Genomic DNA, 230,686 nt, shown 5'->3' with positions numbered 1-230,686 from the left:
CGCACCGAGAATTACCCCGGGAATACTGCCCGCCCCTCCGAGAATAACCATGGTGAGCACGCCTATTGACTGCATAAAGGAAAACGATTCCGGGCTGATAAAGGTTCTGCTCGCGGCCAGCAATACGCCCATGACACCGGCGAAAGAGGCACCAACGGCAAAGGCGGCAAGCTTCATCTTCACCAGAGGAATACCCTGGGCAATGGCCGCGGTCTCATCTTCGCGCACGGCGGTCCAGGCACGGCCTATTTTTGAGTCGTCCAGACGCCGGGTAACAAAGATGATGACAATGATCACGGCCAGGGCGAACATATAGAACATCAGGTTGTACATGACCGCCGCACTGACATTATGACCGACCACTCCACCGAAAACAGAATTAAACCAGTCAACCGCAAAGTCCGGCATAGTCGGCCGCTGAATCGGGGTAATCCCCTGCGGACCGTTGGTGAAATTGAGTGGTTTATCGAGGTTATTGGCCAAAACCCTGATCACCTCGCCAAAGCCGAGGGTGACAATCGCCAGATAATCACCACGCAGGCGCAGCACCGGCAAACCGAGCAGGATGCCGGTCAAACCGGCGATGATGACCCCGACGACAAGAAACATATAAAAGGCATCCCCGGGCAGAAAAAAGGGAAGGGCAGCCGGTGCCGTACCCGGTGCGTAGTGCAGCATATAAAACTGCTGCGATCCGAAAAAAGCCCAGAGATAGGCGCCAACCGCATAAAACGCCACATAGCCCAGATCGAGCAGCCCGGCAAAACCGACAACAATATTCAATCCGAGGGCAAGGGCGGCAAAAACACTGATCTGAAAGATAACCTCCAGATAGAAAATATTCCTGGCCCCGACAATAGGGATGATTACCAGGGCCAGAATAACTGCGGCAATCAGCTTGAAACGCAGGCTGGTTGTGAAAAAATAAAGCGACATAAACGAGGTCATGAGGACCAGAAAAGCGAGATTGGATCGCGGCTGGGTATAAACCAGAAAACTACCGGCAACGATATGGCCAATAACGATCAGGTACGACCAATACCCTCGGTTGACCCGATTGAACAATTCCTTAAAGAACGACGAAATCATGAGACTCTCCTATGCTTTCTGCATGACATGTTTGCCCATCAGACCCTGAGGCCGGAAAATGAGGACAAGAATCAAAATACTGAAGGCGAAGATATCCTTGTATTCCGAACCCGCCGCTCCCATAGTGAACACGCCCATATACGATCCGGCAAAGGTTTCCAGCATGCCGAGAACTATCCCGCCAAGCAGGGCTCCGGTCATGTTGCCGATGCCACCGAGCACTGCAGCGGTAAAGGCTTTCAATCCAGGGAAGAAACCAACAAAAGGATCGATCCGGGTAAATTTCAGGGCATAGAGCACCCCGGCCGCACCACCCAGCAGGCCACCAACCAGAAAAGTCAGGGAAATTATCCGGTTAACATTGATCCCCATAAGACTTGCGGTGGGACGATCCTGGGCCACTGCCCGTATGGCTTTTCCGACCCTGGTGGCATTGACCAGATAATTCAGTCCTACCAGCATCAGCACCGCAGAGCCGATGACAATGATCGACTTGACGGAAATACCCAGGGTGAGCTTTGAGGTTCCCATGGCGATTTTTCCAAAAACAATGCGGCTGTCAAAATTGCCGAAGGTCGGCATAATGCGGTTGAACTGCCCACTGGTCAGGCTTTCAACCAGCCGGATGACATCCTGGAGCAGAAAAGAGACCCCGATCGCCGAGATAAGCGGCACTAATCGCGATGCGCCGCGCAGGGGCCGGTAGGCAACGCGTTCGACAGCCACTGCCAGACCGCCGGCGGCCATCATGCCGAGAATGATTGCCAGGATAAGATAGGCATACGCCATTCCAAGCGACGCTCCCGCAAGAATTCCCATTCCATCCAGGGCAATAAGCAACTCCACACCGACAAAAGCACCAACCGCAAAGATCTCACTGTGGGCGAAGTTAATGAATTCAAGAACCCCGTATACCATGGTGTAGCCGAGGGCGATGGCCGCGTAGACAAAACCAATGGTCAGGCCGTCGATAATGACCTGGGGCAGATTGAGCATAGTATAGGTATACAGGCTGACATTGTACTTGTCCATGAGACTCGCACCGACAGCAGTACCATCCAGAGCCAGGGCGAGCGAAATTGCAATCGCCGACATGAAAGCAGCGCTGCCCAGGGAAAAAAGGACCATCTGCCCCACAGGCCGTACCAGTTCATACACATTTATGCGTTTCAGGAATCGTATCATGATCACTCACTGACGTTAAAAATCAACCGGCCCTTTGGGAATCAAAGGGCCGGTCCAAGAACTTTGGAAATCCTGTTACTGTGGGGGGGCAATTTCTAGAGTCTTAACAATCTTGTTTTCACTCCATTTGGAAGGATCAGCCGATTCTACCTGGATTACAAAGTAAAGGGCCTTTTCCGGATCACCGATCTTATTGAAGGTAAAGGTACCGGTAATTCCTTTGAAATCCTTCAGAGCGCGAACAGCCTCGGCAACAGCTTTACGGGTGGGAACTTTATTGCCATGGGCTTTTGCGGCATTTTCAATGGCTTTCAGGCTGATTGCCATACAGTCATAGGCCTGAGCGGCAAACGGCTGCGGGGTGGCGTTGTATTTTGCCTGGAAATCTTTAAGAAACTTGGCGGTTCCTGGATACACCGAGGCAGGACCGGAAACCGTCGAATAGTAGGTGCCGCCGCCAGCAATCAAAGTGCCGCCGCCGATCTTAGCTGCATCGGAGCTGTCAAAACCGTCATCGCTGAGGAACATGCCTTCATACCCTCTCTCGCGGGCCTGCTTGAAAAGCACTGCAGCCTGGAACGCCATACCACCGAAGTAGACCAGATCCGGATTACCTGCAACAACCGGGGACAGCAACGCGTCAAAATTGGCTTTTTCCTCGGTTCCTTCAAAGCCAAGAACCTTCATCCCGTTCTCTGCCGCTTTTTTCTTGAAGAATTCGGCAATACCCTGGCCATAGGCGGTTTTATCGTGAACAACAAAGACAGTTTTAACCCCTTTACTTTTGGCAAAATCAGCACCTACAACACCCTGAACATCATCGCGACCAACGATGCGGTTGACTTCCAGATAGCCACGGGTAGTGACCTTAGGATTGGTATTGGCCGGGGAAATATTGACAAGTCCGGAGCTGTGATACACTTCTGATGAAGGGATCTGAACGCCCGAGTTATAATGTCCGACGATCGCAAGAATAGCTGGATCGGAGACAATTCGCTTGGCATTGGCGACACCGGTATCAGGATTAGCCTGGTCGTCAAATGGGGCAAGTTCAGCTTTAATACCCAGCGCTTCCAATGGACCGCTGAGTTGTTCGAGGGCTAATTCAGCACCACGCTTAATGTCAACACCAATTACGGACTGATCACCAGACAACGGTGACTGGGTAGCAATTTTAATCGATTTTCCAGCGGCTCCCGCGGATCCGCAAAGCGCAAGCGTCATACTTGCTGCAACCATCAGTGAAAAAACAGAAAACTTTCGCGTCGACATCCTTTTCTCCTCCCTTGTAAAACTGCTTTATTGTTTAGTATCTTACAGATTATCTCCTTGTTTTTTTTTACAAGGAGATAATCTGTCTCAAGATACTTATCCCGGCTTTCTTCCCGTGTACCGGGGTTAGTATCTTACAGATTATCTCCTTGTTTTTTTTTACAAGGAGATAATCTGTCTCAAGATACTTATCCCGGCTTTCTTCCCGTGTACCGGGGTTAGTATCTTACAGATTATCTCCTTGTTTTTTTTTACAAGGAGATAATCTGTCTCAAGATACTTATCCCGGCTTTCTTCCCGTGTACCGGGGTTAGTATCTTACAGATTATCTCCTTGTTTTTTTTTCAAGGAGATAATCTGTCTCAAGATACTTATCCCGACCTTTTTCAATCTTACCCGTGTCAGGCAGTCATGCCGTTGATCTTGGACAAAAAAACCTGACATTCTCATTAAGAATCATGACATCATCATTGAGCGATTCACGATCCTGCAAAAGGGAAAGGCACGGCCTCTTTACGTTGCAGGCCTCTTTATGCTTAGCCCTTTAGGGACACCCTGTGACGGCAATATGCTAGCTGATTACCTTCGCCCACGCAACAAAATTTGCGCTTTTTATGTAACGAATATCGGTTTTTTACCATATCCCACAAAAGAGTAGTCCGCTTGCAAAAAAATACCAATTATGTAAAGTTGAAGAAAAAAAATCGCCAGGGGAAGAAATACAAGGGGAAAAGATCAGGGCGGGAGCTGCACTCGGAGGAAAACAGGGCCAGGCAGGGGTCAGAGAAGCAACCAGCGGAACCTGGTTGCGGGAAAATCACACGGGAGCAAAAACAACTTGATACTGGATCCCCTCATCACTGATGATCGGCAGAAACCAGTTTTCTCCTGAAACGAAATATTGCATGCGCTCAATGACAATCGACCGTGCGCCATTCGGCAGGGTGGAAACGACAGTTCCGACGGGAAGCGTTTCCAGCTCCGTTGAGACCTCCTCCCAGACACGGTCATCGGCGCTCGAATAATAATACCAGGCAAAACCGGGCGTTGAACAGATAACAGTTAATATACTGGCCACTGCAATTGCCGTTACACGGCGCACTCTTATTGTCATTAGCATCCCCCGCTCTTATCCTGTCGCTGATTTTCCCCGGTGACCGGGAAAAATTCTCTGCTTAATATTGATAACGATTATTGCAGACGACGTGCCAGAACGAATCAAACAGTTAACTATTTGATTTTCAATAGATAGAGTGGGTTTTATAAATCAGCGACCTGCATTTCACCCAGAAAATGCGCAAAGAGTGCACTTTGCCATGACAATTTTTACCCATTCAATTCCGCAAGGTAGCCTTCAACCTGTCCGGCTTCAGCAACAAGGCGAAGGCAGCAACAATATCGGTACACATAAGGTCTGCATGGAGGATCGCCGCCATACCGGCGCCTTCTCTCTGGACCAGGACAATTCCCAATGCTGCAGTCTGCAGCATGAGACCATCGTTTCTGCCGTTGCCGATGGCCGCCACCTTTTCCGCACCCAGCGACTGGACATAGGCCTGCTTTTGCCTGTCTTGAGTGTCTGGCCCGATGATATGCAAGGTACATGGCAGCCCCTTCAGTTTCTCAGCAACCGTGCCATGGGTATCGGCGGTAATAACATGCAGCTGTAAATGAATCGCCAGTTCGCGGATTTTTTCTGCCACCCCGGCGATCAAATCACCGTCCAGGGCCAGGGTACCGTTATAATCCAGGACAAGATGCGACAGCTGCAGGTTTTCACCACCGGGAATTTGCACTGTAATCATGACTCAATCCTTTTCTTTACGCCTGAGATAACCGAAGAGTCGTTTGGCAGAGCCAATACATGATGGGCAATATCAACAACTCCGGCTCTCTCCAGCATGGTAATAATTTCGCTGCAGGAATACGCCCGTCCATGATCCGTTCCAACCAGCATATTGAGAGCAAAGAGCGCTGGAAACTCTGGCCCGTCTTTGGTGTCATTGAGGATAAAATCATGGATCAGGAGTAAACCGCCCGGCTCCATTGCCGCCACGGTTTTAGTCAGACACTCCTGACATTCTTCCAGGGAGTTGCTATGAAGAATATGGGAGAGCCAGGCAACATCATAAGGCCCGCCAGCAATCGGATCGGTATTGAAATCGCCGCCAATAAAATCGATTCGTTCAGCCAGCTGAAACTTTGCTGCGGTCTGCCTGGCAAAAGGTTCTGTGGTTGGGCGATCGAGGATGACTGCCGTTAACTCAGGATTCGCAAGGCAGAAATGAATACTGTAGGTACCGGGCCCACCGCCCAGATCAAGCAGCCGCTTGCGACCGACGAGCTGAAATTTTTCGGCCATCTGTGGGGCAATCATCATCGCCAGATTGAACATCCCCATCAAGAAACTTTCCCTTTCGACTTCCGCACCATAGGAGCGACGGTTCACACGCCGCCCCGACTTCACGGCCTCATCGAGCTGCGCCCAGCCATCGAGAATATGATGGTGATGCAGGATAATATGCCCCTGATACTCGGGGCGGCCGGCGACCAGGTATTTTCTGGAGAAATCGGTGTTGGCATACCCTGAATCGGTTTTACGCAATAATCCCATCGCCGAGAGGGCATCAAGCAACAGGCCGGTTGCCCGAAGCTCCGCACCGATACTGCCTGCCACCTGAACCACATCGCCGCCGGCATCGCCCAGCACTGTAAATAGCTGCAGCCGCACCCCTGCCTGGAGGGCACATCCCCGCCAGTATCCACTAGATACCCCGAGTAACACAGGCACATTCCATTCTTTTATCATAATTGCCCCCTGCTTGCCGTTATGCTGTTTCTTGCCCATATCGTCAAAGAATATCTGATTGCCCCATGCTCAGCACAGAAAGTCCGGAGGGATATGGGCTGAGGTTGGGTGGTTATTACAAAACAGAATATTTCCCTTGCCTTTCCGCGTAAAAAAAAGCAAGCTACGGGAAATTATCTATCGTATTTTAGGGATTTTTCACATATAAATCATTTTTTCACCCCCAACATGAGCCAGCCGCCTAACGAAGTCAGCGACCAGGAATTAAAACGGGTCATTGCCGACTTTCTCGACCAGGGTCACGTGGAAAATATTGTGGCAATGTTCCGCCGTGAACCGGAATATTACGCCTGGACCGGAGAAATCTTAAGCGACGAACGGTTCGCTGTACGCCTTGGGGTGTCGGTTCTTTTTGAAGAGCTGCAGATATTGCAGCCCAACCGACTGCCACTGGCTATTCCATCGCTTGTCAAGCTGCTTGATTCAGAACAGCCGCTGCTCAGGGGAGAAGCAATATCCCTGCTGGGAATAATCGGCACAGACCAGGCCATGGCAGAGATTCGCCGTCTAGCAAGCGATCCGAATCCGCAGGTTCGGGAGATGGTTCAGCTTGTACTGGCAGGCACAGCATGAAAGTGAACAACACCATGGACCCGGCATCTCCCCGAACCCCGCATGGTATACCCTGGTGGGTATATGTCATGCTGGCAATAGGCAGCTACTGCCTGTTGAGATATGTAGTTCCGGACCTTCACCTGAGCAACCCTGCCCTCCAGAAATTAACCAAGGCAGCACCGACCTTTGCCCCGCCGGCAAGCATTCTTTTTTTACTGCTTGCTGCCAAGAGGCTCTATGATACCGATCGTGGGGAGGAAGAATCCGGGCAGGAGAAGGACAAGGATGCGAATACTCCAGAGGAAAAATAGTCTGTTCATCTCATATATGCTTTAGGCATCTTCCATGAAAACAATGCACAACAGTATGCAGCAGCTTTGGTCAAGACTCTGGATTCCTTATGTGATGCCTTTTGCTCTCTTTATGCTCCTGACAGAGCCCGCCCGTTTTTTTCCTGAACTCACTCCTTATCTCTATATAACCAAGACCATCCTGGTCGGAACCCTGCTCTGGTTCTGGCGGGAAAAGTATGCTGTGGACTTTTCTTCCAACCTCTCCTCCAGTAATATAGTGACGGCGGTTTGCTGTGGACTTCTGGTGCTCGTTATCTGGATTGCTCCGGAGAAATACCAGTTTCAGCTCGGCCAGAGTTCAGGGTTCGACCCCCATGCTCTCGGCGGTTCACAGCTGGGTGCGACAGGACTTATTGCCGTACGGCTGCTTGGCTCGACACTGGTTGTGCCGGTTATGGAAGAATTGTTCTGGCGTTCTTTTTTAATGCGTTATCTGGTTGATCCGGCATTTCGTTCCGTGCCGATGGGGGCTTTTACCTGGTTATCATTTGTCGGCGTGGCAGTTTTATTCGGCCTCGAACACCACCGGGTGGGCGTGGGAATTATTGCCGGACTGCTCTATGGGCTTTTGCTGGTTTACCAGAAAAACCTGAAAAGTGTTATTATTGCCCATGCCACCACCAATTTTGGGCTTGGAGTCTATATCTTGATAACAAACAACTGGATGCTCTGGTAAAGGATCATTCTCCGACCAGATCTTTCCTTTCTCCACCTGCACAAATCCACCGTGCAACGGCAAAAGCAAACGGATTTTTCTCAATGTCCCTGAAGAACATTCGCCACAGCCAGCTGAATATAATTAAGCTTGTTCTTTTATTTTCGAAGAAAATTCGCTATATTCTGTTTTTTCGGAGTAATAGTCTTTTCTTAACCGGTAACCAATTGACATATGCTTGATTCAACAGATAAAAAAATCCTGAACATCCTGCAGAATAACGGCCGTATCACCAATGCCAGGCTGGCCCAGGAGGTTGGCTTATCCCCGCCCGCCGTGCTGGAACGGGTCCGACGGCTGGAATCGACTGGGATCATCGAAAAATATGTGGCTATCCTTGACCGGAAACAGGCCGGATTTGGTATCCAGACCATCGTTATGGTCTGCCTGAGCCATCACCAGATCTCCTCTCTGCAGAAGGTCAAGGAAAGGCTGACCCGGATGGATGAGGTACTTGAGTGCCATCAACTGACCGGGGAAGTCGACTTTCTGCTGAAAGTAGCGGTCAAAGACATGAACAGCTATACCGATTTCGTCAACAACAAGCTTTCCGGGATTCCCGGCATCCAAAACGTAAAGACCTCCTTTATCCTGGAAACCTTGAAAAACTGTACCGCCCTGAAGCTTGCCGCTGATTGACCGCGAGCCTTATCTCGTATTTTATGTGATAAAATTTACATAACAGGGTATATGGGGGAAACTAAAAAACTGGTAAACGCTTATACGCCTGAGGTTATGCAGGCACTTTTGCGTACCCGGTGCACAGTTACAAAAAATCGATCCCCGCTAATTTGACCAGAGACCAGAAAAGATGAAAAACCAAGACGAGCTTATTGCCCAGGCCAATGCAATACTAACCATGGGAGAAAAGGTCCTCGCCACGGAAACCAGTGACACCCAGTCAAAATCCCTTGTCAACGAAGAAAAATTCCACGATTTCAGGATCTCCGCGCTCTCGTTTCTCGGTCGAGTTTTCGGCGAGGGAAGCATCTATTATGAAAGCTTTCGAACCGAGGTCATCCACCACACGGCGAGCCGCACCAGACGAGGCATCGGCATGCTTGCTGCAGCCATAAGGGAGTTACAGGGCGAATGGCTCGCGACCACCGGCGGCGCTATTTCCCGGGATATCTTACTGGAGATGCTCCGCCTCGCCCGCATGCACTATGAACAGGACAACCCCTGGGCAGCCGCAGTCATCGCCGGCGCCATCCTCGAAACGGAACTCCGCAGTCTCTGCCTCGCCAGAGGCATACCGCTGAACAATGAGATCCAGGGCAAAGCCGTGCCCAAAAAAGGGCTGCAACTGACGGGAGAGGCTTACAAGAAGAAGCTCTACGACAGGCAGGACAACAAAGCGGTCATCGCCTGGCTCGAGCTCTACGATGCTGCAGTCAAAGGAGCAGGCGACTCAATTGCCGGAGATCAGGTTAAGAGCATGCTCAATCAAATGCAGGCCTTCCTGACAAAGATAAAATATTGATGGTGTCCTAGAAAAATATTATGCATCCCGTACCCCTCCTTCGGCCGGACACCTTGCTGTTTATCTATTATATCGAAGGCATCGTCCCTGCGCTGCATACAATCAGTGCGGCAAACTTTATCGGCAACTGGGTTGAAGATGATTTCAGCTTCCTGTTTTTTACCCAACCGGCAAAAGACCAGGTCGTCGAAATATTAACCGAATTCAAGGGGCTCAAGCTGCTTGACGAATATAAAATGACCTACGCCGAATGGCAGGGCGGCAGTATTGAGCCTGTACGAATCGGTCGTTTTCTTTTGAATCCCACCTGGATCAAAGCATCTCCCGGTGCAGATGACATCGCGATAACCCTTGATTCCGGCGTAGTATTCGGCAACGGCACGCATCCAACCACCCAGGCCTGCCTTGAAGCCATCGACATAGCCTGTTCCGGTAAAAAGGCCAAAACCATGCTCGATCTTGGATCAGGCACCGGCATTCTGGCCCTTGCCGCGGCAAAACTGGGCTGCGAGAAAATTATCGCCGTTGACTATAATTTCCTGGCCACGCAGACCGCCTGCATGAACGTGCGGCTGAATCATCTGGAAGACCAGATCCTGGTAGTCAATGGTCGGGCGGAAGAACATACCAGCGTCGCCACCGACCTGCTGGTCGCCAATATCCACTACGATGTGATGAAGGACCTGGTACGAACGGAAGGGTTTCTCAGACAAAAATGGTTTGTCCTGTCTGGCCTTCTGCGTGGCGAGGTGGACAAAATTACCGAATTCCTGCATACCCAGCCGGTGCTTATCTTAAAACGCTGGAACCAGGACGATATCTGGCACACCCTGCTTGGCATAACCAACATGCCGGAAACAAAGTAATCCCGCCAGATATCAAAACAGACAGCTGAAATCAGGTTTTCAGCTGTCTGTGCTATTGCATCACAGCTTCTGGAGTGCGGCAATCCGATCCTCAATGGGAGGGTGGCTTCTGAACAACGCTGCCATGCCGCCGACCTTGGGCCGGATACCAAAGGCTGCCACCTGATCAGGCAGGTGCGATGGTTCCTGGCTTGCCTGTAGTCGCTGAAGGGCGCTGATCATCTTTGCCTTATTGGTCAGATAGGCAGAACCTTTGTCGGCGGTAAACTCTCTTTTTCGCGAAAACCACATGACTATCATCGAGGCAAAAAGCCCGAGAACCAGCTCGAGAACGATGGTCACCGCCATATAGCCCATAAAACCAAGCCCCCCGCCTTCTTCATCGCTTCTCAGGAAGTTATCGATAATATTGGCGGCGATGCGGGAGAAAAAGATGACGAAGGTATTCAACACCCCCTGGATCAGGGAAAGCGTCACCATATCGCCACAGGCCACATGGGTAATCTCATGGGCAAGCACCGCCTCAACCTCATCTTTGGCCATATTCTGCAAGAGCCCGGTGGAAACAGCGACCAGGGCTGAATTTTTATTCATCCCTGTAGCAAAAGCATTCATGTCCGGAGAATTGTAAACCGCCACCTCAGGCATGCCGATTTCCGCCTTTTCTGCCATGCGCCGAACCGTATCAACGAGCCACTGCTCTGTCTGGTTGCGCGGATTTTCAATAACGTTTGCCCCGGTTGATTTCTTAGCGATCCATTTGGACATAGCCAGGGAGATCATCGAACCACCCATGCCGAACATTGCCGCCATGACCAGCAGTCCGGAGGTAGATCTGGAATCGATGCCTAGAAGACTCATGACAATGCCCAGCAAAAGCAGTATCGCCATATTGGTTGCTAAAAAAAGAACTATTCGTAACACGTTATTCCTCCACTGTTTGGATCTTTTTCCTGCAGGCAGCAGCATCCGCCAAGCAAACGGAACCTGCGGTTTTTATCAGATGATAAAGATAAACATCGGTTTGCCTCTGACAAGATGCCAGACTCTTTTGGTGGAAAAGCCGGCTCAGGCAAACTGCTGCAATACTTTTTTCACCGTATTGCCGTCAGCCGCGCTGCCAAAATGCTGCATGATCGGCTTCATTGCCTGCATCTTGTTGCCAAAGGCCGAGAAATCGATATTTTCCTTCACCCAGGCGTAAATCTCCTCTTCGCTGACCTGTTTGGGTAAATAGCCTTCCATGATAGCCAGGAAAGGAGAATCTTCCTGCTTCTGAGCCGCCAGAAGTTCTCTCTCTGATTTTATCAGTTTTTTAATAATGGCGATCACCTGCTCATCGGTCAATATCTTGCCCGGCTGCCGGGCAAATTCGCCGATCAGAATACGGATGGCTCCGATCCGGTCGGTATCTCTTGCCTTCATCGCGGCCCGCAACTCCACACTGAGGGATTCCTGCATGCTCATCTTTTTCTCCTCTATAGAAAAGCTTTTGTGTTATATAATTAAAGACTTGATCATATCAAGCAGCGAGCAGGTACGATACCATCTTCATCCACGAAAAAAAATAGGATTCTCTCAACATATGCTATTGGTCACCGCCGCCATCATTGAAACAAACGGTCTGATCCTGGCCGCCCGAAGAAAACCCGGCTGCCAACTGGCCGGATATTGGGAATTTCCAGGGGGAAAAGTTGAGGCTGATGAAACAAATGAAGGTTGTCTTGCAAGAGAACTCAGCGAGGAGTTCGGGGTTCAATGTAAAATCGGTGACTTTTTTGGCGACTCGATTTACGATTACGGGACAAAAAGAGTCAGACTCCTGGCGTATCGGGTACAGCACCTGAGCGGAACCTTTCAGTGCCGTGACCATGATCGACTCTGTTGGCTGCCGGCGCATGAACTTCTTTCGCTGCAATGGGCACCAGCCGATATGCCCTTCGTGGTGAAATTGCAGGAAGAACATCAGGTGACCGCAACCCTTGCATATTATCAAGACAACGCCCGGGAATATATTCAGGAAACCATCGATCTCGAATTTACCGGGCAGATACGCCAACGCTTCCTCGCGCTGCTCGCCCCGGACAGCCTGGTCCTTGATCTCGGCTGCGGCTCCGGACGCGACAGCCGCTTTTTTCTTGAAGCGGGGCACCGAATAGTAGCCGTTGACCCGGTAGATGCGATTGCTGAGAGCGCCACTGAATATCTGGGCCAGCCGGTTCGGGTCCAGAAAGCCGAAGAGCTGGAAGAAACAAACACCTACGATGGCATCTGGGCCTGTGCCAGTCTGCTGCATATCCCCAGGTCCCGGATTGAAGCGACCTTTACTGTCATCTGCAAGGCACTGAAACCGGGGGGCATCTGGTATATGTCGTTTAAACGGGGCGAGACAGAATACCAGGACTACAAACAGCGTTTTTTCAATAATTACACCATCCCGCTTATGGAGCAGGTGCTCAGACAGTATCCCCAGCTGAGCATCATTGATATATACGAATCGCCCTCACTTCTGCGGGGTAAGGTACAACCCTGGCTGAACATCCTGCTCAAGAAAAGTACACAGGCACCTCAGATAACCGGATGATTGCCCGTGCAGCCCCCCTCTGGTATGATTATCATACTTTTTTATAAAATCATCGCGATGGCACCCCTGCCCACTATACATAAAGGAATCAACAATGTCCCTCCTGCCGGCTATTGAACTGGAAACAACCCCCGCCCCTGACAGTACAGTGATCTGGCTGCACGGACTCGGTGCGGACGGCAACGATTTTGCCCCCATCGTCCCGGAGCTGAACCTGCCGGCTGACCTGACGGTTCGGTTTATATTCCCCCATGCCCCAACCATGCCGGTGACCGTCAACGGCGGCTTTGTCATGCCTGCCTGGTACGATATCATGGCGATGGAGATTGACAGAGAAATTGATATTGCCGGTCTGATGCAGTCCGCCCAGGCAATCAACGCCTTTATCGGTCGCGAAATTGAACGGGGTATCGACAGCAGAAAGATAGTTATCGCCGGCTTTTCCCAGGGAGGTGCGGTGGCCTACCAGGTGGCGCTCAGCTACGAAAAACAGCTTGGTGGGCTCCTCGCCATGTCGACCTATCTGGCCACCGCCGATGCCATTGCCTACAGTGAGATAAATAAAACAATCCCCATCAAAATCCAGCACGGGGTGCATGACCCGGTGGTGCCGGAACAGCTCGGCCGCAAATCGACCAGCGAGCTCACCAGACAGGGCTACAAGGTCAGCTATCAGAGTTATCCGATGGAACATGCCGTCTGCCCGGAACAGATTCGTGATATTTCCGCATGGCTGCAAAGCATTCTGCGTGCAAAATTCTAGATAACGGAGGTTTTATGGATTCGCTGGCATTCATCGCCGAACAGAGAATTGCCGAGGCCATGCGGGAAAAGGACCTGAATTCGCCCAAGTGGAAAAACAAACCCCTGCCGCTGGAAGATGATCGGTTTGTACCGGAAGACCTGAAAATGGCCTATAAAATTCTCAAAAACAGCGGCTATCTTCCGCCGGAAATTGAGGAACGCAAGCAAATAAAAAAACTGGAGGACCTGATCGCCTGCACGGAAGATGAACACGAACGGCTGAAACAGATGAAAAAGCTCAACGTCCTGCTTATGAAAGTTGACGCCAAGCGGCCCAACGCCTCGAGCATATCCAGCCAGCATGAATATTACCGCCAGGTTGTGGAGAGGATAACGGTACGTTCCAAAACCGTGAAAAAATAGGCCACCGCCACCAAAGAGAAGAATATGAAAACCATCATTTTCGACAAAAGCCTTGAGTATCTCGCCGAAGCGGTTGACAAGTTCAAAACGGCATCCTGTCCGGTAGCCCTTACCGGAGCGGGCATCTCGGTCAATAGCGGGATTGCCGATTTTCGCAGCCCCGGCGGAGTATGGACCATCTTTTCGCCGGACGAATATGCAACCCTCAATGTCTTTCTCAAAAATCCGCAGAAGGCCTGGAAACTCTACCGGGAGATGGGCAAAGGACTGCTCGGGAAAAAACCGAATCAGGCGCATAAGGTGCTGGCCGACTTTGAACACAACGGACTTCTGCGAGGGCTTGTCACCCAGAACGTCGACAACCTGCACCAGGCGGCGGGCAGCTTAAATGTACTGGAGATCCATGGCGACCATCAACACCTGCAATGCCTGTGGTGCGAGACAGTCGTCCCGGTCACCGGGGAGCATTATGCCATGTCGGGTGTTCCTGCCTGCACCCGCTGCAACTCGCCCCTTAAACCCAATGTTGTGCTGTTTGGCGAGGCTGTCAGGAGCCTGGATGCGATTGAGGAGCTCATCTTCGAATGCGATCTCCTGCTGGTTATCGGCACCTCGGCCCAGGTTTATCCAGCGGCGGGTCTGCCGGTATCGGTCAAGGAACGAGGCGGACTGATTTACGAATTCAACCAGGAACCGGCACTTTCAGCCCACGGATACGCAGAAACGACATCTTTTCCCGACTATTTCTTTGCCGGCGACCTGGCTGCTACTCTGCCGTTATTCGGCCGGCGTGTGTTCGGAACATAGACACGGGCATGCAGTCAGCTCTCCTTTGTATCAAGGGTTGTCTTCAGTAAAAAGATGGCGACCGGAATTGAGGATGCAAGCGCCAGAGCAGCAATATTGGAAAAACTGATCTCGGTTTCCGGTGAATAGATCAGCAGATAGGCAACCAGAATCGGCATCTTGTCGAATTGAAAAAAGGTAAAAAAGCCCAGGACAAATCGTCGCATGAGATCAGGGTGGCGTTCGGACGTCCCCCTCGACGCCCGGTAAAAAAGATAGCAGGAGACAGACACCCCCACCAGAAACAGGCATGTGCCGATGAGTACGTCTCTTGTCAAGGACGTCGGATCGGCCGACAATCGCCGGGCATCGGAAGGAAACCAGAAGACGGAGGAGAGAAAAAGACTGGCCAGATAGCCGCCGGTGCCGCCAAGCAGGTATTTGAAATGAACAGCGGCGACCTGTTCTTCCTGTACCGGCTTGGTTTTGACCAGAAAGAGAGCCATGGTCATGGCGACGAGAATTACTCCTATCAGAAAATACGGCCACGCCGGCACCTTAATGTATACCGGGAAAAAAGCTCGATCGGCATCTATCGGTAAGACAAACAGAACGCCAAAAAAAAACGAACAGAATGCGCTGAAGCCAAGCAACAGTCCGGTCATCATCTTCGCCAGGCCGGTTAGGTAGCTGAATCCAGCGACAAAAGATGCAAAACCTGCAATAAGAATCCTTACCACCATCTCCCGGTTACTCCCCTGTCAAATTGATGTCATCTGCCAACTTCAACTAGGGTATAGATAACTCCTGTCCCCATATCTGGCAACGTATTCCACGAAAAAGAACGGCTCTTGCCGTCACATTGTGGCATGCTTAGTGTTTGTCGGCAAGAGTAATTCAACTGACAGGTGGACCTCCTTATGAACATGCCGCTTCGCGACCAGACCCTCGAATCTCTCGTTTTCGATAACAGTTTTGTCCGACAACTCCCCGCAGACCCGCAACCGGATAATTATCGCCGCCAGGTGAGCAACGCCTGCTATTCACGGGTCAAGCCGACAATAGTTGCCCGGCCGAAAGTGGTAGCCTGCAGCCGTGAAGTAACCGAGTTACTCAACCTGCAGGAAGAGGTGTGTTCGTCCAAGCTATTTGCGGAAATATTTGTCGGCAACAAACTCCTGCCGGGCATGGACCCTTTTGCCATGTGTTATGGCGGGCATCAATTCGGCAGCTGGGCCGGACAGTTGGGTGATGGCCGGGCAATCAATCTTGCCGAGGTCATCAACAACCAGAAAGAGCGGTGGGTGCTCCAGCTGAAAGGGGCAGGACCGACCCCCTATTCACGTCGCGCCGATGGCCTGGCCGTCCTGCGTTCGTCGGTCCGGGAGTTTCTGTGCAGTGAGGCTATGCACCACCTCGGCATACCGACTACCCGGGCTCTCAGCGTCATTACCACCGGTGAGCTGGTGACGCGGGATATGTTTTACGACGGCCACCCGAAAGACGAGCCCGGGGCGGTGGTCTGCCGGGTCGCCCCGTCATTTCTCAGGTTCGGCAATTTTGAAATCCTGACAGCCAGAGGCGAAACGGCTCTGCTGCAAAAACTGGTCGACTATACCATTCGAACCGACTTCCCGCATCTCGGCGAACCTTCTGTTGCGAGTTATATCGAATGGTTCAAAGAAATCTGCCGCACCACCGCAGCGATGATCATCCACTGGATGCGGGTAGGCTTCGTTCACGGGGTAATGAACACCGACAATATGTCCATTCTCGGATTGACGATCGACTACGGCCCATACGGCTGGCTGGAAGGATACGATGCACGATGGACGCCCAACACTACCGACGCCCATGGCCGGCGCTACTGTTTCAGCAATCAGCCGCATATCGGCCAATGGAACCTGCTCCAGCTGGCTAATGCCATCTACCCTCTGGTACAGTCGGCCGAACCTCTCCAGGAAGCACTCAATACGTACAACACCCTGTTTCTGACCGGGTGGAACGACATGATGGCCGGCAAACTCGGCCTGATGCAATTTTCACCCGAGACGGACGATGCGCTGATCGGCGAACTTGTCGAAATCCTGCAGCTCGTTGAAACGGATATGACAATCTTTTTCAGAAATCTGGCCTGCCTCTCAACCGATTCAACACCACATGACGGGGACGGTTTGCCGGCGGCTCTTGTCGAAGCATTCTACAAGGAAGAAGAAATAACCATCGACTACAGAGAACGGCTGAACAGCTGGCTGAACGGATATAGGCAGCGACTCCAGCAGGACAACCTGCCCGATGCGCTGCGCCGGCAAAAAATGAACAACATTAACCCCAGGTACGTTCTGCGCAATTATCTAGCGCAACAGGCCATCGACAAGGCCGAGGCAGGCGATTTTTCCATGGTCGGTGAACTGCTCGAGCTGGTGCGCGCCCCTTACAACGAGCAACCGGACAAGGCGCATTTCGCGGTAAAACGTCCCGAGTGGGCCCGCAACCGTGCGGGATGTTCGATGCTCTCGTGCAGCTCCTAGTTTCTCCCAACCGCTATTAACATTGGATCTCGTCGGTATTTTTACAACTTCATTTGTTTTTACCGGTACATTTGTAGTATAAGAAAGCTTGCATTTCTTTCTTTGTAACAACTCAAAGGCCATTCCAGGTCAACCGTGATTACCTGTCACAAAAGTTGCTTCAGCCTCAATCAAACCGGATATCAGCTCGAAATCCGGTTAATTTTTATATTTTAGCCGAATTTTCATGATCAACCGACGCCCGACACCTTTCATTACTTCCCGAGAAATTCTCCAGATCATCGCGGATGCACACCGAAATTACAATGCCGAATCGTCGGCTGAAGACTTCACCGATTTTCTCCGGGTTCATATTTTTGCAAGGCTTGGTGATGTCTTTGTGGAGATGTATTTCTATAATGAAAGGCAAAAGAGTTTTACCCCCCACGCTTCCCAGCTATCGGCACCAGAGTCCACCCGGTGTGTACCTCCTTTACTGCCAGCTCAGGCGCCGGCTGTGGCCGGCATATTCGCCCGTCCTGAAGTTCTGGTCGTCCGTAATGATCAGGACACACCACCGTTTCTGCTCGCCACCGGCAATCAGTCCCATGCCCTTTTTCCACTGTCTGAAAATCCGAAGGGGTCGGCGCTTCTTTATATCGGCTGTCGGGAAAATCTTCCCTTCCCCGAAGAATATCTGCAGGGCATTCAGACGGTAACATTGCTGATTGATTCGTGGCTGAAAAGCAAAGATTTGGTTTGCCACCTCAAAAGTTCGATGGCATCGCTTGAATATTCGGAACAGCTGCGGAAAGCACTTTACGAAATCAGCGAACAGGCGCACCTCTTTACCAGAGAGGAGGATCTTTTTTCCTCGCTACATAAAATTGTCGGCCGGTTTATTAATGCCCGCAATTTTTTCATTGCCCTGCGAAATGAACAGGATGGCGAACAAATTATCAGTTTCACTTACTATTTCGATGAACTCGACGCCCATTTCCAGGGAATGAAAATAAAAGTCGATCCGCAACAGAAACCCAGTATGACCAGTTTTCTGATGCAGAGCGGCGAACCTATTCTATTGGGCCCCGACAATTTTGACCAATTCTGCGAGGAAAACGGCATCAAATATCTAGGATCCAAGGCCCACTCGCTCATTGGCGTACCATTTTATCTTGATAATCTCGCCGGCGTGGTCCTGGTGCAGAGCTATCGCGACATCGTCTACACCGAAAAAGACAAGGACCTGCTCGTTTACGTCGCCCGACATATAGGCGATGCGCTGGAGAAAAAGAAAACGATTGATGCCATGCGCAACGTAAACGAAATTTTTGCGCTGTTCATGCACTATTCTCCTGGCTATATCATCATCAAGGAGGTGACCGAATCGCACAACCGAGTTCTGCAGACCAGTGAGAATTATCAACAGATTACCGGCATACCAAGCGCCAAAATGATCGGTATGAGTATGACCGATTTATTTTCGGCAGACTTTGCCGCCAGGGTTATGGCCGATGACTGGAAAGTTGTCTCCGAAGGCATCCCGCTGCAGCTTGAGCAACAGTGGAACGGCCGCACCTATACGACGGTAAAATTCCTGATATCCCAAGAAGATAAAACCCTGCTGGCCGCCTTTTCCATCGATATTACCGAGCGTAAAAAAATGGAAGAAGCCTTGCGGGAGAGCGAACGCAGGTATCGGATTATCTTTGAAAAATCGCCGTTGGGAATAGTCTGCCTCAACGCTGAGGGAACAGTATGGGATTGCAATGACAAATTTACCGAGATTATGGGATCAACCCGGGATAAGATTCTGGGATTCAATGCGAGGCACCAGAGCTCACCGATCGTGCGGGAGACCCTCGGCAAAGCCATGCTTGGCCAGATTGTCTCCTGCGAAGAGATTTACACCTCGGTAACCGGCCGTAAGAAAAGACATCTACGGGGAATATTCAGCCCGGTTGTTCCCGGCCACCCCCGCAGTGGTGTTATTGCCACGATCGAAGATATTACCGAGCAGAAAAAACATGAAAAAGAACAACAGAAAATTGAGAAACTGGAATCCCTCGGAGTTCTTGCCGGCGGCATAGCCCATGATTTCAACAATATTCTGACCGGCATCATGGCCAACATATCTTTTGCGAAAGTACTCCTTGAACCCGAACACAAAATTTCCACCCATCTTGCCGAAGCAGAAAAAGCATCCAGACGTGCCGGCGAACTGGCACGGCAGCTGTTAACTTTTGCCAGAGGAGGTGAGCCGCAAAAGAAAATAATCTCAGCCCATGATATTATCCCGGAGGCGGTATCACTGATGCTTCGCGGATCAAACGTCAGGGCATTTGTTGATATAGCAGACAACATTGACGCCGTGAAAGCAGATGAAGGCCAGATAAGTCAGGTACTGAACAATATCATAATCAACAGTAGCCAGGCAATGCCGGGCGGTGGGGCACTCAATATCATTGCCAAAAACAAATTTATTGATGATTCTAACAGTTACAATCTCACCCCGGGGACGTATATCAAAATAACCATCAGAGATGAAGGCTGTGGCATTTCGCAGGAAAACAGGGGGAAAATATTTGATCCTTACTTTACAACCAAGCCGAAAGGCACAGGGCTTGGCCTTGCTTCTGCATATTCAATCATTGCCAGACATAATGGACATATCGCAGTCGATTCAGTTCTCGATAAGGGAACGTCTTTTACGATATATCTTCCATCGGTCGGCAAGACCTATTCGGAGCACCAGGTACCCACTGAGCAAAACATGAGTCGCCATCAAGGTGGTACAATACTGGTGATGGATGATGAACAAATGATACGGGAAGTTGCCTGGTCAATGCTCACCCATCTGGGCTACACGGTTACCACCTGTTCGACAGGAGAAGAAGCTATCGAACTGTACAAAGAATCCATGAACACACAAAGACCTTTTTCAGCGGTAATTATGGATCTGACAATTCCCGGTGGAATTGGCGGAATCGAGGCAGCCAAACACATCCTTGCCGAGGCACCCTCTGCCAACCTCATTGTTTCAAGTGGCTACTCAAACGACCCGGTCATGGCCAATCACCAGGATTACGGTTTCATCGCGGCAATCGCCAAGCCCTATAGCCTCCATCAGTTTGAACAGGTTTTGAATATACTCCCAGTTCAACAATAAAGACCGCGCCCAGCCCCATCAGGATGCATAAGACAAAAAAAGGGCTTTTTCCCAGGCAATAATTCCTGGAAAAAAGCCCGTTACTTACACTGATTGCATCAGTTCCAGATGACCTGATTTTCTAAATACTCCTGCCTTTCTTTTCGGTTAAGTCGACCTAAATCCTCTTTGTCTCCTTTTTGGCGGTTCAGAGCACAGACATACTTCTTTCCATCTTTTACTTTCACCAGTATATACGCTTCGTATGTTCCTCTCATAGATATACTCCTCTTGGTTATCATTGGAGTAACGCTCCTATCCCGTCCTCTTACCTGTCTCAGGTTGCTTACGCTCCACACTGCAGCATATCTACAACCCGTCAGGTACAGTCTATCTAATTATATGTCAGCAATCGTCCCATAACCAGTATAAAGTCAATTAAATGAACAATTTTTTCCTCAAAGCAACTAACCATATAGAATAAATAATCAATATACAGGAACAGCTGGTGGCAATTGGCGTACGTCAGAGCAACAGAACAAAAGAAAGAGAGAAGAAGGAAAGAAGGGTAGAAAGAACAATGGCAGCAGAAGCAAGTTCGGTATCGCTGTTCATTTGAGACGAGAGCACATAGATGGCGGTCGATGCCGGCAAGGTTAAAAAAATCATCCCAACCTTGAAGGGAACACCGGTAACAGCAAAAAGGGAAAAGAACAGCCAGCCTATGCCGGGCAACACGATAAGTTTTAAAATCGACGCAAGAAAAGAGAGTGGCAAATTGCCCTTAACCCCTGCAAAGCTCAGGCTGCCGCCAATGGAAATGAGGGCAAGCGGCAGAGAGACCATTGAAATCAGGCTCAGAGAGTTGTTGATAAAGACAGGGAAACCGCCGATCAGCCTGGAATAAGCGATCCCGGCCAGACAACCAAGAATCAGCGGGTTGGAGACGAGCGCCCTGCCGGTAATGGAGATGCGTCTGCGTATACCAATTTCCCGGCCTGAGAACCAGATAAGCAGGGAAACGGCAAAGACATTGATGAGAGGAATTGCAAAACCAATGATTATGCCGAAATATTTCATCCCTTCCGTGCCAAGACTGTTGAGTATGACCGCCACCCCAATATAGGTATTAAAACGGTAACAACTCTGGGAAAAGGAACCTGCCTGGAATGAAGAAACATGAAACAATCGTATCACCAGGGTGCTGATCCCGAACATGGTCAACAGAGCCAGCAGTGATGCAACGCAGAAATCCCAGTCAATGCCCTGTTCAAAAGAGGCACTGCCAATTTTCCAGAATAACATGACTGGGAAAAAGAAATAATAGATGAGCCGATCGCTGGTCCTGAGAAAAAGACTGTCAGTCAACCCCCATTTGTGCAGAACCCGCCCCAATAAAAGAAGAATAAAGATGGGAAACAGCGAGTTGAGTATGATCACGATAATCTCCACATGAAAGGAATTCAGTCATAGACACCCCATTACACTTTTTGATAACAATGTACAATGGCTTCTTCGCAGCAAAGATGCTCACACGAAACACAAAAAATCTTGCGTTTTTTACCGACCACTTTACTATGGCTTGCTATGAAAGACAAAGACCAATCAGACAAAATGGCGATGGGTACTGCTCTCAATGACCGGCTCCAGATCCTCGAAGAAAAGTTTCTCTATCAGGAGCTGACCATTGATGCCTTGAACGATGTCATCATTGAACAGCAGGCCCAGCTCAACTCGCTTGAGGACCAGATCCTCCGCCTTCAGGCGCTGCTCAGTGCTGTCGAAGATAATACTTACGATGGTGGTGAAGATCCCCCCCCACCGCATTATTAGTGACTTAGAAAAACTTCTCTTATGCTTTTTCAAGAGAAGTTTTTCGTGAAGGAACTTACACCCGTCAAGCGAGTACTAAACAGAGTCCCGCAAATCTTTTAGGCGGGATTAGTGGCCCGATAAGAAAAATCTTGTGCTTTTTACAAGAGAGTTTTTTCGTGAAGGAACTTATACCCGTCAAGCGAGTATTAAAAAAAATCCCGCAAAGCTGTTGGGCGGGATTAGTGGCTTATCAGGAAACATCTCGTTCTCGCTACAAAAAACCTTTTGGTTAATGAACGTCCCCCGCAAGGGCGTACTAAAAACCCCCACCCTTTTAAGCAGACAAACAACAGGAGAATACAGTTGGCACAAAAGACCATAATACACAAAGGCTACCATGGTTCTATCAAGGTAGACACGAGCGACTATTCGCTCTTTGGCAAAATTCTGTTCATCGATGAAGAAATTCCCTACAGCGGACAAACTTTTACCGAGCTTGAAGAAAATTTCCGCCACGCGGTCGAAAAACATATTCAGGACTGCCGGGAAAAGGGTATTGACCCACCTTTTTAGTACCTTACAGATTTTTTCTTGTTTGCAAGAAAACAATTTGTCTCAAGGCACTTACCCCCCCTCAAGGGGGTACTAAAAAGAGTCCCGGCTTCTTCGCTGTTCGTATACCGGGGTGAGGCAGAATAGAGTCATTATCAGGGAGCTGGAATGGATATATACTATGTGCATGGCGAATTTGTAGCGGAAGATCAGGCCCATATATCGGTAAACGACCTGTCGGTCATACGGGGCTTTGGCGTCTTTGATTTTTTGCGGACCTACAACGGGGTCCCCTTCCACCTCGATGACCACCTCAAGCGACTTGAACGTTCTGCCCGCCTGATCGGCCTTAAACTGCCGCATTCCAGAGCAGAAATCAAGGGGATCGTCGAGGCAACTCTGGCTCGCAATGACCATCAAGAAAGCAACATCCGCATCGTAGTCACCGGTGGTTTAAGCAGCGATGGGATCACCCCGGGCGACTCACCCAGGCTTTTGGTCATGGTCACCGAAGTCAAAAAGATGCCTGCACAATGGTACACGAGTGGAGCAAAAGTGATCACCAGCCATGTGGATCGCTTTATGCCCGGGGCAAAAAGCATCAACTATATTCCGGCAATCCTCTGCCAGAATGAGGCGCGAAACCAGCAGGCCATTGAAGCGATATATGTCGACAGAAACGGCTTTTTGCTGGAGGGAACGACGTCGAATTTTTTCGCCTTCATCGGAGACGCCCTGATAACCCCGCCTTGCGACCGGGTCCTCCCCGGCATTACCCGCCAGGTGGTGCTTACCCTGGCGGAGAAAGAATTTCCGATTGTCGAACGACAGCTGCATAAGGACGAAATCCGCTTATTGGATGAAGTCTTTCTCGCCTCCTCGGTGCGGGAGGTCGTACCCATCGTGCATGTCGACTCTATTCAGGTGGGCGACGGCAGGCCCGGCAGCCGGACCCAAAGAATAATGCAGCTGTTCAGGGACAATACCGTTTCTTTTCAAGGCTGATTTCCCCCCTGTTGAAGTGCTATGACAAAGGCCTCAGCTTGGCATAGCCGGCCAGGAGGACAGTCTCGCCATGATCGTCGAAAGAGACGGTGAGCCGCCCCTGCTTTCTGTCTTTAATCGCAAGTACGGTGCCGGCACCAAAAACATGGTGCCATACCCGCAAGCCTTCACCAAGCTCATGGATTTCGAGAATTTCAGGGGACGGGGATTCCACCGTTTTTTCTTGTTTTTTGTCCTCGGTAAGTTGCACCCTTGCCCCAACCGATGCAATATATTGCCTGGCTATGGTGGTATCGTCAGCACTGATCGTTCGATCACCATCTTGTTCTGCCAGTATTTCGCCAAGTCCCACCGACAGACCCGGATTGGCCTCATACAGAAAACGGCTGGCCCGCACCATTGGACCGGGAATTTTGCCACAGCACTTTGCTATGCAGCGCTTGAAGTCAGCGTCTATCGGATGAATGCACACCACCTGTTCGATGGCTCTCGTCAGCGCCACGTAAAAAAGCCGGCGTTCATCCTCCAGATCATCCACTCCGCTCTCGCGTTCGCGATAAAAAGGAAAGGCACCTTCCTCAAGACCCGGTAAAATGACCAGCGGCCATTCCAAGCCTTTGGAGCGGTGGACCGAGGTAATCAGCAGACTTTCTTCAGCAGGGTCAGCTCCGCCATGCTGGAACTCGGCGACCTTAGCGAGCAGCTGCAGAACGGATACATTCTGGGTAGCCGCAAAATCTATAAAGGCCTGGCAGGTCTTCACCCGGTTCTCGGCTGTTACCGATCGTGCCGAAAAGTTATGATAGAATTCAAAGAGATTGAGCTTCTGCACAATCTTTTTCAAGAAGACATCGGCACGGCCGGAAGGTGAACTGCCGGCCAACCATTGCCAGTTGCCCGCCGTTTCCTCGAATCGTTTGCGGATAAACGGCGGCAGATCAGAGGTGCTCCGGTTGCGCAGCAAGGCCACAGCGTCATGGGGATTTTCCGCGATATTTTGCACCAGCACCTCCATGTCTTCTCGCTTTATACCCAGATGCGGCTGGGAGAGCATGGCGGTAAGCATCTTTTCCCTGGCTGGCTGCTCGGCGTCGGCCAGATTGCCAAGAGCAAGTTGTAAATAGCCGGTCAATGCCAGTACCTCGGCGCAGTCAAATACCTGGGCGTTTCCTTCCAATCGATAGGGAATCCCCGCCTCGAGCAAGGCCAGTTCCACCGGCACACTCTGGGCAAAGAGCCTGACCAGCACCACGGCATCGCGAAGGGAGCGCCCCCCTTTTCGCCATTCGGAGAGCACGCCGATGACCGGTTGTTTTCTTTGTTCCTCCAGGCAGGTTATGACGGTATTGGTATTCGTTTCATGGGAAATGCACAGCTTCCGGTCCCGCTTTCTATTGGCGGCAATAAGATGGTTGGCGGCAAGGGACAGCTGATGACCATAGCGGAAAGTGTAGGAGAGCTGATAGTTTTCCGGCTTTGGGAAATCGAGCTGAAACCGGCTGGTTATATATTCCGGCCGTGCTCCCCGCCATTCATAGATACATTGATCGACATCGCCGACCACCATTACCCTGGCCCGTTTTCCGGCGAGGATTTTCAACAGCTGCTGCTGCGCCTCATTTATATCCTGGTACTCGTCAACGATGACATGCTCCACCCGGTCCGCCACCCATGCGGCAAGCTCATCGTCTGCCAGCATTGCCAGGAGCGGTTCATGAATGAGATCGGCATAAAACCGGATTTTGCGCTCCTTTCTTACCTTCTCAAAGAGTTCGTAGGCCCTGATAAAATAAGAATAGCGTGCGGCAAGGTCGAGTTTATTAAAAACGGCGGCCGCCTCGCTGACCGTCGATTTTACCCGGTCGATAAAGGCCAGAAATTCCTCCACCTCTTCACCTGCCAGCCAGCCTTGGTTTTCCCGCTCCTCCCGGTACATTTCACTCGCGACCTGGCGGGCGAGTTTCTCCTGGACATACTCTTCGGTGACCAGCCGGTAGTGAGGCAGTGCACCTCGCCTGGTAAAACTGTTGACCAGGCGCAGGCCGAGAGAGTGGAAAGTACGTACTTCAGGCAGCAGGCGAGATACAGACGACAACTGCTGGTGCATTTTTTCGGCGAAGGAATCCCGGGCCGATTTGTTGAACATCAGGACCATCATCCTGTCTGCCTGCACTCCCTGCTGCAACAACCAGCCAATCCTGGCCACCATGGTGGTGGTCTTACCGGACCCGGCAACGGCGCTGACCCGTGCGTGTCCGCCTGAATGAGTAATAATACGCAGCTGTTCGTCAGTCAGATTCATGATTAAAAAGATAAAGATGCAAAAAGGCCGCCAAATGCAGGCGGCCCGTTCATAAATGTAGTTGCCACTCGACCTCAGCTAAAGGGAATATGAGGTGGCCTCATACCCCTCTGGACCTTGCAGGCTGAACTTTAGTGCTAATTAAATGCATAAAACCAGAAAACGCGGAATAATTATTTCTTTTTCGGCGGCAGAACATCGGTGATCGAACCATCGACAATTTCTGCGGCAAAAGCAAAGGTTTCTGCCAGGGTGGGATGGGCATGGACCGTCAGTCCGATGTCCTCGGCATTGGCACCCATCTCCAGCGCCAGAACCGCTTCATGGATCAGTTCCCCGGCATTCTGGCCGCAGATGCCCGCGCCAATAATCCGCCCGGTCTTTTTATCAAAAAGTGCTTTGGTCACTCCGGAAGAGGCCCCGGCGCTGAGCGCCCGGCCACTGGCGCCCCAGGGGAATTTTCCTTTGTCAAAATCGATATTTTGATTTTTAGCCTCTTTTTCCGTAAGCCCCATCCAGGCAACTTCCGGGTTGGTATAGGCAACCGACGGGATAGTCATCGGCGTAAAGGCCGATTTATGCCCGGCGATGACCTCGGCAGCAACTTTAGCCTCATGGGTGGCTTTATGGGCGAGCATCGGTTCGCCCACCACATCCCCTACGCCGTAAAAATTGGCGACATTGGTTTGCTGCCGCTCGTTCACCAGCAGAAAGCCCCGCTCATCCATGGCAAGGCCGATGGTCTCAAAGCCTATATCAGCCGTGTTCGGCTTTCTGCCGACTGCCACCAGGACCGCATCAAACTCAGCATTTTCCGGGACATCTTTTCCCGCAAGACTCACCTTGATACCGCCTTTGGCAGGAGTCACTGCCGTCACTTTTGTCTTGGTCAGAATGGTATATTTCTTTTTCAGCTTCAAAAATAACGGCTGCACCAGGTCCTTGTCGGCGGGTGGAATAATCTGGTCAAGCATTTCGACGATAGTTATCTCCGAGCCGAAGGCACTGTAGATCTGGGCCATCTCCAGGCCGATAATACCGCCGCCGATGATAAGAAAACGCTTCGGCACAAGTTGCAGGTCAAGTGCGGCGGTAGAATCCCAGATACGGGGATCGTCCGGAATATTCGGCAGCTTGAAGGGATGGGAACCGGTGGCGATGATCGCATTGGTAAACTTCACCTGCTGCTCTCCGTCCGCCCCGGTAACCAGCAGAGTGGTTGTATCCTTAAAAACGCCGATCCCCGACAATCTGGTTATTTTTCTTGCCTTGCAAAGACCGTCCAGGCCCGAGGTGAGCTGTTCGATCACCGCGTTTTTTTTGGCCAGGACCCTGGTAATATCAACTTTCGGCGGCGCAAAATCGACGCCGAACTCGGCGATCTCCGCAGCCTCCTCAATGACCGTCGCCGCATGCAGCAAGGTCTTTGACGGGATGCAGCCCACATTGAGGCAGACGCCGCCCAGTCGCGGCTGTTTTTCGACCAGGCAGACGGAAAGCCCGAGATCCGCCGCGCGAAAGGCCGCGGTATAACCGCCCGGCCCGCCACCGAGAACCACTACATCGTATGTCTTTGACTCGCTCATACACTACTCCTTAGTACCTTGGAAATCCCCTTCCTGCCTGCTCAGCAAAGCAGAAATAATTTCATAAAGACAGTTAGCCCGACTTCTCTTTCATGTTCCGGGGTTATAATAAGGCTCGTTTGAGGTCTTCAATCTTCATTCGCAACGCCTTGCAAAACCTGGCTGCTTCCGCCCCGTCGATGATTCTGTGGTCGTAGGAAACGGAAAACGGCAGGGTGAGACGCGGCACAAACTGCTCGCCGTCCCAGACCGGCTTCATGTAACTTCGTGACAGGCCGAGGATAGCCACCTGCGGACTGTTGATAATAGGGGTGAAACCGGTTCCGCCGATACCGCCGAGACTCGAGATGGTGAACGTAGCTCCTTGAATATCCGGGATAGCCAGCTTGCCCGCCCTGGCGCTGGTGCTGAGGCGCTTTAATTCGGCGGCAATTTCTCTTACTCCACGCCGGTCGGCATTTTTCACCACCGGAACCACCAGCCCTTTCGGCGTATCAACGGCGATGGCAAGATGGTAGTATTTTTTCAAAATCACTTTCTCGCCCCCCGGCACCAGGGAACTGTTAAAGAGCGGGAATTCCCTCAGCGTTGCGGCAACCACCTTGGTAACGAATACCAGGGGGCTATACGCGGGCTCGTCTTCCCGCAGACTCTCATTCAGCTCTTTTCTGAACCGTTCCAGTTCGGTAATATCAGCCTCATCGAAATGGGTGACATGGGGGATGGTAATCCAGCTCCGGTGCAGCTGTGGCCCCGAAATCTTCTGGATGCGCCCAAGCGCCACCTCTTCAATCTCGCCGTATTTGGTGAAATCTTCCAGGGGCGGTTCCTGGGGTGAAAGAGCTGTTTTCGTCTGCCGCTCTGCTGCCAGGATATCTTCTCTTAAGATACGCTCATTCGGTCCCGAACCAATTAGTTTGGCCAGATCGATCTGCTTTTCTCTGGCCAGGGCCCGTACCGAGGGCGTCGCATGAAACACCTGCTCTTTCGGCCGCTCTTTTTCCGGCAGAGCTGGCTGTTGCTTTTTGTCGGTTTCGCCGGCCGCCTTTTCAGCGGTCGCAGCAGCTTGTTGTTCAGATACCCGTTTAGCTGCCAGAGGCTCCTCTTCCTTTTCTGCAGTGCTTTGCACCGCCTGTTCGCGCTGTTTTTCCCCATCGTCATCCGATGTCGCAGTCGCCGCCGCTGCACCTGTGTCAATGAGAGCGATGACATCGCCACTGCCGACCACGTCCTCTTCTTTGACCAGAACTTCAGTAATAACCCCGGCAAAAGGCGATGGAATATCCATTACCGCCTTCTCGCTTTCCAAAGCAATAAGAGAGGCCTCCTCTTCTACCGAATCGCCCGCGGAAATGAACACCTCGACCACGGTAATTTTCTGTACCTCACCAAAATCGGGAATAGTAATTTTCTCGATGGTCATTTAGATCTCTCCTCTATCTGTTAAGTGCGTGCGGCTCTTCCGGATTTATGTCGTATTTTTTCAAGGCGTCGCTGACCGTAGTGTAAGGGATTTTACCGTCATCTGCCAGGCTGCTGAGAGCGGCGACGGCAACATGGTATCTGTCCACCTTGAAAAAGCGGCGCAGCACCTCGCGGGAATCGCTTCTGCCATAGCCGTCCGTACCAAGAACGGTAAGCGGCCGGTGAATAAAGCGACGCAATTGCTCCGCATAAGCCTGCACGTAGTCGGTGCTGATGACGACCGGCCCTTCGTGCCCTTCCAGCTGCGCCTCGACGTAGCTTCTCTTTTTCGGCTGCTCCGGATGAGTGCGGTTCCAGTCCTCGATGACTGTGCCTTCCCGGTGCAGCTGATTGACGCCGAGAATTGACCAGACATCTGCTGCTACTGCAAAATCTTCCTGCAGCAGGTCGGCGGCGGCAATCACTTCGCGCAGGATGGAACCGGAGCCCATCAGCTGCACTCGCATTCCCTGCCCTTCGCCTTTTTGCAGAAGGTACATCCCCTGATGGATGCCTTCTTCCACGCCTTCGGGCATCTCCGGATGCGAGTAATTCTCGTTTAACAGCGAAATATAATAAAAGACATCCTCCCCGTCTTGAAACATCCGCTCAATTCCTTTCCGGATGAGTACGGCGACCTCATAACTGAAGGTGGGGTCATAGGCTATACAGGACGGAAAGGCCGAGGCGAAAAGCAAACCCTGACCATCCTGATGCTGCAAACCTTCCCCGTTCAAGGTGGTACGTCCGGCGGTGGCCCCCAGGAGAAAACCTTTCGCCCGGCTGTCCCCTGCCGCCCAGAGCTGATCACCGATCCGCTGAAAGCCGAACATCGAATAAAAGATATAAAAGGGGATCATCGGTATCCCGTAATTAACATGGGCGGTCGCCGCAGCCAGCCATGACGAGATCGCCCCGGCCTCGGTAATTCCCTCTTCCAGAATCTGCCCCTGCGGGTCCTCTTTATACCAGGAAAATGTCTCGGCATCCTGCGGCTCATAGAGCTGCCCGGTAGGCGCATAGATGCCCAGCTGGCGAAACAGTCCCTCCATGCCGAAGGTCCGGGCTTCATCGGGAATAATCGGGACGATATGCTTGCCGACGTCTTTATCCTTTACCAATGCCCCAAGCAACCGGACGAAAGCCATGGTCGTCGACAGCTCCCGCTCTTTTGACGACTTGAGCAGGGCGCTGTACATGTCCGGTTGCGGCATAGCCAGGGAATGGAAGACGATGTCCCGATGCGGAACCGGCCCTCCCAGTGCCTGTCGATGTTCCTTGAGAAACACATCCTCCGGGCTGCCCGCCGGCGGCCGGATGAACGGAAGGTCGGCCAGCTGATTGTCTTCCAGCGGGACATGAAATTTGTCCCGGAATGTTTTCAAAGAATCGAGGTCCATCTTCTTGACATTATGGGCGACCATAACCGACTCCCCTGCCTGGCCCATGCCGAAGCCTTTAATCGTCTTGGCCAGGATAACAGTGGGTTTGCCCTTAACCTGCATGGCTGCCGAATAGGCGGCATACACCTTGCGGGGATCATGACCGCCCCGGGTCACCTGCCAGAGTTCGCTGTCGCTGAAATCTTCAACCAGGGCCATCAGCCGGGGATCGTCGCCGAACACCTTTTCCCGCAGATATTCAGGACCACGCGCCCGAATGGTCTGAAAGTCGCCATCGACCATGGCGCCAAACTTTTTCAGGAGCAGACCTTCCGTATCACGCTGTAAAATAACATCCCACTCGCTGCCCCAGATCAGCTTGATAACATGCCAGCCGGCTCCCCGGAAGCGGCCTTCCAGCTCCTGAATGATCTTGCCGTTGCCCCGCACCGGCCCGTCAAGGCGCTGCAGATTGCAGTTGACCACAAAGATGAGATTGTCCAGATTTTCCCGGGCAGCCAGGGAAATTGCCCCCAGCGACTCCGGCTCGTCGGATTCGCCGTCCCCCATAAAAACCCATACCTTTCTATCGCCGGCTTTTTTCAGACCACGACTGTCCATATATCTCATGAACCGGGCCTGATAGATGGCGGCCATCGGACCAAGACCCATCGAGACGGTAGGGAACTGCCAGAAGTCCGGCATCAACCAGGGATGCGGATAGGACGAGAGACCGTGGCCGCCCACCTCCTGGCGAAAATTTTTCAGGTTTTCTTCATCCAGTCGGCCCTCGACAAAGGCACGAGCATAGACGCCGGGTGAACTGTGCCCCTGGAAATAAATCATATCAGCGCCATGGGCAGCATCCGGACCGCGGAAAAACCAGTTAAAGCCAACTTCGTACATGATGGCGACCGAGGCATAGGTTGAAATATGACCACCCAAGCCCTTGCCGTCCTTGTTGGCTTTTGCCACCATGGCCATGGCGTTCCAGCGCACATAGGCAGCGACATTTCTGGCGATTAAGGAGTCGTCCGGCATGTGATCTTCGTGTTCCGGGAGGATGGTATTGCAGTAAGGCGTCAGCAGCCCGGGCGAGGTCGACACGCCAAGGGTTCTGGCAATGTCAGTCAGACGGCAGAGGAGATAGTCCGCCTTTTCGCCGCCTTCCTGTTGTATTACACCTTTGATGGAGTCGATCCAATCCTGGGTCTCTTCAGGATCCTGGTCCTTAAAATACGAACTCATTGCCTACCTCTCGATATTTCTTCAAACATTCTATTGTTATCGCTCTGGCCAACACTTTGCTGCTTATTGTTTTTGACCATATTTTTCATAACTTACTTTGTCATAGAGCAGCGACGATTCAGCATGGCCGGGCTTGTCTTCTTTGGGGTAGCCAATGGCAAGAACCGCCTCAACCATTATGTTTTCAGCAAGACCGAGAAGTTTTTTGACATATTGATCCGAGGTCGTCTGGTCGTCATGATCGCGCTTTCGAAGCTGCACCCAGCAGCTCCCCAGACCAAGATCCGCTGCGGTCAGATGGCCGATAAGGGCGGCAATCGAACAGTCCTCAACCCAGACATCGCTTTTATCGGCATCGCCGCACACCACTATTGCCAGTGGTGCATTTTTTATAAACGAGGCACCATGGGGTTTGGCCTGGGCAAGATCACTCAGGGTTCCGGGGTCGCGAATCACCACAAATTCCCATGGATTCAAACTTCTCGACGATGGTGCACGAAGCATTGCCTCGATAAGCAGATCGATCTTGTCTTTTTCAACCGGTTTGCTATCAAACTGCCTGACACTTCTTCTTGAACGTAAAAGATCGAGAAACATAGCTGCTCCTTTGCTGAAGGTTAATATTCTGTCGACAATTAATAACAGAACAGTATAGCCATCACCTGGCAGTATGTCCGCTGCTGCTCTTAAAAAATGATTGCTTCTTATAAAATATCCATACGAATACAACAAAAAACTGTATATTACCGAGATGAAATACGCGGCAGAAGAACAATCGGAGCAATCATGGATGCACAAACATTTATTACCTGTCTCATCGCTGTGACCCTCTTGACCCTGACTCCGGGAGTGGACACCATGCTGATCATCAGAAACAGTGCCCGCGGCGGCTGGCTTGATGGGGCGGTGAGTTCGCTTGGCATCTGCAGCGGCTTATTCGTGCACGCAACCGTTTCAGCGCTCGGTATATCGATCATCCTGCTGCATACGGCGTGGGCTTTTTCTGCCCTTAAATTTGCCGGGGCGGCCTATTTAATATGGTTGGGAGTTTGCAGCTGGAAAAGAGCGGTCGGCGGGCGGCAAAATATATTTGATGGCAAGGTTGCCGCCAGACAGGACAGCTTTCGCTTGGCCCGGTCGCTCCGGGAAGGCTTTCTATCCAATGTCCTCAATCCCAAAACAGTGATTTTCTACATGGCGTTCCTGCCCCAGTTTATCAATCCGGCCGAACCACCATTATTTCAGTCTCTGCTGGTGGCCGGTATCCATTTTACCATCGCCATGCTGTATCAATGCATTCTCGCCGCCATGGTAAACAAAGCCAGAAAGTGGCTGCAGCGCCCCGGGGTAAATCGGGTCTTCGACAGCTGTACCGGCTCGGTTCTGTTGTTTATCGGTTTTAAAATAGCCACTGAAAAATAATTTTCGGAAATTGTAGACAGAGGAGACTCTTGAAAAAAAAGCACGTACCGGCAGACAACAGAGAAGGGGTCATCGTGGCTCATTACGGCGTGGCGGTCGATGTCCTGTTTGCCGAGGATAATACCCGCAGTATGATCCGGGTGAAACGAAACTCAGGTCACGTGGTCGGCGACAAGGTGGTTATAAAAGAGGAAGTGCTGACCCGGCTCGAACGTTCTTCCGAGCTGTCCCGCATGGATGCCCGGGGGGGACGACACATTGTCGGTGCCAACCTTGATGTGCTGTGTATTGTCGTTTCCTGTGAACCTTTGCCGCCTCCCGGATTTATTGATCGGGCTATCGTGTCCGCCCGGGCCGCTCATCTTCGCCCCGTGTTGATCGTCAATAAATCGGATCTCCCCTGCTCTGCTGATTATCTGGCGGCGATCGAATCGGTTTATAAGAAATCACTGAAGATATTTACCATGAGTGCCGAACACGGTACGGGCCTTGAACCTCTCGTCACTTTCTTCAGCGAGGGGCACAGAGGGGTCTTCGTTGGCCCGACAGGGGTTGGCAAAAGTTCGATTCTCAATGCTCTCCTGCCGAAAATCAACCTGACCACCGGGGAGATAAGCGAAACAAAAAAACGAGGGAGAAACACCACTACCGTCTCCACCCTCCATCTTCTCAGCGATGGCGGAGAGTTAATCGATTCCCCGGGATTCAATGACTTTGGCCTGGTGGACATCTCCGCCGAACAGCTCTCGACCTATTTCCCCGGATTTGAAGAAGCGGGCAGGCAGGCATGCAGATTTAGAGACTGCAAGCACCGTGAAGAGCCGGAATGCAGGGTTATCGAGCTTGTTGACCAAGGCGGGATCGACACCGCACGCTACACCATTTACCTGCAGATGCTGACCGAGGTCGAAGCCTTACAGATCGAACCGGATTATCGGGAACGCCGACACCGCCGAAAAAAAACGTAGCATCTCCACCAATGACCTCGCGCCGGGGTTTATCCGGCCGATGTTCAGACATTGATTTCCTGACCATCATTACATATTCTTCTATGCTACATGCAGCGGGCACCTGCAGATCTGTCCTTATGCCCGTTATTCCGCGAAATTTCTCAATGAGAGAAGCAGTAAGAGGAGATGTATCATGCGTATATTATTCTCATTGTTATTTGTGACCTTCTTGAGCACAAGCAGCCTGGCCGGGGAAAATATCACCTATTCGGTAGATGGTCAGCCATACCAAGGATATCTCGTCAAGACCAAACCCGATGCACCGATGATCCTTCTTGTCCACGACTGGGACGGCCTCACCGATTACGAGGTTAAACGGGCGCAGATGCTTGCCGATCTTGGCTACAGCGTCTTTGCCGCCGACCTGTTCGGCGCTGGAGTACGGCCGACCAAGCTCGAAGATAAAAAACAACATACCGGCGAGCTCTACAAAGACCGGCAAAAGCTGCGCAAGCTGCTCTATGGTGCCCTGGATGCGGCAAAAGCCCAGGGACTTAACACCGGCAATGCAATAGCGGCCGGCTACTGTTTTGGCGGGGCGGCGGTGCTGGAAATGGCCCGGTCAGGCGCTGATCTTAAAGGTTTTGTCGCCTTTCACGGTGGCCTTGTCACCCCGGAGGGACAGAATTATTCCACCGCCAAGGGCAAGTTCCTCATCCTGCATGGCAGCGCCGATACTGCCGTTACTCTGGACCAGTTTGCCGCCCTTGCCAAAGAACTTGAAGAAAATCATGTCGAGCACGAAATGATCACCTATAGCGGTGCCCCCCATGCGTTTACCGTTTTCGGTGCACCATCCTACCGTGAAGATGCCGACAAGAAATCCTGGAAACGATTCACCGAATATCTCAGCGAGACTCTATAAAACAAGCAGGCCATGAAATATCTAAAAAAAATCTTTCATGGCCTGCAGCTGGACTATGGACCGATTTTGCCCGCTGCTCTTATTTACGCAGGCGCAGCGATTCCTTGTACTGTTCCCGCATTGTACGTTTCAGCATCTTGCCGGCGACGTTGGTTGGGAAAGCTTCCATGATAACGACGTCACGAATGCGCTGAAATTTGGCATCCACCTTGGAGTTGGTCCACTCGATCAATTGTGCCGGAGTCACCTTCGCCTCGGGTACCAGCACCACGGCCGCAATGGGAACCTCACCCCATTTTTCATCCGGCACGCCGATTACCGCCACATCGCGGACGTCCGGGTGCTGCACCACAACTTCTTCGATGTCCTTGGGATAAACGTTCACTCCTCCTGAAATAATCAGATCTTTAATGCGATCGATCAGAAACAGGAAACCATCCTCATCGACATAGCCGACATCCCCGGTGTGCAGCCAGCCATCAATAATGGTTTTTTTGGTTAACTCCGGCTGCTTGTAGTAACCGGGCATCATCACCGGGCTTGTGCCGCAGATTTCGCCGATTTCTCCGGGGGCGCACTCCTTCCCATCGACATCCAGGATACGCAGTTCCATAAACGGCGCCGGCACACCTACAGAGCCGACTTTTCGTATGGCATCATGCTTATCCAGCACAGTCATGAACCCTTCGGTAAGCCCGTACAACTCGTAGAAACGACCAGGCAGCGATTGATTGAGGCGGTGTTTATATTCAAGCAGCAAAGGGGCACCGACGTTGTGAATCATTTCAAGAGAGGCAAGTTTTTCCGGATGAAAAGCAGGACTGTTCAGGATGGCGATGATTTGGGCGGGGACCATGACAACATGGGTGACCTTCTCTTTTTCAATGTCGGCTATCACCGCTTCGGCATTAAAGCTTTTATGCAGAATGTACTTTGCCCCGAGAAACATCCAGGGCATCAGGTCCAGCATGGCACCGTTAAAGACAATGGCCCCGGCATGCAGAGCAACGCTTTCCGGGGTCATTCGCCAGGAGGAGGCAAAAATAGTGCAGTACATAGCCCGCACATAATGGGTATGTACTATCCCTTTTGGGGCCCCTGTCGTCCCGCTGGAATACATGATATTGTACATATCATGATCGTCGATGTGCACCTCCGGCGGGTTCTCTTCGCTTGCCGTGTCGACAAAATCACGGTAACTGCGAAAGCCCGGCATCTGGCCTTCAAGCCCCACCAGTATATAACGATCATCGGCAATTGCCGGCAAATCCTGCCGGATAGTCTGCAGGACTCCGGCAAAAGACGCGTCGGCCAGCACCAGAGCGGTATCGGAATTTTTCAACAAGGTGAAAAGTCCGCTTTCATTCAGCATGGTACTGCTCGGGACAATGACCAGGCCTGTCTTAGCTGCCGCCCAGTAGGCAGCCATAAGCTGGGTGCAGTTGGGCAATACCGTCGCAAATTTATCGCCCTTAACCAGGCCGCTGGCCAACAGTGCATTAGCCAGTTTATTTACATAACCATTAAACATCTTATAGGTGAAACGTTCCTCACCACAGACGAAGGCCGGATGGTCAGGACGATAACGGGCGTGGTGCGGCAAGAGTCCACCGATGTTCATTGTTGTCTCCTTTTATTGATGGCTTTTTACTTAGCCATCTCTGATGGTATTCGGTATTTTTTTACAAGCTCATCATTATTGCTAATGGCACTCTCTTACATTCCAAAATAAATCATTCTCTCCCACGCTCCAACAGCAAGGCACCGGAAGTCTTTTTCAGCAACCAGCCAAGACAAACAATGCCGACCAGAAGCGTGACAAAGAAAAAAATCATTGGCGAGTATTGCGGTACCACGCGCAACGCATCGAGGGAGAAGAAATCTTTGAGATAACCACTCCTGACCCAGCTCCGCATAAAGCTCATCACCACGACAAGACCGACGGCGTGGTAAAAGGTCAGCCAGAATCTTTTCTTCCAGGCACCAAAAAGTGTACCTGCCGCCAGAAGCAGCGCGACGCAGAAAGCCGAAGTGGCACCAAAATGATGCCCCATAAAGAGCAATCGCACCTCTCCCGGCAGGGAAAAAAAGTACCAGGTGCCGAGAAGAATATTCCCCACCGTAAGAACCAGGAAAACCTGCAAACCGACGTGTTCGGCATGGTGGGCCAAATCCGGATTGGCAGCGCTTCTAAACCGTCCAAGCAGAGCGACAAACAGGCCCCCGACAGCCAGGGCGCCGCAAAGCATATGCAGGAACCGCGGCCAGAATTCGGGCTGGCCGAAAGACAACAGAGTGCCGCTTTTATGCGAAAAATATGCCCCGAACTGTTCCGGGCTGGCCATCAGCAGCATATTATTCGCAAAGAAAAAACCGATGCCGACCAGCAGGGTAAAGGCGAGTATCGCCACCCATGGCCCAGCCGAGCCGAGTTGGGTAAAGCGGAAATCATAGAGATAGGCGCTGTAATAGGCGATTATCAGGATCGGTACAATAAGGATCCAGAAAACACCCATCAGAATTGAGCTGCTGTACAGGAACTGACCGTACAGAACCTGGACAAAAAGCAGGGGAGCAACGCCCAAATTGACCACAAAGGCGATAACCAGCGGCAGGGCGATGGCAATGCGGTGGGCGAGCTGTCGTTGTAACTCTCCCCCCTTAACGTGCTGCACAATACCTATTGCCAGGCCACCCAGCATGGCATTCATGGCCAGCAGGTGCAGAGGAAAGGTTAACAGCAGCAGAAACTGGAACCAGCCCCAGCTGACAGGGATGGTGTCCGGCTGCGGAATAAAAAGCGGATCCATCACTTTCCTCCCTGTTTCGTATTTTTAAGAAAGTCGGCCAAAACTTCATGCTCTTCTTCTGTGCCGCTGAAAGGTTCCATTGCATCGGATATTTCATTGAGGGTTTTCAGCATTCCGATGACTGCTGTTTTATCCTCCCCGGTAAGAGCTGCGGTCAAATCCTCCACCGCATGGCAGGAGGCACAATTCTCGTCAAACAGGGTTGCCCCATTTTTCGGGCCTGCCAGGCTACTCCCCTGCGGCGGCTCCTGTATTTCTTTACCATGCAGGCCGCCGGCAATATAAGCGGCCAGCGCCCTGCCCTCCATCTCCGTGCCGGCAAAGGGCGGCATGAAATAACGCACCTCATGGATCTTTTTGATATAGCTCACCAGCGCCCCATAGCTCATGCTGCTGGTAGCCTTGACAATATCATTGTTCCTGCCGTTGACGGTATGACAGGCATAGCACTGGTGCAGGAAGAGTTCTTCTCCGGCCGCCACAAGATTGTCCTCGGACACCTGTTTGTTCTGCACCCAGAGGGCCTTATGGAGATAGCCCTTGGCGTTCAGATCAGCCATATCTTTTTTCAGGATACTGTTGGAATACATCACCTCATTGATGACATAGGGACGACGGGCGGCTTCCCTGGTCCACTCAAAGCCGCCCATGATCAGCAGGGCGCTGACCATCGCCAGCAGGGCGACCGGCTTGTGGTTAAGGCTCGGGCGTATAATCCCGGCACCGAGCATCACCAGCAGAAAGAAGAGCAAACCACCTCCGCCCCAGGGCAAGAGAGCGACGATGGTAGGAGACTTCCCCATCACCAGGCCATGCGATTGATCGGAGAGCACCGACAGATACCAGAATCCGGAAATAACCGAGAGGCCCAGGGAAACCAGAGCCCATTTGGCCGAGAATCTGGTCATGGTTACCCGGGTCTTGCTGTCGGTTGTAAACGAGGCGGACAGATACCCGTAGCAGGCGGCAATCATCACCGCAATAAAGGTCCGAAAAACCAACGAAGGGAAGAAACCCGGATTGAAAAATCCGGCCCAGAAATCCATATTTTCGGCCCAGCTTCCCGGGGTGAGCATGACACCGATTATGCCGTTAATCAATGCCAGCGACATCCAGGCAGCAAAGAAATAGAGCCACCCAACCTGCAGGTGCGTTTTCGAATCCATCCGGCCGAACATATAATAGTAGACAAAGGCTGCGGCAATCTCAACGGAAAAAAACACCCATTCAGCAGCCCAGCCAAAGACAAAATTATGGATAAGCAGTGAGGTGGCCGCGGGATTGACCAGGGCGATAATAAACCAGATCCCTACTCCGGATATCGACCCGAACACCATGGTAATAAGCAGAAAAAACCGGGCATGTCTTTTGGTGAAATCGAGAATCGGCTGGCTCTTTTCCCTCAGCCCTTTTTTCTCGGCATAGATCAGGTATAATCCGCCGCCAACCGCAAAATGGGAAACAAATACATGAAGGATCGAGATCAGCGCAATAAGGAAACCGCCACCTGTCTCCGGCAGAAACCAAACCGGGTAATTCATACTTCCTCCTTTTGTTACAACATCCCGTCAGGGAGAGGTGTAAGTGCCTGGTTAAAAAAAGGCAGAATACCTTACCGGAGAATGATTTTCAATTACGACTTTGTGCTACTGGGAACGCACTTTTGCAGCCGTTCAAGATAATTTTCGACACTGCGCTGCAGGGTAATTTCCGCCAGCTGGGCACAATGCAGATGGGTTTCCGGGAGTTGGCCCACCTCATCCATGATGGTCACCATATTTATTTTTCTGAGCTCGGCTATGGTTTTCGACCGCGCAAGGTCTGCCGCCGTCTCAACACAATGCTTACTGAACGAACAACCGTTGGTCCAGTAATGGGTGGCCTCAACCCTGCCATCTCTGATCTGCAGGCCAATTTCCATGGTATCCCCGCAGTTTCCTACCACCCTGGCGATACCGTCAGGATTTTCAAGAACAGGATTGGCAAAATAATAGACGAAGAACCAGGTAAGCCCGACGGCGAGTAAAACCAGAAATGCCATAAAAATGGTAAAAATAGACATACAACCTTCTCTTTATTATAAGTTACATCTTCTCATCTGACTGTCCCCTTGCATGACAGACAGATACTTTACCAGAATTTCCAGTCGCTGTTAAAATCCAACGAAGTAATAAACTGAGAATTCTGATAACTCTCTCCGGTCACTCCCTCATTGAAAAAGAAATATTTATGCCTGAAGGAAAGACTCATATAACTGTTCAAACGGGCTGAGATGCCATTGTTGATTTCACTTCTCGTCTGCCACGGACCACCGTCCTCGTCAAGGATTCCGGTAAAGGTGTCAAGATCGAAAAAATACGTGAAATGAGAGAGAAAAGGAATGCGGGCCCCGACGATAAACTCAACACCGTACATCGCCGCCTCGGAAGGATCCTGGACCTGCTGTTCAAACCCGAGGCCAAGCTTGCCATGCACATGTTTATAGATCGCGGAAATCCCCATGGTTTCCCGGAGAAAACTGGGATGCAGTCCATCCACTTCTTCAACAACTGTATCATAACGAAGCTTATTGTAAGGTCTGAAGGTCTCGGAGAGACTGTAATCATACAGAAAAGTACCCCGCAAAATGTTATTCAGATAATTATCGTCCTGACGGGAATAGAACATATACGGGGTGAGAACAAAGCGGTGATATTTATTGTAGATGGTCAGATCAATGGTGTTTTCGAGCCCCCACTTGTTATAGCTTCCGGAAGGCTGACCGGATGGAGTATCGATGGTATCCCCTTTTTTGACACTGCTGGCGTCGATAAAATTGGATAAATAGGCGTCGACAGTGGTACGGAAACGACGATCCAGATAATCGTAATCGGAGCGTAAAATAACCTTTCGGGTTTTCATATCGTCGACAAGCAGATCGGTAACCGTCATCCAGGTGTTGCTGTAATCGATCTCCCTGCCAAGAAGCCGCTGGATTTTCTGCATTGCCAGCTGTGAAGCAGCCACATGATAGCGCCGGTTCTCCACCACGGCGGAGCCTTGAATTTCTATATCCTTGCGGGTCTCAATCCCTGCAATAACCAGCCCTTCCGATCGAGTATACACTTTTCTTATCTCATCACCTGTCAAAGAGATAAGAAAAATATTGTAGTCCCGATTGACCATGCTCAAAAAATCCGCACGCCGGATAGCTTCCTTGACCGACACCTGATTGATGGTATTTTGTTCGACGATACCGAGCTCACAATTAAAACGATCACGTAAAAGCTGGCCAAAACTGAGGTCATTCACACCGTATTCCATGTCACTCAGTTTTGCGACAAGACCCCCCTCCTCTTCACTAAATTTCTCCTTCCAGAGGGTCAGTCGATTTTTAAATTCTTGATAGTCATGGTTTATTGTGGCTATCGGCTGGGCCTGTCTGGGCTCGAAGGCATTCACTTTCAAGACGTCATCAAGGGTGAGTTCCAGGCGATAGTAATCGACATTGTCAGCGGCCATCACGATGGATCTACCGTCGCCAAGATCGACCCGCGATGCCTTGCCGCCTAAAAATTGATCAGTATAATCGCCGCCGCACAGCGCCACCCTGATCTCGGGATAGCTTTCGAGCAACTGAGCTGTATCCTGCAGCGTCTGTCCGGAAAGAAGAACAATATGCCTGATCCCGGCGGCTCGGATTTCTGTCAGCTGAGGCACCAAGGCTTCTTTTGCATCAAGCAGATTATAGTTATACAGATCCTTTTCAGCCACGTCGAACCGCACCTTCGGCGAAGACACACCGACAAAGGCGATCCGGGTCCCTGCCACGTCGGCTGCGAACCAGGATGTAAAGAGGGGTTTGCCGTCCTGGATGATATTGGTCGACAGGAAATGCACCTTTTTGTTTTTCTCCATAAACAGAAGATTTTGGGTGCCGACCTGGAGGTCTTTAGATGATACGAGGATCGCCGCGCATGAAAAATAATCCAGAAAATCGACCATGATCGAACCGGAACTATACTTCGACAGAACTCCGGGGTACAGGGCGTTGCCAAGATCGAGGTACATATCGATATCGTTATTGCTGCGCTCATAAACAATATTCTGCCCCAAGACCAGCAGTGGATCGGCATTATCCTGGTTGTCGATATCGAGGGAAAACTTTCCCTGCAGGTTTGACGTGACGAGTATCGATAATTGCGTTTGGGCCAAAACAGCAGTCGAATGCAGCAAATACGCGAGCAGGCAGACAACGCCCCCTATTTTGCCGGTTTTACGGCAAATCAGCAAGAGCATGATGGTCAATATATTGAAAGTACGCAAGATCACCATTTCACGGCTGCGTTACCGGGACTGGTTCTGGCTGCTTTTGGCGGGATCTGTCGCTGGAGAGCTCGGCGATCTGCTTATTCAGGTCGGCATTAGCGGCCCGTAGCGATTCAAGTTGAACCTGATATTCATTTTTGGCTTTTATACCGGCAGCTTTTATTGATTCAAGCTCAGCCATGGCTGCAGTTCTCGCTTTTGCTGACTCGGTGGAGAGGGTATTGGCCTTAACCAGTTTAGCAGAGACTTCGCCGATGGACGTCTGAAGCGACGATATTTCCTTTTTTTTCATAGCTAATTCTGTATCGGCAGCTTCGAGCTTATTGGTTAACTCCAATTGCTTTTGGGCATTTTCCTGTACAAGCTTCTCCCGGTCCATATTATACGCCGCTTTCTGCATGACAATCTGATCCTTCAGGGCACGAAGGTCCCGGGTCATTTGTTCATTCAGGGCTTTGTTGACGGCAGTGAGCCGGTCAATATTTGCCCTGCTCTCCTGTGCATTTTTCTGATTCTCTTCCTCAAGCGAGCTTATCTGTTGATTTCCGGCAGCAATATCAATCTCGTACTGATCACGCAGTGCAGCAAGGTCCGCGCTCAGCTGCTTATTCTGCATGTCCAGATCCTGAATCTTTATCCTATACTGCTGGTTCTCTTTTTTCAGCACATCGCTCTCTCTTTCTATCAGCGGCAGACGTTTTTTCATCATACTGTTTTCCGCCTGAAGCTGACTGGTCCCTGACTGTTGATTATTCTGATGTGCCGCGGTGCAGGACAGAAAAAACAGCAAAACAAAGGGCAGCGTGCATGTTGTCAAGGCCCGAACACGACCATTATTCTGGCAAAGCATCGTCAATAGCATTATGTGGACTCCGGAAACCGACATGAGGATTGATTTTGTGTTATGATCGGGGGAGGTACAGATGACAATCGGGGGCTTGAACAATAAGCAACTCTTTGGTTCTTCATACTCTACCTGCGAATAAGCTTAAAGAAAAATGTATCACCGCCACAAAACACAGCTCTGCGCAACGTAACGAAGTCTTATCCATCGACATGGTTCTCAAGAGCATTGCTGTATTTGCGCAATTTGCCTCTAAACTGATGGTAGGTGAGCCCTAGATGTGCAGCAGCTTTTTTCTGGTTATGCCGGCAGATACTCAATGCCTGCTGCAGCATTTCTTTTTCAAGTTCTGCGACGGCCTCTTTCAGGGTCAAGCCTGCTGTATTGCTGATTGGAGAATACGTGTTACTGATACCTTTTTTGTTATTTTCCTCATCTGCGGCTGGCACGATCACATAGGGGGAGATAAAGGGATCGAAGACGATTTTATCGATAACCCCGCCTTCCGAGCGGTGTACCGCCCGTTCCACAACATTTTTCAACTCCCGAATATTGCCTTTCCAGACGTTATTCTCCAACGCGCGCACTGCCGTCTCCGTAAAAGTTGGCATCTCCTGCCTGCCGAGCTCAAAGGACATCCGCGTGGCAAAATGACTGGCCAGAAGCATGATATCTTCTTCCCTGTAACGCAGGGGGGGGAGGAACAGGACCTCAAAAGAAAGCCGGTCCAAGAGATCGCGTTTAAAATCTTTTCTTTCAGCCATAGCGGCGAGATCCACATTGGTTGCCCCGACAATTCGCACATCGACCTCAACAGGCCGAGAACTCCCCACCCGCTCAAAAGAACCGTACTCCACAACACGTAGAATTTTCTCCTGTGCTTCCAGCGGGATAGAACCAATTTCATCCAGGAAAAGCGTCCCCCCGTCCGCCGCCTCAAAGCGCCCGGTCCTGCGGCTTTCGGCACCGGTAAAGGCCCCTTTTTCATAGCCAAAAAGCTCAGATTCGATCAATGACGGAGAGAGTGTCGCACAATTGAGGGTAATAAAAGGCCCCTGCCATCTCTTTGACAGAAAATGCAAACGGCTTGCGGCCAGTTCTTTGCCTGTTCCCCGCTCCCCTATCAACAGAACCGGCCGGTCAACCGGAGCGACGCGGGAGAGCACTTCCTGAAAGTTCAGAAATGTCTCTGACTGCCCAAGGGCTTCCCCCCGGGAGGATGGAAACACTGATTCCTTGCTCATCAACATGTCAAATTTACCATTTATTGGTTTTAAAAACTAACTACAGGCAATTTTATATTAAATCGAAAAATTATTCAAGTCGCCAACACCTTAATTTTTCGAACTTTTTAATTTTTTCAACAACCGGCACGCATCCTGCTTTAACCAAGCCAGAACACCACAACTCACTTACAACTCAGGAGGAAGGACATGGGAATATTCACCCGTTTCAGTGACATAATCAGTGCAAACATCAACTCCATGCTCGACAAAGCGGAAGATCCCGAGAAAATGATTAAGTTGATGATCCATGAAATGGAAGATACGCTTATCGAGCTGAAGTCATCATGCGCCGGCGTCATTGCCGGCCGGAAAAAAGTCGAGAGAAAACTCGATGAAATGCAGGGTAAAATGGACCTTTGGGCGAATCGGGCCAACCTGGCCGTGGCTAAAGGTCGGGACAACCTCGCCCGGGAGGCACTGATTGAAAAAAGGCGCTTTGCCACCGTAACGGCAGCCCTCGAAAGCGAACTGGCCGAATACAGCGGACTCATTGCCCAATACCAGGATGACATCTGCGAGCTGGAGAGTAAACTCAATAACGCCAAGGAAAAAAAACGAGTCCTCGTACAGCGTCACAAGCGCGCAACCGGAAAAAAACGAGCCCAGGAGGAGATAAGGCGCAGCAGCAACAGCGACACCATGGCCCGATTCGACAAACTGGAAAGTAGAATCGAACAGATGGAGGCAGAGGCGGAAATGGTGAATATGCCGAACAGACCGACAGTCGAAGAAGAATTTGACAATCTCGCTTCAGATGACGAGATTGAGAATGAACTCGCCAGGATCAAAGCTGCCCAGGACAGCCCACAGAGAGAAAATATTTAAGCTCTTTGTGTCCTTTCCGGCAAACAGTGCCGGATGTCTTCAAGAGGAACCCTGCATACCCCAGACCGCTGGATCGGAGTTACCACAACATGCTCAATATCATTATCGTTACCATAGTTTTTGGCTCTCTTGTCGCTTTAGCGACGCTTATCTGCGGGACGATATTAATAATTTTCAAAACTCGCAGCAACCGGCGTTCCAGTGGAGCCATTGACAGCGAAGAAGCAAAGATCATCCAGGAGCTCTATCAAGGACTGGAAAAACTGGAAGCCAGAATCGAGTCCCTGGAGACAATTTTAACAGAAGACCAGGAAAAGGACAGGTATAAAAAATGACAAGATATTACGAAAAACAAGGCGGCATCTACCGCTCGCGAGATGGTGTTTTCCTGGGCGTATGCAGGGGAATCGCCGAATATTTCGACCTTTCTGTTTTTTGGGTGAGAATAGCGCTGGTTGTGGTTTTTATTTTCAGTGGCTTCTGGCCGGTCATAGGCGTCTACCTGGTGGCAGCCTTTTTCATGAAACCTAAACCGGTTAAACCTATTGAAAGCGAAGGAGAGCGAGAGTTTTACGACAGCTACGTGCACTCGCCCAAAACAGCCGCGCAGCGTCTCAGAAAAAAATTTGACGATCTGGAACGAAGAATCCGCGGCATGGAAGACAAGGTTACCGGCCGTGAATACGAATGGGAACGGCGGTTTCGCTCGTAAAAAAGCGATACGGAGCAGACTCAAAAGCACGTTTTAGAGCTATATACCATCGTAAAAACCCAGGCTTGCAATGGTTTTTTTCCATTTCGGCATTATCAGTTTCAGCTGAAGGACAAGCTTGTTGCTTGTGAGAACGACAGAAGTCATACTTCAGTTATCTCATGCCCCATGGAGGACGCCATGTCACAAATCATGCATTGTCTTATGCTGCTCTTCATTGTTTTTGTGATTGCCGAAATAAGAAACGTGCTTTTCTACACCGATACACAGCATCCGGCCCCGCTTACCATTTGGGAGGAAACACAATCCTCCCCCGCTGACTATGGACACAACAGCCACTACCGATTTTAGCTGCAGGGGTAAATGCATATCGGCACGTTTAAAAATTACTGGCCTTACATCAAATAAATAGCACCGGTGCAATCACCTTGCGCACAGGTGTTTGCACCGTTTTTCCGCCCGTGCCGGAAAGCGTGGCCACCGAATTATTTCAAACCGGTGATGTCCAAAACGCCCTGCACCGGCACAGATTTCCCCATAGATAAATGCTCTGACGATCCATCTGAAAGCCACATAAAAAAATCGGCAAAAACGGCAACAGCGCAATTCCTGTTGTTATTCTGTCTTAGTCGATATATTTTACACAAATCCTGGGAATATCGCCCTGGCAGCCACATATCGGTGGCAACCGCGCCTTTTATTCATATTATGAAGGTTGGGCAACCACAACAACTGCATCTTTGATGCGCTTCGCTTCAATGAGGAATAGCTTATTATGTCGAATCAATACAAAACAATCCTGTTTACATCAAATCTATCCCTGGCCAGCCGCGCGGCTTTCAAACAAGCCGCCATGCTGGCGGTTCAGTTTGATGCAAAACTTATTTTACTTCATGTCATGGAGGGACCTTCCAACAGCTATGAAGGATATGTGTCGAGCCTCTTTGGGCAAGAAAACTGGCAGCAAATATTAAAAAACAACAAGGAAGAAGCCAAGCACGCTCTTGTCGGCAAAGTAACACCAAAGCAGATGGTGCGGACTGTGCTCAGTGAATTCTGCAAGGAAAACAAAAAAGAGGACGAAAACTACGTAATCCCCAATTATGAAATTGTAGTCAAAGAAGGAGATACTGTCGGAGTCATCCTCAAGCAGGCGACAGAGTTCCAATGCGACCTGATTGTCATGGGTGCCAGCGAAGGATTGTTGTCCGGAATCTCAGTCGGCAAAAATATTAAATCAGTTCTTAAAAAGTCGAAAGTCCCAGTCCTGGTTGTACCTGCGAGCCTTTCTTGAATAAAATCGGCAAAAAATCAAACCTCACCACACGGAATTCTTTTTTCATCCGAGGGATGTTAAAGCCGACCGTTGAACCATCAGAAAGCAGAACACGACCAGAAACAAACAAGCGGTTACACCCTTAAAAAGGAAGAACCGCTTGTTTGTTTCCCGGCAAGGGGTCAAGGAACACACAACAAAGAAAAATATTGTGTGGCCCGGAGAAAAGACCCTTTGTCTTTCCAGAACCAGTAGCATCGAGCTCGGGAAGCACAATCATGTCTCTTCCTGATGGACTCTTCTTACCCTGTTTACAGAATGACTTGATTTTATAAGTTACCAGCAGGCAAACAAGATGCTTCTGCTTGAAAAACGATACGCCTCTCCCTGTGAGCTTACCCCGCATCTTGCGCCAAACTACAGATAAAGCCACGGCAGCAAAAATGAAAACATGGCCCACATTATAAAAACGAGAGGAATTCCAACCTTGAGAAATTCAGCAAACGTATATTCCCCGGCGCTCATAACCAAAAGATTGGTCTTGTAGGCCATGGGGGTGGCATAGCTCATATTTGCCCCAAACAGCACTGCCAGCACGAAGGGTTCAGGTGGTTGTCCCATCTGACTTGCAATGGAAATAGCTACGGGGGTGCCGATAACAGCTGTCGCGTTATTGGATATAATATTAGTCAATACCGCCATCATCAGCATCAGTCCGCTGATGACAAGAGCAGGTGAAGCGTTTCCAGCAAGAGCGACAAAGATCGAGCCAAGATATTCCGCCCCTCCCGTTTCGAGCATTGCCATCCCCAGCGCCAGACTGGCAACCACTATCAGGACAACCTGAGCACTCAAAGCCCTGGTGGCATCACGCCAGCTCAAACAGCCGGTAATAATCATCAGCAATGCCCCCAGAGTGGCACTAATGGCAATGGGAAGCAAGCCGAACGCGGCTGTGAGTATGATACCCTTCATTATAAACATGGCGAGCGGTGCTTTTTTAGAAAAGGGCAAGTCCACCGTGGCGTCAAGAACAAGCACCTCTGAACGCTTCTTGAGTTCCGAGATCTGCTCACGGGGCCCCTGCACCAGGAGAATATCCCCAACCATCAGTCGAATATCGCTAATTTCTTCCTGAAGTTGCTGAAGTTGCCTGCCTGTACGATGGAGAGCCAGCGTGATCAGACCGTACCGCTCGGCAAATCGGTGGTTGCTGAGAGTACTGCCGTTGAGTTGCGAGCCCTCTATGATGACAACTTCGGCAAGCTGTTGATCTCTCGCCTCCAGTGGGTGATCTTCATCAATTGGGACATCTTCGGCATCCGCCGGATAAAGAGTACCCTTGAGAATTTTTTCATACTCTTTGAGGTGAACAGGGGTGTCCAGCAATACCAGGTGATCCCCGGCATGCAAAACAAGCCCCGGCTGGGTAAACAGTTTCTCTTCTCCCCGCTCTACGGCTGCAACCTTCATTTTTCCATCAGTCAGCGCCACGGCTTTTGACAGAGGCACGCCAACAATCGGGCTATCCTTTAACACCGCTAAATGCGCCGCAAAAATCCTTGGCGAACTATCTGTAATAGCAAGGTCGCGTTTGGCGATCAAGCGAGGCGCAACAAGCCAAAGATACATAATCCCCACGCTTCCGGCGATGACGGCAGGCACCAGGAAATCGAACATTCCAAACTTTTCAAGCCCCATCTCCGCGGCAACCGAAACGACAAGCAGGTTCGTTGACGTGCCAATACTTGTGCAGGTACCACCCACCAGGGTGGAAAATCCCATAGGCATCAAGACAGCTGAAGCTGGAGACTGAGTCTTCAAGGAAACACTTATGAGAACAGGCAACAGCAGCACCACGACAGGCACGTTGTTGATAAAGGCACTGATAAACGCACCGAGCAATAATGTCAGCAGCAAGGACAGGCTGGGATTGATTTTCCAGAGCTTGGCCAGAATGCGACCCACAGGCTCCAGCCCCCCAGTACGCAAAATCCCCTGCCCTGCAATCATGAGAGCACAGACGGCAACAAGAGCCTCATTGCCGAAACCGGAAAAAAAATCTATCGCATGCAGGACTGTCTTATCATCTGCGTGGTATGGAAAAACTTCGAACCCCACACTGAGGGCAACCAGAATAAAAAGACTCGACGATTCGAGAGGTATTTTCTCACGACTAAATAGAAAAAGCGCAAACAACGTCAACAGTAAGACAAAAACAGTATGCGGGTTTGGCGGCAAGGGAAGGCTCATATTTCACCTGAATTCTCTTAGAGCAGAGGCTTTATCTGCGTGCTTCATCTTTCCATGGTAAGAGGCATTGCATGCTAAATGCCTCTTCGATGCTAAACTGCTACATCTAAGCACTATGAACAATCAATGCGAAGATTCCTTCTTCGCTGTATCTCCTTTCTTGACCTTTTGTGCTGTGAAGATAATGCACGAAAGCGGATGCAAAAGCTCAGGCCTGTTCGGTGCCAGTGTTCGTACAAGGTCGACGGAAGCTGGGTTCAAACAATAATTGAAACACCTGTACCTGTACCAAGACAATACTTCCCAACAAAAAATTATTCCTCGACTTTTACAAAGTAAATTGAATAAGAAAATCTGCTTTTTAACTGCATTGCCGACGAGCGCCGGCATGTCGAATATTTCGACCCCACAAGGTAATCCGACCAAGGATGCTCGCGCATGCTCCTCGCTGCCAACCTGCATAAAGTTCTACAACAAAACATTTAAAACGAAAAAAAGCGTCTAAGGCATGCATGCCTTAAACGCTGAATCGTTTTTTCATTTTTTCTCATTGCCCACAACTTCGCTTCATAGTGCCCATGAGCTAATAAATATGCTTTTACAAATCACAACATGAAGTATAATGATCTATAAAAGGAGGTTTTATAGATCATGACACGAAGAAAATGGAACTGGCAAAAAGATGATTGGGGGAATTTCACCTATGATAACAGTGAAATCGAGAAATTAGAACGAGAATATTCAAGGCAATCCGGTTTTTCGCTTGGCATAGCCAGGCATCTTTCACGTGAAGACCAAAACGACTTAATCGTTGAACTTGTATGTAATGAAGCCATCAAAACCTCTGAAATTGAGGGAGAATTTTTAGACCGGGAAAGCCTGCAGTCCTCTATCAGGAGAGAATTCGGTTTGGGAATAGCCGATCATCACAGGGTAAAACCGGCGGAAGCCGGGATCGCTGAAATGATGAAAGATATATTCACCAATTATGATTCACCATTGACAGGAAAGACTCTCTGCAATTGGCATGAAATGTTGATGTCCGGCCGAAGAAACATAGAGATAGGAAAATATCGAACCCACAAGGAAGCAATGCAGGTTGTGTCCGGGCGATACGATAAACCAACAGTCCATTTTGAAGCTCCCCCGTCTGCCGCTGTTCCAAAGGAAATGGAGAAATTCATAGCTTGGTTCAACAAATCAGCCCCTGGCGGGAAAGAACCTTTGCCCCCATTGGTTCGGGCAGGGATTTCTCATATCTACTTTGTTTCAATCCATCCTTTCGAGGACGGAAACGGACGGATCGGGCGGGGCATAGTTGAAAAATCATTATCACAAAATATGGGCCAGCCGACACTCATTGCACTTTCTTCAACCATTGACGATAGGAAAAGAGAATATTACGAAGAGCTGGCAGCCCAGAGTACAGGAAATGACGTGACAAACTGGCTTATTTATTTTGGGAAAACCATTATCAACGCCCAAAAACAAACCATAAAGCAAGTTGATTTCATCATAACCAAAGCAAAATTTTTCGATACTCACAAAGAGAATCTCAACCCTCGCCAATTAAAAGTGATCAACCGGATACTACTGGAGGGACCGAAAGGCTTTCAAGGTGGATTCAGTGCCAAAAATTACCGAGCAATAACAAAATCACCCTCAGCAACAGCGACAAGAGACTTACAAGACCTGACGAGCAAAGGGATCTTTACAAAAACCGGTCAGCTCAAAAGCACCCGCTATACTCTGGATCTTTCCCCCTTCCAGGGCAAGCAAGATAAAGAAAGCATGGACTTGAATACACCCAGGGTTTAGCGAATGAATACCGCAACTCAATCACAGGATGTGTAGAAATCCTCACTCAATCCGACACATTTCGTTTTCAACTTTCAACTTAATCGGACAATCGCTTGTTTGAGATTTTCATGGACTAAGCTCTAATCTCAAATTGCTTTTTTGTTGTTAGGTTTTTGAGGCACCTTCTTGTGTATCTCCACAGTAGATCTATTAGGTTTGAGTTATATTGCCATCTTGGATGGTTTGACCTGACAATCTCAACCAGTGACCCAGGAAGAGATGAAAGTAGTATTAACGCCGAAGATGGTCAGAAATGGAGCAATTAAAATTATTGATGGTCTGAACAATCTGGGATTCAAATTTTTTTTTGTTCTCAGGGCAATCTTGGTTTTCAAATGGCAAACAGGGCTTTTTGTGTTGCTAGGGTTTTAGGATGAACATCTCTTAAGGATGAAGAACAAAGGGTATCCTGTGTCTGAAACGAGGTCTTCAAACTATTAACAGTCTTAAAAAGTTGAATAATTTCTGTAGTTATGTCGAGAGGATATTTGTTATTCACAGGAATTACAACATCGTATAGTGAATGGTCGTATGCTTCTTTAGAAAATAGAAACCTAGTCCAGTTGGAAACCATTTTATCATGTCTCTGAATATGTTTTCTGGCTACTTTTTCCGAAATGCCTTCCTGTTGCATGGCTCTTTTCACCCGGTGTTCTTCGTCATCGAATATAAGAACCTTGATAACCCGGTCCTTTGTGTAATCGAGAAGAGAAGTATGCAGACCGTAGTACAATCGCCGGTTGGTCGTATATCTCCTTTGAGCATCCAGAGAACACTGGAGAAGGTTGACATATCTTCTCCTCTTCAGCAGGTACCGACGTAATGTTGAAATTGGCCCACATATAAATTCTTTTAATTCTTCTGCTGAGATCCCGAACTGCCCCGACACATCTGAAAAGAGCATGTCGTCGGTATACATCTTCAGATGCAAATGCGCTGATAACTCACCGAGAATTGATGCTCCATAGGTGTAGCGACAGGGGAAAATTGCAATTGACCGCATCTCGAATATCCTTTTTTGTGAACTTTCCAACCACCATGTTTCGAAAACATTGCAGCAAATAACATGCCATCCTAAATGAGCACTTAGGCGCTTCTGTGTCAAGAATGGTGGATGAACGTAGTATTGCAACAAAACAAAGTGGTTGCATAGTTCGAAATGCAAGATGAGGGGCTTGTGCCTCCCGCTTGTTGGCTATAACAAGCGTATTGATAGCTGGAAGACCGGAGTCAGTCTTCTTTGCACCTTGTAAACTCATTGGAACAGCGTTATTCCAATGGTTGCTCAAACATCTTCCTACATCCCCGAAGAGCTGTGTCATAGTCAAGATCGTTTGGAAGCCATAACCGGCAATCTTCAGCGAGTCCGTGTTGACCTGTTTGATGCCAGGCGGGGATATTCAGAACTCAGGAACCAATCTCCATGAGTCAATAATTCTGTTTCTGGAAAATTGTTTTACACTTTGTAAATTATCCTGACACGTTTGCTGCGCGCTGTTCACCCTCTAAGGTTAGTGCAGATGTAAAAAACTGTTTATATTTCTGAAACTGGATACGTATAAGCAAATCACTTGGGGAAAATGGTTTGAGTAAATAATCATCGGCGCCGTGATGCAAAGCCTCAATCTCATCTGACGAGTCACAACTTCCCGTAATCATAATAACTGTCGTAGCAGGATTGACATCTTTTGTTTTCCGAATCACGTCAAGTCCGCTTGTTGAGCCCATTTGAAGATCGGTAATGACCAAATCAAAATCTTCAGCATTCAATACTTTGATAGCCTTATCTCCGTCAGTGGCTCTGGTGATGTTATAACCGTCTGACTTTAGGATATATTCCAATATATCAAGTATCATTTCATCGTCATCTACCACCAGTGCCTTAAGTACCATTTCTTCGTCCCTCCTTTAAGGATTGGCCCCTGAATATTGTTTGCCATTTGATCTGTCGCTGTCAAAGGACTAGCATAAAGTGTTCCAACAGTATGAGAGCATTGGGCGTGGGTGAATAATACAGCAAACCTGTTTTCCTGATTGTCTTGGACGGCACCTGAACTTTCTAGGGGTAAGAGATCTCCACTGGCAGGGCTGAGTTGAGGATGAATTTCAGAAATCTAACTTATTCCGGAAAGTTTGCTTGTGATCGTGCCCCACAAAAATCACAGTAAATGGAGCATTTTGGACACGTCTGAAAAGCAGAGGTCGTCTTTAGAGAAACAGCTGCAAATGGAGCATCTTAAATTCTTGAGTCGAGTAGCCCAAAGGGATCACACCTTCAGGCTCTCACAGATCCGGACATGAGTCTCTCGACTCATCCGGCTCCTATTGTCCAGCCGCAGGAAGCATCTTCAATATCTGCCAATGAGCAAATAAATGAGGTTTTCGTTCAGCAACTCTACCTAACCAGTGTGTTGCCTTCCGTTGCTGTCCTTTGATCTTCTTCAACTTCCGCATGGCCCATTTTGTTATCATACGATTCAAGACTTGTGAAATCCTAAACATGCCTGATTTGAAAAACTTCGCATAATAATTGACCCAACCACGGATTTTAGGATTGATCACTCTTGAAAGATCTTCCAGCGATTTATCACTGCGTCTGTGAATCCGCCATTTGCGCATCTCATCTTTGATTGACTTGGCTGCTTTATTACTGATAGCTGGGAGAAAACCGACAAAGAACTTGCCATACTTATTCTTTGCCAACCGGGGTCTGAAAGTGAACCCCAAAAAGTCAAAAGAATAAACAGGATAGTGACCTTGCCTGCTCTGCTCTTTACAAAAGACGATTTTTGTCTTTTCAGGATGTAGTTCTAACTGACACTCACCCAGCCGACTTTCAATCGCAACTCGAAGCCTTTTGGCTTCTGACTCACTGACACAATGACAAACAACATCATCTGCATATCGCTCGAACTGAACTTCTGGGAAGTTCTTCCTCATCCATACATCAAAGGCATAGTGCAAGAACAGATTTGCCAGCAACGGGCTTATCACACCACCCTGAGGTGTACCCAGGTTGGATGCCTTGATAGTTCCATCTGGATATTGTACCGGGCATTTCAGCCACCGCTCAACATACAAAAGAATCCATCTGCAATCTGTATGGTGTTGCACTGCTTTTAACATTAACTTATGGTCAATGTTATCAAAGAATCCCTTGATATCGAGATCCAATACCCATGCTCGTTTCCAGCATCGTTGGCGAGCTACTCCAACCGCATCCAGTGCTGACTTGCCTGGCCGATAGCCATATGAGTCATGATGAAAATGCGGTTCTAAAAGAGGTTCAAGGGTATGTTTGACCACCATCTGAGCAATACGATCTGCTACTGTTGGGATTCCCAACGGGCGCACTCTACCATCACTCTTTGGTATCTCGACCCGACGTACGGGAGAGGGAAAATAACTCCCCGAAGACAAACGATTCCATAGCTTGTAAAGGTTACGCTTCAAGTCCTCTTCAAACTCGGCGAGTGACTGCCCATCAACTCCAGCAGCCCCTCGGTTTGCCTTTACTTTCTTGAATGCTTCCCAAACCTGTAATTTGGAAATTTGAAATGGCTTTGCTTCTTGCATAAAGATCCTCCCAGCCTTCTGGTTGTCTAAATGATAAAAGCTGAACAATGTAGCTCCTTCACTCCACCTCCATTACAGAGGCTTCAACGCTACTACAAGCTACTCCGCCCCTGTGTTCCGCATCGGTACTTGCACCCTCATGGGTCCTCCACTTGGATTCTTCCCTTAACATCGGAACGACAGGTTCCCACGTTCCACACGAAAGCCAAGATCACATTCACGCCACCTTTATGCCGGCCGCCGTTCAGGCAGTAAACAGGTTTCCCCTGAACTTATCCTGGGATGGAAACAGTTCCCAGTTTTGACGACATCAGAATATCTTTCGACACCTCATCAGTGGTTCGTTTACACTCGTCTCTATGATCCATACCTGACCCGATCCTAAGCCGGGCCTTTTCCTTAACGCTCACCACCATGGCTCTTTACCACAGCAGCTTAAGGTGGTTTGGTGCCTGCTCCTGCAAGCCGACTCCGAGGGACCTACCCTCATCTTTCGTGTAGTTACGAGCAAAGGTACTTGCTCTCGTGGCACACTGTTTCCAGATTATTTTTGCTGATCACTTCAGATCGAGTATCAGGCAGCGTGCATGATAGTAACTGACGACCAATCTGCCTCAACCTCCAAAAAGCCCGGTATGACACCCACTGTCATACCGGGCTTTTTGTTTTGTATCCCCCCTCACCCCGGAGCTGTTAGTTTTAACCCCTAAAAAACCTATCAAAGCCAAAGACTTCAGCTCTTACCTTATCTAAATTACCTTTAGACCAACTAATAGCCAAAAGCAGGCCTCGCCCCGTTCTTTTTACTGGATAAAGGAGATAAATAAATGATTACGACAATAACCGTGGATAATGGAGTTAAGGCGTACATGAGCTACCACAAGGCGCACTCCAGGCCAAATACTATAAGGGCTTTTTCCTACACTCTTAGTAGGTTTCTTGATCTGTTTTCCGGAATAGATGTAACAGCGGTACCCGAAGCTGATGTCGCCATATTCTTGGAAGTGATAAGCGGTTAGGTAGGGATGTAGGTGTTAAACTTCGACCACACGATCTTAGGCGACACGCAGCAACTCAAGCATCGAGGTCTGGTGTCCCACTTGAAATGGTTAGTAAAGTTATTCTGCGCCATGCTGATATCGCCACTACTCAAAGGTATCTTGGGAAGATCAGCGTGGCCGAGGCTAGTCGGATGATTGAGTCGTGGCTTGGTTAAATGGGTAGAAAGTAGTTTCGGGCGTCGACTTCGGCGAAAATGGAGCATTCAATTTTATCGATTTTCTTTGGTAAGCTACAATAGGCGGCTGCTTCATTTTTGAACAACACCAATGAACCAGGCGGTTCCGTCCTCTGAGGTAACATCTTTAATATGCAATTCTGGCGATAGAGAAATATTGCCAATTGAGATCCTAAGCAGCAGTCATCCTGTCCATCAATAAGACCCTTTTGAGGGGTGATCGGCGAAGAATTGAAGCATGATATGCTGTCGATTCGTAAAGAAAAATCTAAACCTCGAATGTTCTGATATTGACGGATCCAGTAAGGGTTCGGTGCACCGGGCAATGCCTTGCTATTTCGAGGAGCCTGTCGTGCTGGGCTTCATCAAAGTCTCCAGTCAAATGAATCTTGCAGCCGATCTCATCGAGCATACCAGTTTGCCTCTCACATTCCTGACAATCCGCACAATTCTCTCCAGTAATACGTTGGTGACTGAGCTCGACTTGAATACTTTCCAGCGCAATGTTTTTTCTTTCCGCATACATGCGGAGAGTGATGGATATTCAGGAGCCTAGAGCTGCAAGCAAGTATCCATAGGGGCCGGGGCCCTTATCCGCGCCGCCAAATGATTCCAGCTTATCTGAAAATAGCCTGTGTCTGCCAGACGTTATTTCCTGGGTGAAGTGTTCCCCGTTAATAGAACGTACAACTACGTAAGGATCCATTTTTTTCCTCCATGAAACGAATTGCAGGTGATGTCTTCCACTGATGAATTGACCATGCCTCAATAGTCTTGGCTTTTTCAGTCAGCTGACCGGGCAGTTCAATGCATTTGCCAGCGTCAACCATGCTTAAGAAAGCCTGCTTCAAGTAAAACTTTCCAGGTGAATGTCTTTCTCCTCGACGCCACGTTCCGTTAACAGGGAAACAGTATCGGCGAGAAAGCTTTTCGGCCCGCATAAATAAAATTCGGCATCGGCCACGGGCACAAAACTTTCCACCGCTCTGGCATCAATGTGGCCCCGCAGGTGGTAGTCTATGCCTTCAACATCTTCAGAATGTGGGTGACTGTATAGAACAAAGAGATGTACATTATCACTGGCCCGGGCAAGGGCAGTCACTTCGTTTTGCAGCGGGTTGTGCCTCCCGTCGCGCGCCCCGTGCAGGAAATATATCTGCCGAGTCTGCTTTACCAGGACATGCAGCATGCTGACCATAGGCGTAATACCGATTCCGGCACTTATGAGCACGACAGGTCGATCGTTATCCGGCGAGAGCACAAACTCACCTTCGGGTTCTCTTGCCAGGATGACATCCCCTGGGAACAGGTTATCGTGCAGCAGGCGGGACGCGAGACCCAGCGGCTCTCTTTTCACGCTGATGCGGTATTTTTCTTCTCCCGGCTGGTTTGACAGCGAATAGGTCCGCTCCGCCGGGTCAGCGCCATCGAATTGCAGCTCAATTGGCAGGTATTGACCTGCTTGAAACAGCGGCAGCCGACCCTTGTCCCGGGGAACGAACTCAAAAGAGGTGACATCTTCGCTTTCAATGATTTTGTCGAGTAAAAGTAGCTCACGGACAGCACCTTCGGAAGCACTCCAGCGTAATGGCAATACTTGATCCAATTGCACGATACGCTTAATGGCAATATTGATGAGTCGTCTCGCGCCCTGATGTTTAGCGATTTCACTTGAACCCCAATCAATTTCAGCGTCACCGTTGATTTGCAACATTGAGCCACGCGCGAAATCTACAAAAAGCAGCCCCACTCTGTGATCCAGCACTAGGTTACCAACCGTGTTGAACAGGTTGTTACCTGCATAATCAGGCAGAACAAGACCCGTGTCGCTGCTGATTTTGACAAAACCTTTAGGACCACCCCGGTGCGATACGTCCATTCCGTCGCCCGTTATTTCCTGATCTGCTCTATGGTAACCACTGGCGATGAACATGGTATCCGCTTTAGCTATCCAGGATTTCATATGCTCATCGAGGCGTGTGTGGTGTGAAATATGTCTTTTATTCAGCTTGATGTCAGCCTCATGCCAGATACGTTTTGATATATACTGGGGACAATTGCCAAAGGACTGATCAACGGCAACGGTGAAGCCTCGTGCATCAGCATGCGACAGCTTGCCATTGACCCGGTTGCGTCGGCGTGTTTCAAGTTCAATCCCCAAAAGGCCGATCTCGGCACCTGCGATAAAAGACGATTCCAGCGCATCCCCCGGCAGGGGCATTGCCCGGACTCTCAGGTGGTGAGGGTCCGGGGAGTGGACAAAGCCGGGAGTGCCGACCAGCAAGGTCGCCCAGGGCGCTCCTGTCGCATCACGTGCGGCTGCAGCCATAAAAGGCAGCTGACGGAAAAAAAGCCGATGCTGTTCCGGCATATATGGACGAATCGCCATGGGCGCCCATCGACTCACTTCTTCACGGACGCCGACGCGCTTCTGCACTTCAATCTCACCATCATGCAGCGGTGACCATAGGGTTTTACTGTCCATGAGAGTTACCCCGCTATCAGTTCAAGGCGGATGTTTCCAGGAATGGCGCACATCATGTGTCGATATGTGCTTCCTGTAAGTGGCTCCGGCTTGAATTCGATTGCCACATCATCCCGGGAAGCCAGCTCAGTAGAGAGCTTTTCAAGATCGTCGGATGATACGACGTGCAGTGCCAGGTGATGCAAGCCTATATTGATATGGCGGTCGAAAGGCTTTGCTCTTTCAAGATCTGCAACACGCCATAGGGTAATCAATATTGTCCCGTCGCTGACAAAGGCGGCCGGGTAATCAGGCTTTTCACCAACTAGGTCAAAACCCAAAGCTTCGACGAAGAAATTGGCTGCGGCTTTGACATCTGGTACAGAGAGACCGATATGATGGGCTCCTTGCGTTTTTGCTTTCATGATTTTCCTCCATTTCGTTTTGGCTTCGGACTTGCCACTTTCGGGCAACTCAAGAGGTGAGCGAGTCAAGCCCCGGATGATCTTCCGGCCGAGGTCCCAGTTCCCAAAAGAACTTTCGCTCGGACAAACGGATCGGCATCTCATTGATGCTCGCTTCACGTCGATGCATCAGGCCGTTTTCAGTAAATTCCCAGTTCTCATTACCGTATGCACGGTACCAATTGTTGGAATCGTCGTGGTATTCATATTGAAAACAGACGGCAATACGATTTTCCCGGTAGGCCCAAAGGCCCTTGATAAGACGGTATTCCAGCTCGTGGGCCCACTTTCTGGCCAGAAATGCCTGAATCGCCGCACGGCCCTGGAGAAATTCCGCCCTGTTGCGCCAGCGGGAGTCTTCGGTATAGGCTATCGAGACGGCGATAGGATCCCGGCTGTTCCAGCTGTTTTCCGCCATACGCACTTTCTGTTCGGCCGTTTCCCTGGTAAACGGTGGCAAAGGTTTCCTGCGTTCCATGTTTTCCTCTCCTTATCTGTAATGATTTGGTTTTTGCGAATACTCATGGCAAGTCATGGGCTGGTTCGGTAAGTGGCCAGCCCATGAACAGGCCGATCATTTCACCCGGACAGGGTATGGGGGCGTGGGAATAATGGGACAGAAATATGTGTAATTGCCCTTGGGCAAGGTGAGGGTGAAGTCGCCCTGTTCGCCGTTTTTCAGCAGGATGACTTTCATGCTCGTTTTATCTGTAGTGATATTATTTGGTCCCTTGTTGAAAACAAAACCGGCGTCTTTTCCTGATTTGTTGATCACGACGAATTTGTATTTGCCAGCAGAGATATCGAAAACATCTCCCTGGGTTTCGAAATAGCCAGGTCTTTCGATTATCGTGACGGTTTTATACCCGTCCGCAGCGACTGCCGTGGAAATAATGCTGCAAATTGCCAAAGTGGTTATCAGCGCTATTGATTTTTTCATGACACCCTCCAGAGGTATATAGCTTGATGGATTTTTGTTACGTTAGGTCTGCTGTTTACCGCGCGAGCCCGCCAATTCTCTCTACTGTTTCACTCGTCGACCAGACGGCATTGGCGATCATGCGGAAATTGATAAGTGCTGCCAGATAACCGTCTCCTTCCGGGATGATAGCCCCTGCTGTCGCATCCTTCACCACAGCCACTTCAAAGCCTGCCTCCAGTAATGCACGCATATGGCTTTCCACGCACAGATTGGCAGACATGCCGGCCAGGATAACCTGATCTCTTCGTTGTTTGCGTAACTGCAAAACCAGATCATTTTGTTCCGGGCCATACACCTTGTGCGGCGATGTAATCACTGTTTTCCCATCGTTTAAATAAGGCTTGTACCGTTCGACAAAGTCCGCACCCGACCCCTGAAGATTACTTGTATCCAGTGGTCCAGGGCGGTCGAACATGGCAATGGAGTGCATCACCTTTTCCAGGCTGCCTTCAAATTTCCAGGTGTGATCATGCGGGTAATAATAGTGGGGCGAAATAAAGACCGGGATGTCAGTTTGCTTAGCCGCCCGGAAAAGTTCTTCAAGGTGCTGCACGACACTGTGTTCGGTAACTGATTCGCCTACGACGCCCCAGGCGACCCCTTTCTCATGCAAAAAGTCATTTTGCGGGTCAACTACGACCAGGGCCACCCGTTGCAGATCAAGCTTCATGTCGCTCGCCGGCAAGGTAGCTTTCTCGGGCTCGGCATACATTTGGTTTTGCATGGTCCGTTTCATATTGTCCTCCTTGTTTATGGATAAGCTATCGTGGTGAACGCGTCATATTGTTCTTGTCGCGTTTGTACTACATCATTACAAGGAGTATGCCATTTTCCATGCATGGTATAATATACTGTTATTGTTTGGTTTTTGTAATCTGTGATGCGGGCAGGGAATAACGAGATCTCGTCTTAAAACGAGATCTCGTTGGCAATCGACGAAACTTCGTTTGGTCGACGGGTAAGATCTATGCTCCCTCACCAGGTAGAATTGGCATCGCTTTGAGGACCCTTGTTTACCAAGGATAAAAGATGCTGCTTTGAGTGTGAATATAAGTTAGGCTAGTCTTGCCAAGAGAACAATAAGACCTCAAAGTTGCTGTCTCAGCTCCTCTTTGTAGAAAGCTTTTGCACATAGGCATGTAATTGATAGTGTTAACCTGCTGCCATTTATTGTAAAATCCGTGGGATTCTGATCACGTCCATGATAACCACTGCAATAAACTGCTATGAACACTGAATTTCTGCAAAAAATTGCGCTCTCTGTTGCAAATGAACAATCAATTGGAACGCTCTTGCAGCGCATTGCCACCGGTCTTGCCGATTCTTCCAATACGGTTCTCGCCAGAGTCTGGTTGAAAAGGCCTGGAGATATCTGCGATGACTGCTATTTAAGAGCCGAATGTCCGGATCATCGGCAATGCCTGCATCTTGTGGCCTCAGACGGGACTCCAATTAATTCTGCAACACCAAGACCGATGAGGCTTGATGGTAAGTACCGGAGGTTTCCCATTGGTGTCAGAAAAGTCGGAAAAATTGGCGCATCGGGCGAAGGAGTGTTGCTGACAGACGTAGATCAGTCACCGTCTTGGCTCAAGGATCCGGACTGGGCCCGACTGGAGGCAGTGAAGAGTTTTGCTGGTCAACCCTTGCTCTTTCGCGGTGAACTGTTTGGCGTTCTGGCCATTTTCAGCAGGAAATATCTTCAGCAGGCGGATTTTGACATATTGCATGCTTTTGCCGACAACGCTGCAGCCGCATACGCCAATGCACGTACGTTCGAAGAAAACAGACGACTTCGTAACAAGCTGGAGTTAGAAAATGAATACCTGCGCCGTGAGGTCAGCATCACCCATGGCTCCAACGAAATAATCGGTGAAAGTCCATTGATTGAGAAAATGTTGGAACAGATAGATCTCGTTGCCCAATCCGATACGACGGTGCTGATTCTCGGTGAATCAGGCACCGGGAAGGAGCTTGTTGCCCGAGAAATTCACAGTAGGTCGGCAAGGAAAGAAATGCCAATGGTACGAGTAAACTGTGCGGCAATCCCTAAAGAACTTTTCGAAAGTGAGTTTTTCGGTCATCTAAGAGGTGCGTTTACTGGGGCGGTGAAAGATCGACTCGGCAGATTTCAACTTGCCGATAAAGGGACGCTTTTTCTTGATGAAATAGGTGAAGTTCCCCTGGAACTCCAGGTAAAGCTCTTAAGAGTTTTACAGGAGGGCGAGTTCGAACCGATTGGGGACGATAAAAGCTATACAACTGATGTGCGGATCATTGCGGCAACGAACAGAAACCTGGAAAAGGCTATTCAGGAAGGGACGTTTCGCGAGGATCTTTTTTATCGGCTGTCAGTCTTTCCAATCAATGTTCCACCTCTTAGAGAACGTGGAGAAGATATCGTCCTGCTTGCCTCACATTTTCTTAAACTGCTGACAGCAAAGCTGGGGATTCCTGTGCCAATGTTAAAAGAAAAACATGTAAGGAGTCTCAAGTCATACAACTGGCCGGGCAATGTGCGGGAACTGGAAAACACTGTAGAGCGCGCGCTTATCCTTTCCCGCCACAGTTCTTTGTCGTTTGCTAACCTTTTTTCAGCCGAGGATCAGCATCAGCAGGCAAGCCCGGAAACAACTTCACCTCAAAATGTTTTTACATTTGCCGAAATGAAAGAAAGAGAACGCGAGAATATACTTGCTGCTCTAAAACTCTGTAGCTGGAAAATAAGAGGAACGGATGGTGCAGCTTCGCTCTTAGGAGTAAAACCGACGACTTTGTCTTCGCGTATAAAAGCACTGAAAATAATCAGAGCGGAGAATGATCACTAGATAAGGCCCCGATTGGCGAACCAATCGCCATATTCCTCAGGGTTATCTTTAACACTAACGTACCTGTTGATGGGAAGAGACAGAACTTTCTTCGAAAGGTTGCAGACTCCAGTTAGCTAAAATACCACCTCGAATCTAAAGCTCATTTAATTCATAGAGGGCATTCTCCTGTTTCTGTTGTTCCAGATTGATGATGGAAGAACTGGTCGACCCCTGATTTCTTGTGATAAACGCTGGTAGTTAGAAAATATCTACATCGGCCAATTTCCATAACATTTTGACTTTAATGCACAAAATTGCTAATTGGGTTTGACGTTACTGCTGTGCTGACTTGCTGATTTCCTAACGTTCTTCTGGAATTTAAACAAATATTGTCTTTGGATATCTCCGTTTTGTGGTTGCTCTATTTCTGAACAATTCCATGGAAGCAAGCGTGTCCACCCTCTCAGGAATAGTCTCTATTCGACCGTCATTAAATTCAAATAGGGTTGCTTGGGGCAAGGTAAACAAGATAGATCCATAAACTGTTCCCAGGACTTTCCAGGGCTGGCATTCCAATCTGTATTGGACGCCAGAGCAATCATCTGACCTTCTCGGCAAACAGGTCGGTTGATTTGAGGCCATCTCCCCCCCTGAACCTCCCTATCTGAATATAATGTTCTGAACCGAACAGGTGTTTATGACGGAAGATCGTAATGAATCGTATATTGCCGGATAAAAAGATTTGTTATGGAAGATTGTTCAGTTCTGCTTCGAGGTAGGTGACAAAGATGTCCCTGGCCGGGTAGGTCTTTTTCTCATCGGTGTAGATCACGATAGAATACATCGGCAGCTCTGGTAAATTGAGATGGGCAGGCGCCTTTCTGATCCCTTCCTTGAGTGCCCCCTTGGGAAGCACTCCTAGTCCTATTCCGGCCTGGACGGCGGCCTGGATGTTAGCGATCGAAGTGCCGGTAAAGAGGATTTCCCATCTTCGTTTTACCTTGTCCAACTGCTCCGTCGCAATTTTTCTAAAGCTACATTGCAAAGGCAAGACGGCAAGCGGGATCACCTCATCCTGAAAAAAATCGGCGTCGCTACCAACCACCCAGACCAACGGTTCCTGGACTAGAACACGACCTTCGCCGCTGTAAGAATCCCCGCCAGCCACCACCAGGTCAAGCTCACCTCGTTCATAGCGCGGTATCAAGTGGATACCCATCTCTGTGCGTACCTCAAGATGGATATTGGGGTACTGTTTCTTGAACTTGCCCAGCAGCCCTGGGAGAAGGTCCGGCAGAAAATAGTCGATCAATCCCACACGAAGGCTGCCTGTGGCCCTGGGCTGGGTGAAACGGCTGACAGTCTCGTCATGCACGGCCAGGATGCGCCTGGCATACTCCAATAGCATGTCCCCTTCATAGGTGAGGGAGGGACTCTTGCTTGTGCGGTTAAAGACGGAAGTGGAAAGGCGCTCTTCAAGCCGGCGAATCTTTACGCTCACCCCGGACTGGGTAAGGCCTATGTTCACTCCTGCCTGGGTGAAGCTTCCCGTTTCGGCAACTTCCACAAAACAGTGCAACATGTCTATGTCGAGATCTATTGGCATCATATTCAGGTAATGATAAAACGTCATAATCTGCATGACAACTATCAATTTACCTCATGATCTTTTTCCTTTTATAGTGACTATAAAGCCACCCGATATACTGGTCACAGTATTTTGCGCTATTTCCTCGGACATGGAAAAACATATTTGAGAAGATGGTCACGACCTCGCCCATGTCGATCTGGGGGCTGAGCAGTTCGATCACAGGTTCACTCCTATAGCTTAGAGCAACAAAAATAGAGGATATGATATCATGAAAACAATACTCGCAAGAAAGGGAAGTCAGGCCAAAGACAGTGATGCCTTTTACTTTCAGGAGCAACCGATACCGGAACCGGGGCCAAAGGATCTCCTGGTCCGGCTTGCGGCCATCGGCATGAACCCGGTCGATACCAAGGTTCGCGTACGCACTCAGGAAGACCGGGTGCTTGGTTGGGATGGCTGTGGCATTGTCGAGAAGATCGGCACCGGGGTGACCGATTTCAAGAAAGGGGACAAAGTTTACTACGCCGGTGAGTTGAACCGTCCCGGTACCAACAGCGAATATCACCTGGTGGATTATCGTATTACTGCACATGCACCTAAAGCCCTCTCCCCCGAAGACGCAGCAGCCATGCCTCTGACTTCCATCACCGCCTGGGAGGGACTGTTCGATCGGCTTGGTTTTACGGCTGAAAAGGACGCGAATAGGGGGAAAAATATCCTGATCATCGGTGGTGCCGGCGGCGTAGGTTCGGTCGCCATCCAACTTGCCCGCTGGGCCGGCCTCACGGTATATGCCACGGCCTCACGTCCTGACACCGTTGACTGGTGCAAGAATCTTGGGGCAGACACTGTCCTGAACCACAGGAACAACCTGGCAGAAGAACTCAAGGCCGCCGGTGCAGACAAAGTCGATGCCATCTACTGTGCGACCCAGATGGAGCAGCACTGGAAGGCGATGGCTGAATGCATTCGCCCGCAGGGCCGCATCGTTTTGATCGACGATCCGGCAGGTCCTGTCGATATCACCGTTTTCAAGTTAAAGAGCATCGCCATTTTCTGGGAATTCATGTACACAAGGTCGATGTTTGCGACAGAGGACATAGGTGAACAAGGCAAGCTGCTGGCAACCGAGGCCTCCCTGCTTGATAACTCGACCCTGGTTACCACCCGTCAGAAGACCCTCCATGGTCTCACTCCGGAAAATATCCAAGCGATGCATATCCATCAGGAGAGCGGAACGATGATGGGTAAGCAGGTTCTTGTAATATAGCGGAACAAACCATCAACATAGCGTGCGGCTTGATAAAGCTTCTTGTTCAAGGCGACTTTTGGGCCGCACCACCACTCCCCTTGCCTGAAGTTTCTACTCGGTCGAAAAATGACTCAGGCAGGCCGCCCAAGCCTGCTATTTCACTCGAATCCTGCCATGCGGTCGATGTCCTCCGGGAAGCGTTTGCCCGCTATGGTACCCCAGAGATCATCAATACCGACCAGAGCAGTCAGTTTACTGCCGATGAATTCGTTCAGCTGGTCATAAACCAAGGCTGTCGATTCAGCATGGATGTCCAGGGAGCCTGGCGAGATAATATTTTTGTCGAACGGTTATGGAAAACGGTGAAGTATGAGGAAGTCTATCTATATGCGTCCGACTCGGTAAATGAGGCCCGCAGATCGATCATACGTTATCCGGGATGGTACAACCACTCCCGGCCCCACTCCAGCATAAACCAAAAAACACCCAGTGAGGCAGATGAAGCACTGCTGCCATCAATGAGATTGGCGGCATAGACATGAGCGGAGATTCCACTTACAAATCAAAAAATCTTGTCTAAACAGATTGAGCCACCTCTGTTAAATGTGGCACTTTGGCCCTGGCATCTTCAACTGTGGTAACAGGTGGATGCTCGTGCGAGATGTAAGGCAGTTCGCCATCTTTCAGCAAACGTTGAATATGATTAAAGATCATCATTTTTGCGTTCCTGTCACTCTAGTTTGTCTCTATGTAAGCACGCGCTTGATACTGCTGCATCAGTTTCAAGCAAAACTAAATTGAAGATTTGTTCAGCCCCAGAAACCTGTTAAAGATTTGTCAGGTCGAGCATATTCCTGAAGAGGACACATTTGATCATGACCACAACCTTGCCCTAATGGAGCCTTTAATAATCAGACGCGTTGTTAGCTAGAACCAGCCTGGAAGATAACCTTTCGAAACTCTGGGCAAAGAGTAAAGAACATTACTTCTATTATTTAGATTTTTCTCATCGAATCAATTAAACAGCCACCGGTGCACTAGCTTGGTGTAGCGAGGCATTATCATATACACCATGAGAATAACGACTGTTCCGCTAATAAATAATGTATCGAGATAGCGATCTTGCGAAAGGCCCAAAAACCGAAGAAGCGGTACGACAAGTAACGGCACCACAAGCACCAGCGGATAAATTGCCGACCAGGTTACAATGGCCTGTTTCCAACGAACAGGCACTTTCGCCCTGGCCCCATCCGGCGTGAACCAAAAGTCGAGACCACTTTTTATGAAAAAATCGTCATCTTTGGCAAGGATAGGCTTGACCTTTTCTATCAAACGCTTTCGGTGATCGGAGTCCATCCAATCCTGCAGGTGATTACGTGTATCAAAGCGGATAATAACGGTATATGTCGCAGTGAGACCAAGGATGGGACGAATAATATGCCAATCAAGGTGACCTGCTGAGCTTCTGCACAGAGGGCCGATTTCGTTCAGCCAATCCTCGTATTGCGATTCCCTGCCTGCGCGGATTCGATGGGTAATTACAGCGGTGGCGCCATTATTTACCTGATCCAGTTTTTCAATATTCTTGCTCAAAGTGTGACCACCATTGCACAGACACGATATCATGCTGCTTCTCATACCCGAAGTGTGCCAAGCCGGCCTTGATGCTGAGAATACGTCGAACCCGTCCATTATACCAGACGCCGCAAGACGTGGCACCGGTGAACTCTCATGGTATTCCTTTTGAGGGCTTTGTGGAAAATGAAATTATTGTGGTTATCATGACACAAGATTCAATTGAATTTGAATAGCAATTTTTAAAGATCAGAAAATATTCAAGTGTTTCTACAATTGAATGCACTTATTGTGATATGAAAGTCGAGATTTGGAATGATGAAAGCGTGCAAATTGTCAAAATGGTGGCAATGTTAAAAAAATAAGACACACAGGCACGAAAATTTGGTGAGTAGAGATCGTAAATAATAAGTAGCGCCGGACCACCGATTGAGGAACTTTTGCTACGCTGCCACTCCACAAAAGCCTCTCAAGCGGGCCGTTGTACGAACCAAACGGACCATGGCACGAGGATTCTCAGCAATACCTTAGTGCGCTGCCAACCATCGTAGGTTCGTCAGGAAACGCGCTCTGGAGGCCACAAATATGAAGACCAGTTTCAGAACAAAGAGGACGACAGTCCTCCTAGCCACCTTTCTCTTGGCGGCGTCACTGGTTATGGCGCAGGACAAACATAACGGAGACGCTATCGAGTCACGCTTTGCAGATGTCGACGGTTTGAGGCTGCACTATCTTACTGCCGGTAAAGGCCCCGCGGTGATTCTTTTGCATGGCTACACACAAACGAGTCGAATGTGGCGCCCCCTCTTTCCAAGGCTCACCGACAAGTTCACCGCTATCGCGCCGGATCTGCCCGGCATTGGAGAATCCGACATTCCCAAGGACGGCTTCGATATGAAGACAGCAGCCATTCGCGTCCATGCCCTTGTGAAGTCGCTCGGCGTCACCAAAGCCCGAATCGTCGGGCACGACATCGGCCTGATGGTCGCGTACGCATATGCTGCGCAGTTCCCAGCCGAAGTCGAGAAGCTCGTGGTGATGGATGCTTTCCTACCAGGGGTACCGGGCTGGGAGCTCGCGTACAACAACCCGAACATGTGGCACTTCCGCTTCAATGGTCCGACGCCGGAGGCTCTGGTACAGGGTCGGGAGCCTATCTACTTCGACTACTTCTGGAACGACCTGGCGGCTGACAAGACACACTCACTTCCCGTGATCGACCGCGACGCCTATGTCGCCGCCTATTCCCGTCCGGGCCGCATGCACGCAGGGTGGGCCTATTTCGCCGCATGGCCGGATACGGCACTGCGCTTTGCCGAGATGGCTCAGGCCCAATTGACCATGCCCGTCCTGTCGATCGCCGGCGAAAAGGCGAGCGCGGCCATCCTCGGCCCGCAGATGAAGCGGGTGGCGACCGACGTGACGGTTGTCGAGCTGCAGGGCACCGGACATTGGCTTATGGAAGAGCGTCCCCAAGAGACCATGGATGCCCTGTGCAACTTCCTCTGAAGCGGTCGTTTTCGCTGAGGGCTCTGAAGGAGATTGCCTAGTGCCAGCATAAGACTCCAGTAATGTCCCCGCCCAACGATAACATGCAGCTGACGGCGCTTCGCGCCGCAGCTGATGTGGGTCGTGCGTCGATGATTCTTGACAGGTCCATTTCCTATCAAATCCTGAACAACAACTGGCCATAGATATTTAGAGAAAGTGTTCGATGGTCACTTCGAAAGATGGGATAGGCAACGTGGTTGATAGTAACTGACGATCAGTCTGTATCAGGCTTAAACCGTATAGCTCAACCCGGGCGGTTGTATTTCATGCGCACGGAATCCATCTCTATAAAAACAAACAGGGAGTTTTACCTCGCAGATCGCCCAGGAGGGTTGAATCAAAACAACGGCAAGTGGGTGTAGATCACACCGGCACTGACCAAGGTCTTTCTTTTTGATACCATGCAGAATAAAAATATCTAATCCGAAAGTGCTGCAGGACAGTTTTTTGATACTTTGAATGTTTAAGGTTCTAAAACCTGTTATCTTTAATCATAAAAATAATTATCTATACTCATGTTGCGTACCGAGGTACGCAGTGTTATAATGTAAGGAGAGATAAAAGTGGCAAGATTGGCAAAACCACCGCGTGTTATTGTCTTTGCCGATAAAGATGGCAAGGAACCTTTCACAGAGTGGCTTTATGGATTGAAAGACGTTATGGGGCGCAAGCGCATCCTTGTTCGTATTACACGCCTAGAGCAGGGAAACTTTGGCGACTGTGAACCGGTTGGTGAGGGTGTTAGCGAATTACGAATGTTCTTTGGGGCTGGCTATCGGGTTTATTTCGGGGAAGATGCAGAAAACATTGTTGTCCTGCTCTGTGGCGGCGACAAAGGGAGCCAGGCACAAGACATCAAAAAAGCAAAAGCCTATTGGCGGGAGTATTTAAATAATGAAAAATTATAGAACCTTCAATGCTGTTGAAGAATCGTATTTTCGAGACCATCCGGAAGAGATCGACGACTATATCAAACTCATTTTCGAAGCCTATGCCGAGGACAGTAACACAGGGGCGCTGCTCTCTTCACTGCGCGTCTTAAGCCGTGTAAAAGGCGTGACCAAAATAGCTGAAGAATCAGGATTAAGCCGAAAAGGTGTACAAAAAGCTCTTTCCGAAAACGGCAACCCTGCGCTTTCCAGTATCAACGCCATTATGCACGCCATGGGCTATCGGTTGTCACCGCAAAAATTGAATGCCTAGAACACAACGCTTAAGCCCACCAATTCCGACAAGATCCTCCTTATACTTGCGGGCGAAATCGCTGAAACCGAATAGCCCAGAGTGATTCATTGTCGGAAATGACACGGAAATCTATTAGTTGCAGCGGCGAGAGGTGAGCTACATTCTCTTTTTAAGTCGGATTTTTATGTCAGGCAGCATGCAAGATACTAACTGAAACATGAAATGATCTGTCAAGTCGCTGTCTTCCCACACTGTTAAGAAAGTACTATCTTGCATCCGGTTTGATTGAAATGGAGTAACTTCTTCCTCGATGATCGCGGAAAAACTCCTGTCTGTAACGGATTCATTCGGTTATGATCGAGTGAAAACCAATAAACTCCAGCAAAATATATCCTGAGGAAAAAAAATGTCGCAGGTAAAACTTAGAGGTAGCTGTTTATGCGGTGTTGTAAAATACGAAGTGGCCGGAGATCTTCAGCGTTTTTATCACTGCCACTGTTCACGATGCAGGAAGTCTTCAGGAACAGGACATGCTTCCAATCTGATAATGACAAACGCAACGCTCGTGTTTACTCATGGAGAATCGCTACTCAAACGATTTAAAGTGCCTGATGCTTTACGGTTTTCCCGACAATTCTGTACTGAATGTGGTAGTCCGGTTGCACGATTTGTTCCTGAATTGAACGCAGTGGTGATCCCTGCAGGCTCATCGGATGACACTATCCCTATCAAACCTCAAGCACGCATATACTGGGACTCGCGCACGGAATGGACGTGTGACGGAGATACGTTACCGAGATTCCCTGAAGGTCCTCCGCCCTCCTGAACTGCTTCCAACGTGGTGTACCAAAGGATAGAGGGAAATAGATAAAACGGTAACATATTAAAAAGAGAACGGATTTAATATAAATAGCAAAATAATGCACTGGATAAACTGCTGATTTTTACGTTATGTGGCCTTGCTGCTCGGCCTGGGTGCATGAACGATGACCGACACGATATTTTGGCGCAGGTTAGACCTTCCGGGCCATGAGACCGGAAAACTAAGTCCGCGGGATGGAGGCTGGGAACTGTCCGGGACAGCGCAATTCACATACGAGCGGCATCCTTGCAAGCTCGACTACCTTGTGATCGCTGATTCTGGCTGGCGGACGACCTCAGCTCAGGTGGCGGGAGCGGTCGGGGACCGAGAGATCGATCTTGGTGTATCCGTCGATTCGGAACGGAGATGGTTCCTGAACGGAGTGGAGTGCGCTGTCGTCGCAGGCTGCATAGACATTGATCTAGGATTCAGCCCGTCTACGAACCTCCTCCCAATCCGGCGACTTTCGTTGGCAGTTGGAGAGCGTGCGGAGGTGAGAGCAGCGTGGCTTCCTTTCCCCTCATTCACGTTCGAGCTTCTTCAGCAAGTGTACCGGCGCGTGGGAAAGAGCACGTATCGGTATGAGTCGGGCGACGGTACCTTCGTGCGAATGATCGAGGTGAACGTGGTGGGATTTGTGACAAGCTACCCGGATCTGTGGAAGACAGAGGGATAAAAATAGGAGCCACGTCTTGAAATGACACATTTATCTATATTTTCAAAGTCAAGATAGCTCCTGATCTATAAATCTTATCCAAATTCCAATAAGAAATTCTACCGGGCATTTTTGCTGGTCACGTCGGGGGAAGTGTCAGGCAGCGTGAAAGATACTAACTGATGATCGGTTGTGAGGCAACACACCCGATCCAACAACAGTATCGAGTAATCTCCGACCGAAGATTTGCACTGCCAACCATAGGGGTCTTGTGTAGATGGTCTGGTTAAGGTTCTTCCTGATGCCCATTCACCGCAAATGATCACCAATTGCATTTTTATGGTATCACTACCTGTGGGCCATTGCCGCTTTTTCTCAAATATACAGGAGGTGCACCATGAGTATAAAATATACCTCATCCAAGGTTTCTTGAATCTAGTAGCCAAACTCCAGCTGGACTATTCAATGTTTAATCGTAATCTTGCCAAAATGCTGACCACTAGAAAGGTGTTCTAGCGCATGGTGAATCTCATCAAACGCAAAAGTTCGATCAATTGCGGGGTGAAGCCTGTGATGGGCAATTGCCTTGGCCATATTGGAGAAATCATCGCGGTTTCCGACGGTGATTCCTTGCAATCGAACATGGCGAGTCACAATAGGTCCGAGTGGTATGTCCATCTTTCCCCCAGCAAGCACACCGATCAAACTTATCGTTCCCCCAGTTCGGATAGCGCGAAGGGATTGAGGCAAAGTACCCTGTCCACCGACCTCGACAATATGGTCAACGCCATCTCCTCCCGCAATTTCGCGAACTCGTTTGCCCCACTCCGGGATGCTCCGATAGTTAAGGGTTTCATCGACGCCCATTACACGTACTTTCGACAATTTATCGTCACTGGATGAAATTAGAATCACAGAAGCTCCAAGTATTTTTGCAAACTGCAAGGCAAAGAGCGAAACACCACCCGTACCCTGGACTAATACTTTATCACCGGGCTTGACACCACCTTCCGTCACCAACGCTCGCCATGCGGTCACTGCTGCAGTGGGAAGAGAAGAAGCTTCCAGGTCATCCAAGTGGGCTGGAGCAAGCGCTACACCTCCTTCGGGGAGCACCATAAACTCAGCCATCGTTCCATCCATTTCACATCCCAAGCTGAGCAAAAGTTTCTTCTTATTAGGCTCTCCTCCACCTATCCAACTTTGGAAGAAAAGCGGGCAAACACGGTCTCCAACCCTTAGATGCTTGACCCCCTCGCCCAGGGATTCGACAATACCAACACCATCGCTCAGCATGATCAACGGCAGGGTTTTCATCCTTGATCCATAACCACGCTCAGGAACAATTAGGTCTCGGTAATTCAGGGCTGATGCTTTCATTTTTATACGTATTTCTCCTGGACCAGGTAGGGGATCCGGCCGCGAGCCTATACGCGCATTTTCCATAGACCAGTTATCTTCGACCTGAAACACTCTCATCTTATCCTCCTGTTTTAGCTGATGTCTTAGACATATAAAGTGGTCCTGGAAAATTGTACAAGTCTTTAAGTGAAAAATCCGTTCCCGAATAACTTTAAAGATGGGCCGACAAGAGGGACAAACAATGATTCCAAAATGATTTCAACCCTGCAAGATTTCCATTGGCAAGTCTTGGTGAGAGCCCCCCCCTGCATAGATCGAGCTTCTTCCTGAGCTTCTAACAAGGAGCACCTTTCAACTTTTTTGAAAAGAAAGAGTTCTGATCACACGGCCATGCTTGAATTTATCTGTACGGAGGTCATTATTTTCCTTCAAAAAAACCTTAAACAATACCCCATCCACAATCGACTGTCCTTTTTGGCAAGGTAATTTGTAGCCAAGACTGTTTTGTGCAACCCAGCGTGCTGCTGTCAAATGAGAATCACTACGTCAAGTTTGTAACAGAATTTGTTGACGGACTTGTCCGACAAGGTTTATTACAACAGATAAAGTCAGATCTACCATCAGTGAAGATTTGATACGAATAATCCTTGTGAAGAAGGAGAGATAGCAAAAATGCATTGGCTAGATAAGATACCTTTTTCCTTACTTGTAATTCTGTCGTTAACTTTAGGGTTTGCTCCATTTACACCTGTACCGCATCTCATCGAAAAAATAGTGATGCTCGTCAGTGGCAACCTGAATAAGCCTATCGATATATTTGATTTAATTATGCACGCAAGCCCAATAGCACTTCTTGTTATGAAAATGGGACGCAGTATCTTTCGCTAGTACTCATCCAATCAATACTACTGCTGTTTTCCGGAGGTGATGATCTTTTCTTTTCGCCGTCTCTTCGAGGAATTTTGTAGGCGCAATCTGCGAGTAGACAGAATTGAGGCCAAAGCTATCGAACCGACCCTATACCAGCAAATTTTGAGCAGAAGTATTCCTTGAAGGTCTTAAAATTTGCTACATAAGAAACTGGATTCTCATAACTGCTGAGCACAGTCGCAGAATACTGTTTTAAATTAAACAAGATCGTTGAACAACCATTGGACCTTACAATTGGCAAGTTAAAAGAAGTGTCTGTCAGGGCGATTTGATGTTTTTCCTGACAAGCTAGATCTTCCCGTTTCAATGGAATTGCCCAGAAATGGAGTAACCGCAAACGAGAGCTTACCAAAGATAATGTAAAATCGAATTGTCAGATGAGATTAAAACTTGATACTGGAATCTTTCAGATTAAGTTCAGGTTTCTACACCTGATGAGCCTCATTCTTTCTTATTGTCCGCACTTCGGTCAACCTCTTGGGCTTGAAACTCAAGCCCTTTCTTTTGTCAATGTATGGTGTAAATGGATATAATTTCTTACTTTTGCTTCTTTTAGCACAATCTAAAAGCAATTGTGCCTCTTCCTTGGAAAGAAAACGAGTACGATTATTTCTTATTCGGGGTTTGCTTACCTCCAGAACCGGATTTTCCAAAGGCAATCCCCATTCACGGCGAGCGATATTAAATAAATGCGAAAGTAAAGCAAATTCCTTTTGAATCGTAGCGGGAGCAACTACTCTCAACCGCGCATCTCTATTGATAGCCAGACAATATCGGCCCATTCGCATCTCTTTTTCGATATCGGCCGCCCAGTTCTTCGCTTCACCCTTTGTATCAAAGGTTCTTGCTATTGGATCAAAACCTTGTACCCGTACCGTTGCCGTATAGGTTGTCCTCTTTTTCCCTTTACGGGCCTGAATGCGCGCCATGACAGCCACCTCCAGCATCTTATTTGAGATATTTTTGTTCCATTTTTGTTCCACTTTAATGTCAATTAATCCAAAGAGAAAGCAGGAAACAGCAGTGAGAAATGGAACAGGCCCAAATAAAAAAGGGCTTAATCAGTTAATAATACTGATTAAGCCCTTGAATTTACTGGTGCCGGGACCAGGAATCGAACCAGGGACACACGGATTTTCAGTCCGTTGCTCTACCGACTGAGCTATCCCGGCACCTCATATGGAGAGGGTTATTTACCCGACTTCGATATCAGTGTCAACCAATTTTCTAGTCTTTTTTCTTAATGTCGTTCTATTAAACATCTTTATGAATCGACAGGCCACCAAGATCAAGATCAAAATCCAGATCCAGGTCCAGATCCAGGTCTTCTTTTTTTTCTCCAGTATCCAGGTCGCTTTCTGCCAGCGTATTGGCAAAATCAAGTTCATCAAGGGATAATACATTTTTTTCCGCTACAGCCGGGGTCTTTTTCTCAGTATCATCAAGACCATCCAGACCCAGATCAAAACTCAGATCATCCAGATCCAGGTCTGAGAAATCAGGATCAGCCGGCGCTCCGGAAAACTCCGCATCTTTCTCGATGCTTTTTGCAGGAGGTGCAAGATCGGACATATCGGACAATGCCGGCGGGATGTCAATTTTCAGAGAATCTCGCTTTGCCTGCTCCTGTTCACTTTCATCTTCCCCGAAGATATCCGCCTGCTCGTCGGTATCTTCAAACTGACTGAAATCAATTTCAATCTCGCCATCATCCTGTTCTTTTACGTCCGAAAATGCCACGCCAGCCGGCTTATCTCCTGTGAAATTAATTTCACCCTCTTCTTCAGCGTCACCTTCTTCGACCAGAATCGCCAGCTCATCGTCGACATACTCATCGTCGGCAATGAAAGGTCTCTCATCGGAAAGTCCCATCTCTGCCGATGGATCCTCTCTCTGTTCGCGATTAAACTTGAGAAAGGTCGGTGCCTCAATATTATAGGTGGAACCAAACAGCCCAGCAGATATCGTTTCGATATTTTTATTACAATTACGACATTTGTCCAGATGATCAAAGGAGATGTATCCACATTTCGGGCAACGCATGCTCTAGTACCTCTTTGTATAACTTGCCGGCAAGTAACTAAGAAAATCCATTCTTTGGCTCCGGCTTATTTCCCTATTATGGGGGGTTAAATTGTTTCAATTTCCAAACAGGCTATAACAGTATCATTCGAGTATCGCATATTTCCACTACAATAATCAAGAAATTATCCGCAGGAAAACTGCATGCCATCGGCTGGCTGTTTGCGGGATGTTCCAACGACAAAGCAGAGAAAATCCAACTCTTTTCAGAACGACCAATCCATACCGATATCGCAGGCGGGGGCAGAATGAGTCAAGGCACCAATGGAGATAATATCGACACCGGTCCCCGCAATCGATTCAACCGTCTCAAGATTGACGTTCCCGGACGCCTCCACCAGAGCACGCCCATTGATCATCTTCACTGCCCTGGTCATCATGTCCGGACTCATATTGTCAAGCATGATGATATCCACGCCACATGTCAGACACTCTTCCACCTGGTCAAGGCTGTCCGTTTCCACTTCCACCCGAATGGTATGCGGAATCTTCCCCCGCACCCTGTCAACCGCCTCCCGGATACTGCCGCAGGCCGCGATATGGTTATCTTTTATCAGAACCCCATCGGCGAGGTTGAATCGATGATTGGCACCCCCCCCAGCCCGCACAGCGTATTTTTCAAGAACCCGCAGGCCCGGCGTGGTTTTTCGCGTATCGGTGATACGCACCGAAGTCCCCTTGACCTTATCGACAAAACGGGCGGTGAGTGTCGCAATCCCTGACAACCGCTGCAGCAGATTGAGCGCCACCCGCTCGGCTTTCAACAGGTCGATGACCGGACCGCTGACGGTGAGCAGCTCCATCATCGGTCTGGACCTGGTACCATCGGCTACCGCGTCAATGGCAAGAATCGACGGGTTCTGGACCTTGAATACCTCGGCGGCAACAGTCGTTGCCCCGGCAACAATGAAAGAATCGCGCGCGACGAGCCGGGCGCTGCCGTGGTCAAACTCAGAAAATATTGACTCACTGGTGAGATCGCCCCTGCCCACATCCTCACGAAGGAACTCTCTGATCATGCCATGAAGAAGATTTTTATCCATTCCCTATTCCATTCTTGTTTTATAATCCCGCCGAAAAGTGCGGCCCCCTCCCATCGGCGGGGGCATATGCTCCTACGCGCGATAATCTTCTTGCGAAACGCACAGGATACTTTAAGAAAAAACCACTAATCCCGCCCAACTGCTTTGCGGGATTTTTTTTAATACTCGCTTGACGGGTACTCCTTTCAGTCCCCGTGCTGTGCGGGGATAAGCTCCTTCACGAAATACTTCTCTTGTAAAGAGCACAAGAGAAGTATTTCTAAGTCGCTAAATTTTTCAGACGCTCTTCAGCTTCCACTATCTTCGCCATTTTGGCATCGAGTTCCGCCTTCTTCTCCTGTTCTTTGGCGACAACTTCATCCGGGGCATTGGCGAGAAACTTCTTGTTCGACAGCTTGCCGTTGACCTGGTCGAGCTTGGCCTCGACTTTTTTCCGCTCCCGCATCAGCTTGGCGAGTTCACTTTCGACATCAACCAGCCCCTTGAGCGGTACGAAAATTTCTATATCGTTATAAATATAGGTCGCGGCATCGGCCGGCTTCTCCGCCTGCTGCCGGATGGTCAGGCTCTGCAGTCTCGTCATATCGGTAATAGCCGCGGTAAATCGAGTGATACAGTCAGCCTTTTGCGGGTCGGCACAAATCACGAGGGCGTCAATTTTCATTGAAGGATGCACATCAGCCTCGGCGCGGATATTTCTTATGCCGGTGATAATCCCCATCAGCATTTCCATCTGAACAACCGCTTCAGGGTTGAGCCAGCTCTCTTCTTTTTCCGGAAAGGCGCTGGTGGCAAGCAGCTGTCTTTTGCCGGGCAATACCGACCATATTTCTTCAGAGACAAAGGGGGTAACCGGATGGATAAGTTTCACAATCGTCTCCAGAACGACCAGCAAAGTACCCTGGGCCTGACGCTTGGCCACCGGATCATTACTGAACAGATCGGCTTTAATCCACTCAAGGTACCAGTCACAAAACTCATGCCAGATAAACTGATAGTTGACCGAGGCAACGTCGTTAAACCGATACTCTTCAAGAGCCAGCCGCACCTCGGCGATAGCCGTCGCAGTCCGACTGAGAATCCACTGGTGCACCAAGGGCAGTTTTTCCGGATGATGCACCACATCTTTTATCGACTCGTCGCAGTCACTGACATGCATCAAGGCAAAACGGGCGGCATTCCAGATTTTATTGATAAAGTGGCGATAGCCCTCAATCCGCTCTTCGTCAAGTTTGATTTCTCTACCCTGGGCGGCAAATGCAGTCAGGGTGAAACGCATGGCATCCGTGCCGTATTCCCGCATCACAACCAGCGGATCGATAACGTTGCCGGTCGACTTGGACATCTTTTTGCCGAACTTATCCCGTACCAGGGCGTGCAGATAGACATCCTTAAAGGGCACTTCGTCCATAAAATGCAGCCCCATCATCATCATCCTGGCTACCCAGAAAAAGAGGATGTCAAAACTGGTGATGAGTACCGAGGTCGGGTAAAAGATCGCCAATTCCTTGGTGTTCTCAGGCCAGCCCATGGTGGAAAATGGCCAGAGCGCCGAAGAAAACCAGGTATCGAGCACATCCGTCTCTCTGGTAAGCTTCGTCGATGCACATTTCGGGCAGACCGTCGGATCTTCGGACTCAACTATCAACTCCCCACAGGCATCACAGGTCCAGGCGGGAATACGATGGCCCCACCAGATCTGCCGGGAAATACACCAGTCACGAATATTATCCATCCAGCTGTAAAAGGTGTTGTACCAGGTTTTGGGATAGATGTTTATCCGTCCGTCTTTAACCGCCGCCACCGCCTTTTCGGCAAGAGGCTTGACCGACACGAACCACTGTACCGAGGTGGTCGGCTCGCTGACCGTTTTACAGCGATAGCAGTGGCCGACTGCGTGGTCGTAGTCTTCTATTTTTTCAAGAAAGCCGAGACGGTCCAGATCTTCGACTACTTTTTTACGGCAGGCAAAACGATCCAGCCCGCAGTACTCCCCGGCAGCCGCATTCATCACCCCGCTGTCGTCCATGACCTTCAAGCGGGCCAGTGAATGGCGCAGACCGATTTCATAATCATCCCGGTCGTGAGAGGGAGTCACTTTCAGCGCGCCCGTACCGAATTCCCGGTCAACATGCTCATCAAAAACCACCGGAATGGTTCTGTTGGTCAACGGCAGCTTAATCCCTATTTTACCCAGATGCCGATATCGTTCATCATCCGGATGCACCGCCACCCCGGTATCGCCCAGCATCGTTTCCGGTCTGGTGGTCGCAACGACGACGGAACCGGAGCCGTCGGCATAGGGATAGCGAATATGATACAGCTTGCCTTTGGCATCCTCGTGCTCCACCTCGTCATCAGACAGCGCCGTACGGCAACGCGGGCACCAGTTGACAATATAATCACCCTTGTAGATAAGCCCTTCCTTAAAGAGCCGGACAAAGACTTCCCGAACCGCCAGGGAAAGCCCTTCGTCCATGGTAAATCGCTCCCGCTCCCAGTCACAGGAGGCGCCAAGCTTCTGCAATTGATTGATGATCGTGCCGCCCTTTTCTGTGCGCCACTCCCAGACTTTGTCGATAAAGGCATCCCGGCCGAGATCGTCCCTGGTTTTGCCCTCGCCGGCAAGCTGACGTTCAACAACATTCTGGGTGGCAATACCGGCATGATCGGTTCCCGGCACCCACAGGGTGTTGTCACCGCACATGCGATGATAACGGGTCAGGATATCCTGCAAGGTATTGTTTAAGGCATGGCCGACATGCAGCACGCCGGTAACGTTTGGCGGGGGAATAACTATTGAAAAGGCCGGTTTGCCTGGTTCCATTTTGGCGGCAAAACTTGCCGATTCCTGCCACTTGCTCAGCCACTTTTCTTCTATTTCGGCAAATTCATAGCCTTTACTCAACAGTTCTTCGTTCTTAGTCATATTGCACAATCGGTTATTATTGATTTATTTATTGTATACTGCGCCACAATGGCGCACCATTTCTGAGATTAACTACGAAGGCGTCAGAATTCAACAGTTTTTCCAGACGAGGCGAAAGAGGTTACTTCGCGCTCCAGGGTTCAGGGAGAAAAATATACTTATAGATGGACAGGGCATAGCGATCGGTCATCCCGGCCACATAATCGCAAACCGCACGATGGACCTTTTTCTCATCCGACCAGGTCTCTTCGTCGATGGTCGTCTCCCACTTGTTGTTTCTGAGCCGTACTATGCCGTTTTCCATGAAATAGTTGTAAAGATGGGAGATGATGCGCTGTGCTTTGATGAACTCATTATGGACTTTATAATAGGTATAGACATTGTCGTAGAGAAATGTACGCAGATCGTTAATGGCTTCAAGCACCCCGTCACTGATATGCAGATCACCGTCGTCAGCCGCCAGAGTTTCAACGATCAGGTCACGGACCATCGAGCCGATACGTTTTGAATGCCGTTCGCCAACAGCTTCTTTGATTCTGGCGGGGAGGTCGCCTTCGATCAAGATTCCCGCTCTTAAGGCATCGTCCAGATCATGATTGACGTAGGCAATTATATCAGCCAATCGGACCACCTGGCCTTCAAGAGTCACCGCGCATTCGGATTTGTCCTTTGGCAGGATATCGGCACGCCCCTTGGAGTGGCGGACAATGCCATTACGCACCTCAAAGGTGAGATTCAGGCCTTTGCCGTTATTTTCCAGAAAATCAACGACCCGCAGACTATGCACATAATGCCGAAAACCACTGGGATGCAGTTCATTGAGGGTCACTTCCCCGGCGTGGCCAAAAGGAGTATGCCCGAGATCGTGGCCGAGAGCGATAGCTTCCGTCAACGGTTCGTTCAGGCAAAGGGCTGAGGCAATGGTCCTGGCGATCTGGGAAACCTCGAGTACGTGCGTCAATCTCGTGCGATAGTGATCCCCGGTTGGGGCGAGAAACACCTGCGTCTTATGCTTGAGACGGCGAAAGGTCTTGGAATGGGTTATTCGGTCCCGGTCACGCTGAAAGGGCAGACGTATGTCGGACATCACCTCTTCTTCTTCAAGATGTCGACCGGAGGAATTTTTGTTGAGTGCGGCAAACGGCGAGAGGATTTTTTCTTCCCGATCCTCCAGCTGCTTTTTTATCGATTTCCCAATGACCGGTACGAAAGACATAAGCTCACTCTGGTGACCGTGTTAATCCACCATGGGTAAAACTTTGTGCTGCCTCACCCACGACTTACCTAAAACATCTCATCGATGTTAAACCATGACCGGCCCGTGATTTCAATGCTTTTCAAACAATATCATGCTGTTCAAATTTAAACCGGCAACAAGTGTCCTCCTTCCAGGGGTAAAATAACAGCTGTCAGTTTCCAGACGGTTATTTTCCACCAGAACGGTTGACAAGCCGGTAAAAAGTAAGAACTTCTATTGCGTAGAAATTGCTGTGCAATATGTTTTTTGATTACCACGCTCGTGCAGCACAGAAGGTCCGGAGGGATATGAGCTTTAGTGGTAATCATTATCTGTTTTGACGAGTTTATTGTTCCCCATGCTGTTAAATTATTTCTCAAGGAGACCCAAATGGCCAAGATCACTCTCAAAGGCAATGCAATTGAAACAGTCGGATCGCTCCCTGCCATCGGCTCGGCAGCGCCGGATTTCACCCTGGTTAAAACCGATCTCTCGGAAACAAGCCTGAAGGATTATCGAGGGAAAAACGTCGTCCTCAACATCTTCCCGTCTATCGATACCGGTGTCTGCGCAGCCTCCGCCCGCAAATTCAACAGTGAAGCGAGCAGCCATGCCAATTCGGTTGTACTTTGCATTTCAGCCGATCTCCCCTTTGCCTTTAAAAGATTCTGCGAGGCGGAAGGACTGGACAAGGTTATCCCTTTGTCGGTTTTCCGGGCTGCAGACTTCGGCAAAAACTATGGCCAGACCATTACCACCGGCCCGCTTGCCGGAATTCTTGCCAGGGCGGTAGTGGTTATCGATCCGCAAGGAAAGGTGAAATATACCGAACAGGTTCCGGAAATAGGTCAGGAGCCTGATTACCAGGCGGCACTGCAATCTCTTGCCGCATAACCTGAAAAAAACAATGACCCCGAGAAGCAAATGGGATGAACGGTACAGTGAAGCCGGTTATGCCTACGGCACCGAGCCAAACGATTTTCTGGCGGCATCCCTGAAGCAACTGCCACCGGCCGGAAAAGTCTTATGCCTTGGCGACGGAGAAGGCAGAAACAGTGTCTTCCTCGCCCGGCAGGGCTATACGGTTACGGCGGTGGACTACTCGACCCTCGGTCTGCAGAAGGCCCAAAGGCTTGCTGCAGACCGAGGGGTGACAATCACCACCCATGTCGCCGACCTGGCCGAATACCAACTCCTGCCCGACACCTACAATGCAGTCATTTCCATTTTCTGTCATCTTCCGCCCCCTGTCCGCCGGCAGGTGCATGGCCAGATACCGTCAAGCCTGAAAAAAAACGGCGTCTTCCTTCTCGAAGGATATACCCCCCGCCAGCTCAATCATGGGACGGGGGGGCCTCCCGTAAAAGAGCTATTACTGGAAATAATCGATCTGAAAAAAGAGCTGGCGCAGCTGCAGATCACCCATCTGCTCGAAGTAGAACGGGAGATACACGAAGGACGGTTGCACACCGGCCTCGGTGCAGTTGCCCAGCTCATTGCCGTAAAAATGTAGTGCTGACAAAGGAGAAAACCTTGAAACAATATTGCTATTATGAGAGTTCCATAGGTAAACTGCTGCTTGCCGGTGCTGATGGCGTGCTGGAAGAACTGCACTTCCCCAATACAGTGGAACAATTACAGATCCCTGAAGACTGGCAATACGATGAGGAATGTTTCCAACAGGCTCTCCAGCAGCTCGCCGAATATTTTAGTGGCAGCCGTCAGCAGTTTGATTTAAAAATTGCCCCAGAAGGGACAGTGTTTCAGAAAAGCGTGTGGCAGGAACTGTGCAGAATTCCCTTTGGCCAGACCGCGAGCTATGGCGAGATTGCCAAACGGATCGGGAATCCCAAGGCATGTCGGGCGGTCGGCCTGGCCAACGCCAAAAATCCCCTGCCGATAATAGTTCCCTGTCACCGGGTCATCGGTAAAGATGGATCTCTTACCGGTTTTGGTGGTGGTCTGAAGATAAAAAAACAGCTCCTTGACCTTGAGGCCTGACCCTCTGCACGCGCAATCCTATACGCCGTGAAAAGATTCTGGAATATTCAGCATGCATATATTAACCACCCTTGGAATTGCCGTGGCGCTGGCAATGGATGCCTTTGCCGTGGCCATAGCCACCGGAGTCAACTTAAAACAGGTCAGCGTGCGCCAGACTTTCCGGTTATCCTGGCATTTCGGTCTTTTCCAGGCCCTGATGCCGGTTATCGGCTGGGGCCTCGGCGCCTCAATTGAAACCTATGTGGCCGCCTATGCCCACTGGGTGGCCTTCATCATGCTTGCCCTGGTCGGCTCCAATATGCTCAAAGAGGCGATCCTGGCTGATGAGGAGGAGGATCAGACCAAACCTGTCAAGGATGCAACGAAGGGTATGACCATGGTGATGCTCTCCGTTGCCACCAGCATTGACGCCCTGGCGGTCGGCCTGTCCATGTCGATGCTGCGGGTGTCTATCGCCTATCCGGCCATGATCATCGGCATGGTTGCCGGACTTTTTACCATTGTCGGACTGCACTTAGGCAAGCGGGTCGCCCGCCTGACCTGGCTCTCCACCTGGGCCGAGATAACAGGCGGTCTGGTTCTCTGGGCTATCGGGTTGAATATTCTTCGAGAAAACGATGTCTTTGCCATTCTTTTTTGATGGCGTCGCGAAATAACCGCCTGCAGCAATATATGGTGCACTTTTGCGTGGCAGCACCCAACATCCATTTGACCTCTTCCTTTCTATGTTTATTATGTCAGCTGATTGAATTATCCTTTTTTGTTCTGCCACGCCGAGCGTGGCAGAACAGCGCATCCGATCATCAATTCCAAACAGGGGAAATATCCATGAAAGATACAATCACTGCGGTACGGGGAATGGAGATACTCGATTCCCGGGGCAACCCGACTGTACGGGTATTTGTAGAACTGAGTGATGGCACCCAGGCCGCTGCGTCTGTCCCTTCAGGAGCCAGTACCGGCGAAAACGAAGCCATTGAATTGCGCGATGGCGATCAGACCAGATATCTCGGCAAAGGAGTGCTAAAAGCGGTAAAAAATGTCAATACCGTGATCAGCCCGGCGCTGATTGGTATGTCGGCGACCGAGCAGCTGGCGGTGGATCACAAAATGATCGACCTTGATGGAACTGACAATAAATCAAAACTGGGGGCCAACGCAATTCTTGGCGTATCCATGGCGGTTGCCCGCGCTGCCTCGCAATCAATCGGAATACCGCTCTATCGATACCTTGGAGGAACAGGGGCGAGAAGAATTCCGGTGCCGGCGATGAATATTATCAACGGCGGCGCCCATGCCGACAACAGCGTTGACATCCAGGAGTTTATGGCTGTTCCGGTCGGTGCGCCATCTTTTGGCGAAGGCCTCAGATATATCGCAGAGACTTTTCATGTCCTGAAAAAAATATTAAAAAGTCGTGGCCTGGCAACCAGTGTCGGTGACGAGGGCGGTTTTGCGCCAAATCTTGAGAGTAATGACGCGGTCATGGATATTATCATGGAGGCTATCGAAAAAGCTGGCTACACTCCGGGAAAGGATATCTCCATTGCCCTCGACAGTGCCGCAAGTTCTTTTTCCACCGACCTCACCAGCGCCTACGACCTCACCAAATCGGGGGCTGGCAAAATGACCTCGGCAGACCTGATTGCCATGGGCGTTAAATGGGTAGACAAATACCCGATCGTCTCCTGGGAAGACCCTCTGGCGGAAAACGATTGGCAGGGCTTTAAACAGTTCACCGAGCAGGTCGGCCACAAGATCGATATCGTCGGGGACGATATCTTCGTCACCAACACCAAATACATTGCCAGGGGCATCAAAGAAAAAACCGCCAACTCGGTGCTGATCAAACTCAACCAGATCGGCACAGTTTCCGAGAGTATCGATGCCGTGCGGATGTGCCGTGACGCCGGATGGCACTATTTTATTTCCCATCGTTCGGGCGAAACCGAAGACACCTTCCTCGCCGACTTCGCCGTGGCCATGGACGGTGGCCAGTTAAAAACCGGCTCGGCCTCCCGGAGCGAGCGTATCGCCAAATACAACCGACTGCTGGAAATCGAACATGATCTTGGCGGCTCCGCCCTGTATTACTGGTAATACTACCCTGACCACAGAGGAGAACATGCCGGGACCGGAGAGAAAGACTCCCGCCCCGGTCATACTTATGCAACCAATTGGAATCATTCACACTCCGTTTAACACGCTAGAAGATATGCCGATTCAGCCGAAAGGGGCTGAGGGGATAACAGGCACCGTCGAACTGGAAGAACAGTACCTTGCAGGCCTGGCAGACCTGGACGGATTCAGCCATATCTACCTGCTCTATACGTTTCATATGGCGAAACGAACAGCCCTGACGGTGACTCCTTTCATGGACACCAGTCCGAGGGGGGTTTTTGCGACCAGATCCCCTCTACGACCCAACCATATCGGCATATCCATTGTCAAACTTGTTGGTGTTGAAAAAAACATTATCACTGTTCAGGGGATTGATGTTCTCAATGGATCGCCCCTGCTCGACATCAAACCGTATATCGCTGCTTTTGATGCGGTACAGAACAGTCGTTCCGGCTGGATGCAAGGTTCGGCCGAGGACGTGAGCCGCAAACGTTCCGACGCACGTTTTGTTGGATGACAGAGAAGCGGGAAAACATATTTATAAAAAAATATCCTGGTGAACATTGACAGGAGTTTTAATCACATACAGAGTATGCTACTCTGGTACTGTTTTTTACCCGGCTTTCGTCCCATTTTCCGGGCTTATCTGAAATGGGAAAAAACTACCAAGGAGTCAGCACATGACCGATGCACCAAAGGAAAAACCCGATCCACAACGCGTGGCGATTTTACGATCCCTCCCTCTTGAGGTAAAACAACAGATAAGCGGCGAGGAGGCAGAGGCGTTTATGTATAATCGTGAACTTCCCGAATCACTTCTGGAAAAACTCAAGGATTACCTTGTCGAGGAATAGCTTCATTATTTTTACGTGCAGTTCAAATCAAGAATCATGCAAAAGGAGAAATACATGACTGAAGAAAAACATCCACCATGTCCGACATGTCAAGGAAAAAAAGTTATAGAGGGTGTCTGTGAGTCAGCCTCGGAATGGAGTGGCACCCAGGACGAGGATGGTATGCAATGCACTCCCGATCAAGTGTGTCCAACCTGCAAAGGTAAAGGATATGAAGAATAAGTTCGCGTAAAAAAAAGACCCGATTAGCTATTACCGGCAATCGGCAATACTAATCGGGTCAGCAGGTGTATCGCTTCTTGAAGAAGTCCTCGTTTAATTCCTGGTGGATGGCAAACAAAGCATCCATTTCATGAAGTCCCGGGTATTCAGTAAGTATGTTACCGCATCCCCTGTAGAGCCAATCGTTTCGACCCCGCTTCCCGCCAAAATCAGCAGCTCGTCATGCACCATTACAGCTCGCTGCATAAAAAGAATAATGACCCTCTTCTTCCACATTAAAAAAAATGGTACCACCTCAACTCAACGAAACAACGCAGAAAAGCCTGACATAAACTGACATTTACACAAAAGCGGATTGACTACGAGAGGAGCAGTAAATATTTTTTTATTCAGAGGCAGAGAAAAGAGAACCAGATTGATGACCTGCTCAATATAGATCCACTTGCCAGTGCCGGTTACTCTATGGTACTTTTCGAGGGCTTCAAACAAATTACCATCGAGCAGCAGTAAAAAATTGGTCGCCAAGAGAGTCGAAACGATTGTCACCGCCAAGCAGCACAATCACCAGCCACAGGAGAACTACATGCGCGCCCACATCCTGCAACATGTTCCCTTTGAAGAGCCGGGCAGTATTGCACCCTGGCTCAAATCAGCACATTACCAGATAACCGCGACAAGGTTTTATCGGTCGGCATCGTTGCCGAATCCGAGGGATATTGACCTGCTTATAGCCCTGGGCGGCCCCATGAGTGTCAATGACGAAGAACGATTCCCCTGGCTGCGCATCGAAAAGGAACTCATCAGACAGACCATCAAGGCCGGCAAGCCGGTACTTGGCATCTGCCTTGGCGCCCAACTCATTGCCAGTGCACTTGGCGAATCGGTCTACCCTAATCGGCGCAAGGAGATCGGCTGGTTTCCGGTGCAGGGTCTTGCGCACGAAGATGCGTCAATCTTTAGCTTCCCACCTTCGGTGGACGTATTCCACTGGCATGGCGAGACTTTCGATCTGCCTGATGAAGCCGTACTTCTGGCAAGAAGCGAGGCCTGCGAAAACCAGGCATTTCAAGTGGGGCGCAGAGTTATCGGCCTGCAATTTCACCTGGAAACAACCCCGGAAACGGCCCAGGCAATAGTGACCCACTGCCGGCAGGAAATTCTGCCGTCAAAATTCGTCCAGCCCGAGGCGCTGATACTCGACCAGCCCCCGGAGAAGTATCAGACAATCAACAGGTTGATGACCGACATACTCAATTTCTTGACCAAGAAATAAAACCATCACCCATCCCGGTCCAGTTGCGCTGGAAAGCGACGTCAACGGTCAGTCGGCACCTGTTGATCTTCTCCCAAGAGACATTATAGTTGGACTGCGGAACTGCCGTTCCGACATATTCTCTCGGTAATAAAAAGGATACAATGACCATGGAACTGGAAATCTTTTCTGACTATATCTGACCCTACTGCTATTTCATTACCGGGCGTATTGAAAGGCTGCAAAAAGAACACGGTGTAACGGTCCGCTGGCGTACATTCCCCCTCCACCCGGAGACTCCCGAAGAGGGGCAGCTCTTGCACGACATGTTCCGGACAAGTCCGGAAAAAATAGCTGGCATGATGGCGCAGCTCCAGGCCACGGCCAGGGAACTCGGCCTGCCCTTTGGGCCAAGAGACACCACCTACAACAGCAGACTCGCACAGGAGCTGGGCCTCTGGGCCCAAGACCAGGGAAAGGGGGAGCCGTTTCATATGGCGGCCTTTCATGCCTACTTTGCCGATGGATTAAATATAGCCAGAATTCCCGTTTTGCTCGAGCTGGCCAGACAGGTCGGCCTGCCTGAACAAGAAGCGGAAGAGGTCCTCACCAAACGCAGCTATAGACAACAGGTTGACAGGGACTGGGCCGATTCAAGTTTTAAATCGATTAACGCGGTACCGACCTTTGTCATGGGCCACCATAAACTGGTTGGTGCACAGAGCTATGCAGCGCTGGTCGACCTGGTGACCCATTACCGTCAGTGATTTATCTCCCTTAACTACCCCGCAACAGGCTTGCTCGCCTCATCCACCAGATAGAGAATAGACCGGTAGGGAATGCCGCCATGCAGCGACAAACCGATCTCGCAGGTCTTACTGGTCGAATAGCCCGCCTCACAGGTACAGACATGATCACGCAGATCTTTTAAGGCCGCTGCATTGAGTTCCGGAAAATTAAAGCCACGATCCCCGGCGAATCCGCAGCAGTAGACATCTGCAGGCATCACCACCTCTTTGGCACAGGCCCTGGCCAGCTGCTCGAGCTTGTTCTCCAGCCCCAGTTTTCTCGTAGAACAGGTCGGGTGAACCGCAACCTTCACATCCATCTGGGTAAAACTGAGCCGATCCATCAGGTACGTCAGGACGAATTCGATCGGTTCAAACAGCTGCAGGCGCTTATCCAGCGTCGTCTGCATCCGGTAAAAACAGGGGCTGGTGTCGCACAGTATCGGAATTTCCCCGTTCTTGCTCGCCGCTAACAGGACATCGGACAGCTCTTTTGACTTTCGGTCGGCCTGCGCCATAAAACCCTTGCTCTCAAACGCCTGCCCGCAGCAAAGACCAGCCAGCTTTTCCGGATAGATGACCTCATACCCGGCCTTTTTGAGCAGCGACTGCGTCTTCTGCGGCAACGGATCCCGTTCGGCGTCTTCCCGCGCCGGCCCGCTCATCGCCCGACTGGCACAGCTGGGAAAATAGACGACCTTCAAGGGGTTGTCCTCTCTTACCCGCTCAGCTTTGATCTGCGGCACCCCGGACGGCATTTCCCGATTCCACAGTGGCAGCTGGTCCAGGGTCGCTTTTCTGGCAAGGGAAGACGCCTTCTCCATAAAGGGTGTTCCGGTCATCTTATGCACGGAATCAACCACATTAAGCGTTGTGCTGATGGTTTTGGCCACTCCGCCGAAATTGCCGGCCACCCAGTCAGCAACTGTGTTGCCGATTTTACCGTTGGCTTCCTGCCGTAAGACCTTCACCATCTTGCCGGTATCGATGCCGACGGGGCAACGGGTGGAACAGAGACTGTCCGCCGCGCAGGTATCCTTGCCCGGATACCGATAGGCCTTGATCAGTTCTTTTACCTTTTTCGAATCCCCGGCCGCGGCCATCTGCCTGCTGATCTCGCGCCGGCCGACGATGCGCTGCCTCGGCGTAAAGGTCACATCTTTTGACGGGCATACCGGTTCGCAGAAACCGCACTCGATACACTTGTCGACAATTTCATGGGTGGCGGGCAGAGGTTTCAGATCCTTGACATGCGCCTCAGCATCGTCATTCAAGATGACCCCGGGGTTCAGCAGATTATGCGGATCAAAGATACTTTTAATCTCGCGCATCAAATTAAAAGCCGCTTCCCCCCATTCTTTTTGGACAAAGGGCGCCATATTGCGCCCGGTGCCGTGCTCCGCTTTTAAGGAACCGTCATATTTCTCCACCACCAGCTTGACCACCTCGGCCATGAAATCCCGGTACCGCACAACCTCCGCGACAATGGAGAAATCCTGGGTAAAGACAAAATGCAGGTTGCCTTCGAGGGCATGACCAAAGATAATCGCCTCATTATAATGGTATTTCTTAAACAGTTCCTGCAGATCAAGCGCGGCATCGGCCAGATGTTCTCCAGGAAATGCCACATCCTCAATGATGACCGTGGTACCGGTCTTACGAACCGCACCTACGGCCGGAAACAACCCTTTTCTGATTTTCCACAGGGCGTTGAATTCAGCAGGAACATCGGTAAAGGTGATTGGCCGCACCGTCGGAAGCTCCTGCAGGGCTGCCTCAATCTGACCAATCTGGGCTTGCAGCTCCTGCGCGGACTCGGCCCTGGTCTCAACAAGCAGGGCGGTTGTCGTTGCCGCCAGATCTTTCAGGTAATTCGGCATCCCCTCCTTATTTTCCACGGAGCGGAGTCCGGCACGATCAATCAGTTCGGCCGCGGCCACCGGTTGTCTGCGCAGCAGTGGGATAGCCTGACAGGCAGTCTTGACATCCGGATAAAAAATAAGGGCGCTTGCCTTATGGCGATGCTCTACGACGGTTCGATAAACGACATCGGAAATAAACCCCAGCGTCCCCTCACTGCCGATCATCAAGTGAATCATGATATCGTAGGGATCTTCGAAATCGACGAGGGCATTCAGGCTGTAGCCGGTGGTGTTTTTTATCTTGAATTTATAGCGGATTCGCTCCGTGAGCTCTTCATCGGCCAGTACCCGGGCTCTCAGCTGTTTCAGCGCTGCCAGAAGGGGCGCATGACTGCGCTCAAACTCGGCCCTGCTCTTATCCTCGGCGGTATCAACCGCGGTACCGTCAGCCAGAACCAGCCGCATGCTGTCCAGGGTCTGATAGCTGTTCTGGGCGACTCCGCAGCACATACCGCTCGCGTTATTGGCGAGGATGCCGCCGATCTTCGCACTGTCTATCGAGGCGGGGTCCGGTCCTATCTTTTTGTCGAACTCGGCCAGAATAGCGTTGGCGTGGCTGCCGATAATGCCCGGCTCCAGCTGTATCTTTTCGGCATTGTCAAACACCCGGTATTTCCGCCACCCCTGCCCCAGCCGCACCAGGATGGAATCGCTGATAGCCTGCCCGGACAAACTGGTTCCAGCGGCGCGGAAAGTTACCGGGAGCTGTAATTTGCTTGCCTCTCGCAGGATCAGCTGCACCTCTTTTTCGTTTTGTACATTAATGACTATTTTAGGAATCAGGCGATAGAAACTGGCATCAGTCCCAAAGGTTATGGTTCTGAGTGGATCGATGATGATATTGTTTTTGGCAATGGTTCGCCCGATCTTGAGATAAAATTTCCGATATTTTTCTGGCAGCATAAGTGTCCTCTAGTAGAGAATAATTGTCAGATGATAACTCTATCCATTATCATTATTATTTCCACCTTAATATCACGGGTCATTTGTAAAATTAGCCTAAAGAAGCTACAATCAGCCCAAATTAATGTATTTTGACATTGCTCAATGAAAAAGAGCAAGAGAACTTGTTAGCAGGGAGGGAGGAACCTATGGTCACATCTATCATCCTGATGAATATCGAACGTTCAAAAATCAACAAGGTCGCAGAACAACTGGAAGGCACCCCGGGGATATCCGAGGTGTATTCGGTGAGTGGAAACTATGACTTGATCGCCATCGTCCGTGTGGCAACCAACGAAGAGCTGGCAAACCTGGTTACCAACAAGATGCATGCGATCAAAGAAATCCTGAAAACCGAGACGATGCTCGCCTTTAAAGCCTATTCCAGGCACGATCTGGAAGCTATGTTTTCAGTGGGAATGTAAAGCGTAAGACCGAAGCACGAGTTGCCGCTTTCGCCGCTACTGCCGGGAAATCAGTCGTGCTTACTTTCCGGCACACCGGGGGCAGGTAGTTATAGCAAATTGCGGATCATCGCCGCTTTGCAGCATTTCATCGAAACTCTGCCACCTGCCATCATACTTGTTATATATATTCTGGCAGGTCCGGCAGACGGTCACGGGGCTCTCCAGCATTTCCAACTGATTGAGAGCCTCACGCAGCTCAGTCACCGACTCGGAAAGTGACGCCTGCGTGCGAACCAGCCTCTCAGCCACCCTGGTCCGTGCCCGAAGCTCGTTGTTATTAAAGGGCTTGGTCATATAATCATCGGCGCCGGCATCAAAGCCGCGAATGATATCTATTTTGCTGTCCCGACTGGTCAGCAGGATAACATACGGAGGATTTTCAACATCCAGCTCTTTTGCCCGCCGGCAGACCTCAAGACCGTCAAGAACTGGCATTTCCCAATCGAGAATCGCGATCTGGGGGGCATCGGCCCTTTGCAGCCTGGCCCAGGCCTCTTCCCCGTTAACCGCACTCTCCACACGATATCCCCAGTTCTCCAGGCTCACCTGAACCATCATCCGGGTGGTAAATTCATCTTCAGCTATCAGTATTTTCACGATTTCCCCTCTACGCACGTACGTCTGAAAGTCTGTCAAAAAACGAGCAAACGGAGTATATTTTTCAACAGGAACACCTTGAAGATCCCACCAAGGCACTTCCCCCTCAGAAGGGGCATACAATGATTCCCGGTGTATTTCCCGTCGGTTCAGGCCGACCTGTCTTTTTTCTCACATCTTGACTTTTTACCATCAGGATGTCAATACATCAGCAGGCATAACTGTTTTACTCCCGTCCTGGCGATAATCCACTGTAAGCCTGCCTGTATCTGTATTATACTTATCATATCGTCTAATATTTTGCAGTGTCATGTCAAGTAATATCCGCAAGTTGTTACGTGACGAGACTCTATTGCCTTTTCATAAGCGCATGAATAAGCACTATAATTTCTCTTTGAAAGCTCGATTTACTCCCGTTTTCCGAGCCGATGAAGCAGCATCTGCCTCTTCGTACTGGTTTATTTTCCAGGGCGAAAAGCTGTTGACAACCGTCACGGAAAACACTTCGAACAGTATCTGCACCTGCTCTCCAGAACAGTTGGGACTGCAACCGATCTTCAGCCAGTTTCTGGGCCGATACGGCAGCACCAATTGCTTTGTGGCCGAAGTCGGCGACAACGTCACCCCTGCGCCCTCACTGCGGTTCAAAGGGCTCAGAAGCCTTTTTGGAACCGTGGAGGAAGACATCTTCAGCCTCGCAGGGCGGGCGATACAGATCCTGCACTGGAACAGGGAGCATCAGTTCTGTGGAAAATGTGGCACCGCCATGAAAATCCGTACATCCGAACTGGCCAAGATCTGCCCGGCCTGTGGTTTCGTCAGCTTCCCCCGACTGTCGCCGGCGGTAATCATGTCTATCATCAGAAAAGACCATATCCTCCTGGCCCGGGCGCCGCGTTTTCCACCCGGCATGTACAGCACCCTGGCCGGCTTTGTCGAGCCGGGGGAAACCCTCGAGGAAGCGGTGAAACGCGAAGTGCGGGAAGAGGTGAATGTGCGTATTGGTAACATTACTTATGTCGCCAGCCAGCCCTGGCCGTTCCCACATTCGATTATGATCGGTTTTTCCGCTGATTATGTCGATGGAGAAATTGAAATTGATGATGACGAGATAGAAGATGCCCAGTGGTTTTCGTTGCGAAATCTGCCGGTTTTACCTTCGAAGATTACTATCGCCAGGTTGCTTATTGATAATTTTGTATTGGGCAGTGCTTGATAATCACCTGCTAGAATCCATCCACCATACGAATCAATTTGAAATTATTTAAAAAAGCAGTTTGCAGTGCTGCCACATGATTATATTTGGCCCGGGACAGGTTGGTAATTGCTGCGAGCAGATCCGACTCCCGCTCCAGCCCTTCATTGTACTTAAGCTGCGTTATCCGTAAATTCTCCTCGGCCTGTTCAATCGAACGCCTGGCCACCCCGACATTTTCGAGACTTACTTCAAAATCGATATACAGATTATTTAACTCCGTGACCAGGCCATTCTTTAATTCGTCCAGCTCATATTGGGCAGACCGGGTCGCAAGTTTTGCCCGGGCGACCGAAGCCTCGGTGGTGAATCCCTGAAAAAGATTCATCGACAACACCAGCTGTGCCCGATACTCTTCGTCTTTTGACGAGCCGCTGCTGTTGATATAGTTGTCGCTGTAGTTACTGTAGCTGCCCACGACATCAAGTTTGGGATAGTAGCCACTTTTCGCCGCCGTCGATCTGGCCCTGTTCGCATCGATCACCGACTCAAGTGCCTTGATTTCACTTCTGGCAACAAGCATTTTATGAAGGTATTCGTCTTTATTCACCGAGGAAGGAAGGTTCTTGAAATCGGCAAAATCAAGGTCTGCTAATTTAATCTCGCTCCCCACCTGCCGGGCAAGGCCGTTGACACTTTTTTTCAACCCGGCATCGGCAGCCTTAAGGGTGATATCGGCGTTGTCGTAATCAACGCGGAATTTCAACAGATCGTTTCTCCCGATCAGCCCCACCTGAAACCGGCTCTCCCCGTCTCGATACACTTTCTCCAGGGTCTGAAATGCAGTTTCAGCCACTTGACGGTTGGCCCATCGTTCAGAAACCGTCAAATAGGCAAGGGCGACATTCAGCTGGACATCCTGCCTGATGCCCTCCAACTGATACTCGGCGACCTGTCGCTGTTTTTCTGCCGACTGCACATTGTACTTGTCGCGAAATCCGGAAAAAATATTCCAGCTGATACTGCCTGCCACCACCGAGTTTTCCCTGGCCTCTCCAAGAGGGGTGGCCTCATTGAGGGAATTGGCAGTATACCCTATATTAACAGAAGGATAATACCCGCCCTGGGCAAGCGTAATGTCTTTCTCACTTTGTTGAAGGCTGGTCATATACTGGCTGATCACCTGCCTGTTATTGAGCGCCAGCTTCTGCATTCCGGCAAGATCTATGGCCCAGCCAGATGAGGCGCAACACAGAAACACTACAAACAAAAACAGAACTCTCTCCAGCCTAAGCGACATCTTCATCAGACCGACTCCTTTCTAACCATATGACAAAAACCCGTAATGAGCGGATACCCGGAAGGACTTCACACCTGTCATTTTTTCCATTGCCCTGTATTCAAGGGTGACCGGACAATACAGGTCGATTTGGCCAGAAAATCACCCTCACCTTTCAGACATTTTTTCTATATTGTTTCGTATTGCCTTGAGCACTTCAGCGGCAGCCTGCTGTTTGTCATCGTCAATTCCTTGAACCAGCTCGACGCGCAGGTTGTCAAAGAGGTTTATCACTTCGTCTTTCAGAGCTTTCCCTTCTTTGGTCAGAAAAACCAGGATCGACCTTCGGTCCTCCGGATTAAGCTTTCGAATAATCCTGTTTTTTTTCTCCAGCCGATCGAGAATTCTGGTCATATTGGCTGGGCTTTTGCCGGTCAGTGCGCTCAGTTCACGCTGCGGAAGTCCATCACAAAGGTCGGCTTGTTTCATCACCTGCAACTGTTCCACCGTGAGATCATAGCTCTTTAACCGCTGATCGGCATAACTTCGCATCGCCCGCGCGGTAACACCGATCAACCGCCAGAAAGATGCTTCCCCCGCTGTCTCCATCTGCCTTCTCCATGATAGTTAACGAGGCAATAATTTACGCGTAATCGCAACCACTGTCAAGAGATGATAAAAGCTGATCATAAGGAACGTAATATGGACAGAGGCGTGGAGAAGTACTACTGTTATGCGTGAGGATGAAACGTAAATGCGGCAATGTACCTTTGACCCCTTATTTCAGGAGGAACCATGGGAAGATTTTCTCGATTGACCATACTGTTGTGTACCTTTTTGCTGCTTGGCGGATGCGGCTACAACTCGTTGCAAGTCCAGGAAGAAGCGGTTTTCAAGGCCTGGGCCGATGTCGAATCGACTATCCAGCGGCGGGGGGATCTGATCCCGAACCTGGTCGAGACGGTGAAAGGCTATGCCAAACATGAGGCAGACACCCTGGAGGCAGTCATCAACGCCAGATCAAAGGCAACATCGGTACAGCTTTCGCCCGATGACTTGAGCAACCCGGCGGCCATGGCCAAGTTCCAGGAGGCACAGGGTGGCCTTACCTCAGCCCTCAGCAGGATGATGCTGGTAGTCGAACGATATCCCGACCTGAAAGCCAATCAAAATTTTCTTGATTTGCAATCCCAGCTCGAAGGAACAGAAAACCGTATTAATGTTGCCAGACAGCGCTACAACCAGGCAGTTGAAGGGTTTAACAGTTCCATACGCAAATTCCCGGCAAGTTTGACCAACAGCCTCCTGCTGCACCTGGAAAGAAAGGAATATTTTAAAGCAGATGAAGCGGCAAAAGCTGTCCCAAAAGTGAAATTTTAACACAGGATGTTGCATGATATCGGGTAAAAGGGTCCGCTCGCGTATATTTTCATTCTTATTGGCAGCACTGAGCCTGGGCATGCTTTTCCAGGCCCAGCAGGGTATGGCGCTGGCTATACCGGCTCTAACGGCCAGGGTCAATGACTACGCCGAGATGCTTTCACCCGCCACCAGACAGCAGCTTGAAAGTGTTTTGGCCGCTTTGGAAAAGAGTGATTCCACCCAGCTCGCGGTGCTGACAATTCCTTCGCTTGAGGGCGAAAATCTTGAGGAATTTTCATTAAAAGTTGTCGAAAAATGGAAACTGGGCCAGAAGAATCTCGACAATGGAGTTCTGCTGCTGATTGCCAAAAACGACCGTAAACTGCGCATTGAGGTCGGCTACGGCCTTGAAGGCGTGCTGACCGACCTGACGAGTGGACGTATAATCCGGGATATTATCACTCCGCAATTCCGAAATGGCAATTTCGACCAGGGCGTGATCAATGGCGTTTCAGCAATTATTGCGGTAATACGCGGGGAATTCAAGACCCAGGAGCTGGCATCATCCTCCATCCAAAAGCCAGATGGCAATATCGAAGGCATGGTTATTTTTCTGCTATTTATCCTGTTTAATATCAGTAAGATATTTGGCCGCAAGAAAATCGTGGCGGCAACAATCAGTGGGGCTGCGGTTCCGGTTTTAAGCAGTTTATTTCTGGGTTTTCAATGGTTGATCTTTCTGGCACTCATTCCGGCCGGATTTTTCGCCGGTTATCTGGCCAGTACGTTTTTTGCTCATTTCAGCGGGTCATCCGGCAGACGGCCTGGCGGTTTTGGGGGATACTCTTCCGGAGGCTTCGGCGGGGGAATCAGCAGCGGCGGAGGTTTTGGTGGCGGAGGTGGTGGTTTTGGCGGTGGTGGTTCATCGGGGAGTTGGTAAGATGCAGAAGTCAAACACACTGGCTGAGAAGTTTCTCACTGCAGCCGAGCAGCAGCAAGTGACGGACACTGTGCAGGAAATGGAGCGAATTACGTCAGGCGAAATTGTGCCGATGATTGTCTCGCGCAGTCATGAGTATCCAATGGCTGCCGTAACCTGCTGTGTCTCCATGATTTTGCCATTGGCGCTGCTGCTCACCCATCTGATTGGCGAACGAATCTGGATCGGATCACAGAATATGTGGCTCTTTCTCGGTCTCTTTACCTGTCTCTACGCCCTGCTCTATCCCGTGGTAATCCGGTCCGATCGCTTAAAACATTATTTCCTGAGCCGCAGACAGGTAACAGATGAGGTAGAAAAAGGGGCTTTGTCGTCTTTTTACTCCGAGCAGTTGCACAAGACAAGGGACGCTAATGGCATTTTAATCTATATCTCCGTTATGGAACGTAAGGTATGGATACTCGCTGATGCGCATATCAACGCGAAAATAGACCAGAGCGAATGGGACGCCATAGTAGCTGATCTCACCACCGGGATCAGAACCGGGAGGCCTTCCGAGGCCATCTGTGAAGCAGTACGTCGGACAGGCCACATACTGCACACCCATTTTCCTTACCAGAGAGACGATAAGGATGAACTGCACAACCTTATTATCCGGTAGCAGCCAAGAGGAATATTCGCCTTGCTTGATTTTGACAAATAGCAGGCTAGCCCACTGCCCGCCACCTTGTCATTCCGATAATCCCCACGCAAATTCCGAAATTCCGGAAATACTGATTGTTATAACTGTATGCTCCCGCAGTACCACACCCCGGCAGTCAACCTCTATGCAAGCAACAATTTTGATTGCTACAAACATGTAACATATTTGAATTATATGTTTTTCATCGATCGTCTGCGCATTTTTCAATGTTCCGGCAGAGATGCCGATCGGGACCATTCCACCTAACAGTAATTGTCACTCAAAAAGTCCGATGTGTGTGAAAACCACTGAATATCAATGCTCACATAGACCGGCAGCTTTTGCTCGACCACACAACCTTTACGATCAACTTTCACCACACCTTACTGGCACGAATAATGCATACACATTCATATACAATAGCAATCAGCCAAGAGATATTCCAAGTCTGTATTTAGACATAGATGATAAAGCAATAAAAGAAAGGTGGATAAAATGAGAAAAGGACTGGTGCAAATTCTAGCAGCGACCATTCTTGGATCAGTTTTAATAACGGGAAGTGCTTTTGCCGGATCCATGGGTCACTCCGGGGATCAAGTCAAGAAAATGTTCCTCAATGCCTTCATGTATAAATTCAACAATATTGGTCATATTTTCGTTAAAGACGCCGACAGGATTCCTGTGCCTGTCAATCAGGTCAGCATTGCACTCGGCAATGATATCACCACCCCAATCGACTGCCTGGATTGCGGCATACCCACCACAGAATTCAGTCAGGAATTTAATTCTCCCGGGAATGCACCCGTACCTGAGCCCGCCACCATGGTACTCCTTGGTACCGGTTTGATTGGCCTGGTTGCTCTTGCCCGAAAAAAAACAAGCCTGAAGTGACCTGCCATATATCCGCAGAGATCAAATTTTACAACAAAATAGTATCGCTGTTAAGAAGGGCCCGCATTGTCTCTCCAATGCGGGCCCTTCTTGTGGTATACCTTTGCGCTGCCTGTATCTGCTCCGCTTTGGTTCTACTTTTTTTCAAACAATTACACAACGCACAGGCCTTGCCTGAAATATTTCCGGATTCAACCAAAAGACTTTAAAATAAAAAGTTCCTGCTGCAACCATAATCGATCAATTCTCCCGTTAATACTGCCTGCTTTTCAACCTCTATTATTCCCCGCCTTCGCCCTCCAGGATGTCCCGGCACCAGGAGATAGCAGCCATAGCCTGAGGAAAGCCGACAGTCGAGATAAGAAGCAGCAAGGTGTGGTAAATCTCCTCCCGGGTCGCGCCCGCCTTTATCGCCCGGCGGGTGTGGGAATGGACGGACCCCTCTGATTTTGATGCAGCGGCGGCGGCGAGTTGCACGAGATGACTGGTTTTTTCGTCAAGAGGTCCAAGGTCTCTGACGGTCGTACCCAGATTTTCCAAGGCTGCGATAACCTGTGGGTAACGTTTTGAAATATCATGGTAGGTTTTGCTGGGGCTGTGATCTTTTTTCATGACATATCCTATCGGTTCAATTGGCATTTTCCGGAATCCTTTTTTATCAGGAAGTACCGGCCTTATAGCTGCACTGTACTACAGTATATTGTGCAGGAAAAGAAAACTCCTTAGCGAAGAAAGATAATTGCGCCACAAGGGCAAAGCACTGATGACCAATCAGTGAAGCACCCGATTAAACCTGGCTCCACTCAGACTTCGCGACTATTCACGTGCACAGCATGTTATTTTTACGACGCATTCAAGCAACCATTTCCCACAAAAGCACAACCCGCACATCAAATACATCAGAACGACGCGGTTTAATGGCAAAAGTTTCAATTTGACAGGTATCGATACGAAAGGAGTCAGCCAGCGCAGTCACCTGCTGCTCAACTTCAACCGCAAGCTGTTCAAGGGAGTTCTGGAGATCAACAACATCCTGCTCGACGCGCCGCACATCACTTTTTTCCTTGGCAACCCGGCCTATGCTGCGCACTCCCGTCGCCGCCTTACCGATGTTGGCGGCGGAAAATGCCTTTCGGCCCAAAAAGGCGCCAACGACAGCAACACCAAAGGAAATGAGAGAATCCGTTGTTTTAGCCTGTACGTCCACTTTTTCCTTGGCCAGTTTATCGAGGGCATTTTTCAGTTTCTGTTCCAACCGGTCCTGCTGGACCTGATATTTCCTTCTCAGTTTGTCTATCGCTTCATCTTTCTGCTGACGCAAAAAATCGCCGAGACGGACCTTGAAATCGCGCAGATCTTCCTTCGGATCGGACTCAAAATCAACACCGGCGCCTTTAACCCGAAAGAGCTCCAGCTGTTTGTTTTGATAGAGATACTCGCTCAACCCTCTTTCGAGTTCCCGAAAATCCTTCATTTGGCTGATAGCCGGCGGCAGCGGATAATAGAGACTGCCGGCCGGAGAATTCGGCTTACAATCGGCAAATGTATACGGTCCGACGTCAGCCAGGTCCCAGTCAGGCCGGGTAAACGAATCATCCAGATACCGCCGCAGGTTGATTTTTTCGACCACATCAATATTGCGTCTGGCGTTAAAGAACCTGACCGATGCTTCAGCACTGAGCCATGGTTCAAAGCGAACCTCCTCGCTGACAACATTGAGCAGATAATAGAGTTGCTCGATACCCTGCGGCACAAGAGGGGCATGCCCTGCCCCATTCCTGACAGCAGAGGGCTTGGCTAAAGAGAGTGCCTGCGCTTCAGACAACGGCCTGGCGACTTCCTTCTTCACTCCCATCAATTTTTTAATATCGTTATTTGACATCGGCCCTTTGAGATACGACATGACCCAGCGGGTCTCAAAAAGAACCGGCTCGTCCAGATGCACTGAATTGAGGAGAAAATGGCGTCCCTTCATGTTGGCAAGCAGTTGTTTCACCCGGCCCACATCAAGTTTTCCATCACTTGCCCCGACAATACCCTCCACCACTCGATCCTGGTCTTGCCTGGTTTGCAGTCGTCCGACAAACCAGCTGCCGATGTTGGACAAACCCTTATAATCCAGATCAACCGGATTCTGGGTAGCCAGCACTACGCCGATGCCATAAGCGCGGGCCTGCTTGAGCAAAAGCATCATTGGCTTTTTCGATGGCGGATTGGCTATTGGCGGGAAATATCCATATATTTCATCCATATAAAGAAGCGCTTTCAAGGAAGACGCCCCCTGTTGTCGCCGCATCCAACCGATATACTGGTTGAGCAGCATGGTGACAAAAAACATCCGCTCGGTTTCACTGAGGTGGGCAATGGAGAAAATGGCAGTCCGCGGCTGCCCTTCCTCGCTATAGAGGATTCTTTGTATATCAAGGGGCTGCCCCGTAGTCCAGGCACTGAAGGTCGGGCTGGCCAGAATATTATTCAGGCTCATTGCCAGTGCCATCCGCTGCGACTGGGGATAGAAAATGTCCAGCGAAAAAACACCAACCTTGTCAAAGGGCGGATTAACAATATTGCCGATCAGCGTTTCCATGGTCAGATCCTGCCCGGCACGCCAGGAGTGCAGCAGCAGCGAGCTCAGCAGAATATGCTCCCGGCTCTGCAGCGGATCGCCTTCTATATCGACCAGAGCCAGCAGACTGGTTGTGGTCGAATTGACGAGGCTGTTTAACGTATCCGTATCATTGACAACCTCTTCTGAAGGGGCGGTAAAGCTGCTGAGCACCGAAACCGGCACACCGGCACTGCTCCCCGGGGTATAGATGGTCATTTCCGTTTTGGATCGCAACGCAGCGATGCGATCCAGTCCCTGCCCCCAGGATTGCAGGCCGTTCTTCCAGGTTTCGGCGGTCTTGGCTGCATACTGTTCAACCGTCATCTCCTTTTTCGCTGCCTCGGCGGGATCAATCCAGGGCACAAAATCTTCCGGTGCACAATGGGGAAAAGTGAGCAGCAGATTGCCCATATCCCCTTTCGGATCGATTATGATCGAAGGAAGATTATCCATAATCGCTTCCTCGATAAGCGCGATCCCCAAGCCGGTTTTACCGCTGCCGGTCATGCCGATAATGACGCCATGGGTCGTCATATCCTTATTTTTATACAACAGTGGCTGCTGTGCCGGGGTATCGCTGCCCATATCCAGCTCCCGGCCCAGATAGAGCATACCCAATTTTTCATACGGATAGGTGTTTTCCATATCTGTTGTTCTCCAGTAAGACTGCCAAATTGGTCTATCAATGGTCCTTATCTTACTGATAACAAGAAAAATCGATATTTCAATCGTTTGTTAGTTTTTGTCTGGAACGCCCCATCTTCGGCCTCCCTTAAGGAGAGCTATTGAGGGTTTACATTTACTCGAAAAAATGTTTCTGTTAATATTGATTATCAACCTGTTATTAATGACACTTTCACCAGTCGGAATCTTTGCAGAGGATTATGGGATGCAGACAGAAGATACGGTATCGAGCAGATGCAATCGACGTTTTTTTTTACAGATTGTGGCTGTAGCGGGTACAGCAGCCGCCTGCTGGCAGCTCGGTCTTTTCGGCTCAACAAAATCGATTCAGATGGCCCGAAGAAGTCAGCCGATCATGGGCACTCTGCTCAATCTCACTGTTTACGGACCCGACCGGGACAACTGCGAAGAGGCTTTACAGCGTACCATCGCCACCATGAAGACCCTGGAGGGCAAGCTCAGCAGACATATGCCGGACAGCGAACTTTCCCGGCTGAACCGGACCTCTGTTCTGCTCGAACCGGATAAGGATCTCCTTAACGTTCTTGCCATGGCACAGGATCTCAGCAGGAAGAGCTCCGGCGCCTTCGATGTGACAATACTGCCGCTTCTTCATCTGCATGAAAAGATCCGGGGGACAAACGATCATCCCGATCCGCAGCTGCTGGCATCGGCGCGCAGGCTCGTCGGCCATGAAAAAATCGTCACCGACAACAAGGGCATACGGCTTAAAGAAGTCGGAATGGGTATCTCGCTTGACGGGATCGGCAAGGGATATATTGTCGATCAGGGTGTGGCGGCTCTCAGAGACCTTGGTTTTAACAATGTCTATGTTGAAGCCGGCGGCGATCTGATGGTCTCCGGCCTGAAAGAAGACACAGTTCCCTGGCGCATCGGCATCAGAAACCCCCGGCCGCAGCAGCATCAAAAACTGGTTACCGTTGCGGTAAGCAACAAAGCTGTGGCAACCTCCGGAGACTATCTGCAGGCCTTTACCCCAGACTTGAAACACCACCATATCATCGATCCTCGAAGTGGTTTTTCACCTCCAGAGCTGGCCAGCTGCACCGTTACCGCCCCAAACGTTGCTCTCGCCGACGGCCTGGCAACAACATTGATGGTGCTCGGCAAAAAAGACGCCCTGGATCTCATGGAGCCCCTCAACGGATGTGAGGCCTATATGGTGGACAAGAACCTCAACCACTTCCATACTTCAGGTTTTTTCAGCTGATATGAAGACATTTTCTTTAAACAAGGGACTCGACATTCCCATTTCCGGCAGTCCCGACCAAGCAATTCGACCGGGCAACCCCATCCGTCAGGTCGCGCTGCTCGGTGATGATTATATCGGCATGAAGCCAACCATGCTGGTTAACCCCGGCGACAGGGTGGCACTCGGCCAACAGCTGTTTACCGACAAAAAAAACCCGGGAGTGGTTTTCACCTCGCCTGGATGCGGGACAGTTGTCTCGATCAACAGAGGCGAGAGACGAAAGTTTGAGTCCATTGTCATTGCCCTCGACGGCGAAGAGGCCATCACCTTCTGCGATCCCTCAAAAAAGCCGGAACAGCAGGAGCCGCAGGCCATCCGCGACCTTCTGGTTCATGCGGGGCTGTGGACCGCCTTTCGCACCCGGCCATATGGCAAGACCCCGGCCATTGGGGCAGAGCCCGTTTCTGTATTTATTACCGTAACAGACACCTCGCCACTGGCAGCTGATCCACAGATCATCATCAACGACTATCGGGACCAATATCAACTTGGCCTGAAAGTTCTCAGACAGATGTTCACCGTTCCCATCCATTACTGCACCGGCACCACTACGCTCCAGCCGTTTGAAGAGGTCGACGGCCTTGAATACTGGTCGTTTCAGGGACCGCACCCTGCAGGACTGCCCTCGACCCACATTCATTTCATCGACCCGGTCCATGAAAACAAAACCGTCTGGCAAATAGGCTATCAGGACGTGATCGGCATCGGCCACCTGTTTCTGACCGGACAGCTGCCGACTGAACGGGTCGTCTCCCTTGCCGGAGCCGGAGTCATACAACCGTCGCTGATAAAAACCAGAATTGGCGCCTCACTCGTTGAACTCTGCCTGCGGGAACTGTCCCTTGATGAATTGCGGGTTATCTCCGGCTCGGTGCTCTGTGGCCGGCAATCGACAGGAAATTTCAGCTATCTCGGTCGATATCACAACCAGGTCTCGGCAATCGAAGAATCCAGCGGCAGATCCCTTCTCAACTGGTTGCTGCCGGGAAAGGGCCGGTATTCAGTCAAACCGATTTTTATTTCCGCGTATCTGAAAAAAATGAAATTCCCAATGAATACTGCCCTGTGGGGCGGGCAAAGGGCCATCTATCCCCTTGGCACCTACGATGAGGTCATGCCTCTCGATATCATTGCCACCTCGCTGTTAAAATCGATCTCCGTCGGTGACACTGAAAAATCAAAAGCACTCGGCGCGTTGGAACTCATCGAGGATGACCTGGGCCTCTGCGGCTTTGTCTGTCCTGGCAAAAATGAGTTCGGTCCGGTTCTGCGCAAGGTTTTGACCGCTATCGAACTCGGCGGATGAGAAATGCAACGAAGTTGATGAAGAATTTTTACGCCGCCGTAAAGCAAACACGACAAACACTTTTTATTAAGGTGACAGCTTACCGATGAAACTATTCAGTAAAATCATGGAAGATGCCGGACGTCATTTCCAGAAAGGCGGCCGCTTTGCACGCTGGTACCCGCTTTACGAGGCGGTTGACACCATCCTGTTCGGCTCGAACCAGACCACCAAGATTGCCCCCCATGTCCGGGACTCGATGGACCTGAAGCGGATCATGACCACAGTGCTCATCGCCCTCGTACCCTGCACCCTTATGGCCATGTGGAATACCGGCTACCAGGCTAATTTGATCATCGAGGCGATGGGGCTTGCCGGACCTGCTGGCTGGCGTGGCGCCCTCATGGCACCGGTCGGCTGCGACCCGAACAGCCTGGTCTCGAATTTCCTGCACGGTTCCCTCTATTTTCTGCCTGTATATATGGTGACTATGGTCGTCGGAGCGTTTTGGGAGGGGTTGTTCAATATAATTCGCGGCCATGAGTTTTCCGAGGCCTTTACGGTAACCGGTCTGCTTTTCACCCTGACCTTGCCCGCGACTATCCCCCTCTGGCAGGTGGCGGTGGGCATCAGTTTCGGACTGATTTTTGTGAAAGAGGCTTTTGGCGGAGTGGGCCGCAACTTCATGAACCCGGCCCTGGCCTCACGGGCCTTTATTTATTTTGCCTATCCGGCGCAGATGACCGGCGACATGGTATGGACCGCAGTCGACGGCGTCTCCGGGGCAACCGCGCTGGCTCAGGTTGCCGCAGCGCAGCCCGGCCAGGCCGTTCAAGTGCTCAATTCGGTCCATATGACCTGGGCCCAGTCCTTTCTCGGCACCATCCCCGGTTCCATGGGCGAAACATCGACGCTTGCCTGCCTGATCGGTGCCTTTATTCTGCTGATCACCCGGATTGCCCCCTGGCGGGTTATGGCTTCGACTCTTATCGGCGCATTGCTGTGCAGCTCGTATTTTTATTTTATCGGCAGTGATGTGAACCCTCTGTGGTCAATCCCACCGCACTGGCATCTCGTTCTGGGCGGATTGGCCTTTGGCCTGGTTTTTATGGCCACCGACCCGGTCTCCGCGGCCCATACCCGTACGGGTCAGTGGCTCTACGGCCTGCTGATCGGGATACTGGCCATCATGATCCGGGTGGCCAACCCGGCCTATCCGGAAGGAGTCATGCTGGCCATTCTCCTCGGCAATGTCTTTGCCCCGCTCTTTGACTACTTTGTTATCCAGGCCAACATCAAGAGAAGGATGCTTCGTCATGGCTGAAGAAAACGCTGCTAAACCTTTTTATTCTGTACTTGTTCTGGCCTTTGTCTGCTCAGCCCTGGTCGCGGCAGCGGCAGTCGGGCTGCGGCCGCAGCAGGAGGCCAACCGGGATCTCGACCGAAAGAAAAATATCCTCTACGCCGCAGGATTGTACCAGGAAGGCAAGACCATCGACCAGATGTTTGCGCCCATAGAAACGAAGATAATTGAGCTGGCCTCCGGAAAATTTGTGCCGGAAGAGACGATCAAACCGGAATCCTACAAGCAACTGAAAGCGGCATTGTCCGATGCTACAGGACGGAAATTGAGCAATGAGGAAGACATTGCCAGACTGCGGCGTCTGGAAAAATATTCTCTTGTCTACCTGGTCAGGCAAGGAGACAAGATCGAACAGATTATCCTGCCGGTACGGGGCAAGGGGCTCTGGTCGACCATGTATGCCTATGTTGCCCTCGACGGCGATTTGAACACCATTCGCGGCGTATCCTTCTATGAGCATGGCGAAACACCGGGCCTGGGAGGGGAAGTGGAAAACCGCCGATGGCAGAAAGGCTGGCAGGGAAAAGAGATATATAACGACAGTGGCGACATCGACCTGCAATTCGTCAAAGGCAAAGCAGCAGGCGAAGGACCAGCCAGGCTCCACGAGATCGACGGGCTGTCGGGGGCGACTCTTACCACCAAAGGCGTTAACAATCTTATGGAATTCTGGTTTGGAGAACATGGTTTCAAACCTTTTTTTGCCCGGTTAAAGAAGGAGAACATTCATGGCTGAGACCAAGATGGAGCTGATCTCCCGCTCCATATTTGAACGAAATCCCATAGCGCTGCTGGTGCTTGGCATCTGCTCGGCACTGGCGACCACCGGCCAGATGACCACGGCTTTCGTCATGTCGATCTGCGTCACTCTGGTGGTCGCTTTTTCCAGTATGACCATCAGCATCGTCCGCTACCAGATCCCCAACAGTGTGCGGATCGGTCTGCAGATAATGGTCATTGCCACCCTGGTCATCATTGTCGATCAGATTTTGAAAGCCTATTTTTTCGGACTGTCCAAACAGCTGTCGATCTATGTCGGCCTCATTATCACCAACTGCATCGTCATGGGCCGTGCTGAGGGCTTTGCCATGTCCAATCCACCGATATCCAGCTTTTTCGACGGAATCGGCAACGGGCTCGGCTATGGTTTTATTCTTATGTCGGTGGCCTTTGTCCGTGAGCTGCTCGGGTCGGGCAGTATCTTTGGCCATGTGATTCTGCCGCTGAGCACCAACGACGGCTGGTATATCCGCAATGGCATGCTGGTCCTGCCGGCCAGTGCGTTTTTCCTCATTGCCCTGCTCATCTGGCTCCTGAGAACCATGGATCCCAAACAACAGGAGAAAGACTGATGTCGCACTATTTTGATATCATTATCCGGTCTATCTTTCTGGAGAACCTGCCGCTGAGCTTTTTCCTCGGCATGTGCACCTTTATGGCTATCTCCAAACAGGTAAAAAGCGCCATCGGACTCGGCGCTGCGGTACTGGTCATCCAGGTAATAACCGTCCCTATTAATAATCTGATCCTCACCTATGTGCTCAAACCAGGAGCCCTGGCCTGGGCCGGGCAGCCGGACCTCGATCTCAGTTTTCTCGGACTGCTCACCTACATTGCCATTATCGCCGCAGTCGTACAGATTCTGGAGATGTTTCTCGATCGTTTTATACCGACACTTTACAACACCCTGGGGATTTTCCTGCCTCTCTTGACCGTCAACTGCGCCATCTTCGGCGGAACCCTGTTCATGGTTGAACGAGACTATACCTTTGGTGAATCTATCGCTTACGGTTTTGGTTCGGGAGCCGGCTTTTTCCTCGCCGTAGTCTGTCTGGGAGGGATCAGAGAAAGGCTGGAATACGCCGACCCACCTGCAGGGCTGAAAGGCCTCGGGCTGACCTTTATCTCGGTAGGACTGATGGCCATTGCCTTTATGGGACTGGCCGGGATGGAAATGTGACGGTACTGGGGAGACGCAGACAATGACGGAAATATATTACGGTGTGGGCTGCTTTCTGGCTCTTCAACTCCTCCTGGTCACTATTATTGTTGTCGCCAAACGGACACTGCTGCCCAGTGGCGAAATCACCATTCTGATCAACGAGGATAAAAAAATTCAGGCAAAACCCGGCGGAAAACTGCTGACAACTCTGGCGGAGGAGGGCATCATCCTCTCGTCTGCCTGTGGCGGTGGCGGCAGTTGCGGCCAATGCCGCTGCATCGTCAGGGACGGCGGAGGCTCCATTCTCCCGACTGAAAGAGGAAAAGTCAACAATCGTGATGCCAGGCAGGGCGTACGTCTTTCCTGCCAGGTTGCCGTTAAAAGAGATCTGGACATCGTTATCCCCCCGGAAATGCTCGAGGCAAAAAAATGGCAGTGCAAGGTACTCTCCAATAACAATGTCGCCACCTTTATCAAGGAACTGGTGATTGGCCTGCCGGAAGGAGAAACGGTCGATTTCAAGGCTGGCGGGTACATCCAGATTGAAGTCCCGCCCCACACCCTGGAATACCAGAACTTTGAGATCGACGAGCGGTTTCTTGCCGACTGGACCAAATTCAAGATGTTTCAGTATAGATCCCACGTCTACAATCCGGTGACCAGGGCCTACTCGATGGCAAACTATCCAGGCGAGAAAGGCATCATCAAACTGAACGTGCGTATCGCCAGTCCGCCGCCCGGAAAGACTGAAATTCCACCCGGGCAGGTTTCTTCATATGTCTTCAATCTCAAGCCGGGCGATGATGTCACGATCAGCGGCCCCTTTGGCGAGTTTTTCATGGATGACAGCGACTCGGAAATCATCCTCGTTGGCGGCGGCGCCGGCATGGCCCCTTTACGCAGCCATATTTTTGATCTTTTCAAGGCCAAAAAGACCACACGCAAGGTCTCTTTCTGGTACGGCGGCAGAAGCCTGAAGGAAGTTTTCTATACCGACGAATTCCTGGAAATTGAGAAAAACCATGATAATTTTACCTTTCACCTGGCACTTTCCGACCCCCTTCCGGAAGACAACTGGACAGGGCACGCCGGTTTTATTCATATGGTGCTGTACGATCAGTACCTGAAAGACCATCCCGCCCCGGAAGATATTAATTATTACCTGTGCGGTCCGCCGATGATGAACCAGGCAGTGTTCGAGATGCTCGACAATCTTGGTGTGGAGCCGGAAAACATTCATTTTGATGATTTCGGCGGATAATACCATGACAATTCATCCGGTTACCGGGATACCCGGTGAGCACATACAAGCTCAGGACGGCAATCTTTTATAAAATGATTACATTGGATTTATGATAATCTATTTCATAACTCTCTGTATCACCTTCTCTCTCCTACTGACAATGGTGATTCTGCTCAGCTACTGCAAGAGACGCCAGAACCGTACCAACCACGGCTTGACCGGCATGTGTCACGAAAGCGGCGGAGCCATGTGCGACTGCTGTAGTTCCCAGTTACTGGCACAGGCGCTGAAAACCAAAAAAACCGGTGCATTGCCGGCAAGCTGCCAAAAATAACGGAAGCTGCGCACCAGTGCTGCCAAGCGTGGTTCGCCCTTGCCGGAAGATCCAATCCCCCTGTTCCACTGGCCCCCCACGCAATCCTGAGGGAAGACCGTCTTGTTGTGGTGTATTACGTGACTGTTCACCATGGAGTCGCAGCAACTCCTGATCAGCCTTTCAAAAACGTTATCCCCTGGCTGCAAAAAACGACTTAAATTGCGGTTTTTATAATTTTTCATGTTTTTATTTTGACTTTTACGCAAATAATCGTATTTTATCTCATCTATTATCAAACCAGTTTTTCGGCAATATTTCTTGCCAGGAGCAAAAAGTGCATGGATGTAGATGAAACCAATATCGCAATTCTCCGCCATTTGAAAGACGGCAGGAAATCCTACAAAGTCATCGCCGACGACCTGTCCCTCACCGAAAACACTATTCGGAGCCGGGTCAACAAACTCATTGAAGAAGGAATTTTAAAGTTTTCCGGTACGGTGCAGATCGACGCCCTTGCCGGACACAACCTGCTTTACCTTGGAATTAAACTGAAAACCATGGAATTGCAGAAAAAGGCTGAAGCGTTCAGCAATTTAAAAGGGGTAGTATCGGCGGGTATCGTTACCGGCAGATACGACATCATCCTGCAGGTCCTGCTCGGCCGTGACTACACCCTTCTTGAATTCATCACTGAGCAGGTGGCCAAAGTCGAGGACGTGCAAACCGTCGAAAGCTTCATCGTCTACCAGGGATACAACCTTAAAGTGCCATACATACTTTAACCAATCATTTACAAACAGGAGAACATCATGATCGTCGGAATTCTGAAAGAAATTAAAATTGCTGAGAACAGAGTGAGCATGACCCCGGCCGGCGTCGAGGTCATGATCCACAACAATCACCAGATACTTGTCGAAAAAAATGCCGGTAAAGGCAGCGGGTTCTCTGACGCCGAGTACCAGCAGGCAGGCGCCACTATCGTTGATACAGCTGCGGAAATTTACCAGAAAGCGGATATGGTTATGCATGTCAAGGAGCCACAACCGCAGGAATATGACCTTATCCGCAAGGATCAGATTGTCTTCACCTATCTCCACCTCGCAGCCGACGAACAACAGACCAATGCTCTCATTAAAGCAGGATCGGTCAATATCGCCTATGAAACCATCCAGAAAAAAGACGGCTCCCTGCCACTGCTCACTCCCATGAGTGAAGTTGCCGGGCGGATGGCCGCGCAGGAAGGTGCCAATTACCTGCAAATGACCAAAGGCGGCCGGGGTATTCTTCTTGGCGGTGTTCCCGGTGTTGAACCGGGAACAGTAGTCGTAATCGGCGGCGGCGTCGTCGGCATTAATGCGGCACTCCTGGCCTGTGGACTTGGCGGCAAGGTCTATCTGCTCGACACCAATCTTGATCGCCTGCGCTATCTGCGCGAAGTCATGCCGAGCAACTGCTTTCCGATCATGAGCAGCGTGCCGAAACTGCGGGAACTGCTGGCCCAGGCGGATCTGGTTATCGGTGCCGTACTTATTCCTGGAGCGAAGGCGCCCAAGCTGGTCACCAGGGATATGCTGAAGGTCATGAAAAAAGGTGCTGTCATGGTCGATGTGGCCATCGACCAGGGCGGTTGTTTTGAAACGTCAAAAGCGACCAGCCACGACAATCCGGTCTTCACGGTTGATGGAGTGGTTCACTACTGTGTTGCCAATATGCCCGGGGCGGTAGCGATAACTTCGACCCTGGCGCTTACCAACGCAACCCTTCCCTATGCGGTGCAGATTGCCAATAAAGGATGGAAGAAGAGTGCTCTTGAAAATGAAGAGATCGCGCTCGGCCTCAATGTGGTTGACGGTAAAGTAACCTATAAGGGTGTTGCTGAAGCTTTTGGGCTGAAGTATACCCCGGTTGCCGAAGTACTCAAGTAACAACAGCGGGAAACTGCAAAGGCCGACTCCTGCCGGAGTCGGCCTTTCTTTTATCCTGCAGCAGGCTCACTTTCCCAGAAGCAGATATGCCTTGATAAACGGATCGAGATTTCCGTCAAGGACCGCATCGACATTACCAGTTTCGTGCTCGGTACGGTGGTCCTTGATCAGACGATAGGGCTGCAGCACATACGATCGGATCTGACTCCCCCAGGAGATCCCCTTCTTGTCTCCGGACAAACCTTCACTTTGTTCCGCCTGTTTCTGTTTTTCCATTTCATACAGCTGGGCGGTCAGCATTTTCATGGCCGTCGCCTTGTTGCTGTGCTGGGAACGTTCATTCTGACACTGTACAACTATCCCTGTCGGCAGATGGGTAATGCGGATCGCCGAATCGGTTTTATTGACATGCTGTCCTCCCGCCCCGCTGGAACGGTAGGTATCGATGCGCAGGTCCTTATCGTCGATATCGACGGTAATGGAATCGTCGAGCTCCGGTAAAACCATGACCGAGGCAAAGGACGTATGTCGACGTCCGCTGGCATCAAAGGGGGAAATGCGCACCAGCCGGTGAATACCCAGCTCGGAACGGAGATAGCCATAACTGTTTCTCCCCTTGAACATGATGGTAACACTTTTGGTCCCGGCTTCATCACCGGCCAGATAGTCGAGAATATCTGTTTTAAGGCCCCGGATTTCCGCCCAGCGGAGATACATGCGCATAAGGATCTCCACCCAGTCCTGCGCCTCGGTCCCCCCGGCCCCCGCATGGATGGACATGATGGCATTGCTGTTGTCATGCTCTCCGTTGAACATGCACTCCAGTTCAGCCAGGCCCAGGTCTTTTTCCATGGTGGCAATTTTCTCGGCGATCTCCTGCTCCAGTTCGGCGTCCTTCTCTTCCATGACCATTTCCAGGAAGAGTTCCGTATCCTCAAGCTCTTTCCACCGTGCATTCCAGCCGGCAATAATTTCCTGAAGCTGACCGTGCTCTTTCTGGATGACCGTTGCCGCTTCGGCATCGTTCCAGAATCCGGGGGCAAGGGTCTGTCGCTCCAGAGCCTCAAGCCGGTCCTTTTTGGCAGCTAAGTCAAAGATGCTCCTTGAGAGCGAGCAAACGGACTTTCAAATCAACAAGTTTCTGTTTGGATACTGCTGCACCGGTTTCAATAGCCATATTTTTTTACCTTAATGCTTTTATATTTTAAAATTACCTTTCAGGCCCATCGTCTCTTCGCCGCCGCGATCAGCCCGCCAAGAAGGCCTGCCAACAGGCAGAAAGGAGCGAACAGATAGCCATAGCGGGCCCAGATTGTCAGCTCTTGACTGAGCGTGACCTCTGATGTCGCAGCCCAGGGCACGAACAGCTCTGACTGCCTGAGGATCGTCCCTGCCGGGCTGACAAAGGCGGATATTCCAGTGTTTGCCGATCGCACCAGGCTGCGTCTGGTTTCCACCGCCCGGAGTACCGCCATGGCGAGACTGTGATGCGGGGCACTCGACTTACCATACCAGGCGTCATTCGTCAAATTAACCAGCATATTCGCTCCTGCCAATACCCATTGACGCGATAAATCGGGAAATACCGACTCAAAACAGATGAGAACCCCGGCCCTTGCCTGCTGCCAGGTTAAAGGGTGCTCAATTCTGCCAACACGGAAATCCCCCACCGCCTCGACTAATGGCGCCAGAAAAGGCAAAAACTTCTTGAGCGGGACATATTCGCCAAAAGGGACAAGATGCGTTTTATAATATTTACCGCCGTACTGCCCGTCCGGTTGCAGAAGCAGTGCACTGTTGAAAAAATTTACTTTTTTTTCCTTTCGGTCAATAATTTCGTACCAGGGAGCACCGGTTAAAAGAGCAAAACTATTGCCCGCCACCATGTCCCTGAGGAGTTGCATGTATTCACTGGACGGCGGGTAAAAAGGAAGAGCGGTCTCCGGCCAGACGACAAGCGACGGATGGGAAGAGACAAAGAGCGCCTGCGTCTGGCGCAGGTAGTTTTCCACTGTATCCTGCTGCTGGGCCGGTGACCATTTAACACTCTGATCAACATTTCCCTGAACAATTCCTACAGTAATTCTCGGGGTATCCGGGGCCGCACTTGTCTGCTGCTCCTCGGCAAAGCGGTTAGTTGAATACGCACCCGCTCCGCCAAGCAGACAAAGTACGGGAACCAGAACAAAAGCATATGTAACAACGGAAGTTTTCCTGGTGACAATCAATCTGAGAATCAGCATCAGGCAGGTATTGACCAACACGACAAGAAAGGTCACCCCGTAGTGCCCGACAAGATCGGCAATCTGCACAAGCACCGGAACTTCGAAGAGACCATAGCCGAGGTCCATCCATGGAAAACCGGTAAACAACACGGCTCGCAGCCAGTCGACGCCTACCCACAGTGCGGGCAGCAGCCACACCGAAACGGCGGCAGGAAAGACCAGAAGAATAAAGCGGGCAAGCAGGGCGAAAAGCGCAAAATACAAGCTCATGTACAGAGCGAGAAGAAGCAAGGCCGGAACCGCGAGGAACCAGTGCAGTCCTCCATATTTACTAAGGACAGTAACTATCCAGTAGAGGAGCAGGGTGAAATGCACCAGGCCGCAGCTCAGTCCACAGAAGATGGCGCTCCGAGTGTTTACACCGAACAGGCTATAGAGCAGGGGAATGAGTGCCACAAGGAGTATCGGCCAGATCTCCCCGCCCCCCGGAAAAGAAACCCAGAGCAGCAGGCTGGTCAGAACAGACAGGAAAAAAGAGCTACTGCGAAAAAATGCCACGACTGTTATTCGTTCTGGGGTACTAACTGACTTACCCGGACCATCTTTATCTGCCTGGCATCAGCGCTTTGCACATCAAACCGACAGCCGGCAATTTCAACGCTGTCGCCGGTAATCGCCAGCCGCCCCAACAGATGAATCACCAGTCCTCCCACCGATTCATAGGGACCTTCAGGGAGTTCAATAGAAAAATGGTCCTCGATTTTTTCAATATCGACCCAGGCGTGCACCTGGACGGTATGCTCATCTATCACTTCCAGGGTATGTTCGTCTTCATCGTACTCATCGTCAATCTCGCCGACAATCTCCTCAAGTATATCCTCCAAGGTGATCAGGCCCCGCACCGCCCCAAACTCATCGGTGACCATGGCCATGTGCACTTTGCGTTTCTGAAACTCACGCAACAGATCGACAATCGGTTTTGACTCCGAGATAAAGTAGACCGGCCGCAAATAGCCCGACAGATCAACGGGCTCCGTTGAAGGACGGGAACAGAGCCTGAGCAGATCTTTAGCGTGGATCGCGCCGATGACCCGGTCGGGGTTGCCCCGGTACACGGGGATTCGGGTAAAACCGCTCTCCGTAACTATTTCTATAAGCTCTGACATCGGCGCCGACTCATCAAACGAGACAACTTCCGCCGCCGGAGTCATTATCTCCGAGGCATAGGTCTCGCGAAACTCGAGGATGGAATTGATCATTCTCTCCTCGAGCTGGGAGATCAAACCATGCTCTTCGCCTTCTTCAAGAAGCTCCTGAATATCGTGTTCCAGATCTTCCTTTGTGCCTGGCTTCCTGAAGGATATCGCTGTTAATAATTTCTGGAGAAAACCTTTTCTCTGGTTGTTCTGCTGTTCTTCATGTTCTGTATCGTCGTTGTCCATTGTGCAGATGAGGTGCCCTGTATGCCGACTATCGGTAGTTGTTCGGGAGGCAGGATAAAAAGCCGCCTTTAAAAAAATAAACTCGCAACATTTCACTTTAACACGATGGTCAGGTAAAAAACGTAACTTACCGCGCCTTCGGAAAAAAATTATAATCTAGATAGATAACATCGCGGATGAAAAAATCAACATCCCGCTTACAAATATTCAGGATTATTAAGGTTCAACACGATTATACTGTCAAGCAGAAACAAGCGATTTCCCTGAGATGAGGTCTGGTACATTGTAAAACCAGTTGCCAGAGTATAATTTTTCTTTTCTAATCCGCCTCGCATGACTATAGTAGCGTCGATTTCATATAGTATAAATAGTGTGTATTCGCAAGAAATAACAGGAAAACACTCGCCGGTTTCAGGATAATAATTAACGTATTAATACTAGACGAGGAACAGTTTGGAAGGAAAGGTTCTTATAGCCAATCGTGGTGAGATAGCTATTCGGATCATGAATGCCTGCAAGGATCTTGATCTCGATTATGTAGTTGTTTACACCGAAGCAGACAAGGATTCGGAGCATGTTCGCCGAAATATCACCAGCGGTCCGGAACAGAACGCATGGCGCATTACCAGTTACACCGAACCCAACGATATCTTCGCCGTTGCCGACCATAGTGGATGCACAGCCATCCACCCCGGTTACGGGTTCTTTTCGGAGGATTTCCGTTTTGCCAGGCGGGCGACCATCCGCGACCGGCCCCTTACCTTTATCGGCCCGAACTGGGAAGTAATCAGAGATCTTGGCGACAAGATCAATACCAAGCGAATCGCCAATAAACTCGGTATTCCGACCATTCCTGGTACGGATGCCCCCATCTATAACGAGATGGAGGCAGAAGAGATTGCCGCAGGACTCCTTGACGACCAGCGACAGAACGGGATCGACAATCCATCAATTCTTGTCAAGGCAGCAGCCGGTGGCGGCGGCATGGGCATAGAAGAAGTGACGGAGATCGAACAGTTCCGCAGAATATACAGGCAGTTGCAGAATTACGCCAAGAGACAGTTTGGCGATGGCGGTGTGCTCATTGAACAATGTCTTCGTGATTACAACCACCTGGAAGTACAGCTCGTCTGCTCTAAATTTGGCGAACGAATCCATTTCAGCTCAAGAAACTGCACCATTCAGTCCACAGGTCGACAAAAGCGCGTCGAGGCAGCACCCGGTTTTCACGACTCCTGCTTCGAGTACGACTTTGACGAAAAGAAACTTCTCGACCAGATCGTCAAATACTCGCTTAAGCTGGCGGATTACGTCAAATATGACAATGTCGGCACCTGGGAATGGATCATCAGCAGATCCGGTCAGCCCTATCTCCTGGAGGTCAACACCCGCATCCAGGTAGAAAATGATATCTCGGCGAGAATCAGTTATATTGGCGGGGAACAGCCAAATCTTATTCGCGAGCAGATCCGCCTGGGACTTGGCAACCGAATCGGTTACAAACAGAATGCAGTGAAATTCAAAGGTGCCGCCATTGAACTGCGTATCGTCGCGGAAGATACCCGCCGAGGGTTTGCCCCTTGGATCGGCACGATTACCGAGTTCAAATTTCCCGACCATCCCTGGTCTGTCGTGTATTCCCATGTTCCCAGCGACAGACCGTACCCGATTCCCAGCGATTTTGACCCGAATCTGGCACTTGCTCTCGTCTGGGGAGACTCGATGGACGACGCCAAACTTAAAGCGGCTCGATTTATCGATGAAACCGTTATCCGTGGTAAAGATTCACATAATAAACCGATTATCACCAATCTCGACTACCTTAAAAATAATCTGGATCGCCTGCTCGCTTTTTAGTACCGTACAGATTACCTTCTTGCTTTTTTGCAAGAAAACAATCTGTTTCAAGGTACTTATCCCCCTCAGGGGGGACTATACAGAGTCCCCCTGAGGGGGATTCTTCATATTTCCCTTTTATCGGGATTACTACGCTATCAATCAACGATATCAAAACATAGTTTCAACATGAAAGAATTACTCAAGCAGCTATTGAAAATAGAAGAGCGGATCAATTACCTGCTCCAGATAAAGGATTTTTCCAACTGGGGGAATCTGGATGGTTTCAAGAAAAATTGCGACCAGCTCAAACAAACCGTCTATGACTTCACCGAGGAACAGCTGGCGGCAGAGATCCGAAAGCTCAATGAGTCGATTTCTTTTCTCGAGGAACGGGCCGAAGAACATCTGACACCGATGGAACGGGTCCGGATCGTCCGCTCGATTCAGCGGTTCAGCCTCAAAGATATCCTGGAAAATGTGTATGAGGATTACACGGAGCTGGGCGGCGAGGGCGATACCAATGTTGATCCGGCGATGATCTGTGCCAAAGCCACCATTACCAGGCGGATCAAGAATAAACCCTATACCGCCTCGGTCATGGTCATTGGTCAGGAAACAGGGCATGGCGAAGAGTTTCGCAACGGTGGCTCCTGTAAGCCCCAGGGCAACGAAAAAGCCCTTCGGTACATGAAGGTTGCCGAGACGGAAGGGATTCCCATCCATTTCTATATCTTCACCCCCGGCTCCTACCCGGTCGAAGAAGGCTCGGGCGCGGCGCAGCAGATTGCCAGAAATATATATGCCATGACCAAACTCAGGGTCCCGATGATTTCGATGATCTCCGAAGGAGGCTCGGGTGGTGCAGAGGCCATCGGCCTCTCCGATTATCGGATCATGGCATCGCATGGCTATTATTCGGTCATTTCCCCGGAAGGCGCCGCCGCCATTGAAGGCAAAATCCGCGAGGGCTCCAAGGTGCCCAAAGAGTTGATCGAGGTCTGTGCCGACCGGCTCAAATTGACCGCCAGGGATAATCTCGAAAAAGGGACTATCGACCGCATCATCTACGAACCGCTCCTCGGCGCAAGACGGGATGACTTTGCTTTTTTTGCCAAGCTTCGTGCCGAAATGCTGCGGGCGACAGACAAGATTGTCCTTTCGACCAAGAGTTTCAGCACACTGCGAACCTATGAAATCCGGCGAAAGAAGCATAAGCCTGCCAATGAAGAAGAACTTCAGGTCGAGGTGCCGTGGGATCTCAACAAAGAGGAAATCAAAAGACTCCTTTCCGCCCGCTCAAAAAAATATCTGACGATGGGCAAGAACGGCTTTATGGGGCAGGCCGAGGCGGAGGAAGGCATCTATAACCTGGCCAAGGTAAAAACCGAAAAGGTCTATTACACCCTGCGCTATGATATTATGAAAAATCACAAGCGGCAGGTAAAAAAGGTGCTAAACGACGTGTCGGGTGAGAGCTCGGTCATGTTGAAGCGCATTACCGAACCGATAACCGCTTTTATCGACCTCTTTGGCAAGAAAAAGACCGAAAAGCCACAGCGCCTGATTACCTATACCGGGGGAGGCAATCAACAGGAGAACCAGACGAGACGGGTTGACCCGCTGGAACTCACCGACACCTACACCAGCCCGCTGGCCAACATCGACCGGACGGTGAGTTGTCCCAATGCCGAAAAATATGGCTGCAAAGATCTGTGGATCCCGGATCTTTATGGCGAATTTGCCGGGGTCTGCGAGACCTGTGGCCACCATTTCCCGCTGGAACACCAGTGGTATCTGAAAAACATCTTCGACCCCAACTCAATCCGCCAGTTCAACTCTGAAATAACTTCAGGGAATCCGCTTAATTACACTGGATTCACCGAACGGCTGCAGCGGGCCAAGGACAAGACCGGCAAACGCTCGGGCAATATGACCTTCCATGCCAAGATCAATGGCATTCAGATCATTGTCGCCATGCTGTATTCCGATTTTCGGAACGGCACGGTGGGTTCAGCCGAGGGTGAGAAATTCGCCCAGGCCTGTGCTCTTGCCAGACGCAAGAAACGACCTTTCCTGGCCTATATCCACACCACCGGCGGCATCCGCATCCAGGAAGGTACCCTGGGCGTCACCCAGATGCCCAAATGTACCATGGCGGTTCGGGAATATATCGATGCCGGAGGATTGTACCTGGTAGTGTACGACAACAACTCCTACGCCGGACCGGTCGCCTCCTTTCTCGGCTGCTCGCCCTACCAGTTTGCCATCAGATCAAGCCGGGTCGGCTTTGCCGGACCGCGGGTCATCCGGGAAACCACCGGGGCAGACATCCCGCCGGACTATCATTCGGCCAAAAATGCCCTGAAGCGCGGGCATATTCAGGGCATATGGGACCGTCGGGAATTCAGAAGAAACCTGCACAAGGCCCTGTTGACCATGGGCAGCCCAAGCCTGTACTATCGATAAGAACAACTGACAGCGATGCCGCTGCTGCCACACGCAGCGGCATCGCCTGAACATTGAAGACAAGCAGCCGACCGGCACTGCCATGGTTGTACCAGATGCGAACCATCGCTCTGCGTCCGTTGCGCCAGGCAATATTGTCAATTCCTGGTCGGTACGGTTTGCCAGCGATGCAGAAGGGCTTGTATCTGAGGCAAGGTAAACGGTTTGGTCAGATAATCGTCCATCCCTGCCGCAAGGCAGCGCTCCCGATCTCCGTCAATAGCGTTGGCGGTCAGGGCGATGATAATGGCACGACGCCCGGCACCATTGCGTTCCAGCTCATTCCGCCTGATGATCCCGGTAGCCTCATAGCCATCAATTTCCGGCATCTGGCAATCCATTAAAACCAGATCGTACTCCCTGCTGAATACCGCATCTACAGCCTCACGCCCATTATTGGCCACGTCCACCTCGCATTGGAGTGCCTCAAGCACCAGCGTCGCAAATACCTGATTCGTCAGATTGTCTTCCGCCAGCAGTACTCTCGGTGTATACGTACTGGCAGACTCCTCGTGTCTCTCGCTGGCGTCGGCAGGGACCGGGTCAATATCTGCGGCTTCTGCGTGCTCTACGCGAATGGTGAACCAGAACTGCGATCCTTTGCCCATTTCGCTCTGAACACCAATACTGCCATCCATCGCCTCCACCAGTTCCCGGGAGATCGTCAGGCCAAGGCCGGTCCCTTCGTAACGCCGTGCCATGGTATCATCAGCCTGGGAAAAAGCATCAAAAATGATCCGCTGCTTATCCGGCGGAATTCCAGGGCCGGTATCTCGAACTTCAAAACGAAGCAGAAAATGGTCGACTGTTTTCTCCACCAGAAAAACCCTGAGAGACACCTCGCCCGCTTTGGTGAACTTCAAGGCATTACCGATCAGATTGATCAGTATCTGACGCAGGCGGACGGCATCTCCTTTTACTGCCACAGGCAAGCTCTCGTCAACCTCATACACCAGGTTGATGGCACTTTCCTGTATCTTGATCCAGAACATGTCAATCAGTTCATGAATCATGTCACGGAGTATGAAATCACCCTTCTGCAATTCCAGCCGACCAGCCTCTATCTTGGAAAAATCCAGAATATTATTTATAATTTCCAGCAGTTGCTCCGCAGAACTGTGCGCCATATGAACCATTTTGTGCTGTTCGGCAGCCAGAGGTGTGTCGACCAGCAGACTCAGCAGTCCCAGAACACCATTCATCGGCGTACGGATTTCGTGGCTCATATTGGCCAGGAACTGAGATTTCGCCTTATTGGCCGCCTCGGCGTTATCCTTGGCAGTGAGGAGTGTTTCCTCCAACTCTTTTCGGGCGGTAATATCAAGGCCGACGCAGACGACGCCCTGCACGGAATTATCATCGCCGTGTAAAAAGGACGAGGAAAAAATTATCGGAATCTGCCGGCCTTCTTTATCCGTATAGAAAGTTTCCACATTGCTGAAATCTTTGACAGGACAGCTTCCGGTAAAATCGAACGCAACTGCATCCCCGCCAGAACATGTGGCAGATGGTTGAAGAATTTTGTCCATATGCATGCCGATCAACTCTCCCTCGTCATAGCCAAGGAGCCTGGATGATGCGGTGTTGGCCCGCACGATGACACCATCCGGGGACAGCACAATCAAGGTGTCATTCATTGATTTGATGATGTTTTCCGTGTACTCCCGGGCGGCAATCATCTCTTCCTGTGCGGTCTGCAATCTCTCGGTCATGGTATTAAACGATTGGCCAAGATCTTCCAGTTCGTCACCTGTTCTGATATCGGTACGGGCGGACAGATCCCCCCGGGAAACTAATTTGGTCACGTGGGCAAGGGTGTCTATCGGCCTTGTCAGCTTGCTGGCAAAATAAAGCGCGACAATGATGCCGAAAAAGAGGCAGAACAAGGCAAGCAGAGCGGTGCGGAAATACAGCGCCCGGATATTGGCCTTGAACTTATCAAGAGAAAGCCCGATATGGATCCAGCCCCAATCGATACTGGAGTACTGGAATGGCGTCGAATAGTGGTACACTTCATCAGCGGCAAATTCGCTCTTGAGAAAACGGCTGCTGGCGATCCGCTCCCCCTCAGGCACCCAAAGCCCGCTGAGAGTATTTTCCCTCCATCCTGTTTTTGTAAAACTGAGGGAAAAACCGTCATTTCGGGTGATAACCACATAGCTGATTGACGGACTCTCCTCGACGACCAGCATGCAATGCTCGATAACCGTGGCAAAGTCTTCGGTTATCACCGAGCTTGAAGTCACCTGACTGATGGAGGTCACAGTGCTTCGCGCTTCCGATTCCATTGCCTCCAGAACCGCCTTGCGCTGGTACGGCATATTGACCAGCACAAAAATGCCAAGGGTAATGACGATCAGGGCCGATAACATCAGCACCACCCGGTACAGGATCCGTCTTGGCCAAAAGCTCATACGGGGTCTTGCAAACGAGCGTAAAATATCTGTATTTTGGGGTTGTTCCATGGCACTATGACGTTATTTTTTTGAAATTGTTTTGACTGTCAGACGATCGCGCTCATGGAGCAGTCCTTCCAGTCCTTCCATATATTCCGGTTTAAAGGGGATGATCCCTTTGGTCTGGAAAATGAGGTACAACTGCTGACCGCTCTTGCTTTCGTTGAGACGAACCAAGGCCTTTGACAGTTTATCGCGAAATCTTTCCGACGTATTCGGGTTCATACACGTCACAAAATCACCCAAATTGGGAGATTCGGCCAGAACGGTCAATTGCACGGCCAGCTGTGGATTGAGTTGCTGACTTATCTCGAGTCCTGCGCCGGTGACAATCGCGGCATCGGCCTGTCGGAAGAAGACTGCCATGATTGCCTTGGTCATTTTGGGCGCCTCCTTTACCTGGCTGAAAAAGACATCCCGTGCCCCTTTGCCAGCTTTCAGCAACATCACTTCCAGCCAGAGATGAGCCGGTTCATAGGTGGTAACCGAGGGAAGCATCATCGACTTGTCCCTCAGGTCGGAAAAAGAATGGATACCACTATCCTTGCGGGTGATAATGACATAATCTTTCCCCTGACTGGTGCCGTTGGTTCCAACAAAAGCAGGGATCAGTGGAATGGTTTTGCGGATGTTCAGGTATTCGATGCTTGGTATGGATACCAGTTCCAATGCACCTTGGCGAACAGCATCGACCATTAATTCGAGTGAATCAAACATAACCACCTTGTAGTCGACGTTGAACTGGAGTTCGTCAGCAATATTCTGACAGTACAGCTCCAAAACCACCCTGGCATCCTTTGGATCTATATTGGTGAAGACGCTTTGCAGAAACCCGGCCCGAAACAGCTTGGGCATGTCGGCATTCGATTCCACTGCCGCACCAGCGGGCGTCGCCCTGAGGAGTACTGCCAGCAGCAGGCAGATGACAATGCCGCTGCAGGCAAGCTGAATCACAGCACCTGGCTTGAGGGATTGCGGATTGCGGGCAGTACTCATAATCATTTCTCAGCGGCTTATGGTGTTCAGCCTGAAATGTTCAGCATAAAGATCTTCAGTAGCCTGCAGACTACCGGGAATAAATGGTAGAATATCAGATATTTTGAAGAGCATGAGAAGTTGTTGGCCTTGCACGCTACCGGGGAGGCTAAGGAAAGATTGTCTGGTCTTTTTTTTGAAATCCGTTGAAAGCCTGCCGTTTACGGCAATTACCCCTTGTAATAGTTTATCCCTGCGAGAGATCACCATCAGAGCAGTCGCAATATCGGAGAACTTCGTATAGAAGTGAACCTCACCTTTATTGAAATGCGTCAAGGCAATCTTTTGCAGCAGAATGTTGACAGAGGCCTTGACATCGGCACTTGATACGCCGTTGTAAGCGCTCTCTGTGTAGCCGATAATGAGATTTTTTGGGTCCTCCGCGCCAAACAGGGTACCAGGCAGCATGCATCGGCTGGCGGCTATGATGCATAGGAGCACAATGGGTATCGCCTGTTTTAAAAAAAAATGGCTATGAAAAGGTTTCACTTTTTTTATTCCTTGCCGGCAACCATCGCCGTGCGTTTCTTGTGCTCGGCATAAAGCGCCTCGGTCATCTTCATGTATTCAGATCGAAAAGGAGTGAGACTGTTCAAATGGAACAGCATAAGCAACTGCCGCCCCTCCTGATCTTGGTCAAGATCGAGCAGCGCCTCTCTTGTCTTCTCTTTGTTTTCCTCGGAAAGATCTTTGCGGAACACAATAAGTCCGCCGACCAAGCCACCGATCTGTGCCACCACCTTCAGATCCCTGGAAAGTTGTGGATTCAATTCGGATGCAACCAGAAAGGCGTGTCTTGATATAACACACCCGGCTGTTTTCCGGAAAAACACCGGCATAATAGTCTGGCTGGATGATGTTGTCTCATTAACGGACGAGAAGAAACCATCCAGGGAAGCCGCCCCCTCTTTCATCACCAGCGCTTCAGCCCAGGTATGGTAGACAGCACCATACTGGACATCCAACGAGGGCAGCGCAATATTTCGGCCATGCAGGTCTGCTACCGAGTTGAAACCACTGTCTTTCCTGACAAGAAATACCAACTCAACTTCATGGCTGTTTCCGGCCACGGTCACTAAAGCCGGTTCGATAGACACCCGTGACCTGAGGCGGATGAAATCATCGGGGGTCATGGCCAGCACATCGAGCTTGTTTGCTTGCAGATCACGCTCGATGTCCATTGGCGAGTCATAAATCCGTGATTCAACAGTCCCGAAGGTTTTACTGGCCACTTTGCTGGCCAAAACCCCGGTGGCAATCTTCATATCGGTTTTGGGCACGTTGCTGAAGGCCTTGCTGGAAATACCGAGTCTGATTTGATCAGCGCTGCTCTCCGCCTTGGCCAGGGCTATCTGACAGCAAGTGACCATGAGCGCGGCAAGGGCAAAAAATTTTGTACCGATGCCCAGATATAGCAGGGTTTTGCGCCTTGTGGCCACGTCTACCTCTGGGCCGAAAAATAGTTTTTGGTCGAATGCTCATAGATGAGCTTTTCAACAGAGATCAGATGCTCGGGCAAACAAGGAACCAACCGGTTGATCCGGAACAGGGTCATAATCTGCTTTCCCTTCGGGTCGGTGTACATTTCCGCAAGAATTTTCGCTATATCGTCACGGGTAGATTTTTTCAGACCCTTGCGCGCGGCGATGATCCCGGTTACAAAACCAGGCGATTTTTCCAGGATGTGTAATTTATTTTTGAGCTGCGGATTCAGTTCAGCCGAGAGTTCAAAGGAGTTTCGGCTTACCAGACAGGCATCGGTTTTGCCGAAAAAAACCTGCGTGATGACCTGGTTGGACTTGGCATGTTCACGAATGTTCCCGAAGAACCCTTTAGCATAGGAGGAGATGCGAGTAGCCAGAAGGGAATCAAGCCATTTCATCGGTATGGTGCCTTGCTGCCCCACATCGACCAGCAGGCTTTTTCCCCGCAGTTTGCCGACATCCGTTATGCCGCTGTCCTTTCGCACCAGCAGGAGGATCTCGTTGTAAAAATGATCGCCATAGTCTGCCGACAAAATAGGATCCAGCTGGTATTGAGCTCGCAGACTGACAAAATCTTCCGGGATCATAATCAATATGTCCACCTCATTTCTTGCCAGGGCTTTCTCCATATCAGATACCCTATCGTACACCACTAAAGACGTTTCCCCAGGATCTTTCATTTTACGTTCGGTTAGGCGCGTAAAGACCTTCAGCAACCCGGTGAGGTCTTTTTGATTGACGTTATAAAATAATTGCGCCGAGTATCCGTAAACATAACGGTTATGCCTGACCGGCACATCACCGGGTGCTGTTGCAGCGCCCAGCGATGTGCACCAGCCCAGGCCACTGAGGACAGCCAGTGTGATAAGGTATGCGATGATGCGTTCTTTTAAATGCACGACGGCTCCGGCAGGTCGGGTCTACAGCGCCGGGGTGGCAGCCATAATATCGGTAATCTGTTTGCCAATGACGAAATCCATATTAGCTCTGGCCTCCAGATTGTCATAAAGTGACTTGCGGTACTGGGCTTTCATCAGGGATTCGACAAGCTGGGCCTCGATGACATCCTTGGTCTCCACCAGTTCTTCCTGGTAGGCCCGCTCATTTAACGAACGGTTTTCCTCCGATGAGTTGGCAGCGGCCTCTGAAGAGGATTTCTGCTCCTGGGTGCTCATCAGTTGAATGAAGATATGCTTTACCTGCAGGGCCAGTCCCTCCTTGAGCAGGAATTGCTGCTGCTTTAGTTTTGCGAGACGCGCTTTGGCTTCGCGGACCTCATTGGTGGTGCGCAACCCGTTAAAGAGAGGGATCTCCATGCCGATGCCAATGGTCCATGAATTTTTGTTGTCCGGAGTTGCGATCCCTTTATCGTAAGAATTATCGATGCGTGTCAGATTGCCGAAGAGCCCTACTTTGGGGAGGTGGCCGCTTTTCGCTTCGTCAATCTTGGCCGATGCCGCTTCAAGACCGGCCTCAAGGCGGAGCCAGTCCGGATTGAAACTATACGCACCGTTGACCAGATCCTTCAATTCGACCTTGGACGGATAGAAAGGCAATTCCTCAGGTGCCGGTTCCACCGGACTTTCCCAGTCGAGCCCCATGGAATTGGTGAGGGCCGCCTTGGCCAGTTCTTCGTTTGCAACCAGGGCAGTCACCGCTGTCCGCAGCCACTCCACCACCGTCTTATTCCGCAGATAGTCGGTCTTCTTGACCGTACCTGAGCCGTGGGTATACAGATTTTCGGTCAGCTCCAGCGTCACCTCCATACGGGCAAGGGCGTCTTTGCCTATCTGGACCAGCTCCCGGGCAAGAACCGCCCCATAGTAATAACGGGTAGTATCGTAGGCAATCTGCAGGTCGGTGCGGCGGGCTTCCTCACTGGCCGCCTTGATCCCGGACTTGGCCTGACGAACCATGGCGCTGACCTGACCACCGGTATATAATGGCAGGGTCGCATTAAGTGAAGAAACGAGATTTTTTCTGTCCATCAGCTTGACATCCTGTTCCGGAACCGGGAGGGATTCAAGTTTTTGCACAATTTCAGCAGGATACGGAGCAGGGAGTCCGGTCGGGACATTCAGATTAAGGTATGCACCCTGCAACGAGATATTCTGCGATGGAAAGATGAAATTGGGGTCCTGATCCATGATGCTGTAGTTGGCACTGGCGCCGATCTGCGGCCAATAGCCCGACAGCGCCTGCTGATGCTGCGCCTCGGCAATTTCAACACTGTAGCGTGACATGAAACGGAAGCGATTTTTTTCCAGGGCAATTTCTATGCACTGCTTCAGGTTTGGCCTGTCGGGACGGTCTATGGAGAGAGCCTGTTCTGGGTGCGAGATTTCAGCGGCATGCCCGGTGGATGTTACAAACATACCGGCGAGTAAACACAACGCAAGCACACGCACCTTAAAAGATTTCTTTTGAGGTAACTGTCGTTTTTTCACTACCATGTCGTTTTCCTTTGCTAAGCAGGCCAAATAGGCCAGTATTGTGTAACCAAAAGGTTAACAGTTCTACACCGGTGCAGCTCACCAAGCACAGCATACAGCGGCACTATGCATTTAAAGCCCGGATATATCTCTATTGACATAACTGGATTGGTATTGATGAAGCATGGTTGGAGCAAAAGAGGCACAGAGAAAAACAAGGCGGCACACAGGGTGGAGGTGCTGGTATTCCCTCAAAACAATACAATTGCCTTTTGGCAAGGAGATACGTTCTATAGGATTATTGCCTGTTTCTGGATAGATGAGCTACACCGCACCTAATCTTTTGGCGTTAGCTCTCATACACTCTCAATTACCTGGACATAATTAATGGATTGCTCGCAACCTGTTCCCACTAAAAAAAGCCTATCACAAGGCCTTGTCCCTGAGCAAATTTTTATTCTACGAGGAAGTTGGTATGAGAATTTTTTCTGTTTTGAAAATGCCAAACACGTGCGATTATCGGAAATAACAATGTCATTACAAAATGTGATTACTACTGAACCTCAGCTTAGAAGATCCAGAGGGATATGAGATGCCCTTTGCACGGGTGTTCCGCAGCCTGGATGGCTGCGGTCAAGCCCCCAGGGATGGGTTTATGGCGTCCCGTGACAAGGGCATCTCATATCCCCATACTGCTGAGGTTCAGTAGTAATCACATTGCAAATTGCTTTTTTGAGGCGGAGGCGCTGCCGGCCGATTTATGCATAAAAGCTGGCAACAATGTCGTGGGCCCGGCACCATATGCAGCATATCGGCAACAAATCTACAGAAGGCACTCTTGGGCGAGAAGTCTGGCAAATTCGATGTGGTTCACAGGTGGAGAAAATAAATACCCCTGACCCTCATCTGCTCCGTATCCCTTAATGAGCTCAAATTGCTCTTCGGTTTCAATACCTTCTGCGACGATCTTGCTTCCCAGACTGTGCCCCATCGCTATTATTGCTTTAATGATGACGCGGCTGTTTTCCAGCATGGTACAGCCCATAACGAAAGAACGATCAATTTTTATAACATCCACCGGAAAAGTAGTCAGGTAACTCAGCGATGAATACCCGGTTCCAAAATCATCCAGGGCTATTCTCAGTTTTAGGTCTTTCATCTGTTTGAGTATCCCTATGGTATCTTTCGTTTCCTGCATAAAAACATTTTCCGTGATTTCAATCTCAAGGTTGCTGCTGTCAAGATCAGCATCGGCAAGTGCTTCCTGGATGATCTGGATAATATTCTGGCTGGCCAGCTGATACCCGGAGAGATTAACGGCAATCCTGATCGGTTTCAAATCAGCCTGTCGCCATTGTTCGTTTTGCCTGCAGGCAGTCTGTATCACCCACTTGTTGATATCGATGATAAGACCAGTCTCCTCGGCAATGGGGATAAACTTATCGGGCGGGATCATTCCTTTTTGCGGATGGAGCCAGCGTATCAAGGCTTCAGCGCCGACAATCCTCCGCGTGGCAAGTTCAATCTGCGGTTGGTAGTAGAGCACAAATTCATCTCTTTTCAGCGCGTTTCTCATCCCTTGCTCGAGGGAGTAACGCTCTGAAACGGCATCATTCAATGAATTTTTGTAAAATTGATAATTGTTTCTCCCTTTTTCCTTTGCATGATACATTGCAGAATCGGCATTTTTCAACAGGAGTTCCATGTCCTTGCCATCTACCGGGAAGATACTGATGCCAATACTCGTGGTTACCGAAATTTCATGACCTTCCAGAACATATACTGTCGGTATTGCCTGAATAATTTTTCTGGCCACGATTGCTGCATTCTCCGGCTTTTGAATATCTGACAGCAAGATGATAAATTCATCGCCGCCAAGCCTGGCGATCAGGGTATCAGAATCGCTCGCCAGCACCGGCCCTGTCGCTGAATCACTCTTTCGGATACATTTCTGAAGGGTTTCCGACACATTTTTTAATAAAAGATCGCCGATATGGTGGCCGAAGCTGTCATTAATCCGTTTAAATTGGTCAAGATCAAGAAATAACAGCGCAAAAATTTTCCCATGTCGATTGGCCGAAGCAATTTCATGGCCAAGACGATCCATAAAAAGCGTCCGATTTGCCAAACCGGTCAGACTGTCGTAAAAGGCGAGCAGGCGTATCTCTTCTTCAGCATTTTTGAGCTGCGTTACGTCCTGCACCGCACCTAACATCATTTCCTCCACGCCATTTTCATTGAAGAAAATTTCACATCGATTCAGGATATGCCGTTGTGCCCCGTCGGGAAGAATAACCCGGTAATTTATACTGAAAGGTCTCTTGAACTTGACGGCACTGTCAATTTTTTCCTTCACCCTGTCCTGTTCCTGAATAGCGACAGACGCCAGAAAATCGTTGTAGCTGATCTGTCGATGAACTTTTGTTAATCCCAGAAGACGACCGGCTTCAGGAGAACAGTGAAATGAATTGTTGATAAGGTCGATCTCCCAGTTGCCCAGCAGGGCAAGTTCCTGCGTCTTGGCCAGGCGCCGCTTACTCTTGTTGAGTTCCTCCATGGCCCGGCCGGCTCGGAGCATATATTTTCCCCGGTGGCCCAACATGGTCCAGTTGATCGGTTTTGCGACAAAATCGTTTGCACCGGCTTCAAACGCACGCTCTATGGATTCTGTATCATCGAGCCCGGTTACCATCAAAATCTGGGTATATTTTCCTGTCGGCATACTGCGTATGGCAGAGCATGTTGCAAAGCCATCCATTTCCGGCATTACCACATCGAGCAGGATTATATCCGGCGCATCCGATTGGAAAATTTCAACCGCTTCACGGCCATTCTCGGCTTCAACCGTAGCAAAACCGGCTTTAGCCAGGGCAGCACACATGGACAGACGCAAGGAAAGATCATCGTCCACCACCAGGGCCAGAGGCTTTTCGTCCAGAGATGTTTTGTCTAGCATACCGGAGATATCTCCCTCTTTAATGCGGCCTTTACCCGGACAAATTCTGATTCTATCGCCAAGACAAGATCCGTTGCATCGTCCAACCTATTAGTATTCCACAGTTCAAGCTCTTTACTTAACTCGGAAAGCTCAAGCGCCCCCACATTCGCGCTGCTCGACTTGAGGCTGTGCGCTGCTTTTTTCATTACCTCAAGCTCGCCTGCCGCCAGTGCCTGCTGCAATGTTGCAACAAGAGGCCCGGTAGTTTCAAGGTAGGCACTGATAATCCTGACAAGAATATCAGGCTTTCCTTCAATCTGCAGGTCCCTGAGAGCATTCAAAACACTTTGATCAATTGGCGGTGCATTCATTTCGCTATCTATCTCCTGGTGTTCACTCTGCAATAGCCCTGTGGGGTTCGTTGCATTTTGCATTTTTTCCAGAGTAAGTCCTTCTCCTGAAGCCTGTATCTTGTCCGGGGAAAAATGCTCCAGCATTTTTAACATATCATCTTTCTTAAATGGTTTACTCATATAATCGTCCATACCTGCAGAAAGGCACTTCTCTTTATCTCCCTTTAAGGCATTCCCCGTCAATGCGATGATAGGAATATGCCTGCCCTGCCCTTTCCTTTTTTCCATATGGCGAATGAAGTTTGATGCCTGATATCCATCCATCACCGGCATTTGACAGTCCATAAAAATGAGGTCGTACTCCTTTTCACTTGCCGCATCAACCGCCTCTTGACCATTTGCGCAAAGCTTTACCCTGCAGCCTAGGCTTTGAAGCATGCAGAGGATGACTTCCTGATTGGTTTCATTGTCTTCAGCAACCAGGATATGCATGTCCAGTTGCCGATTGTTTTCAGGAACAGTTTGTCGGCTGAGGAGTTGAGCAGTCTCACCCCTCGTTCTCTTGCCCATTGTTGTCAGCAGAGAGGCATATAAATCAGACTGCCGGATAGGCTTGTTAAGATAAGCAGATATTCCGTTTTTTCGAGCTATGTCGGCATCACCACGGAACGCTACGGAAGTCAACATTATCATCTGCGTTTTGGCTGTGGTGAAATCGGCCTTAATCCGTTCTGCTACCTCCAAACCATCCATACCCGGCATCTGCATATCCAGGATAACCAGATCAAAAGGTTGCCCCTTTTGCAGGGCGATACTCAATTTCGACAACCCGTCGGGTCCGCTGCCGGCACTCTCACTAATCATTTGCCACGATGCTGTCTGTCGTTCTAGTATTTCGCGATTGGCAGCATTGTCATCGATGATCAGCACCCGAATTCCTTTCAACTCAACTGCATCAGGCAGAATTCCTTTTCTTTGCTCTTCGGGAGCCAATTCAAGCCGCACATCGAAAAAGAAACGAGATCCTTTCCCTGGCTCACTTTCATAGGCCAGCAAACCTCCCATTTGGCAAACAAGTTCACTGGAGATGGCCAGACCAAGACCGGTTCCGCCATAATTACGGGTGGTAGAACCATCAGCCTGGGAAAATGGTTTAAAAAGACGCGGCCTGACTTCTGGACTTATACCAATACCGGTATCAACAACTGATATCTGGACCAAGACACTGCAGTCATCCTGCCTGATCGTTGCAGCCCGAACGACGACCTCACCCTTTGCGGTAAATTTGATCGCATTGACAATAAGGTTGGTGAGGACCTGTCGCAGACGGGTAGGGTCTCCCCTCAGACTAACCAATGTTTCAGGGGGAATCAGAACAGCAAGCTCCAGTCCCTTGGCATTTGCTCGCGGAGCAAGCAGGCGCACAACATCCTCGATCAAGAGTCGCAGATCAAAACCAATAGATTCCAGTTTTAATTTACCTGCCTCAATTTTCGAAAAATCAAGAATGTCATTGATAATCGCCAACAAGGATTCACCTGAACCCTGAATGATGTCAGTAAAATGGCGCTGTTCATCGCTCAGCTCTGTGGCTCGTAAAAGTTCCGTCATGCCCAGCACACCATTCATGGGCGTGCGGATCTCATGGCTCATATTCGCCAGAAACTCACTCTTGGATTTGTTGGCAGCCTCTGCTGCCTCGGCCAGGACACAAGCCTTTTGAAGATTTTCCTGGAGTTCAGAGGTGCGTTGCTCGACCTTGTTTTCAAGTAATTTCTGGTAATCCAATAGGTTTTGTTCCAGCCTCTTGACAATGTTCAATGGCAAACGATAAACCAGCAACGCAAGAGGAACCCCAAGTATTAGACAGATAAGGAACACCAGAGGGACTGTTACCATAATCGAACCAGCTGAAATTCCGATCTGGATTGCCCCTATCACGTGATTATTAAAGATAATCTTAGCTGGCGTTCCTTTTATTTCTAATTTCTTTAGGATATTAATTGAATTTTCAACATGATTGTACTGATCTACAGGGCGAGACTGCGCGTCAACTATAGATATGCTCAATATATTTTTATGGGGCACAAAAGAATTAATTATTTCCGAATATTTAGTAGCCTGATATTTCCAAAGGGCTGGAGAAGTTGCAACCAGTCCGCGAATACTTTCGGCTAACTGTTCAGAGTATGTGCCAGCCTCTCTTTTTAATCTTTGATATTCCAATCCACAATAAAGACCAGGGATTATAAGAGTGATAATGCAGCCGATAGCCAACGTCAGAGGCAATAATTTTTTGGTAAGTGCCTCGCTTATTCTTGCCTGTTCTACAGAGCTTCGCATAAAACCCTTAGTTCAAAGGCAGATAGCCGTTTGACTCAAGTATTTTGTGACCTTCGATTGAAAACACAAAATTGACAAATTTTCTGGCCGCATCCGTAAGATTGCCCTTGTGATAAATGAACGACAGCTGTCTGCTCAGCGGGTACTTTCCGCTAAGAAGAGTTTCTGGACCAGGCTCAACACCATCGAGCCTCAACGCTTTAATTTTCAGATGTTCTGTAGAAATCATGCCTTGGTCTGAGACGCCAATAGAATAAGGTGTTGCTGAAAGTGCATGATTCGCATCTTGATCGGTATAAAACAAGGTCCAGCGATTGTTTTTATGGCTATCTTCATATACTTCCCTAAATCCAGGAATGTTTTTCTCAAGCACCAGAAAACCGCTATCCGACTTTTCTCTTGCCTGAACAATAATCTCATTGCCATCTTTCCAACGTGTTTTATTCCCTTTGAAAATTTCAATGAGTTCACTGGAGCTAATCGCCTGTTCCTTTACCATAGGATTAACGCCAATAACAATTGCCACGCGAGCATAGGGTAAAGCGACGATTCCCCGCGCTTCTTCCTCGGCTTTTAAAGGCCGTGATATGAGACCTAAATGTATGGCATTGTCAACCACAGCCTGTATCGCACCCCTGGTACCAATGCTTCCTGGGACATCGATGGTGAGTTCTGGATGCACTTTCGTAAATGCCGTCGCCAATAATCGCGTTATTCCAAGATTTACACCAGAGCCTGCAGCTGTCAGTGTCGTTTGTTCCGTGCCGGTTGCCTGTGACCAGCATTGAGACGCCGATAGCATGAACACTGTGGCCATGAATACTGAGTTGATCCAATTGATAATCGTCATTTTTTCCTGTGAAATCGGCGCAATTTACTTTCAAATCAGGCAAGACAAGGGGCTTAACTGAGAGGATAAAATTGCAGCGTAAAGGGAATTCAAATTGTAAACCGTTAAGACTCTACAAAAACACCGATGCTTTTGAAGCAATTGTCATGCTGTTACTATATTACAAATAAAATAAAAAATGAAATTCCCGGGGCGTTTTTATAAAAAACAACCTGATTGCCCCGCAAACTCAGCCGGTAGAAATGGAAGGGGTAATCAGAAAAGAACAATTCGGGTTTATTCTTGCCTTCGCCCCTTGCTTGCCCAGTCATTGCTCTGATCTTCTTTCTCCGCAACGCCTTATGATATTGTCGTTTTTTTTTTGGCGAGCTCAATTCTTTTTGCCAAAGCCTTGCCTTTTAATTCCCCATGTGCAACAATTTTTTTATTGTGAATGATTCTCATCAGCCATTTTCCTATCAACCAAAACAAGAAGGAAAAGATAAGATGTCGTCAAATCCGCGCAAACAAAACACCAGATTTTTCTCCATTCGAAACAAACTTATCCTCATTGCAGCTCTCTTTATCTTCAGTTTTCTCATGACAGAACTCGTTGAAACATATGTCGGTAAAGAAAACCTCCAGTGCTTCCCATCGGGTCGATGAGCTTGGCGGCGCGGCGAGAGAAATCAGTAAAGTGACGGAAGTGATAACAGAAATTTCAGAACAAACCAACCTGCTCGCCCTGAATGCAACCATTGAAGCAGCCAGGGCTGGGGAGGCCGGCAAGGGTTTTGCCGTCGTAGCCAATGAAATCAAAGAACTGGCAAAACAAACAGCCACGGCCACACTGGAGATCAGACAAAAGATTGAGTCCATTCAATCGTCGACTGACCATACGGTGAATGAAATAAGTCAAATCAGCCGCGTGATTTCTGATGTCAATGATCTGGTCTCGGCAATTGCCACTGCCGTTGAAGAGCAATCGGCCTCCACAAGAGAAATATCTGACAATATCAGCCAGGCCGCACAGGGAATTAGCGAGGTGAATGAAAACGTTTCTCAGAGTTCCGCCGTGTCAGGCGAAATCGCCCAGGAAATTGCCGAAATCAGTCAACTTGCCGGTGACATCAACAATAATAGTGCCACTATTAACACCCAGTCGACGGACCTCGCTCATTTGGCTCTACAATTGAATAAGATCGCTAAACAGTTCAAAGTCTAGGCTTTGCAGCAGCCTCAATGACAGGACACGGGTTACGAGACCGGAAAGACAGTATTATCTGGAATATTTGCACGGCAGAAAAGACGACTGCTTCTGTAAGGTACCGATACCCATAAACGTCAAGGGGCAGGTATACGAGTGCCGGATTTCTGCTCTTTTACCGAGGTGAGGGCCTTTTCCTGAAGAAGGCTCTCAAACTTTATTGCGGACACCGGCGGAGAAAAGTAATATCCCTGATACTCATCGCAACCATATTTCTTGAGCAGACGAAACTGTTCAACTGACTCGATACCTTCCGCCACTATTTCCATATCGAGACTGTGGCCCATAGCTATAATGGCCTTGATAATAATTCGGTTTTTTTTATTATCACAGCAGTCCATGACGAAAGAACGATCTATCTTTATCGTATCGACATGGAAAGAAGTAAGATAGCTCAAAGAAGAATAGCCGGTTCCGAAATCATCGAGAGCCACCTTTATACCCAGATCCTTAATCCCGTGCAGCGTCTCAATAATCGCCTCGGTATCATGCATGAGGACATTTTCGGTTACTTCCACCTCAATGGAATCACCATCCAGTGCATAACGCGTCAGAGTATCCTGAAGAATTTTGACAATATTCTGCTCACCAAACCGGTAGCCTGAAAGGTTTACAGCAATACGCATAGCAGGTAATCCCATATCACGCCATTTCCTGTTCTGCAGGCATGCAGTCTCAATGACCCATTTATTGATATCAACGATCAGTCCGCAATCTTCGGCAATAGCAATAAACTGATCAGGTGGTACAAAACCTTTTTGAGGATGGTTCCAACGTATCAACGCCTCGGCGCCAAGAATCCCCCCATCAGAAAACCGCAATTGCGGCTGAAAGTGAAGGATAAAATCACCGTTTGCAAGTGCGGTTTTCATGTCTCGTTCCAGAGCAAACCGTAGCACTGCCGCTGTGTTGAGAGCTTCTTTAAAAAACTGGTACTGGTTGTTGCCGCGCTTTTTTGCATGGTACATGGCAGTATCAGCATGTCTGAGCAGTGTATCCGCATCTCTGCCGTCTTCCGGAAAAACGCTGATGCCGATACTTGCAGTGACGGAGATTTCCTGGCCGTCGATTACTTGTTTCTGTGGAATTGCCTGAAGAATTCGCCTGGCAACAACAGCAGCATTCTCGGAGGAAACTATTTCCGAGAGGATTATGACAAATTCATCCCCACCGTGTCGGGCAACAAGGTTGTCCGGTGTGTCACCTGCACCAGCCGCCACGACATCGCTCCGCCGTACACACTGTTTCAGCACGTCCGCCGTATTTTTAAGAAGAATATCTCCAGCGTGATGTCCCATGGAATCATTGATCTGCTTAAAATGATCAATGTCCATAAAGAGCAAGGCAAAGGATCTCTTATTACGCTTTGAATGTTCAAGGACCTGATCGAGACGGTTCAAGAGAAGAGTTCTGTTGGCAAGTCCGGTAAGACTGTCATAAAAAGCCAGATACCTGATCTCTTTTTCCGCCTGTTTCATCTGGGTACTGTCATGCACGACGCCAAGGAACAGCTCGGGATCTCCTGTTTCCGTGCGCAGTACCTCCCCGTGCATATGGATGTGCCTCGCCCTGCCGGCAAAGACTATCTGGAAATTTACGGTGAATGTTTTACGCTCGCGAATTGCCTCTTCCACTATGGCATATTCAAACTTTTTTTCCCTGCCAACTACGGTATCGAGCAGGGTTGCAATGGCAAGGTCTTCTCTTTGCCCAGGGGACAGTCCCAACAGCTGAGCCGCTTCGGCAGAGATGGTACAGAGATTATCCTGATAGTCGACTTTCCAATTGCCAATTTTTGCAATATCCTGGGTTTTTGCAAGAAAACTCCGGCTTAAATGAATTTCTTTAAGAGCCTTGCCTGTTCGCAGCATATAATGGGCGCGGTGACAAAGCATCGCCCAGTTGATAGGTTTGGCAATAAAATCATTGCCTCCGGCAAGAAAAGCCTTCTCAATTGACTCGATGTCATTGAGGCCCGTCACCATTAATATCTGGACATACTCTCCCCCCAGACAACTGCGAATCTCTCTGCACGTCTGAAAGCCGTCCATTCCCGGCATCATAACATCGAGAAAAATAAGATTCGGTCTCTTTTCATTAAAAAGTGCAATGGCCATTTCACCACTTGCTGCCTGCTCAATTGCAAACCCAGCCTTTCGCAGCGCCGCTGCCATAGTCATACGCGATGAATTGTCGTCATCTACGATCAGAGCGAGAGGTTTCGTTTTCATCTTGAGATCTGAAAAAAACATTTACGCCAACTCCTTTTCCAAAGCGACTTTTGCCCTGGCGTATTCATGGCGCATTTCGGATACCAGTATCGTGTTCGCTTCAGGAGTGTTTGTGGCACAGTACTTTTCAAGCCTGCTGGCCGCATCAGACAGTAACAGTGCACCAACATTGGCACTGCTCGATTTGAGTGTATGGGCGTTCGATTTTAATCCCTCTACATCTTCCTCCGCCTGGGCATCATCCAGACTGAGAATGATCATATCGGTATCGTGAAGGTACGCCCTGATAACTTCTGACAGGAGATCCGGCTCATCGTCCATTTGCAGCTGCCGGATGGATGCCAGCACGGAATCATCAAGTATACCGGATTCTTCCTCGCTTTCACCATTGCCCACAGACGCGACAGTCTCGGTGAGAGCTTGAACCAAAGGTTGTTTTGTTGCCGGTAAGGGTTCTTTATACCAACGGCCAATAATCGAAGCCAGCTGATCCAGTTGGAAAGGCTTACTGAGATAATCGTTCATTCCAGCTTCAAGGCACCTCTCCCGGTCACCCAACAAAGCATTAGCCGTAAGAGCGATTATAGGGATATGCATTGTATTGTTTGCCCGTATTTCCAGCTCCCTAATTTTTCGAGTGGCCTGAAATCCATCCATCACCGGCATTTGGCAATCCATGAAGATGAGGTCAAAGGAAGTTTTTTCAAGGATATCGATAGCCTGTGCCCCATTATCGGCAATCTGCACAGCACAGCCGAGTCTTCTCAACATCATTGTGGCGACAATCTGGTTCGTGGTATTATCTTCGACCACAAGCACCTTCAGACCAAAATCATTTGATTTTCGAGAATTTTTCTTTTCTACCAGATCTATGGCAGCCGCATTCGGACTCTCGGCACCTGGATCATTTATAACCGAGAGGATAGCTGCATAAAGATCTCTCTGGCGCACCGGTTTAGTCAGATATAAATCAATTCCGACATCCTTACTCATTTGGATATCACCGTAGGCACCCAAGGAAGTCAGCATTATTATAGGAACTTTTGCACCTTGCTGATCATTTTTCATCCTTCTGGCCACTTCGATACCATTCATCTGCGGCATATCCATATCAAGAAGAATTATATCGTAAGGCTCACCTGCACGGGAATTCCGAATTTTTTCAAGGCCAATAAGCCCATTTTCCGCTACATCGCAGGTCATATTCCAGGCGGCTGTCTGGTGACAGAGAATACTTCTGTTCGTTGCATTGTCATCGATAGCCAACGCCTTGAGGCCGCTAAGTCTCAATCCTTCTCCAGGATGGAGCAGTGCCGGCACCGGAGGAGACATTTGCATGGGGAGGGTAAAAAAGAAGACTGACCCTTTACCAAGTATGCTTTCCACTCCCAAGCTCCCACCCATGAGGTCGACCAATTGCTTGCAGATCACCAGGCCAAGACCTGTTCCACCATATTCCCTGGTACTCGTTCCATCGGCTTGAGAGAACGGTTGAAAGAGTCTTTTGATATTTTCTTCACTGATACCTATCCCGGTATCTTTTATTAAGATGGAAAGGTCCACCCCGGAATCGGTCGATTTTGTCGACACCTCGACGATCACTTCTCCTTTTCTGGTGAATTTGATCGCATTGCCAATCAGGTTCACCAGGACCTGGCGCAATCTATTCGAATCACCAATCAAATAGAGATTTGCATCGGGTTGGATCAGGGCTGCCAGTTCTATTCCGCGAGTTCTGCTTTTTGATGATAGAAGCTGGATGATGTCCTCAATCAGATCCTGAAGATCAAATGCGCGCGATTCAAGCTCAAGCTTTCCCGCTTCGATCTTGGAAAAATCAAGGATATCATTAATAATTGCCAGCAGAGAATCTCCTGAGTCCTGAATGGTTGTGGCAAACTGGCGCTGCGACACATCCAACTCGGTGGCGAGAAGCAGCTCGGTCATGCCAAGAACTCCATTCATGGGGGTCCGGATTTCATGGCTCATATTCGCGAGAAACTGACTTTTTGCCCGATTTGCATCCTCTGCCGCATCCCTTGCCTGCAAGAGGTCTGCTACGGTGTTCTCCAGTTCGACTTTCGCTATTGAAAGTGCCTCTGTCCTCTGGGCCACCTTTTCTTCCAGGTCCAGGCTATACGATCTCAGTTCCGCATCCCGGCAATGGATTTCGGTAATCATCTCATTAAAGTGGTCGATAAGCTCACCGAACTCATCTTCACTCTTTTTTTCCACATGAATTTCATAGACCTTTTCTTTGGTGACACGTTCCATACTGTGAACCAAACGGGTCAGCGGGGCGGTGAATAATTTCTGGGCCCAGGCAGAAACGAAAAAAACGATAACGAGCACAAAAATCACCGCAAAACTGAGCTGAATCAAAAAGCTCTTGAGACGGTATTTCAACTGTTGCAGATCATCGACAAGCAGTATCGAGCCCTTGATCCGATCCTTGACATACACCGGGCGAACCAGAAAACAAAAATCTTTTGTGATGCTTGAGATCACACCATCTGCTGCCAGCCTGTCAAGAAAATCACCTTTTTGTGGTAGCGCCGATTTGATCAGCTTTTCCATGGAGGGACTGTCAATCTCAGTCCGCCGGTACGAAGTATACTCTTCCCCTTCGGCATCATAGAGAATTGCAAAGGCAATGTCCGGCTTTCCACCAAGAGACGCCAGAGCCTCTGTGGCCCCGCTTTTATCATCAAACACCAGGGCGACACTGCTGTTCCAGGCCACCACGTCAGCCATGGTTGTAAGCTCTTCCACCAATCTTTCTGACGCTTTCTTTTTCTCCGAGAAAACGAGAATCAGGCTTAACAGAAAGAGGCCAAGCAGAGCGGTTAAGAGAAAAACGAGTTGGAGTTTCGCCCGAATTGATGATATTGATAGAAATTTATTCCACACGTTAGGCTCTTCTCATCTTTTAATCTTCAATCAGCGTTGCAATTTTAAGCAGACGGGAGCTCAGCTTCAGCCCCTGTGCTGAAATAACCCCTGGATTTATTGCAAACCTGAGTTTCCCATTATCGGTAAAAAAATGAATCGCGCCACCGAGTTTGGTGACATTACTTTTATCGCCAATGGTCAGTACGGCTTTTCCCTTGACGGCATAAAGAGTTCGGACCAGATCTTCTGTGCTCACCTCCTCCCGGTAAAAAACAATCTGGCAGTCAGGAAGCGTTACCCCTTTGTCCACCGCCACCACATGAAGAGTTCTCTCTCCTATCTTTTTTCCTTCTATGGATTCAAAGGCCTTCGGCAAATCACCCCCGCCAACTACGCATAGCAACAGGTCTGTTTTGGGGCCTGGAATTGGGATTGCCGGCCATTCCGTGAGGATTGCAAAATTAAAAACAAAGGCAGCCTTCACCGCATATTCGTCCCTTGGCTGAGCAACAGCAGAAACTGACAGGGATAGCAGCAACAGCAGAAGGAGCGCAAACATCGACAACACCCCTGCTGCACCTCCGCCTATTTTCTTGATCAGGCATTCTAAAACCGGGTTCATTTATCCACCATCGGGAGAGCAACCTTGTTCTATTTAAAACCGGTAAGTTGCTTTAAGATAAATGCCCCGCTCCACCTCTGTCGGCAGTGACCAGAATTCCTGCACATATTCTTCATGGCTCTCTGCAAGAAGGTTTTGTCCGACCAGAGATATGTTCAGATTTGAAGTTGGATGGTAGGTGATCTGCAGATCAGCAGTGAAATAATCATCAATGGTATAATACGCTCCGCCAGGGTTTCCCACATACATGCAGGCAGCATTATCCACATACCGTCCCCAAATATCGAACGAGAAGGAATCATTTACCTTCCAGTCGGCCCGCAGAGAAAATTGATTGGCAGGGGCTTCACTGCCCCAGGTAATGTTAATGTCTGTGTAATTCTCGTTAATGAAGGAATAGGCGAGATCAAACTTGAGGACATCCAGGGCCTGCCAGGCCACCGCAAGCTCAAAACCATGGCTGGTTCCATCCGCTTGATTACCAAACTGATTATACACCTCTCCATAGCTGCCATTAAAGACAGGGGTTATTTTAAAACTGCGCAATTTATCGTAATCATTATAAAATAATGCCATGTCAAAAGAGAGGGCTTCACTCACAAGATATCGATAACCTGCTTCGTAGGCAACAACGACCTGGGAATCGTAGTCGCGATAGGCGGTGACCCCTCCTGCGGCCGGCACCGGCAGGGGATTCACGTCATCTCCCGGAGGAATGACAATAGTGGTGATTGTCGAGTTGCGTTCAATCCTGGTGGGAGTCCTCACCGCTCTCGAAACTGCGGCCCAGATCTTGTGATTTTTCTGAGGGCTGAAAAGGGCCCGCACACTGGGCTGCACCTCAAAACCGGTAGCATCATTGTGTTCAACCTTGGAACCAAGTGTCAATATCAGCTTATCTTCTATTGCGGTATACTCGTCCTGGACAAAGAAGCTGAACAGATTGCTCTGCGAGCTCGCCGGATCCAATATTGTCCAGAAGCTGTTATAAAACTGCTGATCAATATAGCGATAATTCAAGCCCCAGACCAGATCCTGCTTCTTGCCGAGGGCAAAATGGTGCTTGAACTCCAGATCCAGAGTGTCTGACTCTTCATTTTTAGTGAGCTCGTCCCGACGTGCCCGGTCATAGTAAAATTGCAGGTCTATCTGTCCCCGATTAGACAGATACTGGGTCCACGATGCGAGCACATTGCCCCCCTCTGTCTCTACCTCGTCCTCATCAATACGAGAGTAGGGTTCATTGAGGGTTGCTAATTTGACAGTCTGGTTGAGATCACCCTTATAGATATCGCCCTGGACATTGAAACTGTTGGAGTGAGCAAGACTGCCATCAACACGAAACCCACTGCGATACGTCTGCCAGGAATCTTCCGCATCCTCACCAGTTACAAACTGATAACTGTCTCTCGCGTTGCCTTTTGCATAAAACCTTCCATAGATACCTTCGGCTAGCGTTGCACCATAACGGCCACCGGCAAAGGTCCGTTCTTCCGTCCCTCCTCCTGCAAAGGCAAGACCTCCCAGGGTGTCCCCGGCGTGTTTGGTAATAATATTGATGACACCGTTTACCGCATTTGCCCCCCAGACGGTTGCCCCGGGTCCCCGAATAACCTCTATCCGTTCGATATCCTCCAGAACCGTATCCTGCACTTCCCAGTAAACGCCGGAATAAAGAGGATTATAGACACTCCTCCCATCCATCAGCACGAGTAATTTGTCAGAAAAACGAGAGTTGAAGCCCCTGCTGGTTATGGCCCATTTATTGGAGTCAATGCGGGCAACGTTCAGACCCGGCACCATGCGCAGCAGTTCCGGGATACAGGTGGCCCCGGATTGCGCAATATCCTCGGCGGTAATGACGAAAATTGCCGCAGCACTGTCGGAGAGACTCTGGGCTTTTTTACTCACTGAGGTGACCTGAATGCCCATCAGGTCCTCAATGCTCATAACTGTCAGGTCGGTTTCGCTTGCCGGGCATGTTGCTGCCGCAGTTAATAAAACGGCTCCCATCACAAAACCTGCGCCTGCTCTTCTCCTCTTTTGCCTGACCTGATCATATGAAAGAAAATTCATCAATCCCAAACCCTCTATTCCTCCGCAACCGGGTATGATTGCGAACACATTTCCCTGTTAACGATAAAATTATAATATTCCAACATTATCTCTTAGCGTTCTGGTGATGTCAAATTTTAGTTGCGATTGATAAAATCAGGAAAAATACTTTGCTGCGCAGATTGTATCAAAAAAGAAGCACCGCTGTTTTCCGGCTGAAGAAATTCATGACAAAGCGTTTTTTGCATACAGCATGTTCAGGAGATTTCGCTGTGCAGTGCAGCTTTAACCCGAATAAATTCCGAGCCTATGCCAGACACCAGATTTGTCGCAGCAGCGTACGTATGCTCTATGTTCAACATCTCCAGTTCTCTGCAGAGTTCGGAAAGTTTTTTTGCGCCGACATTCGCACTGCTTGATTTGAGACTGTGCGCGTTGTTTTTCACTGCGGCAAAATCCTCAACAACCAGCGATTCATGCAATTTCGCAACAAGCGGTTCGGAGCTTTTCAGATAGGCGCTTACAACCCTGCCAAGAATATCGGGCTGTCCTTCCATCTGCAGGCTTTTAAGAGTATTCAAGATACTGATGTCAATTGGTGCAGCATGTATGCTGATATCGTTGCCTGGAGTTCTCCCTTGTGATGGTGGCGTTTCACATGGCACCATCTCAGGTTCGGTATCTTCAATGGATGTATGCCCTGCTGAGGCCATTGAACTCCCATTGGCCCAATGATCAAGGATCGTAAGAATAACCTCTTGCTTAAAAGGTTTACTGATATAATCATCCATGCCTGCGAGAAGACATTTCTCTCGGTCACCTTCCAGGGCATTTGCAGTCAGGGCGATGATCGGAATATGCTTCTTCGGAGCTTTGCCTTGCTCCATTTTGCGGATGGCGGTCGCCGCCGCATATCCATCCATAATCGGCATCTGACAATCCATGAAAACAAGGTCGAATTTTTTCCGGGCAGCCACATCTACAGCCTCCCTGCCGTTTGCGCAAAGCGTGACCCTGCAGCCAATTTTCTCGAGCATGCCAAGCACAACCATCTGATTCGTCTCATTATCTTCGACAACAAGAACGTGTATACCAGCTCGCCGGTTTTTTTCAGCAAGAGAGTGTGCAGTAACAGGTTGAGGTGGTTCATACGGGGTTTTCCTGCCCAACAGCGCCAGCAAGGCAGAACATAACTCAATTTGTCGAATAGGTTTGGTGAGATATGCCGCGATACCGTTCTCTTTTACTCGGACAATGTCCCCCCGGAATCCTACGGAAGTAAGCATTATCATCTGTATATCGGCTATTACCGGATCGGTTTTAATTTTTTCGGCGACTTCCAACCCATCCATACCGGGCATCTGCATATCAAGGATAACCAGGGAAAAAGGCTGACCGTTTTGCTGGGCGATACGCAGTTTGATCAACCCTTCCGGCCCATTACCGGCACTTTCACCATCCATTTCCCAGGTCGCAACCTGTCGTTCGAGAATTTCCCGATTGGTTGCATTGTCATCAATAATAAGGACACGGACCCCCTGTAGCTCATTGGAATCAGAAGGACATTGCTCTCTTACCTCGTCCTGCGCCGGCGCGAGCGGTACATCAAAAAAGAAATGCGACCCCTTCCCTCGTTCACTTTCACAGGCCAGAACGCCACCCATGCACGATACCAGTTCACTGGAGATAGCCAGGCCAAGACCGGTTCCGCCATATTGACGCGTTGTCGAACTATCGGCCTGTGAAAAAGGCTTAAAAAGAAGATGCTGAATTTTCCGACTTATCCCGATGCCTGTGTCAACAACAGATAGCTGCAGAGAGACCCTGCCGCCGTCCTGTCTGCCCGTTGTCGCCCGAATTACAACCTCACCCTTTTCGGTGAACTTGATCGCATTGGCAACAAGGTTAGTGAGAACCTGGCGCAGACGCGTTGGGTCTCCCTGCAAACGGCAGCAGGTATCGGCGGGGATCAGAACAGCCAGCTCAAGTCCTTTAGCATGAGCCCGGGCTGCAAGGAGCTGGGCAACTTCTTCAATCAACTGCCGCAAATCGAAAGGGATGGTCTCCAATTCTAATTTCCCTGCTTCAATCTTTGAAAAATCAAGGATATCATTAATAATTGCCAGCAACGACTCTCCCGAGCCCTGAATAATTTCGGCGAAATGGCGCTGTTCATCGGTGAGGTCCGTATCTCGTAAAAGTTCATTCATGCCCAGCACGCCATTCATCGGCGTGCGGATTTCATGACTCATATTAGCCAGGAACTCGCTTTTGGCTTTATTGGCAGCTTCGGCTATCTCTTTAGCGTCCAGTAAATCCCTGGTGCGCTCCTCCACCTGCTCTTCGAGGTGGTCATCACGCAGCTGGATTGTCGTCAGCATATCATTAAATCCCATAGCCAGTTGGCCGAGCTCGTCCCTGGCCTTTACCGGAGTACGGACATCATATTGCTTCTCCCGTGAAATCTGTTGCATAGTCCCCAGTAAACTGAGCATCGGCTCCACAACGACCTGCAGTAAACGGCCGGAAAGCGACATGGCAACAAGCAGGCCAAAAAGAAGCGAAACAACCATCAGCGCGGCGATAATCATCTGACTGTGCTTTAAATCATTCAGACTCACCAGCATCTGGACATGGCCGATGGTTTCCCCGTCCAGGACAACCGGCTCAACTACATCAATATAGTCCGGGTTAAAAACTAGGTGCCTGCCCTGAAGATGACTGGCGTTTGTTGCTCCCGGGATAGAGTTCGCCCGGGACGCATTGCTGTACTCGGCATAGATCTCACCGTCCGCATCGGTAACCCGTCCGCTAATAATTGCCGGCTTGGCGACAAGGGAATGCAGGATTGTGTTGAGTGCTTCTTTATCTTTGAAGGCAATACCCGCCTTACAGTTCTCGGCAATAACGGTGGAGAGGGTCTGCAGCTCACCGGAGAGCTGCTGGCGGATAAGATATCGCTGACTGAAAAGGGAAATAGAGGTGGTCAGCAGCAGGGCCACAAAACAGGCGAGCAGAACGATGACATAGAATTTATAACGAATGGCAAGTTGCAAAAACCAGTTCTTCATATCGATCCTAAAATACCTCAGCAGCCAGATTCAGTAAGGAGGCATTTATCTGGAGACCACTGTGAAGCGCTTGCTGGTTATTGGCGACAAAAGATAATCGACCATCTTTCGTTACAAATTCAAGAATTCCCCCCTGCCGGCTGAAGCCCTCTATATCACTGACCGTGAGAACCGGTCGTCCGACAACAGCCTGCAGCAACTGTGCGAGATGACTTTGTTCCGATTTGCTTATGAACATGACATGGCAGGTCTTTGCGTCAGCAGTTGATCCGGCATGGTGCAGGCGCACGTTTCTGCCGCCAACTTTCTTCGATTCCAGCCCATCTAATGCCTTACCAAAAGGATCCTTGCCGATAATACAAAAATCAAAAGTCTGGCCAGCCTCCGAAAATGCTTCTTTGGGCCAGGTAGTAAACTTTGAAAAATTGAGTAAAAAAGCCGCTTTCAGCTTATATTCCAGCCCCTCGGTTTCGGTATTTGCCGCTATTGCGGCAACTCCATAGAGGAGCGCCAGGATAACTGGCAAAACAGATATGAATAATTTTCGGGATGTCATATTCTGTTATGCTGTAGTTTAAAAATTATAGGTCAGCTTAAGATACACACTTCGTTCAATTTCGGTGGCTGGAGTGATGAGCTCAGAAATATATTCCAACTGACTATTGTTCAGTAAATTCTGACCAACCAGCATGATTTCAAGATGGTCCGTCGCTTTCCAAATCAGATTGGCGTCAAAGAGGAAATAACCATCCAGCGGAATTTCTCCAGAGAGCACGTCAGCACTGTCGCGGCCGACAATTTCATCGGTATAACGCAGCCAGAGATTTGTCTGCCATTTTTCAGCAAAGTCAATGGACGTGCGCACCGAAGCCTGATGTTTGGGGCTGGATTTGGCTATCGCTAAAGTACTCTCGGAAACGTTTTGTCCAGTCAATGAATTGACACTCGATAATTCCATATCCAGATAGGAATAAGTCAATACCAGAGACAACCAGGAAGTCGGTTTCCAATCAGCCGCAAGCTCCAAACCATAACTGTGCCCTTCGGCTCCATTAACAAAGGTAAAATCCAGACCAGTACTGCTTGTTACTGGTTCAAGCTGATATAATTTTTCATACTCATTATAAAAGGCCGCAATATCAAACGAGAGCTTAGTGTTTGCCTGCCAGCGATAGCCTGTCTCATAGGCAACAACCTCCTCCGAATCAAATTCTTTATTCCCCCTGATATAGGTAGTTCCAGTAATAGAATTATAGGGGGGAGGGAGAGGGTAGGAGGCTGCAAGGATACTGCCTTTTCGTTCAACGATTGAAGGAGTACGCACAGCACGGGCAACAGAGGCCCAGAAAGAATGATTGGCCACTGGTTTCCAGAGAAGGCGACCGCTGGGTTGCAGCTCAGAACCAGTAAAATCATTATGCTCCCATTTTGTTCCCAAGGTAAGCCATAGCTTGTCGTCGATCAGTTTGATCTCATCCTGTACAAAGGTGCTGTAGATATCATCACCAGTATCCGTATCAGACACTTCAACCTGATAACTATTTTCATATTCTCCATCGACCCGCCTATACCCTCCCCCAATGGTGAAGCTGTTATATGCACCAAAGCTTGTTTCATACTGGATATCCAGATCCACTGTTTTAAATGTCTGCTGGTAATAATCATGCTCTTCCTGGTCATTGTAGTCGTAGTAGGCCTGAACTGTAATTGCATCACCACCGGATAATTCCCGCCGATAACGGCCGAGAATATTGGCACCAGTCATATCAGCTTCACTGTCTTTTGCGGTAAGATAAGGTGAGGTTGCAATCCAATAGGGATAGAGAATCTGATCTGCACGATTCCGGTACATATCCCCTTGCAAGGTCCATTCGGAGTTGGCACGTGGCGTGCCGTCCAGGCGAAAACCACCTTGAAAACTCTGCCAGGAATCGTTGGCATCACCACCTCCGTTAGCAAGTGTATTATTGTCGCGATCATTGTAGGTCAGATAAATACGACCATCGGTAGACCCATTCAATTTTGCACCGTAACGGACACCTCCCTGATACCTTTCCTGATCGCCTGCGCCAACGCGAACAAGACCACCATGGGTTTCACTGGATTTTTTGGTGATAATATTGATAATCCCATTCACCGCATTCGCACCCCAAAGTGTGCCACCCGGTCCGCGAATGACTTCTATTCTATCAATGTCCTCCAGCAGCGTGTTCTGCATATCCCACCAAGTGCCACTGAAACTGGGGGAATAAACACTCCGACCATCTATCAAAACCAGCAGTTTATTGGAGGTATGGCCGGCAAAACCGCGAGAGGAAACCGACCACTTGCTCGCACTTATTTTCGCTACCTGCAGACCGGGGGCCATGGCCAGGGCGTCGGGAATACTGGTCACTCCGGAGCGCCGGATGTCCTCCTGGCTAATGACAAAAACTGCCGCAGCCGCATCGGCCAGGCGCTGCTCCTTTTTCGACACCGAGGTGATGGTGATATTCATCAGCTGGGAGAGGTCCATATCGAGAAATTCATTGCCTGTTTCACTGGCTGCATTTACCTCTCCCTTTGTCAGGGTACAACACAGGCACAGGGCCCCTGCAACAAGGTATTTCTTACCGGCACTCTTCATTGCTGACTCCATCGATTTTGACCAGCCGGGATTGCAAAACAGTATTTTTGCATTGCACTAATCGACCGTTTCGGGGTTATTAAAAATGTTTTCATCATCAATATTCTCAGCTTAAATGCTCAACCGCGTATTGTTGCGGAGTCATCTATTCCTGGAGGAATTAAACCAATCATGGGTATGAAATATGCATCAGGAAACTACGAGATAAATTGATGGTATCATTGATGGAAATTAGAAGTCAAATTTAATGCAAAATAATCGGAAAGATTATCAGCAGACCAATTGAATCCCGCAAAAAACCTGCCTATTCTCGGAAAAGAGATTTCCTACGAAATCATGACCCATGAAAAATCTGTTTTGAAAGCGAAGAAAACGAATCAGATCTGACAGACACCTGAAAAATTGGTAAGTGGTAGTGCGAGGCTGGACAGCACGTAGTTTCGCCGAAGACAGGGCGTGAAAAGAACATGACAATAATCCTCGACAGGATACAATACCTACTATGAGTGCACTCCATCTCCTGATGATTGTGTTGGCAAATTCCGCCTGGGGGATTAATTTCATTGCGGGAAAAATTGGTGCCGAGGTCTTTCAGCCGCTCTTATTCACGGCAATACGTTTTCTTTTCCTGCTGCTGTTAATGCTCCCCTGGCTGAAACCTGCGCCAGGATATATGAAGCCGCTTTTACGGGTGGCGTTTCTTTTAGGTGTGCTCCACTTCGGGATGATTTTCACCGGTCTGCATGCTGGCGGGAATATTGCCTCGATAGCCATCACGACACAGCTCTATGTTCCATTTTCAGCAATTTTTGCCGCCATCTTCTTAAAAGAAAAAGTTTCTTTACTCTCGATAGTCTCGATCGCTGTCGCCTTTGGTGGAGTGATGGTGATTGGTTTCGATCCAATTGTCTTTAATCACATTGATGCAATCTTATGGGTGACAGGAGCAGCTTTTGTGATGGCTGTTGCGACAATCCTGATGCGGCAATGCCCGCATCTCGGGGTATTCAGGCTTCAGGCATGGATTGCGGTGGTTGCCTGCCCGTCATTGCTGTTGTTGTCCGCGATTTTTGAATCCGGTCAAACCCAAATTCTTTCGCATGTCCATCTCATTGATTTCTGGACGCCTCTCTACTCTGCCGTTGGCGCCTCCATTGTAGGCCATGGGATTGTCTATTATCTGCTTGGCAGGTATCCGGTTTCCATGGTAACACCGCTGCTTTTACCGACCCCTGTCATTGCCACATTTTTGGGGGTATTGGTTTTCGGAGACACTCTGGGGTGGAAAATAATTGTCGGGGGTTCAATGACCCTTTTGGGGGTATTGATGTTACTGAAACCGGCAAGACCGCAACAAAAGAGGCTGGGGAACGACAAGATGTAACGGACTTCACCGGACAATGTTATTACCACTAAACCTCAACCAAATGGGGACATAAGGGGACCTTTTCACGGGTGTTCGCAGCCGGGATGGCTGCGGTCACGCTCCCGGGGGGTGGGTATATGGCGGAGGAGCAGGGATTCGAACCCTGGGTGGAGTTTCCCCCACAACGGTTTTCGAGACCGTCCCGTTCGGCCGCTCCGGCACTCCTCCGTACGACGTCATTGATACCAGGAATCTGGCCGTTCTTCAATAAGATTAAATCAATTGCCAATACGTTGATATGAAAAAACAATTTGACGGAACGCTTGAAACCTCACTATATTGCACGGGATTTTTTCTATTCCGTCCTTAAACAACAGCAAAAATGCATTGGGGGTCCAATGAGATATTACCTTGTCCCATTTTGTTTAGTTTATTTTTTTGCCTTTTCCGCTTTTGCCGACTCCCTGCCGAATGTTCCTCACATTGTTGTATCCGGCGAATATGAAATACGCGCAGTGCCGGATACTGTCACTCTTTCACTGAGTATCGCCGAAACTGGTTTCGAAGTGGCCGAGGCCCAGAACAGCATAGAAACGAGATCGAAAAAACTGCTCACTTCTCTTGAAGCTCTCGGTATAGCAAAAGAGGATATCAGCTCAGCTCAACTGCAGATCACTCCCCATTACAACTGGAACAACAGTGCACAGATATATGCCGGAACCGAAGTATCAAGAACAGTAGAAGTAACGCTGCGACAACTCAGCCGCTATGACGAGCTTATCCGGTCGATCATCAACGCCGGGGTTGCCCAGATACATTCAACCCGCCTGAGTTCATCCCAAGAGAAGAAGTTTCGGGAAGACGCACTGCGCGGCGCCATAGAGGACGGTTTGGCAAAAGCACAAATCATGGTCGCCCATCTGCCCGAAAAGATCGGTCCCGTTTATTCGATAACATCGCAGGCAGCAAGCCAGCCTTTCTTGCAGGCCAGATTCCAGGTAGCCGAGACAGCAAAGCAGAGCGCATTCGAACCGGGAACCATACTTTTTACGGAAACTCTGCAGATAGTTTTTTATCTGGTGCAAGAAAAACAACCGCAATAACTGAAAATACCGGGATTGTTTTCGGGAGAGGCACTAAACAACAGGCTCGCCGCGATTGCCACTGCATCAGAAAAGTTATCGAAAACAAAAGGCAATGAGACAGGACCGATTGTGATAAATCGCTTCAACTCCTGAAATTATTTGCATATTTCGTCAACAAAGATATGATGAGATATCCTAAAAAACTCCCATAACAGGCAAAATCATGGCAACAGAAATTTCCGATGCAGAGATTCTACGGTTGATCAGTGCCCAGATCAACCTGCCTTCCCCGCCTGTAATCGCCGCACAGATCCTAAAAACGATCCAAAACAAAGAAAGTTCCTTATCCGATCTGGAACAAATAATCACTGCAGATCCGGCGCTGACAAGCAAATTGTTGCGGATTGCCAACTCGGCGTTTTATGGCCTGCCCTGTGCAATAGGTAATGTCAACCGGGCGCTCTCCATTCTTGGCACCAATGTAATCAAAAACATTGCCCTCTCCTTCGTTATATCCAGTGATCTTCGGAACAAGACCGAATCATGGTTGAATTTCGACTACTTCTGGCGCCGATCCGTGACGGCGGCGGTGGCCGGGGAGCTGATCGTGGAACTGCTCCATAAAAAAAATGAGGATATTTTTGTTACCGCTCTTCTTCAGGACATCGGAATTTTAATAATGTACCTGAGTAAGGGACAGGAATATACTGCCGCTCTGGAGCAGTGCATCAACTACGGTGAGACCAACCTGGTGCAACTGGAACAAAAAATGTATCAGTTTGATCACCAACAGCTCAGCTGGACGCTTCTTAAAACCTGGGGAATCCCTCTTTCTATTGTACAACCGGTACGTTATCACCACCAACCAGATCACGCCCCTGAAGAATATCGGCAGACCTGCTCCGTGCTGTACATGGCAAATCTGCTGTCGGCAATTTACAGTGGCGCCGAAACCTCACAAAACGTCCGGGAATTACACACAAAGATGGAGGAGTTTTTTAACATCCCTGAGGATCAGACCAGAACGCTTCTGGATAATGTCGCGGAAAAGAGTCTTGATATCCTGAAGATATTTGAAATCGATCCCGGCGAGTTAAAACCCTATTCCCAGATGCTCCAGGAAGCCAATGACGAACTTGGCAAGCTAAATCTTTCGTATGAACAACTGGTACTGGAGCTGAAAGAATCCAAGTTAAAATCGGAAAAAATCGCGCAGGAGTTAAAAAAAGCCAATAGTCAACTCAAAGAACTGGCGTTTCGGGATGGTTTGACACATCTTTATAATCATCGATATTTCCAGGAAATCCTCGGCAAGGAAATGAACCGCGCCAAGCGATATAACAATCATCTCTGTCTGATTCTGTTTGACATTGATTTTTTCAAGCATGTGAACGACACTTTTGGCCATCCGGCAGGCGATCAGGTCCTGATTAATCTGACCCAGGCAATCAGCAAGGCAGTGCGCCCAAGCGACATAGTCGCCAGATACGGCGGCGAGGAGTTTGCCGTCATATTACCCGAAACCAACCAGGCAGGGATGAATGTTTTTGCCGAACGCCTGCGACGATGCGCCGCCGCAGTGACGACCATGATACAAGACCATGAAGTAAAAGTAACAATCAGTTGCGGCGGGGTCCATATAGCTCCGGGAGACAACGTCACTCAGCACCAGTTGATCGATGCAGCCGACCGCAATCTCTTTTTGTCTAAAAAAAATGGACGCAACCGGGTTACCACTCTTCCCATTTCAGCAACTCTTTAGGAACGAGAAGTAGATATGCAATTAAAAAAACGACCTCTTTTTCTATACGTCCTGCTGCTTGTACTCTCTTTCACCCTCCCTGTCCCTGGCAGCGCAGCGGCCAAAAAGGAAGTACTCTCCTGGGATGAGGCGGTAAAAATGAGCCGTGGCCAGACAGTCGACTGGTATATGTGGGGAGGTTCTCCGGCGGTCAACCGTTACGTCAACGGTTATCTGGCACCCGAACTGAAGAAGAAATATGGCATCCACCTGCGGCAGGTGCCGGTAAAAGATATTGCCGAGGTAGTCAGCAAACTCATCGTTGAAAAACAGGCCGGTAAAGACAGCGACGGCAGTGTCGATCTCATGTGGATCAACGGTGAAAACTTCCGCACCTGTAAACAGCACGATCTTCTCTACGGCCCTTTTGCCGATAAACTGCCGAATCAGCAATTTGTCGACTGGTCAAAGCCGACGGTGAAAAATGATTTCGGTACCCCGGTGGATGGAATGGAATCCCCCTGGGGCAGTGCCCAGATGGTCATGATCTACGATACCGCAAGAACACCGCAGCCCCCCAAGTCAATATCTGCTCTGATCGCCTGGATAAAAGCCAACCCCGGCCGATTCACCTATCCCGCTCCGCCGGACTTTACCGGTTCGGTACTGGTTCGACATTTTTTTTATCATGCCGCCGGAACGGTTGATACATGGCAGGGAGAATATTCTGCGGCTGAGTTAACAAAGGCCGCCGATGCTACCTACACCCTGCTCAACGACCTGAAGAGTTCTCTCTGGCGCAATGGCGACACTTATCCCGAGTCCCCGGTAAAAATGAATACCCTGTTTGCCGACGGCCAGATCGATTTTTCTTTCTCCTACCATCAGGGAGAGGCATCACGGAACATTCTCGACGGCCTTTTTCCTGAGACGGTGCGAACCTACGTCTTTGATGAAGGCACCATCACTAACACCCATTTTGTGGCCATCCCCTATAACGCCAAAGATACGGCAGCAGCGATGGTTGTCGCCAATTTTCTGCTCTCCCCGGCAGCGCAGCTGGAAAAAGCCGTGCCGGAAGTCTGGGGCGATTTCCCCGAAATCAGCCCGCACAAACTCCCAGTACCGTGGCAGGAAAAATTCACCGGCCTCCCCAAGGGCAAGGCCACCCTGAGCGATGCTGAGCTGCAGGCCCATCAGCTGCCGGAACCGCCAAGCACCATCCTGATCGAGCTGGAAAAAGGCTGGGTTGATCATGTTCTGAAAAACAGATGACGGGAAGTTCGCTGCATTCCACCGCCATAGATGCCGGTACCGGGCGAAAAACATCGCTTTTGCAGCTGTCTGGCCTTCTTGGTCCTGCTCTGGCTACAGTTCTTGTTCTGTTTGGCGGCGGTTTGGCACTGGGACTTCTGCAGGCCCTTGGATATCTTCCCGCAACGGGACTGGCGTCCATCGGCCTGCAACATTTCACCCGCGTTCTGCAGGATCCCGATTTTAGCAAAAGCCTGTTCCTCACCCTGTATATCGCCGCAACGTCTACCCTGATCGCCGCCGTAATCAGTATATTTCTCGCGCTGTCGCTTATGCGCTGGGCGGCTGACAGTCGGACCGTTCATTTTATTTTACAGATTCCCCTGACAGTACCGCATCTGGTTATCGCGATTTCGGTGACTCTGCTGCTTGCTCCGGCGGGAATGCTTTCCAGGTTGTTATCCTCCGTGGCAATAATCCAGACACCTGCAGAGTTTCCACTTTTAGTAAACGATGGCTGGGGAATTGGCATCCTTACCGTCTACATCTGGAAGGAAATCCCGTTCATTACCTTTATGCTGCTTTCTGTTTTAAAAAACATGGGAACGGAGCTCCTGGAAGCAGGTGCCACCCTCAATGCATCGAGGCTGCAGCGCTTCAGTCATATCATTCTGCCGGTCATCGCGCCAAGCCTCGGAGCTGCCTGTCTGATCGTCTTCGCCTTCACCTTCGGCGCCTTTGAGGTTCCATATCTGCTTGGCCGCACCTATCCTCTGGCGCTTCCGGTATGGGCATACAAAAACTACAGCGATATCGACTTATTAGCCAGACCGGAAGGGATCGCTATTGGCCTGATCATCGCGGCAATCGTCATTATTGCCATCTTCCTGTCGCAGATTGTACTGCACTTTGGCCGCAAAAGAGGGCTGACAATATGAGAGTGCAGAAATGGATACTGTTTTTTTCCGTGCTGCTGAGTGTCCTGTTGCCCTTTCTGCCCCTCGTCCTCTGGTCCACAAGTGAGCGCTGGTTCTACCCTGGCCTGCTGCCGCAGTCTTTTGGGCTGCGTGCCTGGACCTATGTCTTTGGAACCGCAGGCGACCAGATAGTCACCGGTCTGTCATCGAGTTTTTCTCTTGCTCTTGTCACCACCATAGTATCGCTCATCCTCGGAATTCCTGCCGGACGAGCCCTGGGGCTCTATGATTTCCCCGGTAAAAAAATGGTTTCTTTACTGCTGATCCTGCCGATAATCGTGCCGCCATTGTCGGTTTCGATGGGGCTGCACTTCTGGTTCATCCAGCTGCGACTGGCCGAAACCTTTGTTGGTGTGGTGCTTATCCACCTCACAGTCTGCCTCCCCTATACAATTTTTGTAATCTGGGGGGTTTTTACCGACTATAATCCTGATTTTGAAGAACAGGCACAATCGCTCGGCGCCTCCCCGGCAAAAATTATAGTGCAGGTCATGCTGCCCATGATTCTTCCAGGAATAACGGTGGCCGCGTTATTTTCTTTCCTGCTTTCCTGGTCGCAATACCTCAGTACCCTGATCATCGGCGGCGGTAAACTGCTCACCCTGCCGATCCTGCTTTTTTCGTTGATGGACAGCGGTGACCGCCCGGTAGCGGCCGCAGTCAGCCTGGTGTTCATACTGCCGGCCTTTCTCGCCCTGATGGGCAGTGCTTACAATTTAGGCCGCAGCGGCCTGCAGGGAGTGCGGTAATGGGACAGTTGGGACTGCGGAATCTGACGATCAGGTACAACAGCAAACCGGTCATCCGGGATCTCTCCCTAGATATCAACGACGGGGAGATGGTGTCCCTGCTCGGTCCCAGCGGCGTCGGCAAAACCACAATCCTTAAGGCTATTGCCGGATTATTGCAGCCTGATTCCGGTTCCATACTCCTCAACGGCGAACCGGTGAACCACCTCCCCCCAGAACAAAGAGATGCGGTGTTGATTTTCCAGAAACCGCTGCTTTTCCCCTTTCTCGATGTTGGCCAGAATATCGGCTTTGGCCTGAAGATGGCGAAGGTGAAAAAACCGGTTGCCGCCAAACAGATCGACAAGATAATGGAGATTACCGGCCTTGGGAACTTCAAGCATCGCAAAATTCACCAACTCTCCGGCGGGCAGCAGCAGCGGGTGGCTTTAGCTCGCGGCCTGGTGCTTGAGCCCTCTGTCCTGCTCCTCGACGAACCGCTGAGCAGCCTCGATGCAGAGCTTCGCCAGCAGATGCGTGAGCTCATCTGCACCATACAAAACCAGACGGGTACCACGATGCTGTTTGTGACCCATGACCAGAGCGAAGCCCTCGCCATCAGCGACCGGATCTGCGTGCTGCTTGACGGCAGACTGCGCCAGAGCGGCACTCCGGCAGAAATCTTCTATCAGCCGGCTGATGCGGATGTTGCCCGTTTTTTTGGCTGCACCAATTTTATCAGCGGCACGATCAACAACGGTACCTTCAAGAGCGGCGCGATCAGCTGCGCCACATCGCTTGACGATTCACCTGAGACAATCGCCGTCATCAGACCGGAGGATATTGTTCTTTCCTCAAGTAAAAGAAATAACACCATGAGCGGAAAAGTCGTTGAGATACAATTTGAAGGCGCAACGACCCGCGTCACTATAAAAGCCGAAGAGAGGACCTTTACGGCCCTGACTCTGCGTCCCGATTTCACCAAAGAGCAACCGGTCTGGCTGCATTTTCCGCCGGATCGGCTGCATTTTCTCCCGGCCACCGCAAAACCATGACAGCGTCGGCGAGCCCATTCGATCAGTATCTCGATCCGGTGAGACACTATCTCCGCCAGCAGCACTGGGACGATGTCCCGGCGATGAACGGACATACCTTTACCGTGTCACCCCTTGCAGGCGGGGAATATAATCTGAATTACCTGCTTACATCATCGACACAGAAACTGGTTTTTCGGGTCAACATGGCTTCGCAGATCGACCGGGCCGACCAGATCGTCTACGAATTTAAGACGCTGCAACTGCTGCAGGACTCCGGCGTCACCCCCCTTCCTGTTTTTGTCGATGACAGTCGCAGTCTTATCGACCGGGGTATCTCGATCATGGAATACCTTCCCGGCAATCCACTCGATTACCACCTTGATCTGGCTGGCGCGGCCAGAACCCTGTCGATCATTCATCAACTGCAGATAGACGAGGCCAAAAACCATCTGATTGTTGAAAAGCAGCCCCTGTCGCTGATTTTTAACGAATGTGCCGGGCTGCTGGATGGATATTTCAACTCGGATCTGGCTGATAGGGCAATCCACAGCTTTCTCCTGGAGGTCAAGGCCTGGGCCGAATCAGCCAGAGCTCAGGAACAATATTTTCTTGACGATCCGTGGTTCTGTATCGTCAATACGGAAATCAACTCGGCCAACTTCATTGTCAACCGGGCCCGGCAGTCAACGCACCTTATCGACTGGGAGATGCCGCGCTGGGGAGATCCTTCAACCGATCTCTGTCATTTCTGCTCGCCGCTCACCACCCTGTGGAAGACCGATTTTCGCTTTTCCCCCGAAGGGCTCGATTTTTTTATCCGGGAATATAAACAAAACATCCGCTCCGCCCACCTGCAGGACACCCTGGCGGAGAGGATGCGCCGCAAATTTCCGTTTGTGCTGCTCCGGGGCATCTCCTGGTCGGCCATGGCCTGGGTCGCCTATCAGACAGGATACCAGGGGATGCGCAACGAAGACACCTGGCATAAAATCAACCAGTATATGGAGCTTGATTTTATGCGATCCCTGTTTGAACCTTTCATGATGGTGTCGTAAAAGGCCCGATCTCCTTCGTTGTAGTTTTTTACTGAATCATCTCAAACGTGATGTTTTTACGAGTTTATCTTTCATTGAAAAGCTGATATTTATTTGCGATTATGTGGACTCACAGCCGATTGCTGCTCTTTACCAGATACCCAGAGGCGGGTACAACCAAAACCAGACTCATTGAGGAGCTTGGTGCCGAAGGGGCGGCATCGCTGCAAAAAAGGCTGACGGAAAGAATTGTCTCCCGGGCAGACCTGCTTCTGCAACGGCGAAGGATTGCTTCGACGATCCACTATGCCGGCGGCAACAGCGAAAAGATGTCCATCTGGCTTGGCCCAATGCATTTCGTTGCCCAGAAAGATGGCAATCTCGGCCAGAGGATGCAGGCAGCCTTTGTGCACGCATTTGCCGGCGGCGTGGAAAGAGCGGTTCTGGTCGGCAGCGATATCCCGGATATCAGCGTTCATCTGCTCGAGCAGGCATTTACCGCCCTGTTGGACAAAGAGGTAGTCATTGGGCCCAGTGAAGACGGCGGCTATTACCTGATCGGCCTGACTGCAAAAAAAGCAGCGCAACTCTTGCCGCTGCTTTTCACAGAGATGCCCTGGTCGACTAAAGAACTTTTTACCACGACCATCCAGCGTCTCGACCAAGCCGGATATGAAGTGGCCATCCTGCAGGCATTAAGAGATATCGACCTGCCGGCCGATCTCCCTTTCGCCCGGGAAAGGGGTTTGTTATGACCGTAACTCTTTCGATAATAATCCCCACCCTCAACGAACAAAACGTACTTGGCGCAACCCTTGCCCGTCTGGCGGATACAAAAAACTGCGAGGTGATCGTCGTCGACGGCGGCAGCAGCGATGCCACCCTGGCCCTGGCGGTGCAGGCCGGTTGTAAAACTCTCTCCAGCCCACGAGGGCGCGGCAGGCAAATGAACCTCGGTGCCGAAAAAGCGACAGCGGAGACACTCCTCTTTCTGCATGCCGACACGCTGCTGCCGGAGAATTTCCCCGAACTCATTCTTGATGCCGTCCATCGACCGGCTGTTGCCGCCGGTGCCTTTTCCCTGGCAATTGACAGCCCCGCAAAAAGCCTGGCCGTTATCGCCTATTTTACGAATCTGCGTTCCCGCCTGCTGCACCTGCCCTACGGCGACCAGGCGCTCTTTATTACCCGAAAAATGTTTTCGGCAATCGGCGGCTTTCCGGAGATGGAGATCATGGAAGATTTCGTCTTCGTCAAAAAAGCGCAAAAAAAAGGCGCCATCATTATTCTCCCCGAATGTGCGACGACATCCGCCAGACGCTGGCAGAATTTGGGCACAGTCCGAACAACCCTCATCAACCAGTTGATTGTCTGCGGCCATAGCCTCGGCGTACCTCCAGCCATTCTGTCCAGATGGTATCGACGCATGCGCGGGGTCGGCAATTGATCAGTTCCAATAAAATTCAGTCTTTCTGCATTTTCCACTAACACTTTTTTTTCCCAAGTTATACGCTAGCGACTACATAGTAGTGCAATATACTGCTCGACCCACCTTCAAGATTGAAAAAGGAAAAAAATGTTCAAGAAAATCAGAAATATGCAATTCACCACGAAATTATTCATTGCCGTGGTGTGTATTACCATGACTTCGATCCTGATCACCTCCGGGAACGCAATCAGGATGGCCGACAGCGGCCTTTACTCTCTCGGAGAGGGCGCAATAAAAGATATCCACCAGAGCGCGTACAACTCACTGCGCATGTATGACAAAAATATGCGACTGAAACTGGACGGGGACCTGCTTCTGTTAGAACAACAACTTAAAGCCAAAGGCGCCATCTTCCTCGATGAAGGAAAAACGCGCCAAGAGACCCTGGTCAACCAGGTAACCAAAGAAAGCACCACCAAGGAAATCCCCCAACTGCAGGCAGGGGTCAGTTATATTAACGGCTACTACGATATCGTCGATAACATTGAAACAATATCCGGGTCTTCGGCAACTATTTTCCAGCTGGTGGACGACAAACTCCTGCGGATCTCTACCACCGTCAAAAAACAGGACGGTCAACGTGCAGTCGGAACGTATATCCCCTCGGACAGCGCCGTATATAAAAGCATCATGCGCGGAGAAACCTACCGGGGCAAGGCCTTCGTCGTCAATGACTGGTATCTTACCGCCTATGCCCCTCTCCGGGACATGGACAATAATATCATAGGGGCAATCTATGTCGGCCAGTTGATGCTCAGCCCACAGGTAAAAGATTTCATCACCGAAACCACAATAGGCGCAGGCTATTTCTTCGTTTATGCCGATGCCGGAGAAATCCTGATTCACCCCAGCCTCGATTCCACCACAAATATCTATGAGCTTATTCCCGAATTTAAAGGTGTGAATGAAGGTTTCATACGATACAACTGGAAAGGAACGGAGAAAGTCACCTACATCAGGCATCTCAAGGAATGGGGAATCTTCATCGCCGTCGGACTCAACAGAGGCGACATACTCAACGGCCTGGATGCGAAAATGCTGCGCAACAACCTGCTGGTCGGGCTGCTTGTTGTTAGTGCAGGCATCTTGGTAGCCATTTTCCTTGTCCGGTCCATCAACAGACCGCTGAAAGAACTGGCAGATAAAAGCTTTAAAGTCGGAAACGGCGACTATACCATCGACTTTGCCTCCGAAAATAAAGATGCCATCGGCCAGCTCACCAACTCCCTCGGGAGCATGGTTGAAAAATCCAGGGATATGCTTCGGGATATCAGCCAATCCTCACAGGATCTTGCGGCCGCAGCAACCCAGTTGGCTGCCATTTCCGAACTTATGGTGACCAATGCCGACGCCACCACGACTATAGCCGATACGACCGCGACAAACGCCGGTGAGGTGTCGGATAACATGAACTCAGTTTCTGCAGCGATGGAGGAATCAACGGTCAATCTCGACATGATTGCCTCCGCGTCAGAAGAAATGGGAAATACCATCAAGGAAATAGCGGAAAACAGTTCCCGGGCCCGCCTTACCACCGAGGAAGCTGTGGTAAGCGCCCAAAAATCACACGAAAGGGTTCAGGAGCTCGGCGAAGCCGCCCGATCCATCGGTACGGTGACGGAGACGATCACCGAGATTTCCGAGCAGACCAACCTCCTGGCCCTCAACGCCACCATCGAAGCGGCAAGAGCGGGAGAAGCCGGCAAGGGGTTTGCGGTAGTTGCCAATGAGATCAAAGAACTTGCCAAGCAAACTGCCGCCGCAACCGGTAAGATCAAATCAGCCATCGACAAGATCCAGCAACAAACCGGGGCAACGGTCACGGATATCGAGGCCATAACCCGCGTCATCAGCGACGTCAATGAAATCGTCAGTACCATCGTCACCGCGGTGGAGGAACAATCCATCACCACCAACGAAATAGTCAACAATGTGGCTCAGGCTTCCTCGGGCATCACGGAAATCAACCACAACGTGGCCAGCAGCAGCCAGATGACCACAATGATGCTGGAGGGGGTCGGACAGGTAAAAGAGCAATCTCTCGAGGTGAAGGAAAACAGCCAGCAGGTCCGCACCTCAGCTGATGGACTGTCGGAACTTTCAGGTAAACTGACGCAACTGGTCGCCAAATTTAAAATCTAGCTCTTCGCTCAGGGTGCCTGATAAACAGGCACCCTGAAACATTCCCCGCCAATCCCCTTTGAATCATTGCTTAACTGAGAGATATATGCTAGCAGTGTAACCATATAGGATGCAGTAAAACAATCGGCAACCGATGGCTATCTGTAACGAGATTAAATTGCCTGTTTTTCTCTACAAGCACTCTGCTTTAAAAACACATTTCCATCTCCCATGACAACACTTCAATACGACTTCATTATCATTGGCACCGGCCCTGCCGGCCTGGCCGCGGCGATGACGGCGGCAAACTCCGGGAAAAAAGTGCTGATTCTGGAAAAAGAGGGTTCCCTCGGTGGCGTATGCGTCAATACCGGCACTTTTCCGAGCAAAACCCTGCGGGAGGCTGTTCTGTATCTCACCGGTCATTTGAAGCGCAAAATTTTTGAAGAAGATTACTGTTCCACGCATACTACCGAAATATCCATGGAGAAACTGAAACAACGGTTGGATGATGTGCGGATTAAGGAACACGCAATTATCAGCGAACAGCTGAAACGCAATGGCATTGATATCATCCGGGGAAATGCACGTTTTTTAAATCCAACTACGGTTATTGTCGATCAGCTGGCTGATAACAAGGAGATCCGCGTCGAGGGCGCGCGAATTTTAATTGCGACCGGCTCCCAGCCGCGCAACCCGCCGGATGTCCCGTTTGACCACCAGGTGATCGTCGACTCGACCTCAATTCTCAACATGAAAAAAATCCCCAAGACCCTTATCATTCTGGGGGGCGGGGTTATCGGCTCCGAGTACGCGACCATCTTTGCCGAACTGGGCGTAAAGGTGACCCTGCTCGACCGGGGCGACCGGCTGCTGAAATTCCTCGATCATGAGATATCCGGAGAGCTGAAAAAGAATTTTCCCAAGGGCAATGTTGATTACATCCATAATTGCGGCGACTTCAAAATAACCAAGAACAGTACAGGGGCGCAGGTCATCCTGCAGAACAACCGGGTTATCAGCGCGGATTGTCTCTTTTTTGCCCTCGGCCGGGAAGCCAATACAGCAAGCCTGGCTATCGAGAAGGCAGAAATCCGGCTCAACGAGTACCACTACATTGAAGTCAACGAACTCTACCAGACCTCAACTTCCAACATCTATGCCGTAGGAGATGTCATCGGTTGGCCGAGTCTTGCCGCCACCTCCATCGTCCAGGGCAGGCTCGCAGCTCTCAATGCCCTGAAACTGCGGGTCGAATCGTTTCCGAGGATCTTTCCCATTGGTATCTATACCATTCCGGAAATCTCCTATGTCGGGATTACCGAAGAGGAGGCAAGAGAAAGGGGCTATAAAATCGTGGTCGGCAAATGCCGATATTTTGAACTTCCCCGGGGCCAGATCTCCGGTGAGAGCGAAGGCATGCTGAAAATGATCGTGCACCAGGACACCAGGGAAATCCTCGGCGTCCATATCCTTGGCGGCGGTGCCACCGAGGTGATTCACATTGCCCAGATGGCCATGATCTATAATGCCAAAATTGATGTATTCATTGATAATATTTTCAACTATCCGACCTATTCCGAAGCCTTGAAAATTGCCGCACTCGCCGCGTCGAACCAGATTCAGAAAAAGCGTCCCTAACCGCATCGATGTACATTGAATAATCGCAAAGCCTACCTTGCCTGTATCAGTATTGTCTTTATCTGGTCGGGCTGGATAACCATTTCAAGGTACGGGGTGCACACCGTCCTCCAGCCGGCCGACATTACCCTGGTACGCTATGTAACCGCACTGGTCTGTGTTTCTCCTCTCGTTATTCGCCACCAATGGTCAAAATACCGGCTGCATCAATACCTGATGGTGGGGCTCGGTATCGGTTTCCCGTACACCATGTTGTCGTTTTACGGCTTGCGGGAACTGAAAGCCGCTCATGTCGGGGTGCTGGTAAACGGAATGCTTCCGGTATTTGGTGCGATAGCCGCATGGTTTATCCTGCGCCAGCGGATATCGATTATGCGTTATGGTGCCATCGGCCTTATTTTCCTGGCAAATTTCATTATGGCCGGGGGCGACACTTTTTCACCGGAGCATGTCACCGGAATTATCATGTTGCTAGTTGTCGCCGCCCTGTATACCATGCATATGATCGGCGTAAAACACTGGAGGTTTGAGTGGAAAGATGTTCTGGTGACCGTCTCGGTGGTCAATGCCTTATTATTTCTGCCACTCTGGTTTGTTTTCCCAAACGCTCTTTTTCAGGCCGACATAAAGGATATCGCCAGCCAGGCCGTGTACCAGGGGATAGTGGTAAACATTGTCGCCCTCATGTGTTCCACATACGCTATTAAACACCTCGGTACGATAACCGTGTCAATTTTTATGTCTGTTGTCCCGGTCACGACAGCGATGCTCGCCTGGTTTATACTTGATGAAAATCTGAACAACTATGAGCTCGCTGGTATTATCGGATGTTCCATCGGCTTATTCATCTATAGCCGAGGCCAGTTACTGGAGTCGCAAAAGCATATTCTGCGCTGACTGTCTTTCTCTTGCGCAACCAGTAGACTTTTTACGACACCATGAACAACCTTATAGAAAGGAGAATTATTCATGTCTAGCAGTTTTGGTACACTCTTTAAGATAAGTACTTTTGGTGAATCCCATTGCAAGGCAGTGGGAGTGGTCATTGACGGCTGCCCGCCAGGGCTTTCTCTTACCGCGGAGGATATTCAACCGCAACTTAATCGAAGACGCCCCGGTCAGAGTGCTCTGTCGACGGATCGCCAGGAAGCCGACCAGGTCATCATCCTGTCCGGCACAGAAAACGGCAAAACCCTCGGCACCCCCATTGCACTCCAGGTAGCCAACAAGGACCATCGCCCCAAAGATTACGGGAATATGCGCGACATCCCCCGCCCCTCCCATGCCGACTACACTTACCAGATGAAATATGGCATCAGAGCGTCTTCCGGCGGCGGCAGATCCAGCGCCAGGGAAACTATCGGAACCGTCGCCTCGGGCGCAGTTGCCGGCAAAATCCTGCGGGAAAAATTCAATATCGACATTGTCGCCTGGGTCAGCAGCGTGGGAGAAATCAGCGCAAACCCCGTGGACAGCAATACTATCACCCGAGCAGACGTCGATTCAACCACTATCCGCTGCCCCGACCATGCAGCTGCGGCGCAAATGGAAAATCTGGTGGCGGAACTGAAAGAAATTGGCGATTCGGTGGGGGGGGTTGTCTCCTGTGTGATCCGTAATGTCCCGGTTGGACTGGGCGAACCGACTTTTGAAAAACTGGAGGCCAAACTGGCGCAGGCGATGTTGGCCATTCCCGCCACCAAAGGATTCGAGATCGGTTCCGGTTTTGCCGGCACCAGACTGCGCGGCTCCCAGCATAACGACCCGTTTACCTGGAAAGACAGCCGCCTCGGCACAACCACCAATAATTCCGGTGGTATTCAAGGCGGGATCAGCAATGGTGAGCCGATCCTTCTGCGGATCGCCTTCAAACCGCCGGCGACTATTTCTCTCCCCCAGCAGACGGTTGATTTCACGGGCGACGCCGCAGTACTCGAAGCAAAAGGCCGCCACGACCCATGCGTTGTACCCAGGGCGGTACCTATCGTCGAGAGCATGGCTGCCCTGGTCATAATCGATATGCTGCTGCAACAGGAAGCACGCAAAGCACTCCAATTTTGAGAGCGTCGTGACATATCCACAAAGCTCATCCAGCCCAAAAAGATAATCCGGCCATGGAAAATTGACCGGATTATCCGGAGATTCAACAAATACTTGTTGAATCTCCTCCCGGAAAGCGGTAATAATTTTTGGTTCCGGGCAACAAATGCGTGTGGTTGTTTTTCATTGTATTCTTATTCTAATTATTGCTGCGGTTGAGCCGCCTGTTATGAACTTTGCATCATAACAATCTCAAACGGCAATGTTTTTTCTGGCGGAAACCAAGATGACTCCTAAACGCTCGACCCTCAGCTCGTATCTGGATCGCTTCGCTCCCCCTGAAGGCTTCCTGCTCCTTATGCTCTCTGTTTTCGTTGGAGCATGCACCGGCCTGGCATCGGTTTTTTTTGTGAAATTAATCTTCGCCATTCAGGATTTTTCTTATGGCACGATCTCCGGTCTGCTCCCCTTTCTTGGAAAATGGATCTACCTGATTGCGCCGATTCTGGGCGGCTTGCTTGTTGGTCCGCTTATCCTTATGGCCCATGAAGCAAAAGGACATGGCGTTCCCGAAGTCATGCAGGCCCTCATCCTGCGGGGGGGACGCATTCGGGCCAGGGTAGCCGCCGCCAAAATCATGGCATCCGCGCTCTGTATCGGAACCGGCGGGTCTGCCGGCCGTGAAGGACCAATCATTCAGGTCGGCGCGGCGCTGGGCTCCTCCGTCGGCCAGGTCCTTCGACTCTCCGACGAGCGTATCCGCAATCTCGTCGCCTGCGGTGCAGCGGCAGGTATTGCCGCAACCTTTAACGCGCCCATGGCCGGAGTAGCCTTTGCCATCGAAGTCCTTATGTGCGGCTTGCAGATGCGGGCATTTGGCAATGTTGTCATTGCCGCCGTATCCGCCGTTGTGGTCAGCCGCGCTATCATCGGCGACAGATTTGCCTTCCAGGTCCCGGCGTACAGCCTGAATAGTCCCGGCGAAATAATCCTGTATCTGATTCTCGGTCTCATGGCAGCCCTGGTCGGCATCATGTTTATGAAGATGCTCGACTTCTCGGAAAACATTTTTGATGACTGGAAGTTCCCCCAGCTTTTTAAACCGGCAGTCGGCAGCCTACTTTTAGGCCTGCTCGGTGTGGCCTATATGAATCTGCCTGACTTGACCTTTCCTGCAGGTTCTGCTGCCCATGGCAGCGGAGTGGTGATGCCTATCCCGCATATGTACGGTGCGGGTTTCCCCTTCATCCAGGCAGCAATTCAAAACCACGCAGCGCTATGGATTTTATTCATCCTTATCCTGCTCAAACCTCTCGCCACTTCGCTGACCCTCGGTTCCGGCAATTCAGGCGGTGTTTTCGCACCATCACTGTTCACCGGCGCGGTGCTGGGCGGCGCCATGGGCCATCTTTTCAACCACTGGTTCCCCTCTATCGCCAACAACCCCGGAGCCTATGCCCTGGTCGGCATGGCAGCACTCTTCTCGGCTACAGCCAGGGCTCCGCTCACGGCGATGCTCATCGTATTTGAAATGAGCAACGATTATGCGATGATCCTGCCGCTGATGGTAGCCGGAGTTACCGCCAGCTATTTCTCCCAATGGCTGCATCCGGAGTCCATCTACACCATGAAGCTCGCAAAACGCGGCGTTCGTTTTGTCGAAGGGCGGGACATGGATATCATGCAGGCTGTCAAGGTCAGTGAGGTAATGAGAAGCAAACCGGTCACCGTTCATAAGGACGCTTCTATTTCCGAGGTCATGGCCCTGTTCCAGGAAACCAACATCCTCGGCTTTCCGGTACTGGCCGACGATGATAAACTCTGCGGCATCATAACCCTGCAGGATATGCACCGGGCCCAATCACAGCCCAATTTCAGCTCTAAAAATTTGCGGGTTGCCGATCTGGCAGTTGAAGACCCCATTACCGTCTACCCCGATGAGCCTATCTGGGTAGCTATTCAGAAAATGTCTCCCCGTGACCTGGCCAGACTGCCGGTCATCAGCCGAGACGGCTCGGGCAGGCTGAGCGGCATTATCAGTCGAAGCGATATCCTGCGCGCTTACGATGTCGGTATTGTCCGAAAACAGCGAGGTCAGATCGTCGAGCATCAGGTTGAGTTGCGAAAGCAAAAAGAAAACGGCTATGTCGAATTTGTCCTGCAGCAGGAAGATACCTGTAACAACGCCATGGTAAGAGACCTGTCATTGCCGGATACCATCAACATGGTTTCCATCAAGCGAGGCGGGCAGATCCTCATCCCCCGTGGTCAGACCGTACTGAAAGAAGGGGATGTTATCACTGTCTATGGCCGCATCAAGGATATCAACGACATCAAGGGATTTCTCAACGCCTGTCAGTTGCCAGCCCAAAAACCTTAAATCGACTCGGCCGAGCCCTGCACTCTGCCGAGCAGCACCCCGCCGGCGATAAAAAGCAGCAGAAGGCTCAGGATTCCCCAGCGTGTCTCGCCTGTCATTCGGCCGACCAGACCCATCATGAGCGGACCGGTTATTGCGGCGAACTTACCAAACACATTATAAAGGCCAAAAAATTCGGCACTTTTTTCAGCCGGGATAAGTCTGCCATAGAAACTCCGACTCAGGGCCTGAATGCCCCCCATAGCCGAAGCCACAAGAAAGGCAACCCCCCAGAAAGCCATATTTTTAAAGAGCGGATCATTGATGACCGGCAGAAAGAATGCAATAAAGGTGGCCAGGCAATAAACACCGATCCCGGCAAAGAGCATCCGCTTCGTCGAAAATATCGCCGCCAATCGGCCAAAGAGCAGAGCAAAGGGGAAGGCAATAAGCTGGATGAGAAGAAGAACAACAATCAGCATCGTCACCCCAAAGCCAAGGTCCCTGCCATAGGCTGTCGACATGGTAATGATCGTGTCGACCCCATCGATATAAAAGAAGTAGGCCGCTAAAAACAAAAACGGTTGCCGGTACTGCCGGATTTCCTTGAAGGTACTCCACAGCCTTTGGAAACTGCCAAGGATCGGTGAGGCGACGGAGGGCAGATAGAAAATCTGGTGCACATGTTTGACCGCCGGGATGGAAAAAACCAGCCACCAGCAGGCAACAATCATAAAAGAGACTTTAAATATACCAACCGGCACCCCTCCCCCCATGCCGCTGCCCAGAATAAGCCCTATGATCAGCAAAAAAGGGACAACGCTGCCGACATAGCCGTACCCGTAACCACGCGTGGAAATGAGATCCATTCGTTCCCTGCTGGTCACATCGGGGAGAAAGGCATCATAAAAGATATTCGCCCCCGCCCACCCGATCCTGGCAAACACAAACACCCCCAGGCAGAGCAGCCATTGCCCGGCACCAACACAGAGCAGCAAAAGGGTGAAACAGATACCGACAAAAAGAAAAAAAAGAAAGAATCGTTTTTTCATCCCCTGATAATCGGCCATCGTCCCCAGTATCGGCGCCAGCAGGGCAAGGGCAAAGGATGCCGCAGAGTTGGCAAAGCCCCAGTTGGCGGTCGATTCCGCACCGCTCATACCCGCTGCGGCAACATCTTTGAAAAAAAGCGGCATCAACGCAGTGACCATCACCAGCACAAAAGCCGAGTTACCGACATCATAGAGTACCCAGCTGAACTCTTCCCGGGTCATTTTCAGTTTATGATACACTATCGAACCTATGGGGATTGAGGAAACAGTTGACAGCAGATCCACCAAAAAGTATATGCTTTCCAGTGGATACTGGATATTATGAAGAATCTGCTGCTACAAAAACACTCGCATCATAACCCTAACACCCCACAAGGGGGGTATAAGTGCCTTGGATGTGCCTTCAAGTTTATACTTTCAATACACATCACAGCTTTCTTGTTTTTTGCACCCCTCAAGGGGTACTGAAAAGAGTGACAGGATTTCTGGAGTAAGGCCTTAAAACGAATTGAGCCATGCCTTTTCTCACCTATTTATCGCTGGTCCTCACCATGTTTCTCTGGGGAGGCACCTTTATCGCCGGGAGATTACTGGCCGGCTCGCTCGACCCGGCCAGCTCTGCCTTTCTGCGTTTTCTCATAGCCTCGGCAGCCATGCTGGTCATGACCCGGCTCATCGAAAAAAGAATTGTCCTGCCGCCCAAAAAAATGTGGGTCCCCCTCACTCTATTAGGAATGACCGGAGTCTTTGCCTACAATGTCTTTTTTTTCAGCGGACTCCACCACATCAGTGCCGGTCGCGCCTCACTCATCGTCGCCAGCACCCCTCTGGTCATCACTCTTTTTGCGGCAATTTTTTTACGCGAACGACTCACTGCATTGAAAGCCTGTGGGGTCCTCCTGTCGCTGATTGGCGCCATAACGGTTATCAGCAACGGTCATCCAGGCTCACTTTTCAGTGGTGGCTTCGGCCCCGGTGAAAAGGCCCTGGTCGGCTGCGTGCTGAGCTGGTCCGCCTACTCGCTCATCGGCAGATCCGTTCTGAGCACGCTCTCCCCGCTGACCGCTGTCTGCTATTCGTGTATCATCGGCACCCTGCTGCTCTCGTTTCCGGCCGCCCATGATGGATTGTTCAGTCATCTCTCAACCGTTTCCCTGGTGGACTGGACCAGCCTCACCTACCTCGGCATAGGGGGAACAGCTCTTGGTTTTTCCCTCTACTATCAAGGTATTAAAAAAATCGGTGCAACGAGAGCCGGCATTTTCATCAACCTCGTTCCGTTGTTTTCCATCCTGCTGTCCTGGCTCATTCTGGATGAGTCTGTAAAACCCATTGTGCTGGCAGGTGGTATTCTCGTGCTGACGGGAGTTACCCTTACTAATTTCCAGAAGAACAGGAAATTGACCTGACACCATCCTGCAAGGGCGTACTCTTTTCAGTCCTCCCTTGAGGGTGACAAGTGCCCAAGGAACTTATCAGGTACTGCCGTCAATCCAGGCAACACCGGCATCCGCGAATTCGGCAAGCACGAGCTCTAAAGAAGAAGGATCGACAGCGCGGCATCCCTCGAGAAGTACTCGCGTATTGAAGCCTAGAGAAGCAGCGTCGAGGGCCGTATATTTCACGCAATAATCAAGAGCCAGCCCGACAACATCTACTTCTTCAATGTCATGTTTGTCGAGGACAGCTTGCAGCCCGGTATCATGCCGGCGCGCATTGTCGAAAAATGCGGAATAGGAATCGACGGCGCTGTCCTGCCCTTTCCTGACAGTATGGATCGGCCTGCCTGCAGCTTTCTGCTCAGCCAGAACTTCCTCGATTTCCACGGCAAGGCGTGCGCCGTCCGTCCCTTCGATACAGTGGTCCGGCCAGAGCATTTGGGCATTCCCGCCTAATTCACCGAGCTGAAAGGGTTTTGCCCCCTCATGAGAGGAGGCAAAAGAACCATGTCCTTCGGGATGCCAGTCCTGGGTAACGACGAGAAGATCATAGCTGCGCCCGGACCGCAGGAGACGGACGACAAATGGGAGAATCGCGTCGCCTTCCGGTACCGCCAGGGCTCCACCCGGGAGAAAATCATTTTGTATATCCGTCAGAATGAGTGCCCGTTTCATATCTTCCCCTCAAGGTTTTAAAAAACCATTGTCATGGCCGTTTTCAGGAACTGCCGCCAATCGATGTTTTATTTTCTCAAACTCATGCTCCCGCATCAGCTGGCGCTGTTCAAACAAGGCCTGTGATAAGCCCGCAGCATAGGCGTGGGGGTTTTCGAAGCGCAGGATTGCCTTGTCAAACGAGGCCAGACCCGCCAGAGTCCGGCGGCGCATTGCAGTTATATTTTCACGCCCGCTGACGCGCTTGCCCTTTTCAAAAAGCGGCACCAGAAGCCGGTTTACCTCAATTGCCTTGGCTGAAATGGCTTTACGCTTCCATGGGTCCTCAGGTGAAATAATGGTGATAATCTTTTCTCCCTGCCCCGGCGGCAACTCGGTCTGGGTATCAAAAATGACATCGCCGACACAATGTGCCCCCCGCGAAAGTCTTGCCACGTCGAGACACCCCGGAATACTCGTTTTCGCTGACTGATCAGAAATTTTCATCCGGGCAACCATGTCCCCTTTGCCGTTTGCCACAGCGGCAAGCTTATACACCCCACCCAATGCCGGTTCATCAAAGGCGGTGATCAATTTCGTGCCGACTCCCCAGATGTCAATGGGCGCTCCCTGCGACTTGAGACTGGTGATGATCCTCTCATCGAGCTCGTTTGAAGCAACTATCCTGGTGGCCTGAAATCCATGGGCATCGAGATACCGACGGGCCTCGGTAGCCAGATAGGCCAAATCCCCCGAGTCCAGGCGAATTCCCATCAAATCGGCCCCCCTGCTGCGCAGACGGAGTCCGACCTCAACCGCTTTTTTGACCCCTTCCAGACTGTCATAGGTGTCTACCAGCAAAACGGAATTGTGGGGGAACAGATCTGCATAGGCGGTAAACGCCTCGCTTTCCTCATCGAAAGCCATCACCCAGCTGTGGGCATGCGTGCCCCGGACCGGGATACCGAAACGGGCCGCTGCCAGAACATTGGAGGTTGCATCGATACCGCCGATATACGCAGCCCGGCTTGACGACAACCCGCCATCCAGTCCCTGCGCGCGCCGCAAACCAAATTCCAGGACCTCATCGGACCCCGCAGCCAGACGAACCCTTGAAGCCTTGGTGGCGATCAGGGTTTGATGGTTGACTATGGCCAAAAGTGCCGCTTCGAGTAGCTGGGCATCAAATAGAGGTGCCCGCACCCGCACCATAGGTTCATGTGGAAAGAGAATTGTTCCCTCCGGCACAGCCTCGATCGAGCCTCGGAATCGCCACTCCTTCAGATAGCGGAGAAACGAGGCAACGAAAAGAGGTCTGCCGTCTTTCCCGGGAACCGTGCTGAGAAACTCGATATCTTCATCGGTAAACGCCAGAGCTTCGAGCCAGTCGGCAAAGGGACTCATACCAGCCACAACAGCATATCGTCCCCGGAAAGGCGCGTGTCGATAAAACATATGGAAGACGCTGGACCGGCTTTCCATGCCGGACAGCAGGTACCCCTGGGCCATGGTGAGGAGATAAAGGTCAATTGTCAAAGCCAGCGATGCATTGGGAAAAACAGGCAATGCGGCAGCAGACGCTGTCTGACCAGGTTGTGCCGGGTCATAGTTGAAGTTCGATTTCATAATACCCACTTATCCATATCTGCCGGATCGGCATTTCTTCCTTGCCATGATTTGCCGGGCAATATTCAGCCAGCTTAGCCGTTTTCATACCTTCCTATAAGCCATCCTCAATCACCACGATCTCCTCTCACTATAAAGCGTGAGAGAACAGCTTAATAGTCAAGAATGATCTATACGATGATTTTTTTCCGGTTTATCCAGGAGCAGAAACGAACCAGACAGCTCGATCTATCTTGCGGCGGGGCATTACGTCGAGCTCAGGAAGCGGCAATCGACAACGCATGTCTTGGCCTGGCTGCCAAAACGGAAGGGAAACAGAATAGCGTAAAGCTTAAACAAAACCGTAGTGGTGCAAACCCTCGATTATTCCAGCCGCATATTTACCCGTGCTGAAATAGACCCGCGCAGCGCTCTTCAGATAGGCCAGTTCTTCGCTGTGGTTGCCAACAATGAGGCCGCGGGTTTTGCCCTCCAGCATGTCCGCGTCATTGCCCGAATCGCCGGCTACCATGACGTGGCGGGGCAGAAACTCGTATTTATACTGCAGATACTCCACCGCTTTGCCCTTCGATGCACGGCGGGGCAGGATATCGAGAAACTGATTATGGGAATAAATGACCTGGCAACGCAGTTTCTGCTCATCCAGGGCTTGTCTGATCTGGTCCAGCCGGTCATCTTTATTTTCCAGATAATAGCTTATTTTGTGACTGCGCTGCCCTTCTGCTTCCTGAAACACCAGGAAATCAAACGTATGCAGGGTTTCCTTGATATGCTCCGGTTTCCACTTGTGGGAGATATGCTGCTGCCACCCTTTATCCATGCGCAGGTCCGGCCCGTAGTACATCTCGGTGCCGACCGAACAGATGAGGATATCCGGCACGGGAATATTGTATTCGGTCATCGCCTCCAGGGTCAGCTCCAGGCTGCGTCCGGTGGCCACGCCCCAGGCCAGATCGCTGCGGTGCTCGTCGAGCAGCTCGAGCAGCTGGTACAGGCTGGCATCATCGCCGATAAGGGTATTATCGATATCGGTGATCATCAATTTGGTGAGACTCGTCAGCCGTTTTCCAAAAGAGGGTCGCATATGATTTTTCTGATTGGATGATTTGTGGTTGTTCTCCACCTGATGAGCTGGCAAGAACCGGCAATACTGCTCCATGGTCCTTGTACAATGGGTAGTCCAGGAATAGTGCTTACGTACCCCGTTTATCCCATTGTTTGACAAGGTCTCCCACAGGCTCTGATCGATAAGAATCTTTTTCAAAGCCTCACTGATTGCCTCCGGCTGACCAACATCGACCAGCAGGCCACTCTGGCAGTTCTTAATGATATCGACAGGACCGCCATCATGAGTCGCAACGATCGGCAGGCCGCAGGCCGAGGCCTCGATGAGCGTCAGGCCAAAAGGTTCAACCAGTGCCGGATTAATAAAGACCCCGTGGCTCTGGGCACACATCCGGTACAGGGTCGGCACCTCGGTGGCGAAGTCATGCTTCTTGGGGATCGCCAGCTTACCGTAGAGATCAAACCGGTCCATCTGCAGCAGCATATCGGTCAGGACTGCTTTTTCATTATCGCCCATTGTGTTGATATCCTGACGGATACCGGCAAATATCGCCAGATTGGCGATTGCCTGCAGCTCTTTGTCGGTGCCATAGGCCTCGATCAAGCCGGTAATATTTTTACGGTGATCGGGACGACACAGAGCCAGAATAAACGGTCGCTCCGGTTTGATCCAGAATCGGTGCAGTTCATTTCTCAGGGTAATCTTGGTCTGTTTTGCTTCTTCGCTCAGCAAATCGATGTCAAGCTCGGAATCATAATAGGGGTAAAAGGCCTCAAGTTCAATACCCGGCGGGATAACCGTATATGTACCGGCAGCACCATTGGTGTACAGGCCATACTGTTTTTCGATCTCCTGCTGCGTCGAAGTAATAATCATGTCCGCCCTGCCGACAATCTGTTCTTCGGTGTCGATCCGGGTCTGTATCTTATACTGGCGGTCGATTTCCGTTTTTTTCATGCCATCGGCAAGCAGCTTGGCCAGTTTATTTTTCCCCAGAGAATGGCCGGTGAAGAAAAACGGCGTGTCAAAAGCGGCGGCAAGCTGCATGGCCACATAGCCGGCATCGGCATAATGGCCATGAAAGATATCGGGAGGTCTCTGCTGTGAGGTGATAAATTTGATGGTTTTATCAATAAATTCTTCAAGATGCGGCCAGAGAAGCTCTTTTCTCAGGTACTTCCGACCACCACACTGGATGCGGACGATCCGGGCCCCGTCGCAGATCTCTTCGATCGGTTGACTGTAATCCCTGGAGATGTTTTTATCGCGAACGAGCCTGGTAACGAGATCAACCTGCGCCACATCCTCATGGCCGGCTAAAGCCCTGGCAAGTTCTACGACATACTTCGTCTGACCGCCGGTGTCGGCATCTCGTCCCAGCTCCAGCGAGTGGCTGCGAATCAATCCATGGAGACTTATCAGCTGCAGATAGAGTCGATTTGTTTTCATAAATGCAGGTATCCTTCCCAACAAAATCAAGGCCGTCATGACCAAGAAGTGTTCCTGATGGATCATTTATCCTACCCAATTGAAACCGCCAGGGCAACGATTTTTCTCAGAAAACCTGAATATGCGACAACAATGAACCCCGCAGAAAACATCTTTCCCAGATTTTTTTTTACCTCGTCCTGCTGAGCAGATTCAGGTGTTTACCGTTGCCGGTTTTCCCCCGGGTCGGCTGGCATAAACAATACCGGCAAGAAGCAAAGCGCTTCCCGTCAGGGTGATTGTGTTGGGGATTTCCTGGAAGATGACCAGGGCGAGCAGGGTTGCGCCGACAGGTTCGGCAATAACGGCGACCGAGACGGTAGCGGCGGTGAGGTAGCCAAGTGCCCAATTATAGGAAGAATGGCCAACGAGCTGGGGAAAAATGGCCATCAGCAGCATCACGAGATAGGCAACGGTCGAATATCCGAAAAGGCTGTAGCCAAGGACGACGGCCATGAGAATGAGGAAAAATGCGGCCGTAGAATAGACAACAGCCGTATAGCTCAGCAGGGACATACCGCCCCGCAGACGACGGCCAATGAGCAGGTAGGCGGAGGCGGCCACCGCACCAACCAGCGCCAGACTGTTGCCGAGAAGGGGGTTGGACTGATGGGTGAATTGCGTGAGGCTGAAATGGAAGCGGCCATCGACGACGGCCACGACATCGGCCACGCCAATTAACACACTGCCGAGCATCGCCAGGGCGATGCCGGTTTTCAAGGGCCGCGATAACTGTTCACCCAGCAGAAACGGGGCTGTCAAACCAACCCACAGTGGCGAGGTCGTCACCAGCACGGTCGAACTGGCCACCGAGGTATAGGCCAGCGATGTAATCCAACTGGCAAAATGCAGCGCCAGCATAAAGCCGGAAAGAATCGCCAGCCCCCAGGAATTGCCCGACATCCGGCAGAGCTCCGAGCGTCGCCGCGCGAGCGCCAGCGGCAATAAAATGGCTGACGCCAGGCTCAGTCGCCAGGCGGCAATGACGATGGATGGCATGTCCTGGCCCTGGGCTAATCGTACCAGAATAGAGCCGGACGAAATACCAATTACACCGAAAATTAATACCAGGATCGGGGGAAAGCGCGGTGAGGTATCAGTTGCCATCAATTCTCTTCAACCTGAAAGACGTCTGGACAGTAATCTTGGTCAATCTTCAACGAGCCCCAGCAGCATCAGCCAATGGGAGCGAGACGCCCCGCATCGTATCAATACGTCAGATCAAAGCTAAAGAAAACATCATTGCTGGAGATTTGAGCAGATGACGTGTCCTCTACGCTGTCATATGCTGCGGTTCGAATATCATGTTTGCCCGTCAGTGATACCTGCAGATTCTCGGTGAGGTGCAATCCCAATTTGACAGACATGTCGAGGGAACTGATCATATTGTCAATATTTGCAGTATTCACAAGATCCTGCTGATCAGAATACTGCAACAGCATGGACAGCGTCCAGCGGCCATGACCCGGCGTCACAAGGCTGTTTAGGCCAAATGTCCGTTTTGGCACATCCCAGTTTTCCTGGATGCCTGAGTAATTATCAAAGAACGTAATAAAAGGAGTGATACTGAGCCAGTTGCTGGGATGAATATCTGTTGCCAACTGAAAACCGTTTCTGAGAGCAGTATCGGAGGAGAACCCCTCCTGCCAAGACCCTGCAGTTCGGCTGTATGGCTCGAGACCGGGCCAGGCTGCTGACACATCGAAGATTTCCTGGAAAGCGGAGATGTTCACCGTCAGGCTGTTGGCAATCCAACGATCGTAACCGATTTGATAAAAGCTGAGATACCTGCTGTCAAGTGCCGAAGCATCGTATAGACCGGCAAATGTGTCCGATTCGTCGTGCTGAAAAGCTGCAGAAGCGGACCCAATTTCATTATGAGCATAGCCGGTAATCGTGCCGTTTTCGTGTACCGGGATTTCTATGGAACTCTCAACCTCAGCCTGCCTTGGTCCTGAGCCGGAACTCAGGGCCTGATGACGCTTTGAACCGACAAATCTTTTTTGCCAGTAACTTTCACTCAGTTTCGATACAGTAATGCCAAGGCTGGAGCTGGCATGAATGAATTTCCCATTCGAAAGGTATACCCCAACGTGATTAATCCTTTTTTTCCTCTTGTCGGAGAAAAAAATCAGGTCGCCTGGCTGCATCCTTTTTTTGGAGATTTTCTGCAGGTCTGAAGATTGATATTGCTCGACAGAGCTGTGCGGTAATTCAATGCTGAAGATCCTGTCATAGAGCGTTCTTGCAAAGCCTGAACAGTCCATGCCCTTTTTCGAGGTCCCTCCGCGCTGGTAGGGAACACCGAGGTACTCTTTGGCCTTTTTTTCAAACTGTTGTGCAGTAAGACCGCAGGAAGACAATAACGACTCAGAGCCGCTCCCCATACAGAATGCCAAAGACGCCGACATAAAGAAGGCAACCACGCAAAAGAACAGGACGATGGTGCCAGGAGACAAATATTGTAGATTTTGTCTTCGATTACTCATGCATCATTTTCTGTAGATTTTGCATATACCAGAAAGATTCAAACGTGCAACGTGTCGTTCACGTCTCTATGATTTGCCAGTACGTATTTGATAGACTCAAATGTAAAAGCGACAAGGTCAGCGCTTTTCGCCAAAATGATGTTATTCAAATAGCCTATTTGAGGATGCCTTGTCAAACCAAATTCAATTTTGCTACAGATTCGGCGGTTGCCAACAGGCGGTTTTGCACCGTCAAAAGATCAAAACAATGGGAAGATACCGCAGATTTTGGCAAAAAAAAGAAATGTTGTTTTTTTCCGGCCTCTTGTCTGAAAAGAGAGTGCCAAATGTGCCCCAGGTTGGGCCGGGAATTGACTACTTGCCACCATACGCGAAGGGATTATAGCCAGCATGAACCATAATGACCCAGGCAGTTGCACAGGTGCTGGGCATGGGGTTGGCATACCAGCCAAAGGGAATCAGGTACCGTTTGCTTGCGTAGAGATAGGGCCGGGTTTTGCGAGCCGTAAATAATTGAGCAAATTCTTGCGGCCGGCCAGGAAAACTGCTCGTTGCATAGGTGTCGAGACGCATTGTATCGATTGCCGCCACCATCGATTGCATATCATGGCCAAGTGTTGCCAAGAAGCGCCTGGATTCCCGGTAATGGTTTGATTCCTTGGGAATTTTCTCATAGTAGCTGATCATTGTGCGCAGCATGTTGATGGCGCCAGCAGTCCATTCCGTGGAGAGAATACCCTGCCGGAAGTTGCCATCTGCGTCAATACCGTTTCCATCCTGGTTCGAAAACCCCACACCCCAGAGTGTTCTGCCGACACCATAGCCGCCCCATTTTTTCACCTGTTGCCAGTTTTGATAGGCAGCGCCGAAGCCGAACCACGCATCAATCTGCTGCGGCCCGAGGGCGGCAATTCCCCAGGTATTGACATCCACTGCCTTAGGCTGCAGACTTGGCACCCATTTAACGGTGCTCGTCGGGTCGTCAGCACGACCTCCCTGGACAAATTCCCCGTCACGCCAGGCCAGATCCCTGAAAAAAGCCAGAAGACCGGAAGTTGTGCGATCTTTGCCGATCATGCCACCGTTGATCATCGCATCGACCAGTTGCAGTGCTTCCTGGATTGCCACAGCATCCTCTGGACGCACATTTGGCTCATGCGTAATGGTCGCCCACAGGGTGGAATGCAGAAGTGTAAGACCTGCATACAAAGAAAAATTGTTTTCAACCGACACCCCGTAGGGATCCACCAGCTGTTCCCCCTGGTTGGCTACCGTACCAGCCGGGGCATAATACAGTGCACCGGAGGGCGACTGCATTGCCGCAAAAGTCGGCAGTATATCGAGCGCATTTTGCACGGCCGGATCCTGCAACGGCACAAAGGCTGATTTCTGATCGAGGATATAATGGATATATGCGGCCTGCAGCGGGCCCACCAGAAATGCCCAGCCATTTTCGCCGGTAATCGGCTTCCAGTCCGTCCAGGTAACCCTGCCGGGTTGATATTCGGGATTTTTCTGTGGCAGGGCAGCGGTTTTAATCCGATCTGCATACCTGGTTCCGGCAAAAGGATCCACCGACAGCCAGTTCCTTGGCAGCATGCGAAACGCGTAGGCCTGTTGGGGCTCGGTAATGGCCCGTTGATTGTAGACAAAGACCTTGCCGCTTGTCATCGCCCGATTTTGGCCGGCACTGACAGTACTTGAGTTGCCGTTGTACCCCTCCTTCAGCAAATAATTTTGATTGCTGACCAGGGCATAAGGGTCCTCGTTGTCCGGCAGGGAAAATCGATTGATGGCATGCCCGAGCATGACGGCGATCTGCCAGGTTGCAGCATCGTAGATGTTGGTTCCGTTGTGGCTGTTGACACGTTCGGTCTGCAGATCGCCGGAATGTGATTTTTGCGGGGTCAGGGTATAGGTTTGCGGATCGTAAACATCAGTAACCGAGCAGGAGTTTCCGGGCAGTTCGCAGACATACCGGCCCCAGTATTCCGGGCTGTCGGAAAAACTGAGCGGCAGCAGACGACCCCGGAGTTTTCCGGCCGTGGCCGTGTAGAGAACACCGTCCGCCGAGTCCCGGTCACTGACCAGAAATCGATAGCTGGCCGCCAGATCAGCATCGGTTGCCTGTGCATCTCCCAAGGGGAGTATCACCAGCATTTGCAGAAGAAAGACAATGATTGCGAATATCATGATGCGGTCTTTCTGCATCAGTAGACAATGTACGGCCTGGTTCATCGACGTAAAAGATGTCAACCAACTTTCGAATTCTTTACGGTGCTCGTCTGTCGCATGTTACCCCTTGAATTTTATGACTGCTTTTGGGAACTGCTCTGGATAGCCCGGTACAACCGTTCCACCAGGGCCTGATTGAAGCCATGGGAGGTCATATTGGCGACAATGCGTCCTCTGATGGAAAAACCAAGCAGATAGAGGTCGCCGATCAGGTCCAGTATCTTGTGGCGCACGAATTCGTCGGGATAACGGAGCTCCGTATTGATGACTTTGCCTTCGTACATGATGATATGGGAATTGAGATATCCACCGCCGACCTTGCCCAGCCGCTGGGCCATCTCAATATTTTCGAAGGTATTGAATGACCGGGCCGGGGCTATTTCCTTGGCAAAAGACCCTTTTTCAGGATTGAAAGTATAAACCTGTTCCCCGATGGGAAGAGAATAGTCAACCCTCATCGATATCTCGAACCCTTCGAAAGGTTCTGCATAGATATACTTTTCCTGTTTCTCCTCGTTGCCGACGCCGATTTTCTGGCGGATGACCGCAACCTTGGTAAAGGCCGGCTGTGCCTCTATCCCCGCCTGGGCGATGAGGTCACAGAAGTCCTTGCCGGAACCGTCTATGTTCGGCACTTCGTCATCTACCTTTATGAGCACGTTGGTTATGCCGTACATGGAAAAGATTGCCATCAGGTGTTCAACAGTGCGTACCTGCTGCCTGCCGTTATCCAGCGTGGTGGAATTGGCTGAGAAGGTCTTCGAGGAAACCGTTTGGGAAAAATTTTCCAGGGAGGTAATGTGTCCATGGATGGTTTGACCGTCGAGAGTTTGAAAGACGATACCTTCATTGATCCCGAGCGGGCTGAGGATAATGCCTGTTTTCCGGCCGCTCAGAAGCCCGACACCGTTAAGAACTACATTTTCTCTGAGGGTGCGCTGCGGTTCCCGGGAATCAACGACCTCCACCATGCCGGGGGGCAGCAACAGGTCGGCGCTGGCGATCTCAATTCCCATATCCGAGGGCAGGTTCCAGTCGCTCCTTGGAGGCCGATGCATAATGGCAGATTGCACCTTGTCGAGTAACACCTCAAGATGCAGCGGTTTTTCCATAAAATCGTAGGCACCGGCCTTTATCGCGGCAACCGCCGTCTCGATCCCGGCATGTCCGCTCATCATGATGATGGGCAGGGTGGGGAATCGTCCCTGCAGCCGTTTCAGAAGCTGCAGACCGTCCTGACCCGGCAGCCAGATATCCAGCATAACGAGAGAGGGCTCCTGCATATCGAGGCTCTGCCAGAAGCTTTCCGCATCCTGAAATACAATGGTCTCATACCCCTCGTCTTTAAGGATATTCGAAATTGTCGAACCTATAAAAGGTTGATCGTCTACTATACAAATAGGATTCATATCACTCTTGTCCAAAAAACATTGTTAAAATGAGACCCGCAAATATCTATGATAAGCGATTATACGAGGGTGAGCCACCATGACTTTTCCCGACCATGGCGACGGGTGCAGCCCGGCAGTGTCTCTGAATAAACCATATAATCGTCGTTGATCAAAAAAATTTTCCGACCATGTACTCCGCGGTGGATTATAGGATGCGGCATGCCAGGTATTGCTGTTCTCCTCATCGTCGCATATGTACTTTGATAACCATTGAATTTTACTTATTTACGCATTTGTCAAGCCCCCCGGTCATGCAGACAGCCAGGAGCCTTGAACGCCGGCACAAACTTATTGTGCATCGACATAGCCTGAATTGTTCATATGAACGGCGCCATACAGTTCTGTGAAAAATACGATTGTTTCGCGAGATGGTGAGATAAATTGAACACCGTACATCTGATCATGAGCCGATATTACTTTGACCTTTTCCTTCATTTTGAAAGTGCGGCCAATCCGACAGCTGACGATCAACAGATCGTCGACTTCCTGGGTTCTGGCGGAACGCAGCATGAGCCCGCCAGTACTCAGGTTAACTATGTCTACCATTCCGCTTTTCAACTTTGTGGCGTTATAACAATGGGCCTGGATGTTCTCATCCACGAGGTCATTATGGGGTATCCGCTTATGGTGACGTCTTTCCTTTAAAAGAGGGTCAAACGCATCTACAGCATCAGGGGGAGATGAAAGAGACACACTCACTGCCTTATCTGCAAAGCATGGCTTGTCAAATTTCTCAATGTGTTCAAACAACCAATGTTCAAGGAAAACTGAAGGTGTCGGCTCCCCTTTTGTCCTGTTGTTCCTGAAATCATGGATAAACGTATTCAACCTTTTAATCAGTGTATAATGTTCGAGACAATGGGTGATAGAATCAGCATGCTTTTGAAATTGTTCCTCTTCGGTCTGAAAGTGCTGAAAAGCGTAGTCACGTAACACCCCCAACAGAATATCGACGACCCTTATGTTGACCTCGGTGCGGATTGCATTGTTCAAGTCCTTGATCAAATCAAATAGCACTTTATGTTGATTGTCGATGATATCGGAACCAACTTTCAGTTTTGCATCCCAGACTGTGTTTGTCTTCACGTATCTCCCCTTCACAAGCGCAAAGCGCCTTTATCTCACTAAAAACGTAATAAAATAACCCGCAGATATCTGAAAAGCCACGGGTTGACCAAGTCATGCGCCGGTTGCAAGGTAAACTGCCTGAGCAAGAACTTCAACCGCAGATCATTTTGCTGCCTAAAGTGATGTGGTGACCGCGACACACTTGAGGTAAAAATCTCTGGGTAGCGGTGAAACTCCTCCTGATTAATGCTCAGGACCGACAGTATACCATCAGTACGCTTAATACGTTTGCTATTTTAATAGGTGATTACCACTAAACCGCAGCTATATGGGGATATGAGGTGTCCTTTGCACGGGTGTTCCGCAGCCTGGATGGCTGCGGTCAAGCCCCCAGGGATGGGTTTATGGCGTCCCGTGCAAAGGGCACCTCATAACCCTCTGGACCTGCCAAGCTGAGGTTTAGTGGTAATCACATTTTAATACATGTGCCTGCCCCGCAATCTCAACCTTTCGCAATGGCAGGAGGGGTGAGCCGGCAATTTTGTTCAAGCACTCGACATGAACCCGACATGGCCTCTATATGAGGTGACGTGGGACCCTATTCCGCCATATGTCCTCTATTATTCAACCGGTTGTCTGATTACAAAGAAAGCGAAGAAAGACATCTCACGATGAATTTAACCGTCATGGAAGGACCAGAAAGGGCATTTTTGTGCACCCCCCGAAATGTGCCTTCCAGACAGCGTGTTACAAAAGCACGAAGCGTCACTGTTTAAAAAAACACACGCAAGTAGTTGTTTAATAGATCGAAATACTTCGTCTTTTCGGGGTACGTCCCTATATCGACGGCAAAAAAACAACCATGGGTATTGCAATGAAGAAAATAATTATGCTGGCGATCGTAATGATGACCATGCTCGTCTCTCTTGGCGGATGCTATGTTGTTCCTTTCCATGACAGAGGTCGAGGACATGATCTTTACTGGAACGGCGGATATAACTATGACAGGGGAAGAGGTGGCCATGACCGTAACCGCGGATATGACTATGACCGGAGAAGAGGAGGCCATGAGCGTCACTGGGACGGAGAATATAACCATAACAGGTATTGAGAACACGCCGAATAAAGAGAACTCCAGCTTCTCTACATGACCGTCCAGACCGCAAAATCCCTGTTCTTTTTATACCCTACTCCGACAGCGCCTTTTCCCAGATAAAGCACATAGGACCAATCGGTTGCAAAGGCGCTGGTCGTTGAGGACCAGTAGGCTTCCTGGATAGCGGCAAAAGGATGCGCGGCTGGAAGAGCCGGAGTATGGGTTGAGGCGTCGACAAGACTTTCCAGCTCATTGATGGTCGGCAACCGCCAGGGCAGACCTGTCTCTTTGGCATAGGCGCAAACGGCTGCCAGCGCCTCGCTCCAGCTGGCAGTCTCTCCGCACAAATTGGCTTGGGTATGCCAGGTCAGATCAGTCAGTCTATCCAATACCCCGGTCTGCAGAGAAATAAATCGAGGTCTGGGCCATGGAACTCCCGTTGCAAGCGAACCATCCTGCCTGCTTTCGCTACATGCTACTGTCCGCCCCAGATTATCGAAACACTGTGTCTCCCCTGTCGCGGCCAGAACAGCCGATGCACCACAAACCGGCCAGACCCAGTAATAATCGTTCTTGTTGCCGTAAAACATCCTGCCGCCTTCCAGGTGCACATACCAGGCATACTTCGGGGCAATGGCAGCAGTGGTAGAGGTCCAGATCCACCCCAAAAATACATTTTGAAAGGGATGCCCCGCGGTCAAGGCCGGTTTTTTTGCGCTGTGGTCAATGAGGCTTCTTAATTCGCGGCGATTCGGCATTCGCCAATCCTTTCTGCCAAACTTTTCCTCTCGGTTTAACTGCTCGACAAAGGCCAATCCCTCCTGCCAGCTCACAGGAAAGTCGGTAGGGCAAATGTTTCTCATCCAGACAAGCTGCGTTGCGTGATCCCTGACCAGCTCATCGTCGATGAGCTCAAATCGATTTTCCGGCCAGCCGACACCCGGACAAAACTCTGCATCCTGCCCTGTCCCCCGGCAATCAATCAGTTCACCATCGTCGTTGTAGCATCGCTGCTGCCCCGTTGACAAAATATGTCTGGTGCGCATGACAGTGTCCCCCTCCCTTGCGGTATGCATTTTGCTCTCTCTCTTGACAGTATAATTATATAATTTATGATAGTTCGCATTTGAAGGGAAAATTGGAGCAAAACAGCGTTGTCAGCGTGATTCCAGGATACAAGTCCTCAGCAGTATCTGAAAATTGTTCCTGCTCTTTCCTCCTCAATTCTCCTCTCTCTTTGCCCATTCAAAGTGCTCGGGAAGAATTGCCGCTTTTTGCTTCAAGCCGTCGAAAAAAAAATCGAAGTTTATCCAGGCGATTTCAGCTTGTCATGGGCGTGTGCAAAAATGGCATTAATCTCCGAGGACACACATTCTCCATCAGGAATTCCCGAAATGAATCGAACCTGTAGTGCAAAAAGTAAAATTCTCATGCTCCCCTGCGCGGGTGCATCCAGGGCGGGCCAACTGACCAGACATGCCGTCCAGGAATTGGTCCTGGAAGGCAAAGGGGAGTGGGTTGACGGTGGGCGTGGCGCAAATTTACCGGAAATGATCTGCAGGCCGGCTGATGCGCTGCCCTTTATTGTCGTGGATGGATGCGAGCAACAGTGCGGCAGAAAACAGCTTGGCGCACTCAATTGCAACCTTGAGTTTCACCTGTCCCTGGCAGATCTGGGTATAGAAAAGACGGAATCTACGGACTTATGGTGCGATGCGTTACAGCTCGTGAAAGATGCAATCATCGCTGAAGGCACAAGATTGTCAGAGCGGCCGCCCATTATATTGGGTGGATGTGGATGTCGATAGCCGCGAGAGCCACTTCCCTCGATACCTACCGACTGTGCCTTTTGCGTCAAACCAACTCAGATAAAATCAAAATTGGCCTTTCCTGCTGATTTCGTCATACAGAGCCTGGTATTCCTGTGTCAGTTTATGCCCTGGACTCAGAAAAATCATGGGAGTGGACTCGTGGTGAGATTCTCGAATCTTCACCGAAGAAGAAATTTTCGTTGCGAGAATCGGCAGGCCATCGGCTTTCAGTTCGTCGACTATTTTTTTCGGATAAGCTGCCCGGGCCATGAACTGATTAACGATAATGCCTTCCACTATAAGGGCGTTATTATGGTCTCTCTGGATATCACCGATGTGTTTTCCGACATCAAAAATTGCATCTTTGGAAAATGCATCGCAGTCGAAGGGGATCAAACACCGGGAGGCGGCGATTAAGGCTGACTGGCTGAAAAAGTTCATCGCCGGCGGGGTATCGATAAACACGGCCTCAAAACCGGAAATTTTTTCCAGCATTTCTTTCAGCTTATAGATTTTATGTTTGCTGACGAGCTGTGCCTCAAGGTCCGCCAGACCTGAGTGAGACGGTATGACATAAAGATTATCGAACCTGGTTTGGTGAATAAAGGACTCGGGTTCAGGCCGGGGGCTGCTGAGGTGGGAGAAAAATGGATTGAATTCGAAAATACTCCCGCCGTCCAGCGATGCTTTGAAAAAGTCGAAGATCGTCCGGCCTTGTTCCTTAATTTCATTGTATCTGTCACGCAACAGGTACTGACTGGCATTGGCCTGGGGATCGAGGTCTACCACGATGGTTTTTTGGCCGGATGATGCACTGATGGCAGCAAGGTTACAGGTAATGGTAGTTTTTCCGACGCCACCTTTTTTATTAAAGATCACACGACAGACCATCATGGAGTCCTCTTTATTATTATTTTTTCTGATTGCCCCTGATGTTCAGCTCCTGAACCAGGGCGGGAGCCGTTCGTAGCCCGGGACGCCGGAAACCCATCCCTGGGGGCTTTTCTGCAGCCGCCCATGGCTGCAGAGACCCGTGCAATGAACAGCGCACACCCTTCCATTCCGCCAGGCTGAGTTTGCGGGGTAAGCAAATTATTTTTTGCGCACACTTGTAAAGGCCGATTACTTTGTCACCGTTTTTCCGAAAAAATAAGTTTACAGATGCCACTCCCATTGAATCATGAAAGAACTGCCCTGCCAACCTCTTTTCAGGAGGAGACTGCAATATTTGCGCTGTTTCTGAATCTTTTCGAGTGTCAGGTGAGCACGGGAATCAGGGTCCACTTTTAATGCGGCGCCTGGCCATGCGTTCGAACCGAAATTCAGGCACCATAAAAAGAGCACCGGCAAGCAACTGGAAAAGGTTTGGAGAGAGGTAACCAGTCGGGAGCTGCAGGCAAAATCCTATTCCTTTTTATACAACGGTCCTGAAAGATCGAGGTGTGTCAGGTAGAGACGCATATCGAATTCCAGCTGATGATATGCAGGGAGGATATGCTCGCACAGTTTATAAAACGCCTTGTTATGATCCTTTTCTTTGAGATGGGCAAGCTCATGGACGACAATCATCCGCAGAAGTGGTTCCGGTGCAGACCTGAAGGTGGAGGCGATGCGGATCTCATTCTTCGCTTTCAGGTTGCCGCCCTGCACCCGTGATATAAATTTATGCACCCCAAGGGCCTGGTTTCGCATCTTGATTTTTGCATCGAAGAGCACCTTGCTTAAGGGCGGCGATTGCTGCATGGCTCTATTTTTTATGGCCATCACATATTCATAGAGAGCTTTGTCGGTACGAATCTCATGCGGCGCAGGATATTTCTCCAGCAGGAACGGTTGTAATTTCTGCGCTCCTATCATGCACTGGACCTTATCAGTAAGGTGCCCAGGATATCCCCGTAAATATTGCAATTCCTGCACTGTATCACCTGTTTTATTATCGCAAATTGCGGCTTCGATCCAAAGAGGTCGCTTCTGTCCCCGTTTCACTCACCTGTTCGCCGCAGAGGAACTTGAGTATGTTTTCAATTAGTATAGGTTATGGGAAAAAGCAAGCCCGGATAATGCGGGATGGCTCAATCAAAGCTTGACCTGAAAACCGAAACTGTGGCAGAGTTAGAGAATCATACTCGCCCCTGACACCCTCTCGTCACTGGCCGTATTGCTCGAGAGTGGTGACCGCTTTCGGGTCCGTTCGACCGGCCTTTGTCACCGGAATATGCAATGTTTACAAAAGTCCCGCTTTGGCACAAATAACGGGGTATACGCAAAATGAAAAATCTCGTTGTTTCGTGGTCAAAAAATAAATATTTCAGGCCGCTTGTTATTATCTCATGTCTGTTAATACTGCTTGGATCCACATTCCTGCCACTCCATGCAATTACGAAAAACGGAGCATTTATTTGTTCCGGCGCCTTTCCCATTTTGGCCGGATGGTTACTGGGGCTGCGTCTGGGGCTGCTCTACTGGTTATTACATTCTGTGCTTCTTATGATGCTTGCCCGTGCAGTGGGAAGTGGCATGGATGAATTGATTTCAAGCGGCATTCCCTCCTATGCTGTTACATTGTTAATCACCTGTGGGGTGGGAAAAATCAGTGATTTGACCAAATCTCTGAAGCATGAAATTAAAGAACACAAACGGATCGGATTGGAATTGCAACAATACAAGGAAACACTGGAAAAAAATATAAAGGAACGGACTAAAGACCTGATGAGGAGCAACGAGCAACTCAAACAGGAAATGTTAAAAAACGAGCAAGCCAACAAAGAAAACCTGAACCTGCAGACCAGTCTTAAACAGGCAGAGAAAATGGAGGCAGTCGGGCAGCTTGCCGGTGGTGTAGCGCACGATTTCAACAACATGCTGGGGGTGATCCTCGGGCATACAGAGATGGGAATGGAACAAATTGACACGTCCCATCCGCTGTTTGCAGACCTGAAAGAAATCCAAAAGGCCGCCATTCGCTCGGCCGATATTACCCGGCAACTGCTCGCCTTTGCCCGTAAACAAACCGTCGCTCCCAAGTCGCTCGACCTGAATCAAGCCATCGAAAGAATGCTAAAAATGCTGCAGCGGCTCATCGGTGAGGGCATCAATCTTGTTTGGCTGCCCGGACCTGGCTTATGGCCGGTCAAGATCGACCCGTCGCAGATCGACCAGATCATGGCCAATCTCTGCATCAATGCCAGGGACGCTATTGCAGGTGTTGGAAAAATGACCGTCGAGACAGGAAATGACACCCTGGACGAAGAGTACTGCCGCACTCACCCCGGCTTTATTGCCGGAGAATTTGTTCGGATATCTGTACGCGACAACGGCTGTGGTATGAACGAAGAGACACTGGCTCACATTTTCGAACCGTTCTTCACCACCAAAGATTTAGGCAAGGGAACCGGCCTCGGACTGGCCACGGTCTATGGTGCCGTTAAGCAGAACAAAGGTTTCATTAATGCCGAGAGCGAAAAGGGACAGGGAACGACTTTCACCATCTATCTGCCTCGACATGTGGACTCGGCAGGCGATGCGCCGCCAGGAAAAGGGGCGGAATCAGGAGTAGGAGGCCATGAAACCATCCTGCTTGTAGAGGATGAAAAAACGATCCTGCAAATGACCAAGACGATGCTTCAACTTTTAGGCTACACTGTTATTGCAGCAGCTACTCCGCGTGAAGCCCTCCACCTGGCGGATGCGTTCGCCAGTGAGATTCATCTGCTGTTAACCGACATTGTCATGCCCGAGATGAACGGCCGGGATCTGGCGAAAAAGCTGTCGTCGCTCCACCCGCAGCTCAAATGCCTCTACATGTCAGGATATACGTCTGATATTATCGCCCAACAAGGCATACTGGACAAGGGGATTCAGTTTATCCAGAAACCCTTCTCAAAAAATGACCTGGCAACGAAGGTGAGAATAGTACTACAATAGACACATATAATTTCAGTATGAATACGTCCCTCTACCCGGTCTTTTAATAGCATGATTCAGGCTTTCACCACTCACTTTCAAACTCAAACCATCACTATCACGGCAGACGATGTCTCAAGAGAGATAGCCATCCCGGAACTGGTAAGGCAAAACCAGGTGCTTGTCTCGCTTACCGCAAGCGATACCAGACTCTCAACGACTCTTGCCGCAGGGAAAAATTGTCGCCTTGCAGACGATACAAAGACCATTACTGCTGAAATCTCCGGCTACCCTAGCGTCAGCCAGATCACAGATAAAAATAACACCACCGTCAGTGTTGAAATTACCCCCATAATCGATATTGCCGATGATAAGATGCTGGCAACGATGACTCTCTATCCAAACCTTTCCGGAACACCGCCTCTTGAACTCAGCGACATCCTCACCTTGTGCAGGGAACGGGAGATCAGTTGCGGAATCGATGAATTGACAATCCAGGAGGCCATTGGACAGCTTGAGCGACTGCGACAACCGCAGCACGCAATTCCCATTGCAAGAGGCTTGCTTGCCGTTGATGGATGCGATGCGTTCCTTCGTTTTGCGGTTGATATTGGACCGTTACCAGGAAAAATCCTCCAGGACGGCTCCATAGACTGGCGTGAAAGAAAGATCTTTATCGGGATCGACAAAGACGAACTCATTGCCACCAAGGTTCCCCCCACCCCGGGTACTGCAGGAGTAGACATACGCGGTGTAACTCTCCCCCAGAAACCGGGCAAGGACATCAAAGTCAAAGTCACAGGTGATGTCCAATATATTGAAGAGAGCGGACAAGTAGTTGCAACCGACTCCGGGGTGCTTTCCATCGTCAACGAGACCGATGTCAAGGTGAGCGCGAAGCAGACCATTGACGGCGATGTTGATTTCTCTGTTGGTAATATTGCGTCAAATAACGGACTTGAAATAAAAGGGGATGTTAAACAGGGTTTCGTCGTCAGTTGCCGGGGAGATCTTTCCATCGGAGGCAATATCCTTGGCGCAACGGTAACAGCCCAGGGTAACAGTAAAATTGGCAGTGGTCTTATCGGCGAAAATTCTGCGCTTAAGACAGACGGCGATGTGGAAATATCGTTTGTCGAGCGGGGAAATATTACCAGCGGTGGCACCGTTGTCATCACCAGAGGTGCCTACTACGCATGCGTCAGCTCCAAAAAAATACTCATGTGTCGACCCGATGCTAAAATAGTTGGCGGAAGGTTCAGTTCCGGTCTCGACTTTATTGGTGGTATAATTGGCTCAGACAATGCTGCGCCAACCATGATCGCGGCGGGAGTGGATGCAGAACGACTGCAGCAACGCGATACGCTTCGGAGCAGTATTCGTGATCAGGAACACGAACTGGAAAATCTCATCCAAATGAACGGACACAGTTTTAGTAAGACCACAGTATATAAAAATAAGGAAGCAGCCCTGCAAAAACGAGTAAATCATCTAAAAAAACTCAATCTGATACCTGACAGCCCGCTCTTCTCAAGACAGGACCCGAACTATAATTACTGCTCGGCTATTGTTGCCATACAGGGCCGAATCATTTCCGGAACCAAGATTCGCATTGGCAACACCAGCACAACACTGGAAGAAGATACCTCTGCCATCCGTTTTCATATCGACAGACGGACGGGACACATCGTTGCCACCCCATACACCGAAGGGAAAAAATAATGTTTGTACAACTATGGATGCGCAGAGAAGTTATAACGGTATCCCCCGCGGAAACAATTGCAAATGCCTGCACCCTGATGGATACGCACCGCATCAGAAGAATTCCTGTGATCGACCAGGAAAAAAAACTTCTTGGCATCATCAGTAAAGAAGATCTGAAAAAAGCACTCCCATCCGCAGTTGACGCAAGCCTTACTGAGACCGCGAGAGCCCTGGCCAGACAGGTGAGAGTAGACACCTTCATGACCCGAGCTCCCATCACCCTGGCCCCTTCTGACACCCTCGAAAAAGCAGCAGCAATCATGCGCAGGCATAAGATCGGCGGCATTCCTGTTATTGAAGAAAATATCCTGGTGGGAATCATTACAGAATCGGACATCTTCGACGCCTTTTTGGAGGTCCTTGGGGCTGGGAACAAAGACACGCGAATCGAACTCTCCGTAAGTCATGACCACACTTCAATCTATAAGGTGTTTGAGGTACTTGCCACATACGACACCCGGATAAACAATATTGCCATCTGCAATAATCACAGTCCAAAGACAAAAACAATAATGCTCCGGATAGAGAGCAAACAGGCCCAGGAAATCGTTGATGAATTGTGGGACATAGGTTGTAAAATAAGCAGCATCATACATGAAGACTGAGCAAGCTTCACACTCTCTCTCAAGAACAACTGCTCGATTCGCCAAGCGATCCGAGCAGTAAACAGATCCGCTCCCATATCCCCTTATTGCTGAACTTTAGTGGCAAGCAAATTAATTTTTAGAATTGAGTTGTCCACATGCGGCCAGGACATCATCGCCCTTGGCGCTTCTTATTAAAGTCGGAATTTTAAAAGTATCTAAAACTTCTTTAAATTTTCCGATTTTTTCCAATTCAGGGCGTTTGTAATGTGCCCCCGGAAATGAGTTAAAAGGAATCAAGTTTATATAGGCACTTTTCTCAGCCAGTATCGTGCCCAATTTTTCAGCATCATCCGGCGAATCATTAAAATCTTTTATCAGAAGATATTCATACGTGATGAATTGCTTTTTATTTAAAGGAATCGTGTCAATACATGCCAAGACTTCCTCAAGCGGGTAGATCTTATTAATTGGGATAAGATCGTTTCTCTTTGCGGCAAAGGGTGAATGAAGCGAGAGTGCAAGATTCACTCCGGGCATTTCCCGGCGCCATCTTTTCAGTCCAGGAAGGTAACCAACCGTTGAAACGGTAATTTTTTGAACACCAATTGAAGTCCCGTGCTTTGATAAGAATATTTCGCACGCTTTCTTGACGGCATCAAAATTATGTAATGGTTCGCCTTGTCCCATAAAAACAATATTTAAAATTCTCTCTTCTCCCGGCCTGTTTTTGGCTAACCAACGCCACGCCTCGAGAAACTGGCCAACAATTTCGCTTGTCGTGAGACTTCTTTTAAGCCCCTGTCTTCCGGTAAAACAAAAAGAACAATTCATGGCACAGCCAACCTGTGATGATAGGCAAATAGAGTATTTATTATGAAACGGAATAAGGACGGTTTCGATTTTGTGATGGTCGTTAAGCTTAAAAAGAAATTTTACCGTTCGATCTTTTGACTCATGCACCGTATCGATTTCGGGAAGAGAAAAGTCAAAATTGTGCTGAAAAAAGGCCAGGGAACCTTTTGAGATTTTCTCACAGCATTGCGCATTTTGTTTTTTCTTATAATGCCAGTTAAAAAGAATGGCTGCGGCTGATTGGTTTAAATCATTCTGATTTAGAACCATTTCCAGATCAGAATGATTTAGATCATAAAATGAATTTTTCAAAAAAATGTCTCTTCTTGATAGCAATATATTGCCAATATCCGGCAGGTTGGAATATCGGCAATGAAAAATCGGAACAAACACACCCCTACGACTCACTCAAGAGCCAGGATACCAGATTTCCGGACTTCGTAAAGCAGGGATGTCATGGAGGGCCATAGCGACCATCGCCCTTTCAACCTGCCGCCCTCCTCGGCAAAATAATGGTGAAGAAGCTTATAGTTGATCCCAGAGGCAATTACCGCAAATTATCACTGACATTTTGATTATCAGATGTTCGGCCGACGCTGCAAGCAGATTGACTTTTCCTGGCACACCTGACCAACGAGCAGACTCTGCCCCTTCTTACCTTATTGGTTTTCGTGGACTGTAACCGCCGTATCCATCGGTAATGACTATTTTACTTATTAAAAATAAGTTGGTAACTAGCGCTTAATTTGCGATTGTACTGATCTGTTTATTCCATGTGCTCTACCTTACGGAGGTGTATCGTGTCACGATTCCGGCTGACAAATCCTGTCTTGCTGTTTGCTCTACTGTTCCTCTCTTCTCTGCCCGTTCACCTGCCTGCTGCGGTTGCGGAGATGCCAAAAATGAAGACCGAACAGCTTCTTTCTCTTCAGGAAAATCCTGACTGGAAGATCGTCGATTGCCGCCTAAACGATGCATTTAACGGCTGGAAACTTGATGGTGTCAAGCAGGGTGGGCATATTCCGGGAGCAACAGACTTCTCCGCCAACTGGCTGAAGGCAGATGGCAAGAACAAGGCACAAACACTGCAAGAGGCTCTTGCAGCTAAAGGCCTCACCAAAGAAAAGAATATTATTCTCTACGATGCCAATGGAAGGGATGCAGCCGAAGTAGCCGGGTACCTCAAAAATCAAGGTTACAGCAACCTGTACTCCTACAATATCAACCTCTGGCCTGTCGAAAAACCGCTCAGCAGATACGAGAATTACCAGCTGATTGTGCCTGCGGTGATTGTGCACGATATCATTGAGGGAAAAATTCCGGAGACCTTTCCTGCCGGCAGCAAGATCAAAATTGTCGAGGCAAGCTGGGGCGAGGAAAAAACCTCATACGCCAAGGGGCATATCCCCACTTCGTTTCACATCAACACGGATATGGTCGAACCGCCCACCACCACTGAGCCTGTCATGTGGATGCTGGCCGACGCGGACACCTTGGCTAAATTCGCCCTGAAATTCGGTTTTACCAGAGATGATGTGGTCATTGTCACCGGGGAGGAGCCGATGGCCGCGTATCGCATCGCCCTCGTTCTCCGCTATATCGGCGTGCAGGATGTACGGGTATTAAACGGTGGAACCCTGGCCTGGACGCTGGCCGGATATCAACTGGAGAAAAAGAGCAATACACCAGCCCCTGTGGCCGATTTTGGTGGCCGGATACCGGGTAATCCGTCAGTTATAGACACCATTGCGCAGGTCAAGGCGGGGCTCAAGACCCCTGAGACATACACTCTTGTTGATAATCGAACCTGGGATGAACATATTGGCAAAATATCCGGTTACAGCTACCACAAGAAAAAGGGGCGTATCCCTGGCTCCGTTTTTGGCTATGCGGGCAAGACAGATGCCTACTCTCTTGATTATTTTCGCAATCCGGATAAAACCATGCGTAACGCCACCGAAATCATGGCACTCTGGAAAGAGCAGGGTATCGACACCAGCAAACGTCTTGCCTTTATGTGCGGGAGCGGGTGGCGTGCGGCAGAGGTATACTACTATGCCGATGTGTACGGGCTCAAAAATATCGGCGTCTACAGCGATGGCTGGATAGGCTGGAGCAACGGCGGCAATCCCGTTGAAACAGGCGCCCCCGGGAAGTGAAAAAAGTTACACTAATTGCATTTGGGGTCACCTCCCTGCAGGTGACCCTTCTGGTTATACTAGTCGTGCTGGAGTACCTGTCGAGCTATAAAGCCGGCCTGGCCCAGCATCTGTACTTCAAAAAAATCAGTTACGTTACCCATTTTTACCAGGGTGCACCACTCTTCCTGCACGGGGTCCTGCTGCTCATTCTGACCGTTATGGCCGTGAAGGGCTCCAGCCGGCACGGGAAAACGATCATTCCGAACTTCTATAAATACTTCATTTTGCTCACAGCATTCGTGATCTGTTTTTTGTCGGCTTTTACCCGCGGGTTGAACATCTATGCCCACCTCTTGATAACCCTGCAACTCTGCATGGTGCTTGAAGTGGCCGGTCTCATGATCAGAAGACCTCCTAGCTGAATGAGTCATTTTGTCCCAGCACCATTTCTGGAGCTGTCGATACCCCGGATCAATCTGAATTACAATGTGCCGTCAGGACTCTTCTTTCGCGTCGTTTTTCAGTATATATTTGTTATACTGCATCGTAATGCAGTACTTATTGTGAAAGCGTGAAAGGAATGCCCCATGACAAGATGTATATTGGCCAAAGAGAAAGACCCGCTCGGTACAATGCTGAATGATTTTTGCGGTGGCGACGCCGCGGCTTTTCTCAATGTCTGGTCCTCGACGCTTGAAATGTCCACCATGCAGGGAGCCACCATGCTCCGTGGATTCGAGGAAATGAACAACATCGAAAAATGTGCCCTGGCGGCCTGCCGGGGACGAATTCTTGATGTCGGTGCAGGAGCTGGCTGCCACAGCCTTGTCCTGCAGTCGAAGGGCCTGGATGTCGATGCCATTGATATCTCCCCCGGCTGCGTGGAGGTAATGCGCAGAAGAGGAATCGAAAAATCGTATCACTGCAATATCCTGGATGTCAGAAATTCTCGTTATGATACAGTTCTCATGCTCATGAATGGGATAGGAATATCCGGTTCCCTGGATGGCCTGAATCTCTATATCCAACAGCTGGACACCATACTTGCACCGGGCGGACAGCTGCTTGTCGATTCAACCGATCTGACCGGGAAATTCCTGGAACAGGGTGAGGCTCTCTACGATGAGGAGGGACGGTATTGCGGAGAAACAGATTTTGTCATGATATACAAAGGGCTGCGATCAGACCCTTTCAGCTGGCTTTATGTCGATTTCGAACTGTTGCGCACCATCTGCAGCTTTCATGGATACCGGTGCGACAAACTTATTGAAACGGGAGAAAAACAATTCCTGGCAAAGATCTATCCCTGTATCGTTGGTCAGTGATCGTTTCCAAGACCTTGACCGAGGTGGTCGTAGAAAACCAGGACTGCTGCCTGGGAGGCAGATAAACCACCGACGACAGAAGAAGTCGATCTGGAGCACAATCTCAGGGAGGAAGATGATCACAACCATTTTTTCCGCTGGTTTATTGGCAGCAGCCGGCAAAACCGGTCAACAGCAGTGAAGAACAAGAGGGTCGCATGATTGCAGGGACTTCATACCGCGTCGCGGCGGTACAGATGGTATCGGGTGCCGATGTCTCCGAAAATATCACTACAACGGAACACCTTGTAGCAGAGGCAGCAGCCCAGGGAGCGCGGCTGATCGTGTTGCCCGAGAATTTTGCCGTAATGAGCAATAACGAGCAGGACAAGATAGCTCTTGCGGAGGAAGATGGTGTTGGCCCTCTCCAGGATTTTCTCGTGACTGCGGCGAGACAGCACGGGATCTGGCTCGTCGGGGGTACCGTGCCACTCGTCTCAGACTGCCCTGGCAAAATACGCAATGTTTGTCTGGTCTATTCCCCATTGGGCGAGCGTATCGCCCGCTATGACAAAATCCATTTATTCGGATTTGATAACGGACAAGAACGGTATGACGAATCGGCAACCGTCGAGGCGGGCGATAAGGTGGTCACCATTGCACCAGAGGGTATACGGACTGGCCTGTCGATCTGCTACGACCTGCGTTTCCCTGAACTTTTCCGGGCAATGGGAGAGGTGGACCTGATAGTACTGCCGGCTGCCTTCACCTACCCCACCGGCCTTGCCCATTGGGAGGTACTGCTCAGAGCCCGGGCTATCGAAAACCAGTGTTACCTCATTGCAGCGGCCCAGGGCGGCTACCACCCATCGGGACGCCGCACCTATGGGGACAGCATGATTGTTGATCCGTGGGGGGAGGTTTTAGCACGCCGCGCGGAGGGTCCGGGGGTGGTCATCGCAGAAATATCATCTCGTCACCTGCAGCAGATACGCCTGTGTCTGCCAGCCCTCAAAGATCGCCGCCTCCTCTGATTTTTTCGGCCCCTCTTTTCACTATCATGCTCTTGTCCAACCCGGCTTCAGCCGCAATTCCCCTGTACGTATACCTGAACCCACCAAAAAATATCGTTTTTTCGAAATGCAAAAATTCGCAATAATTACATTAGCGTAATGTTACCCAGACGAGACTTTACAGCATTCTTGGCCATGCTTAAAAATACTCTAGACAAGGAAAAACGATAATTATTACGTATCGGTCTGTTGCAAGGGAAGATTGTTAAAAGCAGGCAAGTATTCGGTACATGTCGGCTTGACATGTATTTAAAATAGTATCTAGTTTCCATCCTGAAACGAGTCATTTTGCTCTAAATCTAGGCGAATTAAAGAAATTACAATGATAAACATTTTCCACATTATGATCGGACTCCTGCTCTTGGGGCTGGGGCGCAGGCTGTTCTGGCTTTTTGTCGGATGCGTCGGTTTTGTGGCCGGATTACAGATGGCGCAGCTCTATTTGGGGCTGCAACCCGTGTGGATGATTTGGGCTATCGCATTGCTGTTTGGACTGGTTGGCGCGGTGCTGGCCATGTTCTTCCAGACTTTGGCAATCGGATTGGGAGGTTTCGCCGCTGGAAGCACTATTACTGCATATATTGCAACCATGCTGGGATATGCAGCAATTCCTTCGATCATTTTTACAGGAGGCATAGCAGGAGCAATCCTGTTGTTTGCAACGTTCGACTGGGCGCTCATCGGATTGTCATCGGTGGCCGGTTCCACCCTCATCGTGCAATCTTTGCACGTCACCCCCCCGGCTGAGATGGTTCTGTATGCGCTTTTAATCGTCGCCGGAGCAGTCTTTCAGGCAACCATGTTGCGCAGCAAACGTATCGCAACGCAATAACCCCTTTCCTCAAGGCCGGTAGCCCGTTGTCTTTCATGGGTGTGCAACCATTGTCTGACAGGATGGCTATGCCCTGTGTCGGGTTTGACGGGGGAGAGACTCCGCATCGGAATAAGTGAGTTAAAAGTCGCCTGGCCGGATCGGCACAAAGCCACATCGGCACGTAGTAACTGCCGGATGCAAGCGGACGGATTGGTTCTCCGCCCTCAAGTAAGCTACCAAAGCTTATGGGATTACAGTAAAGGAGGATGGCTGACATGAAGGTTAAAATCGATCAACTCAAATCTGCCGCATCTTCACATGGGTCGAAACCCAGCCCCAAGGATGACTTGAAATCCATCTCCATGGCCGAACTGCAGGTAATGTTAGCATCGTCACCTGACGGCATAAGTCAGGTTGAGGCGCAGAGACGGTTGAGTCAGTATGGCCCGAATGAGATTGAAGAAAAAAAAGTCAATCCATTCCTGAAATTCCTCACCTATTTTTGGGGTCCGATTCCATGGATGATCGAGGTGGCGGTTATTTTATCGGGCCTGGTCAGGCACTGGCCGGATTTTTTTATCATCCTCGTTTTACTGGTGGCCAATGCCGTAGTCGCCTTCTGGGAAGAACACCAGGCAGGCAACGCCATCGCTGCCCTGAAGGCGAAGCTGGCGATTAAGGCCCGGGTCAAACGCGATGGACAGTGGATTACCCCCGCGGCGAGGGATCTGGTGCCAGGTGACGTCATCCGCCTGCGCCTGGGCGACATAGTACCGGCGGACGCTCGCCTGCTGGATGGTGACCCGGTGGAAGTTGATCAGTCCGCGCTCACTGGGGAATCGTTGCCCGCCACACGAAAATCCGGCGAGGCGGTCTATTCAGGATCGATCATGCGTCAGGGGGAAACAGAAGCCCTGGTCTATGCCACGGGAGCGAATACCTACTTCGGCAAGACGGCGCAGCTGGTACAGGAAACCCGCACCGACAGCCACTTTCAGCGCGCCGTGTTAAATATTGGCAATTATTTAATCCTCCTCGCTGTAACCCTGGTTGTGTTGATTCTCTGCGTGGCATTGTTTCGAGGTGATCAGATGCTCACCACGCTCCAGTTTGCCTTGGTTCTTACTGTCGCTGCCATTCCTGTGGCAATGCCAACGGTGCTGTCGGTGACCATGGCGGTTGGCGCACGCCTGCTCGCCAAAAAGGAGGCTATCGTCAGTCGCCTGGTGGCCATAGAGGAATTGGCCGGGACGGACATTTTGTGCTCCGACAAGACCGGGACCCTGACGCAGAATAAGCTGACCATGGGGGAGCCATTCACCGTAAATGGCGTTTCGGCAGAGCAGATCATTCTCTGCGCCGCTCTGGCTTCACGCCGGGAGAATCAGGATACAATTGATCTGGCTGTGCTGAGCAGCGTAAAAAATGATCAGGTACTGAAAGGGTATCAGGCGGTCCATTTCCAGCCGTTTGATCCGGTGCATAAACGAACCGAGGCTTCAATTAAAGCGGCAGATGAAAGCACGTTCAAGGTTGCTAAGGGTGCACCACAGATAATCCTTGCATTGTCGGCCAATGCCGCGCAGATACAATCGTCCGTCGATGAAGCGATTGACGGCTTCGCCAGGCGTGGTTTTCGCTCGTTGGGCGTAGCCAGGACGGACGCTCAGGACCAGTGGCAGTTTTTAGGGGTTCTGCCGCTTTTTGATCCGCCGCGAGAAGACTCTAAAACCACCATTGCCACCGCAGGCCAGATGGGTGTGACGGTTAAAATGGTGACAGGTGACCAGCTTGCTATCGCTCGAGAAACTGCCGTACAACTGGGGATGGGCACCAACATTCTTGATGCCAGCGGCTTTGGTGATACCAAGCATCACGAAGCTGGTCAGTTGGCACAAATGATCGATAAGGCCGACGGCTTTGCCCAGGTGTTCCCTGAACACAAGTTTCATATTGTTGAAGTTCTGCAGCAACAGGGACATATCGTCGGGATGACCGGCGACGGGGTCAACGATGCCCCTGCGCTGAAGAAAGCCGACTGCGGTATAGCTGTTTCAGGAGCAACCGATGCGGCACGGGCGGCAGCGTCGATCGTACTTATGTCGCCCGGACTGTCGGTTATCATCGACGCAATAAAAGAGAGCAGGAAAATCTTTCAGCGGATGAACAGCTATGCAATTTACCGCATCGCCGAGACATTACGGGTGTTGTTGTTCATGACCCTGGCTATCCTGATCTTCAACTTTTATCCTTTGACAGCGGTGATGATCGTTATGCTGGCTTTGCTCAATGACGGCGCAATCCTCTCCATTGCCTATGACAATGTTATTTGCCGAGATCAGCCCGAGGCCTGGAATATGCGTATGGTTCTGGGCATAGCCACAGTGCTGGGCGTCCTTGGACCCGTTGCGTCATTTGGCCTTTTCTACCTCGGCGAGCAGGTCTATAACCTTGATCGTGCACATATTCAAACGCTGATGTACCTCATGCTGTCAGTGGCCGGACATCTGACGATTTTTCTGACACGCACTCGCGGCCCATTCTGGTCGATTCGTCCTGCACCGATGTTATGGCTGGCGGTTCTCGGCACGCAAATCATTGCGACGTTGATTGCCGTTTACGGACTGTTTATGACACCAATTGGCTGGACGTGGGCGTCCTTTGTCTGGGGCTATGCATTCATATGGTTTCTTGTCAGTGATCGGGTTAAATTGCTGGCTTATCGGCTGTTCGATCCAATAGCATGAGATTCCGGTCGGTTAAAAAGAGTGGCGATGCAGAACCATACAGAGATCGACGCAATGAGGCCACCTGAGACGATGGAGGATCAGCGAATTAAATGCGCCGGGGAGGATCTGCTGCGCCTAGAACCACCAGATATCGCGTTTGGGTGGATTCCCGGAAGTTTCGAAGGAATCACCTGACTCACGCAATACGACCTTCAGATCGTCTTCAGTAAAATCAAACCCATCTTCAACTGCACTGGCTACAAATTTAGGCATGGCTCCGATTTTGTCGTATTTAATGCGGAGCACTTTGTCTTCCCCACCAGCAATCAAAAATCGTTCAACCTCTTTCTTGGACATGACTCTCTCCTTTATGGACTGGTAAATAAACAGCGTTTTAAGATGTGCAAAACTATTTTTTCGAATACAGTTACGGGGAAATAAGCAGGAAGCATGCCAGACTGTCGCACTACCGGATGTACCTGAATTTTATAAACAAAAAAGGCTTTCCGGAAAACATTTGAAATAACCTACAGATTTGTATGCAGGAGGGGACACAAAAGTGTAGATAAACAAACAAAAACGACAATCCAGGCCCATAAGATGTAAGGACCAGCTGGTTACGGTATTCGGCGCCGTAGACTGACTGCCGCCTGGCGATGGTGACGATAACCTCTTGCAGTAACCGCAGACCGTTCTCAGTAGTTCCACCGCTCACATCCGCACGAGTGCTGGCCCGGGAGTGATGATCGCCACCATCCTCACTCAAGTCTTTGTCAGAGCTTCCGTGGGTCGAGTTTTTGATGAGTTTTCTCTCTCTTCAACATCTAAAAAATTGTATTATAGGCCAGTGGAACTTTGGTCGTAAGACAGCATGCGTACTTTGGATTAAAGACAATATGCTTTGTCTTAGTTTCCGGGTCATACCATCTCACTTCAATACATTCCCCCGTATCCGGACACGTTCTCGACAAGGCAACATCTCCCCACATCTCGTCTCTGGCAGTTGAGATTCTATCCCAAATTACGATTGATATGATTAAATAATAATCATACGAAAAGTCTGATTTGTAGTTTTCTGCATCATCCAGAACAAGATCTATTCCAATTTCAGGAATAAATTCGTTCATCTTTTCCTCTAAAATTCGATGGAAGTCTTTTTCACTATGAACGACCCATCCATTATCCAAAAAAGCCTTTTCGTTAGGGCATCTTTCTGCAGAGTAAGCATTTACAAAACAACACAAAACAGTCAGAAGTATAATTGGTTTCATAATGCCCCCATTGACGTAGATCAAGAACGAGCAGCAGAACTCCCCGATGAATTTTAATCTCAATTCCGGTTAGAGAAAATCTTAAACCCGCATGGTACAACAGCTCCTGGTTCATGCGGGTTTAAGAATGAAAACTGGATATTGTAAAGACTATCTCCAGACCCACTCGGTCTTCAGATCAAGCTTCTTCTCATCTTTGAAAAAAACGACTTCATTGCCGTCAAATTCACCAAAAGGCAGATACCATAAAACCACCGAGACATTCAGCTCGTCTTTCACCAATTCTCTCTGGCCTTTGGCGCCTTTGGCCGGATCTTTAAAAGGATAGGTGATTTCAAAGGTTTCATGCACTCTCGCCAGAGGCGGAATACTTGTTTCCCGCAAGAGCCCACTCTTTTCGTAGGGGCCTCTACCCATTTCTTTGCCGCGGCCTAGACGTCCAGGAAACGGCATATATATTTTTTGCTCTTTATAAATTTCTTTATCGTCAGTTGTTTTCGCGGTCACTTCCAGGACCAGCCGGTTTGGAGTAGGTCAGCCGTCCGGGATGCCATGTCCCGTTTTATTGTAGATTTCAACATTGACGATACCGATAGGCAGAACCCCTTCCTCCTTATTTTTCCGCCAGAACAGGGAGCGTCCTTCGACCTTGACGTCAACTGCCATCTTTCGCATGGTCTCATCGCGGTACGACTGCATATCATGTCCGAGTCCCGACTTGATCATATGACATTCCTGACACGATTCACTGCCGCCATGGGCAACATAGGCAAAAAGATAACTGCCGTAGGCGGTGGCGCATTGAGACGGGTGATCGAGTTCAAAATTAGGCCCCTGCCCGTGACACTGGCCGCAGAAGATTGATTCTTTAATGGCTGGAGCAACGGCCATTTTGGGATGGCTTTCATCCTCATGATCACCAACCTGGGAGCCATATACCGTGTCAGGCTGGGGATAGCCATCGGCATACTTGTGGATGATTGCCATTTTGTTATGACAAATCATACAGCCGATGTTCAGACTGGCGATAGTCTTCTCCAGTTTTTCCGCCTTGTCGTGATCTCCATCCTTATGCGCTTTTTGCCAACCACGTATGGTTGCCACAATTTCCCGGGCAACGTCATCGGTTGCTTCATCAAGCTGCGGCAGATGGCATTTCATGCACATCATCAGGCTTTCCACAGTGATATCGGAGTCCTTTTTAACTCCGGAATACGGGAAAAGCTTTAAGCCTTTTTCAATAGCTGTGATAATAGTCGGGGCGGTACGAGGCGAGCCGAGAATTGATTTGGAATGCAGGGACTCCGACCATTCGTCATGTACCTCTTCATGGCATTCCATACACTTGCTGGAATCGTACCGCGCAGCAAGTTCTGCAATAGTTTTCGCCTTGGGGAGTGGTTGCGGCTTCGGGCCTCCTTCACCAAACGCACTCACCGACAACAGCATGCATGCAGCGATGCACACCAAGGCAATAGGCCAGGCATTTTTCATATTTCCTCCTGCAGGTTGAGATGAGACATCTATCAATGCTTTTATTTGTGCTGCTGGTATTTCATGCTAAACTGCCCCGGCAGCAAAACGTATTGAAACTCCCTCAAATGGCGTCCTTCTCGTTCCCCTTCAGACCGGGGCTTCTCGCAAATCCTTTACTCTTGCAATGGTGGCGAAAACTCCCTTAGAATACCTGGCAAGGCGTATAGATATTCCGAACAAAACCTCACCAATCGATTCTTTCTTGCATGAAAAAAAATAGCCGAACCACCTCCTTGTGAGGCAGCTCGGCTATCTATTGAGACCCGTGGCTTTCCGTACTCGTTTATCAGCGAGTTTGGCTTTATCTCATTCGTAATTGTGATTACCACTAAAGTTCAGCTTAGAAGGTGTCCAGAGGGATAGGAGATGCCCTTTGCACGGGTGTTCCGCAGCCTGGATGGCTGCGGTCAAGCCCCCTGGGATGGGTTTATGGCGTCCCGTGCAAAGGGCATCTCATATCCCTATATAGCTGAGGTTTAGTCGTAATCTCATTCGTAATTATTTGTAAATTATACTATCGAAAGAGAAATATATTTGTCAACGCGACAAAGTAGCACTACCAAACAATTTGTGTAGAAAAATTCATTTTGCTTCTGGTACAACAAACAACTGCCCTACAAGTCCATAATTTTTTAACCAGTCTTTCCATCAACTCGATGCAAGGCCCACAATAAAAATTTGCGCGTTGCAACGGTAAGGTCAAATGTGAATCAGTATCAAATTGATTGAGGTTTGTACCGGCGGTATATGTATTCTTTTTTCTGATTGCCCCTCAACCTCAGCTTAGAAGATCCAGAGGGATAGGAGATGCCCTTTGCACGGGTGTTCCGCAGCCTGGATGGCTGCGGTCAAGCCCCCAGGGATGAGTTTATGGCGTCCCGTGCAAAGGGCACCTCATATCCCCATATAGCTGAACTGTAGTGGTAATCACATATATTTTTAATCCATGTTGCCAGGTACAGAGGAGCAACTTCTACCAGAAAAGATCTTGTCAAAACAAAGCATTGAATAACCCGGCCCCATTTGATGGAGACAGATGTGGCAATATTTATCTATTGGGAGTTGATTCCGGACTTTTCCGTTCGTTTCGTACCTCCGGTAAGCTGCTCGCCAGAACCTTGTCGACACGGTTGCCATCCATGTCGACGACCTCAAGCCGCCATCCCTCCCATTCAGCGACATCACTGGTGCGGGGAAGATCGCCGATCAGCCACATGATCATCCCACTCAAGGTGTGATACCTTCCCTTCTGTTCCTCGGGGAGGCTTCTCAAATCGAGGCGATCTTTGAGTTCCTGAATAGGAATCAGCCCGTCGAGAAGCCATGAACCGTCTTCGCGCTGAACGGCCCACACATCCTCGGGATCTCGCGACTTGAACTCTCCGGTCAATGCTTCCAGGACGTCTTGCAGTGTAATCAGACCCAGCATTTCACCATATTCATCGACGACAAAGACCATCTGCACTCCTGATTCTCGGAACTGTTCCAGCAGTTTCATTCCGTTAAGCAACTCAGGTACGAAAATAGCCGGTTGCAGATACTCGTCAATATTGGTGGACTCCCCCTTTATGCGCTGTTTGAGCAGTCTTTTCGCCGTGATAATCCCAACTGTATCATGTAATCCTCCACGACATACCGGGTAGCGAGAGTGGTTCGAGTTCACCAGATTTTCCAGGTTTCTTTCAAGCGGCTGTTCGATATCAAGATAGATGATTTCGCTGCGCGGTGTCATCAGGGAGGCTATCTGCCGATCATCCAACCGGAACACATTGCGTACCATCTCATGTTCCTGCTTTTCGATAAGACCAGCCTGGGACCCTTCAGCCAGCATAGAATGAATATCCTCTTCTGTCAGATTGGCACTGCTGAGTTCCTTTTTCCCCATCAACCGTAAAATGCCGTCGGTCGAAACTGACAGAAGATAGACAAAAGGGCGCGACAATTTTGCCAGCACTGAGATGGGACCCGCCATTAATCGTGCAATGCCCTCGGCATTGAACTGGGCAATCCGTTTTGGTACCAGTTCGCCCACCACAATAGAAAAATAAGTGATTCCTACGACCACAACGGTAGTGGCACTGATGGAACTGCTTTTTGCATCGAGCCCTACGCCACGGAGAATTTCAGCAACAGGGCCTGCCAGTGCAGCTTCACCCACGATACCATTCAGAATGCCGATTGCGGTGATGCCGATCTGCACAGTGGAGAGGAACTGGGTGGGATCCTCGCCAAGCCGCATGGCGATGCCTGCAGATTTGTCGCCATCTTCGGCCAGTCGCTGAAGACGGTGTTTGCGTGCTGTCACCAAGGCGATCTCGGACATGGCGAAGACGCCATTGAGTAAAATAAGAAAGATTAAGACGGCAATTTCCATGAAGTAGTTCCCTTGAGACAGTAAACAGATGACACGTGATGGTGTTGTGTCCTCAAGCAGGCTGTCCAGAGATAGACTGCCTGAACAATATCTGCCTTTTGGCAGAGGGGTTCTGAACAGCTGGATAATTAGAAATATGCAAAAATTCTAGTATGCAATTACCAGTTTTCCTCGTGCATCAGTACGCTCCTGATTTTAGTGGCAAGATCCTGCATGGTAAACGGCTTCTGGATGAAGTGTACTCTCTCGCCCAGCACTCCATGATGCGCAATAACATTGGCCGTGTAGCCGGACATAAACAAGCGCTTGATATCAGGATACACGGACAGTACATTCCTGGCCAGGTCACGGCCGTTCATCTCCGGCATAACCACATCGGTAATCAGCAGATGAATTTCGTCGGCATGCTCCCGGGCCAGGCGAATGGCTTCACCCGGTGAAACTGCGGGGAGGACCGTGTAGCCCTGGCGTTCGAGCATCACCGTCGTCATCTCAAGGATCATATGTTCGTCTTCCACCAATAGGATAGTCTCGTGTCCTGTTGCGGCCGGTTGCACCGGTTCTGGTTGAGATGACGGCTCCACCTTGCCCTGGTAGCAGGGCAGGTACAGCTTAAAGGTCGTACCAAAACCTGGCTCACTGTAGACATTAATAAAACCGTTGTTCTGTTTGACAATACCATAGACCGTTGCCAGTCCCAGGCCGGTCCCCTTCCCCATCTCCTTGGTAGTAAAAAACGGTTCGAACAAAAGGGAGAGATCCTCGCGGTCCATGCCGCGACCATTGTCGCTCAACGCCAACAATACATACTCACCTGGAACAAGACCCACGTGTGTGCTGCAGTAAGCTTCATCAAAAGCCACGTTGTCCGTTTCGATCGTAACCTTTCCGGTATCTCCGATGGCATCGCGGGCGTTGACACACAGGTTGGCAAGAATTTGATCGATTTGGGTGGGATCCATTTTGACTGGTTTCAGATTTTCGCCCGGCCGCCACGCGAGATCGATGTTCTCGCCAATGAGTCGTCGCAGCATATCGAGCATGCTTGCCACGGTCATATTAATGTCGAGCACCTTGGGTGCCACTGTCTGTTTGCGGGCAAAAGCCAGCAGTTGTCGGGTCAGGTTGGCTGAACGGTGGGCAGCCTGCTGGATTCCCTGCAGCGCAGAATACATCGGCTGGCCTGGCTCGACTTGATCGAGGACCAATTCCGAATAACCTAAAATAACTCCCAACATATTATTGAAGTCATGGGCAACACCACCGGCCAGTCTACCGACAGACTCCATTTTCTGCACCTGGGTCAACTGTAACTGCAATTTCTCGGCTTCGACCTCGGCACGCTTGCGCTCACTGATATCAATGCCAATCCCCATCAAATAGAGTTGTCCTTGTGCTTGAAATTTAATACCGGTGAGTATGAAAGGCACTGGACGACCGTCTTTCATCAACAGGGGCGTTTCAATCGACCCCCTGCCCTTGGTCATCGCAATTTCAATCGCATCCAAGACGGCCTCTTTGGCTTCGGGTACATGCCAGTCAAGAATATGACGTCCCGCGATTTCACCAATCCCGTAACCAAGGAGCGTTTCATGCTCCCTGTTCCAAAGAATCAATCTTAAGTCGGGATAGGTATAGAGGTAGAAGATGCCGGGAAGACTTTCAATTATTGATTTTGAAAAGAATTGCTCCCGCCGCAAGGCGTCCTCGGTCTGCGTGTGTTTTTCGATTTCACGTGCCAGTTTTTCATTTGTCTGTTGCAGGGTTTCGTTTGCCTCAGAAAGCTGAGTCGTCCGTTCTGCAACCAACTTTTCCAGGAACTGATTCCGGCTGGCGAGTTCCTGCATCGGATAGATTTCGCCCTCGCGAACCAGGTGATAGGGAATGGAGATGCTACTGTGGCAGATTTTCCAGCCCGCAACTTCCAAACGGAAAATCAAGACCAGGCGTGCTGTCTCATTTGACAGGATCTGGTCTTTGATTGGCAGATGTATGTTGAAAAATCCAGTCGCAACAGCGATCGTATCCGCCAATAATTGTATGGCAAAGTCCTTCAGTTCGATACGGAGAGGATCTTTAATCTGGCTGAAGTCCTGTCGGGTAATTGCAACCCATTCCTCCCTGGTTTTTACCAGAAAATCCCCGCCTCCGGTAAAGCCAGAAAAGTCTTCGCTGAAATGCGTGGTGAGCCGGTCATCACGAGATGCATACATTTGCAGGTAGTCATCAAACAACTGCCTTATTATTTGGTAGTCTTTTGGGTCCATTGATCGATTCGTGTCTATTTCTAGAGGTAGTAATTAGGAGGGAATATAAACGGAATAGCCAGCTGCAATTCTACAATATATGTTTGAAAATTACGTGCGAATTAGGACAGATTTAAAATTGACAACCGAAAGACAAGATATTTCCAATACGATTCCGACTTGAAAACTAGGGATACTGAGTATTGAAGAACCTTCTCTACTGACGATAACAACGTAAAATTAAGCAATTAGAATGGCCCGACTCCAGTTGCGCAGTCCGATAAAACATGTATAATGATTACAACAGTGTGGAAGCCGACGGTGCACACCAGCCGGTCTAGCAAAGTAAAGAACATGCGACAGAAGAGAGAGAAACAGTGCAAGGTGGCCTGCCGATGAAAAAATCAATAATCCTGATGGTGTTCCTTGTGATGATCCTCTGCCAGCCTGTTTACAGCCAGGAAATCCGGCAGGTGACATTTGTGAGCGATCCCTGGCCCCCTTTTACTATCGGAAAAGAAGGCGGACAGGTCCAGGGTGGGATCTCCATTGAACTCTGCAGGGCGATTTTTTCCCGGCTGGATTTGAAATTCACATCACAGCTTTTTCCGTGGAAACGGACCTTAATGTACCTGAAAACCGGTGAAGCAGACCTGACTTTTCCTCTTATCCGCAACAAGGAAAGAAGCCCCTATCTCGCGTTTACCGATGTCGTCATGAACGACAAAAGCAGGGTCTGGTTCCTGACCGAACGAAGTGGAGGTCCCATAGAGTGGGAAACTGTTGTGGATTTGAAACCCTACACAATAGGTATTGTCAGCGGCTACACCCATGATGAAATCTTTGTGCAGGCGATTAAAAAGAGAATTCTGAAGACCGAGCGCTGCCTCAGCTACGAAGAGGGAATTAGAAAGCTGCTCCATTCACGAATGGACATCCTGTTGGGCAATGAATCGGTAATTTACAGCCTCATCAAGTCCCATCCTGAGTGGAAGGGGAAAATAAAATTTACACCTAAGTTTTCCGGCCAGCACGCCTACCGAATCGGAATATCAAAAAAATCGCCGTTAGTGGCCTTGCTTCCGGATATCAATCGGGTGATCCTGGAGATGAAAAACGACGGTACCATTGACGAAATTTTAAACCGATATCAAGGCCTCAGCCCGAGATCCGATTTGAATTAAGTGAAGTTGTAGTAACATAAATTTGAGGCGTTGCTAAAACATTGAGACCTTCGAGTTGGCAATAGGACTTGAGGTGGTGGCCAGATGCACAAATTGATAGCTTTTGATTGATTCTATTGTCTATTTTTACTTTTCTTGACTGATTTAATCAGCTTTCCAAAAGCCTTATCCTTCATTCTTTTTTGGGAATAAGACATTTCGTAAAATGCTGATTCGTTTTTCATTTTTATATAATTCCTGTATCGTTGTTCAGCCAATTCACCTTCTTCTATGGCTGTCAATATTGCACAACCTTTTTCACTGGTATGAGAGCAATTACCAAATCTGCAGTGCTGGGCCAGCTCTACTATCTCCGAAAATGTTTCGTCAATACCAATATCAACAGACATATTGCCAAGTTCCCTCATTCCGGGAGTGTCTATTAATAATGCCCCATTCTCTAACTGTATTAGTTCTCGGCTTGTCGTGGTGTGTCTGCCTTTGCCCTCTTTTTTGCTCACAGTTTGCGTCTCATATTGCTCACTCCCTACAATACGGTTCAAAAGGGTCGTTTTCCCGACACCAGATGAACCGAGCAAGCAGTATGTATGGCCGCGCTGTAAAGACCTTTTAATCGTATTAATATTTTCGCCGCTCAAATTACTAAAAGCCAATACAGTAGTTTGAGGGGAGAGACGTAAAACATCATTCTTTATTTTCTCAACCTTATCTTGCGATACAAGATCGCATTTGCTCAGGAGTATTATCGGAGTAATTTTACTTTCGTTTACCATAACTAGATATCTCTCCAATCTTCTAAGATTCAGATTGCAATCTACAGATTGAATAATAAAGGCAACGTCAATGTTTGCCGCAATGAGCTGAAAATCTATCAATTTTCCGGCAGTTTTTCGCTTTAACAACGTTTTTCTAGGGATGATCCCATGAATTATCGCATGAGAGTCATTGTCATAAAAATCAGCATATATCCAGTCACCAGTTGTTGGCAGATCTGAAGAAGAGTTTGCCATATAGAACAGATTCCCAGATAATTCGGCAAATACATCCCCATGGCCTTTGGTGACAACATAGCTATCTTTATGCACTGAAATGACACGCGCAACCTCATGAGTTGCTGTCTTCTCAGTATCAACTTGAGTACGACACCATTCGCCATACCCTATACTTTCAAGCTTATCCATAATTCTGTTCTCTTGTTAGATCACACGATAATGTCAGTGACTTTTATAGCGCTCTTGATACCTGTACGTTTTCCATCTTTGTGACAGGGAGAGGATTGCTTCTTAATGAAGAAGACTGGCCATGTAGAATATTTTCAAGCTTAAAATACATTCTTTATATACGCACAAATTTCTTCCATCGCCTTAGTTGCCTCGGGAAAAAGAGGAGCACAGACTGGATAACAATGAAACATACCTTCCCCAATTTTTAGCGTGATATCGACGCCAGCATCTTTCGCCTTTCTGACAAAATTTATTGAATCATCGAGAAGTATCTCGTTTCCCCCGACATAGATAAGTACGGGTGGAAGATCGTGAAGATCTCCATAAAGAGGGGATATCCACGGCAATCCGGGGTCGCGATCTCCGCAATAATGCTTACTAAATGCGGTCCATGTTCCGTTTGGAGAAAGGCATTTTCTTGCATTTTTCTCATAAGACTTACCTGTGCATCGAAGATCTGTCCATGGAGAAAGTGCAACCACAGCCTGAGGCAGAGGAAGACTCTGGTCTCTAATGGCCAGCAATGCAGCCAAGCATAGACCTCCGCCTGCAGAGTCGCCGGCAAATACAATGTTGGAGGGTCGTAACCCTTGATCGAGCAACCATCGGTATGTTTTAAGTGTATCTTCCAGTGCGGCGGGATAGTGATGCTCGGGGGCAAGTCTATATTCAAACAGCAGAGCTCCAATGTTGGTCCCTTTAACAAATTTGGAAACATGAATCCGGTGATCAGAGCAGGAACCGGAAACGTAACCACCCCCATGGATAAACATTATCACCTTTTCTCTTTTTACTCCGCTGGGCACTATCCATTCAGCTTTGATTGTATCAAGCGTAACAGGTTCAATTTCTATGCCATTCGGTATTTTTCCAAATCGTTTGGCTCCCTGTTCACACTCCTCCCGAAATTGCAGGATGGATTCTGTTTTTGTCCAATCTATTTGGGTTGGCCTGAGCCGAAATTGAAAAATATGCCGATTTTTAAGGAGAAAAATCACAAGACGACTTCGCCAACTTAACATGGTTGATCCTCAAATTTGGTAATGTTTAGGAGGAAGGAACATTGCTCCCTGTCCGATTATGTCCATGAGGATAACCAAAGAAAGCTGCGTTGCATTGGAGAAATGCGACAGTGTAAGAAATTATGGTTTATGACGATGGATAATACGGGTGGATGGCGAGCCTTCAATTGGCATTGGATCGCACGCCTCGGGATCGCCTGGAAGTTTCCCGGTCAACTCTTTAAATTCCCTTATCATGTGGGACTGATCTGCATAGCCACAGAAGTAGGCTAATTCCCCCAGAGTGTTGTGGGTGCCTATATAAATATGTTCCATAACCTTACGGAGACGGACGTGGCGGATTATCTTTTTGGGGGACAATCCAACCTCGTTTTGAAAAAGACGTTCTAGAGTGCGTACGTGGATTCCGAGCTGATACGCCAGTTCAGATATTTTAAGCTGGCCACTTTGGCTGCGTATTAACTCAGCTGCCAAGAGGCACCGTTCGTTCTTTGAAGATGGAAGCGTGGTACGAATCAAATTTTCCATTATTCTTTGCCTATCTTCATGATTCTGCAATTCAGATAATTGAAGAGAAAGTGCTTCAACGCTTTTTCCTGCAATTGATTCTACATCAACTGTACTGTCCACCATGTCTGCCTCTTTAACGTCAACAATTCGTGGAGCATGACCAGGATGGAATCTAAACCCGAAATAATCCGATGTATGGTCGATTTCAATGGTAGCCTTCTCGGTTATCGGTCCGACCAGAACCATTCGATACTTCAAACGGCTAAATCGAAAAACGAGCTTAACATTGCTATCGGGATATACTTCGTAGAATGAGCATTTTTGTTGTCCGGTACTCTTCTCTGACCAACATAATTCGATACAATGCTTTAAATCTGAAGGTGGTTTACCTATATAGGATGTGGGCATTTTTGTCGGAAATATGATAAGTGGTTATGTAACTCTTTGAAAAAAACATCACGTTTTTCTCCTAATTTAGCTATCTAAACGTTATCGTAATTGCTTGTAAGGAATATTTTCCTTCTGAAAGAGGATTGCTGACATCGTTGCCAGTAGTTTTTCCGATATTGATAGCAGCATTTTTTCCTGACATTATCACCAAATCTCTGATTTGCATGTCTTTTTCGAAAAAGTGGATGGATCTTCGTTTCGACTGTATTAAGTAAATCAACCCCGGATTTTTAATCAGTTCTTATGACCATAAAATCACTTCAGTGGTTTCATCACAATACCATTAAAAACATTGAGATGTCCTGGAGTTACCTGCCTCTGGACGACCTTATTTTCATATCCATCTGCCTCCACAATTAAACGATACTCACCTTCCGGTAGATTATAAAATGCAAACAGAGTTTTTGTAGCCCAGTCTCGGCGGTCCAAAGCATTCTCTACAAATTTCAATTCATTTTCCTTTGTTGGAACGAGTGTACGGTCGACGCCATTCCCGGTTAACCTTATCGATCGGATAGTAATGTTCTCTTCAGGCAACATGTACGTACCTGCAGGATTTTCGTCTTTATAAAATTTTTGCCGTATAAAATCGACAATTGATCCATTGGGCTTCAACTCGAACGTAGTGGCAACTGTTCCATTTGACCTGATGGCAACCTTGAGACGCGCAGGTTCCGTTCGAAAGGACTCGGCCAGCAGGCTGATATTATAGATACCTGGAGGAAATGGACCAAAGACATGTGCACCTCTATCGCTTCCCATGTTGATGATAATACCGTCGGCTGGCTCACGACCTATGGGTGAAAGATAGAGTTGCAAGGAACCGACTTGCCCTTCTTGATTCGACGAAAGGTGTAAACTTACCATTAGCATCCCTCCTGGCTTTATAGAGCCGAGGGTCTTTGTTTTTTCACCTGGTGCTAGAATGGTGTTGACTATCGATGCAACGCGTCCACTGGTAAGAATATTGTTGTGGTCTTCATTGAAGCCGTAAATCATTTTGGCTTCTGCCTGCACGCGGGGATCCAGCTCACTCGCTAATGTGACGACACCGTCAGTGTTGGGACGTAAAGGATTATGATTTCCCTCGTGCCCAAAAAGTAAGTAGAATTCAAGGGTATCTGGTAAAGTTTTTCGATAAATGGATTGGACAAATTCACTCTGCTGCCCCAAATCTTTCCACGCTGGTATCACTCCAGGGGAGTATTTGACTCCCATCTCCGACAAGCTGTCTCCACCCCACGGTGTCGAAATGGAAATAAACTTTTTTATCTCCGGAAACTGCTGACCATAGTCAACGAGAAATGACCTGACAACCAGTCCCCCCATGCTATGCGCGACAATGTATAACTCTTTGAATTTGTATTTGGCTTTAAGATTATACATTTTCCAGAACAAAAGATCTGCCATGGATTTAAGAGATGCTCCGGAAGGGTAATAATAAAACCAAGGTTGATATCGATTTTGATCGATATTTGAAACTAAATACTCCCAACCGCGTGGTGAACCGGTTGCGCCGTGCACATAGAGAACAGGAATCTTTGTGGGATCAAAAGGTTGCAGAAAATAGATATTACCACCATTTTCCTTGAAAAATTCCAGCGGCTGCCAATAGCCCTTAGCCCCGTTTTCATAATCGAACAAAGGAGCGTTTAAATCGGCAATTGCCCCTGGAGATGTGCTATGTAAAGTATCAGATTTTTTTGTTGCGACCAAAGTTCCAGTTGGGAAATCGACATTGCCATCTTCTTGATTTTTTATTGAAATATCTAAGTTAATGAGCACACCACCAGATTGTTCAACTAGAAGACCTTGTGCACTGTACTGCCCAGATGGTTCTCCGTGCTGATATATCGAGTCGTGGTTAATATCAACAAAGGCAAAAATAAAATATTCGCCCTTGGGGACGATTAATTCATATGGCCCAGCCTCATGCAACTTAGTGTAGTGTTCAATATTGCGATGTGATCCGATTTTTGAATAGGTGACAACCAAGATAGGTGCGTCACCCGATGGAAATGATTCTGTAACTGTTCCGACAAGGATCGTCGAATTATTGATAGTTTTGACCTCTTCACGAAGATTGTAAATCGAACAGCCAGTTAGCCACAAGGTGACAAAGCATGCTATGCCGATGATACGAATTAGTACAAACGAATGTATTACACTTGATTTTGGTATCATAATTTTCTCATATCAACGTGACGAGCGAAAATTACAGCAACAAGGGCCTGACCTGAGTATAAACAGATGAGCTACTTTAAGGCTATTGATCGTAATTTTCCATTGTAAATACAGAGGAAGTTAATTGTTCTTATAGCGAAGTGGCTCCGAGAAATTAAACAATCTGCAAGGTGGAAAATCTGCCGCGAGTGAAGGCCAGGAATAAATGAGTAAAAAAGGTAAAAAGGTGTCGGTGGTCAGAGAGTTGAGCCGATGATTTCCGTACTTTCTTAAGAAATATCTACTCCCCCATCCAAAGATATGTCTCTTGCACAAGCCAGATTATCCCAGACGAAATGACGAAAAATGGAGCATTTTGGATTCTTGGTTATGCCTGCTGTCAGCATCCCTTTTTTGTCTGGCATTGGAAAAGTACTGGAAGGAGGCAGCGCCTGCTTTCACTTGAAAACATAGGGAAAAACAAGGTGTCATTCTTTTCAAGTGCTGGAAGACCTGCGAGATCTGAAACAAGGTAGCCCACCACATCGCAGGCTACGTTACTGCAGTATTTACAGCTTATCCTGGTAAGCTCCTGCGGAGTAGGTCAACTCATAACTGTGGGAGTAAATCTCGATAAGATTCCCGAAAGGGTCCTCACAGTAAACCATTCGATATGGTTTATCTCCTGGGTAGTACTCCCTTACCGGCATTCTCTGTTTGCCGCCATTTTCAACAATTTTGGCAGCCAGACCTTCAACATCCGGATCTTGTACACAGAAGTGAAACACGCCGGTTTTCCAATATTCAAAGTTGTTTTCTCGCTGTTCTGCGTTTTTGAATTCAAAAATTTCAACGCCGATCTTATCTCCGGTTGAAAGGTGCGCAATCTTAAAGCTGCCCCAGCCTTTACCGAAAACGTCATCACACATGATCCCGATTGCAGAGTCATCCGATGCTATCGCAGTCAGAGGCATGATTACGTACCAACCAAGTACTTTTGTGTAGAAATCTACTGCCCTGTCAAGGTCCGTCACAGATAATCCGATATGAGAAAAAGTTCTTGGATATGTCATTTAAATGCTCCTGTATATTTTATTGTTGTTCAGGTGTTATCCCGGGTACAGTGACACTATAGCTATAAGGAATAGAGTAACAAGAAGGCACAATTTTGTTCGACACGAACCAATTGGTTCGAATCGCCTTGCTCAGTAAGGTGTAGCTAAAATTATTTTTTAAGGGTGAAACGATATTATGATCGAATGGAATAAAAAGCAGTATCACTGCCCTGTTGAAGTTTCGATGAATCTGCTGAGTGGAAAATGGAAGTGTCTCATGCTTTGGCATTTGCATGATGGAACAAAACGCTACAATGAGCTGGAAAGAGTAGTGCCTGGAGTCAGCCAGAAAATGCTGACACAGCAACTAAAGGAATTGGAAAAGGACGGATTGATATCCCGTACTGTCTATCCGGAAGTACCACCGCGGGTCGAGTACAGCTTGACCGAACTTGGCCAAAGTGCATTTCCCATTCTGGAGATGATGCACACATGGGCTGTCGAACAGTTGGGGCTCAGTGAGCCTGAAGCATAGGTTCAAAGGGGAAACAGTAAAAGAAAGAAAGTCTTCTCACCTCAAGATACTTCCCGGGTATACGTAACAATCTGATCCTGCACAAAATACTTGCCTGAGAAAGAGCGTTCCTGCTCTTTTCAATCTTTACAATCCATCCCACGAATCCGTGGCTAAATGGAGCATTTAAAATTATTGATGTTTCCAGATACTCTTTTTTTGATAGTCTGGAAAGAGTGGTCCACGGGAGCAAACCGCTTTTGCTCGCAACTACCCAAAAGATGAGGGCAGACCTCGTGGAGCCGGACTGCAGGACCGGTAAGAGGTTTGGCATTTGCTACTTAACACCTGTGATCGGCCTCATCTGGGTATCGCACACCCCGCCCACTTTGACTGTTTTCGACACTTTTCCTCCCTGGCAGGTTTCCCCCTGATCAGCAATGCGACATCGCAGTTCCAGCGGTTTACCACTATTAATCCAGGAGGGTGTTTTTCGATATCGTCCGATTTCGTTAAACTTACAGCCACTCGGAATCCCATAGGGAGCACATCGGGACGGTGCTTTCAGGGTGACCCGCCTCCCATCCACGACGAATCCGGGATAGTTGTCGACAACAGTAACGATATCTTTGGCCGGGTCTTCCCGCACGAGGAAGCTATGAAAAAAATACCCGCCTTCCGTCTTTTGGTCCACCCGAATCCGGGTATCGGCTATCAGCGCGAAATTGTTGCCCCGGCGGGCCACCGCCCCTGACATGTACTCGACCCGATCGTGATTGGGAAAGCATTTCCCCATCGCCGGGGCATGATAATAATGTTTGAGATTTTTCAAGTCCAGCAGCGAATTATTCGGAAAAATCGCCATAAGGTCCTGATCGTCACCAAACAAGATGCGTTGGACATCATTCAGGTTCTGCGCGTACATGCTTTGCAGCTTGCGGTAGTTTCGGTCACCGGCCAAATCGTCGCGCAGGAAGCAGGAGGTCAATCCGGAAATCTGCGTCAGGTATTCATCCCAGATGTTGTACTGAGAGACGCTCGAGGAAACGCCCTGAAAATCTCCAGGGGCCTCGCATCCCTGACGCCTGACACACGACTCCAGGCCGCGGTTGCGAATCGAGAGGGCAATAATATTGCGTTCACAGGCGCCATAGGCGTTACAGCCACGTTCCAGATGCCCTTCGAAAATCGCGGTGCGCATGGTGTAATCAAGATGCTTGGCACGCTGCAGGGATTCAGGTGACCAGCGATTTTGCTTATCATGGATGAAGCGATCCCAGGCCACCTGTAAAGCGTCGCGACGCCCGGTCAGATGCCGATTGATGCCGTCGCAATAGGTCGAGTTGTGAAAGGTTCGAATGATCTGATCCAGCTCGCCACGTGGCGGCGTGGCACCAGTGCTGACTTTAGTCAGGGGAGGAGGATCGAAAAAAGGCGCTTTGGTCATCGCATACAGGTTTCGGACATCCAGAACATATTGGACACCACCTTCACAATGGTGATTTACGACGGTCATTGCCTGCCGCTGCTTAACGGTATTTCTATAACGTTCCACCGAAGCCGGCGTCGCCGTGCGGGAATCCATAATCACCTGAAAGCCCACATAAGGAACGCCCTGGTTATCGGTTAATGGGTGCCCGCCGTCCACAACGATACAGGGCACGACCGCCGAACCTTGAGCCAGCGTACCCACCGGCGATGATAGCCCCGTATCGCGAAAGTTTTTGACGCTGTAATAAGGAATTTCGAGCGCGCTGTTAAAACGGTAAAGGGTCATGACCGGTGTGGCGGGTATACCCGCCCAGGCATTTGACGAAATAAAGAGTGTAACCAGCAGCAACAATCTTTTCATAACATGCATCCCTATGAACATTGGGCAGAAACCTGGGCGCATTACATTTACCCCCAGACCAATACTGTTTTTCTGTACACACACCGATAAGGCATACCTCATACGTGAAGCTTCTTCAGCCATTCTTCACAACTACTGCATTGTTTGTTAAATCTCAATGGGATACTTTTTATAAAAATTCTTTCCAGACAATTTGAGATGTCGATCCTTGGCAAGGGTAACCATTGAAGGATAACGGCAAATCACGATTGTTCCTGAGTACACGCAGCAGTCCAGAAGAAGAGGAGCGATCTTGACTCCGACTGCTGTTCAGATCGAACAGAGCTATATGGACTTTTGAGAAACGGAAGATTCACAATAGACATCTAAATAATGAGTCAACATCGAGAATCAAGAGTTTCATCCAGGCAATGTAAACGTTTGAGATCACTTGCCCGCCATGCAACACTGGTTAAATCCGGCAGGATCCTTCGTGCCGATGAATAACTCAATAAATCGGATGGCGATATTGCATTTTGCTTTGTCTTCTTGAGTGGACAATGGTATCAGTCCAGATAACAGAGGCTTCCGACTTGGCTCTGATGCTTTGATACCTCTGGATTGTCCCTTGGTTGTTGAAAATACTCCTGCATCTTTCCGACAATTACTTCAATGGCACATCATGTTTGGCAGACGCTCTTACCCCACGGCCCTGAAGTATTGCAAGCCTCTACAACAAAATGCAATAACTATCAAAAAAATGAGGATATTTGATGTCGAGTACTCGCAGTTACTTTGGTGGGTTTTTATGAAAAAAAACATAGTGCTATTTTTAGTTTTAATTCTGTGCCTTTTGCCGGGGTATTGTTTTTCAGCAGACAAGTACGATGAAGCCGCTGAGGTACTGAAGCCCTACCTTCCAGCGATGAAAAGATACCTCTACGTTGTAGAAAATACGCAGAATTCTGTAGAGTTGGCCAGGGCTATGAATCAGCTTTGTGACAAAATGGAAGAACTTGCCCCAAAAATCAGGCGGCTCTCGAAGAAATATCCCGGCCTTGAGTATGAACAGAGGGTTCCAGCTCGACACATGCAGTTCAGAAATGAGCTGGAATTGCTTGTGCAGCGCTTTACCCAATCCTATGTCCGTATCATTCCGCATATTGGCAACCAACAGGTGAGAAAGGCTAATGGGCGGATGATTGGTATTCTGACAAGTGTCGGGGCAACATGGCAACCCTGACGCACTGTTTGGCTGTTTTTTTGTCGTAAAAATTGCCTTAGAGCCCAGTCAACCGTCAAAAAATCAAGGAACACTCATCCCTTTTGACGTTAGAATATAATTGCCCCAAGAAGCAATGCCTTCCGGTGCGTTGGACAACCGGTGCTACTTTCCTGAAATCATCTCTCATTGTTTGGACGAGAAATCGTTGCAAACCTTGTCACATGGTTATTTGACTAACTTTCATCCTGTTTTCCAGGTGGTGACTCTAGCTCATCATCAATATAGCGCTGGATATAGCGTTGACCGTTTATAGTTGAACTCGCAATCCAAACCACCAGAAAAACCGCGAGACTTAAGGTCACGGGCATCAATTTAGGTAGTACCCAAGTTACGAGCAGGAGCACGACTGTTCCAATGCCCAAGTATTTAAGTGCACGTTTTTTCGATTGCCTGACAATTTCCCACGCTTCGTCAGGAGTATCAATACCGCTATTACGCATTGTGTCACGCATTGACTCGTAACCGAGTTGATGTCGATTTTCTATACGACCAAAAGGGTCATTGAACTTCATAGGGGAATCTCTCTGAAGGAACTCTAGAAAAATACCATCTCAACTCAATACCATTGCATTTCAGGAATGATTGAAAAATAAAAATACTGGATTGAGAAGATTGGGCACGCGTCTTCGAACACCACTAAATGTAACAGATAGCAACCAAATGCGCTCGCTTCACAATAACAAAGGTTTGTACTGCAAGTGAACAGGTCTTTAATTGGGCATTAACTTGAAAATGAAATACGGTCAATACCTGTATGTTTGTCCTCGCCCGTTTCGCGGCCCAGTTTGGCAAACAATATCTCGCCGGTGAAACCGTTTTATTACACCCACTATCACCTTCAGGACACGATCATCTCATCCTTGGCGGTGAACAACCTACCTGTGATGAAAAGCAGAGTGTCCTTGCCCTATTCTTTTCGACAACTGCATGATTTCCAGAAGGCTGAAGGTTAAATAACCGAATATATGAAAAATATTACAGACCGGCATTAGCAACCCCGTAATATGGCTTAAATGGAATTAGAGATTATTATTACGTGATGCCTGATCAATATTTCTAGAAATCAAGGCACGAAAAAGTCAATAATTTGTTGATATACTCATTTTATTGTGAGGCTCACTATGAGTAATAATCTGAAAAATAAACGAGCGTTAGTGACCGGCGGTAGTCGCGGTATCGGCGCAGGCATTATTCGACGCCTTGCATTGGAAGGTGTCGATGTTGCGCTGACCTATGTGAGTAAACCCGACCAGGCCTTCGAAGTGGCAAAGGCCGCAAGGGAACAGGGAGTGCGTGCGATCACTATCCAGGCCGACAGTGCAGACCCTAAAGCGGTGGTCGCTGCGGTGGAGCAAATGGTTGCAGAGTTGGGAGGCATCGACATTCTAGTGAATAACGCAGGGATCATCGTCATAGCCCCCGTTGATGAGTTCCGACTCGAGGATTTCGACCGTACCGTAGCGGTGAACATTCGCGGGGTATTCGTTGCCACCCAGGCGGCGGTCAAACACATGCAGGCAGGCGGGCGAATAATCACCATTGGCAGTTGCAATGCCGACCGTATGCCATTCGCAGGTGGGGCGGTCTATGCGATGAGCAAAGCCGCAATGGTCGGACTGGTGAAAGGACTGGCGCGTGATCTCGGCCCACGTGGAATCACCATTAACAATATCCAACCGGGACCGATAGCAACCGATATGAACCCGGCAGATAGCGACGTTGCCGATACATTACGTAATCTTATGGCCCTTCCTCGATATGGCTCAGCAGATGAAATCGCCGCGATGGTTGCGTATTTGGCCAGCCCCGAGGCAAGCTACGTAACTGGAGCCAGTCTAACAATTGATGGAGGTTTTACTGCTTAATCAGGACTTGTCCATAGATGGCCGATCTCCCCCTTAACGAATAAGATAGGGTCCTGGTCCGCGTCGCTGTAAAACACATGGAGGTTTGGTGACAATAAGAACGCGGACAGAGATAATCTTTGGCAGTACGAGGCGTAGAATCGCATTCGCAGCTTGAGATGAGTCCTGAATCTTTTCAATTGGTTAGAAATATAGGAGCGATCTGAACTCCGACTGCTGTTCAGATCGAATATACCTATCTTGACTTTCAGGCTGCCATGTCAGCCTTGTTTCACTTGTCTTATAGCTGGAACATATCAGGAAATATCTTCGGTTGTGTTCATTACGTTTGCCTTGAGATCGCTCACAAGCACCTATTTATGACAATAATACAGACGGTTGGAGTCAGCCCGGTTTCAATCAGGAAGTCGTTTTTTTAGGGCTGCCTCAGAAAGCGATTGCTTCTCATCCGCCCACCTATCACCTCACCTCCCGTGGCGAGGTTTCTCTGGATGTCTCGCTCCCTTTTGTTCAGCCTGTAAAAGAGAAAGGTTTATTTACTGGGTGAAATCGGTGCAATTCACAAAATTCCGCAAAAGGATCAGGGCATTATGAAATCCCCAAAGGCATTAATCCAGATAGTACTGCCTGTCTGAAGTCATTCGCAGGCTTATGGTTACGCCGTATGAAATAAAGAGGCTACCTGTACGTCGATCAAGACGTACAGGTCTATACAAACCTCTACGCCACATTACGGCTGTCGAGTCCAAGTGCTTTACGCTTATCCTCAATGGTCTGGCGCAAAAAGATTGCCGCCTTTTCCGGATCAGGTTCGACAGCGAAGGTGGCGCCGACCACATCACCCAGACCTTCTGTAAGTAGTTTGACCACGTTCATCGAACCGGTAATTGGTGGCATCGGACCAAGGTGGGTGGTGACGCCAGAGGCGACGAAGTAGGTGCCGATGGTGACCGCCTTCTCCGAGTACCATTCCGGGGCCGAGCCGGCTACCGGCAGGTCGCTGATATCCACCCCAAGTGCATCCGCCAGTGCAGATACCAGCACGAGGATACGGACGTTGTCAACACAAGAGCCCATATGGAGCACCGGCGGGATGCCGAGAGCCTTGCAGATTTCCTGGAGTCCCGGCCCGGCCATCGCCGCGGCTTCTGGCAGTTTGAATCCAGCCTTGGCGGTAGCTACCGAGACGCAGCCGGTGTCGACGACGAGGATATCGTTTTCGATGAGTCGCCTGGTAAGGGTAACATGACCGTAATCATGTTTTATCTTCGGGTTATTGCAGCCGACGATGCCCACTGCACCACGAATTTTGCCGGCCTTGATAGCATCAATCAACGGCTCGGGGGTGCCACCCAGGGCGCCGAGGATGGTTTCCACGGAAAATCCACCCACAGCTGCCTGCGGTTCCACCGGGATAAACGGTGTGCCTTTGCGGTTGGTGAAGTTTTCCACGGCGGTGCGAACCACTTCAGCGGCTTTCTTCTCTGCGTTGCCGGGATGGAATTCAATATGCTCCATCTGTGGAAACTGGGCCTTGTCGCTGGTACTGATCATCTTGGTGTGGTAGCAGCTCGCCACCTTGCCGATTGACGGCATGATACACTGATAGTCAACGATCATCATATCCACCGCGCCGGTGGAAAGAATCAGTTCGGTCATCAGGTGGTTGCCGGCCATGGCAATGCCGCGTCGCATCAGCAATTCGTTGCCGGTACAGCAGACGCCGACCAGGTTTATACCTTTGGCTCCTTTTTTCGCGGCCAGATCAAGCAACTTTTTTGACTGGCAGGCCAGCGACACCATCTCGGAAACCACGGGGTTGTGCCCATGGACGACGATGTTCACCTGATCCGCCTTGAGTACTCCGGCATTGACGGTAGTGGGCCTTGGCGCTGGTACGCCGAAGAGGATGTCGGAGACCTCGGTGGCGATCATCGAGCCACCCCAGCCGTCCGACAGCGCATTGCGCATGCCCTGCAGTAACAGGGTGACCCAGTTATTATCCACACCCATATGGGTGCGATGCATCATCTCCGATGTTTCCCGGTCGATGCCACGCGGGGTAAGGTTAAATTTCTCCCAGACAGCGCGCCGCTTTTGTGGTGCCCTGTCAACCAGCTGAATGGCTTTGCGGCGCATGCCGTAGTCTTCCATCATCGCATCGGCGAGCTCGCCGGCGATCGTCAATACCTCTTTGCCGTCGGTGGTTATACCGTACTCGGCGGCAACACGCTTCAGTTTGGCTTCGTCGCGGATCTTGTAGCCAATGGCGCTTCCTTCAGCCACCCCGGCAAGTACTTCCACCAGGTCGCGGCCGTGGTCGGAATGGGAAGCGGCGCCGGCGGCGATCATCCGGCACAAGTTACGGGCGACGATGATATCTGCATCAGCTCCACAGACTCCGGTCTGGGGGCCTTCTCCGAACGGGTCAACCCGACAGGGTCCCATCACGCAGATGCGGCAGGACAAGCCCATATCGCAGAAACCACACTGGGGTTGTTGGGCTTCATGGCGTTCCCATACTGTTTCGATACCATCCTTACGGGCCTTGGCGTAAAGCGGGTCTCCATCTGTGGTGACCGACAGGCTGATTTTTGGATCAAACATAGCTTTATCTCCTTGTCATTGAAATGGTATCGGTTCAGCGCTCGCCGATTTCCAGCTCGGCTTGCTTGATGGTCTTGAGGAGCGCTACTCCGTCGGGTACGGCAGGTTGTCCCGGTCCACCTGACGACATGGCGCGGGAAACTTCACGGTTTTTCCGGCGCATTGCATCGTCAACTGTTTCCCAGGTCAGAGTACCGGTCTTGCACACCTCGACGCAGGCTGGGATAAGACCTCTGACTACTCGGCTGCTGCAGTTATCGCATTTTACGGCGATTTGCCGGTTGGGCGGCCCCAGCGGGTCTTCATGGAAGCGGATAACACCATATGGGCAGGCCATGGCGCAGGACGCACAGTTGATACAGCGGTCAGGATTGATCATCACTGTACCGGTATTGGCGACACGATTGATGGCACCGGCCAGACAGGCGGCCTGGCAGGGGGCCGGATCACAATGGCGACAGCGGTTTGGGAACCCTTCGTTGAAGCGACCGGCCCCAACGTGAATACGAGATTTGGGCAGCGGTTGTTCGAGGGTGGCACCAAACAAGGTGCCGCTCTGCGAATGGGCTGTGGCACAGGCCAGCATGCATTGCATGCAGCCGACGCACCGTTCGGGATGAACGACGACTTGGTTCATGGCTCCTCCTTTTCTCTGAAAATGATGTCTGGACATAACGGTGACCCTGATACGTCTCTATGTACCCAGGCTTTGGGTTGTGCACATAAACGACTATACGCAAGCAACCTTACGCGCAATTCCGATGGACTCTTCGCATAAGGGTCTACACCAACTGGCCGAAGTTAAACCCACGCCGCACCATTTTCGTCGCAGGTAAGCGCAGGGGAACTTGGTTTTCTATAAGGGCTCGAAGGATACCTCCCTGCTCAATTTCGTTGATGAATACTGCACCGATGAGGCGGTTCTCTTTGATAACCAGGCGACGATATATGTTGCTGGTCGGGCCGCCGGACTGGACGATTTCGTATCCGCTTGTGTCCCCTGGGTTGGCGTCCCCCAGGGTGAGGACATCCAGTTCAAAGACCCGCATGACATTACGACTGAGGCTGCCGGGGTAGGCAACCTGGCGCCCGGCCATGTTGTATCCGGCTACCCGGCCCTGGCTGGCGGCTTCCGGCCACAGGGCATTGACCCAGCGTCTGCCTCTGGCCAGATCGATAAGCTCGGCCACATCGCCTGCCGCGTATATATTCGCAGCACTGGTCTGCATAAATTCGTTCACCACGACCCCCAGATCCACCGCTATCTGACCACGGGGGATAAAGTCCCGGCACGGCAGGACACCTTTACCGATTATGACCAGGTCACAGGGCAGGCTGCGACCGTCATCCGTCTCTACTGCAGCAACCTTGCCCGAGCCGGTAAAGCCGGTGACACTGACTCCGACTTCCACGGTCAGCCCATAGCGACTCATTTCGTCCATGATCATCTGGCCGGCAACCGGATCAACCTGCATGGACAAGGGATAGCCAGAGGTTATCAGCATGGTGACCTGCAGGCCGCGTCTGAGCAGACCGTAGGCCGCTTTGAAGCCGACCAGTCCACCGCCCAGCACCACCGCTTTTGTGGCACCCGGCAGGGCTGCCACCTGGGCTGCGGAATGGGCCTCGGTTCGCATGTAAAAGATATTTTGCAGCTCCAGGCCGGTTGCGTTGACAGGCCTGGGATCGGCACCGGCGGCAATCAACAGTCGGTCATAGCCGACGGTGCTGCCATCGGCCAGCACTACCCGGTGACCCAGTATATCGATTGCTGTGGCTCTTTGGCCAAGGCACGGTTCGATGCTGAGGTCGTTGTAAAATCCCTTTGGACGGATCGGTAGTTTACTGTGTGGTTGGGAGCCTTCCAGGACAGAACTGATCATGGGGCGGCTGTATGGTGGAAAGGTCTCATCGCCGATCATGGTGATGGCGGCTTTCGCATCCAGCTCACGGATGGCCTCGGCCGCTGAAACTCCGGCTATGCCGTTGCCGATGATGACATGTTTCATATCGCAACTCCAGTGTACACCCTGAGCGGGCTGCAGACAACAGAGTGGATAAAGACTCCAGGGAAAGGGGCAAAGTTGTTTCCCTTTGGCTGGAGCAGTATTGCGGTGCCGATGGTGCCGGCACTGCCGGCCAAAAAGATGAGTAATATCAACGAAACGAATAATATCAAGAGGAACGACACAGCGCAAGGTCGAAATGACTGGGACGGTCAGTCAGGAGGTAACAGTACGGCGAAAGAAATTACATTGAAAACAGATCTAGCCTCTGCCCCAAACTGCTGCTAGCCAAAGGGGAGAACTTCTCACTCAGTCTTTCCTGATCTATAAGAGAAATATGGCCTACTGATCGCTGGCAATATTTAATATAGCTATGTTGACTTTTGGGATTAAGCCTGCATTGAGATGTAACTCGATTTTGCCTTTCACAAAAGAACAAAGGTAAAGAATTGGTTTAAACACTTTTTATGGAGCCACTTGATAACTCTGTAGCTCAGTAACTGCCTCAAACCCAAACGTTTGGTTCTTAAGTTCCTGTGTAGGCGCACCTTGCGGGGTTAGGGATTGCATTTTCGCCATTACTTCATTGAAGTCTTCCCCTTTTTGTAACTTATCAACGCCTTTTCTTAATCTTTTTTCCTCTTCCGGATCATACCCCATCATCGAGACTGGCATCGTCGAAGTTACCTTCAAGATTGTCTTTACAATGCCGACGTTCTCTGCACTGTAGACGACGACAACCGTATTATGGGATCCCGCCAAACCTTCCTGTTGGCCTGCACCGATTGCTGTTTGCTGGCGAAATTCAACGATGGTTGTTTCAAAAGTGCCCCCAGGCACCGAAATTTTTTCCTCCCCGAGCGCTGTAATCGTTAGTATTGTGGGAGTCAAAATCGTTTGACCATTCACAACAGATTTAGCAGTAAATTTTGCTTTAGGTGGAAGGACTCCACAGAACGGCTCTGGTGGATCAGAGAAGTACCTATCGGAATTGCTCTTAACTTCGTTCCTGACGATTGTCCGCCCTTTTACTTCATATCGTTTTTCCTCGTAGCTTGACGATACTGGTGGACTAGGCATCTTAGGATGCATTCGCTCTGGCTTTGTGGTCTTCTTCTCTCCAACCACTATCATGCCTTCGTCCTTGGACAAAACCATTACGTTCAGTGTTTCCGAGAAATAGGGACTTTTGGTCCTATAGCTCCATATGTTTCCTATCGTAAACGAAGGACACGGTAAATACAATTCATCTTGAGACTTTTCCACTGCCCCAGCGGTAACACTTGAAAGCGCAAAAACAATGCACACGGTAATAGACAGCTGAACCCTCCATAAGCTTTGCAACTCAAATACCGTCTTGCTTACAATTGAGTTTTCCACCAGGTACCTCTGCTTTATTGTGATCATTAAGTATTACCTCCAATTGCTCTCCCTGCTGACACAGGCGAAATACATCGCTTACCTGATTAGTTTTCGAACTTAATTGGTACCAGAATTCAGCCATAGAGTCCTTCTCAATTTTCCCAACAGAACGCGTTGCGTAATAGTCTTCAGGCTCGTTTGTTTGAAATACAGGGACTGACATGGTGTTGAGCTCGGCACTTGGGGGGGGAGTACGCTCCATTTCGTACACAAGAACAGGATCTCGCTTTCGGTCTCGATCTCGGTCGTCACGGTACACTAACTTTCCTCGGTTTCGGACCAAACCATCTCTGGCTCCTTTATTGAGAAGCATGACCCGTACGAGAATGTCCGAAGTATTCACCTTTATTGCTTCTTGTATCCTGTTAGCATCAGCAACCAGGGATTTAACACCGGCGATCTTGTCGTTGAGGGCACTTCCAACAGTTGCTCTTAAAGCATTTTCATCTGACGGCAACTGGTCGTCTAGGATATGAAATGCTAGGGTGCTCAGTTCTTTCAGGTCAAGGGTTTTAAGTTGTGCCTTTTGTCTCTCCAACTCACGTAAGAGTTGCTCAAGGTAGTCTTGAAATGCAGATGTGCCTGACACTATATGACCTATTATTTCAGGACTGAGGCGGGCACCCGGAGTAATGTGAACCAATAAGTTATCTCGCTCCCCCTCCACCATGCTGGCACTTACAAATTCAAGATATCTTTGCTGATTTAACATCCGGTTCATTAGCTCAACAATGTCTTTCGGAAGTGGCCTGCTTTGTTCAGAAAGGAAGGCGTATTCTATCGAGAGATCCGGCTCAGCGGCGGCACGCTCTCGCTGAAACGTAAATGGCACAACCATCGGCGCCGCAATAAGTGCTATCACCCACGGAATGGTATTGGATAGACCGCTCTTCCAAAAATCCCGGTCCAAAAATATAGCTCTAACACTTTTTTTTAGCGCTGCCCTTTGCTTCTTTAAGCGTACTAGAAGTCCCTGTTTTGTAAGATGTTGGGGGACGCAGCCTTTCTGCCCAGAAGTCTCGGCACTATTTCCAAAATGATTGACCGCGGAGTCTGGCTCAGCAGATCTGTCTGCACCTCGACTGTTCCTTTTTTTGAGTAGCAATGAGAAAAGCTGTAACAACTGCTCATCGCTTAACAAGGCGAGTGATCTTGCTGTCTTATGTACGGCGGCCTCCGCTTCCTTATCGTACTTCTTTGAAGAAGAATCAGACATATCTTATCCCCTTGCCAGCAACTAGACCTCAACAAAATATAATTATCAAGGATACATTAGCCTTGATAAAATATTGATTTACGAATTGCACATATTACATGAGTCAAGCAAAGCCCCTTGTTTAGAAAGAGAGTGTCATCAGAATAGGTGCCGGAATTCATAATTAAATCGTCGTCCTTTTTTTAAGTCATACTGCGTCGCCTATCCAAGTCCTTTAAACGAATAAAACTAAGAATGCTGATTAATTGAGGGTAAGCCGCCAAAGTTGTAAATTGTGTTATCAAATTTTGGAAATCCCAAAGTCAGCATATTCTAATCTAGAATAACAGATGAAGCAGAAACCAAATAGAAGAAAGTGCGCACTGAATATCTTTTGTTGCCATAGTTCAGAGTTATTGGAGAGATCTGAATCCCGATCGCTGTCAAAATCGAAAATAGCTATCATGACTTCGATTGTCGTTAAGATCGAATATAATTATATGTGATTACCACTAAAGTTCAGCTTAGAAGGTCCAGAGGAATATGAGGAGCCCTTTGCACGGGACGCGATAAACCCATCCCTGGGGGCTTGACCGCAGCCATCCAGGCTGCGGAACACACGTGCAAAGGCACCTCATATCCCCATGTAGCTGAAGATTGGTCGTAATCAAATAATTATATGAATTTATTAGAAACGAGATTTAAAGTCGGTCAATGGCGATTACGACTTCAGGGGCTGATCACTGAACATACTAATCACCGGATCATCCCAAGTGTTTTTGTTTATAAGCCTGTTTTTGACTGCGAAAAGTGGCTTATAAGTACTGAGGAAGCGTTTTTGTAAAAAATATATTTTATAAATCCATAACGTTGACTTCGTCCGACCCTATTTGTTTATTTATATGAATCCCATACTTTGATGCTTCTTTTCTAGTCTTTATTAAATGTTTAAGTATAATTTGTTTACCCAGCATCTTATATGCTTTAAATTGATCATCTTTGAAATCTTGCCTATACGTTGACTCTTGCGGGAAAATGCAATCTTCAGACAATACGTTATGGACATTAACACAGCCCCGCTCAGGATATTTTTTTTGAAATTCTGCTTTTCTTTTTTTGTAGTAGTCTTTTACATTATTCCCATATGTTCCGTTCAAACATAGACTCTCATCTAATGAGAGTTTTATGTATATCACTTTGATACTAAGTTTTAAAATTTTACCGTTTTCTAAATATGGAATGTTATCAATTGAACCTTCAAATACATTCTGTTCTACCATATTAGCGCGGAAGAACTTTGACGGCTGAGCTTTATAGAAATCGATTTGATCTACCTCTTTCACACGTCCTTTTATGTCTCTTGCCACACCAACCCATAGTAGTTTTGTTAAATCCTCTATATCTGGAATATTGAGTATAAGATTCATTTCTTTTTCTAATAGGACTTTTAGTTTAAAATAATCATTAAAAGTCAAAGATGGGTCATGACCTGCATCCACGATTATAATATTTTTACAAAGTCTTTTTACAAGCGAGTAGGCACCTAAATTGTCTGAAAATCCTCCGTCGGTGATGTGGATATCATGGAGCTGTAATAAAGTTGATTGTACTGTGTAAATATGATCTTGTTCGCCTGTATCTAATACTCTTGGCGCTGAAATGAAAAATGGGTATCTCACCCCTAATAACATTCCAGTTTCTTTGAATATATTGTAAGAAAAACTATCTGTTGCTGCTCCTGATGCGGCCGCGACATCGATCAAATTAATAGCTCTAGAGCGGTCTGTAAAACCGAACCCTTCAGAACCTATTCTAATTGGAGTGAATTCGAAAACACCATTAAATAGTTCTTTTGTTTCGGGATTAAAGGCAGGATGATCAACTTCAAAAACGGTTGAATTAATTATTGGAAAAGGCAGTTGGTTATCTTTTACAATCACCGCTAATTCGCTTAAATCTGGTGTTGCTTGTACAACATTTTCATTGAATGTCCTCATGAAAATTTCATCAATTGTAACCCCATAGTTTCGAGAAGAACCGTATGGTAACAATCCATCTAGACCAAAGCCTTTAAGGAGAACAGAATCAAAAAAAGTTAATACCTTAATACCAGGTCCTAATGAGACATTTTCCAGTATTTTTGATAACTCTCCAAACTTTGGTATCTTCTTCACTAGATTTTTTTGATATTCACCATCATCGCTTAACATGTCGTAGTTTGTTGGAGGTTTACCATTATTTGGTGAAGTGAGCCTATTGGCAATAAACCACAAATTCGTATAACTTCCGCCTGACACTGATGACATTACTTGAATGTCATTTAATGTTTTTACATTATCGTCATTTAACCCTTGAAGTACTCCCATATTAAAAGCAGCAGACCTCAAGCCACCTCCTGACATTGCTAGCCCCATTTTAGGAAGCCCCTCAGGCCAATGATCTTCTTCTGAAGATTCCTTGCCAGAATTCGGATAGTATTTAGATTCAATCTCTCTATAATACTTTGTTGCCAGGCAATTTTGGATAGCACATTTTCTTTCCCCACACTCGTCACTTCCAACTATATTTCGTTCAGTTCTTTGAATACAATCAAATGCATTTTTCTCTTCCTGATTCATTGCATTTTTAACAAATACTGATGAATTAATCGTTGGAGAGTGAAGTGTGGTTTCTCTTACATCTCGTAGACCTGCTAGGTGGGTTAAACTACATCCTGAAAATAATGAAAGAAAAAAAATTGATAGAATCAAATATGATTTTTTTATCACTTTTCAAACTCCATTAGTAGTTAACTGTATATTTATTTCTCACAAGAGCAAAGTTCAAAATTATAGGAGATACCTTGACTTTTGATAACTGCAAGGAATCGCGGCGCAGTCGCCAGGAACACGATGATCACCGGTTTATCCGGTGAATTATTTTGTTGGTAACAGATAAGACTGTGGTCTGTCCCCAATTTCTCAATTTCTTCCTTTATTTCCGGTCAAACAAATCATCGATTGCAGCATCTTCGCTTAAGGACGCCCCCCGACCTCCACTATTTTGTTCAGAATAAAAATCATGTGATGCCCTATCTCTGTTTGACTCGATTATTTGATTGGGATCACAACAATCAGATATTTGTTCAATTTCATTGTCATCAAACTCTATATTATACTCAGATAGCCTATTCAATGCATGCTCATGATAGACTTGGTAAATTTCCATTTCTTCATTATCTTCAAAGAATTCTGCGAGCAAGTCTGTTTGATCAATATCCTCGTTAATAGAATCTATCCAATATTCAATAATCTGATTACCCCTGAAACTCAGCTTGTGAAAAAAAAGTTCAGGGTAGTCACTATATGATACCCCAGGTGTGTCATACTCCTCTTACCTAAAACAAAAGGAGGAGATGACATGGCAAAGAATTCGGTT

195 protein-coding genes, 2 tRNA genes, 1 pseudogene and 1 riboswitch (1 of these 199 cut by a window edge) are annotated in these 230,686 nt (G+C 49.6%); of the genes and pseudogenes, 96 read left to right on the top strand and 102 right to left on the bottom strand.

Annotated features, from left to right (window positions below):
- The 6 genes from FCL47_RS13950 to FCL47_RS13925 all read right to left on the bottom strand — a co-directional run.
- A protein-coding gene (locus tag FCL47_RS13950) for a branched-chain amino acid ABC transporter permease (RefSeq protein WP_136814120.1) crosses the window boundary here: on the bottom strand, window positions 1-1,089 show its 5' portion. 249 nt of this gene lie to the left of the window's left edge; the window shows 1,089 of its 1,338 coding nt (coding positions 1-1,089); its start codon is at window positions 1,087-1,089; the stop codon falls past the left edge of the window.
- Between the two features lie 9 nt (window positions 1,090-1,098).
- Entirely contained in the window at window positions 1,099-2,274 is a 1,176-nt protein-coding gene (locus FCL47_RS13945) for a branched-chain amino acid ABC transporter permease (RefSeq protein WP_240744244.1), read from the bottom strand.
- Between the two features lie 75 nt (window positions 2,275-2,349).
- Window positions 2,350-3,546: a branched-chain amino acid ABC transporter substrate-binding protein gene (locus tag FCL47_RS13940; protein ID WP_205747319.1), complete on the bottom strand. Its 1,197-nt coding sequence runs from the start codon at window positions 3,544-3,546 to the stop codon at window positions 2,350-2,352.
- An 817-nt stretch (window positions 3,547-4,363) separates the two neighbouring features.
- Window positions 4,364-4,660: a DUF6515 family protein gene (locus FCL47_RS13935; RefSeq protein WP_136814119.1), complete on the bottom strand. Its 297-nt coding sequence runs from the start codon at window positions 4,658-4,660 to the stop codon at window positions 4,364-4,366.
- A 220-nt stretch (window positions 4,661-4,880) separates the two neighbouring features.
- Window positions 4,881-5,351, bottom strand: a complete 471-nt coding sequence (locus FCL47_RS13930; protein WP_136814118.1) for an HAD family hydrolase — start codon at window positions 5,349-5,351, stop codon at window positions 4,881-4,883.
- Complete coding sequence (locus tag FCL47_RS13925; RefSeq protein WP_136814117.1) at window positions 5,348-6,355, bottom strand: methyltransferase; 1,008 nt, start codon at window positions 6,353-6,355, stop codon at window positions 5,348-5,350. The genes FCL47_RS13930 and FCL47_RS13925 overlap by 4 nt, the downstream gene beginning before the upstream one ends.
- A gap of 228 nt (window positions 6,356-6,583) precedes the next feature.
- Here FCL47_RS13925 and FCL47_RS13920 point away from each other — a divergent pair, with 228 nt between their 5' ends.
- The 6 genes from FCL47_RS13920 (at window position 6,584) to FCL47_RS13895 (ending at window position 10,387) form a co-directional block, all read left to right on the top strand.
- Entirely contained in the window at window positions 6,584-6,988 is a 405-nt protein-coding gene (locus FCL47_RS13920) for a HEAT repeat domain-containing protein (RefSeq protein WP_136814166.1), read from the top strand.
- Entirely contained in the window at window positions 6,985-7,281 is a 297-nt protein-coding gene (locus FCL47_RS13915; protein ID WP_136814116.1) for a hypothetical protein, read from the top strand. The genes FCL47_RS13920 and FCL47_RS13915 overlap by 4 nt, the downstream gene beginning before the upstream one ends.
- Before the next feature lie 34 nt (window positions 7,282-7,315).
- A complete protein-coding gene (locus FCL47_RS13910) occupies window positions 7,316-7,999 on the top strand; it encodes a CAAX prenyl protease-related protein (protein WP_136814115.1) in 684 nt (227 codons plus the stop codon).
- 213 nt (window positions 8,000-8,212) lie between these two features.
- The gene (locus tag FCL47_RS13905; RefSeq protein ID WP_136814114.1) at window positions 8,213-8,677 is read left to right on the top strand and encodes an Lrp/AsnC family transcriptional regulator; all 465 of its coding nucleotides are present in this window, start codon (window positions 8,213-8,215) and stop codon (window positions 8,675-8,677) included.
- A 172-nt stretch (window positions 8,678-8,849) separates the two neighbouring features.
- On the top strand, window positions 8,850-9,521 hold the full coding sequence (locus FCL47_RS13900; RefSeq protein ID WP_136814113.1) for a hypothetical protein: 672 nt from the start codon (window positions 8,850-8,852) through the stop codon (window positions 9,519-9,521).
- Window positions 9,522-9,541: 20 nt separating this feature from the next.
- Window positions 9,542-10,387: a 50S ribosomal protein L11 methyltransferase gene (locus tag FCL47_RS13895; RefSeq protein ID WP_136814112.1), complete on the top strand. Its 846-nt coding sequence runs from the start codon at window positions 9,542-9,544 to the stop codon at window positions 10,385-10,387.
- 60 nt (window positions 10,388-10,447) lie between these two features.
- Here the strand turns inward: FCL47_RS13895 and htpX are convergent, their stop codons facing one another.
- Window positions 10,448-11,356 (bottom strand): protease HtpX, encoded by a 909-nt coding sequence (gene htpX, locus FCL47_RS13890; protein ID WP_370459555.1) that lies wholly within the window; start codon window positions 11,354-11,356, stop codon window positions 10,448-10,450.
- Between the two features lie 99 nt (window positions 11,357-11,455).
- On the bottom strand, window positions 11,456-11,854 hold the full coding sequence (locus tag FCL47_RS13885; protein ID WP_136814110.1) for a GatB/YqeY domain-containing protein: 399 nt from the start codon (window positions 11,852-11,854) through the stop codon (window positions 11,456-11,458).
- 118 nt (window positions 11,855-11,972) lie between these two features.
- On the opposite strand from FCL47_RS13885, the gene FCL47_RS13880 reads away from it, so the two are divergent.
- From FCL47_RS13880 to FCL47_RS13865, 4 genes are all read left to right on the top strand, one after another.
- Window positions 11,973-12,971, top strand: a complete 999-nt coding sequence (locus tag FCL47_RS13880; RefSeq protein ID WP_167496491.1) for an NUDIX domain-containing protein — start codon at window positions 11,973-11,975, stop codon at window positions 12,969-12,971.
- Between the two features lie 94 nt (window positions 12,972-13,065).
- Complete coding sequence (locus FCL47_RS13875) at window positions 13,066-13,734, top strand: alpha/beta hydrolase (protein WP_136814108.1); 669 nt, start codon at window positions 13,066-13,068, stop codon at window positions 13,732-13,734.
- Between the two features lie 14 nt (window positions 13,735-13,748).
- Window positions 13,749-14,138, top strand: coding sequence for a DUF1992 domain-containing protein (locus FCL47_RS13870; protein WP_167496490.1), 390 nt, complete (start codon window positions 13,749-13,751; stop codon window positions 14,136-14,138).
- Between the two features lie 24 nt (window positions 14,139-14,162).
- A complete protein-coding gene (locus tag FCL47_RS13865) occupies window positions 14,163-14,945 on the top strand; it encodes a Sir2 family NAD-dependent protein deacetylase (protein ID WP_136814106.1) in 783 nt (260 codons plus the stop codon).
- 14 nt (window positions 14,946-14,959) lie between these two features.
- Here the strand turns inward: FCL47_RS13865 and FCL47_RS13860 are convergent, their stop codons facing one another.
- On the bottom strand, window positions 14,960-15,667 hold the full coding sequence (locus tag FCL47_RS13860) for a hypothetical protein (protein ID WP_136814105.1): 708 nt from the start codon (window positions 15,665-15,667) through the stop codon (window positions 14,960-14,962).
- 177 nt (window positions 15,668-15,844) lie between these two features.
- Between FCL47_RS13860 and FCL47_RS13855 the strand changes: the two genes are divergently transcribed.
- Window positions 15,845-17,455, top strand: a complete 1,611-nt coding sequence (locus tag FCL47_RS13855) for a YdiU family protein (protein ID WP_136814104.1) — start codon at window positions 15,845-15,847, stop codon at window positions 17,453-17,455.
- Between the two features lie 226 nt (window positions 17,456-17,681).
- Window positions 17,682-20,603, top strand: coding sequence for a PAS domain S-box protein (locus FCL47_RS13850; protein ID WP_136814103.1), 2,922 nt, complete (start codon window positions 17,682-17,684; stop codon window positions 20,601-20,603).
- 98 nt (window positions 20,604-20,701) lie between these two features.
- Here the strand turns inward: FCL47_RS13850 and FCL47_RS24415 are convergent, their stop codons facing one another.
- Entirely contained in the window at window positions 20,702-20,860 is a 159-nt protein-coding gene (locus tag FCL47_RS24415) for a hypothetical protein (protein WP_153306372.1), read from the bottom strand.
- Window positions 20,861-21,107: 247 nt separating this feature from the next.
- Window positions 21,108-22,022 (bottom strand): AEC family transporter, encoded by a 915-nt coding sequence (locus FCL47_RS13845; RefSeq protein WP_136814102.1) that lies wholly within the window; start codon window positions 22,020-22,022, stop codon window positions 21,108-21,110.
- A gap of 147 nt (window positions 22,023-22,169) precedes the next feature.
- On the opposite strand from FCL47_RS13845, the gene FCL47_RS13840 reads away from it, so the two are divergent.
- The 3 genes from FCL47_RS13840 (at window position 22,170) to FCL47_RS13830 (ending at window position 23,954) form a co-directional block, all read left to right on the top strand.
- A complete protein-coding gene (locus tag FCL47_RS13840) occupies window positions 22,170-22,415 on the top strand; it encodes a SlyX family protein (RefSeq protein WP_205747318.1) in 246 nt (81 codons plus the stop codon).
- Between the two features lie 345 nt (window positions 22,416-22,760).
- Window positions 22,761-22,970 (top strand): DNA repair protein, encoded by a 210-nt coding sequence (locus FCL47_RS13835; protein WP_136814101.1) that lies wholly within the window; start codon window positions 22,761-22,763, stop codon window positions 22,968-22,970.
- Window positions 22,971-23,117: 147 nt separating this feature from the next.
- Complete coding sequence (locus FCL47_RS13830; RefSeq protein ID WP_136814100.1) at window positions 23,118-23,954, top strand: aminotransferase class IV; 837 nt, start codon at window positions 23,118-23,120, stop codon at window positions 23,952-23,954.
- A 19-nt stretch (window positions 23,955-23,973) separates the two neighbouring features.
- Here FCL47_RS13830 and FCL47_RS13825 read toward each other — a convergent pair whose 3' ends face one another.
- The 5 genes from FCL47_RS13825 to FCL47_RS13805 all read right to left on the bottom strand — a co-directional run bounded on the left by FCL47_RS13825 (window position 23,974) and on the right by FCL47_RS13805 (window position 32,533).
- Window positions 23,974-26,256, bottom strand: a complete 2,283-nt coding sequence (locus tag FCL47_RS13825; RefSeq protein WP_136814099.1) for an ATP-dependent helicase — start codon at window positions 26,254-26,256, stop codon at window positions 23,974-23,976.
- Between the two features lie 173 nt (window positions 26,257-26,429).
- Window positions 26,430-27,842 carry a dihydrolipoyl dehydrogenase gene (gene lpdA / locus FCL47_RS13820; protein WP_136814098.1) on the bottom strand — a complete coding sequence of 471 codons (1,413 nt, stop codon included), beginning with the start codon at window positions 27,840-27,842 and terminating at the stop codon, window positions 26,430-26,432.
- 103 nt (window positions 27,843-27,945) lie between these two features.
- Window positions 27,946-29,265, bottom strand: coding sequence for a 2-oxo acid dehydrogenase subunit E2 (locus tag FCL47_RS13815; protein ID WP_136814097.1), 1,320 nt, complete (start codon window positions 29,263-29,265; stop codon window positions 27,946-27,948).
- A gap of 13 nt (window positions 29,266-29,278) precedes the next feature.
- On the bottom strand, window positions 29,279-31,936 hold the full coding sequence (aceE, locus tag FCL47_RS13810; protein WP_136814096.1) for a pyruvate dehydrogenase (acetyl-transferring), homodimeric type: 2,658 nt from the start codon (window positions 31,934-31,936) through the stop codon (window positions 29,279-29,281).
- Window positions 31,937-31,999: 63 nt separating this feature from the next.
- Window positions 32,000-32,533 (bottom strand): nitroreductase family protein, encoded by a 534-nt coding sequence (locus FCL47_RS13805; RefSeq protein ID WP_136814095.1) that lies wholly within the window; start codon window positions 32,531-32,533, stop codon window positions 32,000-32,002.
- A gap of 189 nt (window positions 32,534-32,722) precedes the next feature.
- On the opposite strand from FCL47_RS13805, the gene FCL47_RS13800 reads away from it, so the two are divergent.
- From FCL47_RS13800 to FCL47_RS13790, 3 genes are all read left to right on the top strand, one after another.
- Entirely contained in the window at window positions 32,723-33,358 is a 636-nt protein-coding gene (locus tag FCL47_RS13800; RefSeq protein ID WP_136814094.1) for a LysE family translocator, read from the top strand.
- Window positions 33,359-33,387: 29 nt separating this feature from the next.
- Entirely contained in the window at window positions 33,388-34,326 is a 939-nt protein-coding gene (gene rsgA, locus FCL47_RS13795; protein WP_240744243.1) for a ribosome small subunit-dependent GTPase A, read from the top strand.
- A 175-nt stretch (window positions 34,327-34,501) separates the two neighbouring features.
- Window positions 34,502-35,233 carry a dienelactone hydrolase family protein gene (locus FCL47_RS13790; protein ID WP_136814093.1) on the top strand — a complete coding sequence of 244 codons (732 nt, stop codon included), beginning with the start codon at window positions 34,502-34,504 and terminating at the stop codon, window positions 35,231-35,233.
- A 79-nt stretch (window positions 35,234-35,312) separates the two neighbouring features.
- Here FCL47_RS13790 and FCL47_RS13785 read toward each other — a convergent pair whose 3' ends face one another.
- The 7 genes from FCL47_RS13785 to pspF form a co-directional block, all read right to left on the bottom strand.
- Entirely contained in the window at window positions 35,313-36,854 is a 1,542-nt protein-coding gene (locus FCL47_RS13785; protein ID WP_136814092.1) for a class I adenylate-forming enzyme family protein, read from the bottom strand.
- Window positions 36,855-36,966: 112 nt separating this feature from the next.
- Window positions 36,967-38,043: a hypothetical protein gene (locus tag FCL47_RS13780; protein ID WP_136814091.1), complete on the bottom strand. Its 1,077-nt coding sequence runs from the start codon at window positions 38,041-38,043 to the stop codon at window positions 36,967-36,969.
- Entirely contained in the window at window positions 38,043-39,584 is a 1,542-nt protein-coding gene (locus FCL47_RS13775; protein WP_136814090.1) for a c-type cytochrome, read from the bottom strand. The genes FCL47_RS13780 and FCL47_RS13775 overlap by 1 nt, the downstream gene beginning before the upstream one ends.
- Window positions 39,585-39,676: 92 nt before the next feature.
- Window positions 39,677-40,105: an iron-sulfur cluster assembly scaffold protein gene (locus tag FCL47_RS13770; RefSeq protein ID WP_136814089.1), complete on the bottom strand. Its 429-nt coding sequence runs from the start codon at window positions 40,103-40,105 to the stop codon at window positions 39,677-39,679.
- Between the two features lie 68 nt (window positions 40,106-40,173).
- Window positions 40,174-42,357 (bottom strand): hypothetical protein, encoded by a 2,184-nt coding sequence (locus FCL47_RS13765; protein WP_136814088.1) that lies wholly within the window; start codon window positions 42,355-42,357, stop codon window positions 40,174-40,176.
- Between the two features lies 1 nt (window position 42,358).
- Window positions 42,359-43,213: a hypothetical protein gene (locus FCL47_RS13760; RefSeq protein ID WP_136814087.1), complete on the bottom strand. Its 855-nt coding sequence runs from the start codon at window positions 43,211-43,213 to the stop codon at window positions 42,359-42,361.
- A 182-nt stretch (window positions 43,214-43,395) separates the two neighbouring features.
- Window positions 43,396-44,439, bottom strand: a complete 1,044-nt coding sequence (gene pspF, locus FCL47_RS13755) for a phage shock protein operon transcriptional activator (RefSeq protein ID WP_136814086.1) — start codon at window positions 44,437-44,439, stop codon at window positions 43,396-43,398.
- Between the two features lie 189 nt (window positions 44,440-44,628).
- Between pspF and pspA the strand changes: the two genes are divergently transcribed.
- The 5 genes from pspA (at window position 44,629) to FCL47_RS13735 (ending at window position 47,312) form a co-directional block, all read left to right on the top strand.
- Window positions 44,629-45,306, top strand: a complete 678-nt coding sequence (gene pspA / locus FCL47_RS13750; protein ID WP_136814085.1) for a phage shock protein PspA — start codon at window positions 44,629-44,631, stop codon at window positions 45,304-45,306.
- 89 nt (window positions 45,307-45,395) lie between these two features.
- Window positions 45,396-45,641, top strand: coding sequence for an envelope stress response membrane protein PspB (locus tag FCL47_RS13745; RefSeq protein ID WP_136814084.1), 246 nt, complete (start codon window positions 45,396-45,398; stop codon window positions 45,639-45,641).
- The gene (gene pspC / locus FCL47_RS13740) at window positions 45,638-46,018 is read left to right on the top strand and encodes an envelope stress response membrane protein PspC (RefSeq protein ID WP_136814083.1); all 381 of its coding nucleotides are present in this window, start codon (window positions 45,638-45,640) and stop codon (window positions 46,016-46,018) included. The genes FCL47_RS13745 and pspC overlap by 4 nt, the downstream gene beginning before the upstream one ends.
- A 180-nt stretch (window positions 46,019-46,198) precedes the next feature.
- Complete coding sequence (locus tag FCL47_RS24410; protein WP_153306371.1) at window positions 46,199-46,369, top strand: hypothetical protein; 171 nt, start codon at window positions 46,199-46,201, stop codon at window positions 46,367-46,369.
- 424 nt (window positions 46,370-46,793) lie between these two features.
- Complete coding sequence (locus tag FCL47_RS13735) at window positions 46,794-47,312, top strand: universal stress protein (protein ID WP_136814082.1); 519 nt, start codon at window positions 46,794-46,796, stop codon at window positions 47,310-47,312.
- 399 nt (window positions 47,313-47,711) lie between these two features.
- On the opposite strand, the gene FCL47_RS13730 is transcribed toward FCL47_RS13735, so the two are convergent.
- A complete protein-coding gene (locus FCL47_RS13730) occupies window positions 47,712-49,547 on the bottom strand; it encodes an SLC13 family permease (protein ID WP_136814081.1) in 1,836 nt (611 codons plus the stop codon).
- A gap of 651 nt (window positions 49,548-50,198) precedes the next feature.
- Between FCL47_RS13730 and FCL47_RS13725 the strand changes: the two genes are divergently transcribed.
- Window positions 50,199-51,365 (top strand): Fic family protein, encoded by a 1,167-nt coding sequence (locus FCL47_RS13725; RefSeq protein ID WP_136814080.1) that lies wholly within the window; start codon window positions 50,199-50,201, stop codon window positions 51,363-51,365.
- Between the two features lie 373 nt (window positions 51,366-51,738).
- Here the strand turns inward: FCL47_RS13725 and FCL47_RS13720 are convergent, their stop codons facing one another.
- From FCL47_RS13720 to ltrA, 3 genes are all read right to left on the bottom strand, one after another.
- Window positions 51,739-52,410 (bottom strand): cytidylate kinase family protein, encoded by a 672-nt coding sequence (locus tag FCL47_RS13720; RefSeq protein ID WP_136814079.1) that lies wholly within the window; start codon window positions 52,408-52,410, stop codon window positions 51,739-51,741.
- A 467-nt stretch (window positions 52,411-52,877) separates the two neighbouring features.
- Window positions 52,878-53,300 carry a response regulator gene (locus tag FCL47_RS13715; protein WP_136814078.1) on the bottom strand — a complete coding sequence of 141 codons (423 nt, stop codon included), beginning with the start codon at window positions 53,298-53,300 and terminating at the stop codon, window positions 52,878-52,880.
- A 429-nt stretch (window positions 53,301-53,729) separates the two neighbouring features.
- The gene (gene ltrA, locus FCL47_RS13710; protein ID WP_167496489.1) at window positions 53,730-54,983 is read right to left on the bottom strand and encodes a group II intron reverse transcriptase/maturase; all 1,254 of its coding nucleotides are present in this window, start codon (window positions 54,981-54,983) and stop codon (window positions 53,730-53,732) included.
- A gap of 827 nt (window positions 54,984-55,810) precedes the next feature.
- Between ltrA and FCL47_RS13705 the strand changes: the two genes are divergently transcribed.
- Both FCL47_RS13705 and FCL47_RS25670 read left to right on the top strand, forming a co-directional pair.
- A complete protein-coding gene (locus tag FCL47_RS13705) occupies window positions 55,811-56,002 on the top strand; it encodes a hypothetical protein (protein WP_136814077.1) in 192 nt (63 codons plus the stop codon).
- Window positions 55,978-56,199 carry a site-specific integrase gene (locus FCL47_RS25670; protein WP_136814163.1) on the top strand — a complete coding sequence of 74 codons (222 nt, stop codon included), beginning with the start codon at window positions 55,978-55,980 and terminating at the stop codon, window positions 56,197-56,199. The genes FCL47_RS13705 and FCL47_RS25670 overlap by 25 nt, the downstream gene beginning before the upstream one ends.
- Window positions 56,200-56,488: 289 nt before the next feature.
- Here FCL47_RS25670 and FCL47_RS25665 read toward each other — a convergent pair whose 3' ends face one another.
- The 6 genes from FCL47_RS25665 to FCL47_RS13670 form a co-directional block, all read right to left on the bottom strand.
- Window positions 56,489-56,758 (bottom strand): OsmC family protein, encoded by a 270-nt coding sequence (locus FCL47_RS25665; protein ID WP_370459557.1) that lies wholly within the window; start codon window positions 56,756-56,758, stop codon window positions 56,489-56,491.
- A gap of 309 nt (window positions 56,759-57,067) precedes the next feature.
- Window positions 57,068-58,705, bottom strand: coding sequence for a pyridoxamine 5'-phosphate oxidase family protein (locus FCL47_RS13690; RefSeq protein WP_136814076.1), 1,638 nt, complete (start codon window positions 58,703-58,705; stop codon window positions 57,068-57,070).
- A 5-nt stretch (window positions 58,706-58,710) separates the two neighbouring features.
- Window positions 58,711-59,109, bottom strand: a complete 399-nt coding sequence (locus tag FCL47_RS13685; RefSeq protein ID WP_136814075.1) for a VOC family protein — start codon at window positions 59,107-59,109, stop codon at window positions 58,711-58,713.
- Between the two features lie 49 nt (window positions 59,110-59,158).
- Window positions 59,159-59,626, bottom strand: coding sequence for a nuclear transport factor 2 family protein (locus FCL47_RS13680; protein ID WP_136814074.1), 468 nt, complete (start codon window positions 59,624-59,626; stop codon window positions 59,159-59,161).
- A 96-nt stretch (window positions 59,627-59,722) separates the two neighbouring features.
- Window positions 59,723-60,088 (bottom strand): hypothetical protein, encoded by a 366-nt coding sequence (locus FCL47_RS13675; RefSeq protein ID WP_136814073.1) that lies wholly within the window; start codon window positions 60,086-60,088, stop codon window positions 59,723-59,725.
- Window positions 60,089-60,143: 55 nt separating this feature from the next.
- Complete coding sequence (locus tag FCL47_RS13670; protein WP_136814072.1) at window positions 60,144-60,866, bottom strand: cysteine hydrolase; 723 nt, start codon at window positions 60,864-60,866, stop codon at window positions 60,144-60,146.
- Window positions 60,867-61,356: 490 nt separating this feature from the next.
- Between FCL47_RS13670 and FCL47_RS13665 the strand changes: the two genes are divergently transcribed.
- Window positions 61,357-62,958, top strand: coding sequence for a sigma 54-interacting transcriptional regulator (locus FCL47_RS13665; protein WP_136814071.1), 1,602 nt, complete (start codon window positions 61,357-61,359; stop codon window positions 62,956-62,958).
- Between the two features lie 727 nt (window positions 62,959-63,685).
- Here FCL47_RS13665 and FCL47_RS13660 read toward each other — a convergent pair.
- Complete coding sequence (locus FCL47_RS13660; protein WP_136814070.1) at window positions 63,686-64,582, bottom strand: LysR family transcriptional regulator; 897 nt, start codon at window positions 64,580-64,582, stop codon at window positions 63,686-63,688.
- A 217-nt stretch (window positions 64,583-64,799) separates the two neighbouring features.
- On the opposite strand from FCL47_RS13660, the gene FCL47_RS13655 reads away from it, so the two are divergent.
- Window positions 64,800-65,801 carry a zinc-binding alcohol dehydrogenase family protein gene (locus FCL47_RS13655; RefSeq protein ID WP_136814069.1) on the top strand — a complete coding sequence of 334 codons (1,002 nt, stop codon included), beginning with the start codon at window positions 64,800-64,802 and terminating at the stop codon, window positions 65,799-65,801.
- Between the two features lie 29 nt (window positions 65,802-65,830).
- Entirely contained in the window at window positions 65,831-66,319 is a 489-nt protein-coding gene (locus FCL47_RS13650; protein ID WP_167496488.1) for an integrase core domain-containing protein, read from the top strand.
- Between the two features lie 40 nt (window positions 66,320-66,359).
- Here the strand turns inward: FCL47_RS13650 and FCL47_RS24405 are convergent, their stop codons facing one another.
- Both FCL47_RS24405 and FCL47_RS13645 read right to left on the bottom strand, forming a co-directional pair.
- A complete protein-coding gene (locus FCL47_RS24405) occupies window positions 66,360-66,500 on the bottom strand; it encodes a hypothetical protein (RefSeq protein WP_153306370.1) in 141 nt (46 codons plus the stop codon).
- Window positions 66,501-66,797: 297 nt separating this feature from the next.
- On the bottom strand, window positions 66,798-67,409 hold the full coding sequence (locus FCL47_RS13645) for an antibiotic biosynthesis monooxygenase (RefSeq protein WP_136814067.1): 612 nt from the start codon (window positions 67,407-67,409) through the stop codon (window positions 66,798-66,800).
- Window positions 67,410-67,943: 534 nt separating this feature from the next.
- On the opposite strand from FCL47_RS13645, the gene FCL47_RS13640 reads away from it, so the two are divergent.
- The 6 genes from FCL47_RS13640 (at window position 67,944) to FCL47_RS13620 (ending at window position 71,632) form a co-directional block, all read left to right on the top strand.
- The gene (locus tag FCL47_RS13640; RefSeq protein WP_205747316.1) at window positions 67,944-68,867 is read left to right on the top strand and encodes an alpha/beta fold hydrolase; all 924 of its coding nucleotides are present in this window, start codon (window positions 67,944-67,946) and stop codon (window positions 68,865-68,867) included.
- 62 nt (window positions 68,868-68,929) lie between these two features.
- Window positions 68,930-69,052 carry a hypothetical protein gene (locus FCL47_RS25330; protein WP_255580690.1) on the top strand — a complete coding sequence of 41 codons (123 nt, stop codon included), beginning with the start codon at window positions 68,930-68,932 and terminating at the stop codon, window positions 69,050-69,052.
- Window positions 69,053-69,472: 420 nt separating this feature from the next.
- A complete protein-coding gene (locus FCL47_RS13635; RefSeq protein WP_073617069.1) occupies window positions 69,473-69,817 on the top strand; it encodes a type II toxin-antitoxin system RelE/ParE family toxin in 345 nt (114 codons plus the stop codon).
- Window positions 69,804-70,112, top strand: a complete 309-nt coding sequence (locus FCL47_RS13630) for an addiction module antidote protein (RefSeq protein WP_136814066.1) — start codon at window positions 69,804-69,806, stop codon at window positions 70,110-70,112. Before FCL47_RS13635 ends, FCL47_RS13630 begins: the two co-directional genes overlap by 14 nt.
- 388 nt (window positions 70,113-70,500) lie before the next feature.
- Window positions 70,501-70,920: a GFA family protein gene (locus FCL47_RS25660; protein ID WP_136814065.1), complete on the top strand. Its 420-nt coding sequence runs from the start codon at window positions 70,501-70,503 to the stop codon at window positions 70,918-70,920.
- 160 nt (window positions 70,921-71,080) lie between these two features.
- On the top strand, window positions 71,081-71,632 hold the full coding sequence (locus FCL47_RS13620) for a putative glycolipid-binding domain-containing protein (RefSeq protein ID WP_136814064.1): 552 nt from the start codon (window positions 71,081-71,083) through the stop codon (window positions 71,630-71,632).
- 441 nt (window positions 71,633-72,073) lie between these two features.
- Here the strand turns inward: FCL47_RS13620 and FCL47_RS13615 are convergent, their stop codons facing one another.
- The gene (locus FCL47_RS13615) at window positions 72,074-73,090 is read right to left on the bottom strand and encodes an NAD(P)-dependent alcohol dehydrogenase (protein WP_136814063.1); all 1,017 of its coding nucleotides are present in this window, start codon (window positions 73,088-73,090) and stop codon (window positions 72,074-72,076) included.
- 555 nt (window positions 73,091-73,645) lie between these two features.
- Between FCL47_RS13615 and FCL47_RS13610 the strand changes: the two genes are divergently transcribed.
- Complete coding sequence (locus tag FCL47_RS13610) at window positions 73,646-73,861, top strand: RND transporter (protein ID WP_136814062.1); 216 nt, start codon at window positions 73,646-73,648, stop codon at window positions 73,859-73,861.
- A gap of 467 nt (window positions 73,862-74,328) precedes the next feature.
- Here FCL47_RS13610 and FCL47_RS13605 read toward each other — a convergent pair whose 3' ends face one another.
- The 6 genes from FCL47_RS13605 to FCL47_RS13580 form a co-directional block, all read right to left on the bottom strand.
- Complete coding sequence (locus FCL47_RS13605) at window positions 74,329-74,886, bottom strand: hypothetical protein (protein WP_136814061.1); 558 nt, start codon at window positions 74,884-74,886, stop codon at window positions 74,329-74,331.
- 113 nt (window positions 74,887-74,999) lie between these two features.
- Window positions 75,000-75,075, bottom strand: a tRNA-Phe gene (locus FCL47_RS13600).
- An 82-nt stretch (window positions 75,076-75,157) separates the two neighbouring features.
- Window positions 75,158-75,946 carry a hypothetical protein gene (locus tag FCL47_RS13595; protein ID WP_136814060.1) on the bottom strand — a complete coding sequence of 263 codons (789 nt, stop codon included), beginning with the start codon at window positions 75,944-75,946 and terminating at the stop codon, window positions 75,158-75,160.
- 245 nt (window positions 75,947-76,191) lie between these two features.
- A complete protein-coding gene (gene nadC, locus FCL47_RS13590) occupies window positions 76,192-77,028 on the bottom strand; it encodes a carboxylating nicotinate-nucleotide diphosphorylase (protein ID WP_136814059.1) in 837 nt (278 codons plus the stop codon).
- 259 nt (window positions 77,029-77,287) lie between these two features.
- Entirely contained in the window at window positions 77,288-79,957 is a 2,670-nt protein-coding gene (locus FCL47_RS13585; protein WP_136814058.1) for a valine--tRNA ligase, read from the bottom strand.
- Between the two features lie 121 nt (window positions 79,958-80,078).
- Window positions 80,079-81,173, bottom strand: a complete 1,095-nt coding sequence (locus FCL47_RS13580; protein WP_136814057.1) for a deoxyguanosinetriphosphate triphosphohydrolase — start codon at window positions 81,171-81,173, stop codon at window positions 80,079-80,081.
- Between the two features lie 411 nt (window positions 81,174-81,584).
- Here FCL47_RS13580 and tpx point away from each other — a divergent pair, with 411 nt between their 5' ends.
- The 10 genes and pseudogenes from tpx to FCL47_RS13535 form a co-directional block, all read left to right on the top strand.
- The gene (gene tpx / locus FCL47_RS13575) at window positions 81,585-82,088 is read left to right on the top strand and encodes a thiol peroxidase (protein ID WP_136814056.1); all 504 of its coding nucleotides are present in this window, start codon (window positions 81,585-81,587) and stop codon (window positions 82,086-82,088) included.
- 13 nt (window positions 82,089-82,101) lie between these two features.
- Window positions 82,102-82,707 carry a cyclopropane-fatty-acyl-phospholipid synthase family protein gene (locus FCL47_RS13570; RefSeq protein WP_136814055.1) on the top strand — a complete coding sequence of 202 codons (606 nt, stop codon included), beginning with the start codon at window positions 82,102-82,104 and terminating at the stop codon, window positions 82,705-82,707.
- A 20-nt stretch (window positions 82,708-82,727) separates the two neighbouring features.
- Window positions 82,728-83,195, top strand: a complete 468-nt coding sequence (locus tag FCL47_RS25440) for a methylated-DNA--[protein]-cysteine S-methyltransferase (protein WP_304992079.1) — start codon at window positions 82,728-82,730, stop codon at window positions 83,193-83,195.
- A gap of 52 nt (window positions 83,196-83,247) precedes the next feature.
- Window positions 83,248-83,838, top strand: a complete 591-nt coding sequence (locus FCL47_RS13560; RefSeq protein ID WP_136814053.1) for a manganese efflux pump MntP family protein — start codon at window positions 83,248-83,250, stop codon at window positions 83,836-83,838.
- 188 nt (window positions 83,839-84,026) lie between these two features.
- Window positions 84,027-85,298, top strand: coding sequence for a phosphopyruvate hydratase (gene eno / locus FCL47_RS13555; protein WP_136814052.1), 1,272 nt, complete (start codon window positions 84,027-84,029; stop codon window positions 85,296-85,298).
- Window positions 85,264-85,836, top strand: coding sequence for a tRNA (N6-threonylcarbamoyladenosine(37)-N6)-methyltransferase TrmO (gene tsaA, locus FCL47_RS13550; RefSeq protein ID WP_240744241.1), 573 nt, complete (start codon window positions 85,264-85,266; stop codon window positions 85,834-85,836). Before eno ends, tsaA begins: the two co-directional genes overlap by 35 nt.
- A gap of 163 nt (window positions 85,837-85,999) precedes the next feature.
- Window positions 86,000-86,173: a hypothetical protein gene (locus tag FCL47_RS24565; protein ID WP_167496487.1), complete on the top strand. Its 174-nt coding sequence runs from the start codon at window positions 86,000-86,002 to the stop codon at window positions 86,171-86,173.
- Between the two features lie 54 nt (window positions 86,174-86,227).
- Window positions 86,228-86,395, top strand: coding sequence for an ankyrin (locus tag FCL47_RS13545; protein ID WP_136814051.1), 168 nt, complete (start codon window positions 86,228-86,230; stop codon window positions 86,393-86,395).
- 583 nt (window positions 86,396-86,978) lie between these two features.
- The gene (locus tag FCL47_RS13540) at window positions 86,979-87,668 is read left to right on the top strand and encodes a type 1 glutamine amidotransferase (RefSeq protein WP_136814160.1); all 690 of its coding nucleotides are present in this window, start codon (window positions 86,979-86,981) and stop codon (window positions 87,666-87,668) included.
- A gap of 194 nt (window positions 87,669-87,862) precedes the next feature.
- A pseudogene (locus FCL47_RS13535) lies at window positions 87,863-88,414 on the top strand (DsbA family protein); the annotation flags it as partial.
- 14 nt (window positions 88,415-88,428) lie between these two features.
- On the opposite strand, the gene FCL47_RS13530 reads toward FCL47_RS13535, so the two are convergent.
- Entirely contained in the window at window positions 88,429-91,260 is a 2,832-nt protein-coding gene (locus FCL47_RS13530) for an FAD-binding and (Fe-S)-binding domain-containing protein (protein WP_136814049.1), read from the bottom strand.
- 188 nt (window positions 91,261-91,448) lie between these two features.
- Here FCL47_RS13530 and FCL47_RS13525 point away from each other — a divergent pair, with 188 nt between their 5' ends.
- Window positions 91,449-91,724 carry an Lrp/AsnC family transcriptional regulator gene (locus FCL47_RS13525; RefSeq protein ID WP_136814048.1) on the top strand — a complete coding sequence of 92 codons (276 nt, stop codon included), beginning with the start codon at window positions 91,449-91,451 and terminating at the stop codon, window positions 91,722-91,724.
- 60 nt (window positions 91,725-91,784) lie between these two features.
- On the opposite strand, the gene FCL47_RS13520 is transcribed toward FCL47_RS13525, so the two are convergent.
- Entirely contained in the window at window positions 91,785-92,363 is a 579-nt protein-coding gene (locus FCL47_RS13520; protein WP_136814047.1) for a PleD family two-component system response regulator, read from the bottom strand.
- 310 nt (window positions 92,364-92,673) lie between these two features.
- Between FCL47_RS13520 and nudC the strand changes: the two genes are divergently transcribed.
- Complete coding sequence (gene nudC / locus FCL47_RS13515) at window positions 92,674-93,579, top strand: NAD(+) diphosphatase (RefSeq protein ID WP_205747315.1); 906 nt, start codon at window positions 92,674-92,676, stop codon at window positions 93,577-93,579.
- 10 nt (window positions 93,580-93,589) lie between these two features.
- On the opposite strand, the gene FCL47_RS13510 is transcribed toward nudC, so the two are convergent.
- Both FCL47_RS13510 and FCL47_RS13505 read right to left on the bottom strand, forming a co-directional pair.
- Complete coding sequence (locus tag FCL47_RS13510) at window positions 93,590-94,864, bottom strand: TolC family protein (RefSeq protein ID WP_136814046.1); 1,275 nt, start codon at window positions 94,862-94,864, stop codon at window positions 93,590-93,592.
- Window positions 94,865-95,005: 141 nt separating this feature from the next.
- Window positions 95,006-95,446, bottom strand: coding sequence for a MarR family winged helix-turn-helix transcriptional regulator (locus tag FCL47_RS13505; RefSeq protein WP_136814045.1), 441 nt, complete (start codon window positions 95,444-95,446; stop codon window positions 95,006-95,008).
- 186 nt (window positions 95,447-95,632) lie between these two features.
- On the opposite strand from FCL47_RS13505, the gene FCL47_RS13500 reads away from it, so the two are divergent.
- From FCL47_RS13500 to FCL47_RS13485, 4 genes are all read left to right on the top strand, one after another.
- Window positions 95,633-96,217 carry a LemA family protein gene (locus FCL47_RS13500; protein WP_136814044.1) on the top strand — a complete coding sequence of 195 codons (585 nt, stop codon included), beginning with the start codon at window positions 95,633-95,635 and terminating at the stop codon, window positions 96,215-96,217.
- A 13-nt stretch (window positions 96,218-96,230) separates the two neighbouring features.
- Window positions 96,231-97,139, top strand: a complete 909-nt coding sequence (locus FCL47_RS13495; protein ID WP_136814043.1) for a YgcG family protein — start codon at window positions 96,231-96,233, stop codon at window positions 97,137-97,139.
- 1 nt (window position 97,140) lies between these two features.
- Window positions 97,141-97,800 (top strand): TPM domain-containing protein, encoded by a 660-nt coding sequence (locus tag FCL47_RS13490; protein WP_136814042.1) that lies wholly within the window; start codon window positions 97,141-97,143, stop codon window positions 97,798-97,800.
- A 516-nt stretch (window positions 97,801-98,316) separates the two neighbouring features.
- On the top strand, window positions 98,317-98,712 hold the full coding sequence (locus tag FCL47_RS13485; RefSeq protein WP_136814041.1) for a PEP-CTERM sorting domain-containing protein: 396 nt from the start codon (window positions 98,317-98,319) through the stop codon (window positions 98,710-98,712).
- A gap of 279 nt (window positions 98,713-98,991) precedes the next feature.
- Here the strand turns inward: FCL47_RS13485 and FCL47_RS13480 are convergent, their stop codons facing one another.
- Window positions 98,992-99,324 carry a carboxymuconolactone decarboxylase family protein gene (locus tag FCL47_RS13480; protein ID WP_136814040.1) on the bottom strand — a complete coding sequence of 111 codons (333 nt, stop codon included), beginning with the start codon at window positions 99,322-99,324 and terminating at the stop codon, window positions 98,992-98,994.
- A 241-nt stretch (window positions 99,325-99,565) separates the two neighbouring features.
- Window positions 99,566-101,965: an ATP-binding protein gene (locus FCL47_RS13475; RefSeq protein WP_136814039.1), complete on the bottom strand. Its 2,400-nt coding sequence runs from the start codon at window positions 101,963-101,965 to the stop codon at window positions 99,566-99,568.
- A 244-nt stretch (window positions 101,966-102,209) separates the two neighbouring features.
- On the opposite strand from FCL47_RS13475, the gene FCL47_RS13470 reads away from it, so the two are divergent.
- The 7 genes from FCL47_RS13470 to nqrF all read left to right on the top strand — a co-directional run bounded on the left by FCL47_RS13470 (window position 102,210) and on the right by nqrF (window position 109,128).
- Entirely contained in the window at window positions 102,210-103,235 is a 1,026-nt protein-coding gene (locus FCL47_RS13470) for an FAD:protein FMN transferase (protein ID WP_136814038.1), read from the top strand.
- Between the two features lies 1 nt (window position 103,236).
- Window positions 103,237-104,583: a Na(+)-translocating NADH-quinone reductase subunit A gene (locus FCL47_RS13465; protein ID WP_136814037.1), complete on the top strand. Its 1,347-nt coding sequence runs from the start codon at window positions 103,237-103,239 to the stop codon at window positions 104,581-104,583.
- A gap of 85 nt (window positions 104,584-104,668) precedes the next feature.
- The gene (locus FCL47_RS13460; RefSeq protein ID WP_136814036.1) at window positions 104,669-105,886 is read left to right on the top strand and encodes an NADH:ubiquinone reductase (Na(+)-transporting) subunit B; all 1,218 of its coding nucleotides are present in this window, start codon (window positions 104,669-104,671) and stop codon (window positions 105,884-105,886) included.
- Window positions 105,879-106,661 carry a Na(+)-translocating NADH-quinone reductase subunit C gene (locus tag FCL47_RS13455; protein ID WP_136814035.1) on the top strand — a complete coding sequence of 261 codons (783 nt, stop codon included), beginning with the start codon at window positions 105,879-105,881 and terminating at the stop codon, window positions 106,659-106,661. The genes FCL47_RS13460 and FCL47_RS13455 overlap by 8 nt, the downstream gene beginning before the upstream one ends.
- Window positions 106,654-107,277: an NADH:ubiquinone reductase (Na(+)-transporting) subunit D gene (locus FCL47_RS13450; protein WP_136814034.1), complete on the top strand. Its 624-nt coding sequence runs from the start codon at window positions 106,654-106,656 to the stop codon at window positions 107,275-107,277. Before FCL47_RS13455 ends, FCL47_RS13450 begins: the two co-directional genes overlap by 8 nt.
- Entirely contained in the window at window positions 107,277-107,885 is a 609-nt protein-coding gene (nqrE, locus tag FCL47_RS13445; protein WP_136814033.1) for an NADH:ubiquinone reductase (Na(+)-transporting) subunit E, read from the top strand. Before FCL47_RS13450 ends, nqrE begins: the two co-directional genes overlap by 1 nt.
- A gap of 22 nt (window positions 107,886-107,907) precedes the next feature.
- On the top strand, window positions 107,908-109,128 hold the full coding sequence (gene nqrF, locus FCL47_RS13440; protein WP_136814032.1) for an NADH:ubiquinone reductase (Na(+)-transporting) subunit F: 1,221 nt from the start codon (window positions 107,908-107,910) through the stop codon (window positions 109,126-109,128).
- Between the two features lie 210 nt (window positions 109,129-109,338).
- Here nqrF and FCL47_RS13435 read toward each other — a convergent pair whose 3' ends face one another.
- Complete coding sequence (locus tag FCL47_RS13435) at window positions 109,339-109,668, bottom strand: hypothetical protein (RefSeq protein WP_136814031.1); 330 nt, start codon at window positions 109,666-109,668, stop codon at window positions 109,339-109,341.
- A gap of 96 nt (window positions 109,669-109,764) precedes the next feature.
- On the opposite strand from FCL47_RS13435, the gene FCL47_RS13430 reads away from it, so the two are divergent.
- Together FCL47_RS13430 and ald are read left to right on the top strand one after the other, a co-directional pair.
- A complete protein-coding gene (locus FCL47_RS13430) occupies window positions 109,765-110,208 on the top strand; it encodes an Lrp/AsnC family transcriptional regulator (RefSeq protein WP_136814030.1) in 444 nt (147 codons plus the stop codon).
- A 27-nt stretch (window positions 110,209-110,235) separates the two neighbouring features.
- Window positions 110,236-111,351, top strand: coding sequence for an alanine dehydrogenase (ald, locus tag FCL47_RS13425; RefSeq protein WP_136814029.1), 1,116 nt, complete (start codon window positions 110,236-110,238; stop codon window positions 111,349-111,351).
- A gap of 66 nt (window positions 111,352-111,417) precedes the next feature.
- Here the strand turns inward: ald and prfB are convergent.
- The 3 genes from prfB to FCL47_RS13410 all read right to left on the bottom strand — a co-directional run bounded on the left by prfB (window position 111,418) and on the right by FCL47_RS13410 (window position 115,018).
- A protein-coding gene (gene prfB, locus FCL47_RS13420) for a peptide chain release factor 2 (protein WP_205747314.1) occupies window positions 111,418-112,528 on the bottom strand; the annotation gives its coding sequence in 2 pieces (ribosomal slippage) (window positions 111,418-112,443 and window positions 112,445-112,528; 1,110 coding nt in all).
- Window positions 112,529-112,568: 40 nt separating this feature from the next.
- Window positions 112,569-114,134 carry an apolipoprotein N-acyltransferase gene (gene lnt, locus FCL47_RS13415; RefSeq protein ID WP_167496486.1) on the bottom strand — a complete coding sequence of 522 codons (1,566 nt, stop codon included), beginning with the start codon at window positions 114,132-114,134 and terminating at the stop codon, window positions 112,569-112,571.
- A 5-nt stretch (window positions 114,135-114,139) separates the two neighbouring features.
- On the bottom strand, window positions 114,140-115,018 hold the full coding sequence (locus FCL47_RS13410; RefSeq protein WP_136814026.1) for a hemolysin family protein: 879 nt from the start codon (window positions 115,016-115,018) through the stop codon (window positions 114,140-114,142).
- Window positions 115,019-115,471: 453 nt separating this feature from the next.
- Between FCL47_RS13410 and FCL47_RS13405 the strand changes: the two genes are divergently transcribed.
- A complete protein-coding gene (locus FCL47_RS13405) occupies window positions 115,472-116,875 on the top strand; it encodes an acetyl-CoA carboxylase biotin carboxylase subunit family protein (RefSeq protein ID WP_136814025.1) in 1,404 nt (467 codons plus the stop codon).
- 168 nt (window positions 116,876-117,043) lie between these two features.
- The gene (locus FCL47_RS13400; protein WP_136814024.1) at window positions 117,044-119,323 is read left to right on the top strand and encodes a carboxyl transferase domain-containing protein; all 2,280 of its coding nucleotides are present in this window, start codon (window positions 117,044-117,046) and stop codon (window positions 119,321-119,323) included.
- A 137-nt stretch (window positions 119,324-119,460) separates the two neighbouring features.
- Here the strand turns inward: FCL47_RS13400 and FCL47_RS13395 are convergent, their stop codons facing one another.
- From FCL47_RS13395 to FCL47_RS13355, 9 genes are all read right to left on the bottom strand, one after another.
- On the bottom strand, window positions 119,461-121,776 hold the full coding sequence (locus tag FCL47_RS13395; protein ID WP_205747313.1) for an ATP-binding protein: 2,316 nt from the start codon (window positions 121,774-121,776) through the stop codon (window positions 119,461-119,463).
- A gap of 63 nt (window positions 121,777-121,839) precedes the next feature.
- Window positions 121,840-122,814: a phosphate/phosphite/phosphonate ABC transporter substrate-binding protein gene (locus tag FCL47_RS13390; RefSeq protein WP_167496484.1), complete on the bottom strand. Its 975-nt coding sequence runs from the start codon at window positions 122,812-122,814 to the stop codon at window positions 121,840-121,842.
- A 9-nt stretch (window positions 122,815-122,823) separates the two neighbouring features.
- Complete coding sequence (locus FCL47_RS13385; protein ID WP_167496483.1) at window positions 122,824-123,261, bottom strand: hypothetical protein; 438 nt, start codon at window positions 123,259-123,261, stop codon at window positions 122,824-122,826.
- A gap of 86 nt (window positions 123,262-123,347) precedes the next feature.
- On the bottom strand, window positions 123,348-124,292 hold the full coding sequence (locus tag FCL47_RS13380; RefSeq protein ID WP_136814020.1) for a phosphate/phosphite/phosphonate ABC transporter substrate-binding protein: 945 nt from the start codon (window positions 124,290-124,292) through the stop codon (window positions 123,348-123,350).
- A gap of 2 nt (window positions 124,293-124,294) precedes the next feature.
- Complete coding sequence (locus tag FCL47_RS13375; RefSeq protein ID WP_136814019.1) at window positions 124,295-125,236, bottom strand: phosphate/phosphite/phosphonate ABC transporter substrate-binding protein; 942 nt, start codon at window positions 125,234-125,236, stop codon at window positions 124,295-124,297.
- A 21-nt stretch (window positions 125,237-125,257) separates the two neighbouring features.
- Window positions 125,258-126,790, bottom strand: a complete 1,533-nt coding sequence (locus FCL47_RS13370; protein WP_136814018.1) for a TolC family protein — start codon at window positions 126,788-126,790, stop codon at window positions 125,258-125,260.
- An 802-nt stretch (window positions 126,791-127,592) separates the two neighbouring features.
- Window positions 127,593-129,725: an EAL domain-containing protein gene (locus FCL47_RS13365; protein ID WP_136814017.1), complete on the bottom strand. Its 2,133-nt coding sequence runs from the start codon at window positions 129,723-129,725 to the stop codon at window positions 127,593-127,595.
- Complete coding sequence (locus FCL47_RS13360) at window positions 129,719-131,959, bottom strand: response regulator (RefSeq protein ID WP_167496482.1); 2,241 nt, start codon at window positions 131,957-131,959, stop codon at window positions 129,719-129,721. Before FCL47_RS13360 ends, FCL47_RS13365 begins: the two co-directional genes overlap by 7 nt.
- A 451-nt stretch (window positions 131,960-132,410) precedes the next feature.
- Window positions 132,411-133,253, bottom strand: a complete 843-nt coding sequence (locus FCL47_RS13355) for a PstS family phosphate ABC transporter substrate-binding protein (RefSeq protein ID WP_136814015.1) — start codon at window positions 133,251-133,253, stop codon at window positions 132,411-132,413.
- A 601-nt stretch (window positions 133,254-133,854) separates the two neighbouring features.
- Here FCL47_RS13355 and FCL47_RS13350 point away from each other — a divergent pair.
- Window positions 133,855-134,457 (top strand): methyl-accepting chemotaxis protein, encoded by a 603-nt coding sequence (locus tag FCL47_RS13350; protein ID WP_136814014.1) that lies wholly within the window; start codon window positions 133,855-133,857, stop codon window positions 134,455-134,457.
- A 119-nt stretch (window positions 134,458-134,576) separates the two neighbouring features.
- Here the strand turns inward: FCL47_RS13350 and FCL47_RS13345 are convergent, their stop codons facing one another.
- From FCL47_RS13345 to FCL47_RS13315, 7 genes are all read right to left on the bottom strand, one after another.
- Window positions 134,577-136,751 (bottom strand): bifunctional diguanylate cyclase/phosphodiesterase, encoded by a 2,175-nt coding sequence (locus FCL47_RS13345; RefSeq protein ID WP_136814013.1) that lies wholly within the window; start codon window positions 136,749-136,751, stop codon window positions 134,577-134,579.
- A complete protein-coding gene (locus FCL47_RS13340) occupies window positions 136,752-139,640 on the bottom strand; it encodes a response regulator (protein WP_136814012.1) in 2,889 nt (962 codons plus the stop codon). It lies immediately after the preceding gene.
- 19 nt (window positions 139,641-139,659) lie between these two features.
- On the bottom strand, window positions 139,660-140,244 hold the full coding sequence (locus FCL47_RS13335; RefSeq protein WP_136814011.1) for a YfiR family protein: 585 nt from the start codon (window positions 140,242-140,244) through the stop codon (window positions 139,660-139,662).
- A gap of 33 nt (window positions 140,245-140,277) precedes the next feature.
- Window positions 140,278-142,320 (bottom strand): TonB-dependent siderophore receptor, encoded by a 2,043-nt coding sequence (locus FCL47_RS13330; RefSeq protein ID WP_136814010.1) that lies wholly within the window; start codon window positions 142,318-142,320, stop codon window positions 140,278-140,280.
- 236 nt (window positions 142,321-142,556) lie between these two features.
- A complete protein-coding gene (locus tag FCL47_RS13325; protein WP_136814009.1) occupies window positions 142,557-145,370 on the bottom strand; it encodes a response regulator in 2,814 nt (937 codons plus the stop codon).
- Window positions 145,371-145,377: 7 nt separating this feature from the next.
- Window positions 145,378-145,926, bottom strand: coding sequence for a YfiR family protein (locus FCL47_RS13320; RefSeq protein ID WP_136814008.1), 549 nt, complete (start codon window positions 145,924-145,926; stop codon window positions 145,378-145,380).
- An 18-nt stretch (window positions 145,927-145,944) separates the two neighbouring features.
- Window positions 145,945-147,996: a TonB-dependent siderophore receptor gene (locus FCL47_RS13315; protein ID WP_167496481.1), complete on the bottom strand. Its 2,052-nt coding sequence runs from the start codon at window positions 147,994-147,996 to the stop codon at window positions 145,945-145,947.
- 502 nt (window positions 147,997-148,498) lie between these two features.
- Here FCL47_RS13315 and FCL47_RS13310 point away from each other — a divergent pair.
- Window positions 148,499-149,380 carry a DMT family transporter gene (locus tag FCL47_RS13310; protein ID WP_136814006.1) on the top strand — a complete coding sequence of 294 codons (882 nt, stop codon included), beginning with the start codon at window positions 148,499-148,501 and terminating at the stop codon, window positions 149,378-149,380.
- Window positions 149,381-149,500: 120 nt separating this feature from the next.
- On the opposite strand, the gene FCL47_RS13305 is transcribed toward FCL47_RS13310, so the two are convergent.
- Window positions 149,501-149,590 (bottom strand) — tRNA-Ser (locus FCL47_RS13305).
- 170 nt (window positions 149,591-149,760) lie between these two features.
- On the opposite strand from FCL47_RS13305, the gene FCL47_RS13300 reads away from it, so the two are divergent.
- From FCL47_RS13300 to FCL47_RS13235, 14 genes are all read left to right on the top strand, one after another.
- Entirely contained in the window at window positions 149,761-150,465 is a 705-nt protein-coding gene (locus FCL47_RS13300) for an SIMPL domain-containing protein (RefSeq protein ID WP_136814005.1), read from the top strand.
- Window positions 150,466-150,670: 205 nt separating this feature from the next.
- Window positions 150,671-152,209, top strand: coding sequence for a GGDEF domain-containing protein (locus FCL47_RS13295; protein WP_136814004.1), 1,539 nt, complete (start codon window positions 150,671-150,673; stop codon window positions 152,207-152,209).
- A gap of 15 nt (window positions 152,210-152,224) precedes the next feature.
- On the top strand, window positions 152,225-153,463 hold the full coding sequence (locus tag FCL47_RS13290) for an ABC transporter substrate-binding protein (RefSeq protein WP_136814003.1): 1,239 nt from the start codon (window positions 152,225-152,227) through the stop codon (window positions 153,461-153,463).
- Window positions 153,460-154,380, top strand: coding sequence for an ABC transporter permease (locus tag FCL47_RS13285; protein ID WP_136814002.1), 921 nt, complete (start codon window positions 153,460-153,462; stop codon window positions 154,378-154,380). The genes FCL47_RS13290 and FCL47_RS13285 overlap by 4 nt, the downstream gene beginning before the upstream one ends.
- The gene (locus tag FCL47_RS13280) at window positions 154,377-155,168 is read left to right on the top strand and encodes an ABC transporter permease (protein WP_167496480.1); all 792 of its coding nucleotides are present in this window, start codon (window positions 154,377-154,379) and stop codon (window positions 155,166-155,168) included. Before FCL47_RS13285 ends, FCL47_RS13280 begins: the two co-directional genes overlap by 4 nt.
- Window positions 155,168-156,202, top strand: a complete 1,035-nt coding sequence (locus FCL47_RS13275; protein WP_136814000.1) for an ABC transporter ATP-binding protein — start codon at window positions 155,168-155,170, stop codon at window positions 156,200-156,202. Before FCL47_RS13280 ends, FCL47_RS13275 begins: the two co-directional genes overlap by 1 nt.
- Window positions 156,199-157,239, top strand: coding sequence for an aminoglycoside phosphotransferase family protein (locus FCL47_RS13270; protein WP_136813999.1), 1,041 nt, complete (start codon window positions 156,199-156,201; stop codon window positions 157,237-157,239). Before FCL47_RS13275 ends, FCL47_RS13270 begins: the two co-directional genes overlap by 4 nt.
- Window positions 157,240-157,340: 101 nt before the next feature.
- Window positions 157,341-157,973: a TIGR04282 family arsenosugar biosynthesis glycosyltransferase gene (locus FCL47_RS13265; RefSeq protein ID WP_136813998.1), complete on the top strand. Its 633-nt coding sequence runs from the start codon at window positions 157,341-157,343 to the stop codon at window positions 157,971-157,973.
- Window positions 157,970-158,665 (top strand): TIGR04283 family arsenosugar biosynthesis glycosyltransferase, encoded by a 696-nt coding sequence (locus FCL47_RS13260; RefSeq protein WP_136813997.1) that lies wholly within the window; start codon window positions 157,970-157,972, stop codon window positions 158,663-158,665. The genes FCL47_RS13265 and FCL47_RS13260 overlap by 4 nt, the downstream gene beginning before the upstream one ends.
- A gap of 129 nt (window positions 158,666-158,794) precedes the next feature.
- Window positions 158,795-160,849, top strand: coding sequence for a methyl-accepting chemotaxis protein (locus FCL47_RS13255; RefSeq protein ID WP_136813996.1), 2,055 nt, complete (start codon window positions 158,795-158,797; stop codon window positions 160,847-160,849).
- A gap of 210 nt (window positions 160,850-161,059) precedes the next feature.
- A complete protein-coding gene (sthA, locus tag FCL47_RS13250) occupies window positions 161,060-162,469 on the top strand; it encodes a Si-specific NAD(P)(+) transhydrogenase (protein ID WP_136813995.1) in 1,410 nt (469 codons plus the stop codon).
- A 15-nt stretch (window positions 162,470-162,484) separates the two neighbouring features.
- Window positions 162,485-163,366, top strand: a complete 882-nt coding sequence (locus FCL47_RS13245) for a DMT family transporter (RefSeq protein WP_136813994.1) — start codon at window positions 162,485-162,487, stop codon at window positions 163,364-163,366.
- A gap of 72 nt (window positions 163,367-163,438) precedes the next feature.
- On the top strand, window positions 163,439-164,530 hold the full coding sequence (aroC, locus tag FCL47_RS13240; protein WP_136813993.1) for a chorismate synthase: 1,092 nt from the start codon (window positions 163,439-163,441) through the stop codon (window positions 164,528-164,530).
- A 265-nt stretch (window positions 164,531-164,795) separates the two neighbouring features.
- Window positions 164,796-166,889 carry a chloride channel protein gene (locus tag FCL47_RS13235; RefSeq protein WP_136813992.1) on the top strand — a complete coding sequence of 698 codons (2,094 nt, stop codon included), beginning with the start codon at window positions 164,796-164,798 and terminating at the stop codon, window positions 166,887-166,889.
- Here the strand turns inward: FCL47_RS13235 and FCL47_RS13230 are convergent.
- Window positions 166,886-168,142 (bottom strand): MFS transporter, encoded by a 1,257-nt coding sequence (locus FCL47_RS13230; protein WP_136814158.1) that lies wholly within the window; start codon window positions 168,140-168,142, stop codon window positions 166,886-166,888. The genes FCL47_RS13235 and FCL47_RS13230 overlap by 4 nt on opposite strands.
- Before the next feature lie 293 nt (window positions 168,143-168,435).
- Between FCL47_RS13230 and FCL47_RS13225 the strand changes: the two genes are divergently transcribed.
- The gene (locus FCL47_RS13225) at window positions 168,436-169,329 is read left to right on the top strand and encodes a DMT family transporter (RefSeq protein WP_136813991.1); all 894 of its coding nucleotides are present in this window, start codon (window positions 168,436-168,438) and stop codon (window positions 169,327-169,329) included.
- Between the two features lie 66 nt (window positions 169,330-169,395).
- Here FCL47_RS13225 and pncA read toward each other — a convergent pair whose 3' ends face one another.
- The 8 genes from pncA to FCL47_RS13185 all read right to left on the bottom strand — a co-directional run bounded on the left by pncA (window position 169,396) and on the right by FCL47_RS13185 (window position 181,454).
- Window positions 169,396-170,034 (bottom strand): bifunctional nicotinamidase/pyrazinamidase, encoded by a 639-nt coding sequence (gene pncA / locus FCL47_RS13220; RefSeq protein ID WP_136813990.1) that lies wholly within the window; start codon window positions 170,032-170,034, stop codon window positions 169,396-169,398.
- A gap of 9 nt (window positions 170,035-170,043) precedes the next feature.
- Window positions 170,044-171,639 carry a nicotinate phosphoribosyltransferase gene (locus FCL47_RS13215; protein WP_136813989.1) on the bottom strand — a complete coding sequence of 532 codons (1,596 nt, stop codon included), beginning with the start codon at window positions 171,637-171,639 and terminating at the stop codon, window positions 170,044-170,046.
- Between the two features lie 331 nt (window positions 171,640-171,970).
- Window positions 171,971-174,193: an HAD-IIB family hydrolase gene (locus tag FCL47_RS13210; protein WP_136813988.1), complete on the bottom strand. Its 2,223-nt coding sequence runs from the start codon at window positions 174,191-174,193 to the stop codon at window positions 171,971-171,973.
- Window positions 174,194-174,346: 153 nt separating this feature from the next.
- Window positions 174,347-175,300: a DMT family transporter gene (locus FCL47_RS13205; RefSeq protein ID WP_136813987.1), complete on the bottom strand. Its 954-nt coding sequence runs from the start codon at window positions 175,298-175,300 to the stop codon at window positions 174,347-174,349.
- 101 nt (window positions 175,301-175,401) lie between these two features.
- A complete protein-coding gene (locus tag FCL47_RS13200; protein ID WP_136813986.1) occupies window positions 175,402-176,682 on the bottom strand; it encodes a C40 family peptidase in 1,281 nt (426 codons plus the stop codon).
- A 354-nt stretch (window positions 176,683-177,036) separates the two neighbouring features.
- Window positions 177,037-178,875, bottom strand: a complete 1,839-nt coding sequence (locus tag FCL47_RS13195) for a hypothetical protein (RefSeq protein WP_136813985.1) — start codon at window positions 178,873-178,875, stop codon at window positions 177,037-177,039.
- A 116-nt stretch (window positions 178,876-178,991) separates the two neighbouring features.
- Complete coding sequence (lpxC, locus tag FCL47_RS13190) at window positions 178,992-180,326, bottom strand: UDP-3-O-acyl-N-acetylglucosamine deacetylase (protein ID WP_136813984.1); 1,335 nt, start codon at window positions 180,324-180,326, stop codon at window positions 178,992-178,994.
- Window positions 180,327-180,656: 330 nt separating this feature from the next.
- The gene (locus FCL47_RS13185; RefSeq protein ID WP_167496479.1) at window positions 180,657-181,454 is read right to left on the bottom strand and encodes a hemerythrin domain-containing protein; all 798 of its coding nucleotides are present in this window, start codon (window positions 181,452-181,454) and stop codon (window positions 180,657-180,659) included.
- 856 nt (window positions 181,455-182,310) lie between these two features.
- Between FCL47_RS13185 and FCL47_RS13180 the strand changes: the two genes are divergently transcribed.
- The gene (locus FCL47_RS13180; RefSeq protein ID WP_136813982.1) at window positions 182,311-182,547 is read left to right on the top strand and encodes a hypothetical protein; all 237 of its coding nucleotides are present in this window, start codon (window positions 182,311-182,313) and stop codon (window positions 182,545-182,547) included.
- 32 nt (window positions 182,548-182,579) lie between these two features.
- Here FCL47_RS13180 and FCL47_RS13175 read toward each other — a convergent pair whose 3' ends face one another.
- Window positions 182,580-183,578, bottom strand: coding sequence for a DUF1566 domain-containing protein (locus FCL47_RS13175; RefSeq protein ID WP_136813981.1), 999 nt, complete (start codon window positions 183,576-183,578; stop codon window positions 182,580-182,582).
- A gap of 348 nt (window positions 183,579-183,926) precedes the next feature.
- Here FCL47_RS13175 and FCL47_RS13170 point away from each other — a divergent pair, with 348 nt between their 5' ends.
- The gene (locus tag FCL47_RS13170) at window positions 183,927-184,340 is read left to right on the top strand and encodes a putative zinc-binding protein (protein ID WP_167496478.1); all 414 of its coding nucleotides are present in this window, start codon (window positions 183,927-183,929) and stop codon (window positions 184,338-184,340) included.
- 66 nt (window positions 184,341-184,406) lie between these two features.
- On the opposite strand, the gene FCL47_RS13165 is transcribed toward FCL47_RS13170, so the two are convergent.
- Both FCL47_RS13165 and FCL47_RS13160 read right to left on the bottom strand, forming a co-directional pair.
- A complete protein-coding gene (locus FCL47_RS13165) occupies window positions 184,407-185,234 on the bottom strand; it encodes a ParA family protein (protein WP_136814157.1) in 828 nt (275 codons plus the stop codon).
- 513 nt (window positions 185,235-185,747) lie between these two features.
- On the bottom strand, window positions 185,748-186,260 hold the full coding sequence (locus tag FCL47_RS13160) for a YgjP-like metallopeptidase domain-containing protein (RefSeq protein WP_136813979.1): 513 nt from the start codon (window positions 186,258-186,260) through the stop codon (window positions 185,748-185,750).
- A gap of 504 nt (window positions 186,261-186,764) precedes the next feature.
- Between FCL47_RS13160 and FCL47_RS13155 the strand changes: the two genes are divergently transcribed.
- The 3 genes from FCL47_RS13155 to FCL47_RS13145 are packed head-to-tail and all read left to right on the top strand — an operon-like array spanning window position 186,765 to window position 190,615.
- Entirely contained in the window at window positions 186,765-188,267 is a 1,503-nt protein-coding gene (locus FCL47_RS13155) for an ATP-binding protein (RefSeq protein WP_240744235.1), read from the top strand.
- A 51-nt stretch (window positions 188,268-188,318) separates the two neighbouring features.
- On the top strand, window positions 188,319-189,968 hold the full coding sequence (locus tag FCL47_RS13150; protein WP_136813978.1) for a DUF342 domain-containing protein: 1,650 nt from the start codon (window positions 188,319-188,321) through the stop codon (window positions 189,966-189,968).
- The gene (locus tag FCL47_RS13145) at window positions 189,968-190,615 is read left to right on the top strand and encodes a CBS domain-containing protein (protein WP_136813977.1); all 648 of its coding nucleotides are present in this window, start codon (window positions 189,968-189,970) and stop codon (window positions 190,613-190,615) included. Before FCL47_RS13150 ends, FCL47_RS13145 begins: the two co-directional genes overlap by 1 nt.
- A gap of 111 nt (window positions 190,616-190,726) precedes the next feature.
- On the opposite strand, the gene rlmN is transcribed toward FCL47_RS13145, so the two are convergent.
- Window positions 190,727-191,761 (bottom strand): 23S rRNA (adenine(2503)-C(2))-methyltransferase RlmN, encoded by a 1,035-nt coding sequence (gene rlmN, locus FCL47_RS13140; RefSeq protein WP_136813976.1) that lies wholly within the window; start codon window positions 191,759-191,761, stop codon window positions 190,727-190,729.
- Window positions 191,762-192,351: 590 nt separating this feature from the next.
- Here rlmN and FCL47_RS13135 point away from each other — a divergent pair.
- From FCL47_RS13135 to FCL47_RS13110, 6 genes are all read left to right on the top strand, one after another.
- Entirely contained in the window at window positions 192,352-193,608 is a 1,257-nt protein-coding gene (locus FCL47_RS13135; RefSeq protein WP_240744234.1) for a sulfurtransferase, read from the top strand.
- Entirely contained in the window at window positions 193,605-194,012 is a 408-nt protein-coding gene (locus FCL47_RS13130) for a hypothetical protein (protein ID WP_136813975.1), read from the top strand. The genes FCL47_RS13135 and FCL47_RS13130 overlap by 4 nt, the downstream gene beginning before the upstream one ends.
- Window positions 194,013-194,177: 165 nt before the next feature.
- Window positions 194,178-194,915, top strand: a complete 738-nt coding sequence (locus FCL47_RS13125) for a bifunctional 2-polyprenyl-6-hydroxyphenol methylase/3-demethylubiquinol 3-O-methyltransferase UbiG (protein WP_136813974.1) — start codon at window positions 194,178-194,180, stop codon at window positions 194,913-194,915.
- 197 nt (window positions 194,916-195,112) lie between these two features.
- The gene (locus tag FCL47_RS13120; RefSeq protein WP_136813973.1) at window positions 195,113-195,928 is read left to right on the top strand and encodes a carbon-nitrogen hydrolase family protein; all 816 of its coding nucleotides are present in this window, start codon (window positions 195,113-195,115) and stop codon (window positions 195,926-195,928) included.
- 361 nt (window positions 195,929-196,289) lie between these two features.
- Entirely contained in the window at window positions 196,290-196,799 is a 510-nt protein-coding gene (locus tag FCL47_RS13115) for a TMEM198/TM7SF3 family protein (protein WP_136813972.1), read from the top strand.
- A 257-nt stretch (window positions 196,800-197,056) separates the two neighbouring features.
- The gene (locus FCL47_RS13110) at window positions 197,057-199,528 is read left to right on the top strand and encodes a plasma-membrane proton-efflux P-type ATPase (RefSeq protein ID WP_136813971.1); all 2,472 of its coding nucleotides are present in this window, start codon (window positions 197,057-197,059) and stop codon (window positions 199,526-199,528) included.
- A gap of 117 nt (window positions 199,529-199,645) precedes the next feature.
- On the opposite strand, the gene FCL47_RS13105 is transcribed toward FCL47_RS13110, so the two are convergent.
- The 5 genes from FCL47_RS13105 to FCL47_RS13080 form a co-directional block, all read right to left on the bottom strand.
- Window positions 199,646-199,867, bottom strand: a complete 222-nt coding sequence (locus FCL47_RS13105; protein ID WP_136813970.1) for a Nif11-like leader peptide family natural product precursor — start codon at window positions 199,865-199,867, stop codon at window positions 199,646-199,648.
- A gap of 467 nt (window positions 199,868-200,334) precedes the next feature.
- Window positions 200,335-200,781: a hypothetical protein gene (locus tag FCL47_RS13100; RefSeq protein ID WP_136813969.1), complete on the bottom strand. Its 447-nt coding sequence runs from the start codon at window positions 200,779-200,781 to the stop codon at window positions 200,335-200,337.
- 150 nt (window positions 200,782-200,931) lie between these two features.
- Window positions 200,932-202,275 carry a multiheme c-type cytochrome (seleno)protein ExtKL gene (extKL, locus tag FCL47_RS13090; protein ID WP_255580686.1) on the bottom strand — a complete coding sequence of 448 codons (1,344 nt, stop codon included), beginning with the start codon at window positions 202,273-202,275 and terminating at the stop codon, window positions 200,932-200,934.
- Between the two features lie 278 nt (window positions 202,276-202,553).
- A riboswitch (cyclic di-GMP riboswitch) is annotated at window positions 202,554-202,627 on the bottom strand.
- A gap of 738 nt (window positions 202,628-203,365) precedes the next feature.
- Window positions 203,366-204,691, bottom strand: coding sequence for a hemolysin family protein (locus FCL47_RS13085; RefSeq protein ID WP_136813967.1), 1,326 nt, complete (start codon window positions 204,689-204,691; stop codon window positions 203,366-203,368).
- Between the two features lie 158 nt (window positions 204,692-204,849).
- Window positions 204,850-206,958: a nuclear transport factor 2 family protein gene (locus FCL47_RS13080; RefSeq protein WP_136813966.1), complete on the bottom strand. Its 2,109-nt coding sequence runs from the start codon at window positions 206,956-206,958 to the stop codon at window positions 204,850-204,852.
- A 374-nt stretch (window positions 206,959-207,332) separates the two neighbouring features.
- Between FCL47_RS13080 and FCL47_RS13075 the strand changes: the two genes are divergently transcribed.
- Window positions 207,333-208,121 carry an ABC transporter substrate-binding protein gene (locus tag FCL47_RS13075; protein ID WP_136813965.1) on the top strand — a complete coding sequence of 263 codons (789 nt, stop codon included), beginning with the start codon at window positions 207,333-207,335 and terminating at the stop codon, window positions 208,119-208,121.
- A gap of 113 nt (window positions 208,122-208,234) precedes the next feature.
- On the opposite strand, the gene rsgA (FCL47_RS13070) is transcribed toward FCL47_RS13075, so the two are convergent.
- The 5 genes from rsgA (FCL47_RS13070) to FCL47_RS13050 form a co-directional block, all read right to left on the bottom strand.
- Window positions 208,235-209,302 carry a ribosome small subunit-dependent GTPase A gene (gene rsgA / locus FCL47_RS13070; RefSeq protein ID WP_205747310.1) on the bottom strand — a complete coding sequence of 356 codons (1,068 nt, stop codon included), beginning with the start codon at window positions 209,300-209,302 and terminating at the stop codon, window positions 208,235-208,237.
- Between the two features lie 140 nt (window positions 209,303-209,442).
- Entirely contained in the window at window positions 209,443-210,366 is a 924-nt protein-coding gene (locus tag FCL47_RS13065; RefSeq protein ID WP_136813963.1) for an alpha/beta hydrolase, read from the bottom strand.
- A gap of 120 nt (window positions 210,367-210,486) precedes the next feature.
- Window positions 210,487-211,284, bottom strand: a complete 798-nt coding sequence (locus FCL47_RS13060) for an AraC family transcriptional regulator (RefSeq protein ID WP_136813962.1) — start codon at window positions 211,282-211,284, stop codon at window positions 210,487-210,489.
- Between the two features lie 297 nt (window positions 211,285-211,581).
- Window positions 211,582-213,510, bottom strand: coding sequence for an alpha/beta hydrolase (locus FCL47_RS13055; RefSeq protein WP_136813961.1), 1,929 nt, complete (start codon window positions 213,508-213,510; stop codon window positions 211,582-211,584).
- A 548-nt stretch (window positions 213,511-214,058) separates the two neighbouring features.
- A complete protein-coding gene (locus tag FCL47_RS13050; RefSeq protein ID WP_136813960.1) occupies window positions 214,059-214,562 on the bottom strand; it encodes a lactoylglutathione lyase family protein in 504 nt (167 codons plus the stop codon).
- A gap of 178 nt (window positions 214,563-214,740) precedes the next feature.
- Between FCL47_RS13050 and FCL47_RS13045 the strand changes: the two genes are divergently transcribed.
- Window positions 214,741-215,079, top strand: a complete 339-nt coding sequence (locus FCL47_RS13045; protein ID WP_136813959.1) for a helix-turn-helix domain-containing protein — start codon at window positions 214,741-214,743, stop codon at window positions 215,077-215,079.
- 316 nt (window positions 215,080-215,395) lie between these two features.
- On the opposite strand, the gene FCL47_RS13040 is transcribed toward FCL47_RS13045, so the two are convergent.
- Window positions 215,396-216,910, bottom strand: a complete 1,515-nt coding sequence (locus tag FCL47_RS13040) for a hypothetical protein (protein ID WP_136813958.1) — start codon at window positions 216,908-216,910, stop codon at window positions 215,396-215,398.
- Window positions 216,911-217,697: 787 nt separating this feature from the next.
- On the opposite strand from FCL47_RS13040, the gene FCL47_RS13035 reads away from it, so the two are divergent.
- Window positions 217,698-218,132 (top strand): hypothetical protein, encoded by a 435-nt coding sequence (locus FCL47_RS13035; protein WP_136813957.1) that lies wholly within the window; start codon window positions 217,698-217,700, stop codon window positions 218,130-218,132.
- Window positions 218,133-218,347: 215 nt separating this feature from the next.
- On the opposite strand, the gene FCL47_RS13030 is transcribed toward FCL47_RS13035, so the two are convergent.
- Window positions 218,348-218,686 carry a hypothetical protein gene (locus tag FCL47_RS13030; protein ID WP_136813956.1) on the bottom strand — a complete coding sequence of 113 codons (339 nt, stop codon included), beginning with the start codon at window positions 218,684-218,686 and terminating at the stop codon, window positions 218,348-218,350.
- Between the two features lie 609 nt (window positions 218,687-219,295).
- Between FCL47_RS13030 and FCL47_RS13025 the strand changes: the two genes are divergently transcribed.
- Window positions 219,296-220,039, top strand: a complete 744-nt coding sequence (locus FCL47_RS13025) for a 3-oxoacyl-ACP reductase family protein (RefSeq protein WP_136813955.1) — start codon at window positions 219,296-219,298, stop codon at window positions 220,037-220,039.
- A 720-nt stretch (window positions 220,040-220,759) separates the two neighbouring features.
- Here FCL47_RS13025 and cooS read toward each other — a convergent pair.
- The 3 genes from cooS to FCL47_RS13010 form a co-directional block, all read right to left on the bottom strand.
- A complete protein-coding gene (cooS, locus tag FCL47_RS13020) occupies window positions 220,760-222,646 on the bottom strand; it encodes an anaerobic carbon-monoxide dehydrogenase catalytic subunit (RefSeq protein ID WP_136813954.1) in 1,887 nt (628 codons plus the stop codon).
- Between the two features lie 34 nt (window positions 222,647-222,680).
- Window positions 222,681-223,283: a 4Fe-4S dicluster domain-containing protein gene (locus tag FCL47_RS13015; RefSeq protein WP_136813953.1), complete on the bottom strand. Its 603-nt coding sequence runs from the start codon at window positions 223,281-223,283 to the stop codon at window positions 222,681-222,683.
- A 145-nt stretch (window positions 223,284-223,428) separates the two neighbouring features.
- A complete protein-coding gene (locus FCL47_RS13010; protein ID WP_136813952.1) occupies window positions 223,429-224,655 on the bottom strand; it encodes an NAD(P)/FAD-dependent oxidoreductase in 1,227 nt (408 codons plus the stop codon).
- Here FCL47_RS13010 and FCL47_RS13005 point away from each other — a divergent pair.
- Window positions 224,647-224,940, top strand: coding sequence for a hypothetical protein (locus tag FCL47_RS13005; RefSeq protein WP_136813951.1), 294 nt, complete (start codon window positions 224,647-224,649; stop codon window positions 224,938-224,940). The genes FCL47_RS13010 and FCL47_RS13005 overlap by 9 nt on opposite strands.
- A 177-nt stretch (window positions 224,941-225,117) precedes the next feature.
- Here the strand turns inward: FCL47_RS13005 and FCL47_RS13000 are convergent, their stop codons facing one another.
- The 4 genes from FCL47_RS13000 to FCL47_RS12985 all read right to left on the bottom strand — a co-directional run bounded on the left by FCL47_RS13000 (window position 225,118) and on the right by FCL47_RS12985 (window position 230,509).
- On the bottom strand, window positions 225,118-226,059 hold the full coding sequence (locus FCL47_RS13000) for a hypothetical protein (protein WP_136813950.1): 942 nt from the start codon (window positions 226,057-226,059) through the stop codon (window positions 225,118-225,120).
- Window positions 225,998-227,290, bottom strand: coding sequence for a hypothetical protein (locus tag FCL47_RS12995; protein ID WP_136813949.1), 1,293 nt, complete (start codon window positions 227,288-227,290; stop codon window positions 225,998-226,000). The genes FCL47_RS13000 and FCL47_RS12995 overlap by 62 nt, the downstream gene beginning before the upstream one ends.
- 833 nt (window positions 227,291-228,123) lie before the next feature.
- Window positions 228,124-230,037 (bottom strand): hypothetical protein, encoded by a 1,914-nt coding sequence (locus FCL47_RS12990; protein ID WP_136813948.1) that lies wholly within the window; start codon window positions 230,035-230,037, stop codon window positions 228,124-228,126.
- Window positions 230,038-230,242: 205 nt separating this feature from the next.
- Window positions 230,243-230,509, bottom strand: coding sequence for a hypothetical protein (locus FCL47_RS12985; RefSeq protein WP_136813947.1), 267 nt, complete (start codon window positions 230,507-230,509; stop codon window positions 230,243-230,245).
- Between the last annotated feature and the right edge of the window lie 177 nt (window positions 230,510-230,686).

Origin of the sequence: Desulfopila sp. IMCC35006 (assembly GCF_005116645.1) — a bacterium.
GTDB lineage: Bacteria > Desulfobacterota > Desulfobulbia > Desulfobulbales > Desulfocapsaceae > Desulforhopalus_A.
The sequence above is the reverse complement of the archived record's forward strand: the minus strand, read 5'-3'. Positions and strand labels throughout refer to the sequence as shown.

Bases quoted from the DNA above. Each gene is read 5' to 3' on its own strand.
- FCL47_RS13945 (WP_240744244.1), bottom strand. From the start codon at position 2,274: ATGATACGATTCCTGAAACGCATAAATGTGTATGAACTGGTACGGCCT.
- FCL47_RS13940 (WP_205747319.1), bottom strand. From the start codon at position 3,546: ATGTCGACGCGAAAGTTTTCTGTTTTTTCACTGATGGTTGCAGCAAGT.
- FCL47_RS13935 (WP_136814119.1), bottom strand. From the start codon at position 4,660: ATGACAATAAGAGTGCGCCGTGTAACGGCAATTGCAGTGGCCAGTATA.
- FCL47_RS13930 (WP_136814118.1), bottom strand. From the start codon at position 5,351: ATGATTACAGTGCAAATTCCCGGTGGTGAAAACCTGCAGCTGTCGCAT.
- FCL47_RS13925 (WP_136814117.1), bottom strand. From the start codon at position 6,355: ATGATAAAAGAATGGAATGTGCCTGTGTTACTCGGGGTATCTAGTGGA.
- FCL47_RS13920 (WP_136814166.1), top strand. From the start codon at position 6,584: ATGAGCCAGCCGCCTAACGAAGTCAGCGACCAGGAATTAAAACGGGTC.
- FCL47_RS13915 (WP_136814116.1), top strand. From the start codon at position 6,985: ATGAAAGTGAACAACACCATGGACCCGGCATCTCCCCGAACCCCGCAT.
- FCL47_RS13910 (WP_136814115.1), top strand. From the start codon at position 7,316: ATGAAAACAATGCACAACAGTATGCAGCAGCTTTGGTCAAGACTCTGG.
- FCL47_RS13905 (WP_136814114.1), top strand. From the start codon at position 8,213: ATGCTTGATTCAACAGATAAAAAAATCCTGAACATCCTGCAGAATAAC.
- FCL47_RS13900 (WP_136814113.1), top strand. From the start codon at position 8,850: ATGAAAAACCAAGACGAGCTTATTGCCCAGGCCAATGCAATACTAACC.
- FCL47_RS13895 (WP_136814112.1), top strand. From the start codon at position 9,542: ATGCATCCCGTACCCCTCCTTCGGCCGGACACCTTGCTGTTTATCTAT.
- htpX (WP_370459555.1), bottom strand. From the start codon at position 11,356: ATGCTGCTGCCTGCAGGAAAAAGATCCAAACAGTGGAGGAATAACGTG.
- FCL47_RS13885 (WP_136814110.1), bottom strand. From the start codon at position 11,854: ATGAGCATGCAGGAATCCCTCAGTGTGGAGTTGCGGGCCGCGATGAAG.
- FCL47_RS13880 (WP_167496491.1), top strand. From the start codon at position 11,973: ATGCTATTGGTCACCGCCGCCATCATTGAAACAAACGGTCTGATCCTG.
- FCL47_RS13875 (WP_136814108.1), top strand. From the start codon at position 13,066: ATGTCCCTCCTGCCGGCTATTGAACTGGAAACAACCCCCGCCCCTGAC.
- FCL47_RS13870 (WP_167496490.1), top strand. From the start codon at position 13,749: ATGGATTCGCTGGCATTCATCGCCGAACAGAGAATTGCCGAGGCCATG.
- FCL47_RS13865 (WP_136814106.1), top strand. From the start codon at position 14,163: ATGAAAACCATCATTTTCGACAAAAGCCTTGAGTATCTCGCCGAAGCG.
- FCL47_RS13860 (WP_136814105.1), bottom strand. From the start codon at position 15,667: ATGGTGGTAAGGATTCTTATTGCAGGTTTTGCATCTTTTGTCGCTGGA.
- FCL47_RS13855 (WP_136814104.1), top strand. From the start codon at position 15,845: ATGAACATGCCGCTTCGCGACCAGACCCTCGAATCTCTCGTTTTCGAT.
- FCL47_RS13850 (WP_136814103.1), top strand. From the start codon at position 17,682: ATGATCAACCGACGCCCGACACCTTTCATTACTTCCCGAGAAATTCTC.
- FCL47_RS24415 (WP_153306372.1), bottom strand. From the start codon at position 20,860: ATGAGAGGAACATACGAAGCGTATATACTGGTGAAAGTAAAAGATGGA.
- FCL47_RS13840 (WP_205747318.1), top strand. From the start codon at position 22,170: ATGAAAGACAAAGACCAATCAGACAAAATGGCGATGGGTACTGCTCTC.
- FCL47_RS13830 (WP_136814100.1), top strand. From the start codon at position 23,118: ATGGATATATACTATGTGCATGGCGAATTTGTAGCGGAAGATCAGGCC.
- FCL47_RS13825 (WP_136814099.1), bottom strand. From the start codon at position 26,256: ATGAATCTGACTGACGAACAGCTGCGTATTATTACTCATTCAGGCGGA.
- lpdA (WP_136814098.1), bottom strand. From the start codon at position 27,842: ATGAGCGAGTCAAAGACATACGATGTAGTGGTTCTCGGTGGCGGGCCG.
- FCL47_RS13815 (WP_136814097.1), bottom strand. From the start codon at position 29,265: ATGACCATCGAGAAAATTACTATTCCCGATTTTGGTGAGGTACAGAAA.
- aceE (WP_136814096.1), bottom strand. From the start codon at position 31,936: ATGAGTTCGTATTTTAAGGACCAGGATCCTGAAGAGACCCAGGATTGG.
- FCL47_RS13805 (WP_136814095.1), bottom strand. From the start codon at position 32,533: ATGTTTCTCGATCTTTTACGTTCAAGAAGAAGTGTCAGGCAGTTTGAT.
- FCL47_RS13800 (WP_136814094.1), top strand. From the start codon at position 32,723: ATGGATGCACAAACATTTATTACCTGTCTCATCGCTGTGACCCTCTTG.
- FCL47_RS13790 (WP_136814093.1), top strand. From the start codon at position 34,502: ATGCGTATATTATTCTCATTGTTATTTGTGACCTTCTTGAGCACAAGC.
- FCL47_RS13785 (WP_136814092.1), bottom strand. From the start codon at position 36,854: ATGAACATCGGTGGACTCTTGCCGCACCACGCCCGTTATCGTCCTGAC.
- FCL47_RS13780 (WP_136814091.1), bottom strand. From the start codon at position 38,043: ATGGATCCGCTTTTTATTCCGCAGCCGGACACCATCCCTGTCAGCTGG.
- FCL47_RS13775 (WP_136814090.1), bottom strand. From the start codon at position 39,584: ATGAATTACCCGGTTTGGTTTCTGCCGGAGACAGGTGGCGGTTTCCTT.
- FCL47_RS13770 (WP_136814089.1), bottom strand. From the start codon at position 40,105: ATGTCTATTTTTACCATTTTTATGGCATTTCTGGTTTTACTCGCCGTC.
- FCL47_RS13765 (WP_136814088.1), bottom strand. From the start codon at position 42,357: ATGGTGATCTTGCGTACTTTCAATATATTGACCATCATGCTCTTGCTG.
- FCL47_RS13760 (WP_136814087.1), bottom strand. From the start codon at position 43,213: ATGCTATTGACGATGCTTTGCCAGAATAATGGTCGTGTTCGGGCCTTG.
- pspF (WP_136814086.1), bottom strand. From the start codon at position 44,439: ATGAGCAAGGAATCAGTGTTTCCATCCTCCCGGGGGGAAGCCCTTGGG.
- pspA (WP_136814085.1), top strand. From the start codon at position 44,629: ATGGGAATATTCACCCGTTTCAGTGACATAATCAGTGCAAACATCAAC.
- FCL47_RS13745 (WP_136814084.1), top strand. From the start codon at position 45,396: ATGCTCAATATCATTATCGTTACCATAGTTTTTGGCTCTCTTGTCGCT.
- pspC (WP_136814083.1), top strand. From the start codon at position 45,638: ATGACAAGATATTACGAAAAACAAGGCGGCATCTACCGCTCGCGAGAT.
- FCL47_RS24410 (WP_153306371.1), top strand. From the start codon at position 46,199: ATGTCACAAATCATGCATTGTCTTATGCTGCTCTTCATTGTTTTTGTG.
- FCL47_RS13735 (WP_136814082.1), top strand. From the start codon at position 46,794: ATGTCGAATCAATACAAAACAATCCTGTTTACATCAAATCTATCCCTG.
- FCL47_RS13730 (WP_136814081.1), bottom strand. From the start codon at position 49,547: ATGAGCCTTCCCTTGCCGCCAAACCCGCATACTGTTTTTGTCTTACTG.
- FCL47_RS13725 (WP_136814080.1), top strand. From the start codon at position 50,199: ATGACACGAAGAAAATGGAACTGGCAAAAAGATGATTGGGGGAATTTC.
- FCL47_RS13720 (WP_136814079.1), bottom strand. From the start codon at position 52,410: ATGCGGTCAATTGCAATTTTCCCCTGTCGCTACACCTATGGAGCATCA.
- FCL47_RS13715 (WP_136814078.1), bottom strand. From the start codon at position 53,300: ATGGTACTTAAGGCACTGGTGGTAGATGACGATGAAATGATACTTGAT.
- ltrA (WP_167496489.1), bottom strand. From the start codon at position 54,983: ATGCAAGAAGCAAAGCCATTTCAAATTTCCAAATTACAGGTTTGGGAA.
- FCL47_RS13705 (WP_136814077.1), top strand. From the start codon at position 55,811: ATGATTACGACAATAACCGTGGATAATGGAGTTAAGGCGTACATGAGC.
- FCL47_RS13690 (WP_136814076.1), bottom strand. From the start codon at position 58,705: ATGGACAGTAAAACCCTATGGTCACCGCTGCATGATGGTGAGATTGAA.
- FCL47_RS13685 (WP_136814075.1), bottom strand. From the start codon at position 59,109: ATGAAAGCAAAAACGCAAGGAGCCCATCATATCGGTCTCTCTGTACCA.
- FCL47_RS13680 (WP_136814074.1), bottom strand. From the start codon at position 59,626: ATGGAACGCAGGAAACCTTTGCCACCGTTTACCAGGGAAACGGCCGAA.
- FCL47_RS13675 (WP_136814073.1), bottom strand. From the start codon at position 60,088: ATGAAAAAATCAATAGCGCTGATAACCACTTTGGCAATTTGCAGCATT.
- FCL47_RS13670 (WP_136814072.1), bottom strand. From the start codon at position 60,866: ATGAAACGGACCATGCAAAACCAAATGTATGCCGAGCCCGAGAAAGCT.
- FCL47_RS13665 (WP_136814071.1), top strand. From the start codon at position 61,357: ATGAACACTGAATTTCTGCAAAAAATTGCGCTCTCTGTTGCAAATGAA.
- FCL47_RS13660 (WP_136814070.1), bottom strand. From the start codon at position 64,582: ATGCAGATTATGACGTTTTATCATTACCTGAATATGATGCCAATAGAT.
- FCL47_RS13655 (WP_136814069.1), top strand. From the start codon at position 64,800: ATGAAAACAATACTCGCAAGAAAGGGAAGTCAGGCCAAAGACAGTGAT.
- FCL47_RS24405 (WP_153306370.1), bottom strand. From the start codon at position 66,500: ATGATGATCTTTAATCATATTCAACGTTTGCTGAAAGATGGCGAACTG.
- FCL47_RS13645 (WP_136814067.1), bottom strand. From the start codon at position 67,409: ATGATATCGTGTCTGTGCAATGGTGGTCACACTTTGAGCAAGAATATT.
- FCL47_RS13640 (WP_205747316.1), top strand. From the start codon at position 67,944: ATGAAGACCAGTTTCAGAACAAAGAGGACGACAGTCCTCCTAGCCACC.
- FCL47_RS25330 (WP_255580690.1), top strand. From the start codon at position 68,930: ATGTCCCCGCCCAACGATAACATGCAGCTGACGGCGCTTCGCGCCGCA.
- FCL47_RS13630 (WP_136814066.1), top strand. From the start codon at position 69,804: ATGAAAAATTATAGAACCTTCAATGCTGTTGAAGAATCGTATTTTCGA.
- FCL47_RS25660 (WP_136814065.1), top strand. From the start codon at position 70,501: ATGTCGCAGGTAAAACTTAGAGGTAGCTGTTTATGCGGTGTTGTAAAA.
- FCL47_RS13620 (WP_136814064.1), top strand. From the start codon at position 71,081: ATGACCGACACGATATTTTGGCGCAGGTTAGACCTTCCGGGCCATGAG.
- FCL47_RS13615 (WP_136814063.1), bottom strand. From the start codon at position 73,090: ATGAGAGTGTTTCAGGTCGAAGATAACTGGTCTATGGAAAATGCGCGT.
- FCL47_RS13610 (WP_136814062.1), top strand. From the start codon at position 73,646: ATGCATTGGCTAGATAAGATACCTTTTTCCTTACTTGTAATTCTGTCG.
- FCL47_RS13595 (WP_136814060.1), bottom strand. From the start codon at position 75,946: ATGCGTTGCCCGAAATGTGGATACATCTCCTTTGATCATCTGGACAAA.
- nadC (WP_136814059.1), bottom strand. From the start codon at position 77,028: ATGGATAAAAATCTTCTTCATGGCATGATCAGAGAGTTCCTTCGTGAG.
- FCL47_RS13585 (WP_136814058.1), bottom strand. From the start codon at position 79,957: ATGACTAAGAACGAAGAACTGTTGAGTAAAGGCTATGAATTTGCCGAA.
- FCL47_RS13580 (WP_136814057.1), bottom strand. From the start codon at position 81,173: ATGTCTTTCGTACCGGTCATTGGGAAATCGATAAAAAAGCAGCTGGAG.
- tpx (WP_136814056.1), top strand. From the start codon at position 81,585: ATGGCCAAGATCACTCTCAAAGGCAATGCAATTGAAACAGTCGGATCG.
- FCL47_RS13570 (WP_136814055.1), top strand. From the start codon at position 82,102: ATGACCCCGAGAAGCAAATGGGATGAACGGTACAGTGAAGCCGGTTAT.
- FCL47_RS13560 (WP_136814053.1), top strand. From the start codon at position 83,248: ATGCATATATTAACCACCCTTGGAATTGCCGTGGCGCTGGCAATGGAT.
- eno (WP_136814052.1), top strand. From the start codon at position 84,027: ATGAAAGATACAATCACTGCGGTACGGGGAATGGAGATACTCGATTCC.
- tsaA (WP_240744241.1), top strand. From the start codon at position 85,264: ATGATCTTGGCGGCTCCGCCCTGTATTACTGGTAATACTACCCTGACC.
- FCL47_RS24565 (WP_167496487.1), top strand. From the start codon at position 86,000: ATGACCGATGCACCAAAGGAAAAACCCGATCCACAACGCGTGGCGATT.
- FCL47_RS13545 (WP_136814051.1), top strand. From the start codon at position 86,228: ATGACTGAAGAAAAACATCCACCATGTCCGACATGTCAAGGAAAAAAA.
- FCL47_RS13540 (WP_136814160.1), top strand. From the start codon at position 86,979: ATGCGCGCCCACATCCTGCAACATGTTCCCTTTGAAGAGCCGGGCAGT.
- FCL47_RS13530 (WP_136814049.1), bottom strand. From the start codon at position 91,260: ATGCTGCCAGAAAAATATCGGAAATTTTATCTCAAGATCGGGCGAACC.
- FCL47_RS13525 (WP_136814048.1), top strand. From the start codon at position 91,449: ATGGTCACATCTATCATCCTGATGAATATCGAACGTTCAAAAATCAAC.
- nudC (WP_205747315.1), top strand. From the start codon at position 92,674: ATGTCAAGTAATATCCGCAAGTTGTTACGTGACGAGACTCTATTGCCT.
- FCL47_RS13510 (WP_136814046.1), bottom strand. From the start codon at position 94,864: ATGAAGATGTCGCTTAGGCTGGAGAGAGTTCTGTTTTTGTTTGTAGTG.
- FCL47_RS13505 (WP_136814045.1), bottom strand. From the start codon at position 95,446: ATGGAGACAGCGGGGGAAGCATCTTTCTGGCGGTTGATCGGTGTTACC.
- FCL47_RS13500 (WP_136814044.1), top strand. From the start codon at position 95,633: ATGGGAAGATTTTCTCGATTGACCATACTGTTGTGTACCTTTTTGCTG.
- FCL47_RS13495 (WP_136814043.1), top strand. From the start codon at position 96,231: ATGATATCGGGTAAAAGGGTCCGCTCGCGTATATTTTCATTCTTATTG.
- FCL47_RS13490 (WP_136814042.1), top strand. From the start codon at position 97,141: ATGCAGAAGTCAAACACACTGGCTGAGAAGTTTCTCACTGCAGCCGAG.
- FCL47_RS13485 (WP_136814041.1), top strand. From the start codon at position 98,317: ATGAGAAAAGGACTGGTGCAAATTCTAGCAGCGACCATTCTTGGATCA.
- FCL47_RS13480 (WP_136814040.1), bottom strand. From the start codon at position 99,324: ATGAAAAAAGATCACAGCCCCAGCAAAACCTACCATGATATTTCAAAA.
- FCL47_RS13475 (WP_136814039.1), bottom strand. From the start codon at position 101,965: ATGGAAAACACCTATCCGTATGAAAAATTGGGTATGCTCTATCTGGGC.
- FCL47_RS13470 (WP_136814038.1), top strand. From the start codon at position 102,210: ATGCAGACAGAAGATACGGTATCGAGCAGATGCAATCGACGTTTTTTT.
- FCL47_RS13465 (WP_136814037.1), top strand. From the start codon at position 103,237: ATGAAGACATTTTCTTTAAACAAGGGACTCGACATTCCCATTTCCGGC.
- FCL47_RS13460 (WP_136814036.1), top strand. From the start codon at position 104,669: ATGAAACTATTCAGTAAAATCATGGAAGATGCCGGACGTCATTTCCAG.
- FCL47_RS13455 (WP_136814035.1), top strand. From the start codon at position 105,879: ATGGCTGAAGAAAACGCTGCTAAACCTTTTTATTCTGTACTTGTTCTG.
- FCL47_RS13450 (WP_136814034.1), top strand. From the start codon at position 106,654: ATGGCTGAGACCAAGATGGAGCTGATCTCCCGCTCCATATTTGAACGA.
- nqrE (WP_136814033.1), top strand. From the start codon at position 107,277: ATGTCGCACTATTTTGATATCATTATCCGGTCTATCTTTCTGGAGAAC.
- nqrF (WP_136814032.1), top strand. From the start codon at position 107,908: ATGACGGAAATATATTACGGTGTGGGCTGCTTTCTGGCTCTTCAACTC.
- FCL47_RS13435 (WP_136814031.1), bottom strand. From the start codon at position 109,668: ATGAAAAATTATAAAAACCGCAATTTAAGTCGTTTTTTGCAGCCAGGG.
- FCL47_RS13430 (WP_136814030.1), top strand. From the start codon at position 109,765: ATGGATGTAGATGAAACCAATATCGCAATTCTCCGCCATTTGAAAGAC.
- ald (WP_136814029.1), top strand. From the start codon at position 110,236: ATGATCGTCGGAATTCTGAAAGAAATTAAAATTGCTGAGAACAGAGTG.
- FCL47_RS13410 (WP_136814026.1), bottom strand. From the start codon at position 115,018: ATGGACAACGACGATACAGAACATGAAGAACAGCAGAACAACCAGAGA.
- FCL47_RS13400 (WP_136814024.1), top strand. From the start codon at position 117,044: ATGAAAGAATTACTCAAGCAGCTATTGAAAATAGAAGAGCGGATCAAT.
- FCL47_RS13395 (WP_205747313.1), bottom strand. From the start codon at position 121,776: ATGAGCTTTTGGCCAAGACGGATCCTGTACCGGGTGGTGCTGATGTTA.
- FCL47_RS13390 (WP_167496484.1), bottom strand. From the start codon at position 122,814: ATGAGTACTGCCCGCAATCCGCAATCCCTCAAGCCAGGTGCTGTGATT.
- FCL47_RS13385 (WP_167496483.1), bottom strand. From the start codon at position 123,261: ATGCTGCCTGGTACCCTGTTTGGCGCGGAGGACCCAAAAAATCTCATT.
- FCL47_RS13370 (WP_136814018.1), bottom strand. From the start codon at position 126,790: ATGGTAGTGAAAAAACGACAGTTACCTCAAAAGAAATCTTTTAAGGTG.
- FCL47_RS13365 (WP_136814017.1), bottom strand. From the start codon at position 129,725: ATGCTAGACAAAACATCTCTGGACGAAAAGCCTCTGGCCCTGGTGGTG.
- FCL47_RS13360 (WP_167496482.1), bottom strand. From the start codon at position 131,959: ATGGTAACAGTCCCTCTGGTGTTCCTTATCTGTCTAATACTTGGGGTT.
- FCL47_RS13355 (WP_136814015.1), bottom strand. From the start codon at position 133,253: ATGACGATTATCAATTGGATCAACTCAGTATTCATGGCCACAGTGTTC.
- FCL47_RS13350 (WP_136814014.1), top strand. From the start codon at position 133,855: ATGTCGGTAAAGAAAACCTCCAGTGCTTCCCATCGGGTCGATGAGCTT.
- FCL47_RS13345 (WP_136814013.1), bottom strand. From the start codon at position 136,751: ATGTTTTTTTCAGATCTCAAGATGAAAACGAAACCTCTCGCTCTGATC.
- FCL47_RS13335 (WP_136814011.1), bottom strand. From the start codon at position 140,244: ATGAACCCGGTTTTAGAATGCCTGATCAAGAAAATAGGCGGAGGTGCA.
- FCL47_RS13330 (WP_136814010.1), bottom strand. From the start codon at position 142,320: ATGAATTTTCTTTCATATGATCAGGTCAGGCAAAAGAGGAGAAGAGCA.
- FCL47_RS13325 (WP_136814009.1), bottom strand. From the start codon at position 145,370: ATGAAGAACTGGTTTTTGCAACTTGCCATTCGTTATAAATTCTATGTC.
- FCL47_RS13320 (WP_136814008.1), bottom strand. From the start codon at position 145,926: ATGACATCCCGAAAATTATTCATATCTGTTTTGCCAGTTATCCTGGCG.
- FCL47_RS13315 (WP_167496481.1), bottom strand. From the start codon at position 147,996: ATGAAGAGTGCCGGTAAGAAATACCTTGTTGCAGGGGCCCTGTGCCTG.
- FCL47_RS13310 (WP_136814006.1), top strand. From the start codon at position 148,499: ATGAGTGCACTCCATCTCCTGATGATTGTGTTGGCAAATTCCGCCTGG.
- FCL47_RS13300 (WP_136814005.1), top strand. From the start codon at position 149,761: ATGAGATATTACCTTGTCCCATTTTGTTTAGTTTATTTTTTTGCCTTT.
- FCL47_RS13295 (WP_136814004.1), top strand. From the start codon at position 150,671: ATGGCAACAGAAATTTCCGATGCAGAGATTCTACGGTTGATCAGTGCC.
- FCL47_RS13290 (WP_136814003.1), top strand. From the start codon at position 152,225: ATGCAATTAAAAAAACGACCTCTTTTTCTATACGTCCTGCTGCTTGTA.
- FCL47_RS13285 (WP_136814002.1), top strand. From the start codon at position 153,460: ATGACGGGAAGTTCGCTGCATTCCACCGCCATAGATGCCGGTACCGGG.
- FCL47_RS13280 (WP_167496480.1), top strand. From the start codon at position 154,377: ATGAGAGTGCAGAAATGGATACTGTTTTTTTCCGTGCTGCTGAGTGTC.
- FCL47_RS13275 (WP_136814000.1), top strand. From the start codon at position 155,168: ATGGGACAGTTGGGACTGCGGAATCTGACGATCAGGTACAACAGCAAA.
- FCL47_RS13270 (WP_136813999.1), top strand. From the start codon at position 156,199: ATGACAGCGTCGGCGAGCCCATTCGATCAGTATCTCGATCCGGTGAGA.
- FCL47_RS13265 (WP_136813998.1), top strand. From the start codon at position 157,341: ATGTGGACTCACAGCCGATTGCTGCTCTTTACCAGATACCCAGAGGCG.
- FCL47_RS13260 (WP_136813997.1), top strand. From the start codon at position 157,970: ATGACCGTAACTCTTTCGATAATAATCCCCACCCTCAACGAACAAAAC.
- FCL47_RS13255 (WP_136813996.1), top strand. From the start codon at position 158,795: ATGTTCAAGAAAATCAGAAATATGCAATTCACCACGAAATTATTCATT.
- sthA (WP_136813995.1), top strand. From the start codon at position 161,060: ATGACAACACTTCAATACGACTTCATTATCATTGGCACCGGCCCTGCC.
- aroC (WP_136813993.1), top strand. From the start codon at position 163,439: ATGTCTAGCAGTTTTGGTACACTCTTTAAGATAAGTACTTTTGGTGAA.
- FCL47_RS13235 (WP_136813992.1), top strand. From the start codon at position 164,796: ATGACTCCTAAACGCTCGACCCTCAGCTCGTATCTGGATCGCTTCGCT.
- FCL47_RS13230 (WP_136814158.1), bottom strand. From the start codon at position 168,142: ATGACCCGGGAAGAGTTCAGCTGGGTACTCTATGATGTCGGTAACTCG.
- FCL47_RS13225 (WP_136813991.1), top strand. From the start codon at position 168,436: ATGCCTTTTCTCACCTATTTATCGCTGGTCCTCACCATGTTTCTCTGG.
- pncA (WP_136813990.1), bottom strand. From the start codon at position 170,034: ATGAAACGGGCACTCATTCTGACGGATATACAAAATGATTTTCTCCCG.
- FCL47_RS13215 (WP_136813989.1), bottom strand. From the start codon at position 171,639: ATGAAATCGAACTTCAACTATGACCCGGCACAACCTGGTCAGACAGCG.
- FCL47_RS13210 (WP_136813988.1), bottom strand. From the start codon at position 174,193: ATGACGGCCTTGATTTTGTTGGGAAGGATACCTGCATTTATGAAAACA.
- FCL47_RS13205 (WP_136813987.1), bottom strand. From the start codon at position 175,300: ATGGCAACTGATACCTCACCGCGCTTTCCCCCGATCCTGGTATTAATT.
- FCL47_RS13200 (WP_136813986.1), bottom strand. From the start codon at position 176,682: ATGAGTAATCGAAGACAAAATCTACAATATTTGTCTCCTGGCACCATC.
- FCL47_RS13195 (WP_136813985.1), bottom strand. From the start codon at position 178,875: ATGATATTCGCAATCATTGTCTTTCTTCTGCAAATGCTGGTGATACTC.
- lpxC (WP_136813984.1), bottom strand. From the start codon at position 180,326: ATGAATCCTATTTGTATAGTAGACGATCAACCTTTTATAGGTTCGACA.
- FCL47_RS13180 (WP_136813982.1), top strand. From the start codon at position 182,311: ATGAAGAAAATAATTATGCTGGCGATCGTAATGATGACCATGCTCGTC.
- FCL47_RS13175 (WP_136813981.1), bottom strand. From the start codon at position 183,578: ATGCGCACCAGACATATTTTGTCAACGGGGCAGCAGCGATGCTACAAC.
- FCL47_RS13170 (WP_167496478.1), top strand. From the start codon at position 183,927: ATGAATCGAACCTGTAGTGCAAAAAGTAAAATTCTCATGCTCCCCTGC.
- FCL47_RS13165 (WP_136814157.1), bottom strand. From the start codon at position 185,234: ATGGTCTGTCGTGTGATCTTTAATAAAAAAGGTGGCGTCGGAAAAACT.
- FCL47_RS13150 (WP_136813978.1), top strand. From the start codon at position 188,319: ATGATTCAGGCTTTCACCACTCACTTTCAAACTCAAACCATCACTATC.
- FCL47_RS13145 (WP_136813977.1), top strand. From the start codon at position 189,968: ATGTTTGTACAACTATGGATGCGCAGAGAAGTTATAACGGTATCCCCC.
- FCL47_RS13135 (WP_240744234.1), top strand. From the start codon at position 192,352: ATGAAGACCGAACAGCTTCTTTCTCTTCAGGAAAATCCTGACTGGAAG.
- FCL47_RS13125 (WP_136813974.1), top strand. From the start codon at position 194,178: ATGACAAGATGTATATTGGCCAAAGAGAAAGACCCGCTCGGTACAATG.
- FCL47_RS13120 (WP_136813973.1), top strand. From the start codon at position 195,113: ATGATTGCAGGGACTTCATACCGCGTCGCGGCGGTACAGATGGTATCG.
- FCL47_RS13115 (WP_136813972.1), top strand. From the start codon at position 196,290: ATGATAAACATTTTCCACATTATGATCGGACTCCTGCTCTTGGGGCTG.
- FCL47_RS13110 (WP_136813971.1), top strand. From the start codon at position 197,057: ATGAAGGTTAAAATCGATCAACTCAAATCTGCCGCATCTTCACATGGG.
- FCL47_RS13105 (WP_136813970.1), bottom strand. From the start codon at position 199,867: ATGTCCAAGAAAGAGGTTGAACGATTTTTGATTGCTGGTGGGGAAGAC.
- FCL47_RS13100 (WP_136813969.1), bottom strand. From the start codon at position 200,781: ATGAAACCAATTATACTTCTGACTGTTTTGTGTTGTTTTGTAAATGCT.
- FCL47_RS13085 (WP_136813967.1), bottom strand. From the start codon at position 204,691: ATGGAAATTGCCGTCTTAATCTTTCTTATTTTACTCAATGGCGTCTTC.
- FCL47_RS13080 (WP_136813966.1), bottom strand. From the start codon at position 206,958: ATGGACCCAAAAGACTACCAAATAATAAGGCAGTTGTTTGATGACTAC.
- FCL47_RS13075 (WP_136813965.1), top strand. From the start codon at position 207,333: ATGAAAAAATCAATAATCCTGATGGTGTTCCTTGTGATGATCCTCTGC.
- rsgA (WP_205747310.1), bottom strand. From the start codon at position 209,302: ATGGATAAGCTTGAAAGTATAGGGTATGGCGAATGGTGTCGTACTCAA.
- FCL47_RS13065 (WP_136813963.1), bottom strand. From the start codon at position 210,366: ATGTTAAGTTGGCGAAGTCGTCTTGTGATTTTTCTCCTTAAAAATCGG.
- FCL47_RS13060 (WP_136813962.1), bottom strand. From the start codon at position 211,284: ATGCCCACATCCTATATAGGTAAACCACCTTCAGATTTAAAGCATTGT.
- FCL47_RS13055 (WP_136813961.1), bottom strand. From the start codon at position 213,510: ATGATACCAAAATCAAGTGTAATACATTCGTTTGTACTAATTCGTATC.
- FCL47_RS13050 (WP_136813960.1), bottom strand. From the start codon at position 214,562: ATGACATATCCAAGAACTTTTTCTCATATCGGATTATCTGTGACGGAC.
- FCL47_RS13045 (WP_136813959.1), top strand. From the start codon at position 214,741: ATGATCGAATGGAATAAAAAGCAGTATCACTGCCCTGTTGAAGTTTCG.
- FCL47_RS13040 (WP_136813958.1), bottom strand. From the start codon at position 216,910: ATGAAAAGATTGTTGCTGCTGGTTACACTCTTTATTTCGTCAAATGCC.
- FCL47_RS13035 (WP_136813957.1), top strand. From the start codon at position 217,698: ATGAAAAAAAACATAGTGCTATTTTTAGTTTTAATTCTGTGCCTTTTG.
- FCL47_RS13030 (WP_136813956.1), bottom strand. From the start codon at position 218,686: ATGAAGTTCAATGACCCTTTTGGTCGTATAGAAAATCGACATCAACTC.
- FCL47_RS13025 (WP_136813955.1), top strand. From the start codon at position 219,296: ATGAGTAATAATCTGAAAAATAAACGAGCGTTAGTGACCGGCGGTAGT.
- cooS (WP_136813954.1), bottom strand. From the start codon at position 222,646: ATGTTTGATCCAAAAATCAGCCTGTCGGTCACCACAGATGGAGACCCG.
- FCL47_RS13015 (WP_136813953.1), bottom strand. From the start codon at position 223,283: ATGAACCAAGTCGTCGTTCATCCCGAACGGTGCGTCGGCTGCATGCAA.
- FCL47_RS13005 (WP_136813951.1), top strand. From the start codon at position 224,647: ATGTTTCATATCGCAACTCCAGTGTACACCCTGAGCGGGCTGCAGACA.
- FCL47_RS13010 (WP_136813952.1), bottom strand. From the start codon at position 224,655: ATGAAACATGTCATCATCGGCAACGGCATAGCCGGAGTTTCAGCGGCC.
- FCL47_RS13000 (WP_136813950.1), bottom strand. From the start codon at position 226,059: ATGATCACAATAAAGCAGAGGTACCTGGTGGAAAACTCAATTGTAAGC.
- FCL47_RS12995 (WP_136813949.1), bottom strand. From the start codon at position 227,290: ATGTCTGATTCTTCTTCAAAGAAGTACGATAAGGAAGCGGAGGCCGCC.